The organism is Pontibacter sp. T17 (assembly GCF_057219875.1).
In genome coordinates, this window is the sequence record NZ_JBXVVW010000001.1 from 457001 (window position 1) to 684838 (window position 227838).

The following is a 227838-nucleotide window of genomic DNA, read 5'->3' on the forward strand; positions in this document are numbered from 1 at the left end:
TTTCTGTGTGGGACCTGCTCTCTCATGGCCAGCTGGCGTATCTCACCACAGGAGTTCCCGGCCACTTCAGCGCATGGGCCTGGGGCGCCTTCTGGATGGTCGCTAAAGGCCTTGTCCTTGTCCTTACCATGATGTGGATCCGCTGGACGCTGCCCCGCCTTCGTCCCGACCAGCTAATGCGTCTCTGCTGGAAGTACCTCACCCCCGCAGCCCTGCTCCTGGTGCTCTTCAGCGCCCTCTGGCGCGTGGCCGAGTGGGCCGCCTGATGCTTCACGCCATGCACCCTGCTGTGCAGCTTTTTCTCACTACGCTTGAAGCACGCTTTCCCATGCTTCAGTGCATCGGTGTAGACAACGACCCCGACTATCCCAATGGCTGGCTCGTTCGGTGTGTTGCGCCAGCCGACGATGAGTTACTGATGCAGCTCACCGAGTTCGCAGGTGCCGCCACCACCGCACTTCTCATCAGCCACGGCACCCTCGTCTCGCTCGACCTCCTCCGCCCCGACTGGGCCGATATTCGCTGAGAACCTGACAACCATCAGGAAAACGGTTGCCGCTTCTCATAGGCATTCGCCTGATGGTCACACACCTTTGGTGTATCGGTTGCTCCTTGCCGCCGCCACCCCATCCTCCACTTTTCATTCTCACAGTCATGAACTTCCAGCACATCGTCGTCCCCACCGACTTCAGCGAAGTTGCCCGTCATGCACTCCGCTTCGCTGCCCAGATTGCCCGCCATCACAATGGCCATATTCATCTTGTGCACGTGTACGAGAAACCGTATGTCACCGTCGCAGCCAACGGCGCACTCATCGCACAGGTCAATTACGAAGAGGTGGAAGCCCTGAAAAAGCATATCAACCACCAGACAGACGAACTGATGAAGATGCCCGAGCTACAGGGTCTCAAAATTTCACGCAGGCTTCTCAGCGATATCCCCGCCTGGCAGTTTACCCAGCACCTCGGCGACACCCCCTGCGACATCATCGTCATGGGCACCCGCGGCCAGACGGGCCTTCTACATGGCGGTATTGTCGGTACTAACGCTGCACGTGTGCTCCGTACTGCCAAGGTCCCGGTACTCGTCGTGCCCGAAGATGCACGCCTTTCCGAAATCCGATCCATCGTTTTTGCTACCGACTTCGCTACCCCTGTCGAGGAAAACTTTGGAACCGTCAGTATGATGGCACAGATGTTTGGCTCCGAAATCGTCATGGCCGTCATCAACACCCGCGAAAGCTTCCTCACCACGGCCTTCGCCAACGCCGAGTATACCCGACTCCAGAACCGCCACCCCTATCCCAAGATGCGCCTTGTCGTCTACAATGACGAAGACGTCGAAACCGGCATCAAGAACTACCTCGTTGAACAGGGCGGCGATCTGCTGGCCATGTTTACCCATGGCCGCACGGGTCTCACCCGCCTCATTGCCGGCAGCATCGTCGAAGACCTTGCCGAGCATGTGCGTGTCCCCGTTCTGGCACTCAAGGCAAAATAGCCCCCGCTTACCATATTTTTCAGACCCCTGCTACCCAGCAGGGGTCTCTTCGCTTCTATCCCAACACCACCTTGCCTAAAATCTTGGGTTTGGGTGGAAAAGCGGCAATATTTGTGGCGCTACGCTTGTTAAGGCAGAAACACATTGTTTGCTTCTGCTCTGGCAGGCCCGCACTCCTCCCGACAGACGTCCCACAGCCATCGTAATGGACCGTTTCAGTTACATCAGCAACGCAGGCTCCGAGTATCTCGACAGCCTGTACCAGCAGTACAAGCAGGATCCCGACAGCGTTGACCGCGAGTGGGCCCGCTTCTTTGAGGGCTTCGACTTCGCGCAGGCCCAGTTCCCTAAACTCCCCACCCACTCGGCCAAAGGCGGTGCACCCGTCAGCTCCGAGCAGGTCTCCAAGGAAATCAGCGTACTCAACCTCGTGGCCGCTTACCGCTCGCGGGGCCACCTCTACGCCAAAACCAATCCCATTCTCGACGCCAAGAAGTACGAGCCCGATCTCGCCCTCAAGAACTTCAACCTCTCCGACGCTGACCTCGACACTGTCTTCAGCGCCGGCGTGGAAGTAGGCCTGGGCCCCGCAAAGCTCCGCGACATCGTCGCCCTGCTCGAAAAAACCTATTGCGGCCCCATCGGCGTGGAGTACAAGTACATTCGGAGCCCCCGCATGGTCGAGTGGATCGAGAAGCGCATGGAAGGTGCCCGCAACACCCCCTCCTTCGACCGCGATACCAAAAAGCACATCCTCAAGAAGCTCGGCCAGGCTACCAGCTTCGAGGGCTTCCTCCACCGCAAGTTCGTAGGCCAGAAGCGCTTCTCGCTCGAAGGTGCTGAGGCCATCATCCCCGCCCTCGATGGCATCATCGAGCACGGCGCCGCCATTGGCGTCAAGGAGTTTGTCATCGGCATGGCCCACCGCGGCCGCCTCAACGTGCTGGTGAACATCATGCAGAAGGAGTACGACGCCGTGTTTGGCGAGTTCGAAGGCAAAGGCCTCTCCGACAGCACCTTCGATGGCGACGTAAAGTATCACCTCGGCTTCTCCAGCGACCCCATTCTCCGCAATGGAAACAAGGTGCACCTGTCGCTGGCGCCCAACCCCAGCCACCTCGAGGCCGTAGACCCCGTGGTAGTCGGCATGGCACGCGCCAAGATGGATATCCTCTACGGCGGCGACCACGACCTCATCTGCCCGCTCATCATCCACGGCGATGCCTCCATCGCTGGTCAGGGCATCGTGTACGAGCTCATCCAGATGTCGCGCCTCCCAGCCTATGAAGTCGGCGGTGCCATCCACCTTGTCATCAACAACCAGGTGGGCTTCACCACCAGCCCCGAACAGGCCCGCAGCTCCACCTATTGCACCGACGTCGGCAAGGTCACCCTCAGCCCTGTCTTCCACGTCAACGGCGACGACCCCGAGGCCCTCGTCTACGTCACCAAACTGGCAATGGAATTCCGCCAGGAGTTCAACCGCGACGTCTTTATCGACATTGTGTGCTACCGCAAGTACGGCCACAACGAAGGCGACGAGCCCCGTTTCACCCAGCCCAAAATGTACGAGGCCATTGGCAAGCATCAGGACCCCTTCAAGGTCTACGCCGCCAAGCTCACCACTGAGCAGAGCCTTACCGACGACGAGCTCAAGGCCCTCGACAAGCAGCTATCCGACCACCTCGACAAAGAACTCGAAGAAGCCCGCGCTCGTCAGGCGGGCGAACTCGACATCAAGCTCCAGCGCAGTTGGGAGGGCATCCGCTTCTACGACGACAACAAGTTGGAGGACAACCCCAACACTGCCGTTGCCGAGAAAACCCTCCGCGCCATTGCCAAGTCCATTACCCAGGTACCCGCTGGCTTCGAACCCCACCGTACGCTCCAGAACCTCCTGAAGCTGCGCAGCGAAATGCTCGACAAGGGTAACATCGACTGGGGTATGGCCGAGCACCTGGCTTACGGCTCGCTGCTGCTGTCGGGCAACGATGTCCGCATGAGCGGTCAGGACTGCGAGCGCGGCACTTTCTCGCACCGCCACGCCGTCCTTACTGACGTCAAGACCGAGCAGAAGTTCACCCCGCTCAACAACCTTGGCGACAAGCAGGGTCAGCTCCGCATCTTCAACTCCCTCCTCTCCGAGTACGCCGTCATGGGCTTCGAGTTCGGCTACGCCAGCTCCGCACCCAAGACGCTCACCATCTGGGAAGCCCAGTTCGGCGACTTCGTCAACGGCGCCCAGATCATCATCGACCAGTTCCTCAGCGCCTCCAAGAGCAAGTGGCAGCGCATGAACGGCCTCGTGCTGCTCCTGCCACACGGCTACGAAGGCCAGGGCCCCGAGCACAGTTCTGCCCGCATCGAGCGTTTCCTCACGCTCTGTGCCCAGAACAACATGTACATCTGCAACTTCACCACCCCTGCCAACATCTTCCACGCCCTGCGCCGTCAGGTACTCACCCCGTACCGCCGCCCGCTGGTCGTCTTCACCCCCAAGAGTCTCCTCCGCTACGACAAGTGCGTCAGCTCGCTGGAAGACTTCACCAAGGGCGAGTTCCAGGAAGTCATCGACGATGCCGGCGTGAAGCCCGCCGATGTCAAGCGCGTCGTCATCAGCACCGGCAAGGTGTACTACGACCTCCTCAAGGCCCGCGAAGAGTTCGGCGTGAAAGACACCGCCCTCGTCCGCCTCGAGCAGATCTATCCCCTGGCCATCGACAAGATTCAGGCCATCTTCAAGCGTTACAAAAACGCCAAGACCTGGATCTGGACACAGGAGGAGCCCGAGAACATGGGAGCCTGGTCCTTCATCCTCCGCAAACTGCGCGAGCATGTTCCCGGTGGCGATCTCCAGGTAGTGGCCCGCAAGGAAGGCGCCAGCCCTGCTACCGGCACCATGAGCCAGCACGCTACCCAACAGGAGTACATCATCAAGAAGAGCCTCAACCTCCCCGCCGAAACCAGTCTGGCCGAAGGCGCCAAAAAGGCAAAGGCTACTGTGTAATTCAACGGCCCCGTTGCACTTCCAGATGGACGACCCCCGCATTCCCGAACTGCTCTCCGAGCTGCTGCTGGAGCTGAAAAGCACCCGCCAGGAGCTCGCTGACCTTCGGGTACAGCTCAAGGGCGAACTCCGCGAGGCCAACCTCCGACTGGAAGTGCTCGACGGCCAGATGACCACCCTCAACCAGCAGACCAGCCGCGTCGAGTCCGCACTCGGTCAGCTGGCGTTGGACCCCAAGCGTTTCGAAGCCCTCGTCGGCCAGCAGCAGAACCTGCTTCTTGCCGTCAAGTCAGAACTCGAAACCCTTAATTCCTCCCTTTCCCGAAACAAAAGCGAATAACTTCGCATCCACCCCCTACAGCCGACACACATGATCGAACTGCGCATCCCCAGCCCCGGCGAATCGATCACCGAGGTAGTGATTGAAACCTGGCACAAGGCCGACGGCGATATCGTCCAGAAGGACGAGCCCCTGGCCGACATCCAGAGCGACAAAGCCATGCTCACCCTCTACGCCGAGGCCAGTGGCAAGCTCTCCATCAAGGTAAAAGCCGGCGACACCGTCAAGGTAGGCGAGGTAGCCTGCACCATCGATCCCTCTGCTGCCGGCGCAGCTGCCCCCGCTGCCAAAGCCGAAACCCCAAAGGCCGAACCCGCTGCCGTTGCTACACAGCCCGTGGCGCAGAACGGTGGTGCCGACTCCTACGCCAAGGGTGTGCCCAGTGCCAGCGCCGCCAAAATGATGGCCGAGCAGGGCATTCCCGCCAGCGGTGTGCAGGGCACAGGCCCCGACGGCCGCATCACCAAGGGCGATGTCATCCAGCAGGGTGCGGCTGCCAAGTCTGCTGCGGCAACTCCCGCTGCCCAGCCTGCGGCTGCCAAAGCTGCCCCTGCGTTCACTGGCGCGCGCGAAGCCAGCCGCGTGAAAATGACGCAGCTCCGCAAGACCGTGGCCAACCGCCTTGTCAGCGTTAAAAACGAAACGGCCATGCTCACCACCTTCAACGAGGTGGACCTCACGGCCATCATGGAAGTTCGGAAGAAGTACAAGGAGGCATTCCAGAAAGAGCATGAAATCGGCCTCGGTTTCATGTCCTTCTTTGCAAAGGCCTGCTGCGAAGCCCTCAAGGATTTCCCCCTCGTCGGTGGCCAGATTGATGGCGACGAACTCGTCACTTTCAACTACGTCGACATGGGTATCGCCGTCTCTACCGACCGCGGCCTCATGGTGCCGGTCATCCGCAACACTCACGCACTTTCCCTCGCCGACATCGAGAAGGAAATAGCCAGCATGGCAGATAAAGCCCGCAAAGGCCGTCTCAGTATTGAGGAAATGCAGGGTGGCAACTTCACCATTACCAACGGTGGGGTCTTTGGCTCGCTTCTCAGTACGCCGATTCTCAACCCCCCGCAAAGCGCCATTCTTGGCATGCACAAAATCCAGGAGCGCCCTGTAGCCCTCAACGGCCAGGTGGTTATCCGTCCCATGATGTACCTCGCCCTCAGCTACGACCACCGCATCATTGACGGCAAAGAAAGCGTAAGCTTCCTCGTCAAGGTCAAGGAACTGCTCGAAGATCCCATCCGTCTGCTGCTGCACGTCTAAGCGCAGCCACCGGTTACATGAACAAGGCCCCGTCACATTGGCGGGGCCTTTCCTGTTTATTCTGTATCGTTGGTTGGCTCAGCGCTTGCCAAACAGGCCGCCCTTCCGTTTGCGGTGAAGCACAATGTCGGCCACACGCGGATTTTTCTCCAACAGTTGGCGGTAGCGGTAGCGGTACGTCGCCAGCTGTATCCGCAGTTCGGTCAGGCTGTTGCCATACCCACCCGACCGCACGAAGCCCGTCAGCGATTCACGGTGCAGAATGTCTTCCCGTGCCACCAGATTCGCCATTTCGTTCTTCATCCGAAGGGCCTCTCCCCGGTCAGCTTCCAGTGGGCTCACATCTGGTTTCAGCAGTGCCGAGAACCCGCTCACTGCTGTGCTCGCCAGCGACAGTGCTTTGATGGCATCCGATGCATTCGGCGATTGCGTTGTCAGGATCGTCGTGTACAGGCTCAGCCCAAACAGCGACCACTCCGATGCCTTGATGATCAGTTTCTTCCGCCGAATGTACCGCTTCATCGCGTCATGGAATTTCTCCGTGCTGTCCAGCAGTTGCACAAAATTCTGGTACACCGCATTGTAGCGCGCCAGCCGCGCCTGTTCCTCCTCCAGCGATATCACTCGCCGTACCACCACCGTCACCTCGCGGTTCGTCGTCGTGAAGTTGTCGCTCGCTGTTATCACGAACGTGAAAGTCGCCTCGTTCCGGTCGCCAATACCATTGGCCGTGTATTCAAACGTCCCCTTTTCCGGGTCAGAAATCCGGATTTGTCCCCCCAGTTCTGCGCCGTCTTTCGCTGTAAATCCATACAGTATCCGGTCACCATTGGGGTCATAGGCAGGCATGGGTATCGTCCGGCTCTGTCCCTCGCCCACGTCAAAGCGTATAGGGCCTTCATAAAAGCGCGGAGGCTCGGCTTTGGCCACCAGGTTAACTTCTATCCGCAGGATCTGGCTTTGTCGGTCCACCTGGTTCTCCGCCGTTATGCTCACTGGCACCGACATCGGGTAGGGCGTCTGTCGGGCCCGCAGCGTCAGGGTGCTGTCCGTGTGCTCCACACTCAGCACCGCGTTGTTGCTCGAGCTCGCTTCCGTTATCCGCACCTTCTGTCCCGAAGGGTCGGTCACCTGCAGCGGCAGCACCCGCGTGCGGCCCGGCTCCACATTCACAAAGCCCGCCACCTGTATCTGCGGCCGCGTCACTATGTCGGCTACGTCTATGTAGGTTGTCTTCTGGGCCAGCAGGCCACGGCTGCCCCGCAGTTCTATCACCACCGGGTGGCGTCGCCCTTCGTCGCGGTAGGTGGGCTGCCATACAAAGTAGCCCGTCACCGAGTCCAGCTGTGCCGTGCGTGGCCCCGCCGCCAGCCGGAAATACAGCAGCGAGTCGCGCTCGTTGTTCACCTTCGCTTCCACCCGGAAAGTCACCGGCTTGCCGTATTCCGTGTAGCGCACATCCGGTATGTGCAGTTCGGCACCGCTTTGTGCCCATACATACTGCGTCAGCAGCAGCAGCAAAGGGAGAATTCGACGCATCATGGAGTGTCAGTTTGCGCCGCAAATTACAGGCTTAAACTACAGCTACCACTTTTTACTCATACTCGTTGCCAGTCACCTCGGGCTTGGCCACCAGCCAGCTGTCGCGCTCGGTGGCACTCAACGGAATAGGTGCAAAATTCGCCCGGTTCAGGTGCCGCACCACCAGCGGCCAGCCCATCTGCTTCGATACGTTCTCCCAGCCACGCTCGGCATGCCAGTGGTAGGCGTTGAATACCCAGTAGCTCTTCCCGTCGCGCTGGTGGTGCGTCCGGAACACAAACTCATAGCGTCCGTCGCCGTTCAGGTCATACTCAAAGTTCCGCCCATAGTCCAGCGAGTCGGTTTCGTTCGTCAGAAAGGTCTGGGCCGTCACCGCCTTGAACTGGCCCGCTGCCGTCTGAAATACATACAGCCGGTAACGGAACTGCCCCATCAGGCCATTGCCACCGGGGTCAAACGTGAAGGCTGCATCCATCAGCCCGTTTCCGTCCAAGTCGCCCATCTTATACTCCGCCATCGGAAACACCAGCGAGAGGTCCGTCTGCTGCCGCACACGGGTTCCGTCCGGCTGGCGCAGCCAAATTTCCCATACGTCTTCATTTGGCAGAATGGACACCGTCAGGCTGTCGGTTGTGTTCGGCGCTCCGCAGCCCAGCTGCACCGTGACGTAGGGCGGGTCGCCCGTCTCGCTGTCACGAAATGCAACTTTGCCGTAGTCGGCACGTGGCTGGCGGGCACGTTCAAACACAAACTGCCCCTTCAGTGCCATTGGCACCAGCAGCAATCCGGAAAGCAGGAGGCGGCGCATATCCCAAAGATACGCCTTGGCGCCAGTAGGTGGGGTTTTTCAGTGGCCTGTCACTGTTTTTGCCACAACTGCGGGGTCCAGTTTCATCGCGCAGTCGAAATGGCCCTGTGGGCAAGCCCGGTGCCCATGCAGGCCACACGGGCGGCACGCCAGTCCGGCTACTTCCATCACCACGGCATCGGTGGCCAGCGGCCCAAAGCCAAACTGCGGCACCGTGCTGCAATACACCGCCGTAGTGGGTGCATTCTGGCTGCTTGCCAGATGGAGTGGGGCACTGTCGTTGGCAAACACCCTTACCGCTCCTGCCATCAGCGCCGCTGTTTGCAGCAGGCTCAGTTCCCCCGCCAGATTGCCACACTGCGGCAGTTCTGCTGCTATCTGCTGGCAAAGCGCCCGTTCGTTCGGCGCGCCCACCAGCCACACTTTCAGGTGGCTGGGCAGCGCGGCTATCATCCTCCGCCACTGGTCGGGGTGCCACTGCTTCGTGTACCACACCGACGCCGGGGCCACTACCACATACGGTGTGTCTGTGTACGGGCTTACCTTCGCCCGGTCCGCCTCCGACGGATACAGCCGGGGCCGTTCGCGGTCTGTCAGTTCGTAGGGTTTGCCGGTCAGTGCTGTCAGCAGCGTCAGGTTGCGGTCTACCTCGTGCCAGTAGTGGGTGTCGGTGGGCTGCCCCAGCACGTGCGGAAACCGCACCGTGTAGAACAGGCTCAGCGGATTCTTGTCAAAGCCAACCGTCTGCTTGCCCCCTGCCAGCAGTGCCATCAGCCCGCTCGTGAAGAAACGCTGGAGGTTCAGCACTGCATCAAATTTCACCTGGCGCAGGCCCCGCACGTTCTCCCACAGACTGCGCCACTTCCGGCGCTTGTCCCACACCCACACCCGCGCAATGTCCGGGTGGCCCGCCAGCAGGCTTTCGTTGCCTTTCCGCACCAGCATATGCACCTCAGCCGTGGGATACAGCCGCTTCAGCCGCTGCACCACCGGCAGCGCCAGCACCACATCGCCCAGAAAGGCCGTCTGCATCACCAGAATACGCATGGGTAGGAGGTAGGCTATATGCCCTGCAAAAAACGAATCATTTGCGCAGTTCCAGCAGCTCTGCGCATCATATACAGAAACGGCCTCCCCGCAGGAAGGCCGTTCGGTATAGTTGAGGGCGTTACCGCTTAGCGGGCGGCTTCAGCCTGCTTAACGAACAGGTCGTTGAAGCGGCGCTCGGGGCGGCCTACCCAGTTCTTCTTGTGGTAGCCATAGCCAGCAACCATCGGCAGGGCAATCGTGGCTTCGCTGAACACCATCTGCTCATACACCACGTCTACCTTGCCCCACGAGCAGGCTTCTTTCAGCGTGCTGCCGGAAAGGGCGCCGTCGCGCTCGTCGGCTACGGTGATCTGGATGGCGTACTTGTGCATCGGCGCGTCTTCGCCAATCACTTCCGTGGCCACCACTACGTCCTGGATGAAGTTCTTCGGCACACCGCCGCCTATCATCAGCAGGCCGCTTTCGGGGTTCTTCAGCTTGCACAGCGTCAGTTCGTAGAAGTCGGCAGCAGAGTCAATCGACACGTGCGGCTGGCCAGGGCGGGTATGCTTGTGCATCACGAAGCCGAAACCTGCCGAGCAGTCAGAGAACGCAGGTACGAAAATCGGAATGCCTTTCTTGTAGCACTGGTAGACGATGCTGTTCTCGCGGCTGGCGGCGTACTTGTCGTTGCGCTCCAGGTACTTCGCCATTTCCACGATGAACTCGCGGCTGCTGTAGGGGCGGGGCTCCAGCTCGTTGCAGATCTGGCCGATAGTGTCGTCGCAGATGCGCAGGTCTTCCTCGTCGATGAATGTGTCGTAGATACGGTCAATCATCAGGTCGCGCAGCTGGGTGTCGTCCACGAACTGCGTGCCGTGGTAGTGGTGGAAGCCCAGGGCCTCGAAGAAATCCTGGTCCACGATGTTGGCGCCCGTGCTCACGATGCCGTCAATCATGTTGTTCTCGATCATGTCGAGAATCACCTGCTTCAGGCCTGCGCTGATGAGCGAACCCGCCAGCGTAAGGAACACAGCGCACTCTTTGTCGGCCAGCATCTTGTCATAGATCTGGGCCGCACGGCTGAGGTTACGGGCCTGGAAGGCCATTTCACCCATGGCATCAACCATCGGCACCACATTCGTGGCCTTGATGTCGATGTGCTGGATCTTACGCGACAGCAGTTCGGACTTGTTCATTTTCAGCGTGTAGTAACGTAGAAGTGTTAGACAGGCTACAAAAATAGCAGGCTTATAACCCCGTTCAACTGTCTTTTATTGTGTTCCTTCTGTAAAGTTTTAAGCGCAGCCCTGCCGCTTGCTCTGCCGGCCTTTTTTCGCATGTTTGTGCAGAAGCCATCACAACGCCTCTGTTACAACATTTCCGTCCCGCATCGCCGGGCATTGCCTGAGCAGCCGTCAGGGTTGTCCCTCACTGCTCTACGGCGTTTTTCTCCGACGGGCATCCGGTATGCCTGTACGTCCCTTCCCCTGCTTCTGAGGGAAAGCAGACTTCCTTTTTTCTGTTTTTACCCATGCGTACCCCACAGTGGTACCAATCTTTTTTTCAGGGACTGTCAGTTCAGTTCTGGCAGCAGTTCATGACGCCTGCCCTGGCCAGCGACCAGGCGGCGGCTATTCGGCAGTTGCTGGGCCTCAAACCCGGTATGGCTTTGCTGGATGTCCCCTGCGGCAGCGGCTGGCATGCGCTGGCGTTTGCCCGGGCAGGTCTGCGGGTTACAGCCCTCGATATATCGCCAGAGTTTCTGGCCGATGGCCGTGCCGCCGACCCCGAAGCTCGCGTGCGCTGGCTCACTGCCGACATGCGCGATGTCCTTCTGCATGTCGCACCCGACAGCCAACACGCCGTTGTGTCTCTTGGCAATTCCTTCGGCTACCTCACACCCGACGATACCCTGCGGTTTCTGCAGGCCGTCAGGGAGTGTCTCGCGCCAGGAGGCACATTTCTCCTCAATACCGCTGCCCTGCAGGAATTGTTCATGCCCGTCGCAGGCCATAGCGAAAGCTATACTGCCGGCGACATCCACATGGACATCTCCCATGTGCTCACCCTCCGCGATGGCTGCATGGCCGTACAGACAACCTTTGCCTTTCGCCATCTCCGTACAGGCCAAGAGCAGGAATTACAGGCACTGGTGACACACTACACGCTTCAGGAAGTGCTGGATCTCCTGTCCCTGGCAGGTTTCGCGCACGTGCAGTGTTTCGCCGATCTGGATGGCTCGCCCTTCGGGGCCGATGCCCATCAGCTGTATCTGGTTGCCCAGTAAAAGGGTCACCAGCAGAATTGCAGGGAGGAGAGGCCATTGGCCTCTCTTTTCCTTTCCCCCAGCCGTTATCTTTGCTCCGAACCATGCCCCACGGCACCTACTCCCGCGTCAACCGCCTCATTCACTTTGCTGGCGACCTCCTGCTGCTCAACCTCTCGGCAGCAGCGGCCTATGCCATTCGGTTTGGCTCGCTCACTGGCTTTGGCGCCGGCCCCTACAATTCCCTGCTGCTGGCCCACAATGCCGCCTGGCTGCTGGTAGCGTTGCTCTTCAGTCTCTACGACGTCCCGCGGGTAGAGCGTCTGCGTTTCACACTCCTGCGCCTGTTGCGCGCCGTCGCCCTGCATGTGCTCATCATCGCGGCGTTCTGGGTTACCCAGAAGGCGTACTACTATTCCCGTCTGCAACTCGCCGGTACCTATGCGCTCTTCGTGGTGCTGCTCACCGTGTGGCGCATGGGCTACACCATGCTGCTGCGTCATTACCGCTACCGGGGCTACAACTACCGCCGCGTGGCCATTCTCGGCAACAACCCACAGGCCCAGCAGCTGGCGCGCATCTTTACCCGCCGGCCCGAGTACGGCTACCGCCTCCTCCGCGTGTTCAACCCCGCTGAGCTCGGCCACAACACCCTCGCCGAAGTCACCGACTTCTGCCGCGCCAACCAGATCGAGGAACTCTACTGCTCCCTCGACTCCCTCAGCAAGGAACAGGTCGAAGCCCTCGTAGACTTCGCCGACAACTACCTCGTTCGCATCCTCCTCGTGCCCGACCTCCACGGCTTCGAGCGCGACGACCTCACCATCACCCTCTACGACAACGTCCCCGTTCTGCCCGTCCGGCAGTACCCCCTCGACGACCCCTCCAACCGCGCCCTCAAGCGCCTCTTCGACATCGTCTTTTCCGCCACCTTCCTCCTGCTCATCGGGTCATGGCTCTTTCCCCTGCTGGCCCTGGCCGTCCGGCTCGACTCCCGCGGGCCCGCCTTCTTCCGCCAGAAGCGCAGCGGCCTCGCCGGTAAGCCCTTCTGGTGCCTCAAGTTCCGCACCATGCGCGTCAACACCGATTCCGACTCGCGCCAGGCTACCCGAAACGACGACCGCATTACCCCCCTCGGCCGCTTCCTCCGCCGCACCAACCTCGACGAACTGCCCCAGTTCTGGAACGTCCTCTCCGGCGATATGTCCGTCGTCGGCCCGCGCCCACACATGCTCGCCCACACCGAGCAGTATTCCGGCCTCATCGACGGCTACATGATTCGCCACATCGTCAAGCCCGGTATCACAGGGCTGGCACAGGCCCGCGGCTGGCGTGGCGAAACCCCCACCGTCCAGTACATGCGCAACCGCGTCAAGCTAGACCGCCTCTATGTCGACTCCTGGTCCATCTGGCTCGACCTCCGCATCGTTGTCGAAACAATCCTCAACATGCTGAAAGGCGAAGCCAACGCCCACTGATCTGTACGACACCGCCACGCCTTTTCGTTACAACCACAGATGAGTAACTCCCACCTGCCCACCGATCTTCTGCGACAGACCGGCCTTCGGGTGACCGACTGCCGTCTGGCTGTGCTGGAGATGTTTGCAGGAAAAGGCTACGCGCTCAGTCACGCCGAGCTTGAGGCACAACTCACCGCCTTTGACCGCGTGACCCTCTACCGCACCCTCGGCACCTTCGAGGAAAAAGGCCTGCTGCACCGCGTGCTCGACGACAGCGGCGCCCTCAAGTACGCCCTCTGCTCCGACGGCTGCCACGACCACGATCACCACCACGACGACCACGTCCATTTCAAGTGCGTCAAGTGCGGCCGTACCGAGTGTCTCGACTCCGTCCGCATTCCCCACCTCGCCCTCCCCGAGGGATACCGCAGCCAGCAGTTCAACCTGCTCGTACAGGGCACCTGCCGCCACTGCTGACCTGACCAATATCAGTCCTTCGCGCCGCTAACAACCCTATATTAGCAGCCGAACTGCCGTTCAGTCCTACAACCCTTACGCACGGCCCATGCAAGCTACCGTCACCTCTCCCAATGCCGGTCTGCAGGAAGATTTCCTGCCCATCAACGGCACCGATTACGTTGAGTTTTACGTGGGCAACGCCAAACAGGCCGCCCACTACTACCGCACGGCCTTTGGCTTTCAGGCTGTTGCCTACGCGGGCCCCGAAACCGGTATCCGCGACCGTGCCTCCTACGTGGTGCAGCAGGGCAAAATCCGCTTCGTGCTCACCACACCCCTCCAGCCCGAAGGCCCCATCGCCGAGCATATCCGCCTCCACGGCGACGGCGTGAAAGTGCTGGCCCTCTGGGTAGACGACGCCCGCAAGGCCTTTGCCGAAACCACCAAGCGCGGTGCCAAGCCTTACCTCGAACCCACCGAGGAAAAGGACGAAAACGGCTCTGTCGTTCGCTCCGGCATCTACACCTACGGCGAAACCGTTCACATTTTCGTCGAGCGCAAAGCCTACAACGGCCCCTTCCTCCCCGGCTTCCGCAAGTGGCAGCCCTCCTTCAACCCCGAGCCCGTAGGCCTCAAGCACGTAGACCACTGCGTTGGCAACGTCGGCTGGGGCGAGATGAACACCTGGGTGTCGTTCTACGAGAACGTCATGGGCTTCCGCCAGCTCCTCTCCTTCGACGACAAGGACATCAGCACCGAGTACAGCGCCCTCATGTCCAAGGTCATGAGCAATGGCAACGGCTACATCAAGTTTCCCATCAACGAGCCTGCCGAGGGCAAGAAGAAGTCCCAGATTGAAGAGTATCTCGACTTTTACAAAGGCCCCGGTGTGCAGCACGTAGCCATGGCCACCGACGATATCCTCCACACCGTCAGCGAGCTGCGCAAGCGGGGTGTAGAGTTCCTCACGGTCCCACAGTCCTATTACGACGACCTCCTCAGCCGTGTCGGTAGCATCGATGAGGAGATTGCCCAGATCCGCGAGCTCAACCTCCTCGTCGACCGCGACGACGAAGGCTACCTCCTCCAGATCTTCACCAAGCCCGTCGAAGACCGCCCTACACTCTTCTACGAAATCATTCAGCGCAAAGGTGCCAAGAGCTTCGGAAAAGGTAATTTCAAAGCTCTCTTCGAGGCCATCGAGCGCGAACAGGAAGCCCGCGGCAACCTCTGAGTCTGCTCACATTGAAACAGAGAAAGGCCAGCAACCGCTGGCCTTTTGTAATTTCATGTCATGAAGCGTCTTTTCCTGCTCCCCCTTGCGGCTGTGTTGCTCCTCGCAGCGGATTGCTCGTCTCCACAGCCCGAGAAGCCCTGCATCGACGAGTCGAAAATCTGTAAGGACTGCCCCTGTACCATGGATTACAAGCCCGTCTGCGGCTGCGATGGCAAAACCTACTCCAACGCCTGTCAGGCTACCAACGCCGGGGTCACCTCCTTCACTGAAGGCGAGTGTAAGTAAGTCGCACCAGCGGTTCAGTTGGCCACAAACGGCACCGCCAGTCGCTCTTGGGCCACCTCCTGCTGCAGGTTCTGCAACAGCGGCTCATGCAGTGGCAGCCGAATGGTAAACACCGTGCGGCCAGGCGTGCTTTCCGCCTCCAGAGTGCCACCGTGGCGCTCCACTATTTTCCTCGAAATGTCCAGCCCCAGTCCACTGCCTTCCCCTTTCGGGCGCGTGGTAAAGAACGGCTCGAATATCCGTGGCAGCACATGTGGCGCAATGCCTGGCCCGTTGTCGACAATCCGTACAACGGCCATGTCGCCCTCCTGCCGGGTCTCTATCCGCAGCACGCGGTTTTCCTCGGGTTGCTCGGTCAGCGCCAGCAGGGCATTGTGCAGCACCTTGCTCCACACCTGGTCTATCTCGTCCAGAAACACCGGCACGTTGGGCAGCGTCTGGTAGTCGCGCTCTACCTTCACGCCCTGGTGCAACAGTTGGTCATACAGGGCCAGCGCCGCTTCTATCGACGGCTCCAGTTGAACAGCCTCTTTCTGTCCGGTACGGCTGGTATGTGCGTAGCTCTTCAGCGCCTGCACAATCCGAGATGTCTTGTCGGCCGACCGCTCAATCAGGTGATTGTTCAACTGGAATTGTGTCAGCTGTTGCGCAAAGTTCAGCAGCGCACCCACTTCCGGATGATGGAACAGCGACTGGTAGGCGTCCAGATCCTCGGGCCGAAGTTGCATCGCCGCTATCCGCGAGGCCATTTCGCTGGCGTTCGCCACGCCCCAGCCCGCCAGTTTGTCGGCAATCGCCTTCCGCTGTTGCCGCTCCTCACGCGTGCTGAAACTGCCATTGCCACTGGCGCTGTGCAACACCAGCGCTATCAACAACTGCTGTGTCGGCATGTCTATCGTGTGCAGAAACAGCGGCAGCTCCCGGAACACCTGCGGCAGCAGGCGCGAACTTGTCCTTGCACTCGTCCGGATTGCGCTGATGGGCGAGTTGATCTCATGTGCAATGTTCGCTATCAGCTGGCCCAGCGCGGCCATTTTTTCCGACAGTATCAACTGCTGCTGCGTGTTGCGCAGCGTTTCCATCGCTACCGACAGCTCGCCGTTGCTCTGTTGAAGCTCTTCCGATCGCATCAGCAGCTCCTCCCGATGCTGCTGTATCTCATGGTTCTTGGTTTCCAGTAGCGTCAGGTCTCTTTCCTTTCGGCGGAAGAACATCAGCAGCACAGAACCCAGCGCCAACGACAGCAGCAGGCAGCCAGCAAGTGCGTAGTTGATGATTTTCTGTTGTCGTGCCTGCTCGGCCTGTGCCTTCAGCATCTGCTGCTGCTTTTCCAGTTCGGCCTGCGCTCGCATCTCGAAGATCTGACGCGCATTCTCGGCGTTAACGATCGAGTCGCTCATCGCCTTGAATATCTTGTAGTTCTCGTAAGCTTTGTCGTGTTTGCCCAGTGAGGCATAGGCGTTCGCAAGCACCTCGCTCGCTTCCATCATCAGCTCGGCCGAGTTCACAACTTTGGCTTTCCCCATGGCCAGTTCACCTATTTCGGCGGCAGCGCGGGCTTTCTTCACTACCTGTTGGTTCCGGGCCAGCCCAATCATGCACTTGGTCTCCCCAAAGGGCACTTCCAGCTTTTTGTACAGCTGTATCGCCTGCACATACACGCTGTCCGATGCATTGTACCGGCGCATATGATAGTACAGCTCCCCCAGTATCCTGAATGCATAGGCCGTTGCCCGTTTGTTCGTTCCCCGCAGTCGGATTTCCAGGTTCATCAGCTGATAGTGCAGCGCCTGGTTATAATTCCCCATGTCGGAATACGCCAGACCCACGTTGCTGTAGCATAGTGCTATGTTGTCTTCGTTCTTCAGTTCTTTATACAGGGCCAGTGCCTGGTTGAAGTAATCAAGCGCCGTACTGAAGTTCCGCTGCTTGTGGTACACCACACCCATCTGGTTCAGACAGCCCGCAATCTCATACTGGCTGTTCGCATTTCTTGCCAGCTGCAGGCCCTGGTTGAACTTCTGCATCGCCGTCAGCAACTTACCCTGGTCTATCAGCACGATACCCTGATAGCGAAGCGTTGCTGCCATGTTGCGTTGGTTGTTCAGCTTCGTGAACAGATGTTCCGATATTTCAAAACACCGCAGCGACGGCTGGTAGTCTCCCAGAAACCAGAACGAGAGGCCCAGCACTTTGTTCGCTTCGGCCAGCAGGCTGTCGCTGCCTGCCTTGGTGGCCATTGCCACCGCTTCTTCACCATATCTCCGGGCTGTCTGCAACTGCGACACCCGATACTCCACACATAGCCCTATCAACAGTTCGGTCCGTTTGTGCGGCTCATTCGTACGCGTCAACTCCTGCTCCAGTCGGTCAATCGCCTCCTGGTTCTGCGCAAGAGCAGCCGTGGCACTGCCACAGAACACCAGAGCTGCCAGCAGCCCTGCCCACAAACCTCGAAACCTGTTCCTCAAGTAAAAAGAGCCGATAGGCCAGCTTGGTAAGATTGAGACACTTAACGCTGCTGCTTCAGCAAATCGCGTATCTCGGTCAAAAGTTTTTCTTCTGCGGTTGGCTCTGGTGCTGGCGCGGGTGCGGTCTCTTCCTGTTTCCGCATACGGTTCATCGTCCGTACCATCAGGAAGATGGCAAATGCCAGTATCACGAAGTCGAAGGTCACCTGAATGAACTTCCCGTAGGCAATCGACGCTTCGGGTGTCAGGTCCCACTTCAGGTTCGTAAACGAAACCTTCCCCACAAACAGTCCCAGAATAGGCATCAGGATGTCTTCCGTCAGCGAACTCACGATCTTTCCGAACGCCGCGCCGATGATGACACCAACGGCCAGATCTACCACATTGCCACGCATGGCAAAGTCGCGAAACTCCTGTAAAAACTTTTTCATGCGGCAGTTGGAATAGGGTTCGCATAAAGATACGAGAAACCCGTCTTCCCGCTTATCACACCTATTCGTTAGGCATTAGACAGTTAGACCCACCAGAAGGCCCCGCTGTGTCAGTCCTGCCAGCGCTCCCTGTAGATCTACCGCCTGTCGGGGGCCTGTCTCTTTCATGATCTGCGGCAGGCGCTGCGCCAGCACAGCGGTCGAATGCACACTCGACAGGTAGAAACTGTCGTCGGGCTCCAGGGCAATGCTGTGGTTCCGCAGCGATTGACTCATCGGGTCCAGCGCCAGTCGTTCGGTTTCGGCCGACAGCTCGGTCAGTTCGTTGCCACGCTGCATCCACAGCGTATGCCCGGCGCTGGTGTAGTGCAGCACCGCTTCATCCAGGTCCCACCGCGTCAGCGTGATGCGCAGTTCGGGCCAGGGCCCCACTTCTTCCTGAAATGCCGCATAGGCCAGGCCCAGTTGTAGCAGCAGGTCAGCACATTGCTGTATCGGTGCTTTCGCCAACAGGGCATCCAGCGTCAGGCAAATCCATTGCGAAAGCCCAGGCTCCAGTTGGCCTTCCAGTTGATGGTCCACCAGCGCCAGGTACAATTGGTCTTCCACTTCGGCAAGCCATACAAACGGCGTTGGCCCGGTGTCGCCCGCATTTTCCAGTATGAAACACTGCGGAAAGGCCCCGGCCAGCAGGTGGCGCCGCTGACTCGCCCGCAGCAGGGGTTGGTACCACGCTGGCTCAAACAGGTGGCTTTTCAGCTGTTCTCGCTCCTGCTCCAGCATTTCCACCCGTGCACGGGCATCGTCGCGCTCGGTTTCCCGTTGCCGCACCTCGTCGCGTAACGTCTCCACCAGTTCCTCGGTAGCCTGGCACTGGCTTTCTGCGGCCGCAGTCTCGGTCTTTTGGGCAGCAAGAGCCTCCACGGCCTCCCGAAGCGCGGTTTCCTGGCCCGCGGCTTTTTCTCCCACGTCGCGCAGTGCCGCTTCCAGACGCTCGCTTTCCCTGATGCTTTCCTCAAGCCGGCGGTTCAGTTCGGCTTCTACTACGGTGTGGTTGTGAAGGGCACGCTGGTTGTTTTCCAGCTGGGCATCCCGCTTCTCTACTTCCCCCAGCAGATACTTCACCTGTTCGCGCAACGCAGGCATGTCAATGGCCGCTTCTGCCAGTGGCTTCAGATCTGCTACCTGCAGTTTCAACCGGCTGTGGTCCTGGTTCAGGTCTTCCTGCTGCTTGCGCAGGGCGGTCAGCTCGTTCTCGGTTTCGCGCAGTTCGCGCTGTGCTTCCAGTGCTTCACGCCGTGCGGTGTCCAGCCGTTGCAGGCCGTCGGCCAGTTGGCTGGCAAAGTGCTCGTTTTGGCTTTGCAGGCGGGTTACCTCGGTCTGATGCACACGCAGCTGCTCCTGTTCGTCTGCCAGTTGTTGCTGTAGCAGCCTGATCTGCTGCTCTTTCTCTTCCACCTGCGCCAGCACACCCTGTTGGTCTTTCTCCAACAGATGGCTCAGCTGTTCCCATTCCCGCACTTTCTCTTCCAGTGCGGCGGCATGGGCCGCTTCGGCCTGGGCATGGTCGCGTGCCAACAGAGTCGCTTCCAGCTCGGCCTGCTGTTCTTCCAGGCTCTGCTCCAGCGCCCGTATTCGCTGCTGATACTGCTGGTCGTTGCTGGCCATCAGCGCCAGTTCGCTTTCCAGCACGGTATTTACCTGCTCTTTGCTCGCAATCTGCGTTGTCAGTCGTTCGTTGGCTTCGGCCAGCTCCTGTGCTTTGGCGCTGGCGCTGACGTGTTCGCTGCGCAGGGCTTCCAGCTGCTGCTGTGCTTCCTGCAGATTCAGTTGCAGCGCCTCCATTTCCTGCATGCGTGTGCTCAGCAGGCGTTGCAGTTCCTCCGACTCTGCTTCTACCAGGGCTGTGCGCCGCAGCAGTTCATCCACCTGGTGCTGCTCACTGGCCTGTGTCTCGGCGGTAGCCTCCAGGTCGGGCAGGCGGCGCAGCACATAGCGGCACACCTGGGCCAGCACTTCTACACGCAGCGGCGTGAAGAACGCATAGGCGCGCGTATGCCAGCCCACTACCCAGCCACGTTCGGGTCCCAATGGCAGCACCAGCAGACTGCGCACCCGTCGGCTCACCAGCCAGCTTTCCGTGCCCCAGGCAGGGTCGCTTTGAAGGTGTTCCACCACATGCACACCGCTGCCTGCACGGGCCCACAGGCTGGCCTCCGGCAAATGCTCCCACAGGTCCTGTGGCCCTTCGCCGTCTTCGTGCGTACATGCTTGCAACTTACCGTTGTGGTCCAGCAGCAGCAGACACTCGGCTCGCGTCAACGCTTGCAATGCTGCCAGCGCTTCTGCCCATAATCCCTGTGGGGTCTTCGCTGCCAGCAGTTGTTCCTGCACAGCGGCCACTTCCGCCAACCGGTCGGCACGCTGGGCTCGGCTCCGCCGTTCCAGATACGCATCCAGCCCGTTGCGAACTGCTTCCAGCAGGGCTTCAGGCTTCCAGGGCTTGGTCAGAAACCGAAACAGCCCGGCTTCGTTCAGGGCATGACCCACGGCTTCGGCATCGGCCTGCCCGGTCAGCATGATGGTGCAGGTGTCTGGGCTCAGTTGGTGCACAGCCACCAGCAGGTCGTCGCCTCGGTCGCCATTCAGTTGCTGGTCGGCCAGTATCACGGCCAGTTCCACCCCTACAGCCTGTTGTTGCCCCACGATCTCCAGCGCTTCGGCGTAGCTTACCGCTACCTCAATGCTGCACATTCCCCCGAACTCCAGTTTCAGCTCGTCCCGCAGCCCCAACAGAAGGCTTTTGTCGTCGTCTACGCAGAGTATGACCGGTTTGTCCATGAAACTGGGAGCGACTCGATTGGTATTGTCAAAAATGCCCAAAACCAAGGCGGAAACCTACACTTCTACGCACTTTCCGCAGCCTTTGTTCCAACCAGATGGTTCAACCACCACCCACCTGCGGTAATTTCCTGACCCTCAGCCGACCTCGAATACTACCCGCGGTTTCCGCCGCTATCTTTGTCTCGGCCTTCGCTGGCCAACGAACAGAATTGCTGTTTGGTTTTTAGCAATGTTCAAGCCGTGCCGGGTTCCCGCGCACGGCTTTTTGTTTGCCCTGGCGTCCCTTCCCTCAACTGAGAATCTTCAGCTTGGCGTACTTCAGAATCAGCGTCTTGTTGCCGCCAACCTTGAAGTTGATCACCGCCCGCGCGTCGCCGCCCGGCTGCTCCAATCGCATCACAGTGCCCACACCAAACTTCGCGTGCTCTACCTGCTGGCCTTCCTGAAGATTGCTCAGGTCGTCGCCAGCAAACTCCACCGATCCACTGGCACCCAGACTCGGCGGCACCTGCGCTGCACGGCTGGGGCTGCTGCCTGCACTGCTCCCACCGTTGCCCAGCGGCTTCATCCGGTCTATGTTGTACGGGCTGGCAGGGTGGCGGTTGGGTAGGGGCGTGCCACGCAGCGCCTCTTTTGCCTGTGTCGGCGACAGCTTTAGATACCGCTCGTTCACCTCGGCCAGAAAACGGCTCGGCTCGTTATACGCGATGCTGCCATATTTGAAGCGGCTGCGCGCGTGCGTCAGCGTCAGGTACTTCTGTGCGCGCGTCACGGCTACGTAGAACAGGCGCCTTTCTTCCTCCAGGTCCTGCCGGCTCTGGGCAGCCATGGTGCCCGGAAACAGGTTCTCTTCCAGGCCCACCACAAATACACTCTTGAACTCCAGACCCTTGGCCGAGTGTATCGTCATCAGCGTCACGAAGTCGTCGTTCTCTATCTTCTGGTCGGCGTCGGTAAACAGCGCCACCTCGGCCAGAAACCCGTGCAGGCGCTTGTCAGCCAGCTCCGGCAGGTCTGAATATTCCCGTGCCGCGTTAATCAGTTCCTGCACGTTCTCCCACCGGCTCAGGCCCTCGGTGCTGTTGTCCTGGTGCAGTTCTTTCAGAATGCCGCTGTGCTTGGCCACATATGCCACCACCTCGTGGGCGGTGTCGCGCTCGGCCATCGCCTGAAAAGTCTTGATCAGCACCGCAAACTCTTCAAGCAGCTTCGCCGACCGGCCCAGCCCCAGCGCCTCCGCCTGTTGCAGCGCCTCCCACATCGACACCTTGTGCTCCTGGCTCGCAGCCACCAGCTTCGCCACCGTCACGTCGCCAATACCTCGGATCGGGTAGTTGATGACCCGCTTCAGCGCCTCTTCGTCGTGCGGATTGATCGCCAGACGAAGGTACGCCACCACGTCCTTGATTTCCTTGCGCTTGTAGAAGCTCAGGCCCCCGAACACCTTGTACACGATGCCTGCCCGCCGCAGGCCGTCTTCTATTGCGCGGCTCTGGGCGTTGGTGCGATACAGTACGGCAAAGTCCTTGTTGCGCAGCTGGTTCATCATCCGCTGCTCACGGATGACGTCCACTACCCGGGCGGCTTCTTCCTGCTCCGTTCCCCCCTGTAGCACCCGTATCAGTTCGCCCTCTTCGTTGTTCGTGAATACCGTCTTGGGCAGCTGGTTCTTGTTGTTCGCAATAATCTCGTTCGCCGCCGACACAATCACCCCGGTGCTGCGGTAGTTCTCTTCCAGCTTGTAGATCTTGGCGTCCGGATAGTCTTTCTGGAACGACAGGATGTTCGTGATGTCGGCCCCGCGGAAGCTGTAGATGCTCTGCGCGTCGTCGCCCACCACGCAGATGTTCTCGTGCACCGCCGCCAGCTTGCGCGTTATCACATACTGCGCGTGGTTGGTGTCCTGATACTCGTCCACCATGATGTACTTGAACCGGTGCTGGTACTTGTGCAGCGCCGCCGGGTACTTCTCAAACAGCTGCACCATGTTGTACAGCAGGTCGTCAAAGTCCATCGCGTTGCTCTGGAGCAGGCGTTGCTGGTAAATGGCGTAGATCTTCGCTGTTACTTCGCTCCAGTCGTCGGCCACGTATTTGTCCAGATACTGCTGCGCGCTGATGAGGTAGTTCTTCGCGTGCGAAATCCGGTTCTGGACGTTACGCGGCTTGTAGTGCTTCTCGTCCAGCTTCAGTTCTTTCAGAATGGTGCGCACCAGGCTCTGCTGGTCCTCGTCGTCGTAGATGGTGAAGGCCGAGGTGTAGCCCAGCTGTTGCGCTTCGGCCCGCAGTATGCGCGAGAAAATGCTGTGGAATGTACCCATTTGCAGCGCCCGCGCATCCGGCCCTATCAGGTGCCCGATACGCTCCTTCATTTCCCGCGCCGCTTTGTTGGTGAACGTCAGAGCCAGGATCTGGAAGGGGTCGGCTTTGCGCTGCCGCAGAATGTACGCCAGCCGGTATGTCAGTACCCGCGTCTTGCCCGAACCTGCACCCGCGATAATCAGCACCGGCCCTTCGGTCGTCTCCACTGCACCCCGCTGGGCAGGGTTCAGCCCCACCAGCAGATCTTCTGCACTCGGTTGCGACGGTTGCTCCACGGCTCCAAAATTCTGCTCCATAGTCTGCAAAGGTACGGCACTCCCCGGCCTCCAGCAGCAGGCACGTGCCTACTCTTCCGGCCAATGCCTCCTACACAAACGGAAAGGGGATGGAAAAATTTCCACCCCCATCGCAGCTTCGTTAGACAGCAGGGTCAGTAGGCCCGGCCGTCTCGGCCTTCCATGTAGTTCAGGAACGCCTGATTGGTCACGCGGTTGCCGCCGGGGGTCGGGAAGTTGCCCGAGAAATACCAGTCGCCCAGGTGGCCCGGTATCGCTTTCGGCAGGTTGCTCAACGGCTGGAATACGATCTTCACCTCGCAGCCAAGGCCGGGGCTGTGCAGCATTTCGGCTATGTGCGTGCTGATCTCGTGCTCGGTGAATGGCGCGTAAATGGCCTTCACGCAGTTTTCGCTTTCCAGCTTGCCTTCGGCCTGTAGCTGCAGAATGCGCTGGTACGTGTCGTTGATCACGTGCTCCATGCCGCGCAGGCGCAGCAGGTCCACCGCCGCCTGAAAGGCAATGAAGCGCCCTATCTGACTCATGTCGATGCCATAGCAGTCCGGGTAACGGATCTGCGGCGCCGAGCTCACGATGACAATGCACTTCGGCTTCAGGCGCGACAGTATCCGCAGAATGCTCTGCTTCAGCGTTGTGCCCCGCACAATCGAGTCGTCTATGCACACCAGTGTGTCTTTCCCCGGCCGAATGGTGCCGTAGGTGATGTCGTACACGTGGGCCGCCATGTCGTCGCGGTTGTTGTCGCCCGTGATAAACGTCCGCAGGTTCGTGTCTTTGTGTATCACCTGCTCCACCCGCACGCGCACGCTCAGAATCTTCTCCAGTTCTTCGGCGGTGGGCTGTTTCAGGTCCAGTATCTGCTGGGCTTTGCGGCGGTTCAGCACATCTTCCAGCTCTTTCAGCATGCCCCAGTAGGCAGCCTGCGCCGTGTTCGGGATGTACGAGAACACCGTGTTGTCCAGGTCGTGGCCTATGGTGTCCAGCACCTGCGGCGTTACCATCCGGCCCAGATTGATGCGCTCGCGGTAGATGTCCACGTCCGAGCCCCGCGAGAAGTAGATCCGCTCAAACGAGCACGACAGACGTTCCGGCTGCTTTTCCTGCGGGTCAGTGAAGGGCTTCAGGCCCAGCGTGCCGTCGCGCTTTACGTACAGCACATGGCCGGGCGGCACTTCCTGCACCTGCTCTATCGGCACGTTGAAGGCGGTGGCCAGTGCGGGGCGCTCGCTGGCAGCGGCCACGTAGTCGGCCCCCTGTAGGTAGAAGGCCGGGCGTATGCCCCGGGGATCGCGCGCTACGAAGAAGTCGCCGTGGCCAATGAGGCCACCCATGGCATAGCCGCCGTCCCAGTTGCGGGCACTGCGTGCGATGATGGCCGGTATGTCCAGCTCGCGCGCTATCAGCTCCGATATCGTCTTGTTGTCGTGGCCTTCCGCCTTGAAGGCATCAAACAGGCGCTGGTTCTCGCGGTCCAGAAAGTGGCCCACGCGTTCCAGCACGGTCACGGTGTCGCTTTGTTGACGGGGATGCTGCCCCAGGTCCACCAGTTTCTGGATCAGGTCCTGTACGTTCGTCAGGTTGAAGTTGCCCGCCATCACCAGCGTTCGGCTCTTCCAGTTGTTCGACCGCATCACCGGGTGGCAGTTCTCGATGCTCTGCGTGGCGCCGTGGGTAGCGTAGCGCAGATGGCCCATCAACACTTCACCTGCATAGGGGAACAGTTCCTGCAGCAGCTCGGGGTCTTTCAGCAGGCCGGGGTGTTTGTGCAGCAGTTGGTCCAGTTCCAGGTACAGCTTCCGGAACAGGCTCTGCCACGGCGGGGCGGGTTCCACCACCCGTTCACGGGCCACATACGGAAAGCCCGGCGGCTGGTTCAGCTTCACCACCGCCAGCCCCGCGCCGTCCTGGCCGCGGTTGTGCTGTTTCCCCATCAGGAGGTAGAGCTTTTCGAGGCCCCAGAGGGCGCTTCCATAGGTTTCCTGATACCAGGAGAGGGGGCGCAGCAGGCGAACAATCGCCAGGCCGCACTCATGCTTGATGGGGTCGCTCACGGGCGCAAAGGTACTTCAGTGACCGCTTCGCACAACGCCGCCGCTGTGCTGCCCTCCTAACGGCGGGTAGGGTTGCTTTCGTCTATTTCCGATATCTCCAACCTCTTAACACATCTTCACGCCGCCGTCCCAACTTTCGTTAACGCCGTCTGTCCATTGCCCTGTCAGATGCTTCTTGCTCACATGCAACCCATAGGTCTCTACATCGGCGTCCTGGTACTTGTCGTCGGCATCTTTGTATACCGTGCCACCGGCGGCAACTCCATCTACGTTCTGGCTCCCTTCATTCTGGGCCTCACCACCTACTGGTTCTGGACACGCCACCAGCGCATGAAGAACCGCTGAAAACTGACACCGATACAAACGGAAAGCCCCGGTCCTGTTCCAGCACTAAGTCTGGGGGAAGAACCGGGGCGCGTCAGTACAAAGGTAGGAACTATCTCTCCCCTTACACCTGCTCGCCACCGAACGGATTCGGCTGGCCCGTACTCAGCAGGTTGGTGGTGGCACGCGCTATCAGGCGGCCGTCGGCGTGCGTCAGCCAGCCCTCGGCATTCACGATGGTTTTGCCCGCCCGCACAATCTTCGTCTTCGCGCGAATCACGTCGCCCACCCGCGCTGGCCCCAGAAAGTCCACCGTCAGGTTCACCGACACATACAGCGTCGGCAGGCACAGCGAGTACACCGCCGCCCCGATGATGTCGTCCATGATGGCTGCCACAGCACCGCCGTGCAGCGTCCCCGCTGGGTTGGTCATTTCCTCCCGCACGGTGTAGTCTACCGTCAGTTCGCCGGCTTCTACTTCGCGCAACACCCCTGCCAGCCACCGCCCCATCGGCGAGGGAGTACGGGCCTCTTCTGTGCCTATTACAGTTTTGAAAAATGCTACTATCGGGTTGTTTGCCATGGTTAGGTTGGCTTACAGGTTGAAGTCTATTTCCGTGTTGTCGCCAATGTTGATGCTCTGCCACCGCCCTTTCAGCGTGGTGTCGTTGCCCACGATGCTGTCGCGCAGCGTCATGTCTACCAGGTGGCTGTAGGCGCCCAGTATGCTGTTCTGCACCACCGAGCCCTTCACCTGCGCGTTTTCGCCCAGTGCCACATACGGCCCTATGATGCTGTTTTCCAGCACGCAGCTTTCGGGTATGTACACTGGCGGCAGTATCACGCAGTTCTTGCCAGGGGTGCCCACCTGGTTGCCATTGCGGTTCAGCAGCACTCGGTTGGTGTCCAGCAGCGAGCCTTTCTCGCCGCAGTCAAACCACGACTTCACGCGATACGGCCGTATGCGCACCCCACTTTCTACCAGCTTCTGGAGCGCATCGGTCAGGTGCAGTTCGTGGGTGCCGTTCAGGTTGGGCCGCACCACGGCGTCCAGCGCCTCAAACAGCTGCCGAGTTTCTACAATCTTGTACAGGCCCACCGCCGCCAGATTCGACTTCGGTATCCGCGGCTTCTCCACCATCGACCGTATGTCGCCCTTGTCGTCCAGCACTACGATGCCGAAGTTGCCCGGCGTGTCTACCTCCTGCACACACACCACGCTGTCGGTGGTGCCCAGCACTTCCTGTAGGTTCACATCCACAATTGTGTCGCCCAGGGCTATCACCACCGGTGCGTCTACGCCAGCAAAGTGTTCCTGACACAGCCATAGCGCATGGGCCAGCCCACGCCGTGGCTCCTGCACCACAAACCGGAAAGGGAACCGCCCCTCAAAGGTCTCCGTCACATACTGCCGGATCTTGTCCCCCAAATAGCCAATCACGAAGATCATTTCCTCCACACCTGCTGTGTGCAGTGCCTCCACAATGTGCCCCAGAATGGGCTTTCCTGCTACCGGAATCAGCGCCTTGGGCTGGGTATGCGTGTGGGGGCGCAACATCGTGCCTGCCCCCGCTACCGGGATGATTGCTTTCATGGCGTGGTAAAGGTAAGGCACGGAGCCACGCAGGAATACCCCCCGCCCACTGGATAGCTCAGTTTGTGATTTGTAGTAGCGGCCCTCTGGCTGGGCTTTTTGTTTTCTGCTGCCGCAAACGCCGCTGCGCAAACTATTTTTGCCTCTGCGCGTTATCTCACTACGCCTGCGGCTGTTCCTCTGCCGCCTGTTTCCTGTTTGCCCTATGTCGAACACCTCTTCTGTCGATGCCCTGGCGGCCCGCGTCAACGCCCTGCGCCAGTACTGCAATAGCCTCACCGGCTACAGCCGCCTCCTCACCCGCGAGGTCAACATCGGCAGTACCCCCCTCGGTGGGCACCATCCCATCCGCATCCAGAGCATGACCACCGCCGACACCCTCAACACAGAGGCTACCGTCGCCGAGGCTTTGCGCATGGCACAGGCGGGCTGCGAATACATTCGTATCACCGCCCCCAGTAAGAAGGAAGCCGAGAACCTCGCCAACATCAAGGCCGAGCTGCGCCGCCAGGGCTGCAACGTGCCACTCGTCGCCGACATCCACTTTACGCCCAACGCCGCCGAAATCGCCGCCCGCATCGTCGAGAAGGTCCGCGTAAACCCCGGCAACTACGCCGACAAGAAGCAGTTCAAGGTCATCGAGTATACCGACGCCCAGTATCAGGCCGAGCTCGAGCGTATTGCCCAGCGCTTCTCGCCCCTCGTGAAAATCTGCCAGGAGCATGGTACCGTCATGCGCATCGGCACCAACCACGGCTCGCTCTCCGACCGCATCATGTCGCGCTACGGCGACTCCCCCGAAGGCATGGTCGAGTCCGCCCTCGAGTTCGTCCGCATCTGTGAGGCCCTCGGCTACTACGACCTCGTCATTTCCATGAAGGCGTCCAACGCCCTCGTCATGGTGCAGGCGTACCGGTTGTTGGCAGCGCGTATGCTGGCTGGCGAAACAAAGTTTGTTTACCCCCTGCACGTCGGCGTTACCGAAGCTGGCGACGGTCAGGATGGCCGCATCAAAAGTGCGATGGGCATCGGCACCCTGCTGGCCGACGGCATCGGCGATACCGTCCGCGTTTCCCTCACCGAGCCCCCCGAGGCCGAGATGCCTGTGGGCCGCTATATCGTCAACCAGTTTGTGCGCCCTGCCGGCCAGCCCGCTACACCCGTGGCAGGCTACACCCAGCCCCAGTACATCGGCAACCCCTTCGTCTTCCACCGCCGCGACACCCACACTGTCCGCAACTTCGGCTCGGCCGAACTGCCCCGCGTCATCTCCGACCTCTCGCATAAGGTCGTAGACGAGTGGGACATGCGTCAGGTAGGCCACGTCTACTGGCCCGAGAGCGACAAGTGGTCCATGCTCGAAACCGGCACCGACTACGTTTACGCCGGTGGCCGCGAAGTGCCCTTCATGCTGCCCTCAGGCACCCGCGCCGTCTACGATGCCGCCCTCTGGCTGGCCCTCCCCGCCGACCAGCGCAGCACCTGCTACCCGCTCTTCGCTTCGCCTGCCGAGTGGCTCACTGCCGCCACCACCAGCCCCGAACTCAACTTCGTCCGGCTCTCCGCCGCCGAGGCCCTCACCGCCGACCTCGGCACCCAGCTGGCCAGCAGCCCCGTGGTGCTGGTGCTGCCCTCCGAGGGGCCATATCCCATGCACACGTGGCGCCAGCGCATCTTCCAGTTGCAGGAACTCGCCGCCAACATCCCCGTGGTGCTGCACAGCGTCATCAGCCCCGCTACCGACATCCCCGAGGAAACCCCCGAGCACCGCTTCCAGCTCCATGCCGCCAGCGAAATGGGCATGCTCCTCGTAGACGGCCGCGTGGATGGCGTGTGGCTCACCGCCGCCGACCCCCAGCAGTTTGGCCCCGCCCTGCTCAACAGCACGGCTTTCGGCCTGTTGCAGGCAGCCCGCCTCCGCACCACCAAAACCGAGTACATCTCCTGTCCCTCCTGCGGCCGCACCCTCTTCGACCTCCAGGACACCACCGCCATGATCCGCGCCCGCACCGAGCACCTCAAGGGCGTCAAAATCGGCATCATGGGCTGCATCGTCAACGGCCCCGGCGAAATGGCCGACGCCGACTACGGCTACGTGGGCGCTGGCCCCGGCATCATCTCGCTCTGGCGCGGTCAGGAGCAGATCAAGGGCAAAGTCCCCGCCGAACACGCCGTGCAGGAGCTCATCGAGCTCATCCGCGCCGACGGCCGCTGGGTCGAACCCCCACAATAGCCGCTTCCTACATCCGTTCTCTGGGTAGTTCCTCCTATCTTGTCTCCTGTATGTACGACCCCATAGTCATCGCCAACTACTTCATCGAGAAGGGCGTGCAGGAAAACGACCCTGTCACCCACATGAAGCTGCAGAAGCTGCTCTACTTCGCAGATGGCTGGCATATGGTGCTGTCGGGCAACAAGTCGCGCCTCATCACCGACACGCTGGAGGCATGGCCCTATGGCCCCGTTTATCCCCGTACCTACCACCGTTTCAAGAAATACGGCGCCCGACCCATCTTCCTCCCCGATACCACCAAGGACGATGCCCCGGCGCTCGACGACGCTACCCGCACCTTCCTCGATTCCGTCTGGGAAAAGTACGGCGTGAAAGACGCCCTCACCCTCTCCGCCTGGACCCACCTCAAGGACTCGCCCTGGGACCGCGTCGCCCAGCAGTATCAGGGTAAGCCCCCCAAGGGCGTCAGCATTCCACAGGAACTGCTCCAGCAGTATTTCGAGTCGCTCCTCGCCCGTAACGTCAAAGCCTGATGCAGCCCGACCTTCGCAAGCTGCCCGATGGCATGCAGGATCCCCCGGCCACGGCACTCCCTTCGGCCACCACCCCCGGCACCGAATCCACGCCCGTGCAGGAAGCCCTGGCCTATCAGCTCGGCGAGGAAGAGTACAACGGCCAGTTGCGCCAACACCTCCTCGAGTTCAAGAAGGAAGAGCTCAAGAACTTCAAGACCAACAACGAGACGCGCATCCGCTACGCCAACCGCATTTTCATGCTCATCACCGCCTGGCTGTTCATCATGATTGCGCTGGTTATCGCGAACATGTTCTCTTTCGGCAAGCTCTCCGACACCGTCCTCATCACGCTCGTCACCACCACCACCGCTTCCGTGCTTGGGCTGTTCATCCTCGTCCTCAAGTACTTCTTCCCCGGCGGCCCCAATTCCCCCGCCTGACCCTGCCTGCTTACAGCGAGGCTACCCCCGCTTCGGTTCTATCAGGTCCCAGAGGTTGCCGTAGAGGTCGCGGAACACCGCTACGGTGCCATAAGGCTCATGCCGCGGCGCTTCGTTGAAGTGCACACCCGCCGCCAGCAGGGCCGCATGGTCGCGCGCAAAGTCGTCCGTTTCCAGAAACAGCCACACGCGCCCGCCGCCCTGTTTCCCTATCTGCGCCTGCTGCTCGGCTGTGGCGGCTTTGCCCAGCAGCAGCGCCACGCCCCCGCCAGCAGGCTGCACCACCACCCAGCGTTTGCCGCCGCCCATGTCGCTGTCTTCCACCACCCGGAAGCCCAGACACCGCACAAACCAGTCGCGTGCCGTGTCGTAGTCGGCTACCAGATACGTCACCTGCGCAATGCGGCTGCTCATGCCCGCAGCGTGTTGGCGATGATGTCCAGTGCCAGCCGCAGCCTTGCGGGGTCGTTCTCGCCGCCCAGCGCCACGCGCATGCCCGGTGCCACGTCGGCGCTGGCTGCAAACGGCTGGTGCGGTATTACCCCTACGCCAGCGTCGGCAATGGCTTTCAGCACGTCAGCGGCACGGCCTGTGGGCAGGGGCAGCCACAGGTGAAAGCTGTGCGGGTGTGTCGTGGGCGGGAACAGCCCACCCAGCGCTTCTTTCGCTATCTGCTGCCGCACCCGCGCTTCGGCCTGTTTCTTTTCCAGCAGCTGCTGATACGTGCCATCCGCCACCAGCGCCCGCAGCAGGTGCAGATACACCCGTGATGGCCCATGACCGCTGAACCGCACCCCGGCGTGTACTTTGTCGGCCAGCTGGGGCGGCGCCAGCAGCACCGCCACTTTCACGGCAGGCGCCAGCGGCTTGGTCATGCTCTGTAGGTAGAAAGCCCGTTCCGGTGCCAGGTGCGCCAGCGAGGGCAGGGGAGCGGCTTCCAGAAAGCCGTAGGCGTCGTCATCCATCAGCCACAGGTCGTGGGCGCGGGCTACGGTTACCAATGCTTCGCGGCGGGCCAGCGGCATGGTCACGCTCAGCGGATTGTGCACGTTCGGCATCAGATACACCGCTTTCACTTCGCCGGCCAAACGGGCCAGTGCATCGGGCAGCATGCCGTCGGCGTCGCCGGGCACGGGCACCAGTTTGTAGCCCATATGGGCGGCCAGCCCCACGGTACCGCTGTAGGTAATGGGGTCTACGGCGATGGCGTCGCCGGGCTTCAGAAGGGCGGTGAACAGCGCCGTGAGCGCGTTATGACCCGTGGCGGCCACAAACACCTGCTCGGGCGCTACGGTGTGGCTGCCCCGCTTCCAGGCATCGGCAATCCACTGGCGGGTGTCGGCGCTCTGCTCTATGACGAGATACTGCTCCAGTGCGGCGGCATCGGTGGCCAGCAGGTCGCGCAGGCGCTCGCGCACCACCGCGGCCGTGCCCGCCGTCACCGGATAGTTGAACTTCAGGTCAATCATGCCGCTAAGTAACGCCTTCTCCCCTTCACCCTGAAGTGGTTAGGGATTCTTAACGGGGGTTACGCAGTTCTCTGTAGGTCTTCCTTTTTTCATCAAGATATTTAAGGAGACTACTGATGTTCGTAAGAAGATATTCAGATTCTTCTTCTTTTAGAAGATGATTGTCATGGGCCATACTTTCATTATTTCTGACATCGTTGAATTTTCTTAATACACTGATATTTGTTTTTAGCAGTATATCGGCGGCACTATCTGATAATAATAATTCATCAGAAATAAGCCTTTTTCTCAATTTGCCAAATAGTGAATCCAATGATTCCTCTTTGTTATGATCTAATCCAATCTCATCGCAATATTGCCTTATATATTTTGTCATAAAAGTATGCATACGGTCAATTGCTGAATTGAACGCTTTTCTTGATATTGAGTTCTTTATTTCTGCTGCTATTGTTTTCCAGTCTTTATCCCTGCCTACACTAACCATCTCTGTAATATGACTTGTCTTTATATCGAAAGTTTTTTGATTAGCGATGAAATTAACGGTTTCATCGAAAGTAGCTTTCTTTTCATGTGGTATCCAACCTGAAATCAGACAATGCTCCAACAAATCTCTAATGACAGAGAATACCAGATTTTCGTCTTCAATTCTTATAAAAGTTCTTAATCTTTTTGCCTTTGAATCACCATTTTCTTTGTATTTTCCATCATCTATTTTAATTCCATGGGAGTAAAAAAAATCATTGAATGTACTATTAGAGAATCCAGAAACATACCCAGATTGTAAGTCAAATAATTTCTCTAGTCTTAACCTAAGATGTGTCTTTGCGTCCATATTGTTTAATTATTGCTCTAAGTTAAGTAGCTAGTTTTATTCTTACTAACAGTTTCTTGGAAAGCAGAACCATCTGAGCGGAATTCCCCACCACGTCATTTCGAGCGCAGCGAGAAATCTACTTATAGGCGGCAGCGCCGCCTTCCCTGCAGTGGGTACCGGACTGCTTTCAGCAGCCCAAAAGTAGATTTCTCAGGAAGCCTGTGGCAACCTTCGAAATGACGTAACCCCGCCTCACCACGTCATCTCGAGTCCCGTGTGAGCGGGACGAAGAGATCTGTTCCCCGCGACAGGCAATACGTGCTCCCCTATAGATTTCTTCGGCCTCTGGCCTCGAAATGACGTATAGAGCGAGCCCACCCCCCCTCACTCCACCCCCACTTCCAGCCAGGTCCACGGGCCGGTCGGCAGCTGCCACGTCACGGCGCAGTGGGTCGCTATCCGCTGGCCGCCTACGGTGCCCCAGTCGGTGGCGGTTATCACCCAGCGCCGCCGCTCCTGCCGCCCGTCAAACGTGCCCCAGCGGTCGGTCTCGTAGCGCAGAAAGTCGCCCGCAGGGGTAAAGTGGAAATCACCCGCTACGGTCAGGTCGCCCGCTACCAGCGTGGCGCGGGCACTGGTGTCGCTGGTTTGCTGCCAGTGCACACTGCCCAGCAGGGCCATGCTGGGCCGCCACGCCAGTTCGGCCAGCCAGCGTTGTAGGGTGGCTTCGTCTATTTCGGGGCCGTGGGCGTCGGCCAGTGTCAGCCAGCCCAGTGCGCGTATGGTCATGCCGCCGTGGCCCTGCGCCAGCCGGTCCAGCCCCTGCACGGGCAGGCCATACATCGCCAGTTCGGTGGTCCACACAAAGCCCGGCGTGCGGTACCAGAATGTCTGTTCGGCGGTGAAGGCTACCCAACTGCCCTGCGGCTTCAGCTGCATACGCCCCCGCTGGCGTATCGTGAAGGGCGCAATCGTAGCCTGACTGGCGCTGCTGTGCACCAGCCAGCGCCGCACCACGGGGGGCAGGGTGTCCAGCGGTTGCAGGGAAACGGTAGCCTGGCCATCGGCTGCGTTCAGGCGTTGGCGCAGGGCGTCGGCATCGCGCCCCAGCTGCCAGAAGCCTACTGCCACCACCGCCGCCAGCGTTATCAGCACGTTGGCCACCGTACCGGCTTTGGCGTCGGGCCAGTGCAGGATCACCAGCACCTGACTCGCCACGGCGGCCATCAGGGCTGCTGCCCACCACAGGGGGGCGCGTGCGGCGTGCAGCAGGGCCGTCAGCAGCAGCAGGGCACAGGCCGTTGCCCAGCCCCAGCCGCTCAACCGTAGGCCGGTTTCAGTCAGCGGCCACAGCGTGCGGCCCGTCAGCTGGGGCACACTGCCCAGCCCCAGAAATTTCACCACGCCCAGCAGGTGTATCAGGCCGTGCAGTGCGATGAGTGCCGTCAGCAGGTAGCGCAACATAATGCCAGTCAGTTGGTTGTACACCGAAAGCTAGCACCACCCGGCCCCGCATTCCATGACGGTTGCCAGCTTTTGCGCCACTTTTGCGCAGGTCTGTCATTTCAGCAGCTGCTGCACAAACAACCCCACGAAGTCCAGGCGGTCGCGGCTCCGGCCATAGAATTCCACGTTGTAGGCCACGCCAAACTGTGTGTTGCCCATCATCAGGCCCAGGCGGTAGTTCTGGTAGCTGCGCAGATGGCCCCAGGGGCCGTAGCTGTTCAGGCTCTGCACGCGGGTGTACAGGCGCAGGCGCTCGGTCAGACGGGGGCGGTATTCCACCACGCCAAACAGCTCGGTGGCGGCGTTGCGGTACAGGTCTACCCGCGGCACCAGACTCAGCGTCAAGCGCTCGGTGCGGTGTACAAAGTGCAGCGCCAGCGCCGGCCGCAGGCCTGGCCCGTTCACAAACCACGTGCCCGCTGCCAGTTTGAATTTGCTGCCCAGCTGATACGTCGCGTATGCCTGGCTCATCAGCTCGTCGCCGCGGCTTTTGTCGGCATACACCAGCAGGCTCGTTGTGTGAAAATAGCCCCACCGCGAGCCCTCGCGCAGCGGTTTGCCGAAGTAGTGCTGCCACCGGTACAGGTTCGGGGCGGCCATTATCTCCGCGGGTATCGTTTGGGCAAAGGCCTTGCCCATCCCTGCCGCCAGCAGCAGGATTGTCAGTAGTGCGCGCATAACAAAGAAGCCCCTGGGAGTGAGGCAGGGGCGTGAGGTGAGTGTGGAGTGAAGGAGGAGCGAGTGGGTCAGGCCAGCTTGCGGGCGGTCAGGTAGCGGTCTACCGAGGCCGTGCCGCCGCCGGTGGTCAGCAGCGAGGCCGCCATGCCCAACACCAGCAGGTGAAACTCATAGCCCTCCGACGCCTTCGTACCATACCAGTTCATGAAAAACCCGTGCGGCAGGTGCACCATCAGTATCATGCCCACGAACATGCCGAAGACAGCCACTGCCACCGGCCGCGTCAGAAAGCCCGCCAGCATCAGCAGGCTGCCAAGAAACTGCACCTGTATCACGGCGAAGGCCACCAGCCATGGCAGGCCCGCCTGTTTCGTGAAGTAGTCCATCGTGGCCACAAAGCCGTTGCCGCCAAACCAGCCCAGCATCAGCTGCGCCCCGTGCGCAAACAGCATGAGGCCCAGTGTCAGGCGCAGGAAAAGGCCGCTCCAGTGTTTGTCGGTTTGAATGAAAAGAGAAGTCATGGGTGAGTGTGTTTTTGTGTGCTGCAAAACTCCGCCGCCTGCTACCCCCACCCAATGAACCAGTTCACCATCTTTGCTTGAACTGGTTCAAGCCCCCCCCCCATCCGGTACATGACTTCTCTCGAGACGCTGGCCCCGCTCCTGCATTCCATCCAGCAGCATGTGCAGCTGTCCCCCACCGAGGTGGGTCAGTTGCAGCAGCATGTGCAGCAGCGCCGCGTGCGCAAGGGGCAGGTGCTCATTTACCCCGGCATGCAGGTGGGCCACACGTGGTTTGTGCGCAGCGGCAGCCTGCGCCTGTTTCACATAGACCGCGAGGGCAACGAGCACATTCTCCAGCTGGCCATGGAAGACTGGTGGATTGGCGACAAGCGCTCGTTCGACCAGCAGCACCCCTCCATCCTCACCCTCGAGGCCCTCGAAGACTGCGACCTCCTCGAGTGCAGCCGCCAGAGCCTCTATTACCTCTTCGACACCGTGCCGCCCATGGAGCGCTACTTCCGCATCATGGCCCAGAACGCCTACATCGCCTTCCAGCAGCGCGTGCTTCAGAACCTCAGCCTCCCTGCCGAAGAGCGCTACCGGCTTTTCCATGCGCGTTATGCCGCGCTGGAGCCCCGCCTCTCGCAGAAGAACATCGCCAGCTATCTCGGCATCACCCCCGAATATCTCAGCCGCATCAAAAAGGAAATGCGCCTGAAAGAAAACCTCTCCTGACCCCCCATGCGCTTCCTGCTCCTGTTGCTTCTCTTCCCGCTGGCACTTTCTGCGCAGGTGCAGCAGCAGCCAGTGACGTGGTACCACGCACAGTTGAAAAAGCACTGGCAGAAAGCAGGAGCCGACACAAAGACTCTGTCGTCCAGTGTGTTTCCGGTGGTGGAAGAACACCTGGCGCAAAGTACACCCGAATACGTGGAGGTGCTTTCCTTCCGCTTCGACGACGCATCCAACACTGTCGCCACGCATTTCCTCTATTACTATCCTGACTGGGTCATGTACTTCGGCCTGGAGGAGAAGCGGGGCCAGAAGGCCGAGGTTCAGTCCATCGCCCGGCTCTCGCGCAGGGAAGTCTCGCAGCGCCTCCTTCCCTACTGGCGGGCCCTCACCGAGGCACACACGCCCGACCCCGCCGCCGAGCTTACCGTCTGGCTTCTCACACCCGATGCCGCCATCGACACCCGCCAGCACTGGGTGTCCGACTCCCTGGCTAATTTCGGACGCATTCTATCTGAATAATGACACTTCCCTACTCGCTACCGAATTCAGACGCCGAACCCGAACACAAAGTCCGTTTCTATGAGACAGAAGAAGGCCTTTTTCAGGGTAAGGTTGAAACACTTTGGGCATTAAGGGTGGGAGAAGATCTCTTTCAGTTGAAGAATACGCCATTCTATACACGTCATGTAGCTTCTGACGATATCGTTCGCTGCACCCATGATGTAGGTTGGATGTGGGATTTTCAGGCAGTAGTTACACCCTCAGGCAACTCTACAATACACATTCTTGTACCTACATCAGAAGAATATGACCGGTGCACGCATGAGCTGGCTGGGTTGGGTATCTGGTTTGAAGGGATTTCGCCTCATGAATTGCTTATAGCAGTGGATATTCCTGCCGATAAGCCTTATGCTCCCATACGGTCATGGCTTTTTTTCATGAAAGAGAAGTTCCTATGGGATTTTCAGGAATCCTGTCTTTCCGCCCGACATTGGCCTGATGTTGTCGCAGATGCATCACCGCAGAATCCGGATTGACTCTCCGCCCCCCAGCCCGGATGTTTGTACTGTGTCGCTCCCACTCACCTCCTCCCAACCCGAACTGGACTATGCCCGCATCGAGCAGGCCATCCAGTACATAGCCGCCAACGTGGCCCGGCAGCCCTCGGTAGAGGACATCGCCAGCCAGGTACACCTCAGTCCGGCCCACTTCAGCCGCATGTTCACCCAGTGGGCGGGCACTTCGCCGCAGCGGTTTCTGCGCTTCCTCACCAAGGAATATGCCCGCGAGGTGCTCCGCTCCACCGGCGACCTTCTCCACACCACCGAGGCCGTGGGCCTCTCCAGCACCAGCCGTCTGCACGAGCTCTTTCTCACCTTCGAGGCCATGACGCCCGGCGAATACCGCGCCCGCGCCGCTGGCCTCACCCTCCGCTACGGCTTCCACGCCACGCCCTTCGGCGAATGCCTGCTCGCCATCACCGACCGCGGCATCTGCTGGCTCTCCTTTCAGCCCGACACCCAGCGCGAGACAGCCCTCGCCGACCTCGCCCGCCATTGGGACGGCGCACTGCTGGCGCCCGCACCCGAGGCCACGGCCGTGTATGCTGCCCAGCTGTTTGCCGCCCAGTCTTCCAACCAGCGCCTCCATCTCGTCCTCAAGGGCACCAATTTCCAGATCAAAGTCTGGGAGGCGCTCCTTCACATCCCCGAAGGCGCATGCGTATCCTATGGCACGGTAGCAAAGGCCATTGGCAAACCGGGTGCCGAACGGGCGGTGGGCACAGCCATCGGCTCCAACCACATCGGCTGGCTCATTCCCTGCCACCGCGTCATCCAGCAACAGGGTGGGCTGGGGGGCTATCGCTGGGGTGTTCCCCGCAAGCAGGCCCTGCTGGCCTGGGAAGCCGCCCGCATCGCCGGCTGAAACCTCCCCGAAGTCGCACCCCCTACACACAGAAGGGGGCCACCTTCTGGCGTCCCTCCGCGGGCTGTCCTGCACCTTGCGGGCATGAACGAAACGCTGCCCGCCCTGCTCGACAACGCACTGGTCATGCTCAACCGCCTCAACGACCTCTACCACCGGCTGTTCGAGATGATTGAGATTCACACCATGTCGGGCAAACCCCTGCCTGCCGCCGCGCAGCAGATTTCGCGTGTCGCGGCGCTCTACCGCGCACAGGCCGCCCTCTGTGCCCGGCTCTCTGCGCAGGTAGAAGCCGAGCAGCGCCGCGCAGAACAGCACCAGCACCAGCAGAAGCAGTCAAGCCTGCCTGCTGCCCGCCCGACTACCGTTTCAGCCGCCCCCAGCAGCACCGTCAGCTCACAGCCTGCGCAACGCCCCACATCTCAGGCGCAACCTGCGCCCGCTGGCCCGCCCGCTGTGCAGTCGCCCAAGCCATCTGCTCCTTTAGTAAGCTCCACACAGGCTGCCGCCGCGCACGTAGCCGCTCCGCCGCTCGACAGGCCCATCCGCAACCACGCCGAGGCCCAGGCCTCCCTCCGCGAGCTCGCCAAACTCCTCGCCACCGACCTGCCCGACTTACCCGTGCCAAAGGGAAGGTGACGCTCCTGAGCTGGCACCGGCGCATGCAACCCCGCTAGCGAAAAGTGGTCATTGGCTTGAACTGTTTCTTACAGTTCTGTCCACTCCACTCACACTGGTGCATGCTCCACCTCGACCTCCTCACCAAGACCTACGCCAATGGCGTTCGCGCCCTCGACGGCGTATCGCTTACCATACCGCGCGGGCTCTTCGGGCTCCTGGGCCCCAATGGTGCGGGTAAATCTACCCTCATGCGTACGCTGGCCGGCCTTCAGGACCCCGACAGCGGTACTCTCTCCTTCGACGGCCAGCCCATCGCTGCCGACCTCACCGCACATCGCGCCCGCCTCGGCTACCTCCCGCAGGACTTTGGCGTGTATCCCGGCGCCTCCGCCGCCGATCTGCTCCATTACCTCGGGGTCCTCAAGGGGCTCACCGACGTCCGCGCGCGTACAGCACAGGTGGAGGCTCTCCTCGTGCAGACGAACCTCTGGGAGCATCGCAACCGCGCTGTCAGCGGCTTTTCGGGCGGCATGCGCCAGCGTTTCGGCATCGCACAGGCTCTCCTCGGCGACCCCCGTCTCGTCATCGTTGACGAGCCCACCGCCGGCCTTGATCCCGAAGAGCGTAACCGCTTCCACAATCTCCTCAGCGAAATTGGCGAGCAGGTGGTCGTCATTCTTTCCACCCACATCGTTGAAGACGTGCGGCAGCTGTGCCCCCAAATGGCCATACTGGCGCAGGGGCGGGTGTTGCGCGCCGGCGCACCCGATGCCCTGGTGAACGAACTCCGCGGCCGTGTCTTTTCCGCCGACGTTGCCAAGGCCGACGTCCCGGCCCTTCGCCAGCGCCATCACGTCCTTTCCGCCCGCCTGCACGCAGGCCACACCCGTCTGCGCATTCTTGCCGCAGCGGCTCCGGAGGGCTTCTCCCCCGCCGAGCCCGACCTCGAGGATGCCTATTTCCTCGCCCTCACCCAGCCTGCCACCACAGCCATCCCACAGGCATGATCGCTCAACTCCTCCGGTTCGAGTGGCGTTTTCACGTCCGCAAGCTCACGTTCTGGGCAGCGGCAGCCCTCATGGTGTTTGTGGCGTTTGTCCTCATTGCCACGGGTTTCGGCCCCCGCTCTGTCTTCGTCAACTCGCCCTATACCGTCGTGTACGACAGTGCCATGCTGTCGCTCCTTAGTGTGTTTGTGGTCATGGTGTTCACCGCCGGGGCCGTCCTCCGCGACTTCGAGCACCGCATGGCCGGCATCGTCTTCGCCACGCCGATCGGCAGGTTCCGCTACTTCCTTTCACGCTTTGGCGGCATGACACTGGCGGCTGCCACCGTCATGGTGCTGGCCCTGCTGGTGCTCATGCTGGCCCCCTTCGGGGTAAGCCTGCCGCCCGACCGCCTGGGGCCCTTGCATCCGCAGCTCTATCTCTGGGCACTGGGGGTCATTGTCCTGCCCAACCTCCTGTTTATCGGGGCGGTGCTGTTCGCGGTCGCGGTATTGGGCCGCAGTGCCCTGCTGTGTTACGTGGCGGCTGTGGCCCTGTATGCGCTCTACTGGGTGGCCGCCATGCTCATCGATTCTCCCCTGATGGCCGGTGCCGCGCCTGCCACCCCCGAAGCACTGGCCCGCGCCGCCCTCCTCGACCCCCTGGGCCTCTCGGCTTTCTTCGAGCAGACCCGCTATTGGCCGCCAGCCCTCCGCAACACCCAGCTGCCACAGCTGACAGGCCATTTGCTGTGGAACCGCCTCGGCTGGCTGGCCGCTACGGCAGCTCTGCTGGGCTTTGTATATCATCGCTTTGCCTTCAGCGAAAAGCCCGCCCGCGCGCCCAAGGCAGCTGTCGCCAAAGCCGACCCCGCCCCCCAGCGGGCCTACGTACCCGTGCGCCCGGGCACTGCCAGCGCCACAGGTATACTGTTCCGTACCCTGCTGAAGCAGGAACTCCGCCAGCTCGGCGGCTGGATTCTCGCTGCCCTGCTTCTTCTTTGGACGTTTGTGGTAGCAATGGAGTGTGTCGGCCAGCTGACCGGCGAGTACGGCACCCCTCAGCTGCCTACTACCGCCCGCATGCTCGATGCCATCCAGGTGCCTTTGAGCCTGTTCGGAACGGTCGTCATTGTGTATTACGCGGCGGAAATCTGCTGGCGCGAACGCCTCTCCGGCATGGCCCCTCTGCTGGACGCTACACCCGCACCCGATGTCTGGCGCTATCTGGCCAAGCTGGCTGCGCTCGCCGCCCTGCCACTGCTGCTTGCCCTCACCGGAATTCTCACCGGCATTGGTGTGCAGCTGGCCCTGGGCTACACCCGTCTCGATCTCCTCGCCTACCTTTCGCTGCTCTGGTTTGGGGTGTATCCGCTGGTGCTCTTTGCCGTGGCCGCGCTGGTGCTGCAACTCCTGCTGCCCAACCGCTGGCTGGGGCTCTTTGCCGGACTGGTCACAGCCCTGCTGTCCATGCAGGCATCCAGCCTCGGGCTCGAACATCCGCTCTGGAGCTTCGCCAAAGGCCCTGTTGGCGGCTACTCCGAGATGGACGGTTTCGGCCCGGTGCCACTCACCTTTGCAGCCTTCATGCTTTACTGGACACTGCTGGCTGTGGCGCTGGCCGCACTGGGCTGGGCACTCTGGCCACGGGGTCCACAGGCCGCTTTCAGCCAGCGTGTGCGCAGCATCCCCCGCCAGCTGGGCGCCGAAGGCCGCAGGCTGGCGGTTTCCGCGCTGGCAGGCTTCCTGCTGGTGGGGGGCGGGCTTTACTGGCAAACCACCATGCGCCACACCTGGCGCAGCACTTCTGCCACCATTCAGTGGCGCGCCGACTACGAGCTGTCCTACCGCCGGTTTCACACCCGCCCATTGCCCACAGGCACACACCTTCAGCTGGTGTTGCGCCTGGAGCCCACCCAGCGCAGGGCCGAAACCAATGGCAGCCTGCTGTTGCGAAACAGCACGCCCCACGCCCTCGACACCCTGCTTGTTACCCTGCCGCAGGGCGTTGATTCCGCTGCCATCAACCTGGTGGGTGGGCGCCTTGTACACCACGATGGTCGGCTCGGTGTCTGGCTCTTTGTACCCGACAGTCTGTGGGCCCCCGGCGCCTTCCGTACCCTCACGTGGACGTTCGTGCTCAACCGCGGGGGCATTCAGCTGAATCCCGCCGCCGATGTCACGGCCAACGGCACCTATCTCTCCGACGACGTGCTGGTGCCTACTCTCGGCTACCGCCCCGGCTTCGAGCTCTCCCGTCCCGATCTCCGCCAACGGTATGGCCTCACCCAGCCCCGTACCGAACGTGCCGCGCTTCCTGCCGACTCCGCCCAGCGCACCGCTTTGGCAGCGGCTCCTCATCTGCGGCCCTGGCGCACTTTCCAGCTCGATGTCATTGCCCCGGCCGATCACCACGTCGCAGCCACCGGCCTGCTCGCACGCAGGTATGGCACCGAGGGCTATACCCTCAGCCGCTTCCGCAGCAACGGCCGTGTCACCCCTCAGTTGAGCGTGGCTGCTGCCCGCTACGCAGTGCGCCAGCAGCGTGTGGGCGGCGTCGAGGTTAGTATCTACTACCACCCCGCCCACCAGGCCAGCATCGCCCGTATGATGACCGCCGCCGCGCAGTCGCTCCACCTCTTTTCCCAGCAGTGGGGCCGCTACCCGCACAGCCAGCTTACCATCGCCGAGGTGCCCAGTTGGGCCGGGTTCGCCGCCTATGCAACCACTGGCACCATTTTCTTTACTGAGAACCGTGGCTTCACCGCTGCCGCCGAAACAGGTCAGGTTGACCTCATTGGCAGGCGTGTAGCCCACGAGATTGCCCACCAGTGGTGGGGCCACCGTCTGGACCCCGCCGATGTAGTAGGCGCTACCACGCTGGTAGAGTCGCTGGCCAAGTACGCCGAGCAGCGGTATCTGCACCAGGTCTACGGCCCGTCTGCATTGGGCCCCATGCTTGCCTTCGATGAAGACCGCTATTTCCTGGGCCGCGCGGGCGAGGGCGAAGACGAAGTGCCCCTGCTTGCCGCCACCAACGACGCCTACCTCTACTACGGAAAAGGTGCCATTGTAATGAACGGCATTGCGCAGGCCTTGGGCTACGCCGAAACCGATAGCCTGCTGCGGCAGTTGCTGCACCGCTACGGCGGCCCGGATGGCAAGGCCACCATGCTCGACTTCCGCGACCTCCTCCTGGCCCGCGCCTGCACCGCCGCCGACAGCGCCCGCTACACCGACTGGCTCTCGGGGCGCTCTGTCACCGACTACCGCATTGACACCACCCAGGTGGAAGCCCTCTCCAGTGGCCGCTATCGGGTGCAGGCACGCATCTCGGCTCAGACTTGGCCCAGCGCAGAGGCCGCGCCCATCCCGCTGGCCGACGACAGCGTGGACGTGGCACTGCACACCACCGACGGCAGGTTGCTGCATCAGGGTCGGTACCGCCTGCAACAGGGCGCCCTGAACCTCCAGCTCGACGTGCCAAACCGGCCCCACACCCTGCACCTCGACCCCACCTACGCCCGCCTCGACCCCAACCGCCGCAACAACCAGAGAAAAGTGGAGTAGGGGCGAAGATTAAAACGTCTAATTTTTACAACATTACTTTGGTCTTCATGGGTTATACTCGCAAAAAATAACTTATGAAAACTGCTTTTGATGCAACCCTTCAATCTATTTTAAATGAACGTCTAATTGCTCTCGAAGAGCATTTTCAAGCAGATTTTGTATTTTACTATGGATCAATACATGACGGTATAGTTCCACTTTTTCGTGATATTATAGAAGAGCTTAAGGATGCTGATAATAGAGGCCGACTTTGCATAATATTGAACACCCCTGGTGGAAGTGCAGAGGCTGTTGAAAAACTGATTACAATTACGCGCACAAATTACGAAGAGGTATATTTTATTGTCCCTGATTCAGCTTATAGTGCAGGTACTATCTTCTGTATGTCCGGGGATAGAATATATATGGACTATTCGTCATGTCTTGGCCCAATTGACCCACAGATCCATAACGGAACTTCTTGGGTTCCAGCATTAGGATATATTGATAAAGTTGAGCAGTTTGTTGAAAAATCAAATGCAGGGACACTTTCAAATGCAGAGTTTATGATGCTTCAGCAGCTGGACCTTGCTATGCTGAATCAATGTGAACAAGCCAGAGAACTTACGGTTGCATTATTGACCGACTGGCTTGTGAATTATAAATTCAGAAACTGGGTAACGCATAGGAATGGAAGGCGGGTTACAGATCGAGCGAAGCAGCAAAGGGCTACAGAGATAGCTCGTGAATTGGGAGACAACCGACGTTGGCATTCACATGGTCGTGCCATCAACATCAATGCTCTCCGAAAGTTGAAACTTAAGATTGAGGACTTCTCTGAAGACAGGCCCCTCCGCTCACTCATTCGCAGCTACAACGATGTGATTTGCCAGTTTATCGCACGTACTGGACAGCAGATGTTGATTCATTCACGACTTCATATCTAACTTCGCAACATGGCAAAGCTTGTATCCAAAGTCAAGAAAGTGCTTAGAGCTCCCGAGTCAATTGGGGCTGGTGAGTTTGCCAAACTTAGTGAGGTTAACTCTTTGATAAACAAGCTGATGGCGAGTGGTCTTGGACGCCGACCCGTTTACAACATTCCTGAGAGAGATACCGTGGGTAGGTCGTTGTACTCGCATTCTACTTCCTCTGCAGAGAAGGATTATCTCGCCCGTAGGTAGCATCTGAGCTTACTGGCATAGTCTCTTAAGGTCGCCACACGTGGCGACCTTTTTATTCCCGAAACCATCCGGTTCCGGGCTGCGTTCCTCCTGCTTCGGTAGGTAAGGGGGAAAGGATTGCCTACCTTACACAGGCAATCCTTTCCCCCTTACCCATGCAGACACGTACCGTTAACGCCATCGGCACCCAGGCCGCCACGGCACCCCTGGGCCCCCTCACCATCGCCCGCCGCGATGTGCAGGCCAACGACGTCGAGATCGACATCCACTACTGCGGCATCTGCCACTCCGACCTCCATACCGCCCGCAACGAATGGCATGGCACCACCTATCCCGTGGTTCCAGGCCACGAGATTGTGGGCAAGGTCACCCGCGTCGGTGCTGGTGTTACCCGCTTCAAGGTCGGCGACCTCGTCGGTGTCGGCTGCTTCGTCGACTCCTGCCGCGACTGCGAATACTGCCGCCGTGGCGACGAGCAGTTCTGCGACTCCGGCCCCATCTACGTCTATAACTCGCCCGACAAACACCTGAACACCCTGACCTACGGCGGCTACTCCGAGGCCATTGTAGTGGACGAACACTTTGTGGTGCGCGTACCCGAGAAGCTGGATCCTGCCGCCGCCGCACCGCTGCTCTGCGCGGGCATCACCACCTATTCGCCGCTGAAACACTGGAAGGTGGGCCCCGGCTCCAAAGTAGGCATTGTGGGCATTGGGGGGCTTGGCCACGTAGCCGTGAAGTTTGCCAAGGCCATGGGCGCACACGTGGTGGTGTTCACTACCTCGGCGGGCAAGGCCCAGGAGGCCGCCAAGCTGGGTGCCGACGAAGTGGTGCTCTCCACCAACGCCGAGCAGATGCGCCGCTATGGTCGCAGCCTTAACTTCATCCTCGACACTGTTTCGGCTGCCCATGACGTCAATGCCTACCTCGGCCTGTTGAAGGTGGATGGCGCGGTGGTGCTGGTGGGCCTGCCGATGGAACCCCTGCCGGTTATGTCGTTCAATCTGGTGATGGGGCGCCGTAGCTTTGCCGGTTCCAACATCGGCGGCATGGCCGAAACTCAGGAGATGCTGGACTTCGCCGCCCAGCACAACATCACCGCCGACATCGAGATCATCTCGGCCAGTCAGGTGAACGAAGCCTACGAGCGCATGATCAAGGGCGATGTCCGCTACCGCTTCGTCATCGACATCGCGTCGTTGAAGCAGTAAGCTGTTCTCGGCTCAACACGGATACACAGGCTCCGCAAGGGGCCTGTGTTGTTTTGCGGGAAGTACAGCATCCCTGACAGGCCCCCAAAAGCAAAACGCCCCGGAGTGCGGGGCGTCGTGGGGTGTGGTGATGGACGGAATCGAACCGCCGACACGTAGATTTTCAGTCTACTGCTCTACCAACTGAGCTACATCACCGCATTGTCAATCCTGCCGCGTGTAGCAGGAAGGGAGCGCAAATATACACGGTTTTCGTTTCGCGCAAGTGGCCTGTCCAAAATTCTGTCGTTCTGCACGGTCTGCGGCCCCCACAGCGTGGACTCCGTATAAACTGGCCCGCTTTTTTGCGCTTTTCGGTGTTCCTATCGCTCGTTAGCCCGTTTCCGTGCTATTTTCGGCAGACCTGAAGGCTGTAGCAGCCCTGCGGCCTCCGGGTATTACCCCTCCCCATACGCAGTTCATCCCCATGAGCGTAGTTTCTCAACTCCTGTTCCTGTTGGTGTTTGCAGGCGCCGTCGGGCTGTTCGTCCGCAGCGCACGCCGCATCCGGCGCAACATCCTGCTGGGCCGCGACGAAGCCCGCACCGACAACCCCGGCCAGCGCTGGCGCAATATGTTCCTCGTGGCCGTGGGCCAGAAGAAGATGGTGCGGCGCATTGTGCCCGGCGTCCTGCACCTCATGGTGTACGTCGGCTTTCTGGTCATCAACATCGAGGTGCTGGAAATCGTGGTGGACGGCCTCTTCGGCACACACCGCTTCTTCGCGCCCTACCTTGGGGGCCTCTACAGCGCCATTACCTACACCGCCGAGCTCTTCCTGGTGCTGGTGCTGGTAGGTACGCTGGGCTTCCTGGCCCGCCGCGACATCGTTAAGGTAAAGCGTTTCTCGGGCATCGAGATGACCGGCTGGCCCACGCTGGACGCCCACCTCATTCTGGCCATGGAAATCGTGCTGGTGACCGCCCTTGTGGTGATGAATGCCGCCGACCAGCTGCTCATGGCCCGCGGCGTGGTAGAAGCCCACGGCGCTTTCCCCTTCAGCAGCCTTATCGCCCCCATGTTCAATGGCCTGTCTGACGGCACCCTGCACGTGGTGGAGCGCGCCGCCTGGTGGCTGCACATTCTGGGCATTCTGGCCTACCTCAACTACCTGCCCTTCTCGAAGCACCTGCACATCATGCTGGCCTTCCCCAACACCTGGTTCTCCAACACCTACGTGCGCCCGCTGGGCAAGCAGCCCATCAACGAGAAGGTGAAGAAGGAAGTGGAGCTGATGCTGAGCGGCGACCCCTTTGCCGCCCCGGCGGAGCCCGCCACCGATGCCCCCGCCCTGCCCGAACGCTTCGGCGCCAAGGACGTGACCGACCTCCGCTGGACCGACCTGCTCAGCGCCTACACCTGCACCGAGTGCGGCCGATGCACCAGCGTGTGCCCCGCCAACACCACCGGCAAGCTCCTTTCGCCCCGCAAAATCATGATGGACACCCGCGACCGCATGGAAGAAATTGGCCGCGTGATCGACACCAAGGGCAAGTGGGAAGACGACGGAAAGAGCCTGCTGGGCAGCTACATCACCGCCGAGGAAGTGTGGGCCTGCACCACCTGCAACGCCTGCGCCGAGGCCTGTCCAGTCAACATCAACCCGGTGGCCATCATCAGCCAGCTGCGCGAGTACGCCGTGATGGAAGAGAGCGCCGCCCCGCAGCAGCTCAACGCCATGTTCAACAACGTGGAGAACGCCGGCACGCCCTGGGCCTTCTCGCCCTCCGAGCGCTTCAACTGGGCCAACAACGTGACCCTGCCCGCTGACAAGGCCCCCAAAGCCTGAGGCCCCTCCGCACCCTTCCGACCCTATTTCTCCCCCCAACCGACATTCCCTCCCCACGATATATGGCAGAGCAGACCCAAGTGAACGTACCGCTGATGGCCGACTACGCCGCGCGCGGCGAGCAGCCGGAAGTGCTCTTCTGGGTGGGCTGCGCAGGCTCGTTCGATGAGCGCGCCCAGCGTGTCACCCGCGACTTTGTGAAGATCCTCACCCACCTCGGCATCCGCTACGCCGTGCTGGGCACCGAGGAAACCTGCACCGGCGACCCCGCCAAGCGCGCCGGCAACGAAATGCTCTTCCAGATGCAGGCCATGACCAACATTCAGGTGCTCAATGGCTACGGCGTGAAGAAGATCGTGACCACCTGCCCCCACTGCTTCAACACCCTGAAGAACGAGTATCCGGCGCTGGGCGGCGACTACGAGGTGGTGCACCACAGCCAGTACCTCAACGAGCTGCTGACCTCGGGCCGGCTGGCCGTGGAAGGCGGCGCCTTCAAGGGCAAGAAGATTTCCTACCACGACAGCTGCTACCTGGGCCGTGCCAACGACGTGTACGAGGCCCCGCGCGAGGTGATCAAGGCGCTGGACGCCGACCTCGTGGAGCTGAAGCGCTGCCGCACCAACGGCCTGTGCTGCGGCGCGGGCGGTGCCCAGATGTTCAAGGAAGCCGAGAAAGGCAACAAGGAAGTGAACATGGAGCGCACCGAAGACATCAAGGAAGTGAAGCCCGACGTGGTGGCCGTGGCCTGCCCCTTCTGCTCGACCATGCTGTCCGACGGTGTGAAGTACAACCACCTACAGGACACCACCAAGGTGATGGACCTGGCCGAGCTGGTGGCCCGCGCCAACGGCCTTACCGAATAACCGTTTACTTACAGACGGGAGCAGCCGTGCGGGTTTTCCCTCACGGCTGTTCTATTTTGCAGCCCCGAATCCCGTACCCCCAACCCCCCCCCCTTCGCCATGCAGATCGAACACCTGGGCATTGCCGTGAAAGACGCCGCCGCCGCCATCGACACCTGGACCACCCTGCTGGGCCGCGCCCCCTACAAGGAGGAGGTGGTAGAGAGCGAGGGCGTGCGCACCATCTTCTTCCAGACGGGCGAGAGCAAGATAGAGCTGCTGGAGGCCCTGCACGCCGACAGCCCGATAGCGAAGTTTCTGGAGAAGAAGGGCGAGGGCCTGCACCACGTGGCGATGGCCGTGACGGACATCCGGGCGGAGATGGCGCGCCTGAAGGCCGCAGGCTTCCAGCTGCTGAACGAGGAGCCGAAGCACGGCGCCGACAACAAGCTCATCTGCTTCGTGCACCCGAAAAGCACCGGCGGCGTCCTGCTGGAGCTGTGTCAGGAGCGGGGTTGAGGCATATTTTGGGGAGCCAGTGCAGAAAATCGGTTAAGTTATAGCATATATTAGCTGTAGCTTAACCGGATTTCTTGACGTGCATAGCAGAATAGGATGGTATCTATATGCATTACTTGCATTCGTGCCGTTTCTGGGGCTTGATTACCAAAGCCTATGGCTTGACGAGTTGTATTCAATGATGGCAGTGGCGCCCCACAAATCCTGGGCGACTCTGACATCAGATTTAGCAAGCACAGACGCACATCCACCGCTTTATTTCTGGCTGCTGCGGCTCTGGTGTGATGTTTGGGGACATACAGCTGTAGCTGGCCGTGCCCTTTCTGCCCTTTTTTCGGTGCTGGCCTCGGGCGCAATCTTCTTGACGGTTAAAGATTCAAGAGGTCATACTGCGGGTGTTTACGCAGCAATACTCTCGCTGTGCACTGTGCATTTCCTTGAATACGCGCAGGAGGCAAGGATGTACTCGCTGATGATGCTGCTTTCTGCCATCATCATATGGCGAATGAGCCGTTTCATGCAAGGAAAGCTTACCCTCAACAGGTCTGCTGTAGAAATGGGCGTGCTGGGCGCAGTTTCGCTATATGTGCACTACAATTGCCTTTTTCTTATTTTCGGAATTGTATTATCCTTTATTATAATTGATTTAATCGGGAAGAAGCATTTTGATGTAAAGACTCTGAAGTGGTCAATATTATCATTGGCCATTGCATTTATTCCATTTTTACTCTGGCTTCCTACATTTATATTTCGATTGACACATGGAGGCACAGGCTGGCTGCCTCCGCCTGTTTTCAGATCATTGATTACAATTCAATTTCAATTGACAGCAAAGGAGCTGGTTTTTTCTCTTCTTTCTACAGTTGGAATTATAGCTGCTTTGTTTCGTTTTTATCAACTTATCAAAGGAAAGAAAGAAGACTCACTGGTTGTTTTCCTGATTATATTCATTGGCTTGGGAGCACTAATGCCATACTGTGTATCATTGACTGTGGTACCTGTTTACCAGACACGATACCTTTTGTATCTGCTGCCAGCTCTAATCTTATTGGCATCGGAGGGATTAGCGCTTGTACCAATTAGGGTCCGATTCGCTGTAATTGTCTTTCTCATTATTTCTTTTGGTTATACCATGCATGGGCGCGGGTTTTTGAACAGACCAACAAAAACGCAGTTTCGTGAATTATCAAAAGCGATGGTGGAAAGAGACGAAAATAGCCCAATGATCAGTTCTAAATTTTCATTTTTTAACTATTATATGAAAGAATTTGGATATACCGATACTGTTATCAGCACCGATATATATTTTCCCAAATCAAAAGTTTTATTGCCTTCCAATTTTTGGATTTTGAGTGGCCATTATAATGAAGGAATACAGGAATTACTGCCCCATCTGGATGGATTCGTTAAAATAGATTCAGTGCAGTTGTACGATGCTTATGCCTGGAAGTATCGGGCAGAGGAATGAAGTACTGGCCAATATGGCAATAGGCTCTAAATCAGATACTCTTGTAATAGGGCAGCACTTATATTTTGCTAAAATTCAATGGACAGTCATTTCGAAGGTTGGCGCAGCTTTCCTGAGAAATCTACCTGTGGGCTGCCGCTGGCAGCCCGACCTAGCGGCTGAGAAGGCGGCTCTACGCCGCCTACAAGTAGATTTCTCGCTGCGCTCGAAATGACGTGCTAGGGGGCTACTCACTCAGCGGCAGTTTTACCGTGAAGGTGGTGCGGCCGGGTTGGCTGTCGGCGGTGAGGGTGCCGCCGTGGCGCTCTACGATGCGGCGGGCGATGTCCAGGCCCAGGCCCGTGCCCTCGCCCTGCGGCTTGGTGGTGTAGAAGGGCTCGAAGATGTGGGGCAGTGCGTCGGCGGGGATGCCGGGGCCGTCGTCGGTGATGCGCACCACAGCGTCGGTGCCCTCGGCAAAGTACTCGACCTTCAGGTGGCCTTTGCCGTTGAGGGCGTCCACGGCGTTGGAGATGAGGTTGTTCCACACCTGTGCCACTTCGTCGGGGAAGACGGGCACGGCCGGCATGGCGGCAAAAATGCGCTCGACGGCGATGCCGTACTTCAGGCGGTTCTGTTGCAGGGTGAGGGCGGTGTCGAGGCTCTCGGCGAGGTCCACGGGCATGCGCATGGGCTGCTGCGGGCGGTGGCTGTAGTAGCGAAGGGCCTGGATGACGCGGGCGGCTTTGTCGCTGGCCTGGAGAATGTTGTCGAGGTTGCGCTTCAGCTGGGCCAGCTTGTAGACCTTGTCGAGGATGTCGCTGCTGTAGGGATTGAGGAAGAGGGGGATGTAGCGGTCTACGCCCTCGGTGACGCGGATTTCGACGAGCTCCTTGGCCAGTTCGGAGGCGTTGGGCACGGAAAAGCGGTCCAGGACGGTCTGCACCTGGCCGCGGAGGGCACGCTCCTGCTCGGGGGCGATGTCGAGGGTGGAGGTGCTGCTCTGCTGGACGAGCTCGAGGAGGAGCCGGGCGGTGTCGTCGGGCAGCTGGCGCAGGAGGACGGGGATTTCGAGAAGGGTGGCGCCGAGGGCCCGGTCGATGTTGCGGCCACTGGCCTGTATGGCACTGAGGGGGGTGTTGACCTCGTGGGCCACACCGGCGGCGAGACTGCCGAGGGCGGCCAGTTTCTCCCGCTGCACCAGGAGGTTCTGGATGTGTTCCACCTGCCCGGACGATTCGGAGCGGGAGTCGCGGGCGGTAGCGGCAGTGCGGACCAGTTCTTCGTGGCTGGCCTGGAGGTCGGCAAGGCGGCGTTGCAGTTCGCGCTGATGACCGCTCTGGAAGCCGGCGCCGATGAGCCAGCCGAGGGCGCGGGCAAAGGCGATTTCGTCGGGCTGCCAGTCGCGGGGCAGGCCGGTGTGTTCGAGCATGAGGAGGGTGCGGGCCTGGCCTTCGCGGTAGGCGAGGACGGCGATGCAGGACACGACGGGGTCTGGGCCGTGCTGGAAGTGGGCGAGGGCGGTGGTGCGGTTGTCGACGGAGACGAACTTGACGGCGACGGCGGGGTCGTTGTCGAGCGAGTTGACGAGTGCCTGCCAGTCGGGTGCGGGCTGGGGTGCCAGGGAGTCTTCGTCATTCTCGGGCATGGGGTACACGAGTGCGGGCATGACGGCATCGGCATCGGCGTCGAGGAGCCAGATGACGGCGCGTTTGAGCTCGAGGGTGTCGACGGCGGCATGGGTGGCCTGGAGGCACAGCGATTCGAGGTCCTGAATGTCCTCGTAGCGGAACTGTGCCAGGGCGTTTTCCTGTGCACTGGTGCGGGCGTCGCGCTCGGCGGCTTCGAGGGCTGCGAGGCGCTGTTCGGTGTGGTCGGCGAAGCGGTATTCGAGTGCTTCGAGGGTGGCGGTGAGGCGGCCTTCGAGGTATCGGGTGCGGCCGTGGCTGTCGGTGACGCGCAGTGGCAGGACGATTTCGGTGCCAGGGGTTGCGCTGTTGAGGTCGCGGAGGGCGTTCTCCAACTGGGGCGCATCGCTGGGGTGGAGCCATTCGGCGAGCCAGCGCATGAGGGCACTGCCGGTGGCATGGCCCAGGAGGCTGGCGGCCTGGTCGTCGAGGTCTACGATGGGGTCGCCATTGGGCAGTGCGCGGAAGGTGAGGACGGCGGACGCCGGGCCGTTGGCCTGCTGGGTGCGCAGCTGTTCCAGTTGGTGGCGGAGGGCATCGACCTGAGTGCGGAGGGTGTCGGCCTCGGTCTGGAGGGCGATGACACGCTGCTCGGCCTGCTGACGGGCTTCGGTGGCGTGGGTAAGCTGTGCGGAGAGGTCGGCGAGCTGCTGGAGGAGGTCGGGATCGGGGGTGGCGTCGGGAATGGGCTGGTCGGCGGCGAGTTCGCGGAGACGCTCGATTTCGAGATGGGCTGCCCGTAGGCGCTCGGCGTATTCCTCGCGGGCGCTGGCGGCGGTGGCTACTTCGGCACGTGCGGCGGAGAGCTGTCGCTCGATATCGCCAAGATGGGTTTCCACTTCCTCGGCACGGCGGCGGAGTGCGTCGAGCTCGGCGGGTGGTGGGGTGTCGGCGGCGGTGGGTGCGGCGGTGCTTTCGGCCTGCTGCTCAAAGGGGCGGACGGTGCCGAAGGCCCGCATCATGTACTGGTTGTCGTCGAGAATGCCGCGGAGCTGGAATTCGGCGGTGAAGCGCTCGCCATTGGGGCGGCGGAGATGGTAGGGGAAGCTGTCGGCGTAGTCGCCGGCGCGGGTACGGGCCACGCGGACGATGCGCTGGACGATGTTGGAGACGTTGGCGGCGTCGGAGAACTGGGCCATGAAGCGCGTGAAGGCCATGCGCAGGCCGTTTTCGACGTCGCGGGTGGTGCCCAGCAGGGTGAGCATGTGGTCGTTGAAGACGAACTCGAGGGTGCCGAGGTCGAGCTCCCAGGTGGGGACGCCGGCGAGTTCGATGACCTGTTCGAGCTGCTGCTCGCGGCGGACGAGGGAGATTTCGGCTTCCTTCTGGGCGCTGACATCGCGGCCGACGCAGAAGAGGGAGCCTGCCTCGAGGCCGGCGAAGCAGCTCCAGGCAATCCAGCACCAACGGCCATCGGCGGTGCCAATGCGGGCTACGACATTGAAGCGGTCTTCGGCGGAGCGGACGGCCTCGCGGCAGCGGCGGAAGGTATCACGGTCGTCGGGGTGGAGGAGAGAATCGACGTCGCGGCCGAGGGCATTGTCGGCGGTGTGGCCGGTGAGGGTTTCGAAGGCCGGGTTGAGTCGGGCGAAGTGGCCTTCGGCATCGATGATGGCGAGGATGTCGGGGTAGAAGGCGTAGATGCGCTCGCTGTACTGTTCGAGGAGAAACTTCTGTGCCACTTCCACACCGACGTTTGGAACAGCTTCAGGGGCAGGTTGTTGCGTGATATTTTCGCTCATGATGGCAGGGCAGCAGACAGCAGGTGAGTGCAATTCCAAAGTTATGCAAACGGGCGGTGGCGGGCGGCACGGATATTGTATCTTTCGCACGGTCATACCCATATTCTCCCCGAACCATGAAACAACTGCTGAAAAAAGCGCTGCTGCTGCTGGCCTGTGTGCCCGGCCTGGCGCTGGCCCAGGGCTTCCAGGGCACGTGTAGCTACGAAATCAAAGTGAATGCGCCGAACATGCCCGAGCAGTATGCGGCCATGATGGGCAGCATGATGCCGAGCAAGATGATGATCCGGGTCAAGGGCGAGAAGTCCATGACCGAGATGGTGGGAGGCATGATGGCAGGCCGCACCCTGAGCAATGGCTCAACCGGCGATTCGTGGATGCTGGACGACAGCCGTCGGGTAGCCTATCACCTGAAGTCGCAGGAAGAAACCGGTGGCACCACCACGGCCAAGTTCACAGTTACCAAACTGGCGGAAACGGCTACCATTGCAGGTTATTCGTGCCAGAAGTATAAGGTGGATGTGGTGGAAGATGGCAAGCCGGTTACGCTGTTCATCTGGGCTGCCCCTGAGCTGAAGGTGCCAGAAGAACTGATTGCACGCCGCGCCAAAGGCACTTACTTCTATCGCGACATCAACGGTATGCCGCTGAAGATAGAGATGTCGATGCCAAGCGATATGGGCCAGGTGACGATGGTGATGACGTGTCTGACCATACAGCCAGGCACTGTAGCCGACAGTGAAGTGACACTGCCCGCAGGTTATACGGTGAAGGAAGGCCCCAAGCCGATGGGCATGGGCGGCATGATGGGGCGCTGAGCCTCGAGTATAAAACTGACAAAAGCCCCTTCAACGAGGGGCTTTTTTATTGGTGTTCGGGGGCTTGGGGTCACCCGAGGACGAAGGAGCGCAGGGAGACGGAGGCCATCTTGAAGGTGTCGTTGAATTTGAAAGTTTGTTTGCTTTAGTATAGCTATATATGTAATTTTTCGAATGGAAACTTATACTACAACACTTCAGCGCTTGCTGGACATGTGCGCACTTGGTAAATTTTTAGATTTACTTGGCTTTGTTGAAGGTCTGAGGAATCGAGTGTTTGAGTTTGTTGTCACTGATGATACTGGGCAAGTAATTCGGAGGTTTACCAATGATAATTTTGATGAGCTCATTACGTGGTTAGATAGCATTTGTCCATTTACCAATGAAGCAAGGAAGCGTCAGGAACAACGTAGATTCGATCTGATAGAGAGGCTCAGGAATTCGGATGTCAAGAGACTTCTGACTGAGTAACCTTCAAAGGCCCCTTGCAAAAGGGGCTTTTTTGCGCAGCAGAGTGCTCAGCCCAGGACGAAGGAGCGCATGGAGACGGAGGCCATGTCGAACGTGTCGTTGAACCAGGTGAGGTGGTCGGTGGTGTGGCGGGTGCCGAGGATGTAGTAGAGCGGTAACAGGTGCTCGTAGGTGGGGTGTGCCTGCTGGGCCAGAGCGCCCCAGTGCTGGAAGGTGGTGGTGGCGCGGTCGTCGCCGGCTTCGATGAGGGCTTGCAGGCGGGCGTCGAACTCCAGCGCCCAGTCGAAGGGCGGGGCAGCAGGATTGGCCCAGTTGAGGGCGCGGAGGTTATGCACGAGGTTGCCACTGCCGACGATGAGCACACCCCGCTCGCGGAGGGCTGCCAGCTCTTTCCCGACTTCATAGTGCCACTCGACTGGTTTGGTGGCGTCTATGGATAGCTGGAGGACGGGGATGTTGGCGAGGGGATACATGGGTAGCAGGACCGACCAGGAGCCGTGGTCAAGGCCCCACTGGTGGTCCAGCTGGACGCCGGCACTGTGTAGGGTTTCCTGTGTGAGGGTGGCCAGTTCGGGCGAACCGGGCGCGGGGTACTGCTGCTCGAAAAGTTCGCGGGGGAAACCGCCAAAGTCGTGAATGGTGCGGGGATGCTCCATTGCGGTGACAAAGGTGCCGCGGGTGAGCCAGTGGGCCGAGACGACGATGATGGCGGAGGGGTGTGGCAGGGTGTTGCCAAGCTCCTGCCAGCGGAGCTTGAAGGGGTTGTCGGTGATGGCGTTGAGCGGACTGCCGTGGCCTACAAAGAGGGCGGGCATGCGCGGGCCGGGGGGTAGCGACTGGCGGAGTGCGCGGAGGGCTTGCAGGTCGGAGTTCATATGGCGTCGCCGTTATTTGTTATAACAACGAAATGCGAGATGCCTTTCGTGTGTGGCCGCTGCAATCGGTGTCAGAGGAGGGGCTGGCTGTAGCTTTCGGGCAGGTGAATGGCGCCGAGGGTGCCTGCGGAACGTGCGCCGGTGCCTTCGGCCAGAACGTTGGGCTGGCGCAGCAGGGCCATGAGGCCGAGGAAGGCGAAGTGGAGGGCTTCGGCGAAGTTGATGAGCTGGGTGTCGAGGGCTATGCGGGTGATGCCGCGCTCGGCGAGGCCTTTGTCCAGCTGGGCCATGAGCCAGGTGTTGTGTGCGCCGCCGCCGGTGACGAGCAGGGGCTGGTTACGGAGCTGGAAACGGTCGAGCTCGGCGAGGAGGCGCAGCACGATGTGGACGCCGTAGGTATGGGCTTTGTCGGCAAGGGGCAGAGGGGTGCGCTCGAGCAGAGGCAGGATGTGGCTGAGGGCGTACTCGCGGCCCAAGGACCGGGGGGGATGGTTGTGGTAGAAGTCGAGCCCTTCGAGGCGGGCCAACAGGGCAGGGTCAAGTTCGCCGCTGGCGGCCAGTTCGCCCTGGGGGTCGTAGGCCCACTGGGGGTTGTGCTGGGTGGCCAGGTGGTTGAGCACCATGTTGGCGGCGCAGACGTCGTAGGCCATGAACTGCCAGCCGGGCTTGGCCCAGGCATCGTACTGGTGGGCGGGGTCGAGGCCGGCGCGCTGGGCCAGTACGGTGAGGTTGGCGATGCCGCCGAGGTTGAGGAAGAGGCCGGTATCGGGGAAGAGGGCGTGCTGGCTGAAGGGCACGAGGGGTGCACCCTGTCCGCCGCGGGCGACGTCGCGGGGGCGGAAGTCGGAGACGAGGGGGCAGTGCAGATGGGTGACGAGGGTTTCGCCGCAGCCGATCTGTGCGGTGAAGTGGCGGGTGGGCTGGTGGAAGATGGTGTGGCCGTGGGAGGCGACGAAGTCGGGGCGGAGGCCGTTGGCGAGGGCGAACTGGCGGACGGCCATGCCGATGAGGTGGCCGAGGTCGGTGTGGGTTTTGGCGAAGTCTTCGGCGGAGGCGTGGGGGAGGGCGAGGAGACGGCTGCGCCAGTCGGGGCTGTAGGGGACAGTTTCGGCGGCGACGAGTTCGTAATGCCACTGGCCATCGACGTGGTGGAAGCGACAGGCGGCGAGGTCGATGCCGTCGTGTGAGGTGCCGGACATGACGCCGATGCCGAGGTAGTGGGTGCGCATGGGGTAAAGGTAAGGGGGCGGGAGATTGGGAAGGAGGCTTGCCGAAGTCTGAAGGGCTGAGGGCATCTTTCTGGGAATGGGTTTGGGCGCCAGGCTGGGGGTAGACTTACTCTTGCTGCGGCCTTTTTGTCTGTTTTCTATAAGCTTGGTGGAGCGCGAGTTGGGTATGCTTGTCGGGCGAACTCAACTGTGACTATACCCATGAGAAGCTACTTTTTTCTGGCGGGTTTTCTGGTGACGGCATTGCTGCTGGCAGGCTGTGATTCCGAGGATGGCGAAAAGCCACAACCCGAACAGCCCGCCCCTGTACTCACCACGGTAGCTCCGGCCTCTGGCGGGCCGGGCGTACTCATTACAATGACGGGTGAACATTTCGGCGCAGTGAAGGCCGATGTAGCCGTGACGGCCATACATGCAACCTCGGCTGTGGAAACTGCCCTGCCGGCCGACAGCATCAAAGAAGTGACAGCCACGCAGGTGAAGTTCCGTCTGCCACGTACGCTGGGGCCAGGCCAGTATGGCTTCAAGGTTGCGGTGAAGGGTAAGTCGGCCACGAAGGCCAGTGCCTATGAGCTGCTGGCCATGCCGACGGTTACCGCAACGGACTATGCTGTATACATTGCGGGCCAGACGGTGGTTATCACTGGTAGCAACTTTTCGGCCACAGCAGGGCTGAATACAGTGAAAATGGGAGATGTGGGACTGACTGTGCAAGCGGCCACTACAACACAACTGACTGTGACCATACCGGCAGGAACAGCTGTCGGCACCTACGCACTCAGTGTGCAGGTGAGTGGCGTTGTGAGTAATACCAATCAGACAATTGAGGTGGTGGCGGCCCCAGTCATTACTGAGGTGAACCGAACCAGACTGCCTGTAAAAGGACGGCTGACCATTACGGGGACGGGTTTTCTCAATCCGGTTGTGAAGTTTGGTACGGTAACGGCTGAGATACTAAGCAGCACCAGCACCAGCATTGAGTGCGTAGTACCTGCATCGTTGACAACGGGCCAGAGCTACACCCTCAGCGTAACCAGTACGCGACAGAATGCAACGGGCTCGCCATCTATCTGGATAGACGCTGCACCTGTGATAACAGCGCTGTCCAAGACGGAAGAATATATCGGTGAGGTGATTGAGATTACAGGTACCGACCTGTTCAATGGCATCAACAGTGCGGTAAAAGTATACATCGGGGGGCATGAATGCTCTGTCAGTAGCTACAGCAATACCAAGCTGACAGTTACGATACCGGATGTGGTGGTGGGCACAAACCAGGTGGTGGTTTCGGTTCAGGGTTCTGAGTCGAACAAGGTGAACCTGATTGCGGTAGGCTTCGTCCTTTCACTTTCTGCCAGCCGTGCCTCCGCAGGTACGGAGTTGACGCTGACAGGAAAAGGCTTTAATCCTGGTGCGGGCAAGACTCAAATCTATCTGGATATCTGCCGCAACGGTTCGTGCTCACCGATCGTCGAGGCCCCCATCGTTTCGGTAACCACTACAGAAGTGAAGTTTACGATTCCCGCGGGCCTCGTGACGGGAACAGAATACACGGTGTATGAAGTGACTGAACGTGCGGTTGCGTCAGAGGGTAGGGGGAATTTGGGATACCGTGGTGGATACACGGGTAATAGAAGGTTTGTGTTTGAGTAAGCCGTTCAGGTTCTGAATAAGATGAAACGCCTCCCATCAGGAGGCGTTTGCATTTGGTATCGATAGAAAACCAGGCAGATTGCCTGCCGCTCCAGGCTTGGTGTGTGGGCAGAGAGGGCTCCCTATTCTGGTTTGACCGGGGGCACAAGGAGGACGGTTTCACGCTCGAGGGTAACCTGGCCGGGGGCCATGCCCTTGCGCTTGCGGACGTACTTGCGCTGCACCACCGAGACAGGAGCGAGGGAGGCCGTTCGGTTTTTGCTGTGCCAGAGGGCGAGGCCAGCGGCGTATTCCTGCACGGCGGGTGGGGGCGTGAGGCCGGGGCGGGCACGGATGATGACGTGGCTGCCGGGGACGTCGCGGGCGTGGAGCCAGAGGTCGTCTTTTTTGGCGTGGCCGAAGGTCATGCGGTCGTTGGCGTCGGCGTTGCGGCCGAGCCAGATGGTCCAGCCCTGTAGGGTGAAGACGCGGTAGGGGAGCTCGCGGACGTCGTGCTGGGCGGCGGGATTGAGCAGGGGGGCTACCTGTGTGCGGAGCTGTGCGACTTCGGCTGGGCGGCGGCAGGCGTCGAGGCGCTGCTGGGCATCGAGGAGGGCGCGGAGGGCGTCTTCGGTTTCGGCCTGCTGGGCTGAGAGAACCTCCTGACGGCGCTGGTGGTCGCGGTGGAGGCGGTAGAGGCGCTCGGCGTTCTGCTGGGGGTTAAGGTCGGGCTCGAGGTCGATGACGAGAGGCTGGCCGTCGTGGTAGAAGTCGGCTACTTCCACTTCGGTGGCACCAGGCTGGATAAGGTGGAGGTTGGCGAGGACGAGGTGGCCGAGTTCTTCGGCGCTGCGCTGGCTGGCGAGGCGGGCCAGAGAGGTCTGGGCGCTGGTGAGCTGCCCCTGCCGGCGGTGGAGTGCGGGCAGGAGTTCGCGGCGAAAGGCCTCGCGGGCATCTGCGAGGGCAGAGCGGGAGAGGTGGCGGCGGAGCCAGAACTCGAGTGCAGCAAAGAGATCGTCGAAGGTGCGGGCATCTTCGGGCGGAGGCAGGAGGTGAAACTCGGCCCCGCGCTCGCCGAGTTCGCGGACATACCAGGGGGGCGTCTGGGCCTCGGTGGCGATGCGGATACCCACCTTCCAGGGCTCTTTACCTGCCGAGAGGAACTGGTTGGCATAGGTGAGGAGGGCGGTATCGAGCATGGGCCAGGCGCGACGCAGGGCCTTGAGGGGGTCGTTGTGGGCGGCGGCGAGGAAGGGCAGGAAGTCGGCCTCGGAAGCTGGGGGTGCCCACTGGGCGTGGAGGTTGGGGAGTGCCTCGGTGAGGGTATTTCGGAACTGATGGGTGAGTTTGCTTCCGTTTAGTACCAGCACATTGCTGCGAGGGCCGTGGAGCTTGAGGACGACGTGGGTGTCGCCTTCGAGTTCGATGGTGAGCAGGCGTTCGCCGGGTACGAGGAAGACGCGTGTGATGGTGCGGCCTTCGAGGTGAGGGAAGAGGTCGACGACGTTGTTGGCGGCGCGGCGAAAGTCGCGGACGGGGACGACATACTGGAGGTCGCCGCCGCAGGCGACTCGGAGGAAGAGGGCGCGGGCACCGTCGTGGCGGCCTTTGGCGAGCAGGACGAGCTCGTCGCGGGATTGGCTGAAGCAGCCGATCCAGCGGCCGCCGGCCCACTCGGCATGGAGGAGGGGGGCCAGGGCGGCGAGGGTGAAATAGTTGAGCTGCTGCACGGAGCAAAGATGGGGAAAGGCCGGTGCGCGCGGCAGGGCGTTGGTCATTTTCCTACCTTGAGGCATGGACCTGGAGACGCTGCGGGAAGCCTTTCTGGCGCTGCCGGACGTGACGGAAGACACGCCTTTTGGCGAGGACACGCTGGTGTTCCGCGTAGGGGGCAAAATATTCGGGCTGATGGGACTGGACGCGCCGCCGCCGCCGTCGGTGAACCTGAAGTGCGACCCTGCGCGGGCCGAGGAGCTGCGGGAGCGGTATGCGGCCGTGCAGCCGGGGTATCACATGAACAAAAAGCACTGGAACACCGTGACGGTGGACGGCAGTATGCCGGAGGCGCTGGTACGGGAGCTGATAGCGCACAGCTATGCGCTGGTGCGGGCCAGCCTGACGAAGAAGCAGAAGGCCGAGTGGGGCCTTCAGTAAATCCTTACTGCGTGAAGCGGAGGTTGTCGACGGCGATGCGCATGCGGAAGTGGGGCGAGAGGCTGTACTGGATGTCCCAGCATATGCCGGGTGTGTAGCGCCAGGCGGGGCCGTTGAGCGGCTGGATGCGCAGGGGAGAGTAGCTGGCCGTGGAAGAGGGGGGTGGAGGCAGCGGCAGTGTCAGCAGGTTGGCGGGGAGGACGGTGAGCCGGGGCACAGGCAGCAGTCGGGGTGCAGCTGTGTTCTGTGCCCGCAGGGACAGTGGCGAAAGCAGCAACAGACAGAACCACCAGCGCATAGAAGATATACGCGGGAGGGGAGCGGGGAGTTCACTTGAGCTGGTAGATGCAGCGAACACGCTCGTCTCCAAACATCACCTGGAACATACCGTAGTACTGATTGCCTGCTTTTCGCAACAGCATGCATGGATTTGCCAGTTCTTTGATGGGCACAAGGGTATGATTGCTAACCTGATATAGCAGCCCGGTGAAGGATGCAGGGGCTGCTTTTTTGATAATGCAGTAGACATAAAGGTTCTGGTCGGTGGGGTCTACGGTCAGTTCGAGACGGGCGATTGACGCAGGATTGGGGAGAGGAACCGATTTTCTGCCGCCCGCTTTGTCAAATGCAGTCAGTTCTCGGGTAGTGTGATTGTAGAAATAAAAGAGGTCTTTCCATTCCAACATAACATAACTCAGGCCGTCGTATTCAGTGGCGCTTTCTATAATCGTTTTGCCGTTCAGTGTAATGCTGTGCCCCTTCTTTTTTCGAGTGATCTTTACTTCGAATATTGAATTTTTGCTGATAATTCTTCTATCTGATGTTTTTCCTTCCATCGTGTAATCAATGAATTGAATATTATTGTTTTTAATTGTGAGCCGTAAAAAACCTTTTCCGAAATCTTTAGGGAATACATGTGATTTGTAAAACCACTCTGGTTGGTAAATAAGCGTGTCTCCAAGCAGGAAAAGACTTTGCTCCAGTACTTTAAACATGCTTGGCACGGCGCACCTGTCCAGTTCGGTGTTGGAAGAATCCAGGAGAACCAGCGTTTCGGTTCCTTTTTGGGATACGAGTGCGACCTTCAGTTGCTGATTTACAACGAGAAAATCGTTGACAGGATATGAAGCGTAGACAGGTATCCAGCCTTCAATGTTCAATTGTTCTGTGCCAGTGTAGTACTCTACTTTTTCCTGTGCATTGGCAGTAGCAAACGTGAAAAGGAGGAGAAACAGGATGCGGATGGATTTATGCATGTGCCAGCGGTTTATTCGGATTTCTTCCTTGGTGTGATGAAGAGTTCGCGGTAGCCGAAAGTGGGGTCGGGCTGGCGGGTGAAGTGGAGGGCGGGGAGCTCGACGAGGACGATTTCGGCGGTGGTGTAGATGCGGGAACCGTCGAGGAGATGGCCGCCGAGTGTGCGGCCTGTGCTGTCGGAAATGGAGAGGTGCAGGTGGCTGCCGTCGAGGGCCAGTGTGCCGACGAGCGAGACGATTTCGAAGTGGCCGGAGAGTAGTGTGCCCTGCTCCTGATTGGCGTAGCGGAGGTGGGCGGTGGTGAGACTGCCCACGCAGCTGACGATGGCAGCGGCCTGCAACCGGTGCTGCTGGGCGTATTGCAGAAGGGCCTGGCGGAGGTCCTGTCCGGGGGTGAGGCGCAGGGCGTGGAAGGTGCCGGTGGAGGTGTGGGGCGCGACAGGAGACTGGGCCATGAGCGTGTGCAGGGGAAAGAGGAAGCAGAGCGCGAGGAGGGTTTTCATTGCTTGGGAGCGGGGGGAGTGGGGGCGGGAGGATGTTCGTCGGCCTCGCCGAGGAGCCAGGCCCAGGGCTCGGTGGCGGGAAAGTGGTTGAGGGCGATGCGCACCATGCCGATGAGGGGGACGAACAGCACCATTCCGGCCAGCCCCCAGACCAGACCGCCCAGCAGTAGTGCGACGAGGGTGGAGAGTGGATTGAGGTTGACACTGCGGCCTACGACGAATGGCATGATGAAATTGTTGTCGAGTGTCTGGATAGCAATGGCGACGCCGAGGGCGCCAATAGGGTACCAGAGGGAGTCGTTGAGGAGGAGGGCCACCAGAATAGGGATGACGCTACCGATAAAGACTCCGACATAAGGGATGATATTGAGTAGCGCGGCCATGAGCGCCAGCAGCAGGGCGTAGGGTAGCCCCAGCAGGGAGTACCCGATGGTGCCCAGCATGGTGAGGATGAGAATGTCGACGGTGAGGCCGCCCAGGTAGCGAGCTGTAACATGTGAGATCTCCTGCAGGATGGAGAGGGCACTTGTCTGCTGCCCAGGATGGAGCAGTCGGCGGAGGAACGCCTGAAAGCGTGGCGCATAACAGGCCAAAAAAAACGCCAGTACGCCGACGATACCGGTACTGGCGATGAAGCTGCCAGCGGCGCCCAATATGTCGACGGCGAAGCCAGCCAGTTGGGTGGCGGCAGCGCGGGTTTTTTCGAATAGAAGGCGCTGCTGGACCTCGGGGCTCAGGCCGAAATAATGATGAATGAACTGCTGCAGCTGGGTCAGACGCGCACTGAGCTGATGGCCCAGTTGTGGGGCGCTATCGACAAAGGCGGCAAGTTGGCTGGCCACCAGCGCAAGGAGTGTGCCCAGTACCAGAAAGACCAGCAGGAGGCTGAGCACAATGGCCAGGGCCCGTGGTATCCTGCGGGCGGTGAGCCAATGCACCGGTGGCAGCAGGAGAAACGACAGCATCAGCCCCAGCAGGAGAGGTACCAGCAGCGGCTGCCCCCAGATGAGCATGAGGAAGAGCAACACCAGTGTGCCGAGGGAGTAAAAGACGCGCTGTAGGGGATGAAGCGATGGGCCTACCGACATGATGGGAGGGGTAGAAAGTGGGAAATTGAGATTTTTTGTGTCTAACGTGACGTGGATAACAGCTAAATGCTTGCTGCTCACAGCAATTCTTCCCAACTTTTGGCACGCTAACATACCAACGCCCATGAAAAAGGACCGGAAACAGAACGTAGTGGCCCTGCTGCAGAAGGAAATCGCAGCAATGGAAGCCGAAGAAATGGAGCTGAAACGTCAGCTGCAAACGATACAGGCGGCACTGAAAGACGTGAAGCAGGCGGTGCTGTCGCTACAGAGCAGCACGGTGCACATTCCGCTGTCGGCGAAGGTGTTTGACGCGATACAGGAAATGGGGCGTTTTGTGTCGGCGGCCGAAATATCGGAACTGCTGGTAAAGAAGGAAGAATACCTGGATCTGCGGAGCATCAAACGGGACGTGAATTCGGCCTTGAACCGGATGAAGAAGAAGAGCGCGATTGCGGTGATTGACACGGAGCGAATCCAGTTCTTTGGTCTGGCAGACTGGCTTGACAGCAAAGGGAAGCCTCAGGCAGCCCACGCCTTCCAGATGAGCTGAGCGGGATGCGGTCTTCGCAAAAAGTAAAAAAGCCCCATGCGTGGGGCTTTTTCTATTTACCAGAAGCGAATGCCGCTGTCACTTTTTGAGAAACTGGCGCACCAGAAACCCCATGCCAAGCGCCGAGCCGAGAAGTGCCCCTGCGATGAGACCCCAGGGGGTTTGGGCACCAAGGCGGCGGTCGAGGTACCAGCCAGCGAGGGTGAGCAGAAGAATGTAGCCGAGAAACTGGAAGCCCATGGCGGAGTAGCGTATCCAGGCGGAGTAAGCGCTGCGGGCCTTGCTGGCCTGTTCTCCAGGCGGTGTGGGGCTGGGAGATTCCGGCTCGTTCATGGCTGGGGGAGAATCAGGAAGTGGCGGGGGTTTCCTGGGCGGGGTTGTTCAGGATCACGGGCTTGATATTGGCGATGGTGGGCTGGGGGTTGCGCTTCATGAGGTCGGCGGCGTCGGGGCCCATTTTCATCATGCCAGTGAAAAGGCCACCGGGTTGAATGGCGATTTTGACGGTGACAATGTCGCCATAGACCTTGCCGGTTTCGGCGAGCTGGAGCATTTCGCGAACGATGACGGTGCCGTGCACGGTGCCGGCCACGGTAGCGTTGAGGGCGTCGATATTGCCTTCGACGGTGCCCTGTGCGCCTACCACCACGCGGGATTTGCAGCTGAGGGTGCCGATGATTTTGCCTTCTACGCGGATATCGCCTTCGCTGTATACGTTGCCATCGATGACGGCGCCAGGGGCGATGATGCTGAGGGTGTTTTCGGCAGGCCCGCGGCGGTCGTCCTGGGCGGAAGGCTTTTTGCTGTTGTTAAACATGTGACAGAGAACGTCTTGGTAGTATGATTCGGGCCGAAGGTACGAAGGAAGGGGCTTACGGATTGTCGCGGACGGGGAGATAGGCGAGCGGATCGACGGGCATGCCTTCGAGCCAAAGCTCGAAGTGGAGGTGCGCACCCGTGGTGTGAGAGCCGCTGTTGCCGACGGCGGCAACGACTTCACCAGCCTGGACGAAACTGCCGAGGGACTTGAAGAGGCGGCTGTTGTGTTTGTAAAAAGAGACCATGCCGCCACGGTGCTGGATGCCGATGACATGGCCGGTAGCGTCGGTGTATTCGGAAAGGATGACGAAGCCGTCGGCGATGGCGCGAACCGGTGTACCCTGTGCAGCGGCAAGGTCGATGGCGAAGTGCTGGTTACCGAGTTCGTAACGGCCAGAGATCATGGCATTGTCGACGGGCCAGAGGAGCGGCAGTACCAGTTGTGGAAGCTGTGAGTAGGTAGAAGTGCGGGGGGCGGCAACGGCCGGAGTGGGCGTTTCGGCCGGGGTATTGATCGTGGCGGGTGTGTTCTGCTGGGAACGCTGTGCACTGACACGCGCTGCACGGTCGGCGAGGGCAGAGGAGTCGGCAGGGACGTAGCCGGATACGCGCTGGAGACTGCGGATGAAACTGTCTTGTCGTGCGGCGAGGTCTTCGAGCTGGTTGACTTTCTGGAGTAGCTCTACCTGTTTGCGCTTCTGCTCAGGGTCGGTGTAGCCGGGAATCCACTCGCGGACGGGGGTAAAGACGATGAGCAGGGTGGTGACGACAAAGACAAAGCCGAGCGCACCGAGAATGACGGCCAAGGCATGACCCAACTTGAAGCGGAGGTGCCAAGACTGCCGGAAGGTGACCTCGTCCATGAGGACGAAGGAGTAGAGATGGGATAGGAGCAGACGCAGGCGCTGCAGAAGCTGTCGCATGGTTACAAGTTAGCTGGTTGCGGGCAAAAGGCTGTATCTTGGTGCAAGCGCCGATGGAGATGCGGGATACAACAGAGAAGGGCCAACAGCGGCTCAAAGGTAGGGCTTTTGCCGCGGTGCTCTGGCTGGGCATGGTGTGCATGGCAGTGGTAGTGACGGGCTGTGGCAGCAGCAAGAAGACGCTGCTTGCGCGGACGTATCAGAACTTTCATGCGTTTTTCAATGGCTACTACAACGCCAACCGCCTTTACAGGGAGAACACCCGCGGGGCAGACGTTGGCTATGCGCCACCCGCCGATGGCTTTCTGCCGCTGGTAGATGGGAAGCCGGAGGGTGACCCGGCACTGGCCGCCGAGGCAGAGCGCGACCCCAAAGCGCTGGACAAAGTGATAGAGAAATGTGAATACATGATCTATCGGCGGAAGAACAGCGACTGGGTAGACGACGCGCGCCTGCTGATTGGCAAAGCGCTGTACCTGAAGGGCGAGTATGCGCGAGCGCAGCAGAACTTCGAGTATATCCCGGCGGCGTTTCCAAAATCGGAACTGGTGCCAGTGGCGCTGCTGTGGCAGGCGAAGGTGCAGTATCAGCAGGGGGATCTGGCGCGGGCACGGACACTACTGGACCAATCGCTGAAGCTGCCAGCGTCTGACCGTCTGGCGCGGGCCGAGTCGGCCATGCTGCTGGCCAACCTGCTGGTGGCCGAAGGGCAATACAGCCAGGCGACCAAAGTGCTGGATGACAACCTGAAGGTGATCAGAGGCAAGAAGGACCGGACGCGGGTGCACTATCTGCTGGGGCAGCTGTATGACCACCAGAAGCTGTACTACAAAGCGGTGGAGCACTTCCGTAAGGTGATATCGCTGGACTACTCGGATGCGCTGGTGTTCCGGGCCGAGATGGCACTGCTGGGTATCAAGCTGAAGGCGCCAGGCAGTATCAAAGGACTGAAGGGGAATGTGGAAGAGAAGCTGCGGTCAATGGCGGAATCGGAGCGGTATGCGCCCTTTGCCGACCATATTCTGTATGAGCTGGGGTTGGCGTATGTGCGGACCAAGCGCCTGACGCAGGCGGAGCGTGCCTTCAAAGACGCGACACAGAAGGGCCAGCCGCGGTCTTTGCACCGGACGCTGGCCTACTACCAACTGGGGCTGATGGCCTATGGGGAGAAGAAACAGCTGCGCGTGGCAAGCACCTATTTCGACAGTGCTGCCGTAGGGGCCAAACCGGAGTACAAGGACTATCGGGACATACAGGCCAAGGCGCAGGCACTGCGGGCTTTTGCAGTGTACTCGGATGCCGCCACCCGGCTGGACAGTCTGTTGGTGCTTGCCCAGCTGCCCGAGCGTGAGCAGGATGCCCGTATCAACGAGGCACTGGAGCAGGAAGACGAAGCCGCCGCCGCCGCCGAGGCGCTGAAAGCTGCGGAAGAGGAGCGCCAGCGGCAGGCTGCTCTGCTGGCTGCCAACCGTCAGCGCGGGAGCAGTAACGGCCCGAACGTGGGGACTTTCTATTTTGACCAGCCCGAGCTGGTGGCGCAGGGCAAAACCGCCTTTCAGAAGACATGGGGTACGCGACCGAACGCCGACAACTGGCGCTGGCGTTCGCTGATGAGCCAAGGGCCAGGTGCTGCTGTGGCCGGGGGCGCGACCGCCACTGCCGAGGCGCCTGCACAGGGGGGGCAAAGCAGGAGCGAGCGCAAGCAGCGCAAGCGCCTGGAGATACCGACCACTGCCGAAGCGCGGAACAAAGCCGAGGCCGACTGGGTGGATGCGATGCTGGGGCTGGCAGAGGTATACTGTGACCGGCTGAACCTGCCCGTAAAGGCAGAAGAAACCCTGCGGCAACTGCTGGCGCGCCACAGTACGGGCCTATATGCGCAGAAAGGGCACTATGCGCTGTATCGGCTGCTGAAGACGAGCAACCCGCCGCTGGCACAAAGCGAGCGTGAGCTGATACTGCGGGAGTATCCGGCGAGCGATTTTGCGCGGCTGATTCGCAATGAAGGCAAGCCAGCCAACGAGCGCGTGGAGGCCAACGACTTTGAGACGGGTTATGACGCAATGTTCAGCCTGTACAACCGCGGGGAGTATGGGACCATGCGGACGCTGGCGCAGTATCTACAGGAGAACTTTCCGGTGCATCCAGATATGCCGAAGCTGGTGTATCTGAAGGCAATGAGCTGGGGCCAGCAGGGCAACCGCGACAGCCTGCGGGCCGGGCTGGAGTTTCTGGCACGGACGTACCCATCGGCCCCCATCACAGCGATCGGGAATAAGACCCTGCGGTTGCTGGCGGGGCTGCCCTATGATGAAACCAGCACAGGCACCACGGCAGCGGGTACACCTGTGCAGCGCCCCTCCCGGCCTGCCGGCATACCTGCCGAAGCTGGCAACATCGACTACAACTACACCCAGCCGTTTGTGCGCGACCGCAAGCCAGGCGAGGGGGTAGTAGTGCTGCTGTTCTTTGACCAGAAGGCAGGTGCGCCAACGGTGCTGACGCGCAGCGTAACACAGTTCAACGCGGCTTCGTTTGCCGGGAAAAAGCTGGAAACCAATGTATACAGCCTGCCCGAACGACATTTGGTGTACGTGACCCAGTTTACCGACTGGAAAGAAGCGAAGGCTTATCTGGAGGCAGTAGGCAAGTCGGCGTTCCTTTCGAGAATGCTGCCGAAGCCTGAAGACCAGATGGTGATGATTTCGCCGACGAATTTCCGGATTGCGTTCACCGGGCGGCGCTTTGAGGAGTATCTGCGGTTCTACAAGACAAATGTTGCGGCCTGGCTGAGCAACTGAGGATTTTCGGTACGGCTATTGTGCAGGTTCAGCAGTGGACGACCAACTTTTTTTACAAGAAATGAAACGACTGATTTTCGTGTGCCTTGCGCTGCTGCTGAGTGGTGTGGTACAGGCACAGCAAGAAAACCCCAAGGCCAAGACAGAAGTCCTGAGCCCTGAGAAACAGAAGCTGGTGCAGGAGCTGTTTGTAGTGAGCGGCCTGAAGGCCCAGATGGAGGAAGGTCTGGCCATGCAACTGGACATCATGCGGCAGAACCCAAATGTGCCCCCGCGTTTCCTGGACCTGTTCGGCAAACGGCTGGATCTGAACGAGCTGATGAACCGTATGGTGCCGAGCTATGCCTCGTTCTTCACGGAAGAAGAGCTTAAGGCGCTGATTACCTTTCACAACAGCCCCGTGGGGAAGAAAATGGTGAGCATCAACGAGGAGCTGATGAATGCCGTGAAGAAGGTGGGTGAGGACTATGGCCGCGAGATCGGGGAAGCGGTGGCTGCCGAAATGCAGGCCAGCGGCGACAACTGATAACGCAGCGTTACCAAGCACAGAAACGGCCACCTGAAGGGGTGGCCGTCTGCATTTATGGGTGGGGCTGGAATCAGCTGGCGGCGTAGGTGATACGGTAGATGACCCCAGCGGCATCGTCGGAGAGGAGCATGGAGCCGTCGGGCAGGAAAAGGATGTCGACAGGGCGACCCCAGGCGCCACGGCCCTGCAGCCAGCCTTCGGCGAAGATCTCCTTGCCGAGCGACTTGCCTTCGGGGCTGATGCGCACTACGGATACACGGTAGCCGATGGGAGTGGAGCGGTTCCAGCTGCCGTGCTCGGCTACAAAGACGCAGTCTTTGTATTTGGCGGGGAACATGCTGCCGGTGGTGAATTTGAGGCCGAGTGGTGCCACATGCGGGCCCATTTTCTCGACGGGGGGCACGTAATTTTTGGGGGACTTGCCTTTGCCGAACTCGGGGTCGGGGATGTCGCCCTGGTGGATGTAGGGGTAGCCGAAATCCATGCCGGGTTTGGGGGCGTGGTTGAGCTCGCAGGCGGGAAGGTTGTCGCCCATCATGTCGCGGCCGTTGTCGGTGAACCACATTTCGTTGGTGTTGGGATGCCAGGTAAAGCCGACGGTGTTGCGCACGCCGTGGGCGAAGATCTCCTGACCGGATCCATCGGGATTCATGCGGGTGATGGAGGCGTAGATGGGCTTACTGGCGCGGTTGTCGCAGATGTTGCAGGGTGCGCCGACGGGCACATAGAGTTTGCCATCGGGGCCGAAGGCGATGTACTTCCAGCCGTGGTGGGTGTCGGAGGGGAATTTGTCGGAGACTAAAACGGGCTTTGGCGGGTTTGCGAGGCGGTTCTCGATGTCGTCGAGGCGCCAGACCTTGTTGACCTCAGCGACGTACAGGGCGCCATCGCGGAAGGCAACGCCATTGGGCATGTTGAGGTTGCGGAGGATGACGAAGGTGCGATCAGCCTTTCCGTCGTTGTCGCTGTCGACCACAGCGTAGACCGAGCCTTCAGAGCGGGTGCCGACGAAGAGCGTTCCCTTGCTGCCACGGGCCATGCTTCGGGCATTGGGCACATTATCGGCCCAGACGGAGATGCGGAAGCCGGGTGGCAGCTTGAGTTTTTCGAGTTCGAGACGGCCAGCACGGGCAGGCTCATCGGCGCTGACAGTCTGGGTGGGAGTATCGGAAGCGGGTTTGTCGCCGCCGGAAGCGCAAGCCGCTGCCAGCAGGAGGAGAGGCAGGAGGCCTGTACGAAGAGAATGGCGCATGTGGAAAGGGATAGGGTTACCCCAAAATACGGCTGAGGTAAAAAGCTGCCAAACGCAGGCAGGGAGAATCAGTTGGCGGGTGGGCGAGGATGTGCGGTGAGGTCGGCCCACTGGAGGAGAAAAGGCTTCAGGAGCTGCTCGGCACGGCGATATCGGCGGACGGGATAGGTGGCCCGGAGTTTTACAAAATGATTGTTAACAGCGGCGAGATAGAGGACGCTGATGTAGTCGACGCCAGCGAGGCGGAGGCGGAAGTTGGCCATTTTGGTGCGGAGGAGCACCTGTTCCTGGCCGAGGCCCAAGGCGAAGGTAGAATCGCGCTCGAGGAGGATGGATGTGCCGCTGTAGAGGCCCTGCTGGGGTAGCTGTACAATCTGCTGAACGCAGCGGCGGTAGTGCTCGCGGAAGAGGCTTGCGCCGGGATACTCCGGGATACGGTCGAGATTGAGGTCGTAGACGAAGACCTCGACGCTGAGATAACCGCGGAGCTCGTATCGGACGGAGATGCCGAGGCCCTGTTCCTGCTGGTCGAAGTTATTGAACCCTGAGCAGGGGATGCCTGCGAGAGTCTGCGGAAAAGTGATGCCGGAAGGAGCGTGGAGGTAGGGTTTGGAAGGCAACTGCGCCTGGGCGTGTGCAGCCATCGTGAGGCATAACACTGCTGCGCCTGCGGTGCGTTGCAGCCATCCAGTCTGTCTGTTTTTTATCACCCCCACAGGAAACAAAATTGCACAGGAAAAGGGAGAAAACCTGCTGGGGGAGGGAATAAAATGCAGGCTGTAACTATCAGTTTAACTGGATGGTTTTAGGCTTTTTTAGCATTCGAGGTGCCTTCGGAAACCAGTTAGGTTTTAGAATTGTGCAGTAAGCAAGCAGATACGCCATCGCACAACTCTACCTCACCTTACTTCTGTTTCAACATGCGAAAAATGACAGGCTTGCTGGGGTTGCTGCTGAGTATGCAGCTACAGGCGGCTGCACAGGAAAACGGTAAACTGGTGCCATTTGAGTTGCCAGCTCACCAAGGAACGGTTCAGGTGACAATGCCAGGGGAGCCGGTCCCATCCCGGCCGTATGTGAAGGTTTTTGCCAATGTTTTTACCTACGGCGATCAGGACCTGGGCCGTATGGTAAATGAACTGAAGGTATTGGGACAGCAGAGGGGCTTTGATGGATTGATTGTGACCCAGACCGAAACACGCAACGAGGAGTATAATCCGTATGTGCTGGGCGACCTGCTGGTGGCGACGGCCAACCTGACCAGCAAGGATGCCAAGCGACGTGCCGACCCTTTTCCGCGGCAATACACCCACTTTCAGACGGTGACCTATGTAACGGTGGTGGGGTATCGGTTTGCCGACAACTTCGGGTTTGTGCGCAGTATTCCCCAGAGCGATACACTGTATCAGTACACTGAGAGTGGCGCGCGCATACTTGCAGGGGTGCTACCCTATGACCTTAAGGGTGCTCCGGGGAAGTTTGTGGGGCAGAGCCCGGAGGGGCGCACTTTTTATGAAAACGAGGTGAAGTGGTATAGTCTGGATTGGTTGTTGCGGAGCGAGGGCCAGGCGTGGAAATCGCGGCAGGACGACTTCGGCAGGTTGGGTAAGCGAATCTTCAAGCCAAGCGAAGAGGCCCTGTTGCGTGCCGAGCTTCAGTACGGGATTGTACCCAAGCAGGGCAAGTATGAGATCGGGAGTATAGAACTGCGCAGGCGCTATCCAGTCGGGGGCATGGAACGTGAAGGCATGGCCCTTGCCTATGATGATGCAGGCCGGCTGGCAGAGCAGCGTGTGCAGACGAAAGGCGGCAGGCTGGTAATCCGGCATGTGTATGGCGCCGATGGCCAGCTGTTGCGGCAGGAAGCCTATCGGCAAACGGACACTGGTGAGCAGCCTTTTTATACACTGGTGCGCAATCACCAGACACCTGAAATGGTGTTGGCTGCGCTAGGCAACTGAGTAAGACAAACCCTGGGCGTAGATAGTCCGGGGTTTTTTTTACAAATTGGGATGTTATCCCCCTTTTCGGCCCATGTAACAGCTGTACGCATAGCACCTTTTTCCAACCCGTCGGTTTATGCGTTTACTTCTTTCATGTGCAATGCTGCTGGCCGCGAGCACTGTGGCCATGGCGCAACCCTTAGGGCAGCGCGAGCGTCTGCTGCCATACCCAACGCCCGCCCATACGGGTCCAGTGGCGGTGAGTTATCCTGGGGAGGCGATGCCCACGCAGCCCTATGTACGGGTGTGGGAAAGCACGGTGAGTTACCCGGGGGTGCAGCCGTTGTCGCAACTGGAGCCAGAGTTGAAAGCCTTTGCTCAGCGGGAAGGTTTTGACGGAATCATCATACGCGAGGCCTCGGCTGAGCTGGAGACCCGGCGCGCCGGGATTCTGACCGAATTGCTGGGCGCTGTGGTAGAAGGTGCTGCCATTGGTTTGGTGAGCGCTGCCACCAACACCCCGAGCCACAGTGTGTTGCGGTGCAACCTGTGGCACACCCATGTGAACAACTGCTATATGGGCGGTGGATACACCACAACCCGGCGTGTGACTTATGTGACGCTTGAGGGCTACGTGAACCGTGAGCGGCTGGCAGCACAATTGAATCAGCAGCCACGTCTGGACAGTCTGGATGTGGCAACGGCGAGTGGTTGGCAGCCCGGTGCGGCACTGGTGTATCAGCTGGATGGGAAGCCCCAGCCGCTGACGGTGCTGGCCCCAGCCGCAGTAGAGGTGTACAATGATTACCTGCGGTACTATGACCCCCATTGGCTGCTGCATGACAACAGCCGGGGCTGGCAGACGAAGACCGGCCGGACTGGCCGAGTGACACGACGGACATACGCCCCCGTGCGGCACATCATAAGCGCGGACATTTCATACAATGAGGCAGGGCAGCCCAGTGTGCTGAAGCTGGAACGCAGCTATGTGGACGCCGCCTATCATCACGAAGCCATGGAACTGACCTACGATGCCAGTGGGCGTATGGTAAGCCAGCGGCTGTGGCTGCGCAGTGGTGAGCTGGAAATACGGTATGGCTATGACAGCGAAGGGCGTATAGCGTACAAAGAGGGCTATCGGGTGGTGAACGGGACAGCGGAGGCGCTGTTCAGGGTGCGGCGGTGGTATCAGTCGGCAGCGCAACTGCTGGCGGCAGCGCCCGAAGAGCGGTCGGGGTATTGACAATCAAGGATTTTCAAGCTGAAACCGGGGTTGTGGTGAGCTTGTCGGCAGGTTTGCTGACGGCCCAGAGGCCCAATGCGGTGAGGGCGCCGTTGACGAGGATGAGGGCGTTGCCGAAGGAGAAGCCGAACCAGGCCTGGCCTCGATTACGCCAGCCTGCTGTACCGCTACGGCTACCAGGGCCAGGAGCGCGACCCCGAAACGGGCTGGAACAACTTTGAGCTGCGCATGTACGATGGTCGCATCAGCCCGCTGGATGACCATCGACCCCAAGAAACAGTACGCCAGGCCCTACCTCGCTACGGGAAATAATCCTATCTTGAGGATAGATCCGGATGGGGGTTTTTCTTTTAGCTCAGGCCCCAACATTTGGATGATATTAATACTATTAAACGAAGCGGTAGCACTATTCTGTCTTTTGATGAAAGAGTTAATTTTAGTTCTGAATTTAGTGTGATGGAAGAGTTTATGTCAGGTGGAGATAAATATATTTTGTTCTTTTTTCCTCCCCATATGAAATTCTATATAAAGGACGAAAGTTTGAAGGACAACTTTCATTCACTGCATATCTGCTTGCAGAGTCATTACTTGATTACTATAGGATTACATCTATGGGTAAGTCGATTCAGGAAGCAGATTTTTGCTCTTTTTCAACTTGACAGAACCGCCGATCATATATCCATTATAAGGCAGGGGATTAATATAGTTGATAAGAGGTCCTCTGGTTTCAAATATTCTGGGGCAAGTGAAATATACAAGCGAGTTATCAATTAATCTTAGAAGGCTTCTAGAAAATTAAAAATTACCTTTTACAGTTAATACAGTTATTTGACTATTCAAAATGAGCGGCACTATGGCTATCGCAGGGCTACTTGCCAGAACACTATTGGGACTCCCAATTGTTATAAAAGCTGCTGACATATTGCACATTTAACAAATAAAAAAATTACCGCATAATTGCTTAAAATGGCATGAATAAAGTGGGAGAAAATGAATTCTGTGCTTTTTTATCAAAGCATATTGGGATTAGCAAATCGCTCATTAATCCTGGCTCACTGTTGTATCATGATCTAGGTGTTGCTGGTGATGACGGAGATGAGCTAATAGAAGCCATAAATAGACATTATAATACGCATATACTACCTAGCGATTTCTATAGTTACTTTGGATCCGAAATAAATACTCTACTTTCCTTGATACTTTTGGTAAAGGGATTCTTTACAGGAAAAATTAATATTGAAAAAATTCCGCCATTAGCAGTTTCAGAATTATTGGCTTATATCAATGAAGTGAAACGACAGCAAGAACAGCCAGGGGATGTTTTTGCTGTTAAACTGCGGAATGGTAAATTGGCCTTTGGACAAATAGTTCGGGAGAATGTGTGTATTTTTTTTGAGGGCGTAGCCAATAGTGAGATAAAATATGATACGGAGGGAATCATATATAAGAAAATCATCTTCTATGCTTCTGTATCTGCTTTTGCTTTTTCAAAATTAAGATGGAAGATTATCGGAATCGCAGCTATTACTCACCCAGAAGATTATTTATTCTATATGCATACAGATGGAACTAATGAATACAGCCTTACGGACGGACGGGGGAGTATTATACCTTCGACAAAAGAAGAATGTAGGGGACTGGAAGAAATGCTATCTTGGTCGGCAGAGCACATGGAAGAACGGCTGTTCGATTACTTCTTTGATAAGGAGGCTTATGAAAATAGATATTGCAATATAATTTCAAAATAAGTACATATTCCTTCACCTGCTACACCACACTTAAGGACGGTGCGGCCCTGAACTTTGCCGATGTGCGCAGGCATGCCCAGGCATGCCCAGGCATGCCCAGCCGCGACTACGCCAGCCTGCTGTGCCGCTATGGCTATCAGGGCGAGGAGAAAGACCCCGGAACGGGCTGGAACAACTTTGAGCTGCGCATGTACGATGGTCGCATCAGCCCTTGACACGGAATCTGCGGCAAAACTTCCCCAATCGGGTGTGTGATACGTCCGCTTCGGCTGTCCTGCCAATAGAGGAGGGGTCCAACTAGGCTGAAGCGCTGCTATTGTGTGCGGCAGGTTTGCTGACGGCCCAGAGGCCCAGTGCGGTAAGCGCGCCGTTGACGAGGATGAGGGCGTTGCCGAAGGAGAAGCCGAACCAGGCTTTCTGCTTGAGCTCGAGGACGATGCAGATGACGGGGGCGGCGACGCAGATGAGGGGAATCCAGGCATCGGCGGCGCGGCGACGGGTGAAAATGCCGAAGGCGAACATGCCCAGCAGTGGCCCGTAGGTGTAAACGGACAGCTTGAGGACGAGGGTGATGATGTTGAAGTCGGTGCCCTGGAATTTCTCGGTCCAGCGGAGGGCGAGGATGGCCAGAAGCATGAGGGCGGCCCAGCCGAAGTGGACGATGCGCTTGAGCCAGAGGGCGCGGCGGGCCTCCATCTGCTGGATGGAGAGGAGGTCGACGGTGGTGGAGGTGGTGAGGGCGGTGAGGGCGTCGTCGGCGGCGCTGTTGCTGCTGGCGGTGAGGCCGAGGACGAAGAGAATGGCGACGAGGGGGCCAAACTCCTGCATGGCGAGCATGGGATAGAGCTGGTCGGTTTTTGCGGGGACGGCAATGCCTTTCTGGGCGGCGTAGAGGTAGAGCAGCACGCCGAGGGTGAGGAAGAAGAGGTTGACCACGGCCATGGCGAGGCTGAAGCTGGCCATGTTGTACTGGGCGGCGCGGAGAGTGCGGCAGGTGAGGTTTTTCTGCATCTGGCTCTGGTCGAGGCCGGTCATGACGATGCAGATGAAGGCACCGGAGAGGAATTCTTTCCAGAAGTAGTTGGGGGCCTTGGGGTCGGCGAAGAAGAACATCTGGCCGTAGGAGCTGTTGCTGACGGTGTCGACGATTTCGCTGACGCCGAGGGTGCGGGCGACGATGACCACGGTTACGATTACAGCGCCGACGAGGAAGGTGCTCTGGAGGGTGTCTGTCCAGAGGATGGTCTGCATGCCGCCGCGGCCGGTGTAGATAAGAATGGAGGTGAGGATGCCCGCAGCGGTGAACCAGAAGGGGATGCCGAGGGCATCGCCGGCGAGGTATTGCAGCACAAGGGCCATGAGGTAGACGCGGGCCGAGGCGCCCAGCCAGCGGGAGAGCAGGAAGAACGCCGCTCCCGTGCGGTAGCCCGCCAAGCCGAACCGCTGCTGGAGGTAGCCGTAGATGCTGGTGAGGTTGAGCCGGTAATAGAGCGGCAGCAGCACGAACATGATGACGAGGTAGCCGACGATATAGCCGAGCACTACCTGGAAGTAGCCCATCTGGGCGGTGCCGACAGCGCCAGGGACGGAGATGAACGTGACGCCGGAAATGCTGGTGCCGAGCATGCCGTAGGCCACGAGATACCAAGGGGCGCGGCGGCTGGCGAGGAAGAAGTCGGAGAGGTTTTCGCCGCGCTGGCGGGTGGTGAGCCAGGCGATGAGGAGCAGCAGGAAGAAGTACCCGATGAAGGTGACCAGGACAAGGGTAGGCGTCATCGGGGGCAAGTATAGCACCGGAAGGGGCGATGCGGTGCAGAATATGGATGAATGGGGCGGCGCTTCTGCGTAACTTGGTAGAAACCGACTTACACAGACCGGAGCCGCCGCTTATGGACATTATCCGCCTTTCCATTCCTGCCTTTTTCATTCTGATTGCCGTAGAGCTGGTAATCGTGTGGTTCAGCCGGAAACCGTACTACCGCCTGAACGACTCGATTGCCGACCTCTCGTGCGGCATCATCAGCCAGATAGGCGGGCTGTTTCTGAAGTTTTTCTCCATCGGCATTTACATATGGGTGCTGAAGCATGCGTCGCTGCCGGCTCTGGGCGTGTATGCCGAATGGCCTTACACCTGGTGGGCCTGGGCGCTAAGCTTCTTCCTGATAGACCACCAGTATTACTGGGCGCACCGGATGCAGCACCAGACGCAGCTGGGCTGGGCGGGCCATGTGGTGCACCACAGCAGCGAGGAGTATAACCTGACAGTGGCGCTGCGGCAGAGCCTGTTCTCGACGATATACTCGGCGCCGTTTTATCTGCCACTGGCGCTGCTGGGTGTGCCAGCGGAGATGTTTGTGGCGAACATGGCGCTGAACCTGCTGTATCAGTTCTGGATACACACACGGGTGATCAAAAAGATGGGTGTGCTGGAAACGGTGATGAACACACCAAGCCACCACCGGGTGCACCACGGGCGCAACCCCAAGTACATAGACCGCAACCACGCGGGGGTGTTCATTGTGTTTGACAGGCTGTATGGGACGTTTCAGGAGGAGGAAGAGGAGCCGGTATATGGCATCACTACGCCGCTGAACAGCTGGAACCCGGCATGGGCGAACATGCATGCGCTGCGGGACCTGTGGCACGACATGCGGCACACGAAGTCGTGGTGGGACAAGCTGCGTGCCCCGTGGATGCCGCCGGGCTGGCGGCCTGCCGATTTGGGTGGGCGGCAGTATGCGAAGGAGGTAGACCCTGCTTACCGGAAGTATGACCCCGCGCAGCCGCTGGCGGTTCATGTCTACATACTGGGGCAGTTTGCGGCGGTACTGGGCATTGCAGTGTACACCCTCAACCTGGCAGCGGCTCCGGCGGCTGCACCTTTTGGAGCCATTTTTGGTCTGGCGCTGTATATTCTGCTGACGACGTCCAACCTGGGGTCGTTGCACGATGGGAAAGAAATTGCCTACACGAGCGAGTGGGGTCGCCTGTTGGCCAGTACCGCAATTGGGGCAGGTTTTGTGTGGATGGGCTATCCGCTGTTAGGATGGTCTGTGACGGGTTTCAGTGTGATTTCGGCAGTATGGCTGACATGGGCGTGGGGCCAGCGGAAAAAAGTGGCATTGGCCTGACAACTTTGGCACGGTGATTGCTAATGTTCATGCAGATTCAAATTTGGAATCGGTGAACGTATGGCAAATCACAGTACCCTGAGCTTGGCAGATGCGCCGAATCCGGTGCGGATAGAGCTGGAGCGCGCCGACCACATTGAATATTGGAAAGAGAAATTCCGCTGCACTGAGTTTTCGCTGCGCGCTGCGGTGCGCAAGGTTGGAGACCAGGTGGCGCAGGTAGCCAGCTACTTTGGCTACACGCTGTAATAAAGGCTTTCTAGCAGGCAGAAGTGAAACGGGCTCCCTTTGTTGGAGCCCGTTTCCAATTTATAGCGACCACGTGCCCAAGGCTTACTGCTTGGGGCGGCGGAAGAGGTAGCGGGTGATGAAGATACCGGTGCTCTTGTCGGCAGAGTAAACGCCGCTGTTGACATTGACGAGCTCCCAGCCCTGATCGGTCATTTCGGTGATTTTGTTGGTGATCATGCGGTCGTTGTTGGCGACGTTACCGAAGTTGATACCGGTGAGGCTGAAGAAGTTCTCGAGGTTGACTTCTTCTGCTTTTCCTTCCTTGGTGTTGGTGACCATACGCGAACGGCCGAGGCCCATAGGCACTACAGACTCCACGGTGGTAACCTGAGAGTACTCATACTTCTGCTGGGCCTGAGCGGTGAGGAGGGTGCCGAAGAGGAGACCGGCGAGTAGAAAGATTTTTTTCATTGTGTGGGTATTACAGTACAAAAATGGGGACAAGCCTGATACTTCTCGTACAGTTTGGAGGACGTTAGGGTTTCTTAACGAGACTGGTGGGCAGGTGGGCAAAGGAGAGGTGCCGTTAACTTGCGTTATGGAATCGTCGTGGTACACGGAGGAGGAGTTGGTGGCACTGGGTTTTGGCGCATTGGGGCGGAGCGTTCAGATTTCGCGGAAGGCGAGCCTTTACAACTTGGGGCGGATGTACATCGGCGACCATGTGCGTGTGGATGACTTCTGTTTCCTGTCGGCAGGGCCTGAGGGGCTGTACATTGGCCGTAACGTGCACATCTCGGCGTACACGTCGGTGACAGGGCTTGGGAAGATCGTGCTGGAGGACTTCGCGGGCCTGTCGGCGCGGGTGAGCGTGTTCTCGAGCTCGGACGACTACTCGGGAGCGTCGCTGACGAACCCGACGGTGCCGCGGGATTATCTTCATCTGCACACGGCGCCGATTCATATCGGGCGGCATGTGATCGTAGGGGCAGGGTCGGTGGTGCTGCCGGGGGTTACGCTGGGGGAGGGCGCGGCGGTGGGGGCACTGTCGCTGGTGAACGCGGATCTGGAGCCGTTCTGGGTTTACGGGGGGGTGCCTGCGCGGAAGCTGAAGGAGCGTAAGCGCGACCTGCTGGAGGTGGAGAAGCGCTACCGGGCGTCGGAGGGCTGAGGGGGGCGATACCACACGAGCCAGGCCAGCAGGGCGATGAGGACGGCGAAGGCGAGGGTGTGGGCACCGCTGGTCATGAAGGCATCGAAGGCGGGGCGGCCGAAGAGGGGCACCACGACATCGAAGAGGGTGAGGCCGATGGTAACGAAGGCGGCGGCGGCGAGCAGCTTGAGGGCGAGGGGCAGCTGTTGCCAGGAAGCCAGCAGGAGCACAATGGCCAGGGGTGCACAGCAGATGCCGTAATACCAGCCCTGTGGCGAGGCCAGCGTGAGGAACACCAGCAGGGCGGCAACCTCGAAGACGGCCACGCGGGGCGTGTAGGGCCGTTTGAGTACGGAGGGGAGAAAGAGGGCAGCCAGCAAAGCGAGGAGGCCATAGGCCAGCAGGGCAATGGCTTTGGCGGAGAGCAGACCGGTGAACCACTGCGAGCAGGCACCGAGCATGGAGGCGTTGTCGGGGGCGAGGGCGAGGGTGACGCTGCTGCCGAGGGTGATTTCACGGAAGCCCTGTACGAGCAGCGGCCAGTCGGCGGGAGACCAGCGCAGCAGCGACACTGCGAGGAGCACGCCATAGGCACCGAAACTGATACCCGCGGCACGCCACTGGCGGCGAATGAGCCAGTAGAGGGGCAGGAGCAGCGCATAGGGTTTGAGGGCCAATGCCAGTGCTGCCCAGAGACCAGCCGTTGTGGGTTTTTCCTGCAACTGGGCCGAAAGTGCCAGCAGCATGCACCCGCCCATGAGCAGGTTGATCTGGCCGAGCTGGAGTTCGCGGCCAAGGCTTTTGAGCAGCATGAAGAACGTGAGTACGAGCAGGCCAGTGGAGACGGCCAATCCGGCGGACTGACTTAGTGTGCGGCAGAGGCGCAGAGCCAAAACCAACGCTACGACGAGGAGCCCGAACCAGAGGGCGGCTGCAATGGGCAGGGGCAGCAGTGCCAGGGGTACCTGCACGAGGGCCGAGGGGGGCAGATACTTGAAAGTGAGATGCCCGTCGGTGGCCTGGTAGAGGTTTTCGGCGGAGAGCCACCGCTGTCCTGCGCGGTAGAAGACCCAGTAGTCGGACTCGGGGACGGAGGCGCCCGCCAGCAACAGGTGCAGCACTACCGCCACGGCGAAGAGTGGCAGGAGAACGGCCCAAAGCGGTACGGTCTGGGTGTTGGCAGCGGGACGGAAAAAGGACATTGGCGGGCGTGGGAGCGGAGGAATCAGGCGAGGCAGGCGCGGTAGCGGCGGATGGCTTCGGCCATGCCGAGGTAGAGGCAGTCGACAGTGAGTGCGTGGCCGATGGAGACCTCGCGGAGAGCAGGCACCTGTCGGGCGAAGTCGGTAAGGTTGTGGAGGTTGAGGTCGTGTCCGGCGTTGAGTTCGAGGCCCAGCTGTGCGGCATGCTGCCCAGCGGCAATGTAAGGAGCGAGGGCTGCGGCGGGGTTGGTGGGGTACTGGTGGGCGTAGGGGCCGGTGTAGAGCTCGACGCGGCGTGTGCCTGCGGCATGGCAGGCGAGCATGTTGGCGGGGTCGGTGTCGACGAAGAGGGAAGAGCGGATGCCGGCCTGGTGCAACTGACGGAGAACGTCGGGCATGTTGAGGCGGTCGAGGGAGGCGGGTGTCCAGCCGGCGTCGGATGTGAGGGCGTCGGGGGCGTCGGGTACGAGGGTCACCTGGGCTGGTCGGACGGCGATGACGAGTTCGAGGAAGTCGGGGGAGGGATAGCCCTCCACGTTGAACTCAACGCCCATTTCCTGGGGGACGGCACGGCCGAGGAGGCGGACGTCGTCGAAGCGGACGTGGCGGCCATCGGGGCGGGGATGTACGGTGATGCCCTGCCCGCCGGCAGCGACGATGTCGCGGCAGTACTGGAGGAGGTTAGGGAAGTCGGCGCCCCGGGAGTTGCGGATGAGCGCCACCTTGTTGACGTTGACACTGAGGACGGTAGAAGCGGTGGCAGCCATAGAAAAAGCAGAAGAATGAGAGCGGGGTGGTGGAAGCGGCAAAATGCAGCGGGAAAATGTGAAATGAAATCGGGTTGGGCTAGCTTTGTCTGTATTTTCCGCTCTCCAAACGGCTTCTCTCCATGACAACACTTTTTCCCATGCGTATGGTGGCGCTTTGTGGCGTACTGACACTGAGCCTGTGGGCGTGCCAGCCCGATGGTTCCGACAGCGCCCAGCGCGACCCCGCCGCCAGCGACAGCCTGAACGCAGACACGACTCTGGCCGAGCTGGAGCGTCAGACCGACGCGACCACTGACGCGCGTCCGCGGCCTGCGCCTGTAACCTATGCACAGTATCCGAAGGAAGTACAGGTGTTTGTCGAGGTATTGAAGAAAGGGAAAGCAGGTACAGCCGGGGCCTTTGACGGTATAGTGGATGCGCAGACGGGCTTTTACCATATGCGAAGTGGGCCTGGCGTCTATCCGATCATTGACCACCTGGAAGCCAACGAGCTGATGGGTATAGACGAGGTGATGTATCTGGTGCGCGACCTGGAACTGGCGGCTGACACGTTCTACTATAACCCCCAGCACTGGGAGGACTGTGTGGACAATGGCCCCGAGGGCTTCTTTCTGTTTGACCAGAAGACGCCGTATGGCGCGCTGGCTACCGGCTATCAGCTGAGTACCGAAGCCCAGGGCGCGACAGTGAACGAGGACAAGCTGAAGGCATTGAAGGCCTTGCAGGAGAAAGTGAAATACCAGTTGATTGTGCACTTCCGGAACAAGGGGGGCGACATGCTGATAGTGCGCTTCCTGCTGCGGGAAGAGAACGGCAAACTGCTGCTGACGGTGGTGGACACGAACGATTGCAGCGCCTGAGGCGTGTGCCGTTACCTGAAATGATTCCAAAGACGCCGGGCAGGGTGCCTGGCGTTTCTTTTTACACGGGAATTTGTTGAAATTGCCAAGCGAAAACAGGCACAACAAGCCCTTATTCCTATTCCTATGGCTGATTGGCGGAGCTACGAGAAGGTAATTCTCCCGGAAATCCAGAACCTGCACCAGGTAGATGTCTACGTGCAGCATGGTGGCTACGAGATGCTGAAGAAGGCCGTGACAGGCATGCAGCGCAAGGAAGTAGTGGACACCGTTAAGGCTGCGAACATCCGTGGGCGCGGTGGTGCCGGCTTCAATGCGGGTCTGAAGTGGAGCTTCATGCCGCCCAAACAGGAAGGTGTACCGCGCTATCTGGCGTGCAACGGCGACGAGTCGGAGCCTGGCACGTTCAAAGACCGCCGCATATTCGAGTTCAACCCGCACCTGTTCATTGAGGGTGCGCTGATAGCGTGCTACGCCATGGAAATGGATGCCGCTTACGTGTACGTCCGTGGCGAATATGCCGACTGGATTGACATGCTGCAGGCAGCAGTGGACCAGGCGTATGCCAAAGGCTATGCTGGCAAGAACCTGTTTGGCACGGGTGTCAACATTGACATCTACGTGCACAAGGGTGCCGGTGCCTACATCTGCGGCGAAGAGACTTCGCTGATGGAGTCGCTGGAAGGCAAACGCGCGTATCCGCGCAGCAAGCCGCCGTTCCCGGCCCAGTTTGGTCTGTGGGGCAAGCCCACCACCATCAACAATATCGAGACGCTGGCGCACGTGCCGCTGGTGCTGCGTAAAGGTCCCGAGTGGTATCAGAACCTGGGCGCAAAGGACCACCCCGGCCCCATGCTGTACGGCCTGCAGGGTCACCTGGTGCGTCCCGGCCTCTATGAACTGCCGAGCGGCATGCGCCTGGACACGCTGATTTACGAAGTAGCCCAGGGTGTACGCGGTGGCAAGCGCGCCAAGGCTGTAGTGCCGGGTGGTGCTTCGGTGCCGATTCTGCCGGTAGACTATGTGGAGGCTGGCGCTGGCGAACCCAACACGGTTGTCATCAACGGCAAGTCGTACAAAGTGACGTTCAACGGCCATGCCGACCTGACGATGAACGCGGCCTCGCTGGATACTGCGCGCAAGCCCGGCGAAAACATGGGCTCGATGGTAGGCACGACTGGCATGCTGGTGCTGGACGAAGATACCGACATGGTGCGTTTCCTGCACCGTGTATCGCGGTTCTACCACCACGAGAGCTGCGGCCAGTGCACGCCCTGCCGCGAAGGCACCGGCTGGCTGGAGAAGCTGCTGCACAAGTTTGTACAGGGCACAGCTGACGTGCGCGACATGGACCTGCTGCTGGACCTGTGCGACAATATGGAAGGCCGCACCGTATGCGCGCTGGCCGATGCTGCTGCCTGGCCAGTGCGTAACACCCTGCGCCGCTTCCGCCACGAGTTTGAAGCCAAAGTGCAGACCCAGAAGGTGTTTGCAACTGTATAAGGCGAAAGCCCACAAAGACAGAAGCCCGGATGACTCCGGGCTTTTTCTTTTTGGGCGCAGTCTGAAAAAGTGGGGCTAGTCTTCCTGAAGCAAGACACCGTGAAGGTTGTCAATCCAGCGTTTGCGCTCGACGGGGTACAGGGCTTCGAGCTGCTGGAGGAGCTGGTTGCGGGTGCGCTCGGCGTCGGGTGCCAGCTGACCGGAGGAATTGGCGGTAAAAGGCCACTTGAGGGCGGTGCCGTCGGGGAGGAGGGTCTGAAGCGGCTGAAGGTCGAAGGCGTAGCGCCCTTCCTGAAAATCGATTGAGGCGCGGTAGGTGAGGGTAACCAGATTGTCGCGGCGGCGGGGTGAGCGGCGGAGCGGTGTGAGGTGGTTTCCCTGGCTTACCAGAAAGTACCACTTGCCTTCGAAGACGAGGCGGATGGTGGTGGAGTCGGCAAGACGGATCCCCGTTGGGATTTCGGGCTGGATGCGGCGGGCAAAGCGGAGGCCGCGCTCGTAGAGGACCTCGCGAGGGACGGGGTCGGCCTTGACGATGATACCCTGTGCCGAGAGGATGCAGGGTAGGGCTAGCAGGGTGGCAAGGATAAGGGCCTTCATGGCCTTAGCTGCGGATGTTGCCGTAGCGTTCGAGGAAGGTGTCCTTGATCATCTCGATGTAAAGGACCTCGGTGTCGGTGACGCCATCTACCTCGGAGAGAATCTCGAGCATCTCGATGATGGTGCGGAGATGGTCTTCGACGGCGTTGCCACTGCCGACAAAGAGGTCGAAGGTGAGGAAGCCGGTATCGAGGTGGCCTTTGGGCAGCCAGTCGGTGTACTGGGCATCGGCGAGAATGGCACGGAAGTCGGCCATGACATTCTCAGCTGGGCAGGGCAGGCCGTGGCGGAACTTGTTGACGAGAATCTCGACCTTTCGTTCTTCAGCGGTAGAGATATAGCCGTCGGCCTTGATGAGGCCGATGAAGAAATGGGCGAGTGCGGCAGAAGCCTGCTGCTCGGGTGTAAGCGTCTGGGGTTGCATGAGAGGGGCAGAAGAGAGGTGGGCAGGGGCGCGTGCCAAGGTGTGCAGGGCTGACACGCGATAAGGCAAAGGTAAGTTGCAACCCAACGCGGAAGGTCAGCGCTTGAGTTTGTAGCGTTGGCGGAACTCCTCGCGGAGGGAGTGGATGTACTGCAGCTCGGCATCGGTGACACCGTCTACTTCCATGAGAATCTCGACGAGGTCCATCATGGTATCCATATGGCCGACGAGGGCCATTCCGGATTCGACAAAGAGGTCGAAGCTGCGGAAGGCCTCGTTGAGATGGTCCTCGGGCTTCCACTTGGAATATTTGGGGTCGCGGTATTCGGCTTCGAGGGTTACCATCATGTCGTCGGCGTCGGTGGGAAGGCCACTCTGGAAGCGCCGGATGAGGGTTTCGACCTTGGCTTTTTCACGCGAGGTGATGCCGCCGTCGGTTTTCATGAGGCCGACGAAGAAGTGGGCCAGCGCATTGCTGGCATGTGGGCTGGTAGAGGCCATGGTAGCGGGGGAGGGGCAGTAGAGGTATAACCAAATCTAGTTTTCGGACAGCGAAGAGTCAAACAGGTACTGGGCGTCAACCTCCCAAAGTGAGAGTTCGGGGGGAGGAGGGGTCGACTGAAAGTAGCATTTATTGCGACTGATAGCTACAGCTCCATTTTTCTGAATTGCTATACGAGTGAGACGAATTGTATAGAACAGCTTTTTTCTTTTTGGGAATTTCGGTTGCTACAGCTTGTGAATTCGGACAACCTGGGGCAGCGCAGTCGGGTTGTCTGAAAAGCACAATGAAGGGACGGATTCCTCCTGCCATGTTTGGAATTATTAACCAAAGGAACAGGCAGTCTTATGCGAACATCTTTATTCCAATCAGGTGTCTTTTGTCTTGTGGGGCGCGGGATGGTGCGGCTGTGGGCAGTGTTGATAATGACACAGTTGACGATTTCAGCCTATGGGCAATGCGTGGCCACTTTTACGAATGCTGGTGGCGACGGTCGGTGGGATAATCCGGCGAACTGGACAATTGTACCGAAAGCTGGGGGCAGTGGTTGCAGCAGCGGTTCGATTGGTGCGCTGATGACGGCCATGGCGACACCTGGCAGCGGGAATCAAGGCAACGCGATTGTGATTGCGGCCCCTGTGTTGCCGAATACGGGTCAGCCGATCTATCCTGTATTTGACAACCTGAAGGTAAACGACGGCGCGTCATTGCCCCTACCTCCCGGAGGCATTACGTCCATTCGGGATGGGGGCCGTGTAGAGATAGATGGCGTGCTGGACGTATTGGGGGATTTCCAGATGAACTACAAAGGGCCAACTGATCCGCCCGCCGGCACTCCCAGTGTAGTGGATGTGGGCCCAACAGGTGGCTTCAATGTTGCGGACGACTTTCTGGTAAACAACTACAGCTGCACGGGGGGTACCGTTGTCGTGGATGGGACGTTGGGAATAGGCGGCCAGATAGCAGGCCGGCAGACCTGTCCACCCGGGGACGAGCCGATTTCGGGGCTTGGGAACGTGAACCTGATGGGTGGCTGTAATGATGGAGTTGACAAAAACGCATGTCCGGACCTGTGCATGAATGGTACGTGCCCGGGAGGCAATCTGCCCGTGGGGTTGGTATTGTATACCGCAGAATCAGAAGACGGGCAGGTTCGACTGGCGTGGACCACGGCCAGCGAGCAGAACAACAGCCACTTTGTGGTGAAGCGAATGAATGCCTATGGGCATGTGGAGACAGTGGCGCGGGTAGAAGGCCTTGGCACCACTACACAGGCGGCGACATACGAACTGCTGGATGCAGATGGCAGTGCTGGCCTGATGTATTATGTGCTGGAACAATATGACTATGATGGCACGCGCAGCCTGATGGGGGTACGAGAGGTATTTGTGACGCGGAAGAGTAAACTGATAGTACACCCGAACCCGGTGTCAGGTGGTCAGACGGTTCAGCTTCAGGTGCCGCCGTCTGTGGGCGCAGTGCGTGGCGTTGTGCAACTGATGAGCCTGGAGGGCCATGTGCTGTACCGGGGTGAGGTAACGGGCAGGGCCTTTACGATGCAGGCGCCGCTGGCATCGGGTGTGTACTACATCCGGTTGCAGATGGGGGCGGGGGAGCCTTATACCGGGACGTTGATTGTACAATAAATTCAGGTGCCGGTTATGGAAGCCCAGCAGTTGGTATGCTGGGCTTTTTCATTTGGGCTCACGTTTAGATTTTTTAAGCGAGGAAGTTAATTCGGTTTTCGTACTAATTTGACTGATAAATACAAAATTATGAATCCATTTATTGTATCATCAGGGCATGTGTGTAAAAATGCGAATTCCCATTTTTGTATTTCGTTAAGATATAAAAGTATAAATGAGACGTATTATTAACAGTAATTATGATTGTCTTAAACATACCACATTGGAGTGGTGGGGGTGCCGGAGTTTTGCAGGACAAACAAACAGACGGACGATATGACCCCTCACCTGAAGCGGAAAGTGCTGTTGCTGGTAATGGTTGGTGTGCCAGCGCTATTGAATGCACAGTGTGTTGCCACGTTTACAAATGCATGGGGCGATGGACGCTGGGACAACAACGCCAACTGGACGATTGAGGCGAAGCCTGGCGGCACGGGCTGTCGTTTTGGAACGATAGGAGCGCTCATGGACGAGATGGCACGCAATGGTGCAGGCTATGGCGGCCATGAGGTGGTGATTGATGCACCTGTAGCGAACAACACTGGGCAGCCGTGGTTTCCGGTGTTCGACAACCTGCGGATCACGGCCAATGGCAGTTTTCAGTCAGGCGGAAATTCTGGCACGTTCTTCAGCATCCGCAAGACAGGAACACTGCTGGTGGATGGGACGCTGACAGTGCCAGGCACGCTACAGCTGAATTTTGCCTTCGGCGGCGAGCGTTATTTGCCGGCGTCGTCGCAGATGAAAGTAGAAGCAGGGGCGGTGGTGAATGTAGGAAATGACCTTAATCTGCAGAATGCGACCTGTGAGGACAACATGAAGGTTGTAATCAACGGGACGATGACAGTGGTGGATGACATGTTTGGCAACCAGCAGTGCGCCCCGGCGTTGCGGCCAATAACAGGTACAGGGACCTTTACGCTGGGTGGCGGCTGCAACAGCTGGAACAACGCCGACCGCAACGCGTGCCCCAATTTCTGCGAAAACAATCGTTGCCCGGCTGGTGGCCTGCCCGTAGAGCTGATTTCGTTTACGGCAGAGGCCGAGGCGTCGTATGTGCAGCTGCGGTGGGCTACAGCTACAGAACTGAACAACAGCCATTTCGTGCTGAGCCGCTCTACCAACCAGCAGGCTTTTATGCCGATTGCACGGATAGAGGGTAACGGCACCAGCCAGCAGCTGCACAGCTACAGCTATACAGATGCGGATGTGGAGTCTGGCCTGGTGTATTACCTGCTGGAGCAGTATGACTACGACGGAACGCGAACGCTATTGGGTGTGCGTGAAGTGCTGGTGGGTGTCAAACAGCAGGTGCGGATAACGCCGAATCCAGTGGTGGCAGGTTCCCCCATTCAAGGCACTGTACTTTCGGCGGATGAGACCGAAGGGCGTGTAGAGCTGCTGTCGAGCGTTGGCAGACTGCTGGACAGCACTGTGATTGCGAACAGTACGTTTGTGCTGCGTGGACAGCAGGTACCTGGCGTATACTTTGTGCGGGGTACGATGCGCAGTGGGCGGGTGTATTCGACGACAGTTCTGGTGCAGTAAGAGTAGCTGCAATTGCGATGGAAAGCGCAGCTGAATTTCAGTTGCGCTTTTTCAATTGCGCAGCGTTATCGAAATACATGTTTTTATCAGCCATTATCCTATTGTTTCATTTTATCCTTTTGGGACGGCCGCCTTTTGCAATGGTAAATTTCATCAAAGTTTTAAACAAAAGGGGCTTGCGGCTAAATATTACAAGCGTCAGTTAAAATATAGGTTGGAAATTGGGAAATATTCCAACAGCACACCTATGCGACGCATTTATACCTTTTGTAAAGGTCCCGTTTTGTTATTGGCACTTGCACTGATAACCTTGTTGCCTGTTGGGGCCAATGGGCAGTGTGTTGCGACATTTACAAACGCTGGCGGCAACGGGCGCTGGGACAACAATGCAAACTGGAGCATAGCTCCCAAGTCTGGTGGGAGTGGTTGTAGCTACGGGACAATCAGCGACCTGATGGGGGCAATGGCATTGAATGGAGCGGGCAATCAGGGGAATCTGGTTGTCATTACTGCTCCTGTACTGGATGGAAGTGGGCAGCCCCTGTTCCCGATCTTTGACAATCTGGAGATTCTGCCTGGGGCAAGTTTTGGGGCACCTGGAAATGTGAGTATCCGGCGGGGTGGCTCGCTGGTGGTAAGCGGGGTGCTGAATGTCGGGGGTAATCTGCAGTTGAATCATCAGTTGAATTTGGACCCGGCGCTTGGGACCAATACAACCATGTGGGTGACACCTACTGGAGTGGTAAACGTGACGGGGAACCTGCACCTCAACAACTGGACATGTGCAAGCGGGACATTGGTGGACATAGACGGGATGATAACGGTTGGGTCGGCAGTGTCGGGCAACCAAGGCTGTGCTCCTGGCCAGGAGCCCATCACTGGCGATGGTACTTTTCTGCTGACGGGTGGCTGCAACAGCACAACGGACAAGAATGCATGTGGTGATCTATGTCTGAACGGGGTTTGTCCAGGGGGGACGCTACCAGTGCGACTGACGGCCTTTGAAGCGCGCTGGACAGATGGGAAGGTGGCGGTGCGATGGGCAACGAGCAACGAACTGAACAACAGCCACTACATGGTGAGCAGGACCGCAGGCAGCCATACCGAGGCCATAGCGCGGGTAGAAGGCAAGGGAACCACGGACAACACCACACATTACGAGTGGCTGGACGCCAGTGCACCTGTCGGGCTGGTGTACTATGTGCTGGAGCAGTATGACTACGACGGAACCCGGACACTGCTGGGTGTGCGGGAAGTGGTGGTGCCGGTGAATGGGGGTCAGCAGTTGAGAGTGTGGCCCAGTCCGGCAAGTGTGGGTGGTGTTGTAAGCGGAGAAATCACAGGGGCTGAAGGAGGTGTGGGTGGCACACTGCGGATTGTGTCGAGTGGCGGGGTAGTATGTCATACCGCCATCATTACGGGGGCGGTGTTCACGTTGCAGCCAGCGTTACAGACTGGGCTGTATTACGTGCAGGTTCAGCTGTCGACAGGAGCGCTGCTGGCTGCGCCGCTAGTGGTGCAGTGAAGCCAATTGGATTGATTCGAAATAACGCCGACCCCCTTGCCTAATGAACGTTCGTTTTGCGCAAGGGGGTTATAGGTGTATATTTGTACAGACTCCTCCAACACGTTATGGCTACAATGTCGCACAATGCGCCCGCCGCCTTGAACTTCGAGTTCAGCGAAAGCCAGCAGGCCATTGCAGAAATGGTACGCAAGTTTGCTGCTGAGAACATCCGTCCGTATGTGATGGAGTGGGATGAGGCGCAGCATTTTCCGGTTGATGTAATGCGGAAGATGGGCGAACTGGGGCTTTTGGGTGTATTGGTGCCCGAGGCTTACAGCGGCGCCGGTATGGGCTACTTCGAATATGTAACGGCGCTGGTGGAACTGGGCCGAGTGTGCGGTTCCATTGGGCTGAGTGTGGCTGCCCACAACAGCCTGTGCACGGGGCACATCATGAGCTTTGGCAACGAAGAGCAGAAGCGTAAGTATCTGCCCAAGCTGGCTACTGGCGAGTGGATTGGTGCCTGGGGCCTGACAGAGCCCAACACGGGCAGCGACGCCGGCAACATGAAGACTACCGCCGTGCGTGATGGCGACTACTGGATCATCAACGGCGCGAAGAACTTCATTACCCACGGCAAGAGCGGCAACGTGGCAGTGGTGATGACCCGCACGGGCGAACCCCGTAAGAGCGGCAATTCTACTGCCTTCATCATTGAAGCTGGGACACCGGGCTTCCGTGCAGGCAAAAAGGAGAACAAACTGGGCATGCGTGCCAGCGAAACGGCCGAGCTGATTTTCGACAACGTGCGTGTGCACGACAGCCAGCGCCTGGGCGAAGTAGGCGACGGCTTCCGTCAGGCGATGAAGATTCTGGACGGTGGACGCATCAGTATTGCGGCGCTGAGCATTGGCATTGCCAAGGGTGCGTATGATGCCGCGGTAAAGTATGCCAACGAGCGCGAGCAGTTTGGCCAGAACATCGGCCGCTTCCAGGCGATTGGCAATAAGCTGGCCGACATGGCCTGCCAGATTTCAGCTGCCGAGCTGATGACCTATAAGGCCGCCGACCTAAAGAACCGTGGCGAAAAAGTGACGCTGCAATCGGCCATGGCCAAGATGTATGCCAGCGAAATAGCCGTTAAGTGTGCGGAAGAAGGCGTACAGATTCACGGTGGCTACGGCTATATCAAAGAATACCCCGCTGAGAAATTCTGGCGCGACTCGAAGCTCTGTACCATTGGTGAAGGCACCACGGAGATCCAGAAGCTGGTGATTGCGCGCGAGATCCTCGGAACCTAGTATTGTGTGTTTTTCGTCTGTAAGTTTCGGGAAAGCAACTGCCACCTTCGGGTGGCAGTTTGCATTTGGGGCGGGGGAGTGGCGTATTTTGCGGCATGGCAATCGGATGGGCCAAAGGCCTGGAGCGCACCTTCAAACGGATGGCGATGGGAGTGCTGGCGGCAGTGTCGCGGGCGCAGCCTTCGGCTATCCCTGCCCAGTTGAAGCCGGGGCAGCGTGTGCTGGTGATACGACTGCACCGGCTGGGTGATGCGTTGGTAACGACGGGCCTGCTGGCCGAACTGCACCGGCAGCTGGGGGTGCGCATTACAGTGCTGGCCGAAGACCGAAATGCGTTTCTGTTTCGCGAACTGCCGTTTGTGGAGGAGGTGCTGGTGTATCGGCGCAAGCTGACGGACTTTCTGGCGTTCCGTAAGCTGCGCTACGACGCAGTGGTAGACAGCCACGACAAGCCGAGCAGTACGGTTACGTGGCTGCTGGCGCTGGTACAGTCACCCGTGAAAGTGGGTTTTGCCCGTGCAATAGAGAAAGGGCAGGCGGCCTATACACACACCGTAGCCCGCCCCGACGACCGCGACACCCATGTGATGGACAGACTGCGTCAGTTGGCGATACCATTGGGGATGGACCCTGCCGCGGGCGACTGGAATGTGCAGTTTCCGGTGAAGCCTGAGCAGTCAACTGCCGCGCAGGAATGGCTGGCCCGCTGGCGCATGGTGGGCAGACCGCTGGTGGGGGTGAACCTGTTTGCGGGAGGTGAGGAGCGTTATTGGGGCGACGAGCGGTTCCGACAGGTGCTGCACTGGTTTAGCACTCGCAACTGCGATGTGGTGGTGCTGTGCCCCGCTGAGGCTGAAGCCCGGGCTAGGAGCATTGTGGGGCCTGACTACCCGATATGGGCCCGGCGGCCATTTGGTGAGTATGCGGCGATGATAGCACAGCTGGGTCTGCTGTTTACGCCGGATACGTCGGCGATACACCTGTGCAGTGCCTACGGTGTGCCGGTGTTTGGGCTGTATGTGTGGACCGACCCCGGGCAGAACATCTGGCACAGCTACGCTTCGCCGCATGCGGAAGTGCGCTGGCCGCATCCGGATTTCAGTGAACTGGACTGGGAGGTAGTGGCTCCCGCACTGGCTTCTTTCGTCCAAACTTTACCTGTTTCCGCGCTAAAAAGCTGAAAAAGAGTTACAGGTGGTAACAAAACGGTCAGGAAATATGGGGTGTCTACCCATTAACGAGTATTAACAAAAAGGCCACGTGTATCTTGGTGCACCCTGATACTCTTCTCCGGCCTGATGAGACGTTTTTACCTGCTGTTGGCATTACTGCCACTTACTGTGTGGGCCCAGGTGCAGCCCCAAGCAACCACCGACCGTCAACAACTGACCAACGCCCTGGGGGTGCTGGAAGAGATTGGCGCGGAAGTACCTGTGGGGCAACTGTCGTCGGCAACCTTCATGGCCACTACCCTGGATGCCACAAGTGGTGTCTTGAAGCTGAACAATGCATATAGCAGCTGGATTCGCGTGCCCGCAGAGGTGCCAGTGGGTGGCGACTACGTGCTGATAGTAGCGGGCAGCGACCATGCCGACTTCCGCGCCTATGTAGCGGACAGCACGGGTCAGCTGCGGTTTCTGGCGCGTGATAAACACCTGCCCTATTACGCAGAGGCCAGTACCCGTCCGGTTGTACTGACGGGGGGCAAGCATGTTTTTTACGTGCACGCCCGCGCTACGGAACTGCGCTTCTATGTGCAGCCGCTGGAGAGTTATTACCGCGACCATCAGCGTGAGGAAGCACCGAACCAGGCATTCATGCTGCTGTTTTTCGGTATGTGTATCATCATGCTGCTGTACAACGCAGCGCTGTATTTTACCCTGCACGATCGTCAGTATCTGGTGTATCTGGCCTATCTGGTGCTGCTGACATGTTTCTTTCTGCTGGGCTCGAACCTGTACCAGGACTGGATTGCCGAGCTTGTGCCGTTCTACCAGGCCAATCTTGCCAATCTGTTTATCGCTGGCGCTTTTGTAGCTATTCTTACGTTCATGCGAGCCTATGTTCGCACACCACAGGATCATCCACGGGTAGATGCGCTGATGCGGGTGGGGTATCTGCTGAACGCACTGACGTTTACGATGAACCTGGCGGCGATTCTGGGCTTTGTTCTGCCGCGCCCAATGTATGTGACTATCCAGCAGGGGACTTCGCTGTATGTACTGATAGTTGGGGTAAGTGCCATTCTAGTTAGCCTTTTCAGTGGTTACAAGCCGGCGCGCATGCTGCTGATGGCGTTCATTCCGGTTGTGCTGGGGGGGTTTATCTACGTGCTGAAGAATCTGGGTGTACTGCCCGAGACGCCTTTTACCTCGAACGCGGTGTACTTTGGGTCGGCACTGGAAGCGGCACTGCTGTCGATTGCGCTGGGCGACCGAATCAACCTGATCAAGGCCGAGCGTGCCAAAGCCATTGAGGAAAACCAGCGCATCATAGCCGAGCAAAACAAGATGCTGGAGCTGAAGGTGGCCGAGCGTACCCGCGAGATACAGGAGCAGAACCATGCGCTGGAAGCCATGAACGAAGAGATTCTGCAGCAGCGGGATGAGATACAGGCCATCAACGACAACCTGATGGAGGCCAACACGACCATCAAGGAGAAGAACCAGGAGATTACAGACAGTATCCGGTATGCGCAGCGCATTCAACAGGCGCTGCTGCCACGGCCACAACAGTTGCAGGAAGTGCTGGGGGATGTGTGTCTGTTCTTCCGGCCCAAGGACATCCTCTCCGGCGACTTCTACTGGACAGCCCAGGTTGGCAACAAGACGGTAGTAGCTGCGGTAGACTGCACGGGCCACGGCGTGCCAGGCGCGTTTGTGTCGCTTACGGGCTACCACCTGCTGAACCAGATTGTACGGGAGTACGGCGAGTCGGAGCCGGACCAGATACTGCGGGAACTGGACCTGGCGGTGCGTCGCACGCTGGATCAGGACAACGGCACCAGCAGTACGGCTGCCCAGGACGGCATGGACATTTCGCTGGTGGTGATAGATCGAGACAACCGGACGCTGCGTATTGCCAGCGCCAACCGCCCGGCGCTGTTATACCGAGGTAACGAACGTGTAGACATCACGGGCGATAAACTGCCCGTGGGTGGCCGCGCGGCGGAAATCAAACAGTACACAGTGCAGGAGTTTCAGTACCAGCCCGGCGACCGGCTGTTCCTCTTCTCCGATGGCTTTACGGACCAGTTTGACGCCGAGAACCGCCGCAAGTTTACCCTGAACCGCTTCCGCGACCTGTTGAATGCGAATGCCCAGCTCCCAATGCCTGCACTGGCACATCAGCTGGGCCAGGAGCATGACACCTGGCGCGGCCCTACTGACCAGACCGATGACATACTGGTGCTGGGCCTGACACTAAACTGATTACTAACTGAACGACCCCTCTGAGAGCTGGCTGCATCAGCTGCGAAAGCCCCCGCAAGGGGGCTTTCTGCATTACCACTTCTTGAAGACGACGTAGACGGCCAGAATGATGAGGCCGAAACCGAGGACGTGGTTCCAGCGCAGGGGTTCGCGGAGGTATAGCACCGCGAAGACGACAAAGATGCTGAGGGTGATGACTTCCTGGATGGTCTTGAGTTCGAAGGCATTGAACACGCGTGCGCCAATGCGGTTGGCAGGTATCATGAGGACGTACTCAAAGAGGGCAATGAACCATGATATGAGAATGATTTTCCAGAGGGGGGTGGTCTGGCTGCCCTTGAGGTGCCAATACCAGGCGAAGGTCATGAAGGTGTTGGACAGGCACAGCAGCAAGAGGGTGATGGCAGTGGGCGACATGGATATGGGTATATAGTGGTCGCAAAGTGACGGTATACTACCTGCGATTAAGTCAAGCGCTTTATCTTGTGCAAACTTACTCTGACAAAAGAAACTACATGAAACTACGGATGCTGACCCAGACTGGGAGTATGGTTCTAGTGCTGTCGCTTGCTTTCCTGGCTGGCTGTGGCCCAAGCAATGAAGACACCGTGCGGGATTTTACCCGGCAACTGTTGACCAACAACTCCAGCAAGATGTGGTTTCTGGACTCGCTGCAACGCGGTACCGGCAGCTATTCGTTCGCCCCTGACTGCGACCGTGACGACCGGTATACCTTCAATGCCTCTGGCGCCTTCACATTTGAAGAAAACACGGCCTGTGGTGGCCCATCGCCCGAGCCGAAGTCGAGTGGGACGTTTGAGCTGCTGAACAGCGGCACAGACCTGAAGCTGAACTACACCAGTGGCGGCAGCGGTGCGTCGAAGACGATGAAGATTGTGCTGATGCAGAGCAACCGCATGGTTACCCAGATGGAAGAAGGCGGCGTGCTGGTGAACCGGATTTACAAGGTGACCTTCTGATGTGGCAGTTTAAGGACTGGCAGTGCAAGGGACCATTGGGCATGCTGTTGGTGCTGCTGCTATTGGCTGCGGGGTGTGGCAAACAACCCGCGGAGGAGGCCGGCGAAGTGCTGTACAGGCGTCTTTTGACAAACGACAACAGCAAAGCCTGGCGCTACACCAGCTTCACCTACCGTGGCTCAATGGCTGGATCTGAGCCGGCGATACCCTGCGACAGTGACAATGTGTATGTTTTCCGGGCAAACGGTACGTTCACTTTTTACGAGAACACAAGCTGTGATGGGCTGCGCGACGGGCTGGTAGAAGAGGGCACTTTTGAGCTGATCAATTACTACGAAGTTCTTCTGCTGAAGATACCCAGCGGCGGCACTGTGACCGAACGCCAACTGAACCTTCTGAGCCTGACCAATGACCGTTTTACGCTGATTGAGGTAAAGGATGACCGGCTGTACTCCCGTTTCTATTATCCGGAATAGCCTACTCCTTTACGTACACACGCCGTACACGCGGTGCAATGCCCGCCAGGATTTCGTAGGCAATGGTGCCCGCAGCAGCGCCCAACGCCTGGACGCTCTGGTATGCCGAACCCTGTTGGCCGAAGATGACGACCTCATCGCCTTCCCGTGCATCGGGAATGTCGGTGAGGTCTACCATCATGAGGTCCATGCAGATGCGGCCGACGATGGGCGCCAATTGGCCGCGCACGAGTACGCTGAGTCGCCGGTTGCCCAGGGCCCGGTGCAGGCCGTCGGCGTAGCCCAGGGGCAGGGTGCCGATGCGGCTGTCGCGGGAAAGAACCTCGGTGCGGTTATAGCTGACTGTAGTGCCGGCGGCGTAGTGGTGAATCTGCGCGATGGCGGTATGCAAGCTGCCGATTTCCTGTAAGCCTAAGGTGTTGGTGTCGGTAGGGGCTACGCCGTAGAGGCCGATACCAAGGCGCACCATGTCGAACGCGTGCTGGGGGTGGCGCAGGATGCCGCCTGTGTTGAGGGCATGGGCCAGGGCGTGTGGGTAGCGCGTTTTCAGTTCGGCCACCAGTGGGGCAAAGGTGTTGATCTGCTGCTGGGTGAAAGCGTCGGCGGAGGGGTCTTCGCTGGCGGCGAGGTGGGTGAAAATACCCGCGATGGGCACAGCGGGGTGCTCGGCCAGCCAGCGCATCAGCTGGGGCATTTCGGCAGGGGTGAAGCCCAGCCGCGCCATGCCGGTATCGAATTCCAGGTGCAGGCCCCGTACGGTGCGGCCTTTGGCGGCTTCGGCTGCTGCCAGCTGGCCCCACTGTTCCAGCAGGGCAAAGGACCAGATGGCTGGGGCGAGGTCGTAGGCGATGAGCTGGTCGAGATGGGCGGGGTCTGGGCCCATGACGAGGATGGGGCCACGGATGCCACGGCGGCGGAGTTCGATGCCCTCTATTGGCTGGGCCACGGCATAGCCTTCCACGCCGAGCCGTTCCAGCTCCTGGGCAATCTGCCAGCTGCCGCCGCCATAGGCAGCGGCCTTCAGCATCACCAGCACGCGGGTGCCACGGGGCAGCCAGTTGCGGATGGTGAGGTAGTTGTGCCGCAGGGCGTTGAGGTTGATCTTGAAATAGGAAGCACCGGGGTGGTGGGTGAGCAGGGGAATGATCTGCTCGAGGTGGAAACGGCGGGCGCCCTTGAGCAGGACGGTGGCTTCGCGGTAGCGGGCGTAGTCGAAGGCGGCGAGGAGCGCGGCGGTATCGGCATAGGCGCGGACACCGGGCTGGGCCAGCTGCTGGTAGCGTGGGCCTACGGTTTCGATGGCGTCGGCGCCGAAGCGTTCGATGGCGAGGTTGAGGAGCGCCTGCTGAATGGCGGTGGCGGCGCTGCCCTGGTGTTCGAGGTCGGAGAGGATGACGCGGCGGCGGGGGTGCATGGCCTGTCCGGCAAGCAGGGAGAAGGCGGCGCGGACGCTCTCGGCGTCGGCGTTGTAGGCGTCGTTGAGTACGGTGACCTCGGGGTTGTCGGTGACCATCTCCAGGCGCATGGAGACGGGCTGGAGCAGGGTGGCGGCGGTGGCGAGGTCGGTGTGGGCGATGCCCAGGGTATCGGCTACGGCCAGAACGAGGGCCAGGTTTTCGCGGGCGGCCTCGCCGGGCTGGGGCACGGGTACGTGGAGGGTGGCCTCGCCCAGCGACAGCAGCATGCGGTAGGGCTCGGCGGGTACCTCGGCGTAGCGTACGGGCGCAATGGGATACGTATCGGCGCTGGCGACGAGACGGGCATTGAGGCGGCTGTAGCGCAGGGCCTCGCGCACGGTGGCATCGGAACCGCAGGCTACCACGGTGTGGCAGGTGGCGAAGAGTTGGATCTTTTCGGCCAGCTTCTCCTCAAAGCTGCTGAAGCCCTCGGCGTGGGCGTCGCCCATGTGGGTGAGCACTCCCAGCGTGGGGCGGATGAGCTGGGCGAGTCGGGCCATTTCGCCGCGCTGGCTGATGCCGGCTTCCAGCAGGGCTATGGTGTGGTGGGCGCGCAGGCCCAGCAGTGCCAGCGCCACGCCCAACTGGCTGTTGTAGCTGCCGGGGCTTTTGTAGACTTCGTGGTGTGGCTCCAGCACGGTGGCCAGCCATTCCTTGACGGTGGTTTTGCCGTTGCTGCCGGTGATGCCGATGACAGGGCCGGTGAACTGGTTGCGGTGGTGGGCTGCCAGCAGCTGGAGGGCGGCGAGTACGTCATCACTGTGGAGTACGGCAGCATCGGGTGGGAGGCTGACGGGCTGCGACACCCAGAAGCAGCGCACGCCGCGCTGGTAGGCGTCGAGGACGAAGGCATGGCCGTCGCGGAGTTCGCCGCGGAGGGCGAGGAAGACGCTATCGTGGGGCTGGGCCAGCAGACGGGTGTCGTACACGTAGTGCAGGAGGGGCGCCGCAGCGGCGGGGCTGTCCTGTACGAGCGTGGCGCCCAGCAGGGGCGCGAGGCTGCGCAGCGAGTAGGTCTCGGTCATAGGGGGCGTGTGCCCCGAAAGTTAGGGGAAAAGGGGGCTATCGCTCATCCCATTCTCAGCCAGTATTAGTCTTGGGAGATGGGAAAGTAAGTGCCGACAAGGGTCAGGTATTCCTGTAGCTCTTTGGGATGTTCGCGCAGGTACTTTGCGGAGAAGTTGCAGTTGCTTTGCAGTGTCCAGTGGGCCAGTAGAGGCGTCAGGTTACGCTGCTCAACTTCCTCGATGAACTGAAACTGATGATCGAGTATGGGGCTGACAATACTGGTGGGCCCTGTGCGAAGTTTCTCAACCATTTTGGGTAGAGCCATGAGGGCACGGTAGAGCGGATACCAGTCTTCCCGTTCTGTCATGTCCACGGTGTCTTTAACTGCAAGTGATTTGTATGCCTCCTGCCAGGCGGCGATTTCTCCTGCCGGCAGTGGAGGGTTGCTCTCGACCGAATACGTAAAGTCCGGGTCGGATGAACGTAAGAGGCCGATATAGTCGTGAATTTGGCCAAGCGTACCCGTCGCACGTTCTCCTGTTCCTTCCAGTGCATAGAAGCAGGCGAAATTGAGTAACCCCAATGCCTTGTGGTCGTTCTTCATCAGGTAGGTGCCGAGAGAACGATAGCTACTGGTGTGCGACTTATTGCGCTTCAGCCCTTCGAAAATCTTGTCACAGCCCTCCTGAAGCTGATTGAGGCTGAGGCAGGTGACGCCATAGTTGAAGTAGAGCATCTGGCTTTCAGGGAAGTAGCGCAACCCTTGCTGATAGACCTTGATACTTTCGGCTCCGTGGCCCTCCTCATCCAATATGTTGCCCATCAAAACCCAAGGCGCTTCAGCATTTGTCGGCGTTTGGGTTACCAGATAATGCAGGATTTTATAGGCTTGGTCGGGTTTATCCTGTCTGTAAAGCGCTCGTGCTTTCTGATACAGGATTCTAGGCTCATTTGGCGCAATAGCCAATGCCCTGTCAATTAGGGCCAATGCTTTTTTCAGTTGCCCTTGACGCAGGTTCACCAGAATTTCATCCTCCAGCTGATCCAGTTTTAGTTCTATGGTATTTGAGTCTGGCATTTGTTGTTGGGCGTTCATAGAAGTATTCAGGAGCAGCAGCACCGATAAGCAGTAGAGGAGATATCGCATGAAAACAGGAGACCTCACCGCTGGGGGCGGGGGAAGTATTGCTTGACGAGCTCCATGAGGGCGGTGCGCTCGGTGCGGTGCTCGCGGATGTAGGTGCCGGCTTCGGCGGAGCGACCCACCAGCAGCCAATAGGCCAGCACTTCGTTCAGTTTGGCTTTGTTCACGGCCTCTAGAAATGCCAGCTGGCGCTTGAGCACGGGGTTTTCTTTGGCGAGTCGGCTTTTGCCGAGCGTTTCGTTGAGTGTGTGGAGATTGCTGAAAGCCCGGAAGACCTTGAGGTCGTTCTGGAGGTTTTTCTCGGCATCGGTTTCAGCAGGCGGCGCTGCAACGAGCGGGAAGATGCCCCACGCTGTTCTTTCTTCCTCCGGTATGCTGCTGTCGGTATTTAGGCGGATGTCTATTGTGCCGGGCCTGGAGCTGCTGACAATCTGGTCGAAGGTTTCTTTGAGCACATCGTGCACACCGTTGGCGCGCTGGCCTGTGGGCTCCAGCAGGAGGAAGGAAGCGTAGTTGAGCAGGCCTAGGGCGTTGCGCTGCTGCTCGAAGTAGTTGAAGCCGAGCGTGCGGTAGGAACCTGGGTGGGCGGGGTTGATAGCCAGCACCTTGTTGATACAGGCATAGCCCTCTTTGTATTCCTTTTTGTTGAAATGGGGAATGGCGAGGTTGAAGTGGAGCATCATGTCCATAGGGAAATGGACGAGTCCGTCGTTGTAGGCCTTGATGCTCTCGTCGTAGCGCTTCATCTCGTCGAGGACGGTGCCGAGGAGAATCCAGTACTGGGGGTCGTCGGTGGGGTGCTGTACGGTGAGCTTCTGGAGAATGGGCAGCGCCTCTCTATTTTCGTCCATCGCATTGAGACTGAGGGCGATTTCGTACTCGGCGGCGTGATAGGCGGGGTCAAGCTTGAGGGCCTCGCGGTACTTGGCGATGGCTTCCTTGTAGGAGCCCTGATCGTGGAGGTTGATACCTTCGTTTACCAGCGCAGAGGCGGTAACGGGCTGTTCGGTGGCTGGGGCGTCGTCGCCGAGCTGAGCGGCGGCTGTGACAGGCAGTAGCAGAGCGAAAGAAAGGACGGCCGCCCATCGGCTGGCGGAGTTCAGCAGTAGGTTCATGCCTATAAATCTAGGCAAGGAACCCAGAAATGGCTATGGGCGTCAGAAAACTTTCTGGACGGAGTCGAGGTAGCGGCGGAGGACCGGGTTGTTGGGTCGGAGGCCGAAGATGGCGACGGTGGCGGCTTCGTTCTGCTCGAGGGCGTTGAGGTCCCAATCGTGCTGGTAGTCGAGCAGAAGGTTGATGGACCAGGGCAGGGCCGGATTGGCACTGAGGGCGGGCCAGTTCCAGCGGCCAGCGAAGCGGCTGATGAGGGTGGAGGACCAGGGCAGCGACTGGTTGGCGCTGAGGCGGGCCCAGTCGATGAGGTGCTGAAAGGGGACGATGAGTTCCTGTGTCCAGTTGACACTGGGATTGGCGCTGAGCATGAGCCAGCTGAGCTGGTAGGCGTAGCGGCTGATGAGGGCGTGGTCCCAGAGGATGCCAGTGTTGGCACTGAGGCTCTTCCAGTCCCAGCGGTCGAAGTAGGTGTCAATGAGGTTGACCGACCAGGGGAGGGCGGGGTTTTCGGCGAGACGGGCGAAATCCCAACGGTCTTCGTAGCGGGCGATGAGCTCGGCGCTCCAGGGGAGTGCGCGGTTCATGGAGAGTGCGGCGAAGTCCCAGCGGTCGGCGTACTTGTGGATTGCCTCCTCGGTCCAGTTGCAGGACTCGTTGCGGGCGAGGAAGGAGAAGTTGATGCGCTGGGGGTATCGGTCGATGAGCCGGCAGCTCCAGGGCAGCTTGCGGTTGGCAGAGATCCAGGTCCAGTCCCAGCGGTCGGCATAGCGTTCGAGGAGCTCTTCAGACCAGGGGAGGGCATCGTTGCCGGAGAGCCAGGCCCAGTCCCAGAGGTGCTCGTAGCGCAGGAGGAGCTCCTCAGACCAGGGGAGCGCGCGGTTCTGGGAGAGACGTGGCCAGCACCAGCGGTCGCGCATGGTCTCGATCATTTCGGGTGTCCAGGGCAAACGCGGGTTGCTGCTGAGATGCTCCCAGTTGAGTTCGTCGGCCAGACGGACGAGGTGTTCAAGGTCTATGGGGAGCGACTTGGACGCGAGATTGATGAACGCAGGCATACAGAATGGTGCGTGTCACACACCTGAAAGCACAAATACGACTGCCCCAATAACGTGGGCGAAGGAAAAAGCGTATAGTTCTGAACAGGTGCAGGTTGCTTTTTAACAGAGGTGTTCTGAACGGGCCTGTAAAAAGAAAAACCCGCCGGTGAGGGCGGGTTTGCTTCCACATGGTTGGATAGTTCAGGTTCGGTCGATCGGTTCAGCAACCACGGGTTATTCTGCCGGATGTGCAGGTACTGTGAGCAGATACCTGTACATGGCGATTATATCTGTAGAGTCCATTTCGATGAAGGGACGCATGGGCAGTGACAGGGCGGTTCCGCGCCGGGTTTTGCCATACTTTACGGAGGTAATGAACTGTTCCTGCGTCCATTGGCGGATGCCGTCGGCTTCGCCGTTGATCTTAGGTGGGGCAGGGCTGTTGCCTCCAGGCATCGGGAAAGGTTGGCCGCCCATCATGTAGCCTGGGGTTTCCTCAGGGTCAAAGAGGTTGATTTTGGTGAGGTCGGGGCTGTGGCAGGCGAAACAATCGTGCATACCGGTAACGAGGTAGCGGCCATAAGCGATGGTGTCGGTTTTGGCTGGGCGCTGGAGCGGCAATCCAGGCTGGAGGTCGCGTGCTGCGAGTGGGCCATGTGCCAACCCCTTGAAGAGCAGTGAATATTCGGTCGGCTGGCTGGGGACATCCTGTGCTTGTACCACGGGATCGCTGGAGCGGAGAAATGCGATGATGGCGAGCAAATCTTCGTCGGCCATGTTGGGCACAATGGGCATGATGACAGCATGGCGACCATCAGGACGGACACCGGTGCGCAGGAAGACATACAGCTGCTCGTTGGTCCAGCTGCCGATGCCCTGCTGTGTGTGCTGGGTAATATTGGCTGAATAGATGGTGCCCATTTCAGCGGGAAACTCGGGCATGAGACGACCGGTTAGTGAGGTACCCTGGCCGTTTATGTGACAGTCCTGGCAGCGCATGGCCACCAGCTTTCGGCCCCAGCTGACCTGATCGGGCGTGAAAGTGGTGGGAATGGCATACGGAGACTTTGCCTGAGTGTAGGTAGGCACGCCCTTCACCTGGACTACTGCCACAAGGAGCAATGCCAAGCCGAGCAGTATGCCTCCGGTAGTCGCAAGCACTTTCCAGAGCTTCCGTTTCATGTTTGAGTGTGAGAGCGTGTTGGTTCAGTAGTTCACAGAGTGGGACAAACTTAGGTAAAAATCGGTACAATGTAAAATTATGCCTAAGTGTTTACACTTATTATGAACTATTGACATTCGTTTACAGAAAGCGGTAAGTCTGATTATGGCTTAGATTGAGGCATGGTGAAGCGATTTTTACTTTTGAGCGCGATTCTGGTTGGCCTACATCAATTGGGGTATGGGCAGCCGATGAAGCCGTCGACGTTGGCGGCAGAAATAGACAAACGGGCGGCAGCTATAGAAGCACGGATGATAGAGTGGCGGCGGTGGCTGCACGAGCACCCCGAGCTTTCTAACCGAGAAGTAAATACCAGCAAGTTCATTGCAGAGAAACTGCAGGCGATGGGGCTGGAAGTACAGACGGGAATAGCGCGCTACGGCGTGGTGGCTACGCTGCGTGGTGGCAAGCCGGGTCCGGTGATCGCAATGCGGGCCGATATGGATGGCCTGCCTGTGACGGAACAGGTAGATGTGCCTTTTGCTTCGCGGGCCATTGGCGAGTATGAGGGCAAACCCGTGGGCGTGATGCATGCCTGTGGCCATGACACCCACGTGGCGATGCTGCTGGCGGCAGCCGAGATTTTCAAGGGATTGCAGGCGCAACTGCCGGGCACCATCAAGTTCATATTCCAGCCAGCGGAGGAAGGGGCCCCGGCGGGAGATGGCATAGCAGGCGCGGAGGCCATGGTAGCCGAAGGCGTGATGGACAACCCAACGGTGCAGGCGGTGTTTGGTGCCCACGTGTTTGCGGGGATACCAGCGGGTACCGTGGCATATCGGCCGGGGCCGGCGATGGCAAGCTCGGACAAGTTTGAATTGATTGTGTATGGCAAGCAGACACATGGCGCCAAGCCCTGGGCAGGTATTGACCCCATTGTGGTGAGCTCGCAGATTGTGCTGGGTTTCCAGACCATCCTGAGTCGCCAGGTAGCGATTACGAAAGAGCCCGCGATAGTGACTGTAGGGCAGTTTCAGGCGGGGGTGCGGAACAACATCATACCGGACAGTGTGCGCATGACGGGGACGATCCGCGCATTCGATGACGCCATGCAGGACGACATTCATCTGCGGGTGCGCCGCACGGCCGAGAACATTGCCGAGGCCTCGGGTGCGACTACCAAGCTGATGATCAAGCGGCAGTACCCTGTGCTGGCCAACGACCCGGCCCTCACTGAGCGCATGCTGCCGACCCTGCGGCGCGTGTTGGGTGCTGAGAATGTGGTGCTGGCTGACAAGCAGACCGGTGCAGAAGACTTCTCCTTCTATGCGCGCAAAGCGCCGGGCCTGTTTCTTTTCGTAGGCATTACGCCACCCGGCCCGGACGTGAAGAACGCCGCCAGCAACCACTCGCCACAGTTTTATGTAGACGAGCGGGGACTGATGACTGGGCTGCGGGCAATGTGTCATGTAGCAGCCGACTATCTGGCGAACACGCCTGTAAAGAAGTAAACAGCAAAGGTGCAATCGGGTGTAGCTTTGCAAACGAACTGACTGCCATGCTACACTCTGTTGCCCCCTCTGTTACCCTGAACGACAAGACGTTTGACCTGTTTCTGCCAGCCGAACAGCTGCAGGAGCGCGTGGACGCACTCGGGGCTATGCTGAATGCCCGCTTTGCCGACCGGTTACCACTGGCGGCTCCTGTTCTGATGCCCGTGCTGAAGGGCTCGCTGATGTTTCTGGGCGACCTGACCCAGCGGATGGAGTTTCCGTACCTGCTGTCGCCGCTGCGGATTTCGACCTATGGTGCTGGCATGCACAGTACGGGAGCGCCCAAGGAAATTCCGGCTTTCGATATACCGGTAAAAGGCCGCGATGTAGTGGTGGTGGAAGACATTGTAGACACTGGCAACACACTGGGCGCACTGGTAGCCAAGCTGAAAGCCGAAGAAGCCGCCAGCGTAACGGTGGTGTGCATGCTGTTCAAGCCGGGGGCCTTTAAAGGCAGTCACCGCCCTGACTGGGTGGGGATAGAGATACCGGATGCCTTTGTGGTGGGCTATGGCATGGACTATGCCGAGTTGGGCCGGCACCTGCGGGCGGTGTACCAACTGCGGGGCTGAGGTATGGCCGGGCTGCTGTTCTCCATCGTAGTGCCGACGTGGAACCGCGCCGCCCTGCTGATGAATGCCCTACAGAGCCTGCAAGCGCAGACGTATGCTGACTGGGAGTGCATTGTGGTAGATGACGGCAGCACCGACGATACCCGCCAGCGGGTGGAAATACTGATTCAGACCGATTCGCGGGTGCGCTATCTGTGGCAGGAGAACGCCGAGCGGGGCGCGGCACGGAACGCAGGCACGGCTGTGGCTACAGGCCAATATGTATACTATCTGGACTCGGATGACCTGCTGCTGCCTGACGCACTGGAACTGGCAGCTCGGGAGCTGAAGCGCCGGGGTTGGCCCGAACTGCTGTTCAGCCCCTGGGAAGAGCAGGATTTGAACACTGGCGAAGTGATGCCGCAGCCACTGGAGCGGTTCCGGTTTGACCCACAGGGCCTACGGTGTGTGTTTTATTACGGCAGTTGCCTGTTTGTGAAACGGGAAGTGGCGCTGGCTTATGGCTTCAGTACGGACAGGGCGTTTACCTACGACGAGGATGCGTGGTGGGTATTGCGGCTGGCGGCCAGGTGGCCGGTGCATGTGCTGCCCGCAACCGTCCGGCGCGTGGGGCTACATACAGGGCAGACGATGGAGCAGGTGACGCCTGAGGTGCTGGCCTACGGCGAAGCGCAGCTGCTAAGGCTGTTGGATACAGATGCCGAACTGCGGAAGCACAGTTACCTGCGGCGCTGGGTGCGGTTCAGGGGTGCGGTGCTGCGGGGGCAAGCGTGGCAGAAGCGGGGTGTGCGGGGGCAGGCGCGGAGGGAATGGCTGCGGGCACTATGGGCCAAGCCACTGCTGGCAGTGCGGCCATCGGTACTGAGACTGCTGGCCTAGAAGCGCTTGCCGATGAGCGTGACGTCGTCGAGCTGCTCATCGTCGCCCTTCCAGTCTTTCCAGACGATGTTGAACATGGCGCGCTGTACGCTCATGGTCTCGTGCTGGTTTTCGGCGATTAGTTGCTTCAGCTTCTTGGTGCTGAACTTCTTCTGCTCGGGGCCGCCAATCTGGTCGGTGAAGCCGTCGGAGAACATGTAGATGGCGTCGCCTTCTTCTACCTCAATGGTGTGCGTGGTGAAGACACGCTGTTCTTCCATCTGTTCACCGCCGATGGAGCACTTATCAGGCTTGATTTCCTGTAGCTCGCCTTTGTGCCAGAAGTAGAGGGGGCGGTTGGCGCCAGCGTACTCGAAGCTGTCGTCGAAGATGTCGATGGCGCAGAGGCACACGTCCATGCCGTCGCGGCTCTTGTCGGAGGTGTCCTGCTTCAGGGTGTTGCGTACCTGCTTGTGCAGCTCGGTGAGGATTTCGCCGGGGCGGGTGATTTTGCGCTCGTTGACGATCTGGTTGAGCAGGTTGAAACCGATAAGCGACATGAAGGCACCGGGCACGCCGTGGCCGGTACAGTCTACCACGGCGATGAAGGCCGTGCGGATGTTTCGCGAGAACCAGTAGAAGTCGCCGGAGACGACGTCCTTGGGTTTGAAGAGCACGAAGTAGTCGCCGAGGAGTTCGTCCATGGCGGCTTTGTCGGGCAGGATGGTTTTCTGAATACGCTTGGCGTAGTTCAGGCTGTCGTGCATCTCCTTGTTCTTGGCCTCAAGGGCGTCCTGTTTGGACTGGCGCTCGGAGATGTCGAAGGCCATGCTCCAGTATTTCTCGACCTTGCCATCGGCACCCTGCACGGGCAGGATGAGGAGGTCGATGGTATAGGTTTCGTAGTCTTTGGCGCGGTTGTGGATTTCGCCCTTCCAGGGTTTGCCGGCCTGGATGTTGTTCCACATGTCGGTGAAGAGGCCATCCTCGGTGCGGCTGCTGCGGAGGAGGTTGATACTCTGGCCGACGATTTCGTCGCGGTTGTACTTGCTGGCCTTGAGAAACTCTTCGTTGCAGGCGATTACGACACCTTTGAGGTCGGTTTCTACAATCTGTGGCGAGGGGTGATGGTGCCGGTAATGGTTGAGCATGGACTCAAGCATCTGGCGGTCATCGGCGGAGCCGTTGCCGTTCAGCAGGCCGAAGCGCTCGGCAAGCTGCTCCTGGAGCCTGCTCGAATCATCTACGAGTTTGAAGATCTCGTCGTACTGGGCCATGAGAGGAAAAACGGGCACGCGCTACCCGTCGGCAGCAATGGGTCGTGGCGTTGAAATTACGCCAAAATCCTGACAACAAGATTTCCGCGTGCCCAAAAATCCGTGTTAAAGCCTGAAGAACAGACGGTATGTGTTCAGCCAATGGCCGAAAACTGCTTCAGGAAGCGCACGTCGTTCTGGGAGTACATGCGGAGGTCGGGTACGCGGTACCGCAATTGGGCCATGCGCTCGACACCCATGCCCCAGGCGTAGCCGCTGAATCGCTTGGAGTCAATGCCGCAGTTTTCGAGGACGTTGGGGTCTACCATGCCGCAGCCGAGAATTTCCACCCAGCCAGTGCCTTTGCAGAGCTGGCAGCCATCGCCGTGGCAGATCTGGCACTGAATGTCCATCTCGGCGCTGATTTCGGTGAAGGGGAAATAGGAGGGGCGCAGACGGATGGGAATGCCGGGGCCGAAGAAGTTGGCCACGAAGTATTCCATGGTCTGGCGGAGGTCGGCGAAGGAGAGGTTTTCGTCGATGGCCAGGCCTTCGATCTGGTGGAAGAAGCAGTGTGCGCGTGCCGAGACGGGCTCGTTGCGGAACACGCGGCCAGGCATGAGGGAGCGAATGGGGGGCTTGGTGCTCTCCATGAGGCGCACCTGCACCGAGCTGGTGTGTGTGCGGAGGACGGTGTCGGTTTCGCCGCGCTCGATGAAGAACGTGTCCTGCATGTCGCGGGCGGGGTGGTTGAGGGGGAAGTTGAGGGCGGTGAAGTTGTGCCAATCGTCCTCGATTTCGGGGCCCTCGGCTACGCCGAAGCCGATGCGTTCGAAAATGCGGACTACCTCGGCCTCGATGAGGCGCAGGGGGTGGCGGCCACCGACGGCGGCGGGGTCGCCGGGGAGGGTCATGTCGGCGGGAGCATCGCTGGTAACGCGGTTGCCACCGACACGGCTTTCGGCTTCCTCAAAACGCTGCTGTGCCAGCTGCTTCAGCTGGTTGAGGCTCTGGCCTACAGTGCGCTTCTGGTCGTTGGGCACGGCCTTCAGCTGCTCGAACAGGGCAGGAATGGCCCCTTTGCGGCCGGTAAATCGGCGCTTGTATTCTTCCAGGGCGGCGGCATTCCCGAGGTCGAAAGCAGCGACCTCGGCCATCAGGCGTTCGATTTCAGCTTGCATAGCAGAGGTAAATAGGTGGAATAGAACGGCAAATGTAAGGGCTGCGGTGTGGCCCTGCTAAAAAAAGCTGCGAGAAAAAGCATGGCCAGCGCATGTCGAAGGCATCTGTTGCGTTCTTTGCAACAGATGCGGCTGCAGTTGTCGCCTTGCATTCCATGACATTGCTGAAAAACGCCTTTCTGAAAGGCCACCCCCTGACCACGCTGCTTGCGCAGCGGATTCTGCTGATCGACGGTGCCATGGGCACGATGATTCAGCGGTACCAGTTGACGGAAGAAGACTTCCGCGGCAAGCGGTTTGCCCGCCACCAGTATGAAGGAAAAGACCACGCAGGCTGTGCGCCCGGCCACGAAGGCCACGGCGCTGGCTGCGACCACAGCCAGACTGTGCCCGCAGGCGACCTGAAGGGCAACAACGACCTGCTGGTGCTGACCCGCCCAGATGTGATACTGGCCATTCACCGGGAGTATCTGGAAGCGGGGGCCGACATCATTGAGACGAACACCTTCAACGCCAACGCGATATCGCAGGCCGACTACGCGCTGGAGGCACTGGCCTACGAACTGAACGTAGCCGCGGCCCGTGTGGCGCGGCAGGCCGCTGACGAATACAACGCCCGCACACCTGACAAGCCTCGATTTGTAGCCGGGGCGCTGGGGCCTACGAACCGCACGCTGTCGCTGAGCCCCGATGTGAACGACCCGGGCTTCCGGGCTGTGAGCTGGGCCCAGGTGGTGCAGGCCTACAGCGACCAGGTGCGTGGCCTGCTGGATGGCGGGGTAGACCTGCTGCTGGTAGAAACCATTTTTGATACGCTGAACGCCAAAGCCGCCCTGTTTGCCATAGAGCAGGTGTGCGCGGAAAAAGGCGTGCAGGTGCCAGTGATGATATCGGTGACGATAACCGATGCCAGCGGCCGCACGCTCTCGGGCCAGACGGTGGGGGCGTTCTGGCACAGCATACGGCACACACGCAACCTGCTGAGTGTAGGAATTAACTGCGCGCTGGGAGCAGCCCAGATGCGCCCCTTTATGGCCGAACTGGCTGCGCAGGCAGATGTATACGTATCGTGTTACCCGAACGCGGGCCTACCCAACGCTTTTGGTGAATACGACGAGCAGCCGACAGACACCGCAAGCCTGCTGAAGGCGTTTGCGCAGGAGGGGCTGTTGAACATCGTAGGCGGCTGCTGCGGCACCACGCCGGCGCACATTGCCGCCATTGCAGGGGCCATGCAGCAGGAGAAGCCCCGTGCAATACCGACGCTGGAGCCGTGGCTGCGGCTGTCGGGGCTGGAGGCAGTGACGGTACGGCCGGACTCGAACTTCGTGAACGTGGGCGAGCGCACAAACGTGACGGGCTCGCGGAAGTTTGCCAAGCTGATTCTGAACGGCCAGTACGACGAAGCCCTGTCTGTGGCCCGTGAGCAGGTAGAAGGCGGCGCACAGGTGATAGATGTGAACATGGACGAGGGCATGCTGGACAGCCAGGCAGCCATGGTGCGGTTCTTAAACCTCATAGCCGCCGAGCCCGACATTGCCCGTGTGCCTGTGATGCTGGACAGTTCGAAGTGGACGGTGATAGAAGCTGGCCTGCAATGCCTTCAGGGCAAAGGCATCGTGAACTCCATTTCGCTGAAAGAGGGCGAGGCGGAGTTTCTGCGGCAGGCGCAACTGTGCCGGCAGTATGGCGCCGCGGTGGTGGTGATGGCCTTTGACGAGCAGGGCCAGGCCGATTCGTTCCAGCGAAAAACAGAAATATGCCAGCGGGCCTACACCCTGCTGACACAGACGGTGGGCATGGTTGCCGAAGACATCATCTTCGACCCGAACATCTTTGCCGTAGCCACGGGCATAGACGAGCACAACAACTACGCGGTAGACTACATCGAAGCCACCCGCTGGATACGGCAGCACCTGCCGGGTGCGCAGGTGAGCGGGGGTGTGAGCAACATCAGTTTCTCGTTCCGGGGCAACGACACGGTGCGCGAGGCCATGCACTCGGCGTTTCTGTACCATGCCATCAAGGCGGGCATGACGATGGGCATCGTGAACCCGAGCCAGCTGGCGGTGTATGATGACATACCGCAGGAACTGCTGGTGGCTGTGGAAGACGTGCTGCTGAACCGCCGCCCGGATGCTACCGAGCGCCTGACCCAACTGGCCGAGACCCTGAAGGGCAAAGGCCGCGAAGCCAAGGTGGAAGACCTGGCCTGGCGGCAGGCGCCCGTGGAAACCCGTCTGAGCCATGCACTGGTGCAGGGCATCACCGACTGGATAGAGCAGGACGTGGAAGAAGCCCGCCTGCGTTACGCACGGCCCATTCAGGTGATCGAAGGCCCGCTGATGGACGGTATGAACGTAGTGGGCGACCTCTTCGGTGCGGGCAAGATGTTTCTGCCGCAGGTGGTGAAGAGTGCCCGAGTGATGAAACGCGCCGTGGCCCAGCTGATACCGTACATCGAGGAGGAGAAGCGGCTGAACGGCGGCACTGGCGCACAGACTGCCGGAAAGGTGCTGCTGGCTACAGTAAAAGGCGATGTGCACGACATCGGCAAGAACATCGTAGGGGTGGTGCTGGCGTGCAACAACTACGAGATCATAGACTTGGGGGTGATGGTGCCCGCCGAGAAAATACTGACCACAGCCCGCGAGCAGCAGGTGGACATCATTGGTCTTTCGGGACTGATTACACCGTCGCTGGATGAGATGGTGCATGTGGCGCGGGAGATGGAGCGGCAGGGCCTGCGCCTGCCCCTGCTGATAGGCGGCGCCACAACCAGCAAAATGCACACGGCAGTTAAGATTGCCCCGGCCTATCACGGTCCGGTGGTGCATGTGCTGGACGCCAGCAAGAGCGTGCCCGTAGTGGGCCAGCTGTTGGGCGAGGGCCAGCAGACGTTTGCCGATGATGTACGCACGGAGTATCAGCGGATGCGCGAGACCCATGCCGTGCAGAATGGCCTGCGCCAGTTTCTGCCGCTGGCGGCGGCCCGCGCCAATGCACCCAAACTGGTGTTTGACGCCGCTACCGTGGCATGCCCGAACAAACTGGGGGTAACGGTACTGCGCGATTATCCGCTGGAGGTGCTGGCCGAGTACATCGACTGGAGCCCGTTCTTCAGTACCTGGGAGCTGAAGGGTAAATACCCGGCCATACTGGAAGACCCCGAACTGGGCACCGAGGCGCGCAAGCTGTTTGCCGATGCTCAGGCGTTGCTGAAACGCATCATCGGCGAGAAGCGGATACGGGCACATGCCGTGCTGGGGCTGTGGCCAGCCAATCGCCAGGGCGCCGACGACATCCAACTGTACGAACCGAACACCCAACGCCAGCCGCTGGAGGTGCTGCACATGCTGCGCCAGCAGAGCGAACGCAAGGATGGCATTGCCAACCTGTGCCTGGCCGACTTTGTAGCGCCTGAAGGCGAAGACTATATGGGTGCTTTTGCCGTGAACGCTGGCGAAGGACTGGACGAGCTGGTGGCCGAGTTTGAGCGTCAGCACGACGATTACAATGCCATTCTGGCCAAGGCGCTGGCCGACCGGCTGGCCGAAGCCTTTGCCGAACACCTGCACGAACGGGTGAGGCGAGAGTTCTGGGGCTATGCCCAGCACGAACAGCTGACCCGAGAGGATATCATCGAGGAAAAATACAGGGGCATACGCCCGGCACCTGGCTACCCGGCCTGCCCCGACCACACGGAGAAGCGCACGCTGTTTGACCTGCTGGAGTGTGGCGAGAACATAGGGCTGTTGCTGACGGAGAGCTATGCCATGTATCCTACGGCGGCGGTGTCGGGCTGGTATTTCGGGCACCCAGAGGCGCGGTACTTTGGGCTGGGCCGCATTGGCCGCGACCAGGTGGAAGACTATGCCCGGCGCAAGGGTATGTCAATGGCCGAGGCCGAACGCTGGCTGAGTCCCCACCTGAACTACGAGCCTGAAGCTGTGCGCAGCTGAGCAACCTCGGCAGGTTGCAGTGCTCTTTAAGCTACTGCTATCTTGCAGCAGTAACCCGCCCCTATGGCCGAACTCCAAACTCTCTCCTACAACGAGGCCACCAAGCGGCCGAGCTACAACTTCGTGCTGGCCCTGATGCTGCTGGTGTTGTACGAGGGCAGCGTGTTTCTGGCACAGAGTGTAGGCGGTGGGCAGGTAGTGAATGGGGTGGACGCCATGTTTGATGCGCTGCTGGCTATGGTGCCCTACGGCACCTGGATCCTGTCGGGGCTGGTGGTGGTGATTGGCTTCGCGCTGTTCTATCAGGACCGAAAGGAGGGCGTGCGGATTGAGACCGGCAAGGTGCTGCTGATGCTGCTGGAATCGGCTGTATGGGCTGCCATACTGTTTTTCACGCTGCCAATGCTGCTGGGTAAAGTGTTTACACCCGGGGCTATCGCCGGGCTGCCCTTGCAGGCGGATACGGTGGCTGAGGGCGCGACGAGCACGCGGCCGGGCTGGCTGTACAACATCGGCCTGAGCTTTGGAGCTGGGTTCTATGAAGAGCTGTTTTTCCGGCTGATGCTGGTGCGGGGCATGCAGTTTATTGCCAAGCTGTTTGGCGCCGAGGTAGAGAAGTGGAGCACCACGGTGGTAATCCTGTTGCTGTCGGCACTGATTTTCTCCGGGGCACACTACCTGGGCTCGTTGGGCGACAAGTTTGACCTTTACGGTTTTGTGTACCGGGCCATTATGGGCCTCATCTTCAGTATGATGTTGGTGTTCAGGCGCTTTGGCATCACAGCCTGGTCTCATGCCCTGTACGATGTCTTTGTGTTCACGGCGCAGGCCTTTGGGGGCTGAGGCCTTGGACTTGCACAACTGAAACGGTAGATTCAGACATGTTCGTTGTCCTGAGTCATTACACCGCCTCCCTGGAAGAAGTTGAAAAGTACATCCCCGAGCATCTGGCCTACGTAGACGAGCAGTACCGAAAGGGGTACTTCGTGGTTTCGGGGCGCAGGAAGCCGCGCGAGGGTGCAGTATTCCTTGCCCGGGGGCTAACGCGTCATCAGCTGGGAAACATCCTGATGCTGGACCCGCTGTCGGTAAACGGCTGTGTGCGCTTCGAGATACTGGAATTTGAGCCGATGCGCTGGCAGGCCGATTTTGCGTCGCTGCTGGATCCTCCGTCCGATGGGTAGGGCCACTTTACTCGGGGCGGTACCGCTCCAGCAGGGCCTCGAATGCGTCATAGTCGAGGGCGGTAAAGTCGTCTGCCAGCTTCTTGCCGTAGGAGAAGCCATTAACCAGTGGCATGAGGTCGCGTACCTGTGCGTGCGAAAGGGGGTCGAGATCGAGCAGCAGGGTAACGGAAGTGGGAAGCAGGGCCAGCAGACTTTCGATCCACGCGGTGTCAGTGGCTTGGCAGCTGACCTCAAGGTACTGTGCCTGCGCGAGGTTTTTCTTCAGGCGGTCGAGGTTCTCGGCTGAGAGGTCAGAGGGATGGGTAGGTGCCAACCGCAGACCAAAAGGCGCCTCGAGTGCGGCTGGGGACAATGGCATGAGCGCATTGTACTCGCGGAGGCCCTGTATGTCAGAGAGCAGGGTTTCCTGCCCTTCAGTGGCAGACAGGTCATCGCCGAGGGCAACAACAAGCTGCGGCCCGGCGACCCAGGGAGCGATCTCCTGAATGAGTTCTGGTGAAATGCGGAACATGCTGCCGCGCTCGAGCGTGAACGTGACATAATCAACCCCAAGGGCAGCCCCATAGCGGGCATCATGCAGGGTGGTGAGTTGGTTCAACTTGATACGGACGGGGGCAGTGCTCATGTGCGACAAAGATACACAGTGGCTTGCTTGTCTTACGTTTGCCTACCTTTATACGCCAACCAAGGGGTTGGATTATACGAACGAGATACATGGATAATCATAAGCCAACAGACAAAGCCCCCTCGGCAGGAACGGAGAACAAGTTTGTGCCGCCCCAGTTCTCTTCACATACCAAAGACTGGCAGGAGCGCAGGGTTGTAGATACGTGGCAGATTTTCAAAATCATAGCAGAGTTCGTAGAGGGCTTTGAGAAGATGAGCCGAATAGGACCCTGCGTCTCCATTTTTGGTTCGGCACGGGTGAAGCCCGGTGACCCTATCTATGAACTGACTGTGGAAGTAGCGAGCAAGCTTGCAGAGCATGGTTACGGTATCATCACTGGAGGTGGCCCGGGTGTGATGGAAGCGGGTAACAAGGGTGCGCAGGCCGCAGGTGGCGTGTCGGTGGGGCTGAACATCAAGCTGCCTTTTGAGCAGCACGGCAACCCGTATGTAGACCGCAACCACTCGATCGACTTCGATTACTTCTTCGTGCGGAAGGTGATGTTCGTGAAGTATGCGCAGGCGTTTGTGGTAATGCCTGGCGGCTTCGGCACGATGGATGAGTTCTTCGAGGCCATTACGCTGATTCAGACGGTGAAGATTGACCGCTTCCCGATTGTGCTGGTGGGCCGCGACTTCTGGGGTGGACTGGTAGACTGGATGCGGAACACGCTGCTGGGCTACAAATTCATTTCGCCGGAAGATGTAGACCTGTTCACGGTGGTGGACACAGCCGAAGAAGCCGTCCAGTATATCGACGCTTTCTACAGTCGCTACTTCCTGCGGCCCAATTTCTGATAGTTTCCGCTTCCTCCCAACCTACTGCCATGCCCCTTGAGTTTCAGGAACACTACCCACTGACAGAGTTGAACACCTTTGGGGTGGCAGCCACTGCCCGCTGGTATGTCAGCATTACCGATGCCCAGCAGTTGCCCGAACTGGCAAACAGTGAGGTGTTCAAAGACCATCCGCGCATGGTACTCGGTGGGGGAAGCAATGTGCTGTTTACACAGGATTATCCCGGACTGGTTATCCATATCATGATCCCAGGGATAGAGCTGAAGGGACAGGAAGGAGACAGTGTTTGGGTGAAAGCGGGAGGGGGAATCGTATGGCATCCGTTTGTGCTGCACTGTCTTGAGCAGGGCTGGTACGGGCTGGAGAACCTGTCGTTGATTCCGGGTACGGTCGGGGCTGCGCCCGTACAGAACATAGGGGCGTATGGTGTGGAGCTGGATAGCGTGTTTCACAGCCTGGAAGCCTTTGACATGGCCACGGGTATGTTTCAGGCCTTCAGCAAGCGCGACTGTTTCTTCTCTTATCGCGACAGCCTGTTCAAACGCGAGGGGAAAGGGCGCTATGTTATCGTTTCGGTAACGTTTCGGCTGACGACAAGTGTGGCAGTTAACACAACATACGATGCCCTGTCTTCCGAACTGGCGAAGCGTACACCCGGGCCACAGGGCTGGACGCCGCGTGATATCGCTGAAGCGGTGATAGCGGTGCGCCGCAGTAAATTGCCAGACCCCCGAGAACTGGGTAATGCGGGTAGCTTCTTCAAGAATCCGGTTGTGAGCAAGCCAGTTGCAGACGCACTTCGCAACGAGCATCCTGGCCTGCCCGTGTACCCTCAGGCAGATGGTCTGACCTGCAAATTGGCCGCAGGCTGGCTTATAGAACAATGCGGCTGGAAAGGCAAGCGTCAGGGGCACGTGGGCGTGCATGAGCGACAGGCGCTAGTGCTTGTCAACTATGGCGGCGCCCGCGGCGAGGAAGTGCTGGCACTAGCAAACGACGTTCAACGAGATGTCCGCACAAAATTCGGTGTGGAACTAGAGATGGAAGTCAACCGTATATAAGAGTCTGGCATTTGCTTGGCAGTGACCTTGAAACGGCGTTGATTCTCAGAAAGAGCCAATTTTAGCACCTTTGGCTACGTGTAAAAGCGTATAATCGTTGGGTTGGCTCCCGGTTTCATGTAACAAAGGCATTAAATTTCTTGTAGAAAAAATAAAATCGCTGTTAACTTGTTAGGCGCATTGATACGTCAAATGCGTCTAAACCATTTAACAGCTGATTATGAGGCGTTTATTTATTCTCGCAGCTCTCGGCCTAGTCGCGTATGCTGGTAATGCCCAGGATACGCGGAATCGAGGCACGGAGGGCACTCCCCAGCAGGCAGCTTCCCGCCAGATTTCTGGTCGGGTAGTTGATGAAACGGGCGCACCACTCGCAGGTGCAACAGTTGCCGTCTACACGGCAGGCAGCCTTACACCGGTCAATGGCTCTTACACCGATGCGGATGGTAACTACAGTTTCTCAGTTACTGCTTCGGGCCCACTGACGGTACGTGTTACCTACGTTGGTCTTAAAGACCAGACCTATCGCGTTGATGATGGAAGATCTTCGACGGGTGTTGTCTCTACGATGGGTGATGCCAGTTCGGCTCTTGATGAAATTGTGGTAACGGGTTTCGGTGGTACCATCGAGCGCCGTGACCTGACGGGTGCCGTTGCTAAAATCGGTGGCGCTCAGCTGGAGAACGTCCCCATGACCTCGGTTGAATCCATCATGCAGGGTCGTGCTGCGGGTGTTCAGATTTCACAAGGCAGTGGTAAGCTGGGCCAGGGTATTACGGTTCGCGTGCGCGGTGCGGCATCGGCATCAGCTGGCAACCAGCCGCTTTATATCGTTGACGGTACGCCCATTGTTACCGAAGACGTCGATAATGGTGCACAGGGTGAACCCCAGAGTCCCATTGCCGACCTGAACCCGAACGATATCGAATCGATGGACATCTTGAAGGATGCCTCGGCTGCTGCCATTTATGGTTCGCGCGCTTCCAACGGTGTGGTAATCATTACTACGAAGCGTGGTAAGGCAGGCAAGGCCCGTGTGAACTTCAATTACTACTTCGGCGTAGCTCAACCTACCCGTCTCCGCAAGTTCCTGAATACGGCTCAGTACACCGAGCTGTTGGGTGAATACTTCGGTGTACCGGCTTCTCTGGTTTATGGCCCTGTAGGTTCTGGCGCCCTCATCGAAGACGACCAGCCTATTGCAGATACCGACTGGCAGCGTGAGGCTTACAATTTCTCAGCTCCTGTGCAGCAGGGAGATATCTCGGTTGCTGGTGGCAACGAGAAGACTACTTTCTATGTAGCAGGTTCTTATTTTGACCAGACTGGTATTTTCAAAGGGAATACCTTCTCGCGTGCAACGTCATCGATCAATATCGACCACCGTTTCAGTGAGCAGATCAAATTTGGCATAAACACCAAGTTCTTCCGCACCCAGACTGACCGTCCTGAGAACGACAACCAGTTTAACTCGCTGACGCAAGCAGTGGCGCTATGGCCGATGTATCGCAGCAAGAGTCCGCTGACGGGGGATTACAATACGGGCATTCCCTACGACAACCCTTTCCTGTTCGTTGACAACAGTCGTACACGTTCGGTTTCCTACCGTAACTTCACTACGCTGTTCCTCGATTTCGAATTTATCAAGGGCCTTGTTTACCACGCAGATCTGGGTATCGACTACCTCGATAACCAGTACGACCAGTGGGTTGGTCCGCGTGCAGGTGCAGTGTTCTCCAGCTTTTCGAACGGTTATGCAACGACGCAGTCTAACCGCATCACGAACCTGAACACCAAACACTACGTAACGTTCACCAAACTCTTCAACGAAGTACACACGGTTGTAGCAGTTGCTGGTTTTGAATTCCTTCGCCAGAACAACGAACTGTCATTTGCACAGGGCGAAGGCTTCCCCTCCAACGAGTTCCAGTATGTGAGTGCAGCAGCCAATCCAGTAGCCGTTGGTTCGGGTTATTCTGACTACGCATTTCTCTCCTATTTCGCTCGTGTGAACTACAAGTTCAACGACAAGTACATGTTGCAGCTGTCGGGCCGCTATGATGGCAGCTCGCGTTTTGGTGCAAACAACCAATACGGCTTCTTCCCATCTATCTCTGCTGGCTGGACCATCAGCAACGAAAGTTTCATGGAAGGGATCAACTTCCTGAGTCTCCTGAAACTGCGTGGTGGCTGGGGCCTGACAGGTAACGGTGAAATCGGGAACTTCACATCGCGCAAACTTTCAGGTGCTTCTGCATATCGCGATGCCCCAGGTATTATTCCGAACCAGCTTGGCAACCCGAATCTGAAGTGGGAAACCACCAGTCAGGTTAACATTGGTCTGGACTTTGGTCTGTTCAAGGATCGGGTTACCGGTCAGATTGACTTCTTCCGCCGTACGACCAATGACCTTCTGCTGAACGTACCCATCCCGGTAGAATCGGGTTTCAACTCGATCATTCAGAACCTGGGCAAGATTCGCAACGAGGGTATCGAAATCACGCTTACGACCCAGAATACGACGGGCGCTCTGAAGTGGAATACAACCTTCAACTTCACGACCATTCGTAACGAGGTACTCGAAACGGGTCGTGACGGTGCGCCTGTGATATTCACCACACGAGGTATTGAAAACCGTGTTCAAATTGGTCAGCCCCTGGGCTACTTCTTTGGTCGCCGTCAGGTAGGGGTTGATCCTCAAACAGGCCTGGCACAGTATCGCCGTGCTGATGGCAGCATTACCAACAGCTGGAACCAGGGTATAGTAGAGCCACTGGGCAACTCCTATCCCACCATGTTTGGCGGTATCAGCAATGAGTTCCGTTACAAGAACATCGACTTCAGCTTCCTGTGGAACTACAGCTTCGGCAACTATGCCTACTGGGGCACTGGTATCTACTCAAGCACTGGCTTCTCTGCTGGCTTTGACAACCAAACCGAAGACCAGATGAGCCGCTGGCGGAACCCGGGTGACATTACTGGCGTGCCTGCACTGGGTACTCTGCTGGGTAATGGTGAGCCTTCTTCACGCCTGCTGTACAAAGCTGATTACGTACGCCTGCGTAATGTTACGCTCGGTTATACGTTCCCAGAGTCTATCACCCGGAAGTTCAAGCTGCGCAGTCTGCGCGTGTACCTCATGGGCCAGAACCTGATTCTGATTTCTCCCTATCCTGGCGATCCGGAAATCGGTTCTCAGGCTGGTATCGCCAACACGGGTGTCGTGCAGGGTATCGACTTCTACACGGCTCCTCAGGCTCGCTCTTTCCAGGGTGGCATTCAAATTGGCTTCTAAGTCAAGTAGTTGGCTAACCTAAACAGCTTCACAGAAATGAAATTCTTTCTTCGAAATACGAAAGTGGTGGTAGCCGCATTAGCTCTTGGTGCTACGATGAGTGGCTGCAAAGAACTGCTTGATGCGCAGCCCACGAACCAAGTGGACTTGGTTACGACATACAGCACGCCGCAGGGCTTGCGTGCCAATACGATTGGCCTTTACACGGGCCTTTACAATCTTGGCACTTACTCCAATGATCTGGTGATGGTAGCTGACCTTCTGGCAGCTGACTCCATCCTGACGTTCAACGGTACGTTCTCGGCTTACGGTGAATTCCGCCGTGCGGCCGTTTCGATTGAAAACGGGCAGGTGCTGCGTATGTATAACAATGCATACAACATTATCATGCGTTCGAACCTGCTGCTGGCAAATCTCTCGAAGGCTGATCCAGCTGACCGGGATGTGCTGGAGGGCGAGGCACTGTTCTTCCGTGGAACAATGTACTTCAATCTGGCGCGTTACTTCGGCCGCCAGTATGATGCCAACGCAGGTACGAACCTAGCTGTGCCCCTGTACACCGATCCCATTCCTGTAGAGGATCCACTGTTGATTCCCAATCAGTATCTGCGTCCTCGTGCAACAGTTCGCGCAGTATACGATCGGGCCATTGTTGACCTCCAGCGTGCTTTCAATCTTCTGCCAGACCAGAATGAGTTTGAGGTAAAAGAGTTCTATCGCAAGACCTCTCGTGCCAACAACGCCATGGCAGCGGCCATGCTGGCCAAGCTGTATTTGCAGAAGGGCGTGATGGATTCTGCCTATTTCTATGCAGATATCGTAATCAACCATCCTAACGGATACGCACTGATTCAGAACGACCCCAAGAGTGGTTGGAGTAAGGAGGCTTCTACGGAGGCCATCTGGGAGCTTCAGCAGACACTGACCAATGGTGCGGTATCTGTGAATGGTGGTCTTCCTGCGCACTATGGCAGCCGCAACTCGGGCGCGCCTGGGGATCCCCGTGCTGGTCGTGGTGACATCTGGTTCCGCGAAAGCGGCTCAGGCCACACCCGTTTCGAACAGAATGGTGCTGTATGGACAGATCCCGCAGACCTGCGCATCCCCAATACCACCACGGGAATGGGTGTATTTGGTGCTGATGCCAACAGCACGGCTCGTATGTTCACTTACAAATGGGCTGGTGGGGAGTCTGATAACTGGCTGTCGAACCGTAAGGCTATGAACATCATGCGCTTGGCTGAGATGTATCTCATCCGTGCCGAAGCTGGCCTGATGAGCGGCCAAGGCAATCCGCTGCAGGACATAAACGACCTCCGTACAGCCCGTGGTGCTGGTGCATTGGGTACTGTTACCCGTGAGGTAGTTTATCAGGAACGCATCCGGGAGCTTTATGCCGAGGGTCATCTCCTGTGGGACAAAAAGCGTCTTGGCAAGGATATTGCAATCTGGGCATCGGCCATTACGTCAACCACTGCTCCTACCACAGTAGCTGCTACTGCTGACCGGTTTGTACTGCCGATTCCCCAGCGGGCCCGTCAGACCAATCCGAATCTTTCACAGAATCCTGGCTACTAAGCCATCTGTATTTGGAATCGTTAAAGGGGCTGCCAATTGGCAGCCCCTTTCTGTTTCTGCTATTTTTGCAGACTTACAACTGTTCGCCATGCCTACCATTGCCCAGCGCGCGGCTTCTATGCCCAGCAGCCCCATCCGTCGTCTGGCCCCGTTTGCCGAGGCAGCCAAAGCCCGTGGCACCAAGGTGTACCACCTGAATATAGGCCAACCTGACCTGGCCACGCCGCCTCAGTTCTTCGAGGCTATCCAGAATGCCCATATCAAAGTGCTGGAATACAGCCCCAGCCCTGGTATCGAAAGCTATCGCAAAAAGCTGGCCGGCTACTACACCCGGTTGGGTATCCAGAACCTTACGCACCAGCAGGTGATGATCACCACTGGCGGCTCGGAGGCTCTGCGTTTTGCCTTCATGAGCGTGCTGAACCCTGGTGATGAGATCATTGTACCAGAGCCCTATTACGCCAACTATACCGCCTTCGCTATTGAGGCTGGGGTAAAGATTGTGCCGGTGCGTACCTATGTAGAGCAGTCGTTTGCGTTGCCACCTGCCGAAGAGTTTGCCAAGCTGGTGACCGAACGCACCAAGGCCATTCTGCTTTGCAACCCCTCGAACCCCACCGGTAAGCTGTATCCCAAAGCAGAGTTGGAGAAGCTGCGCGACATCGTAAAGCAGCACGACCTGTTCCTGATTTCCGATGAGGTGTACAAGGAGTTCTGCTACGACGGTGAGACCTTCACCAGCGCCCTGACCCTGGAAGGCATAGAGCAGAATGTAATCGTGGCTGATTCGGTGTCGAAGCGCTATAGTGGCTGTGGCGCTCGGATAGGCAGTTTCGTGACCCGAAATGCCGATGTGTTTGCGGCTGCGATGAAGTACGCCCAGGCGCGCCTGTCGCCCCCGACGCTGGGCCAGGTGGGTGCAGAAGCGCTGTGCGACCTGCCCCAAAGCTACTATGACGAGATTATTCGTGAATATGTAGCCCGCCGCGATGTGGTGGTGCATGCATTGAAGGCCATGCCCGGCGTTATTTGTCCGGATGTGCGAGGTGCATTCTACGTAATGCCCAGTTTGCCTATTGACGACGCCGACCGCTTCTGCCAGTGGCTGCTGGAGGAGTTCAGCTTTGAAGGCTACACAGTGATGTTTGCGCCGGGTACTGGCTTCTATGCTACGCCGGGTTTGGGTAAAACAGAAGTGCGCATTGCCTACGTGCTGGAGCAGGACAAGCTGCGCCATGCCATGCAGGTGCTGCGCGCTGCGCTGGAGGCCTATCCTGGTCGTGATGTAGCCCGAATGGCTGCCGCTGCGGCACACTAAGCATGTCATGCGCCCGCGTGTAAAGATCTGCTGTATCAGCAGTGTGGACGAGGCCCGGCTGGCAGTTCGGCTGGGTGCCGATGCACTGGGCCTGGTGGGCGAGATGCCCAGCGGGCCTGGTGTTATTGATGACAAACTGATAGGTGAAATTGCTGCCGCTGCGCCGCCTCCGGTAGACACCTTTCTGCTGACCAGCCGAACGGTGGTGCGGGATATCATAGACCATCATCGTGTGGTTTATACCCGGACACTGCAACTGGTGGATGCCCTTTCGGAGGGTACCTATCAGGAACTGCGTGAGGCGCTGCCCGGCATCAAGCTGGTGCAGGTGATACATGTGGTGGACGAACACTCAGTGGAGGAGGCATTGGGCCTTGCTCCGCAGATAGACGCGCTGCTGTTGGATTCGGGTCGCCCAGACCTGCCCGTGAAGGAGTTGGGAGGAACTGGCCGTACGCACAACTGGGCCCTTAGCAGGCAGATATGCGAGCAGGCAGGTAAGCCCATTTTTCTGGCAGGTGGACTTAAGCCCGAGAACGTGCAGCAGGCGCTCGAAGAGGTGCAGCCCTATGGGCTGGATCTGTGCAGTGGGGTACGTACAGATGGCAAGCTGGACCCAGTGAAATTGCATGCCTTCATGGCGGCTGTGCATCAGAGCGTTACCTTTGTGCCGTGAAACACATACCGGGCCGGACCTTCCGGCGCATGGCCATCTCTCGACTGAACCCTTCGAGTCTGGTGGGGCATGAAAAATTGCAGGACAGGTTGTTGCGGTGGGTAGAGCATGCACTGAACCGCGGTGCTGATGCTGTCATGATACGTGAGACGCTGCCTGCTCAGTTGTGGCAGGACCTCTTTGAGGCGTTGGATGAAGAGTATCCCAAACACAGTTTCCCAATACTGGTGAACGGTTACTATGCGCCCGACAGTCGCGTGCAGGGATATCATGTGCGTGAGAACTTCTTTGCGCTGCCCGCGCGGCTGGATGCGTCTTTCCTGCTGGGCAAGAGCTGTCACAGTCTGTTGGCAGCCCAGCGGGCACTGGCCGAGGGGTATGACTACATCATGTTCAGTCCGGTGTTTGCCACCGACACGCATCCTGGGCAGATTCCTGCAGGGCTGGAGGAGCTGCGTCGTGTTTGCCGCGGCGTGAAGCTGCCTGTGTTTGCGTTGGGTGGGGTAACAGATGTGAATGAGGCAGAATGTCTGGCGGCGGGTGCAGCAGGTACAGCAGCAATTGGCCGTTATTCGCTGTTCGTTTGATTTTCCTGCGACAAGCCTATGAAATGAAAAAGCCCGGCACTGCCGGGCTTTTCTGTATGCGGGTTGGGCTTACTTGTGGCCCTTGGCGTCGCGGTTGCGGAGGGTGTGTACGTTGTTTCCTTCTTTGAAGTTGTACACAGTGCCGAAGTTGGGGTTGCGGAACTTAGCCAGCCAGTCGAGGCGAGTTTTCAGCAGCTCCTTGTCCTTCACGAGGCGATCTTTGCCCATGATGGCATCCTGGCGGTTCTGGAAGTTGTAATCATACTCAGAGCTCATGACGATGGCTTCTTCGGGGCACACCTCTTCGCACAGGCCGCAATAGATGCAGCGGAGCATGTCGATTTCAAATACAGAGGGATAGCGCTCTTTCTGGTCGTCGGCTACCTCAGCGGCCTGCATACTGATGGCAAGTGGAGGACAGGCCCGGGCACAGAGACCACAGGCAACGCAGCGCTCCTTGCCGTTCTCGGCTACGAGTACGGGACGGCCACGGAATTCGGGGCCCAGCTCTACCTTCTTCTCGGGGTATTCCAGTGTAACGGTGGGCCGGAACATGTGGCGGAAGGTGAATGCCATTCCCTTGAAGATTTCAGGGAAATAGAGCTTCTGCCAGAAGGTGAGTTTGCGTTCGTTCTTGTCTCCAGTGACGATGGCCATAGGTATGCGCAGTTCGTGCAATGCGAAATTAGCAACTAATCGGGAAACAGACAGGCCCACAGGAATATTCCCTGCCTGAAAGGAAATGTACCTTTGTGTGAATGGACGCCGTGATACGAATGCTGCCCGATGCGCTGGCCAACCAGATAGCTGCTGGTGAGGTGGTGCAGCGTCCGGCGAGTGTGGTTAAGGAGCTGCTGGAAAACGCAGTGGATGCAGGTGCCAGACGCATTCAGCTGGTGTTGCAGGATGCGGGCAAGGCGCTGATCCAGGTGATAGACGATGGCTGTGGCATGTCGGCAGTGGATGCCCGGCTGTGCTTCGAGCGCCATGCTACCAGCAAGATTTCGCGCCCCGAAGACTTGTTCCAAATTCTGACGTTTGGCTTTCGGGGCGAGGCGATGGCCAGTATAGCAGCAGTGGCGCAGGTGCATTTGCGCACCCGCCGGCCAGAAGACGAACTGGGCACGGCGGTGGAGATGTCGGGTGGCAGTTTTGTATCGCAGGAGCAAGCGGCCTTGCCCGTTGGCACCAGCGTGGCGGTACGCAACCTGTTCTACAATGTGCCAGCACGCCGCAAATTCCTGAAGGGCAATCCGGTAGAGACACGGCACATCCTACAGGAGTTCTACCGTGTGGCGCTGGCCCGGCCGGAGATCCGTATGGAGCTGGTGCACAACGGAGAATTGATCTATGACCTGCCTGCTGGCGATACAGTGCAGCGCATTACGGGACTGTATCCGTTTCTGAAACCGAATGACCTGCTGCCACTGGCCGAGGAAACCCAGCTGGTGGGCATGCAGGGATGGGTGGCGCGGCCGGAGAGTGCCCGTAAGACGCGTGGCGAGCAGTATTTTTTCGTGAACGGGCGCTACATCCGCGATGCCTATCTGCACCATGCGGTGGCAGCTGCCTATGGGGAACTGATAGCGAAGGACGCCTACCCTGTGTACTTTCTGTTCCTGACGATGGACCCCGAGCGGGTGGACGTGAACATACACCCCACCAAAACGGAGGTGAAGTTTGAAGACGAACGAAGCCTGTATGCGCTGTTGCAGAGCTCGGCGCGGAAGGTGCTGGGGCGTATGCACATGGCGGCTGCCCAGACGGCTACTCCCGCTATCAACGATCCTTTTCAGGCACTGGAAGGACTGTTGCAGCGCCCGCTGGATAGCCCGCAATCAGAGGGTATCCAGACGGTTGCCGACTACCGCAGCCGGGAGCCGGAACCACCAACGACCGAACGCAATGTGGTGCAGGAGCGGGCCTCGACCGGGTGGACACCCCCTGTTCTGCGTCAGCAACAGCGGCTAGACCTTGGCTTACCTGAAGAGCCAGCACCGAACACAGCTGCCTTTACCGGCCCAACACCACGACAGGCGAGCCTGTTGTCGGAGGCCGACCAACGCCTGCCGCTGACAGAGGTACTGCCACTACAGGTGTTTGGCCAGTTTGTGCTGGTGGAATACGGCAACCGGCTGCTGTGTATCGACCAGCAGGCTGCGCACCAGCGGATACTATACGAGAAGCTGCTGAGGCAGGCGGGTGGTAACAGGCCGGTGCCGGTGCAGCAGTTGCTGTACCCGCAACGTCTGAATTATGGGCCCGAAGACATGCTGCAACTGCAACTGGCGATGGACGCGCTGCGTCACCAGGGGTTTGACCTGCAACCGATAGGGCCGGGTGCGGTGCTGGTGTCGGGGGTGCCGTATGACCTGAAGCACGCGGAAGTGGGGCAGGTGTTTGATGATCTGGTGGAAGGGTTGCGGATGTTGGGAGAAGGCCCTGAAGAAGTGGTGAGCCGCTCGCGACAGATTGTGGCGCGGGCCATTGCCCGCAAGAGTGCCCTGCCCAGCCAGAAGCGTTTGACGCAGGAGGAACTGAAGGCGCTGGTGACGGGTTTGCTCGGCTGCGAGGAGCCCGCATTTTCACCGGATGGCAAACGCACCTATTTTGCACTGTCACCTGAGGAATTGGCTACTCGCCTGGGCCGCTAGCTTCTGAACCGATTTTCTACGCACCCCGTAACATGCAGAACCGTATTCCGCCAGTCGTACTCAATCTTATCATCATCAACGTACTGGTGTGGATTGCCCAACTGGGTTTCCCTATACTGAATGAGATGCTGCCAGTATACAAGAGCGACCTGCTGCTGGTGCGGGTGCCTTATCCGGTGGCTTTTGACAACGGTATACTGGGCGATGGCAACATCTTCAACGACCCTTTCCGGCCTTATCAGGTTGTTACCTATTTTTTTGCGCACGCTGGTTTTCTGCACATCTTCTTCAACATGTTTGCGCTGTACTCGCTGGGCGGGCCATTGGAGCATGTACTGGGGTCGAAGCGGTTTGCGCAGTTCTATCTGTTTTCGGGGCTTTTTTCCGGGGTGACGCTGGCGGTGCTGGACCCCTCATACATCCCGGTTCTGGGTGCAAGTACGGCAGTATCGGGGGTGTTGTTGGGGGCTGCATTCTACTTCCCTGACGCCGAGATGTTCATTTTCCCGATACCCATTCCCATCCGGCTGAAGTACCTGGCGATGTTTTCATTCGCCTTTTCGGTATTCATGGTTTTCTTCGGTTCTGGTGGACGGGTGTCGCACTTTGGGCACCTTATGGGCATGGTGGCCGCACTGATTTGGTTCAGCTGGGGCCGACTGACCCGTGTGGGGCGCTAAAAAAGCGGCAACGGGATAGCCCACTGCCGCTCAGTCAATTGCAGTCTTAAGACGGTCAGCGCCTGTTGGCGCCTGTAATTCTCTTGGCGATGTGTACCCCGTATCCGACGAGGACGAGGCCTACAAAGGCACCCAACAGCCAGATGCCTACCTGAAACATAGGCACGGCCTGGCTGGCGGTGCTGACGGAGGCTGAAAGGGCAGTTTCCATATGACAAGGGATTGAGATTCAGGGGTGACAACCCAGTTCTTAATGGTTGTTAACCAAATGTAAATAAATGTTAATCACTTGTCAAGTGGCTTTTTGTCAGCGTTTGGCACGGTAGCGAAGCAAGGGTATTGAGTCGAGGCCGAATTCCTCGCCACCGCTTTCACTGAGGGTCATGTAGGCAGTGATCTGGTTGGCGGTATCTGGGAGCCAGGCAATTGCTTCGCCCTGTTTTTCGCGGTTGTATGGCAGGCGTTGGGGTTTTCGGCGGATCATTTCCCCGATGGTTTCGAGTGGACGGCGCTGCCAGAGGTAAACGTTGTCGTAGGTTTTGACGATGAGCAGCCGGCCATCGGGCGAACAGTCGGCTGCGGTTACGCGGTAAAGTGGGAGGGTGCCGATAAGATGCGCTGTAATGGGCCGGTTATCAGCGAGATCCGGCAACTGGCAGGAGTAGACACGGACGTTTGCCTCACGTTTGGTGATGATATTGAGGGCACCGGTGCGGGGGTCGACAAATAGTGCTTCGGCATCGCGGCCACCACCCGGCAGGAGAATGCCAAATCGCTGGATAATGGCAGCTGGCAGGCTCAGGGTGTCGTGGGGTGTTACTGGCAGGCTGTCGGGTTCGAGCAGGCGGTAAATGAAAACGGTGTCGCGGCGGGTGCTGAAGTTGTTGCCGATATCGCCGACATAGAGGTAGGATTTGCCGGGTATTGGTCCTGGCCCCTGCGCCATGTCTTCCCAGTCGCGGTTGCGGGCTTCAGTGAGGTTGAACACGGCTCGCATGCGGCCCAATGTATCCAGCAGGTACAGGCGGGCACTGTCGCCGGAATCGTTGTGGGCAAAGAGGTAGCCGGGATGGAGGCGACTTGCAACGAGGCCCGAGCATTCTGGCATCTGTTGGCGAGGTACATGGCCCACGGTGTCGGGCTGGGAGAACAGCAGGGTATCGACAGGCGGTTGCGCTGCCAGCAGATTGCCGTCAGGGTTGTAGTCGGGCCGGGTGTAAACCACAACGAGCACAAGGATGGCTGCGATTGCCACTCCGAGCAAAACAACGTAGGCTTTTTTTACAGCTTTCACCTGAGTAGTTTAGGGAAGGATAAGTGCTGCCCCTGTGCGAAGTTCGTAGCGAATGGGCAGCTTTCCACCTGCATGGCGAAGCAAACTTCTTCAGCATCCAGCACCGACACAGGCAAGAACTACGACGAGCTTGCCAAGGCGCATCGTGAACTGCTGTCGCGGTATGAAGAGCTTCACCGGGATTATCAGGAGTTGACTGTGCAGAAGCAACAGTTTGAGTTGGAGAAGCGCCGAGCGGAGCGTATTCGAGAGGAACTGTTGAAGGAAAAGGAAGAGCTGATCATAGAGAAGATTGATATTCGGACTGCACTGGAAGAGCTGAAGGCGGCGCAGGAAGAGCTGATTGAGAAGAGCCAACTGCTGGAGCGTGCCAATAAGGAAGTGCAGGCCAAGAACGAAGAGCTGATAGTGCGTGGCATAGACCTGCGCACAGCCCTGGAAGAACTGAAAGCCACCCAGGAAGAGTTGGTAGCCAATGAAAAGCTGACCACTCTGGGTCGCGTAATCGCGAACATTGCCCACGAGATCAATACACCCATTGGTGCCATCTATGCCGCCAGTCAGAATGTGCAAAGCAGTTTGCCAAGCCTGCTGGCGACTTTTCCGGCACTGTTCAAAGAGATGCCCGATGAGTTGCGTGAGCCTTTTTTTGCCGTCATAGAAACGGCGAAGAACCGCGATAACACCACAGATCCCAGTTTTGAGCGGCAGGCTCGCAAGGAGATACAGGCGTTGATGGAGGAACTGCAGGTGATGAACCCAGAGGCCGTTGCACGGCTGCTGGTGAAGGCCGGGCTGTACGAGGGCTTTCAGGAGTATCTGCCGCTGCTGATGGACAGCACGGCCGAGAAACTCTTGGAATCGGCGGTGGCGATAGGCCGTCTACGGGCCAATATCGAGACGATCGGGACCTCGGTGTCTAAGACCCAGAAGCTGATACTGGCGTTGAAGAGCTACACGGATGACGAACACACGCCGCGGATGGGGGGAGCCATTCAGTTGCCGCGTCAAATAGACGAGGTGCTGGAACAATACCGAGCTTACACGAAGCTGGGTGTGCGGTTTGTTACTGAGTATGAGTCTGAGCTGCCCAACCTTGTGTGCCATCCGGAGCAGCTGAAGCAGGTGTGGACCCACATGATTCTGAATGCCTGCCAAGCCATGCAGGGCACTTCTGACGGGAAGTCTGCTGGCGGTACCCTGACCATACGTGTGGCCCGCGAGCCAGAGCAGCCCAATCTGGTGGTGTCATTCGCCAATACAGGGCCCGTGATACCCAGCAGGCATCTTTACCGCATTTTCGATGCGTTCTTCTCGACCCGACCCGAGGGAGAGGGTGCAGGTTTGGGCCTTTACGTGGCGAAGAAGATTGTGACGCAGCACAAAGGCACCATTGAGGTGAAGAGTGAACCCGGCCAGACGGTATTCACCATCATTCTGCCGTTGACGGCTGTCAGTCGTGAAATCTTCTCGAACAAGGGCGCAAAAGCGCATCAGGAGGACTAGAGCTGGATACCGAGCTGGTCGCACAGGCCTTTGATGCGTGCCTGTTCGTACTGATTGATGCCGCGACTGGCCATGGCGACGGCTACCATCTGTACACGCAGCCGCTCGCGGCGCTCGTGGTTCTGGCTCAGCAGTTGGCGCAGGGTTTCCAGTAAGCGCTTCTCCCATTGGGTGAGGTTACTGAGTAGGTATTTGAGCTCGGCGATGTATTGCTCCAGCAGCTCGGTGTTGACTTTTCCCTGTGCGCTGAGGGTCTGCTCGGCCAGAAGTCCGGTGAGATATCCCATTTCCACACCATCCACGTTCATGTCGCTTACAGCCACCATGAGCATGGGCACGAAATAGATCATGTGCTCGAACTCAGCGGGGGTGAAGCTGGTCTGGCGCTCTTCGTTGTAAGCCGCCAGGAGGGATTCGAGGGCAGGGTGTGTCACGGAGGTAGTAGTTGAAGCAGGGAGGATGACTTAAAGATACACCCCGGCGTGCAGGGTTGCCAGCCTCATCTCCGCTTTCTGTCCAGCAGGTTCATCCGCGTGAAAATGCCGCCAATGCGTACCTCAACTGTGGGAAAAGCAAGCAGACGGCTGTAGGGGGTGGCGTCGGCAGGCTCGTACGTGGCTTTGCCGAAGCCAACTCCGCCCGCGATCTCCAGATAGACATCTCCGCGGGTTGTGAGCTTGCGGTGCATACCGAGCATCAGGAGATAGATGTCGCGGTCGGCTGGGGCGTCGCCGCCACCGGAGAGCAGCCAGTCGTCGAGTACCCAGAAACTGAGAAACATAGGGCGGTGGCTGCAATCGGTGCTCCAGCGTACGGGGCCAAACTGATACTGAATGCCCGCGCCCCAGTACCACAGGCCCGGATGGAGACGCAGGGTCCAGCGGTTGCCATAGTGGAGGTCGGCGGTGAAACCCGCCCACATCTGCCCGCCGCCAATGCCACCTGCCACGCCGGGAAAAAGACCGGGGCGCGCGTCCTGGCCCAATGGTATCTGGTTCTGTTTCTTGATTTTCAGCTTCTGTGCAGCTGCTGGCTGTGTGGTCATGGCCAGCAGCAGCAAGGTGAAGAGACAGAGAGAAAGACGCGCCATTCTGCGAAAGTTAAGGCGAAAGGGTGCTACTGGCGTGCGGCTGGGTGTTAAGTTGCAGAAAACACACACAATACATGAGTACTTCTACTGCACCGTATGCCCGTCCGATGCTGCCGGAGGGCACCCTGAAGGGTCGCACGATTATTGTTACCGGCGGTGGCACAGGTCTGGGCCGCGCAATGGGCGTGGAGTTCCTGCGCCTGGGGGCCAACGTAGTGATCTGCAGCCGTAAGCTGGATGTGTTGCAGAAGGCCGCCGACGAGATGATGGCCGAGACTGGCGGACAGGTGCTGGCCGTGCAGGCCGATGTGCGCGATTATGCACAGGTGGAGAACGTGCTGGCCAAGGCCATCGAGAAGTTTGGCCGCGTTGATGGTCTGGTGAACAATGCCGCGGGCAACTTCATAAGCCCTACCGAACGCCTGAGCAACCGCGCTTTTGATGCCGTGGTGGACATAGTGCTGAAGGGCAGCTACAACTTTACGCTTTGTCTGGGTAAATACTGGATTACCAACAAGATACCTGCTACAGTAATGAGCGTAACCACTACCTACGCCTGGACAGGCAGTGGCTATGTGGTGCCCAGTGCCTGTGCCAAGGCTGGTGTGCTGGCCATGACGCGCAGTCTGGCCGTGGAGTGGGCCAAGTACGGCATTCGCCTGAACGCCGTAGCCCCCGGACCGTTCCCGACGGAAGGTGCCTGGAGCCGCCTGTTCCCGGTGCATGCGCTGCCCAAAGAGCTGGTGGAGAAGCTGGACCCTGCCAGCAAGGTGCCTCTGCGCCGTGTAGGTGAGCACCAGGAGCTGGCTAACCTCAGCGCCTACCTGATGAGCGATTACAGCGCCTATATCAACGGCGAGGTTATCACCATTGATGGTGGCGAGTGGCTGCAGGGCGCCGGCGAGTTCAACTGGGCCGACATAGTGCCACAGCCGATGTGGGATGCCCTGGAGGCGGCCACAAAGTCGGGCAAGAGCAGCTGAAACAGCTTTCAATTCCGGTACAAAGGGGCCTGCTGGCCCCTTTTGTCATGTTAGGCTTTGGCAGTACCTTACAACCATGAAACTGCTGTGGCTGAGCATCCTGATGGGACTGGCATTCCGGGGCCTGTGGCACACGCCCGAAGCGCCAGCCGAGACGGCGTTCTGTACCGATCTGAGTCGGCATCGGGCAGAGAAGGACTCCATCTATTTCGCCGACCCCGATTCACCGATCCGGCCCGAGGATAAAGCGGCTTTCCGCAAGGTGGGGCTGGCATACTACCCCTGCGATGCGCAGTACAGCTTTACGTGTAAACTGGAGCCATTGCCGGCCAGCAGTCCGATACGGGTAGGTACCAGCGCGGGCATTACCCGTAGCTACCATGCGGCCTACCGCGTGCGGATTGTGTTGGAGGGTAGGGAGCACAGCCTGGTTGTCTACAAACCCCTGGACCCACCCCGTAAGCCTTCCTATAAAGACTACCACTGGCTGCCGTTCCTGGATGCCACCAGCGGCAAAGACACCTACGGTGGGGGCCGTTATCTGGAGCTGTTCATTACCGATACCACTACTACTGTCAGGGTAGATTTCAACCGGGCTTACAACCCACTGTGTGTTTACGGGCGTGGGGTGTATGCCTGTCCCAAAGTGCCGGAGAGCAATCGCCTGCCATTTGCGGTAACAGCAGGCGAGAAGAACTATCCGTTGGAGATGCACTGAGGGTAGCCCGCGGGCTTATTGCATGCGCACGCGCGCGATGACGCCGGTTGGCAGTTTGCGGCCCGTGGCTTCTTCAGGCAGGTAGAGCTCGGCCAGTTCCAGACGGTTCTGCTTTACGGCATGGGGAATGTGCATCTGTATCAGGTGCTCCAGTACCAGTGCAGAGAAACCGACGGAGTAGCAGTTGAACACCAGGCCGCCACTGGGCTTGAGGATGGCTGCGACGTTGCGCATGAGTTCGTCGACCATGTCTTCCAGCTTCCAGCGCTCGCCTTTGGCGCCGTGGCCAAAGCTGGGGGGATCCAGCACCACCATGTCGTACTGCGAGCCGCGCCGGGCCTCGCGCTGTACAAACTTGAGGGCGTCGTCTACAATCCAGCGGATGTTGTCCTGGTTGCTGAGCACCATGTTGTCGTTGGCCCAGGAGACGACCTGCTTCACGCTGTCGAGGTGTGTGACGTCGGCGCCTGCGGCACGCATGGCCAGCGAGGCCCCGCCTGTGTAGGCAAAGAGGTTGAGGCCACGGAAGTTCTTGCGGCCATAGAGCTGTCCGTAGAGAAAGTCCCAGTTGGCGGCCTGTTCGGGGAAGATGCCCACGTGCTTGAACGCCGTAAGGGCCAGTCGGAAGCTGAGGCGATAGGAAGGGGCGTTGTAGTTCAGCTGCCAGCTGTCGGCCACCTTTTTGGACTTCTGGAGTGGCACCCATTCGCCGGAGTGGCTGCCCTTCTGGACAAAGCGGGCATGTGCAATCTTTTCCCAGTCTACCTTGCCACTGCGGGGCCATACGGCCTGCGGTTCGGGCCGGATGAGGGTGACGAGGCCAAAGCGTTCGATTTTCTCGAATCCCCCACTGTCTATCAGGGCATAATCGGACCAATGTTCGGGGGCAAGCAGCTGAATCATAGCCAGCAAAGGTACGAAAGGGAGAACGGCTGCCACCAACCGCCTATCCCGGCGTTTGTAGAGTAGCTTTTAACTGCTTAAGCTACAGCTGGTAGCCCTAGCTTGCAGCTACTCACTCACACAACAGCAATCGACATGAATGGGACAGTTTTGGCTGGGACCCTGGCAGTTGGCACAACAGGGGCGGTGGTATGGTGGTTTCAGCGGCTGCTCTGGCAGGCCAGTGGGCAGGCTGGCTGGACGCTTGAGCGGCGGCTGCGTTTTCGCCGGAACCTGCTGTTGGTTCTGTTGGGCTGGCTGGTGCTGACAGCCCTTCTGGCTGCAGGGGGCCTGCTCCGCTTCGATACACGCCCGCCAAGCATTGTGCCAGTGCTGCTGGTGCCCTTGGTGGCCTTGCCATTTGTGCTGCGGGCGCAATGGCTGCGCGAGCTGCTACCCCACCTGACGCAGGAGGTGCTGATGGGCACACAGGTGTTCCGGGTGCCAGTAGAACTGTTTCTCTGGCTGCTGTTCATGGCAGGGGTGGTGCCAGTGCAGATGACCTTTGAGCAGTATAACTGGGATGTATTGACTGGCCTGACGGCCATACCCGTTGCGGTACTGCTGCGGCGGGCTACCCACATGCGGTGGATCTGGGTGTGGAACCTCATGGGGCTGGCGCTGCTGCTCAACATCGTGACGATTGCGCTGCTGTCGGCGCCGCTGCCCATCCGGCAGTTCTTCAACGAACCTGCCAATACGTTCATCGCGACCTTCCCGTATGTGTGGCTGCCGGCATTTCTGGTGCCCAGTGCCTACTATCTACACGCGCTGTCGCTGCTGAAGGCGGTACGGAACGGCTGAGCTGTCAGGATTTCTCTCATTTGTGTGCAAACGAAAACAGGCCCCGTGTGGGGCCTGTTCTGTTTATGCTGGTAGGGAAACTCAGGCGAGGGTTCGCTTGACTTCCACCTGCTTGAACGCTTCGATGATATCGCCAGGCTTGACGTCGTTGAAGCCTTCGATGGAGATACCGCACTCGTAGCCTTCCTTGACTTCCTTGACATCGTCTTTGAAGCGCTTGAGGTCGCGCACTTCGCCAGTGTACACCACAATGCCATCGCGGATAAGGCGGACATTGGAATTGCGGGTGATGATACCTTCGGTGACCATACAGCCGGCAACGGAACCCACTTTGGTGATGCGGAATACGTCGCGAACCTCGGCCGAACCCGTAATCTCTTCTTCCACCTTGGGAGCGAGCATGCCTTCCATGGCATCCTTGATCTCGTTGATGGCATCGTAGATGACGGAATACATGCGGATTTCAATCTGCTCCTGCTGGGCCAGCTTGCGGGCGGCGGCACTGGGACGCACCTGGAAGCCGATGACCATGGCATTGGAGGCAGAAGCGAGGAGGACATCGCTTTCGGTGATCTGACCTACGCCGCGCATAACGATGTTGATGGCAACCTCGTTTGCGGAGAGTTTGAGCAGCGAGTCGGAGAGTGCCTCGACAGAGCCATCCACGTCGCCTTTGACGATGATGTTGAGCTCTTTGAAGTCGCCCTGAGCGGCACGGCGAGCAATTTCTTCGAGGGTGATGTGCTTCTGCATGCGGATGCTCTGCTCGCGGAGGAGCTGGGCGCGCTTGGAAGACAGTTCGCGGGCTTCGCGCTCGGTCTCCATCACCTGGAACTTGTCACCAGCCTGGGGTACACCGTCCAGACCGAGGATCTGAACTGGGGTAGACGGTCCGGCTTCCTTCACGCGGTTGCCGCGTTCGTCGGTCATGGCCTTGATACGGCCATGGTACTGGTTGGCCAGCAGGATATCTCCGATGCGGAGCGTACCTGTCTGTACCAGGATGGTAGCTACTACACCACGGCCTTTGTCGAGCTGGGCTTCAATGACGGTACCACGAGCTGGGCGGTCGGGGTTGGCCTTGAGGTCAAGCATATCGGCCTCGAGGAGCACCTTTTCCAGCAGCAGGTCTACGGCCTGGCCTTTCTTGGCGCTGATCTCCTGGCACTGGTATTTGCCGCCCCAGTCTTCCACCAGCAGGTTCATCTGAGCCAGCTGTTCGCGGATTTTCTCGGGTTGGGCACCGGGCTTGTCAATCTTGTTGATGGCAAACACCATGGGGACACCCGCCGCCTGTGCGTGGTTGATGGCCTCACGGGTTTGGGGCATGACCTGGTCGTCGGCGGCAATCACGATGATGGCGATGTCGGTGACCTGGGCACCACGGGCACGCATGGCGGTGAAAGCTTCGTGACCGGGAGTATCGAGGAAGGTGATGGCTCGGCCGTTGTCGAGCGTCACTTCGTAGGCACCAATGTGCTGGGTAATGCCGCCTGCTTCACCCGCGATAACGTTGGTGCTGCGAATGTGGTCGAGCAGTGAGGTCTTACCGTGGTCAACGTGACCCATGACGGTGACGATGGGAGCGCGGGGCTCGGCACCTTCTTCCAGATCCTCTTCTTCCTCAATAGTGAGGGACTCCTCGAGTGAGATGAACCGGACGTCGTAGCCGAATTCTTCAGCGATGAGCTGAATAACATCGCGGTCGATACGCTGGTTGATGGAGACGAACATGCCGAGCTCCATACACTTGGCGATAACCTGGTTGACCGAGAGGTTCATCAGGCTTGCCAGTTCGTTGGCGGTCAGGTATTCGGTTACCTCCAGGGTACGGCTGTCGGCCATCCGCTGGTTTTCCATGTACTCGCGCTTGGCGGCCATGTTGTCGCGCTTATCGCGGCGGTTCTTCTGGCGGCTGCGGCTGCGGCCACGGCTCATACCCGCGAGGGTATTGCGCAGGTTGTCGGCAACCTCGCGCTGGTTGGCTTCGGTGCGCTCAACACTGCGGGCACCGACCGGGCCGCGGTTGTTGGAGTTGTTGCCGGGCCGATTGTTGTTGTTCCGGTTATTCGGATTGTTGTTGTTACCGCCACCGGTGTTGCCAGCAGGGGTAGTACCCTGTGCAGCGGGTTGGACGGGTGACGTGCCAGTTTTGCGCTTTCGCTTTCGGCGTTCGCCTTCATCGTCGTCGCGGCGGGGGCCGGAAGTGCGGCCAGCGCCTTCGCGGGGGAGTTCGATTTTGCCCAGCACCTTGAGGCCTTGCAGCTTGGGGGTGTGGTCCTGCGCACGGATTACTACGTCTTCGGCGGGGGCGTCGGGCGTGGTGGTGGCAGTTTCGGCCACAGGCGCTTCGGCCTTGGCAGGCTCCGGAGCCTTGGTTTTTTCCAGTTGGGGTGCTTCTACCACAGGCGTGCTTTCTGCCTTGGGCTCGGGTTTGGGTTCGGGCTTAGGCTCGGCCTTGGGTTCAGCTTTGACTTCCACCTTGGGGGTTTCTGCAACGGGCTCGGTTTTCCGGGCGGTCACAGGTTCTTCTTTCACCTTGGGCGGCTCCACCACTTTGGGCGCTTCCGTTACGGGTGGTGTATCGAAGAGAGAGGGCTCGGGCGCTTTCTCTGTTTTGGCTTTGGCCTTGGGCTTCTTTTCGAAAGAAGCGAGGTCAATTTTGCCTACGACCTTTGGGCCCTTGTGCTCTTCGGCGGCAGGGGCTTCAGTGGCGGCAGGAGTTACCTTCACCTCAGGTGCTTTTTCAGCCACAGGCTGGCGCACGGGTTCGGGGGTTGTTTCGGGCTCGCGGGTGAAGAGGTTGGTCTTCAGTTCGTCGGCGGTCAGCGGGGGCACGGTGGTATCCGCTTCCTCGGTGGCAGGTTTGCCATCTTCTTTCTTGCCGATGGACTTAATAGCCTCTGCGCGCTCCTTGAGTTTTTTCTCGGAGGAGAATTCCTTCACCAGCAGATCGTACATCGCCGGAGAAAGCTTGGCGTTTAGGTCGTTCGCAGGCACATCGAAGCCCTTAACCTTCAGAAAGTCGAGTATAGTATCGCTTCCAAGGTTGAACTCCTTCATCGCCTTCATGAGGCGGACGCTTTTCTCTTTCTCTACGGACATACGTTCTGTTCCGGGGCCAAAAATAGGGTTAATTCCGTGTTAGTCTTCGAATTCGCGCTTCAGAACTTCCAATACGTTGGCAACAATCTCTTCGTCGAGGTCGGTGCGGCGTACAATTTCGTCTGCGGTGAGGGCCAGGACGCTCTTGGCGGTATCGCAACCGATCGCCTTGAATTCGTCGATGATCCACTGTTCGATTTCATCGCTGAACTCGTCCAGATCCACATCTTCCTCAACGAGGGTGGGGTCTTCCTCACGGAAGAGGTCAAGTTCGTAGCCGGTGAGGCGCTGGGCCAGTTTCACGTTCTGACCACCCTTGCCGATGGCGAGGGAAATCTGATCGGGCTTCAGGTAGACATTGGCGTGCTTACGGGCCTCGTCAATGACAATTTCGCTGACCTTGGCGGGAGCCAGGGCGCGTTGAATATACAGCTGAGCGTTGTTGCTGTAATGGATAACGTCGATGTTTTCGTTGCGGAGTTCGCGTACGATGCCGTGAATACGGCTGCCGCGCATGCCCACGCATGCCCCAACAGGGTCGATACGGTCGTCGTAGGACTCTACAGCCACCTTGGCACGCTCGCCGGGATCGCGGACGATTCCCTTGATGGTAATGAGGCCGTCGTCGATTTCAGGCACTTCGAGTTCGAAGTAACGCTCGAGGAACTTCTCAGATGCGCGTGAGGCGATGATCCGGGGATTGCCGTTGCGCATTTCCACATCGATAACAACGGCGCGAATGGTGTCGCCCTTCTTGTAGCGGTCTTTCGGGATCTGTTCGCCCTTGGGCAGGATGATCTCGTTGTCCTCATGCATGATGAGGATTTCGTTGCGCCAGATCTGGTAAACCTCGCCAATGATGATTTCGCCAACGAGGCTCTTGTAGTGCTCGTTGATGAGGTTTTTCTCCAGTTCCTTGATACGCTGTGCCAGCAGCTGCTTGGCGGCCATCACCTGACGGCGACCAAAGTCGTTAAGGTTGACGGCGTCGGCCCAGGTGTCGCCGACTTCGAGGTCCTCGTCTAGCTTGAGGGCCTCAGAGAGCGGAATCTGCTGGGTTTCGTCTTCCACTGCCTCATCAGCGACGATGGTGCGTTCGCGGAAGGCCTGAATATCGCCCTTGTCTACGTTGATGATGATCTGGAAGTTTTCATCACTGCCGTAGCGGCGGCGGATCATGGTGCGGAAGATGTCCTCGAGGACGGACATCAGGGTGGCGCGGTCGATGTTCTTGAAGTGCGAGAACTCGCCCAGGCGCTCTACCAGGTCGGTCTTCTGGTCCACAATCGGATCAACGGCTTTCTTTGCCATGACTGTAAGAAGAGGGCGTTAAAGCTGCGTGCGTGTAAGGGTCAGGACGGATCGGCTTGTTTGAACGACACCTGCACCACGGCCTTGGAGACCTCGGCGAGTGGGAGTAGGTCGTTTACAGTTTCCTTTTTCCGGGTTTCCGGGTTCTTGCGGATGTATTCGAGCGTCAGGTGGGTTTCAGTGGCGTCGGTGAGCTTGCCAACACGACGGGTGCCGTCGGCGAGGGTCACTTCAAGTTCGCGGCCCACGTTGGCGCGGTACTGACGAGGCAGACGGAGCGGTGCACCCACCCCTGGGCTGCCAAGCTCGAGTTCGTAGGCATCAAACTCCAGTGGGGTGGTCACTCCTTCAAGCGCTTCGCGGAGCTGGCGGGTGATGCGCGCACATTGGTCTATGCGTATGCCGCCATCGGCGTCGGCCAGGACTTCCAGAGCCTTGCGGCGTCCCTGCAATACGCGGACTTCCACGAGATACACGGCGGGGTCGGCCGCTGCAATCAGCGGTTCGAGCACGGCCTGTACCTGGTCGGCAAGCGTACGGGTGGAAGCGACGGTCATGTTATATAAATGCAAGAAGGGGGTTTTCGCCCCCTTCTTTTAGGATAACAGCACAAAGATAGACAGGATTATGTGGAAATGCAATCGGTTTTGTGGAAAACTGCTGAAGGCTTAAATTAAGGGCAAATGGCTACACCAAAGTGGGGATATCCCAGGTGCCATCAGGGCGTCGCAGCAGGATGCTGACATCCTCGATGGCTTCGATGGAGAGACGACCATATATGTGTGGGAATTCCTCTCCCACATTGGGTGCCACTTCCCACTTCACCTGGTCTTTAATGCGTCGTTCGACGATGTGCAGCAGAATGACCTCGTTGCTGGACGCATAGTGACGGTCGAGTGTAGCAGGCAGCTGACTGGCTGTGCTGGCATGCAGAAAGCCATCTGTTTTGCGGTGCGGGTGGTCATAGAGTCCTGACTCCAAAGCCTGCTCCCAGTGGGTGGCATCGGTGATATGGTAAATCATAACATTTCTTAGGAACTTCAAAATTGCCTTAAAACCAGATAGGCACGTTTTTGGTTAGGGTATATGGTGACTAGATTTATTGATTATGAACGCCGAACCCGAACTTACTGAATTGACGGAGCTGAAGCTGGAGGTGCCAGAAGAGCGCCGCAAGCTCTTTGCCACCCTTCGTGCTTCCATTCTGGCGGAGCATGGGCCTGCATTGGCAGAAGCGGCTACACAGACTCCTTTCCGGTTGTTGCATCTGGATGGGGTGCGTGTGCGTCTGCGAATCGAGAAGGAAGAAGACGGAAATACGCTGATGGTGTCGCTGCTGTCGCAAGACTACACGGCGGTTATCGACTATCGGCTGCAATCTACCGAGCGGGGAACGCTGCTGTTCTGCCGGGCATATGTTACATACTTCCATCAGGGGCTGAACGCCCGTCTCATTCAGTCGCGCTCGGCGTTGCGCCACTGGCTGGACATGAAGCTGCTTTCCCTGCGGCCATCGGAGTCGAGTCAGGCGGCGTGATTCTCCGTTCGGGTTTGAATTCTGGCTCTGCTGGAAGCAGAAGCAACAGGAAAGCCCCGCAGAACGGGGCTTTCCTGTTGCCAAGGAGCACGAATGCTCACTTTTTGCTTTTCAGATAGGCTTTGGGGAGTGGCAGTGTAGGTAGTTCGGGTTGCCAGTATACCTGCAGCACCCAGTAGCGGTTGCCATCGAAAAACAGCTGAATACTGTTGATGCCGCGTACAAAGGGTTCGGGCTCATCGGCTTTGTGACGGGCGGCATAGGTAGTCCAGACGTGAGTGACGGCGCCGAAGGTCTCGGTGCGGCGGGCAATTTCCTGTTCAATGAAGCCCTCCTGCTCCATGCGGGGCGCACTGCCTTTGATATAGTCTTCGACGGTGAGCACGCGCATTACGGTTTTGCCTTCTTTGTTTCGACCAGTGGCAACCAGGCGCCCTTCGGGAAGGAAGAGTGCGCGCATGCGGTCCCAGTCGCGCTTTTGGCCAGCAGGCCCACTGATTACATCGTACAGTGCATTGACGATGGCATCGACCGACTTATGGTCGGCGGCATAGCGATTGGTGTCGGCAGGGGCTTGCGCCCAGGTGCTGCCAGCAAACAGAAAGAGGAGTAGTGTGAGGATTGCTCTCATGTATAAAAAGGGTAGCAGTTACTTGTCTTGGAGGGTTTCGCGGAGGGCGGCACCGAGTGAACGGCCGATTTTGGTGGCAGTAATGCCCTCCTGACCATGAGTTCGTGCGGCGCGGTCGCCGGCGCGGCCATGCAGATACACGCCCATGGCGGCGGCCACCAGCGCCGGATAGCCCTGCGCCAGCAGGCCCGTGATGGCACCTGTGAGGATATCGCCGCTACCGGCAGTAGCCATACCTGGGTTGCCCGTGGCGTTGAGGTAGGTGGTGCCATCGGCAGCAGTAACGATGGTTCCCGCGCCCTTGAGCACCACAATGACATTGTATTGTTGGGCGAAGGAACGCGCTACCTCCAGCCGGTATTGCTGCACGGCAGCGCTTTCGCCGCCAGCCAGACGGGCCATTTCGCCGGGATGGGGCGTGAGAATGCAGGTGGCGGGCAGCAGTTGCAGCAGGTCAGGATTTTCGGCCAGCAGGTTCAGGGCGTCGGCGTCCAGCACCACGGGCATATCGGGAGCATGTTTGCGCAGGCCGGTCAGCACTTCGCGCAGAAAGCCTGCGGTGGTAGGGTTGCAGTCCAACCCCGGCCCAATGGCCAGTGCGCTTTTGCCCTTGACGTAAGATAGAAACACCTCGGCTGCTGTTTCGTTGAGACAGGGTGTGGTGTCGGCTCCGTAGGGGATGGACATATTTTCCAGGCTGGTGCGATGGAAAGCGCTGGCGGTGCTGGCGGGAATGAAGCCAGTAGACAGACCCGCCCCGATTTCGAGACAGGCCTGAGTGGCCAGGGCAATGGCACCTGCTTTGCCTTTGCTGCCGCCAGCCAGCAGTGCATGCCCAAAAGAGCCTTTGTGGCTGTCGGCCAGACGGGGGCGATGCCACTGGCGGATATCGGTTTCGCAGATGAGAAAGGTGGACGACTGCAACTGCGCGGTCAAACTCTCGTAAAAGCCGATGTCGAGCACGGTAACATCGCCACAGAACCCTGCGGCTGGCGTTACATAGTGACACGGTTTGGCGTAGCCATAGGCCAGGGTATGGGCAGCGCGCAGCGGGGCTGTTTCCACAAAGCCGGTATCGGGGTTGAGGCCACTGGGAAGGTCCAGCGCCACTACCTCATTGGGTACGGTGCGAAACGCATTTATAACCTCCGCTACGGCGGCACGGGGTGCGGAGCCCCCAGTACCCAACAGAGCATCTACCAGAATGACGCCACTGCGCAGATAGCGCTGGATGTCGGGCCACTGCTCTTTCTGAAAGCCCTCGCAGACAATACCTGCTGCCCGTGCCATCGCCAGATTGGCGTGGGCAGCGGCGTTGAATTTTCCTTCAGGGTCGGAAAGCAGAATGCGCGGTTGGCGCCCGGCCCGCCAGAGGTAGCGGGCGGCTACCAGGCCATCGCCGCCGTTGCCTCCATTGCCACAGAGGAACAGGAAATTGTCAATGTCGGGATATGTGCGGAGTAGAAACTCGGCGGTGAGACGGCCAGCGGCTTCTATCAGCAGCAGGGTGGGCATGGCGTACTGCTCCAGCATCAACTGGTCGGCCCGTCGGCTCTGTTCGGCGGTTACTACTAGCATGGTTCAGGAGGGGGCTTCACCCCCAATTTCCGACAAAGGGGCGAGATACCGTAATAGAAAGGCCACCTTAACAGGTGGCCTTTCGCAATACGCAGGAGAGAGATAAACTGTTAAGCAATTTCAGCGGACATCCTGGCGCAGGTAGAGAAAGCCCCCCAGGGCTGTGAATACCACGGCGGACCCAAGGCTGTACCAGGCTGTTTCGGGTATGCTGGTGAAATTTTCGCCCAGTCCTGCCATTGTAGACAGCATGGCAAAAGCATAGGGGTTGTACACCACGTATTCAGAGCCACGGAGCATGAGAGACACCGACACAAAGCCTACGAGCGCCAAGGCGATGGATACGCCAAAACTGGGAATGCGTATGGCGAGTGCAGTGTGCAGCGCTGCCAGCGAAAGCGTGCCCATCATCATGAGGCTGGTGCCCAGCGCCATAGTGCCAATGGGCATGGCATCAAGCGAAAGGCCCAGTGCCGGGCGGAAGAGCTGAGACACAATGCCCGTGAGAATCATCAGCACGAAAAACAGCAGTTGGCTACCGATGAGCATCAGGTGAAAGAACAGGGCCTTACCCAGGTAAATGGCCCAGCGGGGCACTGGCATGGCGAATACCTGCTTCCATGCCTGGGCTTTGTGTTCGATACCCTGATGGACGGTAGCGGCTATGGCGATGTAAAGCGAAATGAAAAACATGCTCATGGAACTCATTGCCTGTGTGACAAGGAAGTTCCACTGGGCGGCAGCGTCCGGGGCCGTGGCCTTCAGCTTCATGTTCATGAGCACCAGAAAGATGAGGCCCATAACAGCAGCCGGACACAATATGGTGAGCCAGAGAAGCGAAGTGCGGCGGGCCTTGAGGGCCTCGGCACTGAGTACGTTCAGGAGGGCAGTCATCAGACGATAGCGGTTTGGGGTTGAGCAGCGACGGTAGTGAGGGAGAAGAACAGTTCTTCGAGTGAGGCATTGGGCTCGAGTGCGTAGATGTCGGCGCCGGCATTGACCAGGATGCGAACTACCTGAGCAGCGGCTTCGGGTGTTTCAATGGCAACGACGAGTTGGCCCAGCTGCTGCCCCATCAGCTCTACTGAATAACCAGCTGCCAGAAGGGCAGCTTCGCCCAATGCGACATCGCTGAGGGTGACACGGAGGCGCCGTTTTTGCGTGAGGGCCTGCAGGTTTTCAATGGTGCCCTGAAAGCGCATGCATCCGTGGTCAATGATGCCGAGGTGTGTGACAGTGCGCTCTACCTCGGCCAACAGGTGGCTGGATACCAGAATGGTTTTGCCATGCTCGCGGTTGAGGTGCTGGAGCAGTTCGCGCATGTCGCGGATGCCAGCGGGGTCAAGGCCATTTGTAGGCTCATCCAGTATCAGGAGGTCGGGATTGGGCAATAGGGCCATGGCTATGCCCAGACGCTGACGCATGCCCTGCGAGTACTGTTTGACGGGGCGGTTGGCGTCGCGTGTGAGTTCGACAACAGAGAGAACATGCCCCACTCTGGCTTTGTCTGCCCCATGCATACGGCGAATGACTTCCAGATTCTCACGCCCGGTAAGGTGGCGGTAAAGTGCGGGTTCTTCTACCATACTTCCTACACGCCGAAGGACAGCAATCCGCTCTGCGGGCATGTTATAGCCGAAGACCCTGACACTGCCTTCCTGTACTTTGCTGAGACCCAGCAACTGGCGGATGGTAGTGGTTTTTCCGGCGCCATTATGGCCCAGAAAACCAAAAATGGAGCCTGAGGGCACGGTCAGCTGTATGTTGTGCAGGATCTGGCGCTTGCCAATCCAGTAGTTCAGGCCTCGGATGTCTATTACTGGTTCGCTCACAGCAGTAGTTGTTTTTGGGAAAGACCTCAAGTGGTCAGTGCGGGTTGCGTGCATTCGACTTCTTAACATAATCACTTGCCACGGAAAAGCGCGAACTTGCGGCCACATGACTCCTGACTATCCAATGCAGCCGCTGCTGCCCAACGCCATAGTGCAGCGTATTTCTCCTGTCAAAGCCTTTATTCTGGACGTGGACGGGGTGCTTACCGATGGCTTCGTGGTAATGACGGCTAACGGCGAGCAGTTAAAGCGGATGAACATCAAGGATGGTTATGCGCTGCAACACGCAGTGCGCATTGGCTATCGGGTTGCCATTATCTCTGGTGGCAGCAGCGAGGGCGTAGCTCAGCGCTTACAGGGCCTGGGCCTGACGGACGTATTCATGCGGGCCAGTAACAAGCTGGAAGTGTATGAGCGCTACATGTCCCAGACGGGCCTGGCCGACCATGAGATTGCTTACATTGGCGACGACATGCCTGACTATCCTGTGATGCGACGTGTAGGCTTCGCGGCTTGCCCTGCCGATGCCGCTGCCGACATCCGCCACATTGCCCACTATGCCTGTGCGCTTGGCGGCGGTCAGGGCTGTGTGCGCGAGGTATTTGAGATGATCATGAAGCACCAGAACCGGTGGTACTCTGACGAGGTGCATCACTGGTAAGTGGCTGGGGCAAATGGCTTTGATGCACCACATATAGCGGGCGGCCCTGTACGGTTTCGTAGATGCGGCCCAGGTATTCGCCCAGCACACCGATCATAATAAGCTGGATGCCGCCCAGAAACAGCACAGCCAGCATGATGGAGGCCCAGCCCAGTGCCACTGTCAGTCCCCACTGTGTGCCAAAGAGGCGCACAAAGAGTGTCCAGAGGATGAGCAGACCAGCAATTCCAGATACGATGAACCCCATTTTGGTGGCGAGTTGCAGGGGACGGGTGGAGAAGCCAGTTACGCCATCCCAGGCCAGCCGCACCATACGCCGCAGGGGGTAGTTGGTTTGGCCATTCAAGCGGGCGGCTCTTTCAAACGGCACGGCGGTGCTGGGCAGGCCAGTCCAGGCGATTTGGCCCCGCAGAAACTTGTGGCGCTCGGGCATTCGCTTCAGCCATTCAGCAGCATGCCGTGAAATCAGACGGAAATCGCCGGTATCAAGTGGAATCCGGACAGTGGCCCAGCGGTTGAGCAGCCGATAGAAGGCCCAGGCGCTCAGACGCTTGAAGAGCGATTCTCCCTTTCGGCGGGCACGTTGTGCAAATACGATGTCATACCCTTTGGAGGCTTCTTCCAGCATGGCAGGAATCAGCTCGGGCGGGTCTTGTCCATCGCCATCCATCAGCACGATATACTGTCCGCGGGCATGGTCTATACCGGCCGTTACGGCAATCTGATGGCCAAAGTTGCGGGGAAAGCTTAGCCAAAAGATGTTGGAATGCGTAGCGGCCAACAGGTTTATCTCGGCCAGTGTAGTGTCGGTGCTGCCATCGTTCACATACAGGACTTCGAATGGCAGGCCTTTTTCCTCCAGTGCCAGCCGGATACGCTGGTACACAGGCTGGATGTTGAGCGCCTCGTTCCTGACCGGTATGATGATGGAGAGCGTTGGAACCATGGAAAAAAGCATTGCAACTTACATTAACTGTGGCAAAAACAGCATATTCTGCGCGCAATGACTAGGTTTGTACACGCATGCTGCTCAGCCCTTCCGATCTGCTGTATTTCTTCCGGCTCAGTAGGCCGCTGAATCTGCTGATTGCGTTGCTCACCTACACACTGGCTGCGTTTCTGTCGGCAGGGCGCTCGGGTGTTTTTCTGACAATGCCGGTCTATTGGCTGGAATTGCTGCTGCTGTTGGCCATCATGGCCTCAGGATACTGGATCAATGACGTATACGACTTCAAGATTGACCGGATCAACAAGCCGCACCGCACGTATGTAGGTGCACACCTGAGCCGCAAGAAGGTGCTGACGGCCTACTTTACCGTGCTGGGCGTAGGGGCGCTCGCCAGCTACTGGCTACCCTTAAAGTACCTGGCACTGAATGCCGCGGCCATACTGCTGCTGTGGCTCTATGCCCGCAATTTCAAGCGGCAAAGCGTGGTGGGCAACGTTGTCATCTCCTGCCTCACGGCGGCAGTAGTAATAGCCGGGGCGTTTCTGGCGCACTTCACCATCGCGTTGGCGTGGATGACGCTCTTCGCTTTCGTCATCACCTTCCTGCGCGAAATCACGAAGGACATAGAGGATATCCGAGGCGACCTCATGTTTGGCCTCAACACCCTGCCCATACAGGTGGGCATCCGCAGCGCCAAGGTGGTTCTGGCCGTCTGTTATGGCGTGATGCTGGTGTGCTGCCACCTGCCGTGGCTGCTGCACTGGCTGCTGTGGAACGACAACCTGTGGCAGTATGCCATCGCCTCGGTGCTGCTGGTGCAGGTGCCGCTGATGATGAGCCTGCGGCTACTGGGCCCTTCCGCACGGCCCCGCGACTTTACCCGCCAGAGCCAACTGCTGAAGCTGGCCATTGTGGGCGGGCTTGTCAGCTGTCTGTGGCTGCCCTAGAGGCGCGCCAGCAGCTCGGTTTTCTTCTCTTCGTATTCCAGCAGCGACAGCTTACCGGCCTGAAAGCGGGCATGCAACTGATCGATGGTCTTCATCACCTCGTCGCGAATTTCCAGCCACTGTATGGCTTCTTTTGGATAGGCCGAGTAGTCGGCAGGCGGCTCCAGATCTTTGGCTTTCTCCTGTAGAGCCAGGGTATCGAGGGTGCGGGCCAGAATGGTGGCGGCCTCCTCGCTGTCGCACTTGAGGTGGTGACGCACGACGGCCCCGTTCTGGTTCACATCCACCGCAATGCCTTTGCCCAGCGGTTCGGCGCTCTTGATGTCCTCGATGAGAAAATAGGCTTTCTCGTAGTAAACCGTGGTGGAGGTGAGGGCAATGCTGTCGCCGCCAAACATGCCGCCAAAGGCGTGGAAGGCAACGACATCGCCGGGAGCGATATTCTTGAAGTCGTTAAGGACACGCCCCAGCTTGCTGGCGGGGATATTGGGGCGGACGAAGAACCCCAGGCGCTCGTCGTTGGGGAAGTTCCGCTCGATGATTTCCTTGTACTGTTGGGCCATAGGGGAAAGTTATCAAATCTTCCGGCCCTTCCAGTCTACTTTCCGTTGCAGGGGCAGATAGAACAGGAAGAAGAGAATGGAGACGTAGAAATAGAAGGGATATACCAACAGCCAGCCCCACAGTTTGTTGGCCTGCTTGCGGCCGAGCAGCCGCCGGGCTGTATTCTGAATCAGCGCGGTATCGTAGAGCCACTTGAGCGCGAACACCCCCACGGCGAGCCAGAAGCTGAGCCAAAGGCAGAGCAGTGACAGCGGTACGAGAGCCGCCTGAACATAAAGCGACAGCAGTACGTACCAGGCGGCTTCGCGGCCGCCCTTGTGCCAGCGCGCACGCTGGTGAATGTAGGCCTTGAGGCCCTGAATGGGGTTGGAGCGGTTGAGCAGCTCGGCGTGAAAGGGGAAGGCCGATTTACCGCCGGCTTTGGTCACGGCCTCGTACAGCCGATAGTCTTCTGTAATGGAGAAAGGCAGGGCCTCGTACCCGCCCAGCTGGCGGTAGGTGCTGGTGCGTATGGCCATGTTGTTGCCCACGGCCGTGACCGGATACCCCAGATTGGCATAACCCTGAAAGGTGCCAATGCCATAGAGCCAATCGAGTTGCTGCATGCGGCCCAGAAAATCAGTGCCTTCCACCACGGTGGGTCCGGAGACGAGGTCGGCGTCCGTGCTGTGAAACACACTTGCCAATTGCCGAAGCCAGGTGGGAGCTACGGCAATGTCGGCGTCTGTAACGACCAGCAGCTCGCCTGTGGCGTGATGCGCCAACTGGGCCAGTACATTCTGCTTGCCCTGCTGCCCCGGCAGGTTGTGGGCAATGTGGATGAGCTGGAAGTGGGGCTTATCGGCAATGAAGCCAGTAACAAGCATGGCCGTCGTGTCTTCCGAGCGGTCGTTGCCGATAAGTATCTGGAGCTTGTAGGTGGGATAGTCCAGTGCTGCCAGACTCTGAAGACAGCGCAGAATATTGGCTTCCTCGTTCCTGGCGGGTACCATTACGGTGACAGTGGGCCACTTAAACGGAGGAGTGTAGTGATTGGCCTTGGGGCTGCGGAATGCAGCACTGGCTATGATTACCTGATGCACAATGTGATAGGAGAGCGCGACCAATGTCAGCACCAGAATGCCAATCAGGAAGATTTCTGTCATAGCTGTTGGGGTAACGCCCGCACGGCATAGCCGCGTTCCCGGCACAGGGCCAGCAACTGAGGCAGTACGGCCAGCACGCGGTCTTTGGCTTTCAGGCTGTCGTGCAGCACCAGTATGGCCCCCGGGCGAAGGGCTTTTTCCAGCAGGGCGAGGCACTGGGCTGGAGAGTAGGAGGCATCCCAGTCGTAGGCCAGGCCGCTGTACATCACGATCTGATGGGTCTGGCGCACAGCGCTGATATGTAGCGGGTGAATGCGGCCATAGGGGGGGCGCATCTGCGTGGTTCGTTGGCCGGTGGCAGCCAGTATGGCATCGTCCGTGCGCTCTATCTCCAGCAGATACTCTGTTTCGGTACACTTCCAGCCACTACGGTGGGTGTAGGTGTGGTTTCCCAGGGTATGTCCTTCGGCCAGCATCCGCTGCACCAGCGCCGGGTGCTGCTGCACGTTGTTGCCAACCAGAAAGTGGGTAGCGGTGGCGCCGAACTGTCGGAGGGTATCCAAGATGGGCTCGGTGACACCGGGGCAGGGCCCGTCGTCAAGCGTCAGGTACACCACTGGGGTGGTGGTGCGTATCTGCCAGTGCAGAAACGGCACCGCCCAGCGCAACACAAAGGGTGGCTGGGCGGGCAGAAACATACGTTGGCAGAATTACTTCTTGCGCTTGGGCTGCTGGGCTGCTTTGGCAGCCTGCTGCTGCTTTTTCTGCTGGTCTTCGAGCCAGCGGGCAAAGCGCCCTTTGGGGGCACCTTTGGCGGCGTGGTTCTTCCGGTTCTGGTGAATCTGGTCGGCCAGCTTTTCCTCGTTGATCATGGCCTTGATGAGGGCCGTCTGCACAATGGTGAGAATGTTGATGCAGAGGTAGTAGTAGCTGAGGCCGGCGCTGTAGTTGTTCAGTACGAAGAAGAAGATGAAGGGGAAGATGTAGCCCAGATACTTCATCTGTGCAGCGGGGCCGCTCATGGTCTGGCCGCGCTGGGCATACCAGGTGTAGAAGATCTGGGAGATCGTCATGAGTACGGCAAAGCCGCTGAGGTGGTCGCCGAGCAGGGGCACGCTAACACCAAAGCGGAACAGTTCGTCATAGGTAGAGAGGTCGGTAGCCCAGAGGAACGGCTGGTGACGCAGTTCGATAGACTGCGGGAAGAAGCTGAACATGGCCAGCAGGATGGGCAGTTGCAGCAGCAGTGGCACACATCCGCTGAAAGGATTGACGCCAGCTGACTGGTAGAACGTCATTTTGGCGTTCTGGAGCTTCACAGGGTCGTCCTTATACTTTTCGTCCAGCGCTACAATCTCCGGCAGCTTGTTCACCACCTGCATCTTGGCGTTGGAAACATAGCTCTTGTAAGTGAGGGGCAGCGTGATGAGCTTGATGAAAATGGCCAGTGCGAAGATGATGAGGCCGTAGTTGAGCGTAAACTGTTCCAGCGTCTTGAAGACCCAGAGAATGACGTAGCGGTTGATAAACCAGATGGGCCCCCAGCCAATGTCTACCTGATTTTCCAGGCCATTGTCGTAGGCTTCGAGCTGCTTTATGTCGTTGGGGCCGAAGTAGTAGCGCAGACCTATGGTGTCGCTGGCGGCGGTCAGGTTCAGGGGCACATCCATTCGGGCACCCAGGCGCTTCACAACGCGGTTGGCATCGGGCGTCTCCTTGGTGGGCTCGGAGGTAACGATAACGTTCTCGAACGGCTTATCTCCCATGATGGACGCGTTGAAGAACATGGTTTTGAAGGAAACCCATTGCACGGCACCCGCCACGGTTTCAGTCTCCTTCTCGCTGCTGGTGGGGCTGAGATAGTCTACCGACTTGTCAGTCAGGCCGTAATAGAGGGTGGTTTTGTTGCGCTGGTCCTCGATGTTTTTTTCGCCGGGCACCACTGCGATATCGCTGGCAAACTCAAATTTCGGGTCGCGGATGACGCCATTCATGCCTACGAGCACCAGTTCGTGACGAACCTCATAGCTGCCGGGCGTAAAGGTGTAGCGGTGTTCGAGGTAGCGGTTGGGGGCTACTTCGGCACGAAGGGCAATGGTTACCGGCTTGTCGGAGACGCTTACCGAGTCGGTAGCGGTGGTGGTGTAGACCAGCTCGCGGGTATCCAGAATGTTGTTGTTGTGCACAAACTGGAAGCCCATGCCATTGCCATCACCAGCAGGCATTACGGGGTATGGCTGGTTGTTGAAGGTGGTGTGTTCGGCCAGGAGCACAGGTTGCAGGGCCGCACCACGGGTACTGAGGGTCAGCTGCAGTTTGTCGGTGCCAACGCGAATGCTGCGAACCGGGTTTGCGGAGGTGGCAGCAAACTGGCCCAGGCGCTGGCGCTGGGCTCCGGTATCGGCCGGGGTAGCAGCTGCGGCTTGTGAGGTGGGGTTGGCGGCAGCGCGTGCTGCGCTGTCAGCGGTGGCCGCCTGTTCGGTAGCGGGGGGCAGCGGTACATTTTCCTTGGGTGGTACCACCATGTAATACCACAACAGGAAAAGGGCCATGATCAGCAGGAGCCCGGTAGTGAAATTGCGATCCATTGCAGGAGACTAAGTGTGCGGTTGTCCGCAAAAAGCGGAGCAAAGGTAGTGGATTGTAACAGAACGGGCAGTAGCTTCCGGGGGTTGCGCTGCGCCATTTTCAGTTTTCACTGAAAGATTGCAACTGACGGCCCATGTTGCCTTGCGTATTTGTACCACCTTTACAGTATGGAACCAACGATGGACTCTAAAGGCCGCCAACAGCGCCTGTTGGAGATAACGGATGAGCTTATGTTGCTGGCTGGCCGCGACCAGGCCGTGGTGGAGCTGGTGGAGATTATAGAACCCGAAGGCGTAATGGGCCTTCAGGGCAATACAGATGGCCTTACGCTACTGGCGGCGAAGATGCTGGCCCATGCGGCGGGCAAACCCAACGACGGCCCCGACCTGCTGCCGCTGTTTCCGCCTCGTCCCGAGAGCTGTCTGGCTGAAATTCAACTGGTAGAGGTGACACGCGACCAACATCTGGCCAACCCGCCAGCTCATCGCCGTAAGGTGAGTGCCTGGGCGCAGATTGGCAAGTTTGTGGGCGGCCTCCTGGTAGCCTATCTCATCATCGCAGGCCTGGTGGGTATTTTCTACTGGCCATACAAACTGCTGGTAGAGTATTTCAGTAAGTAAGTGGGCCTGGCCCTACAGGGTGCACTCGCTGTGACGGTAGCAGGTGGTGAGGTGGTCGTTGATCATGCCCGCTGCCTGCATGAAAGCATAGCAGGTCATGCTGCCTACGAACTTGAAGCCTTTTTTCTTCAGGGCTTTGCTCATGGCATCGCTTTCTGGACTGATGGAGGGTGTCTGTCCTGGGGCCGTCCATCGGTTGATTATCTGCTTGCCCCCGGTGAAGTTCCAGAACCAGTCGATGAGTGCTTCTTCGCTGCCACATTCCTCGAGCAAGCGGAGCCAGGCCTTGGCATTATTGATGGTGCCATTGATTTTGGCGCGGTTGCGTATGATGCCCGCATCACCCAGAAGGCGCTCGATGTCGCGTTCGGTGTAGCCTGCAATCCTTACTGGGTCGAAGCCCGCGAGTGCCGCCCGAAAGTTCTCGCGTTTGTGCAGGACAATGCGCCAGCTGATGCCCGCCTGAAAAGTATCCAGTATAATGTATTCGAACAGGAGATTGGCATCACGCAGGGGCATGCCCCATTCATTGTCGTGATAATCAATCATCAGGGCGTCTTTGCCAGGCCAGTGGCAGCGGGGGCGATTGTCAAGCATCTTGTCTAACAGTTTTCCACGTTCAAGAAATGGAATTAAGTGGATGTTGCGAAGAACCAAAAACTTTTTCTACCTTTGCCGTCCGCTTTTGTTACGAACGCTAGTCTACTTCTGCGATGAAACGCACCTTCCAACCCAGCCGCCGCCGCCGCCGCAACAAGCACGGTTTTCGCGCCCGTATGGCTACCAAAAATGGCCGCCGTGTGCTGGCCTCTCGCCGCGCTAAGGGTCGTCATAAGCTGACGGTCAGCGACGAAGCACGTCCCAAAATGTAAGTTCGGGCCTTTGGCCTGAGCGCGTCGGTCCGTCTGGCTGATACTTATGTCTTCGCCCGATTTCCCGACACACAAATTGACCTTACCGCGCGCGGAGATACTCCGTCTGCGCAGCGAAATACAGGCCCTGTACACACAGGGCCATTCGTTTTTTCAGCGGGGGCTCAAACTCTTTTTTCAGATTCGTCCCCTGCCGCAGGGTGCCCAGCCACTCCTTGTGGCGTTCTCGGTGCCCAAACGCAATTTCAAGCGCGCAGTTCATCGCAATGCTATCAAGCGACGCATGCGCGAGGTATATCGGCTGAACAAAATGCCACTAGCCGTGCAGGCAGCCACACGCCCCGAATTGCAGATACTGCTGGGTTGGGTGTGTCTTGACCGCGAGCTGCCAAGCTACCCCGAGCTGGAGAAGCGTATGCTGAAACTGCTGGAGCGAATGCAGCAGGCCGTGCAGGCACATCCCGAACTACCCGACGGTGCAGCCGCACCGGGTGAGTTCTCCCGTAAAAAGAAGTAAGACCTCAGGTTTCGAAGCCCATCCGGCGGCGCAGCTCGTCGGCGGTGCAGCTATGCCCGTCGTGGCTCCAGCCAGGAGGGCCCAGAATGTACAATAGGCGCTGGCTCGGTGTCAGCCCCGGTTGGGTGGCATCGCGCCAGATAGCCCGCCACTCGTGCAGCACAATGTTCAGGGGGCCACGGTCTTCAGGATTCTTCGTCAGGCCGTAAACCACCGGGTCGCTGTCTACTTCTTCCTGAAAAGTGCCAAAGAGTCGATCCCAGATAATGAAGGTCATGCCCATGTTCCGATCCAGGTAGCGGGCATTGCTGCCATGGTGTACCCGATGGTGCGAGGGCGTCACCATAAACCATTCCAGCAAGCCGAGCTTGCCGATGAGGCGGGTATGCACAAGGTTCCCCCAGGTTTGTGTCACCGCAAAAACGATGAGTATATCGAGGCCCTTGAAGCCAAGCAATACCAGCGGGATGAAGAACAGAAAGCGGTAGAGCGGCTGGAATACGGAAGCGCGGAATCCTGTGGTGAGGTTGAATTCTACCGAATTATGGTGAGTGACGTGCACAGCCCAGAAGAAGCGACTGTGGTGATCGAGCCAGTGTAGGGCATAGTAGGCCAGATCTTGGAAGAGGACCAGCAGTGGCCAATAGAGCCATGTGGCCCTGAACTCGAAAACATGGTACTGGGTGTAAAGCCAGTCTAGCAGGAAGTAACCACCGATGTAGGTGATAAGCTTGTCTACCAGTAGGTTGAGCGTACCTATGTAGACAGTCGTAGCGGTTTCGCGGGTAGAATAGAGGTGCCGATGTTGACGCCAGGAAATGTATGATTCTAAGAGAATGGCAAGCGCCAGAAACGGGGCACCCAGCAGATAATACTGCTCGATGGTGTTAAGCATGGTGGACGGACTTCTAAGGTGGACAGCATAAAATTAGGTACCCGTTTTGTTAAATGTTCTAAAGTCCAAGCCAAAAAGCCCCAACCGTATATGTTGGGGCTTGCAGTGTAGAGAGGAAGTAAAAATGCCTGTCAGTTCGTAATCAGCCGTTCCAGCTCAGCTTGTGCTGCTTGGCGCTCCTCCATACGCTTCTCCATGTGGGCCTGGTAGAGAGGCTCATTCGCAGCTCCTATTTCGGCCACTACGTGGGCTCGTACTTCGGGAATCGAGTGAAAGGTCAGCCGTTGAGAAGGCCCCAGGCTGGTTGCCAGCAGCGCTTCGTTTGTGTAAGGGGTTGCGGATACCATGCGCGGCAGTGCCAGGGAAGCTATTTCGGTTGCTTCTTCGCGGCGGCCAGACAGTACAAGTGCGGTGCATGCTTGTGCCATCAGAGCTGGCTCGTTGGTTCCCTGCTCGGCCAGAATGGTGGTATACTTCAACAGTGCTGCATGCCATTCAGGCGATGTTTCGGGTTGTGCCAGCAGGCGGCGCAGTGCCCATGCAGAAAGGTGCTGTTTGTAGAGCCCACTGGCCAGGGTTTCGCTTTGGTCGGCAATCAGACTCTGGTGAAATGCGATTCCCTTCAGATCCCGCTTCTGCTCCCATAGTGTAATCAGGCGGAGATCTACTATCGGTGAGATACGACCATCGTTCATGTGCAGTGCATTGGCTACAAAGTCATCTGAACGCAGGTAATTTGAATAGCGCGCGACAAGCGCATTGTCCAGCGGGCGCTGTTGACTTGAGGAATCCGCTGTGGTACAGCTGGTTATTCCTCCCGCAACCAACAGAAGAATGAGAGTGAGTATATGACGCATAATGGGGAGGAGATGCTTCTGTACAAAGGAAACTTGACCTGCTCCCTCCGGCAATAACCAAACAGTTATCTATTATGACACCAAAAGGGGGCCTATGGGCCCCCAGGTGTGCTTTTGGTACGGTTGAGTGGTTATTTGTTAAGGCTGTACCAGTCTACATTGCGTGTTGTGTACATGGCGAGTGCCAAGGCCCCCAGTAGACCCAGGCTGCCCAGCAGGAGGGCATGGTCTTCTGACTGAAGCAGTACGTAGAAGAAAGCATACAGGAACGTGAGGCCGCCAGTGATAAAGAGTGTAAAGCGGGATTCACGGAACATGGCCTGAATGTAGCCAGAGAGTGTGGCAATGATGGCAAAGCCTGCAATCATATAAGCCCACTGGAAAGCGATATGTTCGGCCAGGGACAGCAGGAGCAGGTAGAACAGCCCCAGCCCCGCGGCGACCATCAGGTACTGAATGGGGTGAATGCGACGCTTGTGCAGCACCTCGATGAGGAAGAATGCGACGAATGTGAGCAGGATGATGAGCATGGCATATTTGGTGCTGCGCGCGGTGGTGTCGTAGGTGTCACGGCTTTCTTCCAATCGCACGCCAAAGGCATCGGCAATGAGGCCGGAACTGGAGTAGGCGACGCTGTTGGCGTAGCCACTTCGCATCTCAATATCGTGGTCTACCGAGGGAACACTGCCCATCCAACTCTGGGGCAGGTTACGGTTCAGGTACAGCACATTCCAGGTGCCTTTGAATCGGTTGGTTTCCAGCTCTTTGTTCACTGGCAAGAAAGCGCCTTCGTAGCTGGGGCTGCCCCAGGGAGCTTCGACACTGGCGCTGGTGGTACGCGCCAGCGGCAGAAAGTCGAGTCCTTCGCTGCCGTTGAGTTTCAGCGTGATTTCGTATTGCAAGTCTGTTGCTGCCTCTGTCAGCGGGTATTTGATTTTGAGCGAGGAAACTGCGCCATCAATGGTAGACACCTCGGCTTCGTAGGCTTTGCCATTGATTTTGATGTCGATACCAGCCAGGCCACGGCTGTCGGCCAACGGAAGGTGGAGATTGGCCTGCTCCAATACCGGACGGAAGTCTGTCCCCTCGGTGTAGCCCAGTAGTTTGGGAATGCGCAGGGTGCCTTTGATATGTACCGTAGAGGTATAAACCGTGGTTCGGAAAATGCCGCGATATCGTTCTTCCGGAGCCAAGCTGGCCTGCATGTGCAAAGAGTCGGACAACTGATAGTACTGCGTACTCTTGGGGTCTCGGGCAATGTCGAGGCGGCTGATTTCAGTGTAGGGGACTTGCAGTACAAGGCCTGAGACAAACTGGCGGCTGGCCCAGCTTTTCTGAATCGCGCTGACAGCCTCTACTTTCCGTTCACGGCGTTCGGAGATCAACTCGGTCAGGAGAATGATGGGAACCAGCAGGAAGAGCAGCAGAACCGCAATGGTTATCAGCTTGATGGTGATGGCGCCTACCAGCCGTGTAGGGCTTGGGAGGGAAGAGGGGGATTTCGTTTCCATGTCCTTGAGGATTTGCTTGCAAGTAATGCAGGTTTCAAATTACTTTGCAACACAAAGTGTTATTTTTACCAAAGCATGGCTACAGAACACTCGCCCCTCGACGACATCCGCGGTATCCGCGAGCTGATGGATCGCAACTCCCGTTTCCTGTCACTAAGTGGCCTTTCGGGCATATCGGCAGGCATTATTGCGCTGGTAGGGGCCTGGTTGGCCCGTCCTTATCTCAGTGGTTCGGATGTCTATGAGGCCTCTATAGGGTTCCGATATATCTCGTTACCGCATATGCGGTTTTTGGTTGCGGACGCTACGGTGGTGCTGGTGCTGTCGGTTGCAGCGGCCTTTTTCTTTAGCTGGCGGCTGGCGCGCCGGCGCGGACAAACGCTGGTATTCAGTCGCAGCGCCAAGCGGATGATGGTGGCACTGGCACAGCCGCTGGTTGTTGGAGGCATATTCTGCGTAGGCCTGATCTATCACCTGCTGGTATTCCTGCTTATGCCTGCTACGCTTGTTTTTTATGGGCTGGCGCTGCTGGCAACCGAACCTTTCACCCTGCGCGAGATTCGCACGCTGGGCTATGCCATGTGTCTGCTGGGCTTGGCCTCCATCCTTTTCCCGGCTTATGGCATCTATTTCTGGGCATTCGGCTTTGGCGTGCTGCATATTCTGTACGGAACGGTCATGTACGTGCGTTACGAGCGCAATGACACAGGAGGCAACCAATGACCCAGTCCGCTGCTGAGTGGGATAAGGCTTTTGAGCATCGCCTCCGACTGGCCATCATGTCGCTTCTGATGGTGAGTGATACGGTTGACTTCAATACCCTGAAGGCCGAGCTGGATGCCACCGATGGCAACCTGGCCAGCCACATCTCCATGCTTGAGAAGGCTGGTTATCTGGAGGTATTCAAGTCGTTTGTCGGTAAGAAGCCGCTGACGCAGTATAAAGCTACCGAGCAGGGTCGTGTGGCTTTCAAGCGGCACCTCTCTGCTCTGGAAATGTTTCTGCTTTCTACCAAACACAATACCCAAGCGTAGTATGAAATCTTTCGCCAGCCCGGGAAGGGTCTTTTTTTGGACCTGCTACTTTGTATTTCAAAGTACTTTATTAACTCGAACTATGCGCGCTGCCTTCTCTGCCACACGCAACCCCCGCAGCCATGCATCCAACTGACAGCAGTGCCTTGACTGCCCGCACGTTCTTTCTGGTTCAGGCTGGCACCATTGGCTTTATCAGCCTGGTGAGTGCCGCCCTACAGCCCGATTTATTGCAAAGGCTCAGCTGGTACATGCCCCTGCTGTTTCCGTTTCTGGTTGTTCTGCAGGCAGGTGCCACTCATCTGTGTTTTGTAGCGCCCTGGCGCAACCAGCTGTCTATAGGTTATCTGCGAAAAGCGGTAGTGCAGGAACTGGTGTTCATGACGGTTTATCTGCTCTATGCACTGGGACTAATACTAATACTGGCCTTCGGCTACGGAGCGGAAATTGTGTTCACGCTGGCGGCAATCACTGGAATCCCTTTTCTGATCGTGTCGCTGGCTGGACTCATGGCCCGGTGCTGTTCTTTCAGTCTGGTGTTGTTTGCAATCAGCATTCAGCCCTGGCAGCAGGTGTACAGTCTGCCCTTAGTGGTGCCCGTGATACTTCTGTTTCTGGTAGTGCTGATGGGCCTGTTGCTGGCACTGGGCGTAGCCTACGTGCGGGTTTCTCCCAGCTATCGGCTGTGGCAGCAGCGGGGCTGCGTTGATGGCTGGCTGGGGCTGGCGCAACTGCTGGTAGGCGCGGCCATACATGCCCAACCTCAGCGCAGGAGCCGGCGCATGCTGTCTTCCACCATGCGGTACAGTTCCCAGGGCTTCAGCTTGCGCCACCGCAGTTCATCAAACGCGGGGTTCCAGTAAAAGTATGGGCTGATGCCGTAGCGGTCGAACTCCTCCAGTACATGGGTACGGGCCCGCAGCAGGCACATCCAGCCCTCTTCCAACTGGTCTATGAAGTCTTCATAGTAGTCAGTGTCCTGCAGGTAGGTGTTGAACACGTTCTCGGCTACCAGAATGAAGCGGCTGATGCCTTCGGCTGCCAGCACGGCCAGGCAGTTCTCTGTCAGCAGCCGAAAGTCGTTCTCGTGCAGGTCGTTCCACTCGCCAAACAGTTCTATGATGGCAAAGCCGGCATCGTAGTCGGCGTACAGGATCTTTACCAGCAGCGACTCCGAGCCTATGTCGTCCCACAGCGGGTGCGCCGGATAGGTGTAGATGCGCCGGTCATACTCAAACTGGTTGTGCTCTACGCCATGGAACGGCGAGCGTTCGTCGCGTTCGTGGCTGTAGAAGCCCAGCCAGCCATAAAAAGGCTCTATGTCGTGCAATTGCTCGGCCATGCAAGGTCAAGAACGCCACGTGCGTGCCAGAAAGTGCCCTCAGCTTGCGCCGTTTTCCGCTTTCAGCAGGGGCAGCTTCACGGTAAACGTGGTGCGTCCGGGCTGCGACTCCACCCAGATGGTGCCGCCAAAGCCCTCGATGATCTGGCGGGTAATCTGCAGGCCCATGCCAGTGCCTTCGCCTTTGGCCTTTGTTGTGAAGAAGGGGTCGAAGATTTTCGGCAGAATGTCTTCTGGGATGCCGCTGCCAGTGTCGGTTACCTTCACCTCGGCATAGTTACCATCTACGGGCAGCAGCTCCAGTTTCAGTTTGGAGAGTACCACTGCCGAGCCGCGTTCGCCGGTGGCGGGGCTAGCCTCCATGGCTTGCAAAGCATTGGTGATGAGGTTGGTCCAAACCTGGCCCAGTTGGTCGGCGTTGGCGCGGACGGTGAGGCTGCGGTCGGGCATCACTGTTTCCAGTTCACAGGCTTTGCGAATCTGATGTGCGTAGAGAATGAGGATGGTCTGGAGGTTTTCGGCCAGGTTCACGGGCTCCTCCTGGTCGGGGTTGCCCGTGTGGGTGTAGCGTTTGAGGGCCTTGACGATGTTGCGCGTCTTGTCGGAGGCGACAGAGATGTTTTCCAGGCTGGTGAACACCCGGCCCAGATGCACCAGTGTATGCAGTACGCGTGGCCCGGTAGTGGCTGTAAGCAGGGGCAGGATGTCGTCGGCCATGCCGCCAAAGCCGGATTCCACAATGGTGCGGGCCATGCTGTCGGCGTCGGCTACACCTTGTTCGGCCAGCTGGGTGGACAGGCGATTGCGGATGGCACGCTCCTCGCGTGTGCTCAGTTGTGGGCGGCTGCCTGCTTCAGAGATGCGCTCGATAAGGGCCTCGAAGGGTAAGCGCTGGTCGTCGGGCAGTTCGTGCAGCAGTTCTCGTACCTGGCGCAGGGTGGTGGGTACACTTTCGCGCAGGGTATTAGACGACGACTGCACCGCACTCAGTGGCGTGTTGATTTCGTGGGCAATACCTGCGGTGAGCGTGCCCATGAGCGACAGTTTTTCCGACAGAGCCAGCTGCTGTTGCGCTGCTTTGAGGTCGGCAAAGGCTGCCTCGATGGTCTGGTTGGCTTCGCGGAGTTCACGCTCGGCCCGCTGTCGCTCGCTGATATCCTGAAAGCCGAAGATGATGGCATCCTCGCCCTTGAACTGGATCCGCTCTGAGCTCACGACCGTCAGCACTGACTCGCCGTCACGGTGACGCATGCCCAGTTCATAATTGCGCAGGTTGCCACCTGTGTCACGTAAGGCAGTAGAGAAACGGGCAATGTCTTCGGCGTTGTTGTACAGAAACTTGGTGTTCTGGCCTATTACCTCGGCGGCGGAGAACCCAAACAGTTCTTCGAACAACTGGTTTACATACAGCGCTACAGGTTTTTCGTAGTGTGTAACGATGATGGGTACGGGAATGGCCTGTGCAATGGTAAGCAGCGCCTGTTCAGCTTCTTTCTGGGCAGTGATGTCGCGCACACTCCAGACCCGTGCCACGTCAGTCGACTTGTTTTCGAGCCCGGCAGGTGTCTGCGGCCGATTGCTTTCCATCGTCAGCCAACGCCCGTCAAGCAGGCGAAAGAGGTCAGAGGTGTGGGCCGGGCGTTCGGCCTGCACCAGTGCCATGAGGTCTATAAACTGCTGTGGCTCGGCCAGAAGTCCCAAGATGTGGTGCTCCATCGCTGTTTCATCATTGAGCGAGGCCACCTCGCTGGGTACACGCCAGATGTCAAGGAACCGCTGGTTGTAGGAAATGATGCCACCCTGGTGATTGGCCACGAGAATGCCATCGGAAGTCGATTCCAGTGTGGTGCGCAGCATGTCAAAGGCTGTGGCCATTTCGCGGGTGCGGGCCGCAACCTGGCTCTCCAGCGAGTCGTTCATCTGGCGCAACTGGATTTCGCTGGACACCCGGTCGGTCACATCGCGTGATACCACCGTACAGCCGATGATATCGCCCAGCGAGTCGTATGTAGGGTTGATGACGTACTCTATGTGATGTTCCACCCCGGAATCCATGCGGTTGCGGGTAAACTTCACGCGCTCGCCGTCCATGCCTCGGTCGTATACATCTTTCCAGAAATCGTGCAGCTCGGCTGGTATCACCGAGAAGACAGAGGTTCCAGGATCCATGTTGAGGCCATACTGGGCATAGCGGTCCTTGATGACACGGTTCGCCAGCACTATGCGGTACTGACGGTCCAGCAGCAGGATGTTCTCTTCCGTGTTGTTGATGACGGCGGCCATGTTGGCTTCCTGAAGAGCGATGGCGCGCTGGGCCTCTTCGATTTTGCGGATGTTGCTGCGCAGTTCTTCTTCGCTTTTCTGCAGGCGAAGCGCTCGGGCCTGCGATTCCACCAGCAGTGTACGGATGCGGCTCTGCGAGCGTGCGCCGTACAGATGGCCAGCCAGTGCGGTGGCAGCGGGTTGCAGCAGTTCGCGTGTGGTGGGCGTCAGAGGTTGCAGGCAGGTGATTTCCAGCACGCCCATGAGGGTGTCGTTGTAGAGCAGAGGCAGAATCACGATGGCCTCGGGCTGCAGTTCCAGCAGGCCGCCTACACGCAACTTAAGGCCCTGTGCACGCAGGCCTTCCATCAGGAGCATCTGACCCGAACGGGCGGCTTCGCCCACAGTGCCCTGGCCCATTGCCACACGTTCAGCGGGTTTCACGGCTGCATCGAAGGCGTAGGTCGCCAGCAGACGCAGGGAGGTGTTGGCGTTTTCGTCTTCGCTGGTGCGGCCTATATGCACATCGTCGTCGGCCATGTACAGGGCTGCCTGGCCCAGCTGCACGTAGCTCATCATCACGCCCAGCAGTTCGTCGGCCCACTGCTCCAGCGTCAGTTCGTCGCGCCAGCGGCCGGCTTCTGCCAGCTTCGCAATGCCCATATCCACATACTGCCGCTGGGCCTGTTCGGCCTGCTTGCCCTCCAGTTCGGCCTGGTTCAGGCGCAGGCGTTTGATGAGGCGGCGGGTATTTTCGCGTGTGGCTTCCAGTTCGGCGGTGCGGGCCTCGGTTTCCTGTTTGCTGAGAATGAGAGCGGCTTTGTCGGCTTCGGCCTGCGCAATGGCCTGTTGGGCCTGCGATATCGCCATCTGCAACTCAAACTCCTTGGCCATCAGACTGTCTACCTGCTGGCGCTCCAGGTCCAGGGCTTTTTGGGCCACCTTGCTGTCGGCCCGCTGGAACGCGATGTACGACAGAATGATGATGGCGAAGAAGATGGCTGGTGCCAGAAAGCGCATCATCAGCAGTACGGTTTCGTTGCGGCCGCGGGGAATGGTGGGTACCAGCTGGTTCCATTCGTCCACGGTGTCGAAGCTGAAGAAGGCCAGCATGACCAAGGCTACCGCCGTCCATTTCCACGCCCGTTCACTGTTGGTGAACAGCCCCAGGGGCAGCACTACCTGTGCAAAGATGAACAGGCGGAAATAGCCTGTCCGCAGCACATCTACCTCGCCATAGAGGGTGCCAGTGAACAGCATCATGTAGCAGACCCCAATACTCAGCACCAGTCGGGCGAAGGAGTGATAGCCGCTACGGGCCATCAGGGGCATCAGGATATACAGCAACCCCATCACCAGAAACAGCGCCTTGATGATAGGGGTGGTTGCTACCAGACTGAACGGCAGACAGGCTGCGCCCATCAGAATGCCGGAGATGTTTGCAAGACGTATCCTCACAGCCAGCGCATCGGACATGTCGTCTCGTATGCCCGCCCGTATAATGCGCTGCCACAGTCCAGGTTTGCCAGAGGAGTCGGTAGTAGGCAAGAGGAATTGATTGTGTCGGTTTTTGCCACCTTTAAGTTACAAGTCCGCACGATTTCCCCACTGCTCCATCCAACCTTTTTCGTGCTTCACTCGTTAAACTGCGGTTACTTTCTACTCAGCGCTGATACCTGCCTATGGCCAACAGACTTGCCGACCAAACCAGCCCCTACCTGCTCCAGCATGCCCATAACCCGGTAGACTGGTATCCCTGGGGCGACGAAGCCTTTGCCAGGGCCCGTGCGGAGAACAAGCTGGTGCTGGTAAGTATCGGATACAGTGCCTGCCACTGGTGCCACGTCATGGAACGCGAGAGCTTCGAAGACGCCGACATCGCTGCCGTGATGAACGAGCACTTCATCTGCATCAAGGTAGACCGCGAAGAGCGCCCTGACGTGGACAGCATCTACATGGATGCAGTGCAGATAATGCGTGGAACCGGCGGCTGGCCCCTCAACTGCTTTACCCTGCCTGATGGCCGCCCCATTTACGGGGGTACCTACTTCCCCAAGGCGCAGTGGTTCCGTATTCTCAACGACCTGGCCGCCTACTGGCAGCGCGAGCCTGCCAAGGCTGAGGAATATGCGAACAACCTCACCGAGGCTGTACGCAGCCTGGAAGAGAAAGGAGCGGTGCCGCCTGGCCCGGCCCCTGAATTCACCACAGCCCACCTGCTGAAGCTGTTCGCCTACTACGACCAACGGATAGACCGTGAGTGGGGCGGGCTGCAGGGGGCACCCAAGTTTCCGGTACCCGCCAACTGGCACTGGATGCTGCGCTATGCCTGGCATAGTGGCAGCCCTGATGCGCTGGCACACCTGCGCCTCACACTGGACCGCATGGCCGATGGTGGCTTGTATGATCCCGTCGGTGGTGGCTTTGCCCGCTACAGCGTAGATGCCTACTGGCGGGTGCCTCACTTCGAGAAAATGCTGTACGACAACGGCCAGCTGCTGCAACTGTACGCAGATGCCTACCGCCTGACAGGTGACCCCCGTTACCGCGAGGTTGTGACGCGCACCGCCCAGTGGATAGCCCGCGAGATGACAGGCCCTGAAGGGGGCTTCTACAGCGCATTGGATGCCGACAGTGAGGGTGTCGAGGGCAAGTTCTACCTCTGGACGCAGGCCGAGCTGGAGGCCCTGCTTGGTGACCGTGCTCCGCTCTTCAAGGCTGTCTACAACATTGTGCCGGTGGGCAACTGGGAGCATGGGGCCAATATTCTCTTCCGCACCGATGAACCGGCCCGGCTGGCCACCCGTCTGGGGCTGACGCCAGCCCAACTGGCCGAAGAACTGGAGGCTGGCCTCGACATACTTCTGCGAGCCCGCGACAGTCGCATACGCCCTGGCCTGGACGATAAACTGCTGACCGGCTGGAATGCCTTGGCCGTCATAGGATTGGTGGCTGCATGGCAGGCCACGGGGGAGCAGCAGTGGCTGGAACTGGCCCAGCGCAACGCACGCTTCATCGAGGCGAACCTGGCCGATGGCCCCCGCCTGCACCGCACCTGGAAGCAAGGCAAAGCCACCCTCAACGCCTATCTGGAAGATTATGCCCTGAACATTCAGGCGCTGCTGGCGCTGTATCAGGCCACCTTCGACACCTCGTTCCTGAAGTTGGCCACCCAACGCGCGGCCTATGTGCTGACCCACTTTTCCGACGACGATACCGGCCTGTTCTACTTCACCAGCAATGAGGACGCCCCCCTGCTGGCCCGCAAGAAGGAGCTGAACGACAGTGTGATACCTGCCAGCAATTCGGTAATGGCTCACCAACTGCTTACGCTGGGCATTCTGATGGATCGCCCCGAGTGGCGAGACCGTGCCCACCACATGCTGGTGCGCATGCTGCCACAACTGGAGCGCTATCCGCAGGCACATGGCAACTGGGGGCTGCTACTTATGCGTTTCGTCTATCCCGATCAGGAGGTGGCGGTTTGTGGCCCGACTGCTGCCGATTACGCTGCCCAACTGCGCCGACAGTTCAGGCCCGATGCCCTGCTGATGGGTTTTGACAGTAGCGAGGTCCCCGCCGACAGCCCCGTTCTGCTCAGTGGAAAAGGCAAACCCGGCCAAACACTGGTGTATGTCTGTCGTCAGCAGCACTGTCTGGCGCCGGTTTCTTCCGTGGCCGAGGCAATTCAACTTTTAGACGCCCGCTGATGCACCTTGCCGTTTTTTCAGCAGAAGAATGTACCTTAGAACAACTCTAGCGTATGAAACTGCGACTTCTACCTCTGCTGCTCTCGGGTGCCGTAGCATTCACTGCCTGCGAACCCCAGGCCGAAGGCCCCGAACAGACCGCCGACGCGAAGGCCCCTGCCAACACGCCCGCAAGCTCCATTGATACCACCAAGACGGCACCTGTTGCTGTTGCGCCCGCCAAGGCAGACAGCCTGCCTGCGGCCAATCCCAATGCCACGCCCGACGCTCAGGCGGCAGCCAAAGCAGCCGCTAATGCACCGCTCTCAGAACCGGACCGCCGCAAGGCCACCCCTGATAGCGACCCTGACCCCGAGCCCAACGAATTTGTGCAGGTAGAGTTTGACGCCGCACCCCTCAACCTTGACCGCGTGCGTGCTGCCATCTTGTGGCCTGCCGACCTAAAAAAGGCAGGTATTGGCGGGACTGTCTACCTGAAAGTGCTTATCGACAAGGATGGCTGGTACAAGAGTCACATCGTGCGTTCCTCGCCCGACCCACGCCTGTCGGCTGCGGTGGTAGAGCAGATCAAGAAAGTGCGCTATTCACCTGCCCGCAATGCTGGTCAGGCTGTCAAGGTTTGGACCAACTTCGAGTACACCTTCAAGTAAGCCTCACCCGGTTTGCTGCAAAAACAGAAGGCTGCCTTTTCGGGCAGCCTTTTTCTGTTGATGGGGAGTCGAGACAACAGAGAGCCTTTACACGGCACGGCGGTCCATTGCCACGCGTACGGCTTCGGCGCGGGTGTGCACGTGCATTTTCTTGTAGATGTTCTTGATATGCGAGCGCACCGTCTGGGGCGAGATGTTCAGCTGGTCGCCTACCTGAATGTAGTTCATACCTTTCACCAGCAGGCGGAGGATTTCCAGCTCGCGGTCGGTGAGGTCGAAGGGGCGGCCCTGCGGCTCGTTGGCGGGTTGCAGGGGTTGCACGGCATCCAGGCGCAGGTAGCCCAGCACCTTGCGGGCCATAACCGATGACATGGGCGCACCGCCTTCGCGCAGTTCGTGTATCGCGCGGACAATCTGCACAGGGCTTTCATCCTTCAGCATGTAGCCCGATGCCCCCGCACGAATGCTCTCGAACAGCTTTTCGTCGTCTTCAAACACCGTCAGCATCATGATTTCCACCTCGGGCAGAGAAAGCTTCAGCCGTCGGGTGGTTTCGATTCCATTGATGCCGGGCAGTTCGATATCCATCAGCACTACCTGTGGCTTCTTGTCTTCGGGCAGCGCTGCGATGCCTGCCAGCAGCTCTTCGCCGCTGCCAGCGGCCAGCACCAGCCGCACTTCAGGGAAATAGGTCATGTGCTCGACCAGGCGCTTTCGCAGCGTGGGGTTGTCCTCAACCAGGGCAAGCAGCGTGGGTGGGTTCATGATTGACAGAGTGGGGAATGTATCTCCGGAAGAAAGGTGGAAACCGGAGAAGAGTGGAAAGTCTGTTTGTGCAGTCTAAGGGCTATAACCAAAGCTAGTGACGGGGCACAGCCATAGGAATACCCCATATGCTGTAATTTTTAGAAGATTGCCACTCAGGTTGCTTCCCGTGTGGCAATGGAAACTTCGATACAGGTACCGCCTTCTTCGCGTGTCAGCGCCATGAACTTGCCGCCCAGTTCCTCGGCTCGCTTGCGCATGTTCAGGAAACCGTAGCCAGAGAGCGTAGGGGTGGGTTCGCCCAGCTTCTGGGTGGCGGGCAGGCCTACGCCGTCGTCTTCTATGCGTACCAGCAGGCGACGGCTGCCTCGGTCGTGGCGCAGTACCAGGTACAGCTTGTGTGCCCGCGAGTGTTTCACGGCGTTGTTGATGGCTTCCTGGGCTATGCGGAACAGTTGCAGGGCCTCAGTGGGCGTGAAGGTATAATCGGGATCGGCCTCCAGCTTCAGTTCAAACTGCACATTTTCATGGGGTTGCAGCAGCTTCTCGGCATAACGTCGTACGCGCTCACCGAAGTCGGCCAGGCGAATGGACTCGTGGTGCAGCGCCCAAATGGTTTCGCGCAGCTGGCCTATGGTTACACGGGCATCCTGTTGCAGGCCGTGTATATGCTTTGCCAGCTTCAGGTTGCCTTCTGGTATGCCCATGCGTTCGGCCAGTTCCAGCCCATAGAGCATGCTGGACAGCTGCGCCCCCACGTGGTCGTGCAGGTCGCGCGATATCCGTTCGCGTTCGCGTTGCAGCCGCTGTTGCAGTTCCAGGTCGCGGATGCGGCCCAACAGGCGGCGGCGCGTGTAGTACCGCACGGTAGTGGCCACCACCGCCAGACTGGCCAGCGTTGCCAGCACCACGAACCACCATGTTTTCCAGATGGGGGGCGCCATGAAGATGCGGATCGAGGCAGGCTGCTGGCTGGCAATTCCGTCGGGGCTGATCGCCTTTACCTCGAAAACAAACTCACCATCTGGCAGGTTGCGATAGATGATTTCGCGCAGGCGCGTGGGCTGGCTCCAGTTTTCTTCCAATCCTTTCAGCCGGAAGCGAAAGGTTACGTCTGCCTCGTTGATGAAGCTGAGGCCCGCAAACCGGAAGGTCAGGTTGCGCTGGTCGGCGTCAAACTCCAGCCGCTCGGTGGCACTCATGCGGGCCAGTGCATAGCGGCTGCTGTCGCTCTGTACTGAAAGAATGGCAACTTTCGGCGCAACAGCATTCACCAGGGTTCGGCTGAGGTCCAGCAGCACCAGCCCCCGCGTGGTGCCGAGAATCAGCCGGTTGTTTCGGATATCGTAGAGCGCCTTGTTGATGCTCATCTCTTGTTCGGGCAGCAGCAGAAAGGAGCCCAGTTTTTCCAGTCGGGTGCCATTCAACCGGTGCAGGTAGCGGTCCGATACGGCAAAAATCTGTGCGGGGTTGCCGCCCCGGGCAGGCAGTTCGAACACCGAAATCACCCGGTTGCCATCCAGGCCATGCCGCTGGTCATACACCTTGTACTTCCCATCTTTTTCTTCCAGCAGACCCAGGTTGGTACCGAACCATCTTCGGCCATCGGACGTCTCCAGCACACTGTACACACGGGTGGCGGGGAAGTCGGTTTTCTTGTTCAGGTGCAGTACCCCCTCGTTGTTAATGAGCGACACGCCTTCACCGGCCGTCATGAGCCAGGTGCCGCTGCGCGTGGTCACCAATCCCTCAATGATGTTGCTCTTCAGACCACTGGCCCGGGTCTGCCAAGGCTCTTTCAGGTTTGAGTATCGCCACAGGCCATTGCCATAGGAGCCAATGAGAATGTCGTCGTCATTGGGTGATACCGCGAAGTCTGAGACGCCGTAAGAGAAAAACTGTGGCCGGCCCAGTTGGCCCTTCATGGCCTGGGGTATGGGCACTGGCCCCAGTATGTTCTGGAAAGTGCCCAGCAGAATCTGGCCAGGCTGTGGTTCGGCTATGGCTCGAACGTGCATTTCCTGCGCCCCAGCTTTTACAGAGGCCACTACCGTTCCTTTGGAAATGACGGCAAAGCCACCAGGCGTGCCCGCCCATATCTGGTGCTGGGAGTCTACAAACAGTGAAGTGACGTTGTCGCCGGGCAGCCCTTCGCGCGATGTCAGGTAGGTAAGGTGCTCGCCAGCCACCCGCACCAGCCCTTCGCCGAAAGTGCCGGCCCATACGTTGCCCTCATAGTCGATCAGCACTTTGTTGATATAGTTGCTGGAGAAGCCGGCACCCGCTCTGAAGTTGTGCCATTTGCCACTGCGCAGCAGGCGCAGGCCATGGAAACGTGTGCCCACCACAACCTGTCCGTTGGCGCCATCGGCGGCCGAGGTCAGGTCTTTCGCTTCGTCCAGTACGCGGCCTACCAGCAGTTGATTGCCAACGATGCGGATGCGCACCAGACCCTGGTTCGTCTGGCATAGAAACTGGCCGCGCGGCCCTGGATACAACTGCCCGAGCTTCAAAGGCTTGGTAAACTGCCCATGCTCTGGAAACTTCAGCGTCAGGGGGCTCAGCCGAAACAGCCGCTGCGAATCCGGTACGATTTCATACATCTGGTTGCTGCGGCTGAAGAGTATGCGCCCTTCGGCCAGTTGCAGCGTGTTGGTGTAAGGCAGGGCCAGTCGGGTAGTGTCAAATTCCCAGGCATTGTTCCGGAAGCCAGCCGTGCCCTGTGGGCCACACACCAGAATGGTGCCGTCTACCATTTCGGCAATGATGCTGGGGTAGTTGATGGTAAGACCCTGCTCCAGACCATAAGCGGTAATTTTCTCACCATCCCAGCGGCACACCCCGCCTTCGTAGGTGCCAAACCAGATGTTCCCTTTCCGGTCTTCGTGAATCACCGACACCATAGGCGCATTAAGGCCGTCTTCTACTGTCAGTGAGAAAAAGTCTCGGCCATCGTAGCGCGAAACACCCTGATCGGTGCCAATCCAGATGAAGCCCTTGGAGTCCTGGGCCATGCTCATCACATAGTTGCTCACCAGGCCATTGGCGCGGGTATACTGCCGTACCACCACACTCTGGCCCCAGCACCACTGGATTGCCGACAGCCACAGCCCCAGCAGCAGGAGTCCTGCCATGGTACGTTTCTGTGGTATGTGCAGCAACGTCATATGGGGTTATTCAGTGTAGGTAGCCAGAGGGATGGATGCCTCGATCCGGCAGCCGCCTCCAGGGCGGTCTGTAGCCAGAAATCTGCCCAACAGCTCTTCTGTTCGGCGCTGCATATTGCCCAGCCCAAACTGCGATACCGGTTGGGTTGACATGGTGGGGCTTAGCGGCAGGTCTTCATGGTCGAGGCCGGTGACGGTTGTTTCGATATGCCGACCAAGCCCTATGCCATCGTCTTCCACCCGCAGGATCAGCCGGTTTTCCAGCACGCGGTGGTCCAGCGATACGGTGATGTTACGGGCACTGGCATGTTTCACTGCATTGTGAATGGCCTCCTGTGCTATCCGCAGTAGTTGCAGTGCCTGGTTGGAACTCACTACCAGATTGGCGTCTCCCGTCAGCTGGATGTTCAGCTGTGGGGCGTCAGCCTGTTGCAGCAGTTTGTTGCCGGTGGTTTCCAGTTTTTTGAGAAACTCGGCCAGTGTCAGGCGCTGTGGGTGCAGCGCCCAGATCGTTTCGCGCAGTTGGGTGATGGTACCCTGCACTTCGCTGCGCAGGCTGTGAATGTGCTGCTTGGCCGCGTCCGACATATTGGGGTCTACCCGTTCGGTCAGATGCAGGCCATACAGGATACCCGCCAGTTGGGCGCCAACGCTGTCGTGCAGGTCGCGCGAAATGCGCTCACGTTCGCGTGCTTTCTCGCGCTTCACGACATTGATGCGGTCGGCCAAAGCAATTGACAGCAGGGCAAATTCCAGTGCAGAGCCCAGATACAGTGCGTTGAGTGTCAGTGGTGTCAGCGGCAGCAGCTGTAAAACGGTCATCGAGAACACCACCGCGCAGATGATGAGTACCGTAAAGCCCAGCAGAAAGAAGCGTGCTGGGCGGTAGCCCTTGCGTGCAGCCATTATCCCTGTTACCAGGCCCAGCAGCAGGCAGTATTGTGTCGTCCCCTGTTCAATGATATCGTAGGGCTTCATCGGCGGATTGTCTATCAGCAGCCCATACAGGTTCAGGAGTATGACGATGATGTTCAGACCAAATGCAATGCGGTAGAACGGCATCAGCCGTGGCAGCAGGGTCTGTACCTTCAGGAATCGGATGGTGAAAGTGAGAATGGAGAAGAAGAAGACTACCGGCAGCAGGTTGGCATAGTAGAGGTAGTAGCGCGAAAACTGAAAGGACAACCAGAAGGCCGACAGCCCCGATTCCAGCCACACGAAGAGTGTGAAGAAGGTCAGGTAGATGAGATAGTAAAGGTAGTTGCGGTCGCGCAGCACCCAGAACAACAACAGGTTGTAGAGAATCATGATCATGGCCATGCCGAAGTAGCCTATGATCAGAGTCTTGGTTGTTGACTCGTTGTCCTGATAGTGCGTCAAATAGGTGCTGACCGTGCTCAGTTCTACCCGCACCCGCCGTACATCGGCGTAGAAATAGATTTCCGTTGTGATGTTGGCATCGAGATACAGCGGTAGGCTGACACCCCCCTTGTACTGCGGCAGGTTAAGGTCGGCGGGTTCTATGTTCCGCACCCCCGTGGGCGTCACGATGTAGATACGCATGCCTGCCATGTAGCCAGAACCCTGTATGCGCAGCACCCATTTTTTAGGGTTGGAGGCCGCGTTGAAGATTTTGAGCCGGTGCCATTGGCCCCCATACGCACTGATCCAGGCAGGAGCATTGGGGCTGGGATGGGTGTGTGCCAGGTCAAAGGGCAGAATCCGCAGGTTCTCCAGCGCGAGGTCGCGAGGCGCTGTCTTATCCGTACAGGTAAGAGTCGTCAGGTCATAGGCCAACACGCCGTTCTGTATGGCAAACGCAGAGTCCTGCGAATGGGCATTCGCATTGTGCGTGGAGATAGCCAAAACGGCTGCTACCACTACCAGAAGGGCGCGGTGCAGGAACATGTGGGGCGCGGGCAGGCGTGTAGAGATGGGCAATAAGCGTGTCGGATTTCCCCTCTAAGTTAACCCAAATGTGGCATTGGCGCGCGATGCCACGCGGGCGGCGGAAAAAGTTTGTTCACTAATTGGACTTAATCCAAATAGCAGTACTTTTGCGCCGTCAACTTTTCAACCTAGCACATGCGCACGTTTCTGCTCGCACTGGTCATGATGGTGTCGCTGGGGCTTCAGGCCCAGCAGTATGCCTCTGCTGGTCCTGCTCTGATTCCGGCTGAGGAACTGGGTGGCACGCTTGTCAGCGGCACCTTGGTAGACAGCACCGGTAAGCCAGTTGCCAATGCCTACATCACGCTCGTGGGTCGTACCACCGTTCGCACCGACGCCCGTGGTGCCTTCGAGTTTCGCAACGTTCCGGCAGGCACTTATGCCGTCCGTGTGTCGCTGCCCGAAGGGGGTGCTCTCGAACTGGATGCCATTACCGTTACAGAGGGTCAGGCGCAACTCGCGGTTGGCGCACTTCAGATTGCTGCCAAGGAATATCAACTGGGTCCGGTCACTGTAGAGGCCTTTGGTCGCAGTTGGCATGGCATTGGCCGCCTGCCCGATGTGGCCGCCACCGAGCTCTATGCAGGCAAAAAGTCGGAAGTCCTTGTGATGGACGCGCTGGAAGTAAATGCAGTACAGAACGTGTCGCGTCAGGTCTTTGCCAAAGTACCCGGTATCATGGTATGGGAGAGCGAAGGCAGTGGCGTGCAGATCAACATAGCTACCCGTGGCCTCAGCCCGAACCGCAGTTGGGAATTCAACACCCGCCAGAATGGCCATGACATTGCCTCTGATCCTTTCGGCTATCCAGAGGCTTATTACAACCCCGCCATGGAAAGCGTGGAGCGCGTAGAGATAGTGCGTGGCGCTGGGGCACTCCAGTACGGCTCGCAGTTTGGAGGCATGGTCAACTACATCATCCGCAAAGCTCCCGAAGACAAGCCCTTCAGCATTCTGTCGCGCCAGACGGGCGGCAGCTACGGCCTCTTCAGCAGCTATAACCTCATCGGTGGCCGCAGTGGCAAGCTTTCCTACACTGGGATGGCACATTACCGTCAGGCCGATGGCTGGCGCCAGAACAGCGCGTTTTCCATTCTCAATACCTACGCCGCGCTCGATTACGACCTGAAGCCCAACACCCGTATCGGCGCCGACTTCACCTACAGTGAACTCAGTTCGCGCCAGCCCGGTGGCCTCACCGACTCGCTTTTCCGCGACAATGCCCAGCAGTCGTTCCGCAGCCGCAACTGGTTCCGCATTCGCTGGATGATGCCCTCCGTCTATCTGAAGAGCCAGCTCACCGACTCGCTCAACCTTTATGTCCGTGCCTTCGGTATTCTGGGCCAGCGATACAGCATCGGCAACGTAGCTGCCGCAAACGTCCTTGCCGATAACCCCGCCAGCATCCGCCGCTCAGACCGTGACGACTACACCAACTTCGGGATAGAAGGCCGTTTGGGGTATACTTATATGCTGGGTTCGGTGCAGTCAAAGGCGGTTCTTGGTCTGCGTTACTTCAATGGCGAAACCACCCGCCAGCGCGGTAACGGTACCGCTGGCGCTGAAGAAGATTACAGCATCCAGGTGCCGGAAAGCGCCATGCCGCTGAACCTCACCTTCGGTACCGAAAGCTACTCTGCCTACATTGAGAACGCTTTCCGTCTGGGTCAGGTAACGGTCACGCCCGGCATCCGCTATGAGCATATCCGCAACACCGGTGCCGGTACGCTCTCAGGCGTAGTACCTGCTTCGCAGGGGCTGCAGAACCGTTCGGTGGTACTGGCTGGTGTGGCTCTCAGTTACAAGCCACTTCAGAGCCTCGAAGTGTATGGCAATTTCACACAGGCGTATCGCCCCTTTCTCTTCAGCGATCTGTATCCCGCTTCGCCCGCAGATAGCGTAGCCCCCAACAGCCTGAAGGACGTAAATGGCTACAACACGGACCTTGGCGTTCGTGGCCGTATCGAAGGTTGGTTCAGCTACGACATCAGCTTCTTTTACCTCCAGTACCAGGACCGCGTAGGCACACTGCTGGTCAATGGCAAGAACCTTAAGACCAACCTGGGCGCCAGTCGCAGTCAGGGCATTGAGAGCTACGTGGAAATCAACCCCTTCAAGGCGTTGGATGTAGACCTTGGGGGTGTGGAAGTGTCGCTGTACAACACCACCTCCTATGTGGACGCCCGCTACACCGAAGGTCCTTCCAAAGACAAGGTGGTGGAATATGCCCCACGATGGACACTGCGCAGCGGCCTGAGTGTTCGTTACGCTGGCTTCCGCACCACGCTGGCGCATAGCTACACCGACAAAGTGTACACCGATGCCGCCAATACCGAGAACCCCTCGGCCAATGCTCAGGCTGGCGCCATCACCGCTTACCGCGTGCTTGACTGGAACTTCACGTGGGATATCCGTAAGTGGTTCGAACTGTCAGGAGGCGTCAACAACATTGCAGATGTCCGCTATGCTACCCGTCGTGCAGGTGGCTACCCTGGTCCCGGTCTGATGCCTGCCGAACCCCGCACTTTCTATCTGGGTGCTGGCATCCGCTTCTGATTCACTCATGCATGTTTGCAACCGCCGCCGGGGGAGAGAGCCCGGTGGCGGTTTTCTTTTTCTTACCCTCTGGGAATTGCTGCGCTTCCTGATTGGTTTAAATCTAAATTAGCCGCCACTTTCATCTGCTATGGCTACTGTACCGTTGTCGGGTTTGGAAAAGGGAGAACGCGCTGTGGTACGCCGTATTGGCCCCACCGAAGCCCGTATTGCCCTCATGAACATGGGCCTCATGCCCGGCGATCTCGTCGAGGTTACGGATATGGCACCCCGTGGCTGCCCCATTGCCATCAAGGCCCGTGGCACGAAAATCGCCCTGCGCAGGTCCCTCGCCGAGCAGATTGAAGTAGAGCGTCCTGCCGTTCATCCCTGACACTTTCCGGCTCGACGAACACCCACATGCCTGCACGCAACGTAGCCCTCGTTGGCAATCCCAATACCGGTAAAAGCTCGCTCTTCAACGAACTGACTGGCCTGCATCAGCGTACTGGCAACTTTCCCGGCGTGACGGTCGACCGTAAGGTCGGCGTGGCTACGCTCTCAAGCACCGTCAAGCTCAACCTGCTGGACCTGCCAGGCACCTACGGCCTGTACCCCAAGAGTGAGGACGAGGCTATCACCTGCCGCGTATTGCAGGAGCCACAGGACCCAGACCACCCCGATGCCGTCGTCGTCATTGCCGATGCCACCAACCTGCGCCCGGGCATTCTGCTCTGCACACAGGTCATTGACCTGGGCTTCCCTACGGTGCTGGTCATCAACATGGCCGATTTGGCACCAGAAGCTGGCGCCGATGCCCATGACCGCGCATTGGCCCGCAGCCTGGGGGTGCCGGTTGTGCGTACCTCTGTGCGCAAAGGCACAGGCATTGCCGAGCTGAAGGCTCTGCTGGCCTCCAACCTGCCCCTACCCAAGCAGCGGTTTTTCCGCGTGCCCGAGGGCCTCAATACCATTGTAGAGGACGTACGCACGCGGCTTGGTTTCAAGAGCGACTACGCCGCCTATCAGCGCCTGCTCGTGGGCGACTACCCTGAGCTTGCCATCCTGCGTCATCAGGCGGGCCTAACACAGCCTACCGAGCTCATCTCTAACGAGCTGGTCGTGCGTTACGACCGCATCGCCGACATCCTCGCGGCCGAGCCCGACGAAGATCTTGACCGCTCTGAACGTGCCTCGACCCGCCTGGACAAGGTGCTGCTGCACCCCATCTGGGGCTATGTCGTGTTCATTGGCCTGCTGATGCTCATTTTCCAGGCCATTTTTGCCTGGGCCAGTTACCCGATGGACCTGCTGGATGGCGCCATGGCGACCCTCGCCGATGGCCTGCGCACCACCCTGCCCGAAGGCTGGGTACGCGACCTCGCTGTGGATGGCATAGTAGCGGGCATTCAGGGCATTGTGGTGTTTGTGCCGCAAATCGCGCTGCTGTTCTTCTTCATCTCCCTGCTGGAAGAGTCGGGCTATATGTCGCGGGCCGTCTTCCTGATGGACCGGCTCATGCGGCCCTTCGGCCTCTCGGGCAAATCCGTCATTCCGCTGTTTGGTGGCTTCGCCTGTGCTGTGCCCAGCATTCTGGCGGTGCGCAGCATCCCCAATCGCAAAGAGCGCCTGCTCACCATTCTCATCACACCGCTGATGTCGTGCTCGGCCCGCATTCCGGTGTACACGGTGCTCATTGCCGTGTTTGTGCCCCCAGCAACAGTCTACGGTCTCTTCGACCTGCGCGGCCTGGTAATGGCGGGGCTGTACGGACTGGGCGTAGTGGTGGCGCTGATCGTGGCGCTTATCTTCAAGCGCATCCTCAAGTACAACAGTGATGGCCTGTTCGTGGCCGAATTGCCCAACTTCCGCCGTCCGCGTCTCGGCAACGTAGGCCGCCAGGTGTATGAGAAGGCCAGCGCCTTCGTCTTCGACGCAGGCAAGGTGATCCTGGTGCTGTCTATTCTGCTGTGGTTCCTGTCCTACAACTCGCCCCCCGGTCAGCACTCTGCCGTGCAGGCCAAGTATGAAGCCCAGCGCAAGGCCACTTCCGACTCCACCCTCGTGGCTGAGCTGAACAAGAAGGAAGCAGCCGAGATGCTGCAGGTCAGCTATGCAGGTTATCTGGGCCGAACCATTGAGCCAGTCATTGCGCCGCTGGGCTACGACTGGAAAATCGGCATTGCTCTCATCTCCAGCTTTGCCGCCCGCGAAGTCTTTGTCGGCACCATGAACACGCTTTATGCCTTGGGTGAAGGCGACGACGAGGCTGGCTACAGCAAGCTCTCTGATCGCCTGCGCGCGGAAAAGCGCCCCGATGGCACACCCCTGTATACATCAGCCGTGGCACTCAGCCTGCTGGTGTTCTACGCACTGGCCATGCAGTGCATGAGTACGCTGGCCGTCATCAAGCGCGAAACTGGCGGCTGGAAGTGGGCCACCATACAGCTGGTGTACCAGAGTGGCATAGCCTACCTGCTGGCGCTCATCACCTATCAGGTGTTCAGCTAGGGTATAGGGTAATACCGTCAGGCCATCACGGCCACATAGCTGAAAATGGGCTCGGCCCATTCGGTATTTCCAGCAATACGGACTGCCTTCTCCAGTTCTGCTCGGGTTTTCAGACCCTTGCTCAGCAGCTTCCAGGCTTCGTCGTGCAGCAGGGTAATGGTGGTGGCGGCAGTATCCGGCGCTTCTGCAGTATACACCTGCCAGCCTTTCTCATATACCAGCAGCCAGGCGGCATCTGGTAAGCCAGCTACTTCCACTCTGACGTTTGTTCCTTCAGGCGGTGTTATGCTTCGCCAGCCATGTGGCAGGCCCAGTGCCGAGGTCTGAAGATACGGCAGGTAGAATGCAGGGGAGAGGCAATCCGGCTGGCCCGTGGCATGGCAGATCTGCTGGAGGTGCAGCCATCGTTCGGTATACTCCCTGGCAATGTCAAACCAGCACAGGCTGGCGGCTTCGCCTGCCCAGGCTACAGAAAAGAGAGCGGGGCTGAAAGGGTCCAGTGTCTGGACGTAAGCCGTAAGGGCTTTGTCGGTCATCAGCAGTTGTTCGCGCACGATCTGCGCACTCACCCGGCGATAAGCCTGCACCCAGTCGGCGTTCAGCTGATTCAGAAACCCAAGCAGCGCAGGATAGCTGCCGAGGTCGCGGTCGGGTGGGGGTGGCTGGTGGCCATCGCGCTGCATGGACAGGCGCCGCAGGGCTGTATCCAGTAGGTGTGCTGCGATATCCTTGACAGTCCAGCCCGGGCAAATCGTGTCGCGCTGCCAGTCGGTAGCTGAAAGCCGATTGAGTGTCAGCTCCAAATGCTGACTCAATGGCAGGAAGGTGGGTGCCAACAGCAAGGGTTCGAGCGTACGCATACCCAAAAATAGCAAGTACAAATCGATATGTTGACCGTCTTTTATTTGACGGAAAAATCGTCATATCTTGCAGTATGGAAACGCAGGGCCATACTTTTATGAAGGGGCGCGGGGCGCAGATCAATCCGCAGACCCGCTTTGGCGACCGCGCCCAGGTGGCGGCGCACATCGAGGCCATTGACGAGCCGCCGCCTGCCGCCATGCCTACCCAGTACTTCTACGACTCGCCCCGCCAGATCGTCAACAAAGTCGACAGCGAGGACGTCGGCATGTTCTACAGCCTCAATCCCTATCAGGGCTGCGAGCATGGCTGCATCTACTGCTACGCCCGCAACGCCCACGAGTACTGGGGCTACTCGGCAGGGCTCGACTTCGAGCAGAAAATCATCGTCAAGCGCAACGCCCCCGAGCTGCTCCGCCAGTGGTTCCGCAAGAAGTCGTGGCAGCCCATTCCCATCGGCCTCAGTGGCAACACCGACTGCTATCAGCCTGCCGAGCGCAAGTACCGCCTCACCCGCCAGCTGCTGGAAGTATTTCTGCAATACCGCAACCCTGTGGGTATCATCACCAAGAACGCCCTCATCCTGCGCGACATAGACCTTTTGGCTCAGCTGGCCAAGCTGCGGCTGGTGCATGTGTACGTCAGCATCACAGGCCTAAACGAAGATCTGCGCCAGGTGCTGGAGCCCCGCACGGTAACCTATCACAGCCGCCTGCGTGTGGTGCGCGAACTCACCGATGCTGGCGTGCCCGTCGGCGTCATGGTAGCTCCATTGATTCCCGGCCTCAATGCCCACGAGGCCCCGCAGGTGATAGAAGCCGCCGCCGAAGCCGGGGCGCTTACCGCTGGCTATACTATGGTACGTCTCAATGGCGCCGTAGCCCAGATTTTCCGCGACTGGCTGGAGCGCACCTATCCCGACCGTGCCGACAAAGTCTGGCACCAGATACAGGAGCTGCACGGCGGCAGCGTAAGCGACAGCCGTAAAGGCACCCGCATGCGTGGCGAAGGCGTACTGGCCGAAAGCCTGCGCCAACTGGTAAAGACCGCCGTGCGCCAGCACATGGCAGGCCGTCAGATGCCCGCCTACGACAATACGCTCTTCATCCGCAGCCCCGAAACGCCCACACTCTTCTAGGCCTGCTACCCGAAAATCAATGTAGCTTTACACTGCTATGGACGTTACGGCACTTTTCATTGGATTGGCCCTGGGGGCTGTGATTGGGGGTGCATTGGCCTGGTTTGCCCGCCAGTCGGCAATTGCGGCACTTATCACCAGCCGCGATGCCCTGGCTCAGCAGCTGGCCGAGCTGCAGCGAACACAGGACGCTGCCCGCCAGCAGGCCAGTGCCGCACAGGCCGAGGCCGCTCGCGCCACCGCCACCGCTACCGCCGCGCAGGAGAATTTTGCCGCCGCCGACCGCGAGCGCCTCAACCTCCGCAACGAAAATACCCAGCTCCGCGACCAGCTCACCGCCGAACAGACCGAGCGCAAAGCCGCCCTTCAGCGTCTGGCCGAACAGCAGAAGTATCTCGAAGAGATGCAGGTGCGCATGAACGAGCAGTTCAAGGTGCTGGCCAACGACATCCTCGAGGACAAGTCGAAGAAGTTTACCGAGCAGAACAAAACCCAGCTCGACACCCTGCTGAAGCCCCTGGGCGACAAAATCGAAGACTTCCGCAAGAAAGTGGAGGAAGTACACACCGAAGGGGTGAAGCAGCACGCCACTCTGCAACAGCAGGTCAAGGGGCTCTTTGAGCAGACGAATAGGGTGTCCAACGAAGCCAATGCCCTGGCTGCGGCACTCAAGGGGCAGGCCAAGCAGATGGGCAACTGGGGCGAAGAGCTCCTCTCGCGGCTGCTGGAACACAGCGGCCTGGTGCGCGACCGCGACTACCAGATGCAGGCTAGTTTCACCACCGAAGACGGTCGCCGCCTCCAGCCCGATGTCGTCGTCAACCTGCCCGAAGACCGCCATATGGTCATCGACAGCAAGGTGAGCCTCGTGGCCTACGAACGCTACTACAGCGCCGAAGACAAGCCCGCCCAGGACGCGGCCCTGCGCGAGCACGTGGCCAGCCTCCGGCGCCACATCCTGGACCTTTCGGCCAAGAACTATCCTGCCCTCTACCATCTGCGCACGCTCGACTTCACCATCCTCTTCGTGCCCATCGAGCCCGCCTACCTCGTAGCCGTGCAGGCCGACCCCAACCTCTGGACCGAGGCCTACGAGCGCCGTATCATCCTGTGCAGCCCCACCAACCTGCTGGCCATGCTCAAAATCGTGGCCAACATCTGGCGCACCGAATACCAGAGCCGCAACACGCTGGAGATAGCCCGGCAGGCAGGTGCCCTCTACGACAAGTTCATCGGCTTTACCAACGACCTGCTGTCGCTGGGCAAGCAGATGGAGCAGGCCAAGAAGTCGTACGACGCCGCCATGAACAAACTGGTAGACGGTAATGGCAATCTGGTGGTCAGCGTGGAGAAGCTGCGTAAACTGGGCGTAAAGACCGAAAAGCAGATGAACCCTGCGCTGCTGAACCGAGCACTGGGGCCCGACAGCGACATTGAAGTGCCCGGCGTCGACCCCGATGCGGAGGCCAATGGCTGAGCGAACCGATTGATGCGGCTTTTTACAGCCTGACGCGTCGGTAACAGGCGCTTTCGCCGTACTTTTGCGGTGTGATTCAAATTGCCGTTTTCGCCAGTGGCAGCGGCTCCAACGCCGAAGCGCTGGTGCGCCATTTCGCCAGCAGCCAGCTTGGTAGGGTGGTGCTCATCGTCACCAACAATCCCGAGGCAGGCGTCATTCATCGGGCACAGCAGTTGGGTGTTCCCCTGGCGCTCATTTCCGGCAAAACCGACCCCGACAGCACACAGGCCCTGCTGGCGCTGATGCAGCAGCACGGCATACAGCTCATTGCGCTGGCAGGTTACCTCAAGCGCATTCCGGCCGAGCTGGTGGCCGCTTTCCCCCAGCGCATCGTCAACATTCACCCCTCGCTGCTGCCCAATTATGGCGGCAAGGGCATGTACGGCCTCAACGTCCATAATGCAGTCATTGCCGCTGGCGAGGCCGAAACCGGTATCACCATCCACTACGTGGACGAGCACTACGATACTGGCGCTCCCATCTTTCAGGCCCGCCTGCCAGTACCGCCGGGTGCCACCCCCGAAGCCCTGCAGGCCGCACTGCACACATTGGAGTACACGCACTATCCTTCAGTCCTTGATAACATTTGCACCTCTCTGCTGGCACAGGCGGGGGGGTGAGGTGCTAACTTTGTTGATTCCCAAGAGGTATGTCCCAACCTGACGTTCAGCTGCGTTCCGCGCTATTATCCGTATTTGATAAAACGGGCCTCGAAGAGGTGGCCCGGGCGCTGCATGCGGCCGGCGTTAAGATCCTGGCTACAGGCGGCACCGCCGACTTCATTGCCAACTTGGGGCTGCCAGTCATTGAGGTGGCCGACCTCACTGGCTATCCCTCCATCCTCGGGGGGCGCGTCAAAACCCTGCACCCTGCTGTCTTTGGGGGCATTCTCGCTCGTCGCAGCAACCCCACCGACCTTCAGGAACTCGACACCCACAACATCGGGCCTGTCGACTGCGTTGTCGTAGACCTCTATCCCTTCAGCGAAACCGTTCGATCCACTACCGATGAGAAGGCTATCATCGAGAAAATCGACATCGGTGGTGTATCGCTCCTGCGGGCGGCTGCCAAGAACCACGCTGACGTCCTCGTGGTGCCCAGCATTGCCCACTATCCCCAGCTCCTCACTGCCCTGAAGCAGAACGGCGGCAAAGTGAGCCATGAACTCCGAAAAGCAATGGCCCGCGAAGCCTTTGCCGTTACTTCGCGCTACGACACCGACATCCACGCCTGGATGGCTGGCGAGCTTGCCCCGGCCACATCGCTCCGCTACGGCGAAAACCCCCATCAGGCCGCCCAGTTCATTGGAAACCTCGACGCCATCGTCACCAAGCTCAACGGCAAGGAGCTCAGCTACAACAACCTGCTGGACCTCGACGCCGCCCTGCGCCTTGTGGCCGATTTCTCCGACGCCAAAGGCCACGCCCTTCCCGGCGCTGTCACCTGCGCCATCATCAAGCACACCAACCCCTGCGGTGTAGCGACCCGTGCCACCGCGCTCGAGGCCTGGACTACCGCGCTGGCCAGTGACCCTACCAGCGCTTTTGGCGGCATCATTGTCCTCAACACGCAGGTGGATGCCGCAACCGCCCAGCAGATCTCCGAGCAGTTTTTCGAAGTTCTGGCCGCTCCATCGTTCGCGCCTGAAGCCCTCGATATCCTCAAGGCCAAGAAAACGCGCATTCTCCTCACGTATGCCGACCTCACGGCACTCGCGATGGAAACACGTCGTACTGCGCTCAACGGCACACTTGTGCAGCACGCCGATGGTGTAGCGGCCACAGCTGCCGAGCTCAATTGCGTTACCGACCGCCAGCCCTCTGCTGACGAAACTGCTGACCTCCTCTTTGCCGAGAAGGTAGCCAAGCACCTCAAGAGCAACGCCATTGCCCTCGTTCGCAATCGCCAACTCATTGGTGGTGGCATGGGCCAGACCTCCCGCATCGACTCCCTCCGCCACGCCATCGACAAGGCCCGCGCGCATGGGTTCGAAACCAACGGGGCCGTGCTGGCTTCTGACGCTTTCTTTCCCTTCTCCGACGGCGTACAGCTCGCCCACGAGGCAGGCATCGATGTGGTGCTGCAGCCCGGTGGCTCTGTCCGCGACGAAGAAGTCATTGGCTATGCCCGTGCCAACGGCATGTGTATGGTCCTGACAGGCAAACGCCATTTCCGCCACTGATACTACCAACGCGCCACACACGCTCTCTCCTCCACCTTCCGCACACAGGCATCCATGGGACTTTTCAATTATTTCAATAAAGACATTGCCATTGACCTCGGCACGGCCAACACCCTGATCATGCACAATGACAAGGTGGTGGTAGACGAGCCGTCCATCGTGGCAGTAGACCGTGCTACCAACCGTGTCATTGCCGTGGGCCGCGAAGCCCTGCAGATGCACGAGAAGACCAACGACAACCTGAAGACCGTACGCCCCCTCAAGGACGGTGTTATCGCCGACTTCACAGTGGCCGAGCTGATGATCCGCGAGTTTATCAAGAAGCTTCAGCCCGATCGTCGTTTCTTCAACCCCACGCACACCATGGTCATCTGCATTCCCAGTGGCATCACCGAGGTGGAGAAGCGTGCCGTCCGCGACAGCGCCGAACATGCTGGTGCCAAGCAGGTACACATGATTCACGAACCCATGGCCGCGGCAGTGGGTATCGGCCTGAATGTGGAAGAGCCTGTTGGCCACATGGTGGTAGATATCGGAGGGGGTACTACTGAGATTGCCGTTATCGCTCTTTCGGGCATCGTCTGCGACCAGAGTATCCGTATCGCTGGTGACGACCTCAACACCGATATCCTCGATTACATGCGCCGCCAGCACAACCTGCACATTGGCGAGCGCAGTGCCGAGCGCATCAAGATAGAAGTTGGTGCCGCTCTGCCCGAACTCGACAATCCGCCAGACAACATCGAAATCCGCGGCAAGGACATCATGACGGGCATCCCCAAAACCATTTCCATCAGTTACAAGGAAGTGGCCCATGCTATCAACAAGTCCATCATCAAGATCGAGGAAGCCGTACTGCGCGCCCTCGAACTGACACCGCCCGAGCTGTCTGCCGACATCTACGAGCGTGGCATTCACCTTACGGGTGGTGGCGCACTGCTCCGGGGCCTCGACATCCGCCTTTCGGAAAAGACCAAGCTGCCGGTTCACGTCGCTGAAGATCCCCTGCGCGCCGTTGTGCGTGGCACGGGAACCGTTCTCAAGAACCTGGCCAAGTACAAGGCGCTGCTGGTCAACAGCTGAGCCAACCACCTCTCTCCTCCGACGGTGACGCATGCGCAGACTCTTCGAGCTCCTGGCCAGTTATGGCAATCTCTTCCTCTTTCTGGGGTTGCAGGGGCTGTCGTTGATGCTGCTCTTCCAGTTCAATAACCGCCACCAGCTTCTTTACAACGCTTTTAGTCAAAGTGTTCTGGGCGGCATACAGGAGGTTAACTCCGACATCGACGGTTACTTTGATCTCGGTGTGCACAACGAGCAGCTGCTGGATGAGAATATGGCTCTGCGTATGGAGCTGGCCCGCACCCGCAATGAACTGGCCGAGATCAAGTACCGTGTGCCAATCAAAGGCCGGTTCAGCATCTTGCCCGATTCTCTCCTTCCGGCCTTTCGTTACAGGTTTATCCCCTGCCGTGCCATCAGCAACAGTACCATAGGGGACTATAATTACATCACGCTCAACAAGGGCACACGGCACGGCATACACCGCGAGATGGGGCTGCTCAGTGCTACCGGTGTAGTAGGCCTGGTAGTAGCAGTAAGCGAGAACTATTCCGTGGCCATGTCGCTGCTTAACAAGGATTTTCGTCTGAGTGCCCGTATCCGCTCATCCGAGGTCTTTGGAACCATTCAGTGGGAAGGTGGCAGTTCAGACTATGCGTCTCTGTTGTATGTTCCTCAGCACTTTCAGGTGGCTGTCGGCGACACCGTCGTTGCATCAGGCCACAGTACGCTTTTCCCCGAGGGCATCATCATAGGCACTGTCTCTGAAGTCAAGCCCAACGACCAGGGCAGCTTCCACGACATCACCGTCAAGCTCACGGCCGACTTCCATCGCCTCAACTATCTCTACGTGGTAGAGCATGAGAACCGCGTTGAGATTGATTCGCTCCAGCGATCGGTTTCACCTTCAACCCAGCCCCGCCAATGACCGATTCGCTCCGCTGGGTAGTGCTCATTCTCATCTTCCTGCTGGCCCAGTTCTTTCTGGGCGAACGTCTCCTCATTCGCGACGTAGCCGCACTGCACCTCTACGTCCTGCCAGTGCTGTTGCTACCTACCAATATGCCTCGCTGGGGGCTTTACCTCGTGGCCTTCTTCTGCGGCCATATGGTAGATGCCTTTACGTTGCCTCCAGGGCCCAATGCCATCGCCGCTGTCTCCATCATCGCCTTACGCGAGTTCTGGCTGCCTGTTGTGTCTCCTGTCTCGGGCCTCAACCAGCGCGACGAGTTCGACTTCTTCCGGCAGGATGTCACCTTTTACCTCGTCTACCTGGCGCCGCTCCTTATCATTTACGAAGTGGCCTACTACGGCATTCTCGACCTGGACCTTGGCTTGTATACCTGGCTCAAAATCATCCTCAGTGCCGTATACACCCTGGCAGCCTGTGTTGTAACTTTAGTATTGTTCCTCCGCCGCCGCTAACCTTTCTGTCTCAGCACTATGCAGGACCTACGCGAACGCCGTTTTGCCATTCAGGCCATCTTCGGCCTGGCGGTGTTCGTTCTCATCGTGCGCCTGTTCTATCTGCAGGTCATCAGTGACGACTACTCCGCCAAGGCCGACAAGAATGTGATCAAGCGCGTGGTGCTGCAACCCCAGCGGGGTGTTATCTACGACCGCAACGGCCGCATCTACGTCACCAACTCGCCCATCTTCAACCTTCAGATAGTCCCCCGCGAGCTGTCCATTCCTGACACATTTCGCCTGGCACGCCTTCTTCACATGGATCGCGATTTGCTGGTCAAGAAGATTAATGCCGCCTATCAATACAACCGCAACAAGCCATCACCACTCGCCAGTCAGGTCAACGCCGAGATCTATGCTCCCTTGCAGGAGCATCTCTGGGCTACAAGAGGCATCTACACCGAAGTTGGCAACTCTCGCAACTACCTCTATCCGGTTGGGGCCAACTTTCTGGGCTACATCTCCGAGGTAGACAAGCGCGATATTGACAAGTCGGCGGGCTACTACCAGCAGGGCGACCAGATTGGCCGATCGGGCCTTGAGCGCCAGTATGAGGAAGTGCTTCGTGGTCGTAAAGGGGTGAAAATGACCCTTGTAGATGTGCATGGGCGTGAGGTTGGCCCCTTCGCCGACGGTAAATTCGACACCATTCCCCAGAAGGGCGAAGACATTCAGATTACCATTGATGCCGAGTTGCAGCTCTTTGGCGAGGCGCTTATGGCCAACAAGTTGGGTTCCATTGTGGCCATTGAACCCAGCACAGGCGAGATTCTGGCTTTCATCTCTGCCCCGCATTACGACCCCAATCAGCTGACAGGAATGGAGTATGGTGCCAACTTCCTCTCCCTCGTCCGCGACACACTGAAGCCTCTGTACAACCGCCCATTGCAGGCCATGTACCCGCCAGGCTCTATCTTCAAGCTTACCAATGCCATCACAGCGCTCTCGGCAGGCACCATCACCGAGCATAGCAGCTATGGTTGCGCTGGAGGCTTTCTTCGCAACGGGGGGCGTCCCAAGTGCCACCGCCACCCATCGCCACTCAATCTTTTTGGCGCCATTCAGCACTCCTGCAATGCCTACTTCGCAGGCTCGTTTGTCGACATGCTTCACAGCAGCCGCTTCGAGAGTTTCACCGACGCCTACAACTTTTGGTATGAGTCCATGTCACGCTTTGGCATCGGCCACCGTACAGGTGTTGATATTCCCAACGAAAAGCCCGGGTCGTTGCCCACTGAGAATTACTTCAATCGTATCTACGGCAAGAACCGCTGGTTCGGCATGACCATCGTGAGTATGGCTATCGGCCAGGGCGAGCTGCTTATGACGCCTCTTCAGATGGCCAATGTTACCGCGGCCATCGCCAATCGGGGCTTTTATGTTCAGCCACACTTTTACCGTAAGCTCACCAGTGGCTCCGACCGGCGTATGGCCCACTTCGACACAGTCCGCACTGGCTTCGACCCCCGCTATTACGGCGTTACCATTGATGCAATGGAGAAAGTAGTGGAAGCAGGCACCGGGGTCACTGCACGCATTCCGGGGATTGCCGTCTGTGGTAAAACCGGTACTGCTGAGAACCCCCACGGCGAAGACCACTCGGTATTCATTGCCTTTGCGCCAAAAGACAACCCCAAAATCGCCATCGCCTGTATCGTGGAAAATGCAGGCTGGGGGGGTAGCTGGGCTGCTCCTATCAGCAGCCTCATGATAGAGAAATACCTGACGGGTCGTATCGCTGACCGCAACCGCCTCCTCTACATCCTTGATGGCGACTTTGTGCACAGCAAGCGCCTTATTGCGGCTGGTGGTGTCAAGCCCGACCGCCGCCTCGAGGCCATCCGTGCAGCAGCTCTGGCATCTGTTGTCAATCCGGGCGACAACGAGTTTGCCCGCCGCGCAGCTGCCGAAGCAGCCCGCAAGGAGGCTGCTGAAGCGGCCCTCCGCGGTGAAAAGCCTGCAAGCCCTGCGCCAGCACTGGCACCTGCCAGCGGCACACCGCCGCCCCCCAAGCCGCTGCCGCCTCAGCCCTCCGCCGACCAGCCCTCTCTGAACCTGCCCGACCGCAAGGATGACGGTGATGCAGGACCAGGAGGGCAGGACTGACTGTCAGCCTAGACGAAGTTGAACGCGTCGGCGTCGGCCTGAAAGGGGAATTTGCTTCGGTATTGCTTCAGTTCGTCCAGCGAAATCTCGCCAAAAACCACGCCCTCTACATCGGGCTCCAGTGCCGCCAGCTTCTCTCCATGGAAGTCGATGAGGAACGAGTCGCCCCGGTGGTGGTGACCGTTGCCATCTTTGCCCACCCGGTTTACTGCTGCCACATAGCACTGGTTTTCAATTGCACGTGAGGGCAGCATACGGCGCCAGTGATGCCCTCGTGTGTCGGGCCAGTTGGCTACATACACCAGCAGGTCATATTCCTGCACCGGTAACTTGCGCCGCGACCACACCGGGAAACGCAGGTCGTAGCACACCTGAGGCAGAATGCGCCACCCGCGCCATTGAACAATAATGTTCTTTACTCCAGCCGTGTATGTTTCGTGCTCTTTTGCCAGCGTAAACAGATGGTGCTTGTCATAGCGCCCCAGCAGCCCGTCGGGGCTCACCGCCAGCAGGCGATTGAAATACTTTCCGTCCTCCGAAATGATTACTGTACCTATCACCAGCGCATTATAGCGCCGGGCGGTTTCAAACATCCAGCGATACGACGGGCCGCCGCTTGGCTCGGCAAATTGAGCTGCGTTCATTGTGAAACCTGTTGCCCACGTCTCAGGCAGCAGAATTACATCCATGTGCTCATCCACTTTTTCCAGCAGTTGGCTGCATTTGGCCCGCGAGGCTTCAGGCGACTCCCAGCCAATATCGGCCTGGAGCATCGCAATCGACAGTAATTCGGTCATAGAATAGTTAGTTGGGTACAGGCTTTTAGAAGAGTCTCCTGCGTTTTGGCAAAGCAGAAGCGCAGCAGTTTAGGGTCGGTGCCGTCGGCATAAAAGGCCGAAATGGGTATGGCTGCCACCCCGCACCGGCGGATGAGTTCCAGTGCCATTTCGCTGTCGGGCAGGTCGCTCACCTGCTCATAGCTGTACAGCTGGAAGTAAGTGCCCTGGCAGGGCAGCGGCGTCAGGCGTGTTGCGGCCATCAGTTGCCCAAAGGTGTCTCGCAGGCCCTCGTACATGCGGCTCAGTTGCTGCTCAAAGCCAGGGTGGGCCGCCAGATAGCGCCCCATTGCCACCTGCGTGGGCGTGTGGGTACTGAAGGTCACGTACTGGTGGGCTTTGCGCACTTCGGCACTCAGCCACGCTGGCGCCAGGCCATAGCCTATCTTCCACCCGGTTACGTGCAGGTTCTTGCCAAAACTGCCCACAATGATGCTGCGGGCCGCCAGGTCGTCGTAGCGGGCTACCGACAGGTGTTGGGCTCCATCAAATACGATATGGGCATATACCTCGTCGGAAAGAATCAAGAAGGGATGTCGCTGGGCCAACTGTTGCAGTGCCACAATCTCTGCCTCGCCCCAGATGACGCCGCTGGGATTGTGCGGGTTGTTCAGGATTAGCAGTCGGGTACGGGGCGTCAGCACAGCGGCAATCCGGTCCCAATCGGGCAGGAAGCTGGGGGTCAGCAGGGGCACGTGCACAGGTATGCCACCCAGCAGCCGTACGCTGGGAGCGTAACAGTCGTAGGCGGGGTCAAGTATCACCACCTCATCGCCGGGTGAGAGCAAGGCTGCCAGCGACGCAAAAATCAGCTCGGTGCCGCCCGATGCAATCGTCACTTCGGTGGCGGAATCATACACACGTCCGAAGTTGCGGGCAATCAAGCGGCTTACTTCTTGGCGCAGCGCCAGCACACCCGCACTTGGAGCATACTGGTTGTGGCCTTCCTGCATCGCCTCATGCACCAGGTCCAGCAGGTGTGTATCCGGCATGAAATTTGGAAAGCCCTGCGCCAGATTGATGGCTCCGGCCTGGTGGGCTGCCTCCGTCATCCGGGTGAAAATACTCACCCCGGTACCCGGTAGTTTGCTGGTAAGAATGGAGGGGTTCACGTAGCTTGGTAGTCTGTTCAAATTAGGCATCATTCGTGCCGTTTTGAAGTACTTTTTTACTCATGAGGCGTACTTTTTTTCTCGCAGCCCTGCTTTTGCCTGCGTTGATTGTCAAAACTGCATTTGCCCAGGAGGTTAAACCCGACTCTCTGCGCCGTCTTGCGGTCACCGAGATGGGTGGAGACGCCGCCATGCTGCTCGCCGAGGGCTATTCCTTTGGTCGCTGGGGGCTGAAAGCAAACCGCGACAGCGCCAATGCCTATGTCGCCCGTGCGGCAAAGCTGGGGGTAGCTGAAGCCCAGTATCTCCGTGGCGCAGCGCTCGTCAGAGGACTAGATGGAAAGCGCGACCTCAAAACAGGTATTGCCTTACTGGACAAAGCCGCCAGCCAGCAGCACATCCTCGCCCTGCAATTGCTAACCCAGCTTTACGCAGACACCGCACGTTCGGTCTTTACCGACCCCGCCACGGTAGTTAAAGTAGACTTTGCCAAGGCTTATTCATATGCCCGAAAGGGAGCCGAGCTTGGCGATGCCCGAAGCGCCATGCACGCGGGCTGGGCGGCTTTCCATGGCAAAGGCATCTCTCAGAACGACTCACTGGCCATTCATTGGTGGGCCTTGGCTGCCGAGAAGGGCAGTGTCAATGCCCAGTTGGCCCTCGCTGATCTCTATTATTTTGGTACCGCCACCACTACCCGCAATCTGCCTAAGGCTCGGGTGTATTACCAGATGGCAGCCAGTCATCCCACTGCTTTAATCGAAGACCAGACCCGCGGCCGCATTGGCCTGCACAACCTGGACCAACTGCCCCGTAGGCTGCACAACCTCAACCTGCTGGGCATATTTGCCGCGCCCTACGGTATGTTCGAGGTCAAATTCCAGCGCTGAGGCGCCAGTCTGCTCAGAAGGGCAGGTCGTCGAAGCCCTGCTCTTCTTCTCCGAAGGCCGGGGCTGCTGCAGCGGGCTGCTGGCCCGGTGCAAAACCTGCTGCTTTTTTGCCTCCGCTGCTGCGTTCGCCCTGTGGGGCGGCTGCCTTGGGCTGTGCACCACCACGGGCTATACGCCAGGCTTCCAGCGTCGTGAAGTATACCTTTTCGCCTTTGGGGTTAGTCCACGGGCGCCCCTTCAGGTTGAAGCTTACCGTTATTTCGTCGCCTACCTTGTAGCTCTCTACGAGGTCGCAGCGGTCATTTACCAATTCCAGCTTAATGTACTGGGGGTACTCGGGCTTCTCGGCACACATCAGCACAAACTCGCGTTTGCGCAGGGTGGGCCGCACCTGCTGTTCGTTCATTACCTCGTGCAGGGTGCCGGTCAGTTCGTAGTTCATGCAGTGGGGGTCAGTCGTTTGCTTCGTCCAGTGGGGTTTCAGTGCCATCGGCCAGCAGGCGCGTTACCTGTAGCTCGGCGTGGTCCAGATACTGCTGGCAGTTGCGCAGCAGCGTTTGCCCTTCTTCATACAGCCGCATCGATTCCTCCAGCCCAGCCTGGCCACTCTGCAGTCGCTCGGCTATCTGCCGAATGCGGGCCAGTGCCGCCTCGTAGGAAAAGGCAGCGGTATCGGTTGGGGTCTTGCGCGCCATGTGGAATAGGTCTGCCGTAAAGGTACGCCGGAATGGCTTAGAAGAATGGCCGTGCAGTGCGCCCGCCGCCCACATAATCCTGCCAGTCGCGTCGTTTCTGCAGCTTCAGGTCCTGCAGCATCGAGGCCTTCACCCGTATCTCGAAGTTGTAGCTCTGATAGGTACCAAACGGGATGGCGGTGAAGGTGAACTCCCAGCAGTGCAGGTCGCGCATCACGTTGATCGACGTGAAGGTCAGCTCACGTCGTTGGAAGTCCCAACCTGTCTGTACGCCTACACGCCACTTTTCCGTCAGCCGCACCTCGCCACTTACGCTGAAGCTTTGGGTGTACTGCCCACCGGCCCGGTAGCTGTTGGTGTAGTTCAGGTTGTAGCCCATGTTCACGTTCCAGGGCACGCTGAAGTCTACATAGTTGGCGCGGTAACGCTTCAAGGCTTCCATCTCCCCCGAAAGGTCATCGGCGCGGCCAGTAGGATTGACAGCTGGCAAGGCACTTGGGGCAGCTGTGGCACCCTTTGCAGAGAACGATGTCGTCAGGTTCAGATTGGCACTGGTAAGCCGCCCAATACTGAACCGCTGCGAGGCCAGCAGCTCATCTACCCGCCGGCCATTGCGGAAAACATAGGGGTCAATTGTGCCGCTGTACAGCACATTTACCTTGTTGCCGAACAGGGTGGTTCGCGCCGAGAAGCTGATGTTAGACAGACGGAAACTGTCTGCTGCCACATTGTATGAGAACCCGAAGCTCACGTCATCCAACAGGTTCAGGTACTTGAATTTCTTCTCCTCTCCAGCAACCTCGCGTCCGGCACTGTCGTTCTGGGGCAGGTATTTCATCTGAAGCAGGTTCTGCAGCCGGAACGACAGCAGTTGCTGGGTACCAGCACCTGGGCCCCCGATGGGGCTCTGCGAGAATCGGCTGATGCGTTGAGGCCGGGTGTCGCTCAGGTTTCGCTGTACTTCCTGATAGTAACCGTAGATGGGGTCCGAGAAGTCGGGTCGGAACGAATAGCTCACCGTGGGGATGATGGTATGCCGAAACGCTGCCCGGTTCTTCCACCGCGTCTGCACCAATCCATAGATACGTGTGTTCAGGCTGGCTCCTAGGCTGAAGTCCCGTGCCGTGGCCAGCCGGCGGTCAAACGTCTGTGTCTGCCCGTAGAGTACACCCGCGTTGGTATCGGCCACAGCAAACAGCGTATCCACCCCGCGGCGGCGCGCCACCAGATCGCCCGGTGCCAGTGGGCGGCTGAAAAAAGCAGTGTTGCTCGTAATGCCCGACCAGTACTCTGTATAGTTGATGTTAGGTGTTACCGTGATGTATTTCAGCAGTTTCAGGTTGGTGTTCAGGCCCACCGAGTGCCGCATGCCATAGCGCAGCGAGTCGAACATCGCCTGCTTGAAAAAATTGGCTTCCGATATCTGCGTCTGGTTCAGCAGGTTGGCCGAGTACGAAAGCGAGATATTCTCATACCATCTGGGGAGGCCCAGCTGCACTTTCCGCCGAAAGGGTTGTATACGGTTGGTCTTCGAAATGTTCAGGTTTGGCATCGTCAGGTTCACGATGCGCGTTCGGGTATTCTGTGAGTGGTTCAGGTTGGCCGTCAGGCTCCAGCCCGCCCGGGGGAACATCTTGGTGAAACTGATGCTTGAGTTCAGTTCGTTCGTGAAGATGTCCTGAATACTTCGGGTACTGGTAGTGTAGAAGCCCGAGGAGCCTGCATTCACACTGGCGGTGAACCGCGTGTTCGGGTCTATCGTCTGGTTGTGGTCCCATACTACCCGGAAGTTTGTCTGCTCGCTGTAGCCGGGGTCTCCTTCCTGGCCAAACTTGTTAAAGGCGTATTCAAACGAGAAGCCCCCCTGGAATCGGTAGCGCAGGTCGTAACGGGTTGTTATTTCAGCACGCCAGCTGCCGTTGGTATAAATGTCGCCGCGGAAAGCCAGGTCATAGTAGGGACTCGGTGCCCAGTAGTATCCCCCCTGCCGCAGGTTGAAGCCACGGTTGAAGTCTTCGCCAAACGTTGGGAAAATCACCCCTGAGAAGCGCCCAAAGCGGCTGGGGAAGAAGCCAAACGGAATGACGGCTGGCAGCGGCACATCGCCAATCACCATGTAGAAAGGGCCAGAAATAATCTTGTCGCCCGGTATTACTTTCGTCTTGCCGCTTCGGATGTAAAAGTGTGGCGGATCGTGGCTGCATGTCGTGAAGCGGTTGTTGGCGGCGTAGAAAAAACCTTCCGGTTCACGCTTCGTCCGACTCGAGGTCAGGAAACCCTCTCCCTGCTTGGTACGTGTATATACAATGCTGCCACGCTGTGTGGTGTAGTTGAACCGGATGGATTCCGTGTTGTATATGTTGCCCCCTTCATCCAGCACGGGCATGTTCTGCAGTTCGCCGGTGCTGTCGGGTATGCCATTGGCGGTAATCACGGTCTGCTCAAAGTCCACACCGATACGTTCGGCCTTGATTTTTCGCCCCTCAAATTCCATTTGACTGTCGCGGTAGAGCTGCATCTGGCCTCCCGAAATGTCAAACACCAGCGAGTCTTCAGCAACAAAGTCAATTCGGCTGTTGAGCGGGCTCTGTCGCCGCAGGCTGTCATTCAATGCCTGTTGCCGCACCCGGGCCAGGCTGTCCTCTTTCAGCTTCAGGGTATCAATGGGTTCCTGCTTCCGTTTGATCTGCCGCACCACTTCACGGGGCGCGGTGGTATCACGGTCGCTACCGCGGCGCCGACCCTGTTGGGCCTGCAATACACCTGGGAGGCATATCAACATCAGCACCCAGCCGATGCCTATACGCTGTAGCAGCCTGTGGAACAATTGAATGGCAACTTTTGGGCTGAATTGCCCAATTTTGTAACTGGAGCCAAAATTAGCACGACATGCGTACCGTTCAACCTACCCTCAGATGGTTCGTGCTGCTGACGGCAGCATTGTGCCAGCTTTCGTGGGTATCCAAGCCCGCCCTGAAGCGCGATGTCGAGTACGTGGTGCTCGATCCCGGCCATGGCGGCCACGATCCGGGAACCTCCGGCGTCAAGGCCAAAGAAAAACTTGTGGCCCTCAGCATCGCCCTCAAAGTGGAAAAGCTGCTGAAGGACAATGCCCCCGAGCTCAAGGTTGGCATGACCCGCCGTACAGATGTTTTCGTGCCACTGAATGAGCGCGCTGCTATCGCCAACCGCAAGAAAGCCGATCTCTTCGTCTCCATCCACTGTAACGCAAACCCCAATACCGCCGTCTACGGCACCGAGACTTACGCCATGGGCCTGCACAAAGGCGATGATAACCTCGTCGTCATGGCCGAAAATTCCTCCATTCTGCTGGAGGAAGATTACCAGGAAACCTACGACGGCTTCGACCCCCGCAGCGAAGAAGCCTATATCATCTTCTCCCTCATGCAGAATGCCCATCTGCGCCAGAGCCTGGCACTGGCAGGGCGGGTGGAGGCCAATATGAAAACCACCGGCAAGCGCCGGAGTCGTGGGGTAAAACAGGCTGGCTTTATTGTCCTCTGGAAAACCTCCATGCCTGCCGTACTCATTGAGACGGGCTTTCTCAGCAACCGCCTCGAGGAAAAATTCATGAGTACCGAAGAGGGCCAGCAGTACATTGCCAAGGCCATCTATAGTGCCATTATGGAATACCGCAACGGCAAATAACCCCTTACGGGAACCCTGACGCACTTTCGGCAGTTGCTAGCCAGTGCTGTGTAACTTGCGCCTCTATTGGCTGGCCCTCTCTCCTCTCCTGCATGAAAGTCACCCGCGAGCTTAAAGTCGCAACCCTCACACTGGTAACCATCGCTCTGGTGCTCTATGGCATCAGCTACCTGCGTGGCAGCTCAGTGTTTGCCACCGGCTTCCATATCTATGCCATTTACCCCAATGTGGAGGGGCTGGCTCTGGGCGACAAAGTCATGGTCAATGGCCTGCAGGTAGGCACCGTCAAGGACATGACCCTGTCGGATGACAACAAGCGCATTGTGGTGAAAATGCGCATCGAACGCTCGCTTAAGTTGCCCCGCGACACCGAAGCCCGCATTTCCAGCCTGGGGCTGTTGGGCGACAAAGGTGTGCTGCTGCAGCTGGGCAAGGCCGACAAATTCATTGCCGCCGACGATACCCTCAACGGCTCTACCGAGCCCGGTGTGGCCGATAAACTCCAGGCCGAGCTAACACCCCTCCGCAACGAAATCACCGCGGTGGCGCAGGAAGCCCGCCTGCTCATGCGCAACCTCCGCGCCGGAGCCGCCGACTCCAACCAGCTCAAGCGCATCATGGGAAGCATCGAGGCCACCACCTCCAACCTCAGCCGCGGCACCCGCAACATTGACCGCATCACCGGCAACCTCGAGAGCCTCACCACCAGCCTGCGCCGCAACGAAGGCAACATTGACCGGCTGATGACCAACAGTGCCGACGCCAGCGACTCCATCAAAGCCGCCATGACCGACATCAAGGCCCTGATGGCAAGCTCGCGGCGCACCGTCGAAGACCTCAACGCCATCACCAGCCAGCTGAAGCAGGGCAAAGGCTCCATGGGCAAGCTCCTCTACGACGATCGCCTCTACGAGAACCTGACCCGTACCACCGCCGACCTCGACAGTCTGCTTATTGCCATCAAGCAGAACCCCGGCCGCTTCCTCACCCTCAGCCTCCTTGGCCGCGGCGACCAGGAATAACCTGTTAATTCCCGCGCCTCGGTTCCGCGCGCCATTTGGCGGCCTATCTTTGCGCTCTCCATAAGCGCTACTGAACTGATATGTGCGGGATTGTAGGGGGCATCGCCCTCAAAGGAGCAGCCGAAAGCAGCCAATGGGCTGCAAGAATGGAATCGGCGCTTGATAAACTGGCCCTGCGCGGCCCCGATGGTCACGGCATCTATCGCCACGGCCCAGCCGTGCTGGCTCAGAGCCGCCTGGCTATTCTGGACCTTTCCGCCTTGGCTAACCAGCCCATGTACAGTGCTGATGGCCGTTATGCGCTCGTCTTCAACGGCGAAATCTTCAACTTCCGCGAGCTCCGCCGCGACCGTCTCCCAGCCGACCTCCCCATCCGTTCTACCGGCGATACCGAGGTGCTGCTTCACCTCCTCATCCGCTACGGCGCCGACTGTCTCGACTGGCTCAACGGCTTCTTCGCCATCGCCTTCTATGACCGCGAAACCGGCGTCACGCTTATCTCCCGTGACCGGTATGGCATCAAGCCGCTTCTGCTGTACCAGAACGACGACTGCCTGCTCTTTGCCAGCGAGATGAAGTCCATGCTGGAGCTGGGCGTGCCCCGTCAGTTGGACATGGCCAGTGTGGCTCTCTACTTCGAGCTCAACTACCTGCCGCCCGACCGCGCCATTTTCCAGGGCATGCGTAAGCTGCTGCCCGGTCATTTCCTGCGCATCAGAGAGGGCGAGATAACCGAGCATGTCTACTACACCCTGCCCGATGGCCCTGCGCCCGGCCAGCCCGCACCTGACTATGCCACTGCACAGCAGCACGTCCGCCACCTCCTTGACGCTGCCGTCCAGCGCCGCCTCATCTCCGACGTCCCCGTCGGCCTTTTCCTCAGCGGCGGTATTGACTCCTCGGTGGTAGCCGCTCTGGCCAGCCGCCATGCCACCGACCTCCGCAGCTTCAGTATCAGCTTCACCAACGAGCTGTACGACGAGCGCCCCTATGCCGAAGCCGTGGCCCGCAAGTTTGGCCTGCGCCATACCGTCCTCCAGCTGTCATACGACGACCTCTACGCCAGCCTCGACGACGCCCTCAACTACCTCTGCGAGCCCTTCGCCGACAGTTCGGCCATCAACTTCTACGTCCTCAGCAAGTTCACCCGCCCTCACATCACCGTTGCCCTCACTGGCGACGCTGCCGACGAGCTCTTTGGCGGCTACAGCAAGCACCAGGCCGAAGCCCGCGTGCGCCAGCCCGGCGGCCTCAACTCCCTGCTGAAGCTGGGTGGCGGCCTGCTGGACCTGCTGCCCCTGTCCGACAGCCGCAACAGCAAACTGGGCCGCAAGGTCTTCCAGTTGAAGAAATACACCGATGGCCTGCGCCTGCCCGCCGAGCAGCGTTACTGGCGCTGGCTCCAGAACGGCGGCGAAGAACAGCACGGCCTTCTGCGCAACAAACCCGTGGAAGCCCTGCTCGAACAGCTGCGCCAGCCCTGGAAGGCCCCGGCAAAAGCAGCCGTAGATATGAACGGGGTCCTCAAGGCCGACATGGGTATTGTCCTCACGGGCGACATGCTCGTCAAGGCCGACCTCATGTCCATGGCCAACTCGCTGGAAGTGCGCACCCCCTTCCTGGATTACGATCTTGTAGACTACGTCAGCCGCCTGCCCGCCGACTACAAGACGACCTCGCACATGCGCAAGCGCATTCTGCAGGACGCCTTCCGCGAAATCCTCCCCGCCGAGCTCTACAACCGCCCCAAACAGGGCTTCGAGGTGCCCCTCACCGATTGGTTCCGGACCGCTCTCCGCACCTCCATCGAGCGCGACCTCCTCAACCGCGACTTCGTCGAGAGCCAGGGCCTCTTCAACTACAGCCACATCCAGCAGCTCTGGAACCGCGTGAAAGCTGGCGGCAGTGGCAAGTCCGACGCCGCCCTCTGGGCCATCATCGTCTTCCAGCACTGGTACCGCCGCTACGCCGCCTGATCCATCTTTTCTGTCCACGTCCTACCAACGCACCCACTCTGCCATGCCCCGCGTTCTCCGTATCATCAACCGCCTCAACATCGGCGGCCCCACCTTCAACGCCACCTACCTCACCAAATACCTGGCGCCCGAGTTCGAGACCCTTCTGGTGTCGGGCATGAAGGATGAAACCGAAGGCGATTCCTCGCACATCGCCACCTCGCTGGGCATTCAGCCAGTCTATATCCCCGACATGCACCGCGAAATCAAGCCCTTTCGCGACCTCAAGGGATACCGCCAGCTCCGTAAAATCATCGCCGATTTCAAGCCCGACATCGTGCATACCCACGCTGCCAAGGCGGGCGCGCTGGGGCGTCTGGCGGCTGCCCATGCTGGCGTGCCAGTCGTTGTGCATACCTTTCACGGCCACGTTTTTCACTCGTACTTCTCGCCCCTCAAGACGCGCGTCTTCATCAATCTCGAGCGCTACCTCGCTACGCTCTCCACGGGCATCATCGCCATCAGCCCCACCCAGAAGCACGAGCTGGCCGACGTCTACAGCATCGCCCCCGAAAAGAAGATTGAGGTCATCCCCAATGGGTTCGACCTCTCTCGTTTCCAAAACAACCAGCCGGCCCTGCGGCAGGCGTTCCGCGACCTCTATGCCCTGCCCGACGACACCGTCGCCATCGGCATCATTGGCCGCCTGGTGCCGGTGAAGAACCACCGCCTTTTCCTGGAGTCGCTCTGGCTGCTGAAGAAAAACACGCAGCAGAAGTTCCGCGCCTTCATCATTGGCGATGGCGAAGACCGCCCTGCCCTGGAGGAATACGCCCGCATGCTGGGCCTGCGCATCACCAGCGAACCCGGCAACACCGATGCCGATGTGGTATTCACCAGCTGGATTCTCGACATCGAGCGCGCCTGCGCCGGCCTCGACATCATCGCCCTCTCCAGCCACAACGAAGGTACGCCCGTCACGCTCGTCGAGGCGCAGGCGGCTGCCAAGCCCGTTGTCTCTACCCAGGTGGGTGGCGTGGCCGACATCGTGCGGCACGGCCAGAGCGGCCTGCTGGTGCCCCCCGGCCAGAACGAGCCGTTTGCCCGCGCCCTCCAGCAGTTGGTCGAGAACCCCACCCAGCGCGAGGCCTTTGGCAAAGTGGGTCAGGAACATGCACTGGCACATTTTGGCTACGTGCGCCTCGTACGCGACATGGGCAACTACTACGCCCGTCTGCTCCGCCAGAAGGGTCGCATGTAAGACATTAGGCTTACAGCATCAGCCGTGCGGCAATGCCATCGGCCAGCCCCAGGTGTTGCGGCGGTATGCGCCAGTGGCCGGGTGTGGGCTGTTCCAGCAGCCCCTGCTGTTCCAGCAGCGCCAGTTCGCGCCGCTGCTCGGTAAGCCACTGGTCGCGCAGGGCATCGGGCAGTGCGGTCAGCAGCAGGCCCTCCTTCAGGCGCAGGCGTGTCAGTACCACCTCATTCAGGCGGTCGGTCAGGCTCAGTGCCTCTACTTCCCGTTCAGGCAAGTTGCCCGCCAATAGCTGCTCGATGTAGCCAGGCACGCCCGGCACGTTGCGGTAGCGCCGCAGCTGCCCGTCAAACCCGTGTGCCGAGGGCCCCAGCCCCAGATACGGCGCGCCCGTCCAGTAGCTGCTGTTGTGCACGGCCCGGTAGCCCGGCTGCGCAAAATTTGATACCTCGTACTGCTCCATGCCAGCGGCAGCCGTGTATTGCTGTAGCAGGGTGAAGTGTGCCTCAAAAGCCGTGTCGCTGGGGGCAGGCGTGCGGCCAGTGGCAATGGCCTTTGCCAGCGCCGTACGGTCTTCCACCGTCAGCGCGTAGGCCGAAAGGTGTGGCGCACCCAGCCTCAGGGCCGTTTCCAGGTTGCGCGCCCAGTCGCTGTCGGTCAGACCGGGTACAGCGTAAATCAGGTCCAGCGTCAGGTTGCTGAACCCTGCATCCTGCGCCATCGGCACGCACCGCAGCGCCTGCTCGGCCGAGTGCGCCCGGTGCATGAACCGCAGGTCTGCTTCGCGAAACGACTGAATGCCCACACTCAGCCGGTTGATGCCCTGGGTCTTCCACGCTGCCAACGCTGCCGGGCTGAAATCGTCGGGGTTTGCTTCCAGTGTAATCTCGGCAGTTGGGGCAATGGCAAACGTCCGGTGCAGGGCTTCCAGAATGCGCGCCAGCTGTTCGGGCTCCAGCAGACTGGGGGTGCCGCCTCCGAAGTACACCGAGGCGATCTCGGTGCCCGGCGCAAAGTAGCCCGCTTCCAGCCATATCTCCTGCAACAGCGCCTCCACAAACGCCTCGCGCTGCCCCAGCCGCGTCGTGAAGTGAAAGTCGCAGTAGGTACACGCCTGCCGGCAGAAAGGGATATGCAGATAGATGCCCGCCATGAGGTTGTTTCTGTATTAACGCGGGTCTACGTCCACCATCAGTTGCACGCTTTTGTAGCTGGCGCTGCGACGCACTTCCTGCAGGGCCAGCTGCACGGCATCGCGGGCCAGTTGCAGCTTGTTGCCACGGGGTATCTTCACAAGCACCTGCTGGCGGTACAGCCCCCGCAGCCGCGCCACAAACGGAAACTCCGGCCCAAGCACCAGCCCCGGCAGGTGCCGCTGCAGAATGGCTACCAGTGTGGTTGCGGCCTGCTGCACAAGCTCGCGATCGCCGCTGCGCAGTTCCAGCCGTATCAGCCGGCTGAAGGGCGGGTAGCCATGCAGCCGCCGCTGCTCCAGTTCGCTTTTGAAGAACGCTTCGTAAGGCGCTTCCAGCAGTTGCAGTATTCGGTGGTCGGGCACGCGGGTTTGTATCAGCAGTTCACCGGCCTTTTGCGTGCGGCCTGTGCGGCCTGCCAGTTGCACGAGCAGCTGATATGCGTTCTCGTGTGCCCGAAAGTCCGGCCACGACAGCATCTGGTCGGCCTGCACCACTGCGGCCAGCGTTACATTCTCAAAGTCCAGCCCCTTGGTCACCATCTGCGTGCCCACCAGCACCTGTATCTGCCCGCTCTCCAGCTTCTTGTACAGGTTGCTGAAGCCTTCTTTGCCGCGGGTGGTGTCCAGGTCCATGCGGCCTATGCGTGCCCCCGGCAACACTTCCTGTAAGTCTTCTTCCAGCCGCTCTGTGCCGATGCCTTCGGGTTGCAGGGTGGGGTGGTGGCAGTTGCCGCACTGGTGGGTCTGGTCGTCGGTGTAGCCGCAGTAATGGCACCGCAGGTGATTGGCCGCTTTGTGGTAGGTCAGCGAAATATCGCAGTTGGGGCACTGCGGCACATTGCCGCAGGTCTTGCACACCAGCAGCGGCGAAAACCCCCGCCGGTTTTTGAACACAATCGCCTGCTCGTTGCGGGCCAGCCGCAGCCGCAACGCCTGTAGCAGCGGCTCGGAAAACTGCCCGTGACTGGCTTTGGCATCCGTCTGCACGCGCATATCTATCAGTGACAGCTTGGGCAGCACGGTCTGCACGGCCCGCTCGGGCAGCTGCACCAGATGATACTTGCCCTGTTGGGCGTTCTCGTAGGTCTCAAGGCTTGGTGTCGCCGAGCCCAGTATCACCTGACAGTTGAAGTGTCTGCCATACCACACCGCCGCATCGCGGGCGTGGTAGCGTGGCGCAGGCTCCTGCTGCTTGAAACTCGCGTCGTGCTCTTCGTCCACAATAATCAGCCCCAGGTCGGTGAACGGCAGCAGCAGGGCGCTGCGTACGCCTATCACCGCCTGATATTCACCACTCAGCAGCTTCTGCCATATCTCCACCCGCTCCGGTATGCTGAATCGGCTGTGGTAGACACCCACCGTCGGCCCCAGCTCGCCCCGCACCCGCTCGATGATCTGCGAGGTCAGGGCTATTTCCGGAAGCAGATACAGCGCCTGCTTGCCCGCGGCCATCGCCTGACGCATGCGGGCCGTGTACAGCAGGGTTTTGCCACTGCCCGTCACACCGTGCAGCAGCACCGGCTTGGGATGTTCTTCCTGAGCGTGGGTTTCCAGCTCGGCTAGCGCGCGCTGTTGCAGTGGGGTTGGGGTTTCGCCACGGGCACGGCCCTGGCTCAGGCCCGCCAGCCGGTCTACCGCTACGTCTACAGCCTGTAGAAAGCCTTTCTGCACCAGTGCTTTGGCCACGGCACTGGTGGCGCCTATGCGCTCCAGCAGCTGCTTTTCGGGCAGCGTCTGGCCCTGCAAATGGGCTTCGGCCACCAGCATCAGCAGGGCTTCCTGCTGCGGGGCCCGCCCCAGACTGTCCAGTGCCGCTGCCAGTTCGCCTTCCTGTTGGGCCAGCCCTTCTGCCAGCGCCAGGCAACGGATGGTCTTGGCGCGATACTTTCCTTCCACCACCTGATCCAGCAGCAGCAGGCCCCGCTCGGCCAGCCGGTTCACCAGCGGACGGGCGTTGGCCAGTCCGGTAATCTCCCCGGCCTGCTTCAGGCTCAGTTCCCCCGCCATCGACAGGGCCTCCAGCAGCAGGTACTCGCGGTCGGCCAACTGGTCGGGTTGCAGCACCAGTCCTTCCACGGCGTGCAGGCGCAGTTCGCTCTGTAGCTTCAGGCCCGTTGGCAACGATGCTTTCAGCGCCTCACCCGGAGTGCATAAGTAATAGCTTCCCATCCACTCGTACAGCGCAAGTTGCGCGGGGGTCACGGCGGGCACTTCGTCCAGCACGCTTTCGATGGCCTTCAGGCGGTCGGGGGGCGGGCCTTCGCACAGTTGCGCGTGGGTCACTACGCCAGTCATCAGCTTGCCCTTGCCTAAGGGCACCAGCACCCGCTTGCCTACTGCTGGCGGTGGGCTCACTTCACTGCCCGCCCGGTAGGTGAAACTGCTGCGCAGGGGCACGGGCAGCAGCACGCTCAGCTGCCAGTAGTGGCCGGTTTCCTGCGGGGCGTTCATGGCCTGCAAAACTACCGCATCCAGCCCGCTATTCGGCCATTTTCCGATTTTAACAAATTTTTGCATTTGCCGTCTGCGTATGCTAACTTCCTGAAAAGCAGACAAGGCCATGAAAACGACTTCCACTTTCCTCCGGGTAAGCAGTGGCGCGGCCTTGATCACCGCAGCCCTGCTCATGACGGGCGTACTTTACGCCCAGACGCCTGCTGGCAATGCTCAGCAGGCACAGGCCCCGCAACCCGCTGCCACCGAAGAGATTTCGGAGGCTGATCTCGCCGCCTATCCAGACCTCGCCGAGATCATTCGCAAGCGAAAGGCACAGGAATCCGTGGTGGTGCAACAGCTCGACAAAGAGCCGCAGGTCCTCAATTCCGACAATATCCGGCAGCGTTTCGGCTTCCCTGACGAGGCTTATGCTGCCCAGTCTTCCGGCGACATCGTCGTCGTGGTCAACATCTCACCCGAGGGCCGATACCTCAGCCACCAGATTATGGAGCTCCCACACGAGGCATGGCGCACTCCTGTCAACGAGGCTGTGCCCAGCCTTCGTTTCACCCCCGGCTTGTACCAGGGGCAGGGCGTAAAGTGCAGCGTTACACTCAAGTTCCCCATGGATTATCAGACCGAGCTCGCCCGCCGCGAACCACCCGCCAAAGGTCGCAAGCCCAAAAACTGATTTACACCGTTTTGTTTGAAGTGGACATCGATGGTCTGGCGCAAGCCGGGCCATCGGTTTTTTATGCCACCAGCACATCCAGGTTGTGCCGTTTCTGAAACGCCACCACGGCGCTCCGCAGACTCTGGTGTTCAGGCTGGGTCAGTCCGGCGTCCACTGCCAGCAGTTCCTGCGCTGCCGTCCGCGCCGTTTCCACTATCACGCCGTCGGTGGTGATGTCGGCCAGCGAAAACTCCGGCAGTCCACTCTGCTTCGTTCCCAGGAAGTCGCCCGGCCCACGCAGCGCCAGGTCTATCTCTGCTATCCGGAAGCCATCCGTGTGTTCCACCAGTGCCTGTAGCCGCTGTTTTGCGTCTTTGCCAATCTTGTTTGGCGTCATCAGAATGCAGTAAGACTGTGCCGCGCCCCGGCCTACGCGGCCCCGCAGCTGGTGCAACTGGCTCAGGCCAAAGCGCTCGGCGTTCTCCACCACCATCACGCTGGCGTTCGGCACATCTACCCCCACTTCTATTACCGTCGTCGACACCAGAATGTGGCTCTTGCCCTCCTTGAACCGCTGCATCTCGAATTCCTTGTCCTCGGCCCGCTGCCGCCCATGCACAATCCCTACCCGATATTGCGGAAACTGCCGCGTGAACGCCTGATAGCCGTTCTCCAGGGCTATCAGATCGCTCTTCGCCGACTCATCTATCAGCGGATACACCACATACACCTGCCGCCCTTCCTCCAGCTGCTTCCGCAGAAAGCCAAACATCTCCAGCCGTTTGGTTTCGCTCCGGGCCACCGTACGGATGGGCTTGCGGCCCGGCGGTAGTTCGTCTATCACCGACACATCCACTTCGCCATAGGTGGTCATGGCCAGTGTGCGCGGAATGGGCGTGGCCGTCATCAGCAGGTTGTGGGGCGTCAGGCCCACAGGCGCTTTGCTCCACAGACGGCCACGTTGCAGCACGCCAAACTTATGCTGTTCGTCTATGATGGTCAGCCCCAGGTTCTGAAACTGCACGGGGTCTTCCAGCAGGGCGTGGGTGCCCACCACAATGCGTGTGTGTCCGCTGGCTATGTTGCGCAGCAGCTCGGCCCGCAGGGCTTTGCGCTGCCCGCCGCTCAGCAGGCTTACTTCCACTCCCAACGGCTCCAGGTTGCGTTGCAGGGTCCTGAAGTGCTGCTCGGCCAGTATCTCCGTGGGGGCCATGAAGGCCGCCTGAAAGCCGTTGTCCAGGGCTATCAGCATGCACAGCAGCGCCACCATTGTTTTGCCGCTGCCCACGTCGCCCTGCACCAGCCGGTTCATCGGGATGCTTTTCGCCAGATCAGCCCGCACCTCCTTCACTACGCGCTTCTGCGCGCCCGTCAGCTCAAAAGGCAGGTGGTGTTGGTAGAACGCATGAAACAGCTCGCCCACGCGCGAAAAAGGCGCAGCCCGTCGCTCGGTTTGGGTACGCTGCCGCCGCCGCGCCAGCACCAGCTGGAAAAAGAACAGTTCTTCAAACTTCAGCCGGTAGCGCGCCCGCGCCAGCATCTCCGCCGACTCCGGAAAGTGTATCTGTGCCAGTGCCTCACGTCGTGCCAGCAGGTGGTACTTCCGCAGGATGTCCGTTGGCAGGTTTTCGCCAATCACTTCTTTGCCTGCCTGTAGCAGGCCATGCACCAACCGTCGCACACCCCGGGCATCCAGCCCGGCGCGTTTCATCTTCTCGCTCGTCTGGTATACGGGCACAATCTTCAGCGTGTTGGTGGTGTCCACCTCGCCTTTCGCCACCAACGACTCCATCTCCGGGTGGGCTATCTGCGGCACGCCTCTGAAAAACGTCACCCGTCCATGCAGGGCCACCAGGTCGCCTTCCTGAAAACTCCCCTGCACATACTTCACCCCCTGGAACCATGCCAGCTCTATCACCCCTGTGCCGTCGTGCAGCGCGCAGGTCAGCATTTTCCGGGGGCCCTGCGGCCGCATTTCAAACGGTCCCAGCTTGCCAATCAGGGTTACGCTGTCAGTGCTGCCGCCTTCGCGCAGGCCGGCCACGGAATGCACCTGGCTGCGGTCCAGATGACGGCGCGGATAGTAGTGCAACAGGTCCTCAAACGTGCGGATGCCTGCCTCCGCAGCCAATACCTCAGCCTTCTTGGGGCCTACGCCTTTCAGGTAGGTAATGGGTTCTTGCCAGTAGCTCACGGGCCGTGCGGTGGAGTAGGGTGCAAGTTAACGCCAATAGTGCCCGCCGCCTCAGGCCAGGCTCAGCCCACATTCGGGGCACTCGAGCCGGCGGCCTACACTGGCCTGGCAGGCTGGGCAACGGTCGGGCAGGTGTTCCACTGCTACGTCAAAGCGCTTCGCCAACGCTTCCAGTGCGGCCTCTGCCCAGTCGGCACGTACCCACCTGGTAGTTGGCGTTGCAGGGCCCAGCCAGTGCAGGTCGGCCATATGCTGGTGGTTCACGCTGTAGGGTATGTCGGCAGTTTCCAGCGCCAGCTGCACCCCCAATGCCTCCATCACATTGGTTGTCTCGGCTACTTTCACCAGCCGTACATCCCATTCGTCGCGGGCATTGGCCATTCGGCTCAACGGGTAATGGTCACTGGCGTCGTGCGCACAGTGTTGCTCCGGTTGCCTGCTGCATCAAACACCCAAATTTCAAACTGCGCAGTTTGGCTCGTTGCTCCGCTGCTTAGGGGCAATATTACCATGCTCGGCAGGTTGATCTGCAGTTCCCCTTTGATGCTCAGGTCGCTGCCCTCTGCCAATTCCGGTAGGGCGGCATTCAGCAGGGTATCGCTCTGTGGGGTGGTGGTCGAAGGCGGTGTGTAGGGGTAGAACGGTCGTAGATCCCGCACATACAGGTTTTTACGCGAGCCAGTTCGACCCAAGTCACCGTCCCCATCCTGAAACTCGATCGTAATCACAACGTCATCGCCCACCGAAAGACTGGTAGGAGTGATGCTCACGAACTTGATCTCCGGCGAGTTTGAAAACACAGAGTCGGAGGTTGCGCACGAACCTGACAGCAGTAATGACAGCGCCAGAGCGCGCATCAGATAGGGCCGATAGGTGAGTAGGCGGCGGAGCGTCATATGCTAAAGGTAACAACCAACCCCAACAGTTCGATTCCTCGTTAACATTCGTCTACATTCAAAAGTTAAAATAAGTTAGTCTTAGCCCTTGACTTGCCTCGAGTCTGTGCTAACTTGGGTCTGATTTTTCATGGTTTAGTTTAGGTTGATCGGTTCCCTTAGTCCCACGGGCTAGGGGAATTTTTTTGTTGGGGACTGGGCACCAGACGGTCAAATTTATGTTAACACTTTGACCGTTGTTAGGCTTTCCCATTGCATTGGGTGTAGCTTTGCACCACACTCACTCCTCACTCATGACCAGCCTTAAACTCTTGATTACTGGCGCCTTGCTGCTCGCCAGTCTGCTGCCACCCGAGGCAGCAGCTCAACGCCGCGGGCGTGCACTCCCCGCCAGCACCCAGGCCCCTGTTGCAGTTGCGGCGGCTTCCTCACCTGCGGTGGAAGGGGCTGGCATTGCCTTTGACACAACATCGGTTTCTTTCGGCCGTGTGCAGCAGGGCGATCTCATCGAGCGGACCTTCCAGTTCACCAACACGGGCACCGCGCCTGTTCAGATCCTTGGCGTCAAGCCTGCCTGTGGCTGCACGGTTGCGCAGTTTACCCGCGAGGCCATCAAGCCAGGCGAGAAAGGCTCCATCAAGGTTGTCTTCAATACGGGGGGCAAAATGGGCCCTCAGCAAAAACAGATTCAGGTGTCGACCAACGGCACTCCAGGCGGGCACACACTTGTCCTTCGCGGCGAGGTAGTGTCGCCAGCCATTCCTATTCCCACTTCTCCGGTAGGTAAGCCCCCGCGACAGTAATACTTACTGGGCATAGCGCTGTATCAGCGCCAACATGTGTGGGTGAACTTTCGGGCTGGCTGCGATGATGGTACGGCCAAATACAAAGTCCTGCCCGTCGTAAAAGTCAGTCACGATTCCCCCAGCTTCCTTCACAATCAGCGCACCAGCGGCTACATCCCAGGAGTGCAGGTTTGTCTCAAAGAAGCCGTCGAATCGTCCCATAGCTGTGTAGGCCAGGTCCACCGCTGCACTACCCAGGCGGCGTACCCCACGTGACTGCAGCATGAAGTCGCGCAGCATGTTCATGTATTCATCTACCCGGCCAAACTTCCGGAACGGGAAACCCGTGGCAATCAGACTGTCGGCGAGGCTGTCCGCACTGCTCGTCCGGATGGGACGTTCGTTCAGGAAGGCGCCTTGCCCTTTCCCGGCCAGGAACAGTTCATTCTGGTTAATCTCGTACACAAAGCCCAGCACCGTTTCCCCGCCCACACGCAGCGCCGCACTGATGCTGTACATCGGTACGCCGTACACAAAGTTGGTAGTGCCATCCAGAGGGTCCAGTACCCATACAGCGTCGCGGTCATCGTCCTTCAGGCCCGACTCCTCCATGATGAACCCACACCCGGGCGTCAGCTGCCCCAGCGATTCCTGCAACATTTGTTCAGCCCGGCGGTCTACGTACGAAACCAAGTCGTTGGTCGACTTCAGTTCTGCCTTGTCTCGGGAGAATGCCTGCTGCTCCTGTCGAATGAAACTGCCCGTCTGTCGGATGGCCAGCATCATTTCTTTTACGAGAGGGCCTTCCAGGCGGAAGTCGGCTTGCACGGCGTCAGGCATGGGCAGTTAAGGAATCAGCAGTTAGGCGCTGCCGAAGGCGAAGGTACAGGATAAGCCCGCGCACAGCCAAAAGCACTACGATCGGAATCAGCGAATAGTGCAGCCATTGCGGCAGGAATACCCAGGTCACCAGCAGCAGCAGGTTAAGTGTCGAGGTCAGGGCAAAATACAGGCCAATCCATCGCCTCAGATGGGGTGTTTTGGCCCAGGCCAACAGTGCAATTGCGGGTAAATGCAGAGGCTGCGCCCACAACAGGTTCAGGTTGGGGCCAGTGGCTGCGTGGTCGGTTGCCACCCACAGCAGCAGAATCACCGTTCCCAACAATCCAGCCACAGGGTAGAGTGCTGCGTCCAAAGGACTGATTATCCGCTTCACGGGGGCTTTCTGCTGTAAACCCCAGGCCTGCCAGCCGCTGTAGAGCAGCCCCGCCACCCCCAGTGCCCATAGCAACTGGGCAGGTGTGAAGGGAAGCGCGGGAGTCTCGGTCAGTGGTGGGGGCTGAAAGTTCTCTCGGGTGCTCCGTACCAATGGCATCAGCTCACCGGTAGCGCGGCGTACGCGTGCCGCGGCAAAGGCACTCGCCAGTGAGTCGGGCAGGAACATATACTGTGCGGGCTCGGCGGTGGCATCACACGGAATGCCTAGTGCCAGGTCTATTCCAAAGTCGGCCCAAGGCTTTTGCTCTCGCAGATAGGGCTCTATCAATTCCCGGAAACTGATGGGTGTGTTCCGTTTCGGGAACTGCCATTCCAGTTCCTGCCCTATGCTAAGCGCCACAATGTCGCGTATGCGCGTTGCGCAGTTGTCCAGAAAGAAGTCGTAATGATAAAATCGGTTCTCCGGCTGGTAGTTCTCTATCAGCAGTTGATACAGGCGTGTCACTTGGGCAGGTGTCAGGCTCAGCTCCTGTTCGCGCACACTGCGGCCTTCATAGATGGCGGCCCGTTCCAGTTGCTCATAGCTGCCGATGCTCAGCATATACAGCAGCTTGCCCCGGGCAAACTTCGTGTAGAAGTCAGGGTCCGAGAAGTCGAACGTCCCGTAGTTGAACACCTCGTCTACACCAAGGCTCGCATCCTGTATCCGGATGGCACTGTGCCCAAAACCGCTGTAGAGCTGGTCGCCGGGGCCTACCGTCACCAGCGACGCCCGTGCCGTTTCTGTCAGTCGTGGCTGGGCCCACATACTCGTGGCGCTCAGCAGCAGGGCCAGTGCGGCCATTACAATACGCATGCCCAAAAATATCCTTTCGCCCTTAAACCCTCACTAACAACCGGCATCCTATCTCCAAACAATCTTCTCTTCCGTATGAAACCTGTTACTGCTTTTGCTTCGGCTGCTTTCTTCCTTTGCGTAGCTGCCGCTCAGGCTCAGACCGCCGACCGTGTCGAAGACCGCCGGGATCACCGCGAAGACGTGCGCGACCGTACCGAAGACCGTGTCGACCGCCGCGAGGATGTCCGGGATCGGCGCGAAGATGTGCGCGACCGCCGGGAAGATGTACGCGATGCCAGGCGTGATGGCGGTGTACTTGACCGTGTGGAAGACCGCCGCGATGTCCGCGAGGACGTCCGCGACCGTCGTGAAGACGTCCGCGACCGCCGCGAGGATGTCCGTGATCGTACCGAAGACCGTGTAGACCGCCGAGAAGACGTGCGCGACCGGCGCGAAGACCGCCGCGACCGCAAGACCAAGCCCCGCAAAGGCCCCCGCAGTTAATCGTCCGCTTCTTCGTCTGCTTCGGCCGTAAGACCCTGGCTGCCAGCGCCTCCTACCACCAGTACAAACTCACCTTTCACGGTGCCTTTGGTGCTGAACCACTGGTGCAGGTCGGCCAGCGAGCCACGCCGCACTTCTTCGTGTAGCTTGGTCAGTTCCCGCGCAATGGCAGCAGGCCGTTCAGGGCCCAACACTTCCGTCAGGTCCTGTAGCGTGCGCAGCAGCTTGTGCGGGCTTTCATAGAATATCATTGTGCGCTTCTCTTCCCGTAGGGCTGTCAGACGTGTCTGGCGGCCCTTCTTTACAGGTAGAAAGCCTTCGAAACAGAACCGGTCAGCTGGCAGGCCCGAGGCCATCAGTGCCGGAACGGCTGCTGTGGCACCTGGCAGCACCTCCACGTGCAGGCCAGCTTGAATGGCCGCCCGCGTTATCAGAAAGCCCGGATCGCTGAGGCCCGGCGTCCCTGCATCGCTGATCACTGCCAGTATCCAGCCGTTCTCCCGCACTTCTTCCAGCAGTTGTGCCACCCGTCCATGTTCGTTGTGCGCATGCAGCGACACCATGTGTGCCGTCACGCCGTAGTGTTTCAGCAGTGGTGCGCTGTGTCGGGTATCTTCTGCGGCGATACGGTCTGCTGCTTTCAGCACATCCAGCCCCCGCAGGGTAATGTCTTTCAGGTTGCCAATGGGGGTCGGTACCAGATACACCCCCGGCTTCAGATGTTGTTCGCTCATTCCAGCGGCAGTTCGCGTTGCAGGTGCTGCTCCAGCGAAATGAAGGTCTCAGTCCGTTCTACCCCCGGTATCGTCTGAATCTTGTCGTTCAGTACCTCGCGCAGGTGGCGGGTGTCCCGACAATACAGTTTTGCAAACATGCTGTACACGCCCGTGGTATAGTGCAGCTCTATGATTTCCGGTATAGACTCTATCGCCACTTTGGCCGCGTTATATACGCTGCCTCTTTCCAGATATACCCCGATGAAGGCGCAGATGTCGAAACCCAGGCTGCTTGGGTCTACCACCAGCCGCGAGCCTCGTACGATGCCCGCATCCTGCATCTTCTTCATCCGCACGTGGATGGTCCCGCCCGAAACATTCAGTTCGCGCGCAATGTCTGTGTACGGCACACCTGCATCCTTCATCAGGATCTGCAGTATGCGCCGGTCCAGTGTGTCAAGTTCGTATGCTGGCCCTGCCATTGTTTGTTCGCCCACTTAGTTCAATGGGGTAACAGACAAGTTAGTGCTATTTTTCAATACACTCAATAGCAGTGCCCTTCAGGCCGCTTATAAGGGACCTTTTTATGTCAACTTGTTGCAAATAATGCAATGCCGGGCTCAGAAGCCAAATGTAAGCACGACACCGTAGTTGCCAAACTTGAAGCCCGGCTGAAGGCTTCCGCCCGAAAAATTTTCCTGGCTCTGGTAGTCCAGAAAGTTGGCGTGCAGGCGCAGCCCATACATGCCCCCGCCAGTGTTTATAGTAAACTCCAGGAAACCCGCCGGTGCCGGGTACCACTGGTTGAACTGTCCGTTCCGGTTGGTGTTCGGGTCGTAGTAGGGCAATTGCAGATAGGTGTACGTGCCACCCACACCCACGGCAATGCCTACTTTCTGGTCATTGTATTTTGTGGCATTGGCACCGAAGCGCCCCACCAGATAGGCGCCCGGCTGAAAGTAGAACTCCTGCGGCCCGTTTGAGAGAATGGCCCACGGATAGATGTTGCCGCTCACCTCTGCCGAAAGGCTCAGCACGTCGTTGCTGTGGGTAATCAGGTAGTTGGCCCCGAAGTGCAGCGCAAAGTAACGCGGTGTCTGGTTGATCATTGACGTTCCGTTCGCAAGCTTTACGGGCGTCCAGTCCAGGGCAATCCCTGTTTGAAAGGTAATCCGCTCCAGCAGTTCTTCCTGGGCGTGGGCGGGAGAGGTGGTGGCAGTCAGCAGCACAATGGCTGCAAGGAAGGCAGGCAGGCGTGTCTTCATTTCAGCAGAACAGGCAGCACTGGGCTGCCTGTTCAAATATACTGGGAAGAGCTGTAAACAAATGTTATTCAACGGTTGCGCTCAGTCCGCGCGACACCAGCGCCCGTCGGCGTTCCATCAGGGTGTTGTCATCGCCTTCACTTACCGCGCACTTGCCTTTGTAGTGCACCAGTACGGCGCACTGTTCGGCCTGTTCGGCGGTGTGGTTGCATACATCTATCAGCGACTCAATCACCCAATCGAAGGTGTTAAAGTCATCGTTCCAAAGTACCAGCTTACGGCCATTGCGTTCGTCTACGCTGGTTTCGTCCAGCACCAGTTCTTTTACCGACATCGCGACTGTTCGATTGCGTTTTACGTGCTTTTTAACGGCAAAGCGGGGCCGCTTATTTCAGCCCCGCTTTACTTCACTGTTACGTTGTGGACATCTCACGCGAAAAACTCGCGCATCTTGTCGAAGAAGCCCTTGTCGGCTTTCGTCGGGTTGGGCTGGAAGTTTTTCATGTTCCGCAGCTTTTCCAGCAGGGCTTTTTCGTCGGCGGTCAGCGTCTGTGGGGTCCACACGTTGATATGCACCAACAGGTCGCCAACGCCATAGCCGTTAATGTTCGGTATGCCCTTGCCTTTCAGGCGTACAATTTTGCCGCTTTGGGTGCCGGGGTCCACTTTGAAGCGCGCCTTGGCGGTCAGGGTCGGCACTTCTACGGTGGTACCCAGGCTGGCGTCGGCAAAGCTGATAAACAGCTCGTAAATCACGTTGTCGCCTTCGCGGGTCAGGGTTTCGTGGGCCTGCTCTTCCACCTGTATCAGCAGGTCGCCAGGTTCGCCGCCACGTTTGCCGGCATTGCCCTGGCCCCGCAGCGACAGCTGCATACCATCAGTTACGCCAGCTGGTATGCGCACGCTCACCGTGTCTTCCGACTCCACGCGGCCTTCGCCCGCACACGTGCCGCACGCTTTGGTCACGATGCGGCCTTCGCCGTGGCACGTCGGGCACACCGACACCACGATCTGCGTAAAAAAGCCCCCGCCTACCTGCTGTCGCACTTCGCCATGCCCGTTGCAGGTGTTGCAGGTATGGAAGCTGTTGCTGTCGGCAGCACCGTTGCCACTGCACGTTTTGCAGGTCACATGGCGCTTCAGCTTCAGTTTCTTTTCTACACCGCTGGCTATTTCTTCCAGCGATAGCTTCAGCTTGATGCGCAGGTCGCTGCCCTGAACACCCCGGCGACGCCCGCTGCGGCGGCCACCACGGCCACCCGCCTGACCAAATATGCCGTCAAAGCCCTGCTCAGCAAATATCTCGCTGAACCGGCTGAAGATGTCGTTGATGTCGCCGTAGCCTGCACCACCGGCTGCACCGCTCATGCCGGCGTGGCCAAACCGGTCGTACTGCGCTTTCTTCTGCGCGTCCGACAGCACTTCGTACGCCTCCGACGCTTCCTTGAATTTCTCTTCTGCGTCTTTGTTCCCCGGGTTTTTGTCCGGGTGATACTGTAGGGCCAGCTTGCGGTAGGCCTTTTTGATTTCGTCGGCGTCGGCGTTCCGGCCTACTCCCAACACCTCGTAATAGTCGCGCTTTGCCATGGGCGGTGTGCTTGCTCGTCTCGTTTGCTTATTGGCCAGTTACCACTTTCGCGTACCGGATCACCTTGCCGTGAAACGTATACCCTGTTTCTACTTCGTCTATCACCACGCCTTTGCGCTCGGCTTCCTCTACTGGCAGGGCTGCGATCGCCTCGTGCTTTTCGCTGTCAAACGGTTGGCCTTTGGCCACAATCGGTTCAATGCCCTGTTTTTGCAGCGCCGTCAGGAAGTTCTTGCTCACCAGCGACAGCCCTTCGCGGATCTTCTCGATGTTGTCGCTCGTCTCTGCCGCTTTCAGCGAGCGGTTGAGGTCGTCCAATACGGGCAGGAGTGTTTTCACCAGATTCTCCGCCGCAACAAGCCCTATCTGTTCTTTCTCGCGGTTGGTACGTTTCCGGAAGTTGTCAAACTCTGCCGACAGACGCAGATAGCGGTCTTTCCATTCATCCGCTACAGGTTCGGCGGTCGCCTCCAGCGTGTCTGCTGCTTCTGCGGTAATTGGTTCTTCAGGCACTACAGGTTCGTTCTCTGCCAGCTCATCTTGGGTCAGTTCTGGGTCCTGCGGTGGGTTGGTCGTATTCATGGCGTGTGCGCTCTGGTCGTCGTTATTCCGTTCCCTTACTGAATTCTGCCCAGGTTTGGGTCAGATAGTAGTTGTCTGCGAAAAACCGAAGCATCTTCTCCATCGTGGGTGCAGGCAGGTACCCTACCACCGGACTGATCACTTCCGATTTTCCTGTCAGAAACACCGTTGTCGGGTAACGGTCACGCCCGTTGCACAAGAGATATGCCAACTGGTTCATTTTAACGTCAGGGTTGTACGTAAACTCCTGTCCCTGGAAGCGCAGCGTGTCCTGGGTCTCGCCATCCAGCCGTACTGCATAGTACCGCGCGTTGATGTATTTCACTACTGCCGCATTCGTATATGTGCGCTGGTGCATGATTTTGCACCAGCCGTTCCAGTTGGCGTAGACGTCCACCAGCACTTTGCGGTTATCCTTGGCGGCCAGTTTTACCGCCATTTCCAAATCGGGAATCCACTTGATGGTCTCCTCGCTCGGCATCTGACGCGACGGCAGAGGAACGAACATCATGGCAGCAAAGGCTGCCAGACTGGCAAGACGTATGCGTACAGCGTTCATTCTGCGAAAATACAGAAACAAACCTGCCCGGCTTGCAGGCCGGGCAGGTCGTGTTGCCTTGGGTTTGGGCTCAGCGCCGTACGCCATTCACGTATACTTCCAATTCGTTCTTGCTGCTGCGGAAGGTAAAGAGGTCAAGTAACTGCAGGTAGTTCTGCGGATCCACCGTACGGCGATACCCTTTCTTTGCAAGGTCCAGCCGGTTGCTTTCAAACACGAACAGCCTCAGAATAGCCCTCACCTGTGCTGTGGTGAAGAGGTCATAAGCCAGGGCGTTGGTCGCGCGCTCCAGGCGGTCGCTTTCAAATACCTCGCCTCGAAGTCGTCCCATCAACTGGTTGAAATCCCTGTCGCTGATGGGGTACACGTAACCTGGAGCCGGATAAGGCATCCCGGGAGGTGGTTGAGGCTGGCCTGGGTGGGGCTGACCGGGATATGGCTGACCGGGGTAAGGGGGTGTCGGGTGTCCAGGATAGGGGTAGCCGGGTACTGGGCTGTGCGGCAGGTCAGGTTGAATGGGCCCAGGGTTGCCGGGACGCGGGGCGGGGCGGTCAGGCCATGAACGGTCTGGTCTTCCAGGGCGCGGATTTCTGGGCCGGGGGCGGGGTTCCGGCCGGCCTGGTGTTGTCGGAACGGGCGCTGGTTGCTCCAGCGACACACGCGTGATGTAACTGAGCTGGTACCGGCCACGCAGGAATCCTACACGATAGGTTGTACGGGTATTCGGAGACAGATAGGCGGTCTCCTTTATGTCATACCGTGCCGAAGAACTGGTTGACACCACGCGTACTTCTACCTGGGCAGAGCGGAATTCCTTTAGCAGGTGGTAGTTTGAGGCTGGCCCCTGCGGGTATCCGTTGATGAACACTTCAAACCGTTCTCCCCGTTCGCTGGAGAGTTCCAGTTCGCCAGTCTGGGCCCATGCTGCTGGTAGCAGCATCCACACAATCATTGAGGCCAGTAATACTTTCATCTTCGTAGTTCGTTAGCGGTCTGTCTGTCTGATGCGCAATTAGCGCTTGGGTTTAACGCCGGGGTGGTGAGGTCCCATTTATGATAAGCTTTTACAGTTCAAGGGTGGTCTGCTACGTCTCGTGTTGGGGCTACAGTTGCTTCACAATCTATGGGTTGCACTTGAGTTGCAGCCCGCGTTGATTTGCTTCACTCACACACACTCTCACGTTTTTCACCCATGGGGGAGCTCTCTTTTTTCGCTTTTCTCTACGGCATTCTTTATTGGCGCACCAAAATAAAGGTGAAGCAGATGGAAGCCAACGAACCCGCCAACCGCCTCAATCGGTTGCATCCACTTGCCCTGGAGCTGATGCAGCAAGGGCGCGCTGCCGAATTGCTCGCGTATGTAGGCAGCCAGTCTGATGCAGCTTGCGCCGACGCCTTCTGGTACTTGCGGGCCTGGGCTTTTGCCCAGCAGCAGGATTTGCAAGGCGCGCGAATAGCGATTGAGAAGGCCATTGCGCTCAACACCGCCTATGTTGAGGCCTATATGCTGCGGGCCCAGATTCTCGATGCCTTGGGCCATCTGCAACTAGCTGAGGACTGCCGTGAAACTGTACGCCGCTTCACGGGTCGTGGGTTGGTGACGCATACCCACTAAATGCTTCGATATCGCTTCGTTCGAACGGCGTTATGAAACATCGCCCCAGCCAGAATCGTCAGTAGCGACACGAGAGTGCCTCCCGCCAGAAACAGCGTGAAGTACAGTCGGTCGAAACGGAACGAGATGTTGTTGCCCATTTTCCCGCCAAGCCACTTGATGAAGTTTGGTAGCCACAACTCCTTGTCAAGGCTTAGAATGTCAAATACATCCAGCAGGCCTACTTCTGGGCTGTACAGTACGTACAATAGCCCAAGGTACAGCGCCTGACATACCACAGCCACCAGAATCGTCCGGTAGGCCGACAGTGAGTTCCTGTAGCCATAGGCGAACAGGCCCAGCAGGTATGCTAGTTGCAGGAAGTACACCAGCTTCATGTTTCAAAGATAGCATCTTTTGAGCGCAGGCTGGTAAATTTTATATAGTTGATAATCAATGAAATATATGTTTTTTCTGAGTGGCAATGAACTATTTATATGTTTAAACATGTAATTGCAGTGTCTTTAACCATTGACACCCCTTACCAATGAAATCCTTTCTCACCATCGCCCTGCTGCTGATAGGCACTCAAGTGTTCGGCCAGGCCTGGACCCTCGACGTTTCTCACAGCAGCGTCAGCTTCACCGTTGATCACATGGTCATTTCGGAGACCGCCGGCAAGTTCCAGAAGATGTCTGGTACTGTTACCGGTACGGCTGCCGATTTCTCTGACCTCGGCCTCAACATCACCATCGATGTTGCCAGCATCAACACCGACGAGCCCAAGCGCGACGAGCACCTCCGCAGCCCCGATTTCTTCGATGCTGCCAAGTTCCCCACCATTACCTTCAAGTCTACCCGTGTAGAGGTACTCGGCGGTGGCAAACTGAACATCCACGGTATCCTCACCATTCGTGGCGTCAGCAAAGAAGTAGTACTCAAAGCCGTGAACAAAGGCACCGCCAAGAACCCCTGGGGTAAACTTGTTGCCGGTTTCCGTGGCGAACTCACCATCAACCGCAAAGATTACGGCCTCAACTGGAACGCCGCTCTTGAAGCTGGTGGTGTCCTTGTAGGCGAAGAAGTACGTATTGTCGTCCTTGCCGAACTCAATAAGTAAGTCACTTGCGCACAGGCGCAAAAGGGAAGTGCAGGTTTGAAAGACAGGCACTTCCCTTCTTTTTTAAACGGCCCTAAATCTGGGAAATTCCGTAACATTGTAACCGACACCTACGCTAAACGTTGAAACATTTATGGCTGCTCCAACCCAGAGCCTCACGGTTCGCACTATCGGAGAGGAAATCCAGCAGGCTCAGTTCAAAAGCGAAGCCGACATGGCCTTCGTCAATATGATCTACACAGCCAATGCCGCGCTCTTCAAAATCTCCTCTTACCTCAAACAGTTCGACGGCCTCACCCATCAGCAGTACAACATCCTCCGCATTCTCCGCGGTCAGAACCGCAAGCCCATTTCGCTGCTCGCTGTCAAGAGCCGCATGCTTGACCGCAACTCCGACGTCTCCCGCATCATCGACCGTATGGTGCGTAAGGGCCTCATCGATCGTACCACCTGCAACAGCGATCGCCGCCAGGTAGACCTCGTCATCAACGATCGGGGCCTCACCCTCCTCGAAGAAGTAGACAAAGGCATGGACCTGCTCCAGACTACTTTGCATCGGATGCCCACTGAGCAGCTCCGCCAGCTCAGCCACCTACTCGACATCGCCCGCGCGGCCATTACCTCCAAGTAAGCGAGGGGTTACGCCACTGGTGTCTGCGGTTCGTCCAGACGCCAGTCATCGGCAAAAGCCATTCATTGTCGCGCGTCCTTAAATGGCGAAACGCCCCAGTATATACCGGGGCGCTCGCGTCACACACTGGCAAAAGCAGCGTTTACAGCAGCCACTGGGGCTGCCGGTTCGGTTACTCCGCTTCGCCTTCGCGGACCAGTTCTTCCTGTTCTTCTTTGCTCATCGTCAGGCTGTTCGGCCGTGTCAGCAGCAGGGTGCGCAGCTTGGTTTCCAGCTCGTGCATCAGTTCGGGGTTGTCGCGCAGCAGTTGGCGCACCGCTTCGCGGCCCTGTCCCAGCTTGTCGGGCCCGTAGGAGAACCACGCCCCCGACTTCCGCACAATTTCGTTCTCCACCGCCAGGTCCAGCACCTCGCCCGCACGGCTGATGCCTTCGCCGTAGATGATGTCAAACTCGCACTGTTTGAAGGGCGGCGCTACTTTGTTCTTTACCACCTTCACCTTGGTACGGTTGCCGCTTACTTCGGTACCTTCTTTGATCTGGTTCATACGGCGAACATCCAGACGTACGCTCGCGTAAAACTTCAGTGCATTACCACCGGTTGTTGTCTCGGGGTTGCCGAACATCACCCCAATCTTGTCGCGCAGCTGGTTGATAAAGATGCACACGGTGTTGGTCTTGCTGATGGTGCTCGTGAGCTTGCGTAGTGCCTGGCTCATCAGCCGCGCATGCAGCCCCACTTTGCTGTCGCCCATCTCGCCATCCAGTTCGGCCTTCGGCACCAGCGCTGCCACCGAGTCAATAACGATCACGTCAATCGCGCTCGACCGGATCAGGTTGTCCGTGATTTCCAGTGCCTGCTCGCCGTTGTCAGGCTGCGCTATCAGCAGATTCTCGGTGTCAATGCCCAGCTTCTCGGCGTAGGATGCATCAAAAGCATGTTCTGCATCAATGAATGCTGCAATGCCGCCCGTCTTCTGAGCTTCAGCAATGATGTGCAATGCCAGCGTGGTTTTACCCGAGCTCTCCGGCCCGAAAATCTCCACGATGCGGCCACGGGGTACGCCACCGATGCCCAGGCACATGTCCACTCCGAGCGATCCCGTAGAGATTGCTGGAATGTTCTGGATGCCTTTGTCGCTCAGTTTCATTACTACCCCTTTGCCGTACTCTTTCTCCAGCCGGTCGACGGTCAACTTCAAGCTTTTCAGCTTGTCGTTTTTAGTATCTTTCTCTGCCATGTGTGTGGTGTGTTGCTTTTGTCGTTGTAAAACTAGCGGCAAGGGGCAGTAGGCGCAAGCATTTCGCAAAAAATATTTAGCAGAGTGCTAAGATAATTATGCAGCCTCCTCCCTCCTTCCACCCATCTGTCCTGTTGAGAACCTTGCAACGCTTAAGCCATGTCAGCTACACAGGCGCAGTTTCTCTATCAGCCCGGTAGACATTTTCGCTGCTTTCCCTGGCGGGCAGCGCTCCTGTGGGTTGTGGCCATCGCCGCTGTTGTGCAGCAGTGGGGATGGCAGAAATGGACTTGGTTGTTGGCGGCGACTGTAGCAGTCGGTTTTGTACCAGCTGCCATCGTGCATTGGCAGTATTGGCGCGAGAATCGCGGCCTGCGTCTACGTACACGTCGTTTTTTTGGACTCACCGCGTTTCACATTTCCCGTAGGCCAGCAGTTCCGGGGCTCGCTCCGGTCGTATATGAGTACCACGACCGTCAGGTCCGCGAGGTGCATGTTGTCCGCGGCCGGGCCTTTCCGTTTGGTACCAGCCGCTATGGCTATGTGCAGGTGGTATTCGATGATGGCACCGTTTTTTACTTTACTACCCTGATGTTTGCGCCTGGTACAGGGCCTTTCGGCGCTGCTACATCGCTTGTTGCAGAGTGGCTGCCATTGTTGCCGCCTTTACTTCCTTCCCAGGAAGAGGCCGAGCACATTGACCAGCTCATCCGCCAACAGTACATGCGAAAGCTGCGGCGCACCCGCGATGCGCGCCTGTATGCCATCGTCAGAAACCAGCGCCGTTTCCTGCCGCTCGCAGTACAGGCTGCCGTTGCCATTCTCCTCGAACGCGGCTATTCCATGGCAGAGATCGATGAACTCGCTGATTCCGAAAATCTTAATAAACCTCAATATTCCTGAACGCCCGCCTACTCGGCTTTGCCAAACGGCTACATGTGGCTACTTTGTACAGATGATTCGCCTTCTCGCTACACTCAGCCTCTCCGCATGGGTCGTTACCGCTGCCGCACAGGGCTCCACCAGCTTTCAGACTGACCGCGACGGAAACACCACCACCTACACCACGGATGTCAAACGCGACAGCGCTGGCAACCAGTACATCGAGCAGAACGGCAAGCGGATGTACATGACACAGCTGCCTGGCAACCCGTCCGACACCAACCAGCAACAGTTCATCTTCTCTCCTCGCCCCATCGGCAAGGTCAACGCAGATTCTCTTGCGCGCGCCCTTAGCGAGAACATCGGGCGTTCCGGTACGCTCCTCCTCGGTAAGCCTGCCCCTGATTCTTCCCTCACGCTTTATGACGGCACCCGCCTGAACCTCGCCAACTCAAATGGCAACATTACCGTTCTCTGCTTCTGGTTCATCGCTTGCAAGCCCTGTGTGGCCGAAATGCCCATCCTCAATGAACTCGTAGCTACCTATGCCGGTCAGCAGGTCCGTTTCATTGCTCCCGCAACAGATCGCATCCCCGAGCTCAAGGAGTTTCTCCGCCGCAAACCCTTTGCCTACAGTGTCCTACCCAACTCCCAAAAGCTGGCGGCAAACCGTTTTGGGGTCACGGCATACCCCACACACGTCGTCATCGACCGCAAGGGCATCGTCCGCCATGTGCAGGCCGGTGGCCTCGACGACGCTGGTTTGCAGCGTCTCCGCACAGCCATCGATAAGCTTCTGGCCGAGTAGACGATTCTGCTAAGAATAACAAGCACAGAGGCCCGCTATTGGCGGGCCTCTGCTATATCAGTCAACTGGAAACCTTATTCCAGCACGATGTCTACATTTACCAGCTCCAGGAACGAGCGGATGCGTGCACGCACTTCGTCTTTCTTCAGCTCCAGCAGACGCTCAGTGCCAAACTTCTCCACGCAGAAGCTGGCCATCGTCGAGCCGTAAATCACCGCGCTCTTCATGTTCTCGAACGTCACGTCGCGTGTCGAGGCCAGATAACCCAGGAAGCCACCGGCAAAAGTGTCGCCCGCGCCAGTGGGGTCGAATACGTCTTCCAGCGGCAGGGCAGGCGCAAAGAACACCTGGTTCTTGTGGAACAGCAGTGCGCCGTGTTCGCCTTTCTTGATCACCAGGAAATCGGGGCCCATCTTCAGAATGGCCCGCGCAGCCTTCACCAGTGAATACTCGCCCGACAGCTGGCGCGCCTCTTCGTCGTTGATGGTCAGCACGTCCACAAACTCCAGGTTCCGGATCACCGCATCGCGTGCGCTGTCCAGCCAGAAGTTCATTGTGTCCATCACCACCAGTTTCGGCTTCTTCGTAAACTGTTGCAGCACATTGTACTGGATGTCGGGTACCAGGTTGCCCAGCAGCACAAACTCAGGCGCGCGCCAGGCTTCCGGTATCACCGGGTTGAAGCTCGCAAGCACGTTCAGCTCGGTCACAAGTGTGTCGCGCGAATTCAGATCGCGGTGATACTTCCCTGACCAGAAAAACGACTTCTCGCCCTTTCGCACGTCCAGGCCTGCGGTGTCTACCCCACGCCGGTTCAGTTCGGCAATGTATTCTGCCGGAAAATCATCGCCCACTACAGATACCAACTGCACCTGCTTGTGAAAGAACGAAGCCGAAAGAGATGCAAACGTTGCGGCACCGCCTACGATACGGTCCACTTTGCCAAAAGGCGTTTCGATGGCGTCAAAGGCCACCGTCCCGATTACCAGAAGACTCATGAAAATTGTCAGGGAATAGCCTGCAAATATCTACTTTTTACCTGATTCCCTTTGGCTGTCAGTTTCGTACATTTAGTGTACGGTCTCCTGAGTCTATGCGTGCATTACTTTTCTGCCTGCTGCTGTCTGTGCCGCTGGTTGCCAGTGCACAGATGTTCCCCGCCCTGCCCAACAACCCTTTCAGCAGGCTGGGCCCCGCTTTTCCCTCAGGCTATTACTACAACAGCTGGGATGCTTTCTACGCTCCCTTTGGCTCCACAGCCCACACTACTGCGCTCAACTACTTCTGGGCTACCCAGTATCCCCGTTACTACACCCAGGCCTACCGCGGCCGCGACTTCTTCACCCAGATGTGGGCTCCTTCCTTCATGTGGGGCGGCAACCCGTTCTTTTGGTTCACCTTCGGCCGCAGTTTCTACCGCGACGTTCCCTCCAATCCGGTAGCCAGCCAGCGTGTCAAGGCCGAAGCCCTGCGCACCTCGCTTGATGCCTCTCTCCTTCGCCGCGCCACCCAGCGGCTTATCGTCGGCAGGGCGTCGCTCATCCTCGACTCCACTGGCCGCAACACGGCCAATCCTGAAATGGCACGTCTCACCGCGTTGCTCCGTCTTCGCGAGGGGCGCTATGCCGATTCCCTCACCACCGCCCTCTACCAGGCGCTGCAGTTTGCCGAACTTGCCGCCGAGTATCCCGACGAAACTACACGCCCATTGGTAGTGCTGCCTCCGCAGAGCCGAAGCGACAACCAGTTTCTGCCAGGCGATGTCCTCCTCCTCGCTGACGTGCTTCTCCCGCTGGCACGTCTCACCGACGAGCAGCTGCTCTACATTGCCGAGCACCCCGACGAACTGGTCAGCTTCCCCGAACAGATCGTGACGTTCCGGTTGGTAGATCCTGCCTCGCAGCGAGAGTATTGGCGCTACGACTTCACCCTCCGGGTATCGCCCTTCTCCACGGCAACGCCTTCCCGCTGGACACCCGAGCCCTATGCCGCTGCTCACACCGTTCAGCGCTGGCTCTCTCAGGCACTCCGATACCTGCCGTACTCGCCCCGCTACAACGGCCGGGCTGCCAGCTATCTCTCCTCCAAAGGGTTCGCCCCCAAGCCTTACTGACCTTCGCCGTCGGTGCGGGGTGGGGCGCTCAGTTGGCTTTCCTGCCAGCCGTCCGGCCCGCTGAAGGCTACGGTGCGCAGGCCCTTCAGGCCAGTTGCGGCATCGGTCAGCAGCATGGGCTGCGCCGCAGGGGCTGCCAGTGCGTCGGCTACATCGTTCACCGCGCCCGCAGGCACCTCATGGGCTTCCAGCGCCGCCAGCAGTTCAGCTCTGGTTTGCCGGCCAATGGCAGTGCGCAGCAGGGGCAACAGGTCTGCACGGTGGCGCACCCGCGCCGGATTGGTGGAAAAACGCACATCCTGTGCCAGTTCGGCCACACCCAGCAGCGCGCACAGGTCGGCAAACTGGCGGTCGTTGCCTACAGCCAGAATCAGTGGCTTGCCATCGGCTGCGGTGAAGACGGTGCCGTATGGCACAATGCTGGGGTGTTCGCTGCCCATGCGGCGGGGATTCTCCCCGGCTACCAGCCAGGCCGTCCCCTGGTTGGCCAGTGAGGCCAGCCCTGCTTCAATCAGCGACACGCTGACCCTGCTGCCTTCGCCCGTTTTCTCGCGGGCATACAGCGCGCACAGAATGGCCTGTTTCAGCTGGTGGGCAGCCAGCAGGTCCATCAGCGCCACGGGCATCTTGCAGGGGCCGCCATTGGCTTCACCGTTCAGGTGCATGAAGCCCGCCTCGGCCTGTACCACTGCGTCGTAGCCCGCCCGCGGGTGGTCCAGCCCATAGCCGGTCAGGTGAGCGTAAATAAGCTTTGGATTGCGAGGGTGCAGGGTGTCCCAGGCCACCCCCAGTTTTTCGGCGTCGCCTGGCTTGTAGTTCACAATCACCACATCGGCGGTGTCCAGCAGAGCATAGAGTTGGGTGCGCTGGGCGGGGTCTTTCAGGTTCAGCACACGGCGCTGTTTGCCCCAGTTCACACAGCTGAAATACGCCGATACACCCCCCGTCACGGTCTCGCCAGCCAGCTGCCAGGTGCGCGTCACGTCGCCTGCGGGCGGTTCCACTTTAATCACCTCCGCGCCCAGCTCTGCAAAGAATGCACCTACCGCCGGGCCGGCCAGCACACTCGCCAGCTCCACTACCCGGATGCCTGTAAACAAACCCATGTGCCAAAGCTACGCCATCGGGTAGCTCAGCCGGAAACCCAGCCCGTGCAGGTTCTCTATTTTCACCCGGCTGTCGGCTGCCAGGTATTTCCGCAGCCGGCTGATGAACACGTCCAGGCTGCGCCCGCTGAAGTAATCATCGTTGCCCCATACACTCCGCAGTATCTCCTCGCGCCGAAGGGCAGCGCCTTTGGCATTGGCCAATACCGCCAGCAGGGCGGCTTCACGTGCCGTCAGACGACGGGTGTGCTCGGGGGTAGTGTGCGTCAGATCCAGGCCCTGTGGGTCAAACGAAAAATCGCCCAGTTGCAGCGCCCCGTTTTCAGGCTCATAGCGGTTGCGCCGCAGAAAAACATCGATTTTCAGGGCCAGTTCTTCCAGCCGAAAAGGTTTCGTCAGGTAGTCGTCGGCGCCGGCTTTCAGCCCCAGTATGCGGTCGTCGGGCAGCACCCGCGCGCTCAGAAACAGAATCGGCACCCGTTGCGATATCTGCCGCATCTGCTTCGCCAGTGCAATGCCGTCCTGTCCGGGCAGCATCACATCCAGTATGCAAACGTCGGGCAGTTGCATCTGAAACGCGTGCAGTGCCTCCCAGCCATCGGCGCAGTGCTGAACAGCATAGCCCAGTTGTTGCAGGCCATCTCGGGTCACATAGGCCAGCGAGGTGTCGTCTTCCACCAGCAGAATGCGGGCTTTTGGTTGCGGTACGGCTGTTGCCATGGTCAATCAGGGGGAGAGAAGAGGAGTGGAAAATCAGGCCGGCTGCACGATCGGGCGGAATTGAGCTGCCATGGCTCCATCGCCTACATGGCGCGCCGGAATCCGTATCCGGAACGTGCAGCCTTTGCCACTGCCCGTGTCCAGCCGCAGGCGCCAGCCATGGGCTTTCACAATCCGCCGCACGTAGCTCAGGCCCAGCCCATAGCCCTGTACCATGCTCGACCCCGGCAGGCGGTAGAACGGCTGAAAAATTCTGTCGCGATGTCCCCGTGGTATACCGGGGCCGCTGTCCTGCACCCGCAACTCCCATTGGCTGCCATCGTGCAGTAGCGCCAGCCGTATCTGCGGGTTCGTCCCGCCATACTTCAGCGCATTGTCCAGCAGGTTATACAGCGCGTTGGTCAGTTGCACACGGTCGGCGTCTACAAACAGGTCGCGACCATTCGGGGCTATCTCCAGGGTCAGTTTGCCGCCAACACGTTCTGCCATTGGGGCGAAGGTGTCGCGCAGGGCTTCCAGCAGACTGTCGGCTGCCACCCAGTCGCGGTTCAGGCGCAGGCTGTCGTGGTCAGCGCGGGCGTGTTGCAGCACCCAAGCCAACTGTTGCTTCAGACGGTCCGCTTCTCGCTGAATCAGGCTGCCATAGGTCTGCACCCGTTCGGGGTCGTTCGCTGCACCCGGCCGCGATAGTGCCTCGCCTGACAGCGCCAGTGTCGTTACCGGCGTCATCAGTTCGTGTGAAAGGCTGTGCAGCAGTTCCCGCTGCACTTCGCTCAGCCGCCGCTGTCGCAGAATCACCCCCAGCGAATACCCGAAGAACACAATCACCACCAACAGCACCCCGCTCGAAAAAATCCAGATGTCCATCTGCCGCGCCAGGTAGCCCTCCACGCCAATCAGCCGAATGCCAAAGTAGTTGTGTGCCGAGGCACTCGCCAGCTTCGGCATGTCGCCAGTCCGCACGGGCGAGTCAGGCGGTTGGCTCATGAAGCACAGGTACGACCCGTACGACATCTTGTCGCGGTTGCAGTCATACACAGCATATTCTACGCCTACATCCAGTTTGTGCGCCAGAAATGCCTGCCGCAGGTAGTATTCCAGCACGGCTTTGTCGAAGTGATGACTCACTTCAACCACAAAGTAGTCTGACCCCACTTTTTCCACCGCGTCTTCACGCACTGCCGCCCGATAGTAATAGCCCATTCGGTGCGCCACTTGCTGCAACGCAATCTGCGTCGACTCCTCCAGCTGGCGCTGGTGAAGGTTCAATGCTTTTCGCACCCAATAGGCTTGTGTTATTACAATGCCCAGCGTCGATACCACTGCCAACACCACCAGCAGCCGGATGGGCCGTGTCATCTTGGTACCCGGCAGGTCTGGGAAAGGGGCTTTTGTGGGAGACATCCGCGTATGTGTAGGTTTCCGTTACAGCAAAGCTAACGCAATCCCCTTGGGCCCCAACACCCTGCCAGCGCCACTTAACAAGCCTTTAACAGCCTCATTCTCTGTGCTTCAACGCCCTGTGTCGTGGTTTCCAGCCCTTTCATCGCTATTTTGCCGCTCGGTCATGCGTACTCCCCATTCCCTGCTTCTTGGCCTGATGTGCTGGCTGGCCGCCACATCTGCCCTCTGGGCTCAGACGGCCCCGGCGGCCCGCTATGCCGTGGTCATCGCCTCGGCCCGCAGTATGTACGAGGCTCGCAAGGTCGTGGCTGCTGTTCTGCTCCGCAACATCAAGGCCCGTGCGCTGGAAATGACAACCCCCGAGGGCATCCGCTACCGCGTCATCGTGGGCGAGCAGAAGGACAAAGCGGGTGCCGAGTCGCTCCGCGATGGCCTGCGCCGCGGCGGCTATGCCGATGCCTGGGTCATTGATCTCGCGGATGCTCTGCCACCTGCCGCTAAACCCGCCACCAAGCCCGACTCCGCCGCTACCCAGCCTATCACCGCCCAGCCCATAGCCACGGCCGTCCAGCCAGTGGAGAAACCTGCCGGAAAGCCTGAGCCGAAACCCACCACATCGGCCACCGATTCTCTGCCCACGGCTGTTCCGTCGGTGAACGACTCTACCGCAACCAAGCCTGCTGCTCGCGACTCTGCCGCAGCACCTATGCCAAAGCCCATTCGGCAGGCCCCCAAACCCCGCGTCCGTAAGCCTGCGCCGACGCTCCGCGCCTGGTCCGACCGCCTCCTGGCGGACCTTCAGTCCGGCGATCTCGAGCAGCTTCGCCGATATATCCATCCCGATGCAGGCGTTTTCGTGCTGCACAATCCCGGTGCTTTTCCTGTCGCTGAGCAGATACACACCGTCTCCGAGCTCGCCGAAATCGCTATGCTCCGCGATAGTGCCCGCCGCGCACTCCTACGCCTTGAGGCCACAGCCTACCAGCAGGCAGATCTTCTCGAAAAACGTCTCCCTCTCGCCAATTGCCCCGACGGTTCCTGGCCTGAAACCGGCGCGTTCCTCGGCGAAATGCCAGCCCAGAGCCACCGCATGGAAGACCTCTGGCGAACCATGAAGCAGCAGTCCATTGGGCTTCCACTTACTCCTACCGAACAACAGCAGGTGCAACAGGCCGATGCCGCCCTTGAGTATGGGCTCATCATGACGGGCGCCCAGTTGCTCCGGGGCCTCTACTTCACCCGTGTTGATGGCGAATGGTACCTCGCCGGCATTGATCTCCTGCCCCCCTGCCTGGAATAACCCCCATCCTTTTTTATGTATCGTTTCTATTCTTTCACTGCCCGCACGTTTGTGGTGGGCGCTCTGCTGCTCGCAGCGGCCTGTTCCAGCGGCAGACGATACCCCTCCGCTACTCTCATTCACCACGTCAAGGGATACACCCCCACCGATTCAGGCTGGATCTCTTTTGAGGCAATGGTCATCGACTCCGGTAAGGTGCTGGCTACTGGCCCCTCTGACTCTCTCCGCCAGGCCTTCCCCGGCGCCAAGGAAATTGATGGCAAGGGCCGAACCCTTCTCCCCGGCCTCACCGATGCTCACGGCCACGTCATGGGTCTCGGCCGCGGCATGCTAGAGGTAGACCTTGTCGGCACCCGCTCTCTCGCCGACCTCCAGAAGCGTGTAGCAGCGTATGCCAAAGAAAATCCCCATCAGCTCTGGATCGTGGGCCGGGGCTGGAACCAGGAGCTCTTCGACAAG

The 227838-nt window shown here is 58.8% G+C and carries 210 protein-coding genes and 1 tRNA gene (2 of these 211 only partly in view); 109 read left to right on the forward strand and 102 right to left on the reverse strand.

The window, feature by feature from the left end:
- From nuoH to odhB, 6 genes are all read left to right on the forward strand, one after another.
- Positions 1–266, forward strand: partial view of an NADH-quinone oxidoreductase subunit NuoH gene (gene nuoH / locus AC2D8O_RS02140; RefSeq protein WP_484677133.1) — the final stretch only. The gene continues 889 nt to the left of window position 1, outside the view; the window shows 266 of its 1155 coding nt (coding positions 890–1155); its start codon lies beyond the left edge, outside the window; it ends in the stop codon at positions 264–266.
- A gap of 11 nt (positions 267–277) precedes the next feature.
- Positions 278–526, forward strand: a complete 249-nt coding sequence (locus AC2D8O_RS02145) for a hypothetical protein (RefSeq protein ID WP_484677134.1) — start codon at positions 278–280, stop codon at positions 524–526.
- Between the two features lie 128 nt (positions 527–654).
- Entirely contained in the window at positions 655–1500 is an 846-nt protein-coding gene (locus AC2D8O_RS02150; RefSeq protein ID WP_484677135.1) for a universal stress protein, read from the forward strand.
- 148 nt (positions 1501–1648) lie between these two features.
- Positions 1649–4507: a 2-oxoglutarate dehydrogenase E1 component gene (locus AC2D8O_RS02155; protein ID WP_484677136.1), complete on the forward strand. Its 2859-nt coding sequence runs from the start codon at positions 1649–1651 to the stop codon at positions 4505–4507.
- Between the two features lie 25 nt (positions 4508–4532).
- Positions 4533–4847 (forward strand): hypothetical protein, encoded by a 315-nt coding sequence (locus AC2D8O_RS02160; RefSeq protein ID WP_484677137.1) that lies wholly within the window; start codon positions 4533–4535, stop codon positions 4845–4847.
- A gap of 30 nt (positions 4848–4877) precedes the next feature.
- Positions 4878–6113: a 2-oxoglutarate dehydrogenase complex dihydrolipoyllysine-residue succinyltransferase gene (odhB, locus tag AC2D8O_RS02165; RefSeq protein ID WP_484677138.1), complete on the forward strand. Its 1236-nt coding sequence runs from the start codon at positions 4878–4880 to the stop codon at positions 6111–6113.
- A 78-nt stretch (positions 6114–6191) separates the two neighbouring features.
- On the opposite strand, the gene AC2D8O_RS02170 is transcribed toward odhB, so the two are convergent.
- The 4 genes from AC2D8O_RS02170 to AC2D8O_RS02185 form a co-directional block, all read right to left on the reverse strand.
- Positions 6192–7655 carry a hypothetical protein gene (locus AC2D8O_RS02170; RefSeq protein ID WP_484677139.1) on the reverse strand — a complete coding sequence of 488 codons (1464 nt, stop codon included), beginning with the start codon at positions 7653–7655 and terminating at the stop codon, positions 6192–6194.
- Positions 7656–7707: 52 nt separating this feature from the next.
- Positions 7708–8463: a hypothetical protein gene (locus AC2D8O_RS02175; protein WP_484677140.1), complete on the reverse strand. Its 756-nt coding sequence runs from the start codon at positions 8461–8463 to the stop codon at positions 7708–7710.
- A gap of 39 nt (positions 8464–8502) precedes the next feature.
- Positions 8503–9510 (reverse strand): glycosyltransferase family 9 protein, encoded by a 1008-nt coding sequence (locus AC2D8O_RS02180; RefSeq protein WP_484677141.1) that lies wholly within the window; start codon positions 9508–9510, stop codon positions 8503–8505.
- Between the two features lie 128 nt (positions 9511–9638).
- Positions 9639–10691 (reverse strand): 1,9-bis(guanidino)-5-aza-nonane synthase, encoded by a 1053-nt coding sequence (locus AC2D8O_RS02185; RefSeq protein ID WP_484677142.1) that lies wholly within the window; start codon positions 10689–10691, stop codon positions 9639–9641.
- A 335-nt stretch (positions 10692–11026) separates the two neighbouring features.
- Between AC2D8O_RS02185 and AC2D8O_RS02190 the strand changes: the two genes are divergently transcribed.
- From AC2D8O_RS02190 to AC2D8O_RS02210, 5 genes are all read left to right on the forward strand, one after another.
- Positions 11027–11782, forward strand: a complete 756-nt coding sequence (locus tag AC2D8O_RS02190) for an SAM-dependent methyltransferase (RefSeq protein WP_484677143.1) — start codon at positions 11027–11029, stop codon at positions 11780–11782.
- Between the two features lie 83 nt (positions 11783–11865).
- Positions 11866–13239 (forward strand): undecaprenyl-phosphate glucose phosphotransferase, encoded by a 1374-nt coding sequence (locus tag AC2D8O_RS02195; protein WP_484677144.1) that lies wholly within the window; start codon positions 11866–11868, stop codon positions 13237–13239.
- 39 nt (positions 13240–13278) lie between these two features.
- Positions 13279–13698 (forward strand): Fur family transcriptional regulator, encoded by a 420-nt coding sequence (locus tag AC2D8O_RS02200; RefSeq protein WP_484677145.1) that lies wholly within the window; start codon positions 13279–13281, stop codon positions 13696–13698.
- An 88-nt stretch (positions 13699–13786) separates the two neighbouring features.
- Positions 13787–14914: a 4-hydroxyphenylpyruvate dioxygenase gene (gene hppD / locus AC2D8O_RS02205; protein WP_484677146.1), complete on the forward strand. Its 1128-nt coding sequence runs from the start codon at positions 13787–13789 to the stop codon at positions 14912–14914.
- Positions 14915–14974: 60 nt separating this feature from the next.
- Entirely contained in the window at positions 14975–15202 is a 228-nt protein-coding gene (locus AC2D8O_RS02210; protein ID WP_484677147.1) for a Kazal-type serine protease inhibitor domain-containing protein, read from the forward strand.
- 14 nt (positions 15203–15216) lie between these two features.
- Here AC2D8O_RS02210 and AC2D8O_RS02215 read toward each other — a convergent pair whose 3' ends face one another.
- From AC2D8O_RS02215 to AC2D8O_RS02235, 5 genes are all read right to left on the reverse strand, one after another.
- A complete protein-coding gene (locus AC2D8O_RS02215; protein WP_484677148.1) occupies positions 15217–17652 on the reverse strand; it encodes a tetratricopeptide repeat-containing sensor histidine kinase in 2436 nt (811 codons plus the stop codon).
- Between the two features lie 62 nt (positions 17653–17714).
- Complete coding sequence (mscL, locus tag AC2D8O_RS02220) at positions 17715–18104, reverse strand: large-conductance mechanosensitive channel protein MscL (RefSeq protein ID WP_484677149.1); 390 nt, start codon at positions 18102–18104, stop codon at positions 17715–17717.
- A gap of 75 nt (positions 18105–18179) precedes the next feature.
- Entirely contained in the window at positions 18180–20945 is a 2766-nt protein-coding gene (locus AC2D8O_RS02225) for a response regulator (protein ID WP_484677150.1), read from the reverse strand.
- A gap of 292 nt (positions 20946–21237) precedes the next feature.
- The gene (locus AC2D8O_RS02230) at positions 21238–23565 is read right to left on the reverse strand and encodes an ATP-dependent helicase (protein WP_484677151.1); all 2328 of its coding nucleotides are present in this window, start codon (positions 23563–23565) and stop codon (positions 21238–21240) included.
- A gap of 134 nt (positions 23566–23699) precedes the next feature.
- Positions 23700–25616, reverse strand: coding sequence for an amidophosphoribosyltransferase (locus AC2D8O_RS02235; RefSeq protein WP_484677152.1), 1917 nt, complete (start codon positions 25614–25616; stop codon positions 23700–23702).
- 183 nt (positions 25617–25799) lie between these two features.
- Between AC2D8O_RS02235 and AC2D8O_RS02240 the strand changes: the two genes are divergently transcribed.
- Positions 25800–25961: a hypothetical protein gene (locus tag AC2D8O_RS02240; RefSeq protein ID WP_484677153.1), complete on the forward strand. Its 162-nt coding sequence runs from the start codon at positions 25800–25802 to the stop codon at positions 25959–25961.
- A gap of 103 nt (positions 25962–26064) precedes the next feature.
- Here AC2D8O_RS02240 and AC2D8O_RS02245 read toward each other — a convergent pair whose 3' ends face one another.
- Both AC2D8O_RS02245 and AC2D8O_RS02250 read right to left on the reverse strand, forming a co-directional pair.
- Complete coding sequence (locus AC2D8O_RS02245; protein ID WP_484677154.1) at positions 26065–26523, reverse strand: PaaI family thioesterase; 459 nt, start codon at positions 26521–26523, stop codon at positions 26065–26067.
- Positions 26524–26535: 12 nt separating this feature from the next.
- Positions 26536–27534 carry a sugar phosphate nucleotidyltransferase gene (locus AC2D8O_RS02250; protein ID WP_484677155.1) on the reverse strand — a complete coding sequence of 333 codons (999 nt, stop codon included), beginning with the start codon at positions 27532–27534 and terminating at the stop codon, positions 26536–26538.
- Positions 27535–27739: 205 nt separating this feature from the next.
- Here AC2D8O_RS02250 and ispG point away from each other — a divergent pair, with 205 nt between their 5' ends.
- The 3 genes from ispG to AC2D8O_RS02265 are packed head-to-tail and all read left to right on the forward strand — an operon-like array spanning position 27740 to position 30722.
- On the forward strand, positions 27740–29767 hold the full coding sequence (ispG, locus tag AC2D8O_RS02255; RefSeq protein WP_484677156.1) for a (E)-4-hydroxy-3-methylbut-2-enyl-diphosphate synthase: 2028 nt from the start codon (positions 27740–27742) through the stop codon (positions 29765–29767).
- A 50-nt stretch (positions 29768–29817) separates the two neighbouring features.
- Positions 29818–30300 carry a Panacea domain-containing protein gene (locus tag AC2D8O_RS02260; protein WP_484677157.1) on the forward strand — a complete coding sequence of 161 codons (483 nt, stop codon included), beginning with the start codon at positions 29818–29820 and terminating at the stop codon, positions 30298–30300.
- Complete coding sequence (locus AC2D8O_RS02265) at positions 30300–30722, forward strand: hypothetical protein (protein WP_484677158.1); 423 nt, start codon at positions 30300–30302, stop codon at positions 30720–30722. The genes AC2D8O_RS02260 and AC2D8O_RS02265 overlap by 1 nt, the downstream gene beginning before the upstream one ends.
- A 21-nt stretch (positions 30723–30743) precedes the next feature.
- Here the strand turns inward: AC2D8O_RS02265 and AC2D8O_RS02270 are convergent, their stop codons facing one another.
- The 6 genes from AC2D8O_RS02270 to AC2D8O_RS02295 all read right to left on the reverse strand — a co-directional run bounded on the left by AC2D8O_RS02270 (position 30744) and on the right by AC2D8O_RS02295 (position 35710).
- Positions 30744–31136 carry a VOC family protein gene (locus AC2D8O_RS02270; protein ID WP_484677159.1) on the reverse strand — a complete coding sequence of 131 codons (393 nt, stop codon included), beginning with the start codon at positions 31134–31136 and terminating at the stop codon, positions 30744–30746.
- Positions 31133–32191 carry an aminotransferase-like domain-containing protein gene (locus tag AC2D8O_RS02275; RefSeq protein WP_484677160.1) on the reverse strand — a complete coding sequence of 353 codons (1059 nt, stop codon included), beginning with the start codon at positions 32189–32191 and terminating at the stop codon, positions 31133–31135. Before AC2D8O_RS02275 ends, AC2D8O_RS02270 begins: the two co-directional genes overlap by 4 nt.
- A gap of 49 nt (positions 32192–32240) precedes the next feature.
- On the reverse strand, positions 32241–33023 hold the full coding sequence (locus tag AC2D8O_RS02280; protein WP_484677161.1) for a hypothetical protein: 783 nt from the start codon (positions 33021–33023) through the stop codon (positions 32241–32243).
- 366 nt (positions 33024–33389) lie between these two features.
- On the reverse strand, positions 33390–34469 hold the full coding sequence (locus tag AC2D8O_RS02285; protein WP_484677162.1) for a DUF6544 family protein: 1080 nt from the start codon (positions 34467–34469) through the stop codon (positions 33390–33392).
- A gap of 96 nt (positions 34470–34565) precedes the next feature.
- Entirely contained in the window at positions 34566–35189 is a 624-nt protein-coding gene (locus AC2D8O_RS02290) for a hypothetical protein (protein WP_484677163.1), read from the reverse strand.
- Between the two features lie 68 nt (positions 35190–35257).
- The gene (locus tag AC2D8O_RS02295; RefSeq protein ID WP_484677164.1) at positions 35258–35710 is read right to left on the reverse strand and encodes a DoxX family protein; all 453 of its coding nucleotides are present in this window, start codon (positions 35708–35710) and stop codon (positions 35258–35260) included.
- A 111-nt stretch (positions 35711–35821) separates the two neighbouring features.
- Here AC2D8O_RS02295 and AC2D8O_RS02300 point away from each other — a divergent pair, with 111 nt between their 5' ends.
- From AC2D8O_RS02300 to AC2D8O_RS02340, 9 genes are all read left to right on the forward strand, one after another.
- Positions 35822–36427, forward strand: coding sequence for a Crp/Fnr family transcriptional regulator (locus AC2D8O_RS02300; protein WP_484677165.1), 606 nt, complete (start codon positions 35822–35824; stop codon positions 36425–36427).
- Positions 36428–36433: 6 nt separating this feature from the next.
- Positions 36434–36946: a hypothetical protein gene (locus tag AC2D8O_RS02305; protein ID WP_484677166.1), complete on the forward strand. Its 513-nt coding sequence runs from the start codon at positions 36434–36436 to the stop codon at positions 36944–36946.
- On the forward strand, positions 36946–37464 hold the full coding sequence (locus AC2D8O_RS02310; protein WP_484677167.1) for a DUF4265 domain-containing protein: 519 nt from the start codon (positions 36946–36948) through the stop codon (positions 37462–37464). The genes AC2D8O_RS02305 and AC2D8O_RS02310 overlap by 1 nt, the downstream gene beginning before the upstream one ends.
- Positions 37465–37495: 31 nt before the next feature.
- Positions 37496–38353: a methylated-DNA--[protein]-cysteine S-methyltransferase gene (locus AC2D8O_RS02315; protein WP_484677168.1), complete on the forward strand. Its 858-nt coding sequence runs from the start codon at positions 37496–37498 to the stop codon at positions 38351–38353.
- An 84-nt stretch (positions 38354–38437) separates the two neighbouring features.
- Positions 38438–38992, forward strand: a complete 555-nt coding sequence (locus AC2D8O_RS02320) for a hypothetical protein (RefSeq protein ID WP_484677169.1) — start codon at positions 38438–38440, stop codon at positions 38990–38992.
- Between the two features lie 101 nt (positions 38993–39093).
- Positions 39094–39981 carry an ABC transporter ATP-binding protein gene (locus AC2D8O_RS02325; protein ID WP_484677170.1) on the forward strand — a complete coding sequence of 296 codons (888 nt, stop codon included), beginning with the start codon at positions 39094–39096 and terminating at the stop codon, positions 39979–39981.
- Positions 39978–43529 carry a hypothetical protein gene (locus tag AC2D8O_RS02330; protein WP_484677171.1) on the forward strand — a complete coding sequence of 1184 codons (3552 nt, stop codon included), beginning with the start codon at positions 39978–39980 and terminating at the stop codon, positions 43527–43529. Before AC2D8O_RS02325 ends, AC2D8O_RS02330 begins: the two co-directional genes overlap by 4 nt.
- 74 nt (positions 43530–43603) lie before the next feature.
- Positions 43604–44455: an SDH family Clp fold serine proteinase gene (locus AC2D8O_RS02335; RefSeq protein ID WP_484677172.1), complete on the forward strand. Its 852-nt coding sequence runs from the start codon at positions 43604–43606 to the stop codon at positions 44453–44455.
- 392 nt (positions 44456–44847) lie between these two features.
- Positions 44848–45903, forward strand: a complete 1056-nt coding sequence (locus AC2D8O_RS02340; RefSeq protein WP_484677173.1) for an NAD(P)-dependent alcohol dehydrogenase — start codon at positions 44848–44850, stop codon at positions 45901–45903.
- 125 nt (positions 45904–46028) lie between these two features.
- Here AC2D8O_RS02340 and AC2D8O_RS02345 read toward each other — a convergent pair.
- Positions 46029–46101: transfer RNA gene (locus AC2D8O_RS02345), tRNA-Phe, on the reverse strand.
- A gap of 268 nt (positions 46102–46369) precedes the next feature.
- Between AC2D8O_RS02345 and AC2D8O_RS02350 the strand changes: the two genes are divergently transcribed.
- From AC2D8O_RS02350 to AC2D8O_RS02365, 4 genes are all read left to right on the forward strand, one after another.
- Positions 46370–47731, forward strand: coding sequence for a 4Fe-4S dicluster domain-containing protein (locus AC2D8O_RS02350; protein WP_484677174.1), 1362 nt, complete (start codon positions 46370–46372; stop codon positions 47729–47731).
- 62 nt (positions 47732–47793) lie between these two features.
- The gene (locus AC2D8O_RS02355; protein ID WP_484677175.1) at positions 47794–48597 is read left to right on the forward strand and encodes a (Fe-S)-binding protein; all 804 of its coding nucleotides are present in this window, start codon (positions 47794–47796) and stop codon (positions 48595–48597) included.
- 99 nt (positions 48598–48696) lie between these two features.
- Positions 48697–49095: a methylmalonyl-CoA epimerase gene (mce, locus tag AC2D8O_RS02360; RefSeq protein WP_484677176.1), complete on the forward strand. Its 399-nt coding sequence runs from the start codon at positions 48697–48699 to the stop codon at positions 49093–49095.
- A gap of 124 nt (positions 49096–49219) precedes the next feature.
- Complete coding sequence (locus tag AC2D8O_RS02365; protein WP_484677177.1) at positions 49220–50563, forward strand: glycosyltransferase family 39 protein; 1344 nt, start codon at positions 49220–49222, stop codon at positions 50561–50563.
- A gap of 226 nt (positions 50564–50789) precedes the next feature.
- Here the strand turns inward: AC2D8O_RS02365 and AC2D8O_RS02370 are convergent, their stop codons facing one another.
- Positions 50790–53972 (reverse strand): ATP-binding protein, encoded by a 3183-nt coding sequence (locus AC2D8O_RS02370; RefSeq protein WP_484677178.1) that lies wholly within the window; start codon positions 53970–53972, stop codon positions 50790–50792.
- A gap of 116 nt (positions 53973–54088) precedes the next feature.
- Between AC2D8O_RS02370 and AC2D8O_RS02375 the strand changes: the two genes are divergently transcribed.
- Both AC2D8O_RS02375 and AC2D8O_RS02380 read left to right on the forward strand, forming a co-directional pair.
- Positions 54089–54790, forward strand: a complete 702-nt coding sequence (locus AC2D8O_RS02375; protein ID WP_484677179.1) for a hypothetical protein — start codon at positions 54089–54091, stop codon at positions 54788–54790.
- A gap of 174 nt (positions 54791–54964) precedes the next feature.
- Positions 54965–55261 (forward strand): hypothetical protein, encoded by a 297-nt coding sequence (locus AC2D8O_RS02380; protein ID WP_484677180.1) that lies wholly within the window; start codon positions 54965–54967, stop codon positions 55259–55261.
- 47 nt (positions 55262–55308) lie between these two features.
- On the opposite strand, the gene ygiD is transcribed toward AC2D8O_RS02380, so the two are convergent.
- On the reverse strand, positions 55309–56136 hold the full coding sequence (ygiD, locus tag AC2D8O_RS02385) for a 4,5-DOPA-extradiol-dioxygenase (RefSeq protein ID WP_484677181.1): 828 nt from the start codon (positions 56134–56136) through the stop codon (positions 55309–55311).
- A 71-nt stretch (positions 56137–56207) separates the two neighbouring features.
- Positions 56208–57365, reverse strand: coding sequence for an anhydro-N-acetylmuramic acid kinase (locus AC2D8O_RS02390; RefSeq protein ID WP_484677182.1), 1158 nt, complete (start codon positions 57363–57365; stop codon positions 56208–56210).
- Between the two features lie 201 nt (positions 57366–57566).
- On the opposite strand from AC2D8O_RS02390, the gene AC2D8O_RS02395 reads away from it, so the two are divergent.
- A complete protein-coding gene (locus tag AC2D8O_RS02395) occupies positions 57567–59018 on the forward strand; it encodes an IPT/TIG domain-containing protein (protein WP_484677183.1) in 1452 nt (483 codons plus the stop codon).
- Positions 59019–59140: 122 nt separating this feature from the next.
- Here AC2D8O_RS02395 and AC2D8O_RS02400 read toward each other — a convergent pair whose 3' ends face one another.
- Positions 59141–60727: an NFACT RNA binding domain-containing protein gene (locus tag AC2D8O_RS02400; protein WP_484677184.1), complete on the reverse strand. Its 1587-nt coding sequence runs from the start codon at positions 60725–60727 to the stop codon at positions 59141–59143.
- 64 nt (positions 60728–60791) lie between these two features.
- Here AC2D8O_RS02400 and AC2D8O_RS02405 point away from each other — a divergent pair, with 64 nt between their 5' ends.
- The gene (locus AC2D8O_RS02405; protein WP_484677185.1) at positions 60792–61151 is read left to right on the forward strand and encodes an MmcQ/YjbR family DNA-binding protein; all 360 of its coding nucleotides are present in this window, start codon (positions 60792–60794) and stop codon (positions 61149–61151) included.
- Between the two features lie 4 nt (positions 61152–61155).
- Here AC2D8O_RS02405 and AC2D8O_RS02410 read toward each other — a convergent pair whose 3' ends face one another.
- The 4 genes from AC2D8O_RS02410 to AC2D8O_RS02425 are packed head-to-tail and all read right to left on the reverse strand — an operon-like array spanning position 61156 to position 63998.
- Positions 61156–61449: a hypothetical protein gene (locus AC2D8O_RS02410; RefSeq protein WP_484677186.1), complete on the reverse strand. Its 294-nt coding sequence runs from the start codon at positions 61447–61449 to the stop codon at positions 61156–61158.
- A 31-nt stretch (positions 61450–61480) separates the two neighbouring features.
- The gene (locus AC2D8O_RS02415; protein ID WP_484677187.1) at positions 61481–62407 is read right to left on the reverse strand and encodes a hypothetical protein; all 927 of its coding nucleotides are present in this window, start codon (positions 62405–62407) and stop codon (positions 61481–61483) included.
- Between the two features lie 11 nt (positions 62408–62418).
- Positions 62419–62910, reverse strand: coding sequence for a PPC domain-containing DNA-binding protein (locus tag AC2D8O_RS02420; protein WP_484677188.1), 492 nt, complete (start codon positions 62908–62910; stop codon positions 62419–62421).
- The gene (locus AC2D8O_RS02425) at positions 62907–63998 is read right to left on the reverse strand and encodes an AI-2E family transporter (protein ID WP_484677189.1); all 1092 of its coding nucleotides are present in this window, start codon (positions 63996–63998) and stop codon (positions 62907–62909) included. Before AC2D8O_RS02425 ends, AC2D8O_RS02420 begins: the two co-directional genes overlap by 4 nt.
- A 124-nt stretch (positions 63999–64122) precedes the next feature.
- On the opposite strand from AC2D8O_RS02425, the gene AC2D8O_RS02430 reads away from it, so the two are divergent.
- The gene (locus AC2D8O_RS02430) at positions 64123–64551 is read left to right on the forward strand and encodes a hypothetical protein (protein ID WP_484677190.1); all 429 of its coding nucleotides are present in this window, start codon (positions 64123–64125) and stop codon (positions 64549–64551) included.
- Between the two features lie 78 nt (positions 64552–64629).
- On the opposite strand, the gene AC2D8O_RS02435 is transcribed toward AC2D8O_RS02430, so the two are convergent.
- The 3 genes from AC2D8O_RS02435 to AC2D8O_RS02445 are packed head-to-tail and all read right to left on the reverse strand — an operon-like array spanning position 64630 to position 66293.
- Positions 64630–64884 (reverse strand): AtpZ/AtpI family protein, encoded by a 255-nt coding sequence (locus tag AC2D8O_RS02435; RefSeq protein WP_484677191.1) that lies wholly within the window; start codon positions 64882–64884, stop codon positions 64630–64632.
- A 13-nt stretch (positions 64885–64897) separates the two neighbouring features.
- Positions 64898–65368, reverse strand: coding sequence for a bactofilin family protein (locus AC2D8O_RS02440; RefSeq protein WP_484677192.1), 471 nt, complete (start codon positions 65366–65368; stop codon positions 64898–64900).
- 55 nt (positions 65369–65423) lie between these two features.
- Positions 65424–66293: a M23 family metallopeptidase gene (locus AC2D8O_RS02445; RefSeq protein ID WP_484677193.1), complete on the reverse strand. Its 870-nt coding sequence runs from the start codon at positions 66291–66293 to the stop codon at positions 65424–65426.
- A 59-nt stretch (positions 66294–66352) separates the two neighbouring features.
- On the opposite strand from AC2D8O_RS02445, the gene porW reads away from it, so the two are divergent.
- Positions 66353–69094 (forward strand): type IX secretion system periplasmic lipoprotein PorW/SprE, encoded by a 2742-nt coding sequence (gene porW / locus AC2D8O_RS02450; RefSeq protein WP_484677194.1) that lies wholly within the window; start codon positions 66353–66355, stop codon positions 69092–69094.
- Between the two features lie 61 nt (positions 69095–69155).
- Positions 69156–69620, forward strand: coding sequence for a DUF2059 domain-containing protein (locus AC2D8O_RS02455; protein WP_484677195.1), 465 nt, complete (start codon positions 69156–69158; stop codon positions 69618–69620).
- Positions 69621–69693: 73 nt separating this feature from the next.
- On the opposite strand, the gene AC2D8O_RS02460 is transcribed toward AC2D8O_RS02455, so the two are convergent.
- Both AC2D8O_RS02460 and AC2D8O_RS02465 read right to left on the reverse strand, forming a co-directional pair.
- Positions 69694–70875: a PQQ-dependent sugar dehydrogenase gene (locus AC2D8O_RS02460; protein WP_484677196.1), complete on the reverse strand. Its 1182-nt coding sequence runs from the start codon at positions 70873–70875 to the stop codon at positions 69694–69696.
- Between the two features lie 68 nt (positions 70876–70943).
- Positions 70944–71519: a hypothetical protein gene (locus tag AC2D8O_RS02465; protein ID WP_484677197.1), complete on the reverse strand. Its 576-nt coding sequence runs from the start codon at positions 71517–71519 to the stop codon at positions 70944–70946.
- A 276-nt stretch (positions 71520–71795) separates the two neighbouring features.
- Between AC2D8O_RS02465 and AC2D8O_RS02470 the strand changes: the two genes are divergently transcribed.
- The 4 genes from AC2D8O_RS02470 to AC2D8O_RS02485 all read left to right on the forward strand — a co-directional run bounded on the left by AC2D8O_RS02470 (position 71796) and on the right by AC2D8O_RS02485 (position 76024).
- On the forward strand, positions 71796–72836 hold the full coding sequence (locus tag AC2D8O_RS02470) for a hypothetical protein (RefSeq protein ID WP_484677198.1): 1041 nt from the start codon (positions 71796–71798) through the stop codon (positions 72834–72836).
- 142 nt (positions 72837–72978) lie between these two features.
- The gene (locus AC2D8O_RS02475; protein ID WP_484677199.1) at positions 72979–74061 is read left to right on the forward strand and encodes a hypothetical protein; all 1083 of its coding nucleotides are present in this window, start codon (positions 72979–72981) and stop codon (positions 74059–74061) included.
- Between the two features lie 971 nt (positions 74062–75032).
- Entirely contained in the window at positions 75033–75809 is a 777-nt protein-coding gene (locus AC2D8O_RS02480; protein WP_484677200.1) for an Imm26 family immunity protein, read from the forward strand.
- 62 nt (positions 75810–75871) lie between these two features.
- Complete coding sequence (locus AC2D8O_RS02485; protein WP_484677201.1) at positions 75872–76024, forward strand: hypothetical protein; 153 nt, start codon at positions 75872–75874, stop codon at positions 76022–76024.
- A gap of 82 nt (positions 76025–76106) precedes the next feature.
- Here the strand turns inward: AC2D8O_RS02485 and AC2D8O_RS02490 are convergent, their stop codons facing one another.
- Complete coding sequence (locus tag AC2D8O_RS02490) at positions 76107–77585, reverse strand: sodium:solute symporter (protein ID WP_484677202.1); 1479 nt, start codon at positions 77583–77585, stop codon at positions 76107–76109.
- Between the two features lie 113 nt (positions 77586–77698).
- Here AC2D8O_RS02490 and AC2D8O_RS02495 point away from each other — a divergent pair, with 113 nt between their 5' ends.
- The gene (locus AC2D8O_RS02495; protein ID WP_484677203.1) at positions 77699–78940 is read left to right on the forward strand and encodes a sterol desaturase family protein; all 1242 of its coding nucleotides are present in this window, start codon (positions 77699–77701) and stop codon (positions 78938–78940) included.
- 60 nt (positions 78941–79000) lie between these two features.
- Positions 79001–79189 (forward strand): DUF3606 domain-containing protein, encoded by a 189-nt coding sequence (locus tag AC2D8O_RS02500; protein ID WP_484677204.1) that lies wholly within the window; start codon positions 79001–79003, stop codon positions 79187–79189.
- Between the two features lie 84 nt (positions 79190–79273).
- Here the strand turns inward: AC2D8O_RS02500 and AC2D8O_RS02505 are convergent, their stop codons facing one another.
- Entirely contained in the window at positions 79274–79642 is a 369-nt protein-coding gene (locus tag AC2D8O_RS02505) for a hypothetical protein (protein WP_484677205.1), read from the reverse strand.
- 127 nt (positions 79643–79769) lie between these two features.
- Between AC2D8O_RS02505 and AC2D8O_RS02510 the strand changes: the two genes are divergently transcribed.
- Entirely contained in the window at positions 79770–80342 is a 573-nt protein-coding gene (locus AC2D8O_RS02510) for an acyltransferase (RefSeq protein WP_484677206.1), read from the forward strand.
- On the opposite strand, the gene AC2D8O_RS02515 is transcribed toward AC2D8O_RS02510, so the two are convergent.
- Positions 80321–81526, reverse strand: a complete 1206-nt coding sequence (locus tag AC2D8O_RS02515) for a glycosyltransferase family 87 protein (RefSeq protein WP_484677207.1) — start codon at positions 81524–81526, stop codon at positions 80321–80323. The two genes, AC2D8O_RS02510 and AC2D8O_RS02515, sit on opposite strands and share 22 nt — an antisense overlap.
- A gap of 23 nt (positions 81527–81549) precedes the next feature.
- Entirely contained in the window at positions 81550–82293 is a 744-nt protein-coding gene (locus AC2D8O_RS02520; protein ID WP_484677208.1) for a pyridoxine 5'-phosphate synthase, read from the reverse strand.
- Between the two features lie 122 nt (positions 82294–82415).
- On the opposite strand from AC2D8O_RS02520, the gene AC2D8O_RS02525 reads away from it, so the two are divergent.
- Entirely contained in the window at positions 82416–83156 is a 741-nt protein-coding gene (locus AC2D8O_RS02525; protein WP_484677209.1) for a hypothetical protein, read from the forward strand.
- Between the two features lie 126 nt (positions 83157–83282).
- A complete protein-coding gene (locus AC2D8O_RS02530; protein ID WP_484677210.1) occupies positions 83283–84659 on the forward strand; it encodes a complex I 51 kDa subunit family protein in 1377 nt (458 codons plus the stop codon).
- A 75-nt stretch (positions 84660–84734) separates the two neighbouring features.
- On the opposite strand, the gene AC2D8O_RS02535 is transcribed toward AC2D8O_RS02530, so the two are convergent.
- Genes AC2D8O_RS02535 through AC2D8O_RS02545 form a run of 3 tightly spaced genes read right to left on the reverse strand, consistent with a single transcriptional unit; the run spans position 84735 to position 86184 of the window.
- Positions 84735–85259, reverse strand: a complete 525-nt coding sequence (locus tag AC2D8O_RS02535) for a hypothetical protein (RefSeq protein WP_484677211.1) — start codon at positions 85257–85259, stop codon at positions 84735–84737.
- 4 nt (positions 85260–85263) lie between these two features.
- A complete protein-coding gene (locus AC2D8O_RS02540; protein WP_484677212.1) occupies positions 85264–85740 on the reverse strand; it encodes a hypothetical protein in 477 nt (158 codons plus the stop codon).
- A 39-nt stretch (positions 85741–85779) separates the two neighbouring features.
- Complete coding sequence (locus tag AC2D8O_RS02545) at positions 85780–86184, reverse strand: hypothetical protein (protein WP_484677213.1); 405 nt, start codon at positions 86182–86184, stop codon at positions 85780–85782.
- A gap of 462 nt (positions 86185–86646) precedes the next feature.
- On the opposite strand from AC2D8O_RS02545, the gene AC2D8O_RS02550 reads away from it, so the two are divergent.
- From AC2D8O_RS02550 to AC2D8O_RS02575, 6 genes are all read left to right on the forward strand, one after another.
- Positions 86647–87831 (forward strand): T9SS type A sorting domain-containing protein, encoded by a 1185-nt coding sequence (locus AC2D8O_RS02550; protein ID WP_484677214.1) that lies wholly within the window; start codon positions 86647–86649, stop codon positions 87829–87831.
- Positions 87832–88146: 315 nt separating this feature from the next.
- Positions 88147–89418 carry a hypothetical protein gene (locus tag AC2D8O_RS02555; RefSeq protein ID WP_484677215.1) on the forward strand — a complete coding sequence of 424 codons (1272 nt, stop codon included), beginning with the start codon at positions 88147–88149 and terminating at the stop codon, positions 89416–89418.
- A 463-nt stretch (positions 89419–89881) separates the two neighbouring features.
- Complete coding sequence (locus tag AC2D8O_RS02560) at positions 89882–90943, forward strand: hypothetical protein (protein ID WP_484677216.1); 1062 nt, start codon at positions 89882–89884, stop codon at positions 90941–90943.
- 107 nt (positions 90944–91050) lie between these two features.
- On the forward strand, positions 91051–92226 hold the full coding sequence (locus tag AC2D8O_RS02565) for an acyl-CoA dehydrogenase family protein (protein WP_484677217.1): 1176 nt from the start codon (positions 91051–91053) through the stop codon (positions 92224–92226).
- A gap of 95 nt (positions 92227–92321) precedes the next feature.
- Complete coding sequence (locus tag AC2D8O_RS02570) at positions 92322–93407, forward strand: glycosyltransferase family 9 protein (RefSeq protein ID WP_484677218.1); 1086 nt, start codon at positions 92322–92324, stop codon at positions 93405–93407.
- Positions 93408–93524: 117 nt separating this feature from the next.
- On the forward strand, positions 93525–95657 hold the full coding sequence (locus tag AC2D8O_RS02575) for a PP2C family protein-serine/threonine phosphatase (RefSeq protein WP_484677219.1): 2133 nt from the start codon (positions 93525–93527) through the stop codon (positions 95655–95657).
- A gap of 72 nt (positions 95658–95729) precedes the next feature.
- On the opposite strand, the gene AC2D8O_RS02580 is transcribed toward AC2D8O_RS02575, so the two are convergent.
- Entirely contained in the window at positions 95730–96074 is a 345-nt protein-coding gene (locus AC2D8O_RS02580) for a DMT family protein (RefSeq protein ID WP_484677220.1), read from the reverse strand.
- Positions 96075–96205: 131 nt separating this feature from the next.
- Between AC2D8O_RS02580 and AC2D8O_RS02585 the strand changes: the two genes are divergently transcribed.
- Complete coding sequence (locus AC2D8O_RS02585; RefSeq protein WP_484677221.1) at positions 96206–96637, forward strand: lipocalin-like domain-containing protein; 432 nt, start codon at positions 96206–96208, stop codon at positions 96635–96637.
- Positions 96637–97113: a lipocalin-like domain-containing protein gene (locus tag AC2D8O_RS02590; RefSeq protein WP_484677222.1), complete on the forward strand. Its 477-nt coding sequence runs from the start codon at positions 96637–96639 to the stop codon at positions 97111–97113. Before AC2D8O_RS02585 ends, AC2D8O_RS02590 begins: the two co-directional genes overlap by 1 nt.
- Position 97114: 1 nt before the next feature.
- Here the strand turns inward: AC2D8O_RS02590 and alr are convergent, their stop codons facing one another.
- From alr to AC2D8O_RS02615, 5 genes are all read right to left on the reverse strand, one after another.
- Positions 97115–99595 (reverse strand): alanine racemase, encoded by a 2481-nt coding sequence (alr, locus tag AC2D8O_RS02595; protein WP_484677223.1) that lies wholly within the window; start codon positions 99593–99595, stop codon positions 97115–97117.
- 65 nt (positions 99596–99660) lie between these two features.
- Positions 99661–100725, reverse strand: coding sequence for a tetratricopeptide repeat protein (locus AC2D8O_RS02600; protein ID WP_484677224.1), 1065 nt, complete (start codon positions 100723–100725; stop codon positions 99661–99663).
- A 14-nt stretch (positions 100726–100739) separates the two neighbouring features.
- The gene (locus AC2D8O_RS02605) at positions 100740–101837 is read right to left on the reverse strand and encodes a tetratricopeptide repeat protein (RefSeq protein ID WP_484677225.1); all 1098 of its coding nucleotides are present in this window, start codon (positions 101835–101837) and stop codon (positions 100740–100742) included.
- Positions 101838–101879: 42 nt separating this feature from the next.
- Positions 101880–102893, reverse strand: coding sequence for a hypothetical protein (locus AC2D8O_RS02610; protein ID WP_484677226.1), 1014 nt, complete (start codon positions 102891–102893; stop codon positions 101880–101882).
- 216 nt (positions 102894–103109) lie between these two features.
- Positions 103110–104057 carry a c-type cytochrome gene (locus tag AC2D8O_RS02615; protein WP_484677227.1) on the reverse strand — a complete coding sequence of 316 codons (948 nt, stop codon included), beginning with the start codon at positions 104055–104057 and terminating at the stop codon, positions 103110–103112.
- 231 nt (positions 104058–104288) lie between these two features.
- Between AC2D8O_RS02615 and AC2D8O_RS02620 the strand changes: the two genes are divergently transcribed.
- Genes AC2D8O_RS02620 through AC2D8O_RS02630 form a run of 3 tightly spaced genes read left to right on the forward strand, consistent with a single transcriptional unit; the run spans position 104289 to position 107041 of the window.
- Positions 104289–105548, forward strand: coding sequence for an amidohydrolase (locus AC2D8O_RS02620; protein ID WP_484677228.1), 1260 nt, complete (start codon positions 104289–104291; stop codon positions 105546–105548).
- 47 nt (positions 105549–105595) lie between these two features.
- Complete coding sequence (locus AC2D8O_RS02625) at positions 105596–106162, forward strand: phosphoribosyltransferase (protein WP_484677229.1); 567 nt, start codon at positions 105596–105598, stop codon at positions 106160–106162.
- A gap of 3 nt (positions 106163–106165) precedes the next feature.
- On the forward strand, positions 106166–107041 hold the full coding sequence (locus AC2D8O_RS02630; protein ID WP_484677230.1) for a glycosyltransferase family 2 protein: 876 nt from the start codon (positions 106166–106168) through the stop codon (positions 107039–107041).
- On the opposite strand, the gene AC2D8O_RS02635 is transcribed toward AC2D8O_RS02630, so the two are convergent.
- Both AC2D8O_RS02635 and pheS read right to left on the reverse strand, forming a co-directional pair.
- On the reverse strand, positions 107038–108315 hold the full coding sequence (locus AC2D8O_RS02635; RefSeq protein WP_484677231.1) for a SpoIIE family protein phosphatase: 1278 nt from the start codon (positions 108313–108315) through the stop codon (positions 107038–107040). The two genes, AC2D8O_RS02630 and AC2D8O_RS02635, sit on opposite strands and share 4 nt — an antisense overlap.
- Before the next feature lie 116 nt (positions 108316–108431).
- Positions 108432–109457 carry a phenylalanine--tRNA ligase subunit alpha gene (gene pheS / locus AC2D8O_RS02640; RefSeq protein ID WP_484677232.1) on the reverse strand — a complete coding sequence of 342 codons (1026 nt, stop codon included), beginning with the start codon at positions 109455–109457 and terminating at the stop codon, positions 108432–108434.
- Positions 109458–109612: 155 nt separating this feature from the next.
- On the opposite strand from pheS, the gene metH reads away from it, so the two are divergent.
- The 3 genes from metH to AC2D8O_RS02655 all read left to right on the forward strand — a co-directional run bounded on the left by metH (position 109613) and on the right by AC2D8O_RS02655 (position 114603).
- Complete coding sequence (metH, locus tag AC2D8O_RS02645) at positions 109613–113419, forward strand: methionine synthase (protein ID WP_484677233.1); 3807 nt, start codon at positions 109613–109615, stop codon at positions 113417–113419.
- Between the two features lie 63 nt (positions 113420–113482).
- Positions 113483–114262, forward strand: coding sequence for a CPBP family intramembrane glutamic endopeptidase (locus AC2D8O_RS02650; protein ID WP_484677234.1), 780 nt, complete (start codon positions 113483–113485; stop codon positions 114260–114262).
- Positions 114263–114300: 38 nt separating this feature from the next.
- Positions 114301–114603 (forward strand): YciI family protein, encoded by a 303-nt coding sequence (locus AC2D8O_RS02655; RefSeq protein WP_484677235.1) that lies wholly within the window; start codon positions 114301–114303, stop codon positions 114601–114603.
- A 7-nt stretch (positions 114604–114610) separates the two neighbouring features.
- Here the strand turns inward: AC2D8O_RS02655 and AC2D8O_RS02660 are convergent, their stop codons facing one another.
- Positions 114611–115231: a hypothetical protein gene (locus AC2D8O_RS02660; protein ID WP_484677236.1), complete on the reverse strand. Its 621-nt coding sequence runs from the start codon at positions 115229–115231 to the stop codon at positions 114611–114613.
- 89 nt (positions 115232–115320) lie between these two features.
- On the opposite strand from AC2D8O_RS02660, the gene AC2D8O_RS02665 reads away from it, so the two are divergent.
- From AC2D8O_RS02665 to AC2D8O_RS02695, 7 genes are all read left to right on the forward strand, one after another.
- Positions 115321–116070 carry an LOG family protein gene (locus AC2D8O_RS02665; RefSeq protein ID WP_484677237.1) on the forward strand — a complete coding sequence of 250 codons (750 nt, stop codon included), beginning with the start codon at positions 115321–115323 and terminating at the stop codon, positions 116068–116070.
- A gap of 29 nt (positions 116071–116099) precedes the next feature.
- A complete protein-coding gene (gene murB / locus AC2D8O_RS02670) occupies positions 116100–117131 on the forward strand; it encodes a UDP-N-acetylmuramate dehydrogenase (RefSeq protein WP_484677238.1) in 1032 nt (343 codons plus the stop codon).
- A 220-nt stretch (positions 117132–117351) separates the two neighbouring features.
- Entirely contained in the window at positions 117352–120426 is a 3075-nt protein-coding gene (locus tag AC2D8O_RS02675) for a SusC/RagA family TonB-linked outer membrane protein (RefSeq protein WP_484677239.1), read from the forward strand.
- Positions 120427–120462: 36 nt separating this feature from the next.
- Positions 120463–122004, forward strand: coding sequence for a RagB/SusD family nutrient uptake outer membrane protein (locus AC2D8O_RS02680; RefSeq protein ID WP_484677240.1), 1542 nt, complete (start codon positions 120463–120465; stop codon positions 122002–122004).
- 88 nt (positions 122005–122092) lie between these two features.
- Positions 122093–123322 carry a pyridoxal phosphate-dependent aminotransferase gene (locus tag AC2D8O_RS02685; RefSeq protein WP_484677241.1) on the forward strand — a complete coding sequence of 410 codons (1230 nt, stop codon included), beginning with the start codon at positions 122093–122095 and terminating at the stop codon, positions 123320–123322.
- 7 nt (positions 123323–123329) lie between these two features.
- The gene (locus AC2D8O_RS02690) at positions 123330–123998 is read left to right on the forward strand and encodes a phosphoribosylanthranilate isomerase (RefSeq protein ID WP_484677242.1); all 669 of its coding nucleotides are present in this window, start codon (positions 123330–123332) and stop codon (positions 123996–123998) included.
- Positions 123995–124585 (forward strand): thiamine phosphate synthase, encoded by a 591-nt coding sequence (locus tag AC2D8O_RS02695; RefSeq protein ID WP_484677243.1) that lies wholly within the window; start codon positions 123995–123997, stop codon positions 124583–124585. Before AC2D8O_RS02690 ends, AC2D8O_RS02695 begins: the two co-directional genes overlap by 4 nt.
- Positions 124586–124654: 69 nt before the next feature.
- Here the strand turns inward: AC2D8O_RS02695 and nuoI are convergent, their stop codons facing one another.
- Positions 124655–125263 (reverse strand): NADH-quinone oxidoreductase subunit NuoI, encoded by a 609-nt coding sequence (gene nuoI / locus AC2D8O_RS02700; protein ID WP_484677244.1) that lies wholly within the window; start codon positions 125261–125263, stop codon positions 124655–124657.
- An 80-nt stretch (positions 125264–125343) separates the two neighbouring features.
- On the opposite strand from nuoI, the gene mutL reads away from it, so the two are divergent.
- Positions 125344–127239: a DNA mismatch repair endonuclease MutL gene (gene mutL / locus AC2D8O_RS02705; RefSeq protein WP_484677245.1), complete on the forward strand. Its 1896-nt coding sequence runs from the start codon at positions 125344–125346 to the stop codon at positions 127237–127239.
- Positions 127240–127271: 32 nt separating this feature from the next.
- Positions 127272–127919, forward strand: coding sequence for a rhomboid family intramembrane serine protease (locus AC2D8O_RS02710; RefSeq protein WP_484677246.1), 648 nt, complete (start codon positions 127272–127274; stop codon positions 127917–127919).
- Positions 127920–127974: 55 nt separating this feature from the next.
- Here the strand turns inward: AC2D8O_RS02710 and AC2D8O_RS02715 are convergent, their stop codons facing one another.
- Both AC2D8O_RS02715 and AC2D8O_RS02720 read right to left on the reverse strand, forming a co-directional pair.
- Complete coding sequence (locus tag AC2D8O_RS02715) at positions 127975–128130, reverse strand: hypothetical protein (protein WP_484677247.1); 156 nt, start codon at positions 128128–128130, stop codon at positions 127975–127977.
- Between the two features lie 96 nt (positions 128131–128226).
- Entirely contained in the window at positions 128227–129213 is a 987-nt protein-coding gene (locus tag AC2D8O_RS02720; protein ID WP_484677248.1) for a hypothetical protein, read from the reverse strand.
- 72 nt (positions 129214–129285) lie between these two features.
- Between AC2D8O_RS02720 and AC2D8O_RS02725 the strand changes: the two genes are divergently transcribed.
- Positions 129286–130719, forward strand: a complete 1434-nt coding sequence (locus AC2D8O_RS02725) for a sensor histidine kinase (RefSeq protein ID WP_484677249.1) — start codon at positions 129286–129288, stop codon at positions 130717–130719.
- Here the strand turns inward: AC2D8O_RS02725 and AC2D8O_RS02730 are convergent.
- Together AC2D8O_RS02730 and AC2D8O_RS02735 are read right to left on the reverse strand one after the other, a co-directional pair.
- A complete protein-coding gene (locus AC2D8O_RS02730) occupies positions 130716–131153 on the reverse strand; it encodes a hypothetical protein (RefSeq protein WP_484677250.1) in 438 nt (145 codons plus the stop codon). The genes AC2D8O_RS02725 and AC2D8O_RS02730 overlap by 4 nt on opposite strands.
- Before the next feature lie 65 nt (positions 131154–131218).
- Positions 131219–131809: a hypothetical protein gene (locus AC2D8O_RS02735; RefSeq protein ID WP_484677251.1), complete on the reverse strand. Its 591-nt coding sequence runs from the start codon at positions 131807–131809 to the stop codon at positions 131219–131221.
- Between the two features lie 74 nt (positions 131810–131883).
- On the opposite strand from AC2D8O_RS02735, the gene AC2D8O_RS02740 reads away from it, so the two are divergent.
- Together AC2D8O_RS02740 and AC2D8O_RS02745 are read left to right on the forward strand one after the other, a co-directional pair.
- Positions 131884–132792: an SDR family oxidoreductase gene (locus tag AC2D8O_RS02740; protein WP_484677252.1), complete on the forward strand. Its 909-nt coding sequence runs from the start codon at positions 131884–131886 to the stop codon at positions 132790–132792.
- 76 nt (positions 132793–132868) lie between these two features.
- Positions 132869–133510 carry a DUF1684 domain-containing protein gene (locus tag AC2D8O_RS02745; RefSeq protein WP_484677253.1) on the forward strand — a complete coding sequence of 214 codons (642 nt, stop codon included), beginning with the start codon at positions 132869–132871 and terminating at the stop codon, positions 133508–133510.
- A 15-nt stretch (positions 133511–133525) separates the two neighbouring features.
- On the opposite strand, the gene AC2D8O_RS02750 is transcribed toward AC2D8O_RS02745, so the two are convergent.
- A complete protein-coding gene (locus tag AC2D8O_RS02750; RefSeq protein ID WP_484677254.1) occupies positions 133526–134413 on the reverse strand; it encodes a class I SAM-dependent methyltransferase in 888 nt (295 codons plus the stop codon).
- 135 nt (positions 134414–134548) lie between these two features.
- Here AC2D8O_RS02750 and AC2D8O_RS02755 point away from each other — a divergent pair, with 135 nt between their 5' ends.
- On the forward strand, positions 134549–135256 hold the full coding sequence (locus AC2D8O_RS02755; RefSeq protein WP_484677255.1) for a hypothetical protein: 708 nt from the start codon (positions 134549–134551) through the stop codon (positions 135254–135256).
- Positions 135257–135337: 81 nt separating this feature from the next.
- Here the strand turns inward: AC2D8O_RS02755 and infB are convergent, their stop codons facing one another.
- The 4 genes from infB to AC2D8O_RS02775 form a co-directional block, all read right to left on the reverse strand.
- Positions 135338–138361 carry a translation initiation factor IF-2 gene (gene infB / locus AC2D8O_RS02760; protein WP_484677256.1) on the reverse strand — a complete coding sequence of 1008 codons (3024 nt, stop codon included), beginning with the start codon at positions 138359–138361 and terminating at the stop codon, positions 135338–135340.
- A 39-nt stretch (positions 138362–138400) separates the two neighbouring features.
- On the reverse strand, positions 138401–139645 hold the full coding sequence (gene nusA / locus AC2D8O_RS02765; protein ID WP_484678265.1) for a transcription termination factor NusA: 1245 nt from the start codon (positions 139643–139645) through the stop codon (positions 138401–138403).
- 68 nt (positions 139646–139713) lie between these two features.
- On the reverse strand, positions 139714–140229 hold the full coding sequence (locus AC2D8O_RS02770; RefSeq protein ID WP_484677257.1) for a ribosome maturation factor RimP: 516 nt from the start codon (positions 140227–140229) through the stop codon (positions 139714–139716).
- Positions 140230–140359: 130 nt separating this feature from the next.
- Positions 140360–140695: a DUF952 domain-containing protein gene (locus AC2D8O_RS02775; RefSeq protein WP_484677258.1), complete on the reverse strand. Its 336-nt coding sequence runs from the start codon at positions 140693–140695 to the stop codon at positions 140360–140362.
- A gap of 85 nt (positions 140696–140780) precedes the next feature.
- Between AC2D8O_RS02775 and AC2D8O_RS02780 the strand changes: the two genes are divergently transcribed.
- Complete coding sequence (locus AC2D8O_RS02780; RefSeq protein WP_484677259.1) at positions 140781–141209, forward strand: hypothetical protein; 429 nt, start codon at positions 140781–140783, stop codon at positions 141207–141209.
- Between the two features lie 97 nt (positions 141210–141306).
- On the opposite strand, the gene AC2D8O_RS02785 is transcribed toward AC2D8O_RS02780, so the two are convergent.
- The 4 genes from AC2D8O_RS02785 to AC2D8O_RS02800 form a co-directional block, all read right to left on the reverse strand.
- Positions 141307–141840, reverse strand: a complete 534-nt coding sequence (locus AC2D8O_RS02785) for a hypothetical protein (RefSeq protein WP_484677260.1) — start codon at positions 141838–141840, stop codon at positions 141307–141309.
- Between the two features lie 18 nt (positions 141841–141858).
- Positions 141859–143418: an NAD(P)H-hydrate dehydratase gene (locus AC2D8O_RS02790; RefSeq protein ID WP_484677261.1), complete on the reverse strand. Its 1560-nt coding sequence runs from the start codon at positions 143416–143418 to the stop codon at positions 141859–141861.
- A gap of 120 nt (positions 143419–143538) precedes the next feature.
- Positions 143539–144312, reverse strand: coding sequence for an ABC transporter permease (locus AC2D8O_RS02795; RefSeq protein WP_484677262.1), 774 nt, complete (start codon positions 144310–144312; stop codon positions 143539–143541).
- Positions 144312–145250: an ABC transporter ATP-binding protein gene (locus AC2D8O_RS02800; RefSeq protein ID WP_484677263.1), complete on the reverse strand. Its 939-nt coding sequence runs from the start codon at positions 145248–145250 to the stop codon at positions 144312–144314. The genes AC2D8O_RS02795 and AC2D8O_RS02800 overlap by 1 nt, the downstream gene beginning before the upstream one ends.
- Before the next feature lie 106 nt (positions 145251–145356).
- Here AC2D8O_RS02800 and AC2D8O_RS02805 point away from each other — a divergent pair, with 106 nt between their 5' ends.
- Entirely contained in the window at positions 145357–145911 is a 555-nt protein-coding gene (locus AC2D8O_RS02805) for a KdsC family phosphatase (RefSeq protein ID WP_484677264.1), read from the forward strand.
- Here AC2D8O_RS02805 and AC2D8O_RS02810 read toward each other — a convergent pair.
- Positions 145862–146857: a glycosyltransferase family 2 protein gene (locus tag AC2D8O_RS02810; RefSeq protein ID WP_484677265.1), complete on the reverse strand. Its 996-nt coding sequence runs from the start codon at positions 146855–146857 to the stop codon at positions 145862–145864. The two genes, AC2D8O_RS02805 and AC2D8O_RS02810, sit on opposite strands and share 50 nt — an antisense overlap.
- 77 nt (positions 146858–146934) lie before the next feature.
- Between AC2D8O_RS02810 and AC2D8O_RS02815 the strand changes: the two genes are divergently transcribed.
- Positions 146935–147807 carry a geranylgeranylglycerol-phosphate geranylgeranyltransferase gene (locus tag AC2D8O_RS02815; protein ID WP_484677266.1) on the forward strand — a complete coding sequence of 291 codons (873 nt, stop codon included), beginning with the start codon at positions 146935–146937 and terminating at the stop codon, positions 147805–147807.
- Here the strand turns inward: AC2D8O_RS02815 and AC2D8O_RS02820 are convergent.
- The 4 genes from AC2D8O_RS02820 to yidC are packed head-to-tail and all read right to left on the reverse strand — an operon-like array spanning position 147804 to position 152044.
- On the reverse strand, positions 147804–148370 hold the full coding sequence (locus AC2D8O_RS02820; protein WP_484677267.1) for a hypothetical protein: 567 nt from the start codon (positions 148368–148370) through the stop codon (positions 147804–147806). The two genes, AC2D8O_RS02815 and AC2D8O_RS02820, sit on opposite strands and share 4 nt — an antisense overlap.
- A gap of 12 nt (positions 148371–148382) precedes the next feature.
- Positions 148383–149516 carry a glycosyltransferase gene (locus tag AC2D8O_RS02825; RefSeq protein ID WP_484677268.1) on the reverse strand — a complete coding sequence of 378 codons (1134 nt, stop codon included), beginning with the start codon at positions 149514–149516 and terminating at the stop codon, positions 148383–148385.
- On the reverse strand, positions 149513–150154 hold the full coding sequence (locus AC2D8O_RS02830; RefSeq protein WP_484677269.1) for a polysaccharide deacetylase family protein: 642 nt from the start codon (positions 150152–150154) through the stop codon (positions 149513–149515). The genes AC2D8O_RS02825 and AC2D8O_RS02830 overlap by 4 nt, the downstream gene beginning before the upstream one ends.
- Before the next feature lie 12 nt (positions 150155–150166).
- On the reverse strand, positions 150167–152044 hold the full coding sequence (gene yidC / locus AC2D8O_RS02835) for a membrane protein insertase YidC (protein ID WP_484677270.1): 1878 nt from the start codon (positions 152042–152044) through the stop codon (positions 150167–150169).
- A 168-nt stretch (positions 152045–152212) separates the two neighbouring features.
- Between yidC and AC2D8O_RS02840 the strand changes: the two genes are divergently transcribed.
- On the forward strand, positions 152213–152665 hold the full coding sequence (locus AC2D8O_RS02840; protein ID WP_484677271.1) for a hypothetical protein: 453 nt from the start codon (positions 152213–152215) through the stop codon (positions 152663–152665).
- A gap of 12 nt (positions 152666–152677) precedes the next feature.
- On the opposite strand, the gene AC2D8O_RS02845 is transcribed toward AC2D8O_RS02840, so the two are convergent.
- Positions 152678–153262, reverse strand: coding sequence for a DNA-3-methyladenine glycosylase I (locus AC2D8O_RS02845; protein WP_484677272.1), 585 nt, complete (start codon positions 153260–153262; stop codon positions 152678–152680).
- Positions 153263–153378: 116 nt separating this feature from the next.
- On the opposite strand from AC2D8O_RS02845, the gene rpmH reads away from it, so the two are divergent.
- Both rpmH and rnpA read left to right on the forward strand, forming a co-directional pair.
- Positions 153379–153537, forward strand: coding sequence for a 50S ribosomal protein L34 (gene rpmH, locus AC2D8O_RS02850; RefSeq protein ID WP_484677273.1), 159 nt, complete (start codon positions 153379–153381; stop codon positions 153535–153537).
- 46 nt (positions 153538–153583) lie between these two features.
- Entirely contained in the window at positions 153584–154054 is a 471-nt protein-coding gene (rnpA, locus tag AC2D8O_RS02855) for a ribonuclease P protein component (protein WP_484677274.1), read from the forward strand.
- Positions 154055–154058: 4 nt separating this feature from the next.
- Here rnpA and AC2D8O_RS02860 read toward each other — a convergent pair whose 3' ends face one another.
- From AC2D8O_RS02860 to creD, 3 genes are all read right to left on the reverse strand, one after another.
- Positions 154059–154949: a sterol desaturase family protein gene (locus tag AC2D8O_RS02860; RefSeq protein WP_484677275.1), complete on the reverse strand. Its 891-nt coding sequence runs from the start codon at positions 154947–154949 to the stop codon at positions 154059–154061.
- Between the two features lie 131 nt (positions 154950–155080).
- Complete coding sequence (locus tag AC2D8O_RS02865; protein ID WP_484677276.1) at positions 155081–155806, reverse strand: hypothetical protein; 726 nt, start codon at positions 155804–155806, stop codon at positions 155081–155083.
- 131 nt (positions 155807–155937) lie between these two features.
- Positions 155938–157317 (reverse strand): cell envelope integrity protein CreD, encoded by a 1380-nt coding sequence (gene creD / locus AC2D8O_RS02870; RefSeq protein WP_484677277.1) that lies wholly within the window; start codon positions 157315–157317, stop codon positions 155938–155940.
- Positions 157318–157392: 75 nt separating this feature from the next.
- Between creD and AC2D8O_RS02875 the strand changes: the two genes are divergently transcribed.
- The 3 genes from AC2D8O_RS02875 to AC2D8O_RS02885 all read left to right on the forward strand — a co-directional run bounded on the left by AC2D8O_RS02875 (position 157393) and on the right by AC2D8O_RS02885 (position 159214).
- Entirely contained in the window at positions 157393–158040 is a 648-nt protein-coding gene (locus AC2D8O_RS02875; protein ID WP_484677278.1) for a hypothetical protein, read from the forward strand.
- The gene (locus AC2D8O_RS02880) at positions 158037–158351 is read left to right on the forward strand and encodes a winged helix-turn-helix domain-containing protein (protein ID WP_484677279.1); all 315 of its coding nucleotides are present in this window, start codon (positions 158037–158039) and stop codon (positions 158349–158351) included. The genes AC2D8O_RS02875 and AC2D8O_RS02880 overlap by 4 nt, the downstream gene beginning before the upstream one ends.
- 122 nt (positions 158352–158473) lie before the next feature.
- Positions 158474–159214: a hypothetical protein gene (locus AC2D8O_RS02885; RefSeq protein ID WP_484677280.1), complete on the forward strand. Its 741-nt coding sequence runs from the start codon at positions 158474–158476 to the stop codon at positions 159212–159214.
- Here the strand turns inward: AC2D8O_RS02885 and AC2D8O_RS02890 are convergent.
- Positions 159115–159693, reverse strand: a complete 579-nt coding sequence (locus AC2D8O_RS02890) for a hypothetical protein (protein WP_484677281.1) — start codon at positions 159691–159693, stop codon at positions 159115–159117. The genes AC2D8O_RS02885 and AC2D8O_RS02890 overlap by 100 nt on opposite strands.
- A 39-nt stretch (positions 159694–159732) precedes the next feature.
- Entirely contained in the window at positions 159733–163503 is a 3771-nt protein-coding gene (locus AC2D8O_RS02895) for a PAS domain S-box protein (RefSeq protein WP_484677282.1), read from the reverse strand.
- A 134-nt stretch (positions 163504–163637) separates the two neighbouring features.
- Between AC2D8O_RS02895 and AC2D8O_RS02900 the strand changes: the two genes are divergently transcribed.
- On the forward strand, positions 163638–165665 hold the full coding sequence (locus AC2D8O_RS02900) for a thioredoxin domain-containing protein (RefSeq protein WP_484677283.1): 2028 nt from the start codon (positions 163638–163640) through the stop codon (positions 165663–165665).
- Positions 165666–165718: 53 nt separating this feature from the next.
- The gene (locus tag AC2D8O_RS02905) at positions 165719–166315 is read left to right on the forward strand and encodes an energy transducer TonB (RefSeq protein ID WP_484677284.1); all 597 of its coding nucleotides are present in this window, start codon (positions 165719–165721) and stop codon (positions 166313–166315) included.
- Positions 166316–166402: 87 nt separating this feature from the next.
- On the opposite strand, the gene AC2D8O_RS02910 is transcribed toward AC2D8O_RS02905, so the two are convergent.
- The 3 genes from AC2D8O_RS02910 to AC2D8O_RS02920 all read right to left on the reverse strand — a co-directional run bounded on the left by AC2D8O_RS02910 (position 166403) and on the right by AC2D8O_RS02920 (position 172188).
- Positions 166403–167080, reverse strand: a complete 678-nt coding sequence (locus AC2D8O_RS02910) for a LuxR C-terminal-related transcriptional regulator (RefSeq protein WP_484677285.1) — start codon at positions 167078–167080, stop codon at positions 166403–166405.
- Positions 167081–167235: 155 nt separating this feature from the next.
- Positions 167236–170214 (reverse strand): sensor histidine kinase, encoded by a 2979-nt coding sequence (locus AC2D8O_RS02915; protein ID WP_484677286.1) that lies wholly within the window; start codon positions 170212–170214, stop codon positions 167236–167238.
- Positions 170215–170253: 39 nt separating this feature from the next.
- Positions 170254–172188 (reverse strand): sensor histidine kinase, encoded by a 1935-nt coding sequence (locus AC2D8O_RS02920; protein ID WP_484677287.1) that lies wholly within the window; start codon positions 172186–172188, stop codon positions 170254–170256.
- Between the two features lie 144 nt (positions 172189–172332).
- Between AC2D8O_RS02920 and AC2D8O_RS02925 the strand changes: the two genes are divergently transcribed.
- From AC2D8O_RS02925 to feoB, 3 genes are all read left to right on the forward strand, one after another.
- Positions 172333–174753, forward strand: a complete 2421-nt coding sequence (locus AC2D8O_RS02925) for a carboxypeptidase regulatory-like domain-containing protein (RefSeq protein WP_484677288.1) — start codon at positions 172333–172335, stop codon at positions 174751–174753.
- A gap of 130 nt (positions 174754–174883) precedes the next feature.
- A complete protein-coding gene (locus AC2D8O_RS02930) occupies positions 174884–175126 on the forward strand; it encodes a FeoA family protein (protein WP_484677289.1) in 243 nt (80 codons plus the stop codon).
- A gap of 26 nt (positions 175127–175152) precedes the next feature.
- Positions 175153–177243, forward strand: coding sequence for a ferrous iron transport protein B (feoB, locus tag AC2D8O_RS02935; protein ID WP_484677290.1), 2091 nt, complete (start codon positions 175153–175155; stop codon positions 177241–177243).
- Between the two features lie 17 nt (positions 177244–177260).
- Here feoB and AC2D8O_RS02940 read toward each other — a convergent pair whose 3' ends face one another.
- Positions 177261–178103 (reverse strand): maleylpyruvate isomerase N-terminal domain-containing protein, encoded by an 843-nt coding sequence (locus tag AC2D8O_RS02940; protein ID WP_484677291.1) that lies wholly within the window; start codon positions 178101–178103, stop codon positions 177261–177263.
- A 74-nt stretch (positions 178104–178177) separates the two neighbouring features.
- Between AC2D8O_RS02940 and AC2D8O_RS02945 the strand changes: the two genes are divergently transcribed.
- The 8 genes from AC2D8O_RS02945 (at position 178178) to mrdA (ending at position 187578) form a co-directional block, all read left to right on the forward strand.
- Entirely contained in the window at positions 178178–179242 is a 1065-nt protein-coding gene (locus AC2D8O_RS02945) for a PA0069 family radical SAM protein (protein ID WP_484677292.1), read from the forward strand.
- Between the two features lie 37 nt (positions 179243–179279).
- On the forward strand, positions 179280–180719 hold the full coding sequence (locus AC2D8O_RS02950) for a DNA recombination protein RmuC (RefSeq protein ID WP_484677293.1): 1440 nt from the start codon (positions 179280–179282) through the stop codon (positions 180717–180719).
- Positions 180720–180790: 71 nt separating this feature from the next.
- Complete coding sequence (gene purN / locus AC2D8O_RS02955) at positions 180791–181381, forward strand: phosphoribosylglycinamide formyltransferase (protein ID WP_484677294.1); 591 nt, start codon at positions 180791–180793, stop codon at positions 181379–181381.
- Between the two features lie 29 nt (positions 181382–181410).
- Complete coding sequence (purH, locus tag AC2D8O_RS02960; protein ID WP_484677295.1) at positions 181411–182943, forward strand: bifunctional phosphoribosylaminoimidazolecarboxamide formyltransferase/IMP cyclohydrolase; 1533 nt, start codon at positions 181411–181413, stop codon at positions 182941–182943.
- A gap of 54 nt (positions 182944–182997) precedes the next feature.
- Positions 182998–184026, forward strand: a complete 1029-nt coding sequence (gene mreB, locus AC2D8O_RS02965) for a rod shape-determining protein MreB (RefSeq protein ID WP_484677296.1) — start codon at positions 182998–183000, stop codon at positions 184024–184026.
- 31 nt (positions 184027–184057) lie between these two features.
- Positions 184058–184933, forward strand: a complete 876-nt coding sequence (gene mreC, locus AC2D8O_RS02970) for a rod shape-determining protein MreC (RefSeq protein ID WP_484677297.1) — start codon at positions 184058–184060, stop codon at positions 184931–184933.
- On the forward strand, positions 184930–185430 hold the full coding sequence (locus AC2D8O_RS02975) for a hypothetical protein (RefSeq protein WP_484677298.1): 501 nt from the start codon (positions 184930–184932) through the stop codon (positions 185428–185430). Before mreC ends, AC2D8O_RS02975 begins: the two co-directional genes overlap by 4 nt.
- Positions 185431–185448: 18 nt before the next feature.
- Positions 185449–187578, forward strand: a complete 2130-nt coding sequence (gene mrdA, locus AC2D8O_RS02980; protein ID WP_484677299.1) for a penicillin-binding protein 2 — start codon at positions 185449–185451, stop codon at positions 187576–187578.
- An 8-nt stretch (positions 187579–187586) separates the two neighbouring features.
- Here the strand turns inward: mrdA and AC2D8O_RS02985 are convergent, their stop codons facing one another.
- Together AC2D8O_RS02985 and AC2D8O_RS02990 are read right to left on the reverse strand one after the other, a co-directional pair.
- Positions 187587–188375: an amidohydrolase gene (locus tag AC2D8O_RS02985; protein WP_484677300.1), complete on the reverse strand. Its 789-nt coding sequence runs from the start codon at positions 188373–188375 to the stop codon at positions 187587–187589.
- Complete coding sequence (locus tag AC2D8O_RS02990; protein WP_484677301.1) at positions 188372–189526, reverse strand: methionine aminotransferase; 1155 nt, start codon at positions 189524–189526, stop codon at positions 188372–188374. The genes AC2D8O_RS02985 and AC2D8O_RS02990 overlap by 4 nt, the downstream gene beginning before the upstream one ends.
- A gap of 62 nt (positions 189527–189588) precedes the next feature.
- Between AC2D8O_RS02990 and AC2D8O_RS02995 the strand changes: the two genes are divergently transcribed.
- On the forward strand, positions 189589–190416 hold the full coding sequence (locus tag AC2D8O_RS02995) for a tetratricopeptide repeat protein (RefSeq protein WP_484677302.1): 828 nt from the start codon (positions 189589–189591) through the stop codon (positions 190414–190416).
- A 13-nt stretch (positions 190417–190429) separates the two neighbouring features.
- Here AC2D8O_RS02995 and AC2D8O_RS03000 read toward each other — a convergent pair whose 3' ends face one another.
- The 3 genes from AC2D8O_RS03000 to AC2D8O_RS03010 are packed head-to-tail and all read right to left on the reverse strand — an operon-like array spanning position 190430 to position 193893.
- Entirely contained in the window at positions 190430–190858 is a 429-nt protein-coding gene (locus tag AC2D8O_RS03000; protein ID WP_484677303.1) for a DUF3127 domain-containing protein, read from the reverse strand.
- 10 nt (positions 190859–190868) lie between these two features.
- Positions 190869–191111, reverse strand: coding sequence for an exodeoxyribonuclease VII small subunit (gene xseB, locus AC2D8O_RS03005; RefSeq protein ID WP_484677304.1), 243 nt, complete (start codon positions 191109–191111; stop codon positions 190869–190871).
- Positions 191112–191148: 37 nt separating this feature from the next.
- The gene (locus AC2D8O_RS03010) at positions 191149–193893 is read right to left on the reverse strand and encodes a putative LPS assembly protein LptD (RefSeq protein WP_484677305.1); all 2745 of its coding nucleotides are present in this window, start codon (positions 193891–193893) and stop codon (positions 191149–191151) included.
- 107 nt (positions 193894–194000) lie between these two features.
- Between AC2D8O_RS03010 and AC2D8O_RS03015 the strand changes: the two genes are divergently transcribed.
- From AC2D8O_RS03015 to AC2D8O_RS03030, 4 genes are all read left to right on the forward strand, one after another.
- Entirely contained in the window at positions 194001–194780 is a 780-nt protein-coding gene (locus AC2D8O_RS03015) for an N-acetylmuramoyl-L-alanine amidase family protein (protein ID WP_484677306.1), read from the forward strand.
- Positions 194781–194872: 92 nt separating this feature from the next.
- Positions 194873–195802, forward strand: coding sequence for an MlaD family protein (locus tag AC2D8O_RS03020; protein WP_484677307.1), 930 nt, complete (start codon positions 194873–194875; stop codon positions 195800–195802).
- 80 nt (positions 195803–195882) lie between these two features.
- Positions 195883–197778: an asparagine synthase (glutamine-hydrolyzing) gene (gene asnB, locus AC2D8O_RS03025; RefSeq protein ID WP_484677308.1), complete on the forward strand. Its 1896-nt coding sequence runs from the start codon at positions 195883–195885 to the stop codon at positions 197776–197778.
- A 43-nt stretch (positions 197779–197821) separates the two neighbouring features.
- The gene (locus AC2D8O_RS03030; protein ID WP_484677309.1) at positions 197822–199018 is read left to right on the forward strand and encodes a glycosyltransferase; all 1197 of its coding nucleotides are present in this window, start codon (positions 197822–197824) and stop codon (positions 199016–199018) included.
- Positions 199019–199028: 10 nt separating this feature from the next.
- Here the strand turns inward: AC2D8O_RS03030 and hemW are convergent, their stop codons facing one another.
- Both hemW and priA read right to left on the reverse strand, forming a co-directional pair.
- Positions 199029–200165, reverse strand: a complete 1137-nt coding sequence (gene hemW, locus AC2D8O_RS03035) for a radical SAM family heme chaperone HemW (protein WP_484677310.1) — start codon at positions 200163–200165, stop codon at positions 199029–199031.
- A gap of 15 nt (positions 200166–200180) precedes the next feature.
- On the reverse strand, positions 200181–202658 hold the full coding sequence (priA, locus tag AC2D8O_RS03040) for a replication restart helicase PriA (RefSeq protein ID WP_484677311.1): 2478 nt from the start codon (positions 202656–202658) through the stop codon (positions 200181–200183).
- A 109-nt stretch (positions 202659–202767) separates the two neighbouring features.
- Here priA and AC2D8O_RS03045 point away from each other — a divergent pair, with 109 nt between their 5' ends.
- The gene (locus AC2D8O_RS03045; RefSeq protein WP_484677312.1) at positions 202768–203334 is read left to right on the forward strand and encodes an energy transducer TonB; all 567 of its coding nucleotides are present in this window, start codon (positions 202768–202770) and stop codon (positions 203332–203334) included.
- A gap of 61 nt (positions 203335–203395) precedes the next feature.
- On the opposite strand, the gene recG is transcribed toward AC2D8O_RS03045, so the two are convergent.
- The 3 genes from recG to AC2D8O_RS03060 are packed head-to-tail and all read right to left on the reverse strand — an operon-like array spanning position 203396 to position 206406.
- Positions 203396–205510 carry an ATP-dependent DNA helicase RecG gene (gene recG, locus AC2D8O_RS03050; RefSeq protein WP_484677313.1) on the reverse strand — a complete coding sequence of 705 codons (2115 nt, stop codon included), beginning with the start codon at positions 205508–205510 and terminating at the stop codon, positions 203396–203398.
- 51 nt (positions 205511–205561) lie between these two features.
- Positions 205562–205891 carry a hypothetical protein gene (locus AC2D8O_RS03055; RefSeq protein WP_484677314.1) on the reverse strand — a complete coding sequence of 110 codons (330 nt, stop codon included), beginning with the start codon at positions 205889–205891 and terminating at the stop codon, positions 205562–205564.
- Between the two features lie 5 nt (positions 205892–205896).
- The gene (locus AC2D8O_RS03060) at positions 205897–206406 is read right to left on the reverse strand and encodes a hypothetical protein (protein WP_484677315.1); all 510 of its coding nucleotides are present in this window, start codon (positions 206404–206406) and stop codon (positions 205897–205899) included.
- Positions 206407–206699: 293 nt separating this feature from the next.
- Here AC2D8O_RS03060 and AC2D8O_RS03065 point away from each other — a divergent pair, with 293 nt between their 5' ends.
- Entirely contained in the window at positions 206700–207209 is a 510-nt protein-coding gene (locus tag AC2D8O_RS03065; protein ID WP_484677316.1) for a DUF1573 domain-containing protein, read from the forward strand.
- Between the two features lie 3 nt (positions 207210–207212).
- On the opposite strand, the gene AC2D8O_RS03070 is transcribed toward AC2D8O_RS03065, so the two are convergent.
- Together AC2D8O_RS03070 and AC2D8O_RS03075 are read right to left on the reverse strand one after the other, a co-directional pair.
- Positions 207213–208031, reverse strand: a complete 819-nt coding sequence (locus AC2D8O_RS03070) for an inositol monophosphatase family protein (protein WP_484677317.1) — start codon at positions 208029–208031, stop codon at positions 207213–207215.
- Positions 208024–209265, reverse strand: a complete 1242-nt coding sequence (locus AC2D8O_RS03075; RefSeq protein ID WP_484677318.1) for an Lnb N-terminal periplasmic domain-containing protein — start codon at positions 209263–209265, stop codon at positions 208024–208026. The genes AC2D8O_RS03070 and AC2D8O_RS03075 overlap by 8 nt, the downstream gene beginning before the upstream one ends.
- A 75-nt stretch (positions 209266–209340) precedes the next feature.
- On the opposite strand from AC2D8O_RS03075, the gene AC2D8O_RS03080 reads away from it, so the two are divergent.
- Complete coding sequence (locus AC2D8O_RS03080; RefSeq protein ID WP_484677319.1) at positions 209341–209751, forward strand: hypothetical protein; 411 nt, start codon at positions 209341–209343, stop codon at positions 209749–209751.
- Here AC2D8O_RS03080 and rsmI read toward each other — a convergent pair.
- The 8 genes from rsmI to AC2D8O_RS03120 form a co-directional block, all read right to left on the reverse strand.
- Positions 209748–210485 carry a 16S rRNA (cytidine(1402)-2'-O)-methyltransferase gene (gene rsmI / locus AC2D8O_RS03085; RefSeq protein ID WP_484677320.1) on the reverse strand — a complete coding sequence of 246 codons (738 nt, stop codon included), beginning with the start codon at positions 210483–210485 and terminating at the stop codon, positions 209748–209750. The two genes, AC2D8O_RS03080 and rsmI, sit on opposite strands and share 4 nt — an antisense overlap.
- Positions 210482–210949 (reverse strand): Lrp/AsnC ligand binding domain-containing protein, encoded by a 468-nt coding sequence (locus AC2D8O_RS03090; protein ID WP_484677321.1) that lies wholly within the window; start codon positions 210947–210949, stop codon positions 210482–210484. The genes rsmI and AC2D8O_RS03090 overlap by 4 nt, the downstream gene beginning before the upstream one ends.
- A 138-nt stretch (positions 210950–211087) precedes the next feature.
- Positions 211088–211732, reverse strand: a complete 645-nt coding sequence (locus tag AC2D8O_RS03095) for a hypothetical protein (RefSeq protein ID WP_484677322.1) — start codon at positions 211730–211732, stop codon at positions 211088–211090.
- 64 nt (positions 211733–211796) lie between these two features.
- A complete protein-coding gene (locus AC2D8O_RS03100; protein ID WP_484677323.1) occupies positions 211797–212066 on the reverse strand; it encodes an ATP-dependent Clp protease adaptor ClpS in 270 nt (89 codons plus the stop codon).
- Between the two features lie 95 nt (positions 212067–212161).
- Positions 212162–213319, reverse strand: coding sequence for a molecular chaperone DnaJ (gene dnaJ / locus AC2D8O_RS03105; protein ID WP_484677324.1), 1158 nt, complete (start codon positions 213317–213319; stop codon positions 212162–212164).
- A 28-nt stretch (positions 213320–213347) separates the two neighbouring features.
- On the reverse strand, positions 213348–213902 hold the full coding sequence (locus tag AC2D8O_RS03110; RefSeq protein WP_484677325.1) for a nucleotide exchange factor GrpE: 555 nt from the start codon (positions 213900–213902) through the stop codon (positions 213348–213350).
- Positions 213903–213924: 22 nt separating this feature from the next.
- Positions 213925–214461, reverse strand: coding sequence for a thioredoxin family protein (locus tag AC2D8O_RS03115; protein WP_484677326.1), 537 nt, complete (start codon positions 214459–214461; stop codon positions 213925–213927).
- A gap of 70 nt (positions 214462–214531) precedes the next feature.
- Complete coding sequence (locus AC2D8O_RS03120; protein WP_484677327.1) at positions 214532–215434, reverse strand: proline and serine-rich protein 1 family protein; 903 nt, start codon at positions 215432–215434, stop codon at positions 214532–214534.
- Positions 215435–215653: 219 nt separating this feature from the next.
- Between AC2D8O_RS03120 and AC2D8O_RS03125 the strand changes: the two genes are divergently transcribed.
- Positions 215654–216076, forward strand: coding sequence for a hypothetical protein (locus tag AC2D8O_RS03125; RefSeq protein ID WP_484677328.1), 423 nt, complete (start codon positions 215654–215656; stop codon positions 216074–216076).
- Here AC2D8O_RS03125 and AC2D8O_RS03130 read toward each other — a convergent pair.
- Positions 216073–216453: a hypothetical protein gene (locus tag AC2D8O_RS03130; RefSeq protein WP_484677329.1), complete on the reverse strand. Its 381-nt coding sequence runs from the start codon at positions 216451–216453 to the stop codon at positions 216073–216075. The two genes, AC2D8O_RS03125 and AC2D8O_RS03130, sit on opposite strands and share 4 nt — an antisense overlap.
- Positions 216454–216602: 149 nt before the next feature.
- Here AC2D8O_RS03130 and AC2D8O_RS03135 point away from each other — a divergent pair, with 149 nt between their 5' ends.
- Entirely contained in the window at positions 216603–217175 is a 573-nt protein-coding gene (locus tag AC2D8O_RS03135) for a YceI family protein (protein ID WP_484677330.1), read from the forward strand.
- Positions 217176–217308: 133 nt separating this feature from the next.
- Positions 217309–217806: a MarR family winged helix-turn-helix transcriptional regulator gene (locus tag AC2D8O_RS03140; RefSeq protein ID WP_484677331.1), complete on the forward strand. Its 498-nt coding sequence runs from the start codon at positions 217309–217311 to the stop codon at positions 217804–217806.
- A 172-nt stretch (positions 217807–217978) separates the two neighbouring features.
- On the opposite strand, the gene recA is transcribed toward AC2D8O_RS03140, so the two are convergent.
- Positions 217979–219046 carry a recombinase RecA gene (gene recA, locus AC2D8O_RS03145; protein ID WP_484677332.1) on the reverse strand — a complete coding sequence of 356 codons (1068 nt, stop codon included), beginning with the start codon at positions 219044–219046 and terminating at the stop codon, positions 217979–217981.
- A gap of 159 nt (positions 219047–219205) precedes the next feature.
- Between recA and AC2D8O_RS03150 the strand changes: the two genes are divergently transcribed.
- Positions 219206–219949, forward strand: coding sequence for a hypothetical protein (locus AC2D8O_RS03150; protein WP_484677333.1), 744 nt, complete (start codon positions 219206–219208; stop codon positions 219947–219949).
- Between the two features lie 52 nt (positions 219950–220001).
- The gene (locus AC2D8O_RS03155) at positions 220002–220736 is read left to right on the forward strand and encodes a TlpA family protein disulfide reductase (protein WP_484677334.1); all 735 of its coding nucleotides are present in this window, start codon (positions 220002–220004) and stop codon (positions 220734–220736) included.
- 74 nt (positions 220737–220810) lie between these two features.
- On the opposite strand, the gene AC2D8O_RS03160 is transcribed toward AC2D8O_RS03155, so the two are convergent.
- Positions 220811–221734, reverse strand: coding sequence for a PfkB family carbohydrate kinase (locus AC2D8O_RS03160; protein WP_484677335.1), 924 nt, complete (start codon positions 221732–221734; stop codon positions 220811–220813).
- A gap of 95 nt (positions 221735–221829) precedes the next feature.
- On the opposite strand from AC2D8O_RS03160, the gene AC2D8O_RS03165 reads away from it, so the two are divergent.
- Positions 221830–222849: a hypothetical protein gene (locus AC2D8O_RS03165; protein ID WP_484677336.1), complete on the forward strand. Its 1020-nt coding sequence runs from the start codon at positions 221830–221832 to the stop codon at positions 222847–222849.
- Here AC2D8O_RS03165 and AC2D8O_RS03170 read toward each other — a convergent pair.
- From AC2D8O_RS03170 to AC2D8O_RS03180, 3 genes are read right to left on the reverse strand one after another with little or no spacing between them, the layout of a single operon-like run.
- Complete coding sequence (locus tag AC2D8O_RS03170) at positions 222843–223955, reverse strand: CaiB/BaiF CoA transferase family protein (RefSeq protein WP_484677337.1); 1113 nt, start codon at positions 223953–223955, stop codon at positions 222843–222845. The two genes, AC2D8O_RS03165 and AC2D8O_RS03170, sit on opposite strands and share 7 nt — an antisense overlap.
- A 9-nt stretch (positions 223956–223964) precedes the next feature.
- A complete protein-coding gene (locus tag AC2D8O_RS03175; protein ID WP_484677338.1) occupies positions 223965–224675 on the reverse strand; it encodes a response regulator transcription factor in 711 nt (236 codons plus the stop codon).
- A 33-nt stretch (positions 224676–224708) separates the two neighbouring features.
- Entirely contained in the window at positions 224709–226079 is a 1371-nt protein-coding gene (locus AC2D8O_RS03180; protein WP_484677339.1) for a sensor histidine kinase, read from the reverse strand.
- A gap of 163 nt (positions 226080–226242) precedes the next feature.
- On the opposite strand from AC2D8O_RS03180, the gene AC2D8O_RS03185 reads away from it, so the two are divergent.
- Positions 226243–227379 carry an SPOR domain-containing protein gene (locus AC2D8O_RS03185; RefSeq protein ID WP_484677340.1) on the forward strand — a complete coding sequence of 379 codons (1137 nt, stop codon included), beginning with the start codon at positions 226243–226245 and terminating at the stop codon, positions 227377–227379.
- A gap of 15 nt (positions 227380–227394) precedes the next feature.
- Positions 227395–227838, forward strand: partial view of an amidohydrolase gene (locus tag AC2D8O_RS03190; protein WP_484677341.1) — the 5' end (the start) only. The gene runs 1248 nt beyond the window's last position; the window shows 444 of its 1692 coding nt (coding positions 1–444); the start codon lies at positions 227395–227397; its stop codon lies beyond the right edge, outside the window.

Coding starts and splice junctions, on each gene's coding strand:
- AC2D8O_RS02145 (WP_484677134.1), top strand. CDS start 278: ATGCACCCTGCTGTGCAGCTTTTTCTCACTACGCTTGAAGCACGCTTT.
- AC2D8O_RS02150 (WP_484677135.1), top strand. CDS start 655: ATGAACTTCCAGCACATCGTCGTCCCCACCGACTTCAGCGAAGTTGCC.
- AC2D8O_RS02160 (WP_484677137.1), top strand. CDS start 4,533: ATGGACGACCCCCGCATTCCCGAACTGCTCTCCGAGCTGCTGCTGGAG.
- odhB (WP_484677138.1), top strand. CDS start 4,878: ATGATCGAACTGCGCATCCCCAGCCCCGGCGAATCGATCACCGAGGTA.
- AC2D8O_RS02170 (WP_484677139.1), bottom strand. CDS start 7,655: ATGATGCGTCGAATTCTCCCTTTGCTGCTGCTGCTGACGCAGTATGTA.
- AC2D8O_RS02175 (WP_484677140.1), bottom strand. CDS start 8,463: ATGCGCCGCCTCCTGCTTTCCGGATTGCTGCTGGTGCCAATGGCACTG.
- AC2D8O_RS02180 (WP_484677141.1), bottom strand. CDS start 9,510: ATGCGTATTCTGGTGATGCAGACGGCCTTTCTGGGCGATGTGGTGCTG.
- AC2D8O_RS02185 (WP_484677142.1), bottom strand. CDS start 10,691: ATGAACAAGTCCGAACTGCTGTCGCGTAAGATCCAGCACATCGACATC.
- AC2D8O_RS02190 (WP_484677143.1), top strand. CDS start 11,027: ATGCGTACCCCACAGTGGTACCAATCTTTTTTTCAGGGACTGTCAGTT.
- AC2D8O_RS02195 (WP_484677144.1), top strand. CDS start 11,866: ATGCCCCACGGCACCTACTCCCGCGTCAACCGCCTCATTCACTTTGCT.
- AC2D8O_RS02200 (WP_484677145.1), top strand. CDS start 13,279: ATGAGTAACTCCCACCTGCCCACCGATCTTCTGCGACAGACCGGCCTT.
- hppD (WP_484677146.1), top strand. CDS start 13,787: ATGCAAGCTACCGTCACCTCTCCCAATGCCGGTCTGCAGGAAGATTTC.
- AC2D8O_RS02210 (WP_484677147.1), top strand. CDS start 14,975: ATGAAGCGTCTTTTCCTGCTCCCCCTTGCGGCTGTGTTGCTCCTCGCA.
- mscL (WP_484677149.1), bottom strand. CDS start 18,104: ATGAAAAAGTTTTTACAGGAGTTTCGCGACTTTGCCATGCGTGGCAAT.
- AC2D8O_RS02225 (WP_484677150.1), bottom strand. CDS start 20,945: ATGGACAAACCGGTCATACTCTGCGTAGACGACGACAAAAGCCTTCTG.
- AC2D8O_RS02230 (WP_484677151.1), bottom strand. CDS start 23,565: ATGGAGCAGAATTTTGGAGCCGTGGAGCAACCGTCGCAACCGAGTGCA.
- AC2D8O_RS02240 (WP_484677153.1), top strand. CDS start 25,800: ATGCAACCCATAGGTCTCTACATCGGCGTCCTGGTACTTGTCGTCGGC.
- AC2D8O_RS02245 (WP_484677154.1), bottom strand. CDS start 26,523: ATGGCAAACAACCCGATAGTAGCATTTTTCAAAACTGTAATAGGCACA.
- AC2D8O_RS02250 (WP_484677155.1), bottom strand. CDS start 27,534: ATGAAAGCAATCATCCCGGTAGCGGGGGCAGGCACGATGTTGCGCCCC.
- ispG (WP_484677156.1), top strand. CDS start 27,740: ATGTCGAACACCTCTTCTGTCGATGCCCTGGCGGCCCGCGTCAACGCC.
- AC2D8O_RS02260 (WP_484677157.1), top strand. CDS start 29,818: ATGTACGACCCCATAGTCATCGCCAACTACTTCATCGAGAAGGGCGTG.
- AC2D8O_RS02265 (WP_484677158.1), top strand. CDS start 30,300: ATGCAGCCCGACCTTCGCAAGCTGCCCGATGGCATGCAGGATCCCCCG.
- AC2D8O_RS02270 (WP_484677159.1), bottom strand. CDS start 31,136: ATGAGCAGCCGCATTGCGCAGGTGACGTATCTGGTAGCCGACTACGAC.
- AC2D8O_RS02275 (WP_484677160.1), bottom strand. CDS start 32,191: ATGATTGACCTGAAGTTCAACTATCCGGTGACGGCGGGCACGGCCGCG.
- AC2D8O_RS02280 (WP_484677161.1), bottom strand. CDS start 33,023: ATGGACGCAAAGACACATCTTAGGTTAAGACTAGAGAAATTATTTGAC.
- AC2D8O_RS02285 (WP_484677162.1), bottom strand. CDS start 34,469: ATGTTGCGCTACCTGCTGACGGCACTCATCGCACTGCACGGCCTGATA.
- AC2D8O_RS02290 (WP_484677163.1), bottom strand. CDS start 35,189: ATGCGCGCACTACTGACAATCCTGCTGCTGGCGGCAGGGATGGGCAAG.
- AC2D8O_RS02295 (WP_484677164.1), bottom strand. CDS start 35,710: ATGACTTCTCTTTTCATTCAAACCGACAAACACTGGAGCGGCCTTTTC.
- AC2D8O_RS02300 (WP_484677165.1), top strand. CDS start 35,822: ATGACTTCTCTCGAGACGCTGGCCCCGCTCCTGCATTCCATCCAGCAG.
- AC2D8O_RS02305 (WP_484677166.1), top strand. CDS start 36,434: ATGCGCTTCCTGCTCCTGTTGCTTCTCTTCCCGCTGGCACTTTCTGCG.
- AC2D8O_RS02310 (WP_484677167.1), top strand. CDS start 36,946: ATGACACTTCCCTACTCGCTACCGAATTCAGACGCCGAACCCGAACAC.
- AC2D8O_RS02320 (WP_484677169.1), top strand. CDS start 38,438: ATGAACGAAACGCTGCCCGCCCTGCTCGACAACGCACTGGTCATGCTC.
- AC2D8O_RS02325 (WP_484677170.1), top strand. CDS start 39,094: ATGCTCCACCTCGACCTCCTCACCAAGACCTACGCCAATGGCGTTCGC.
- AC2D8O_RS02330 (WP_484677171.1), top strand. CDS start 39,978: ATGATCGCTCAACTCCTCCGGTTCGAGTGGCGTTTTCACGTCCGCAAG.
- AC2D8O_RS02335 (WP_484677172.1), top strand. CDS start 43,604: ATGAAAACTGCTTTTGATGCAACCCTTCAATCTATTTTAAATGAACGT.
- AC2D8O_RS02340 (WP_484677173.1), top strand. CDS start 44,848: ATGCAGACACGTACCGTTAACGCCATCGGCACCCAGGCCGCCACGGCA.
- AC2D8O_RS02350 (WP_484677174.1), top strand. CDS start 46,370: ATGAGCGTAGTTTCTCAACTCCTGTTCCTGTTGGTGTTTGCAGGCGCC.
- AC2D8O_RS02355 (WP_484677175.1), top strand. CDS start 47,794: ATGGCAGAGCAGACCCAAGTGAACGTACCGCTGATGGCCGACTACGCC.
- mce (WP_484677176.1), top strand. CDS start 48,697: ATGCAGATCGAACACCTGGGCATTGCCGTGAAAGACGCCGCCGCCGCC.
- AC2D8O_RS02370 (WP_484677178.1), bottom strand. CDS start 53,972: ATGAGCGAAAATATCACGCAACAACCTGCCCCTGAAGCTGTTCCAAAC.
- AC2D8O_RS02375 (WP_484677179.1), top strand. CDS start 54,089: ATGAAACAACTGCTGAAAAAAGCGCTGCTGCTGCTGGCCTGTGTGCCC.
- AC2D8O_RS02380 (WP_484677180.1), top strand. CDS start 54,965: ATGGAAACTTATACTACAACACTTCAGCGCTTGCTGGACATGTGCGCA.
- ygiD (WP_484677181.1), bottom strand. CDS start 56,136: ATGAACTCCGACCTGCAAGCCCTCCGCGCACTCCGCCAGTCGCTACCC.
- AC2D8O_RS02390 (WP_484677182.1), bottom strand. CDS start 57,365: ATGCGCACCCACTACCTCGGCATCGGCGTCATGTCCGGCACCTCACAC.
- AC2D8O_RS02395 (WP_484677183.1), top strand. CDS start 57,567: ATGAGAAGCTACTTTTTTCTGGCGGGTTTTCTGGTGACGGCATTGCTG.
- AC2D8O_RS02405 (WP_484677185.1), top strand. CDS start 60,792: ATGGACCTGGAGACGCTGCGGGAAGCCTTTCTGGCGCTGCCGGACGTG.
- AC2D8O_RS02410 (WP_484677186.1), bottom strand. CDS start 61,449: ATGCGCTGGTGGTTCTGTCTGTTGCTGCTTTCGCCACTGTCCCTGCGG.
- AC2D8O_RS02415 (WP_484677187.1), bottom strand. CDS start 62,407: ATGCATAAATCCATCCGCATCCTGTTTCTCCTCCTTTTCACGTTTGCT.
- AC2D8O_RS02420 (WP_484677188.1), bottom strand. CDS start 62,910: ATGAAAACCCTCCTCGCGCTCTGCTTCCTCTTTCCCCTGCACACGCTC.
- AC2D8O_RS02425 (WP_484677189.1), bottom strand. CDS start 63,998: ATGTCGGTAGGCCCATCGCTTCATCCCCTACAGCGCGTCTTTTACTCC.
- AC2D8O_RS02430 (WP_484677190.1), top strand. CDS start 64,123: ATGAAAAAGGACCGGAAACAGAACGTAGTGGCCCTGCTGCAGAAGGAA.
- AC2D8O_RS02435 (WP_484677191.1), bottom strand. CDS start 64,884: ATGAACGAGCCGGAATCTCCCAGCCCCACACCGCCTGGAGAACAGGCC.
- AC2D8O_RS02440 (WP_484677192.1), bottom strand. CDS start 65,368: ATGTTTAACAACAGCAAAAAGCCTTCCGCCCAGGACGACCGCCGCGGG.
- AC2D8O_RS02445 (WP_484677193.1), bottom strand. CDS start 66,293: ATGCGACAGCTTCTGCAGCGCCTGCGTCTGCTCCTATCCCATCTCTAC.
- porW (WP_484677194.1), top strand. CDS start 66,353: ATGCGGGATACAACAGAGAAGGGCCAACAGCGGCTCAAAGGTAGGGCT.
- AC2D8O_RS02455 (WP_484677195.1), top strand. CDS start 69,156: ATGAAACGACTGATTTTCGTGTGCCTTGCGCTGCTGCTGAGTGGTGTG.
- AC2D8O_RS02460 (WP_484677196.1), bottom strand. CDS start 70,875: ATGCGCCATTCTCTTCGTACAGGCCTCCTGCCTCTCCTCCTGCTGGCA.
- AC2D8O_RS02465 (WP_484677197.1), bottom strand. CDS start 71,519: ATGGCTGCACACGCCCAGGCGCAGTTGCCTTCCAAACCCTACCTCCAC.
- AC2D8O_RS02470 (WP_484677198.1), top strand. CDS start 71,796: ATGCGAAAAATGACAGGCTTGCTGGGGTTGCTGCTGAGTATGCAGCTA.
- AC2D8O_RS02475 (WP_484677199.1), top strand. CDS start 72,979: ATGCTGCTGGCCGCGAGCACTGTGGCCATGGCGCAACCCTTAGGGCAG.
- AC2D8O_RS02480 (WP_484677200.1), top strand. CDS start 75,033: ATGAATAAAGTGGGAGAAAATGAATTCTGTGCTTTTTTATCAAAGCAT.
- AC2D8O_RS02490 (WP_484677202.1), bottom strand. CDS start 77,585: ATGACGCCTACCCTTGTCCTGGTCACCTTCATCGGGTACTTCTTCCTG.
- AC2D8O_RS02495 (WP_484677203.1), top strand. CDS start 77,699: ATGGACATTATCCGCCTTTCCATTCCTGCCTTTTTCATTCTGATTGCC.
- AC2D8O_RS02500 (WP_484677204.1), top strand. CDS start 79,001: ATGGCAAATCACAGTACCCTGAGCTTGGCAGATGCGCCGAATCCGGTG.
- AC2D8O_RS02505 (WP_484677205.1), bottom strand. CDS start 79,642: ATGAAAAAAATCTTTCTACTCGCCGGTCTCCTCTTCGGCACCCTCCTC.
- AC2D8O_RS02510 (WP_484677206.1), top strand. CDS start 79,770: ATGGAATCGTCGTGGTACACGGAGGAGGAGTTGGTGGCACTGGGTTTT.
- AC2D8O_RS02515 (WP_484677207.1), bottom strand. CDS start 81,526: ATGTCCTTTTTCCGTCCCGCTGCCAACACCCAGACCGTACCGCTTTGG.
- AC2D8O_RS02520 (WP_484677208.1), bottom strand. CDS start 82,293: ATGGCTGCCACCGCTTCTACCGTCCTCAGTGTCAACGTCAACAAGGTG.
- AC2D8O_RS02525 (WP_484677209.1), top strand. CDS start 82,416: ATGACAACACTTTTTCCCATGCGTATGGTGGCGCTTTGTGGCGTACTG.
- AC2D8O_RS02530 (WP_484677210.1), top strand. CDS start 83,283: ATGGCTGATTGGCGGAGCTACGAGAAGGTAATTCTCCCGGAAATCCAG.
- AC2D8O_RS02535 (WP_484677211.1), bottom strand. CDS start 85,259: ATGAAGGCCCTTATCCTTGCCACCCTGCTAGCCCTACCCTGCATCCTC.
- AC2D8O_RS02545 (WP_484677213.1), bottom strand. CDS start 86,184: ATGGCCTCTACCAGCCCACATGCCAGCAATGCGCTGGCCCACTTCTTC.
- AC2D8O_RS02555 (WP_484677215.1), top strand. CDS start 88,147: ATGACCCCTCACCTGAAGCGGAAAGTGCTGTTGCTGGTAATGGTTGGT.
- AC2D8O_RS02560 (WP_484677216.1), top strand. CDS start 89,882: ATGGCATTGAATGGAGCGGGCAATCAGGGGAATCTGGTTGTCATTACT.
- AC2D8O_RS02565 (WP_484677217.1), top strand. CDS start 91,051: ATGGCTACAATGTCGCACAATGCGCCCGCCGCCTTGAACTTCGAGTTC.
- AC2D8O_RS02570 (WP_484677218.1), top strand. CDS start 92,322: ATGGCAATCGGATGGGCCAAAGGCCTGGAGCGCACCTTCAAACGGATG.
- AC2D8O_RS02575 (WP_484677219.1), top strand. CDS start 93,525: ATGAGACGTTTTTACCTGCTGTTGGCATTACTGCCACTTACTGTGTGG.
- AC2D8O_RS02580 (WP_484677220.1), bottom strand. CDS start 96,074: ATGTCGCCCACTGCCATCACCCTCTTGCTGCTGTGCCTGTCCAACACC.
- AC2D8O_RS02585 (WP_484677221.1), top strand. CDS start 96,206: ATGGTTCTAGTGCTGTCGCTTGCTTTCCTGGCTGGCTGTGGCCCAAGC.
- AC2D8O_RS02590 (WP_484677222.1), top strand. CDS start 96,637: ATGTGGCAGTTTAAGGACTGGCAGTGCAAGGGACCATTGGGCATGCTG.
- alr (WP_484677223.1), bottom strand. CDS start 99,595: ATGACCGAGACCTACTCGCTGCGCAGCCTCGCGCCCCTGCTGGGCGCC.
- AC2D8O_RS02600 (WP_484677224.1), bottom strand. CDS start 100,725: ATGCGATATCTCCTCTACTGCTTATCGGTGCTGCTGCTCCTGAATACT.
- AC2D8O_RS02605 (WP_484677225.1), bottom strand. CDS start 101,837: ATGAACCTACTGCTGAACTCCGCCAGCCGATGGGCGGCCGTCCTTTCT.
- AC2D8O_RS02610 (WP_484677226.1), bottom strand. CDS start 102,893: ATGCCTGCGTTCATCAATCTCGCGTCCAAGTCGCTCCCCATAGACCTT.
- AC2D8O_RS02615 (WP_484677227.1), bottom strand. CDS start 104,057: ATGAAACGGAAGCTCTGGAAAGTGCTTGCGACTACCGGAGGCATACTG.
- AC2D8O_RS02620 (WP_484677228.1), top strand. CDS start 104,289: ATGAAGCCGTCGACGTTGGCGGCAGAAATAGACAAACGGGCGGCAGCT.
- AC2D8O_RS02625 (WP_484677229.1), top strand. CDS start 105,596: ATGCTACACTCTGTTGCCCCCTCTGTTACCCTGAACGACAAGACGTTT.
- AC2D8O_RS02630 (WP_484677230.1), top strand. CDS start 106,166: ATGGCCGGGCTGCTGTTCTCCATCGTAGTGCCGACGTGGAACCGCGCC.
- pheS (WP_484677232.1), bottom strand. CDS start 109,457: ATGCAAGCTGAAATCGAACGCCTGATGGCCGAGGTCGCTGCTTTCGAC.
- metH (WP_484677233.1), top strand. CDS start 109,613: ATGACATTGCTGAAAAACGCCTTTCTGAAAGGCCACCCCCTGACCACG.
- AC2D8O_RS02650 (WP_484677234.1), top strand. CDS start 113,483: ATGGCCGAACTCCAAACTCTCTCCTACAACGAGGCCACCAAGCGGCCG.
- AC2D8O_RS02655 (WP_484677235.1), top strand. CDS start 114,301: ATGTTCGTTGTCCTGAGTCATTACACCGCCTCCCTGGAAGAAGTTGAA.
- AC2D8O_RS02660 (WP_484677236.1), bottom strand. CDS start 115,231: ATGAGCACTGCCCCCGTCCGTATCAAGTTGAACCAACTCACCACCCTG.
- AC2D8O_RS02665 (WP_484677237.1), top strand. CDS start 115,321: ATGGATAATCATAAGCCAACAGACAAAGCCCCCTCGGCAGGAACGGAG.
- murB (WP_484677238.1), top strand. CDS start 116,100: ATGCCCCTTGAGTTTCAGGAACACTACCCACTGACAGAGTTGAACACC.
- AC2D8O_RS02675 (WP_484677239.1), top strand. CDS start 117,352: ATGAGGCGTTTATTTATTCTCGCAGCTCTCGGCCTAGTCGCGTATGCT.
- AC2D8O_RS02680 (WP_484677240.1), top strand. CDS start 120,463: ATGAAATTCTTTCTTCGAAATACGAAAGTGGTGGTAGCCGCATTAGCT.
- AC2D8O_RS02685 (WP_484677241.1), top strand. CDS start 122,093: ATGCCTACCATTGCCCAGCGCGCGGCTTCTATGCCCAGCAGCCCCATC.
- AC2D8O_RS02690 (WP_484677242.1), top strand. CDS start 123,330: ATGCGCCCGCGTGTAAAGATCTGCTGTATCAGCAGTGTGGACGAGGCC.
- mutL (WP_484677245.1), top strand. CDS start 125,344: ATGGACGCCGTGATACGAATGCTGCCCGATGCGCTGGCCAACCAGATA.
- AC2D8O_RS02710 (WP_484677246.1), top strand. CDS start 127,272: ATGCAGAACCGTATTCCGCCAGTCGTACTCAATCTTATCATCATCAAC.
- AC2D8O_RS02715 (WP_484677247.1), bottom strand. CDS start 128,130: ATGGAAACTGCCCTTTCAGCCTCCGTCAGCACCGCCAGCCAGGCCGTG.
- AC2D8O_RS02725 (WP_484677249.1), top strand. CDS start 129,286: ATGGCGAAGCAAACTTCTTCAGCATCCAGCACCGACACAGGCAAGAAC.
- AC2D8O_RS02735 (WP_484677251.1), bottom strand. CDS start 131,809: ATGGCGCGTCTTTCTCTCTGTCTCTTCACCTTGCTGCTGCTGGCCATG.
- AC2D8O_RS02740 (WP_484677252.1), top strand. CDS start 131,884: ATGAGTACTTCTACTGCACCGTATGCCCGTCCGATGCTGCCGGAGGGC.
- AC2D8O_RS02745 (WP_484677253.1), top strand. CDS start 132,869: ATGAAACTGCTGTGGCTGAGCATCCTGATGGGACTGGCATTCCGGGGC.
- AC2D8O_RS02750 (WP_484677254.1), bottom strand. CDS start 134,413: ATGATTCAGCTGCTTGCCCCCGAACATTGGTCCGATTATGCCCTGATA.
- AC2D8O_RS02755 (WP_484677255.1), top strand. CDS start 134,549: ATGAATGGGACAGTTTTGGCTGGGACCCTGGCAGTTGGCACAACAGGG.
- infB (WP_484677256.1), bottom strand. CDS start 138,361: ATGTCCGTAGAGAAAGAGAAAAGCGTCCGCCTCATGAAGGCGATGAAG.
- AC2D8O_RS02770 (WP_484677257.1), bottom strand. CDS start 140,229: ATGACCGTCGCTTCCACCCGTACGCTTGCCGACCAGGTACAGGCCGTG.
- AC2D8O_RS02775 (WP_484677258.1), bottom strand. CDS start 140,695: ATGATTTACCATATCACCGATGCCACCCACTGGGAGCAGGCTTTGGAG.
- AC2D8O_RS02780 (WP_484677259.1), top strand. CDS start 140,781: ATGAACGCCGAACCCGAACTTACTGAATTGACGGAGCTGAAGCTGGAG.
- AC2D8O_RS02785 (WP_484677260.1), bottom strand. CDS start 141,840: ATGAGAGCAATCCTCACACTACTCCTCTTTCTGTTTGCTGGCAGCACC.
- AC2D8O_RS02790 (WP_484677261.1), bottom strand. CDS start 143,418: ATGCTAGTAGTAACCGCCGAACAGAGCCGACGGGCCGACCAGTTGATG.
- AC2D8O_RS02795 (WP_484677262.1), bottom strand. CDS start 144,312: ATGACTGCCCTCCTGAACGTACTCAGTGCCGAGGCCCTCAAGGCCCGC.
- AC2D8O_RS02805 (WP_484677264.1), top strand. CDS start 145,357: ATGACTCCTGACTATCCAATGCAGCCGCTGCTGCCCAACGCCATAGTG.
- AC2D8O_RS02810 (WP_484677265.1), bottom strand. CDS start 146,857: ATGGTTCCAACGCTCTCCATCATCATACCGGTCAGGAACGAGGCGCTC.
- AC2D8O_RS02815 (WP_484677266.1), top strand. CDS start 146,935: ATGCTGCTCAGCCCTTCCGATCTGCTGTATTTCTTCCGGCTCAGTAGG.
- AC2D8O_RS02820 (WP_484677267.1), bottom strand. CDS start 148,370: ATGGCCCAACAGTACAAGGAAATCATCGAGCGGAACTTCCCCAACGAC.
- AC2D8O_RS02825 (WP_484677268.1), bottom strand. CDS start 149,516: ATGACAGAAATCTTCCTGATTGGCATTCTGGTGCTGACATTGGTCGCG.
- AC2D8O_RS02830 (WP_484677269.1), bottom strand. CDS start 150,154: ATGTTTCTGCCCGCCCAGCCACCCTTTGTGTTGCGCTGGGCGGTGCCG.
- yidC (WP_484677270.1), bottom strand. CDS start 152,044: ATGGATCGCAATTTCACTACCGGGCTCCTGCTGATCATGGCCCTTTTC.
- AC2D8O_RS02840 (WP_484677271.1), top strand. CDS start 152,213: ATGGAACCAACGATGGACTCTAAAGGCCGCCAACAGCGCCTGTTGGAG.
- AC2D8O_RS02845 (WP_484677272.1), bottom strand. CDS start 153,262: ATGCTTGACAATCGCCCCCGCTGCCACTGGCCTGGCAAAGACGCCCTG.
- rpmH (WP_484677273.1), top strand. CDS start 153,379: ATGAAACGCACCTTCCAACCCAGCCGCCGCCGCCGCCGCAACAAGCAC.
- rnpA (WP_484677274.1), top strand. CDS start 153,584: ATGTCTTCGCCCGATTTCCCGACACACAAATTGACCTTACCGCGCGCG.
- AC2D8O_RS02860 (WP_484677275.1), bottom strand. CDS start 154,949: ATGCTTAACACCATCGAGCAGTATTATCTGCTGGGTGCCCCGTTTCTG.
- AC2D8O_RS02865 (WP_484677276.1), bottom strand. CDS start 155,806: ATGCGTCATATACTCACTCTCATTCTTCTGTTGGTTGCGGGAGGAATA.
- creD (WP_484677277.1), bottom strand. CDS start 157,317: ATGGAAACGAAATCCCCCTCTTCCCTCCCAAGCCCTACACGGCTGGTA.
- AC2D8O_RS02875 (WP_484677278.1), top strand. CDS start 157,393: ATGGCTACAGAACACTCGCCCCTCGACGACATCCGCGGTATCCGCGAG.
- AC2D8O_RS02880 (WP_484677279.1), top strand. CDS start 158,037: ATGACCCAGTCCGCTGCTGAGTGGGATAAGGCTTTTGAGCATCGCCTC.
- AC2D8O_RS02885 (WP_484677280.1), top strand. CDS start 158,474: ATGCATCCAACTGACAGCAGTGCCTTGACTGCCCGCACGTTCTTTCTG.
- AC2D8O_RS02890 (WP_484677281.1), bottom strand. CDS start 159,693: ATGGCCGAGCAATTGCACGACATAGAGCCTTTTTATGGCTGGCTGGGC.
- AC2D8O_RS02900 (WP_484677283.1), top strand. CDS start 163,638: ATGGCCAACAGACTTGCCGACCAAACCAGCCCCTACCTGCTCCAGCAT.
- AC2D8O_RS02905 (WP_484677284.1), top strand. CDS start 165,719: ATGAAACTGCGACTTCTACCTCTGCTGCTCTCGGGTGCCGTAGCATTC.
- AC2D8O_RS02910 (WP_484677285.1), bottom strand. CDS start 167,080: ATGAACCCACCCACGCTGCTTGCCCTGGTTGAGGACAACCCCACGCTG.
- AC2D8O_RS02915 (WP_484677286.1), bottom strand. CDS start 170,214: ATGGCAGGACTCCTGCTGCTGGGGCTGTGGCTGTCGGCAATCCAGTGG.
- AC2D8O_RS02925 (WP_484677288.1), top strand. CDS start 172,333: ATGCGCACGTTTCTGCTCGCACTGGTCATGATGGTGTCGCTGGGGCTT.
- AC2D8O_RS02930 (WP_484677289.1), top strand. CDS start 174,884: ATGGCTACTGTACCGTTGTCGGGTTTGGAAAAGGGAGAACGCGCTGTG.
- feoB (WP_484677290.1), top strand. CDS start 175,153: ATGCCTGCACGCAACGTAGCCCTCGTTGGCAATCCCAATACCGGTAAA.
- AC2D8O_RS02940 (WP_484677291.1), bottom strand. CDS start 178,103: ATGCGTACGCTCGAACCCTTGCTGTTGGCACCCACCTTCCTGCCATTG.
- AC2D8O_RS02945 (WP_484677292.1), top strand. CDS start 178,178: ATGGAAACGCAGGGCCATACTTTTATGAAGGGGCGCGGGGCGCAGATC.
- AC2D8O_RS02950 (WP_484677293.1), top strand. CDS start 179,280: ATGGACGTTACGGCACTTTTCATTGGATTGGCCCTGGGGGCTGTGATT.
- purH (WP_484677295.1), top strand. CDS start 181,411: ATGTCCCAACCTGACGTTCAGCTGCGTTCCGCGCTATTATCCGTATTT.
- mreB (WP_484677296.1), top strand. CDS start 182,998: ATGGGACTTTTCAATTATTTCAATAAAGACATTGCCATTGACCTCGGC.
- mreC (WP_484677297.1), top strand. CDS start 184,058: ATGCGCAGACTCTTCGAGCTCCTGGCCAGTTATGGCAATCTCTTCCTC.
- AC2D8O_RS02975 (WP_484677298.1), top strand. CDS start 184,930: ATGACCGATTCGCTCCGCTGGGTAGTGCTCATTCTCATCTTCCTGCTG.
- mrdA (WP_484677299.1), top strand. CDS start 185,449: ATGCAGGACCTACGCGAACGCCGTTTTGCCATTCAGGCCATCTTCGGC.
- AC2D8O_RS02985 (WP_484677300.1), bottom strand. CDS start 188,375: ATGACCGAATTACTGTCGATTGCGATGCTCCAGGCCGATATTGGCTGG.
- AC2D8O_RS02995 (WP_484677302.1), top strand. CDS start 189,589: ATGAGGCGTACTTTTTTTCTCGCAGCCCTGCTTTTGCCTGCGTTGATT.
- AC2D8O_RS03000 (WP_484677303.1), bottom strand. CDS start 190,858: ATGAACTACGAACTGACCGGCACCCTGCACGAGGTAATGAACGAACAG.
- xseB (WP_484677304.1), bottom strand. CDS start 191,111: ATGGCGCGCAAGACCCCAACCGATACCGCTGCCTTTTCCTACGAGGCG.
- AC2D8O_RS03010 (WP_484677305.1), bottom strand. CDS start 193,893: ATGTTGATATGCCTCCCAGGTGTATTGCAGGCCCAACAGGGTCGGCGC.
- AC2D8O_RS03015 (WP_484677306.1), top strand. CDS start 194,001: ATGCGTACCGTTCAACCTACCCTCAGATGGTTCGTGCTGCTGACGGCA.
- AC2D8O_RS03020 (WP_484677307.1), top strand. CDS start 194,873: ATGAAAGTCACCCGCGAGCTTAAAGTCGCAACCCTCACACTGGTAACC.
- asnB (WP_484677308.1), top strand. CDS start 195,883: ATGTGCGGGATTGTAGGGGGCATCGCCCTCAAAGGAGCAGCCGAAAGC.
- AC2D8O_RS03030 (WP_484677309.1), top strand. CDS start 197,822: ATGCCCCGCGTTCTCCGTATCATCAACCGCCTCAACATCGGCGGCCCC.
- hemW (WP_484677310.1), bottom strand. CDS start 200,165: ATGGCGGGCATCTATCTGCATATCCCTTTCTGCCGGCAGGCGTGTACC.
- priA (WP_484677311.1), bottom strand. CDS start 202,658: ATGAACGCCCCGCAGGAAACCGGCCACTACTGGCAGCTGAGCGTGCTG.
- AC2D8O_RS03045 (WP_484677312.1), top strand. CDS start 202,768: ATGAAAACGACTTCCACTTTCCTCCGGGTAAGCAGTGGCGCGGCCTTG.
- AC2D8O_RS03055 (WP_484677314.1), bottom strand. CDS start 205,891: ATGGCCAATGCCCGCGACGAATGGGATGTACGGCTGGTGAAAGTAGCC.
- AC2D8O_RS03060 (WP_484677315.1), bottom strand. CDS start 206,406: ATGACGCTCCGCCGCCTACTCACCTATCGGCCCTATCTGATGCGCGCT.
- AC2D8O_RS03065 (WP_484677316.1), top strand. CDS start 206,700: ATGACCAGCCTTAAACTCTTGATTACTGGCGCCTTGCTGCTCGCCAGT.
- AC2D8O_RS03070 (WP_484677317.1), bottom strand. CDS start 208,031: ATGCCTGACGCCGTGCAAGCCGACTTCCGCCTGGAAGGCCCTCTCGTA.
- AC2D8O_RS03075 (WP_484677318.1), bottom strand. CDS start 209,265: ATGCGTATTGTAATGGCCGCACTGGCCCTGCTGCTGAGCGCCACGAGT.
- AC2D8O_RS03080 (WP_484677319.1), top strand. CDS start 209,341: ATGAAACCTGTTACTGCTTTTGCTTCGGCTGCTTTCTTCCTTTGCGTA.
- rsmI (WP_484677320.1), bottom strand. CDS start 210,485: ATGAGCGAACAACATCTGAAGCCGGGGGTGTATCTGGTACCGACCCCC.
- AC2D8O_RS03090 (WP_484677321.1), bottom strand. CDS start 210,949: ATGGCAGGGCCAGCATACGAACTTGACACACTGGACCGGCGCATACTG.
- AC2D8O_RS03095 (WP_484677322.1), bottom strand. CDS start 211,732: ATGAAGACACGCCTGCCTGCCTTCCTTGCAGCCATTGTGCTGCTGACT.
- AC2D8O_RS03100 (WP_484677323.1), bottom strand. CDS start 212,066: ATGTCGGTAAAAGAACTGGTGCTGGACGAAACCAGCGTAGACGAACGC.
- dnaJ (WP_484677324.1), bottom strand. CDS start 213,319: ATGGCAAAGCGCGACTATTACGAGGTGTTGGGAGTAGGCCGGAACGCC.
- AC2D8O_RS03110 (WP_484677325.1), bottom strand. CDS start 213,902: ATGAATACGACCAACCCACCGCAGGACCCAGAACTGACCCAAGATGAG.
- AC2D8O_RS03115 (WP_484677326.1), bottom strand. CDS start 214,461: ATGAACGCTGTACGCATACGTCTTGCCAGTCTGGCAGCCTTTGCTGCC.
- AC2D8O_RS03120 (WP_484677327.1), bottom strand. CDS start 215,434: ATGAAAGTATTACTGGCCTCAATGATTGTGTGGATGCTGCTACCAGCA.
- AC2D8O_RS03125 (WP_484677328.1), top strand. CDS start 215,654: ATGGGGGAGCTCTCTTTTTTCGCTTTTCTCTACGGCATTCTTTATTGG.
- AC2D8O_RS03130 (WP_484677329.1), bottom strand. CDS start 216,453: ATGAAGCTGGTGTACTTCCTGCAACTAGCATACCTGCTGGGCCTGTTC.
- AC2D8O_RS03135 (WP_484677330.1), top strand. CDS start 216,603: ATGAAATCCTTTCTCACCATCGCCCTGCTGCTGATAGGCACTCAAGTG.
- AC2D8O_RS03140 (WP_484677331.1), top strand. CDS start 217,309: ATGGCTGCTCCAACCCAGAGCCTCACGGTTCGCACTATCGGAGAGGAA.
- recA (WP_484677332.1), bottom strand. CDS start 219,046: ATGGCAGAGAAAGATACTAAAAACGACAAGCTGAAAAGCTTGAAGTTG.
- AC2D8O_RS03150 (WP_484677333.1), top strand. CDS start 219,206: ATGTCAGCTACACAGGCGCAGTTTCTCTATCAGCCCGGTAGACATTTT.
- AC2D8O_RS03155 (WP_484677334.1), top strand. CDS start 220,002: ATGATTCGCCTTCTCGCTACACTCAGCCTCTCCGCATGGGTCGTTACC.
- AC2D8O_RS03160 (WP_484677335.1), bottom strand. CDS start 221,734: ATGAGTCTTCTGGTAATCGGGACGGTGGCCTTTGACGCCATCGAAACG.
- AC2D8O_RS03165 (WP_484677336.1), top strand. CDS start 221,830: ATGCGTGCATTACTTTTCTGCCTGCTGCTGTCTGTGCCGCTGGTTGCC.
- AC2D8O_RS03170 (WP_484677337.1), bottom strand. CDS start 223,955: ATGGGTTTGTTTACAGGCATCCGGGTAGTGGAGCTGGCGAGTGTGCTG.
- AC2D8O_RS03175 (WP_484677338.1), bottom strand. CDS start 224,675: ATGGCAACAGCCGTACCGCAACCAAAAGCCCGCATTCTGCTGGTGGAA.
- AC2D8O_RS03180 (WP_484677339.1), bottom strand. CDS start 226,079: ATGTCTCCCACAAAAGCCCCTTTCCCAGACCTGCCGGGTACCAAGATG.
- AC2D8O_RS03185 (WP_484677340.1), top strand. CDS start 226,243: ATGCGTACTCCCCATTCCCTGCTTCTTGGCCTGATGTGCTGGCTGGCC.